The following is a 168913-nucleotide window of genomic DNA, read 5'->3' as shown; positions in this document are numbered from 1 at the left end:
CCCGCGCCGCCCCGCGCCGCCCCGCGCCGCCCCGCGCCGCCCCGCGCCGCCCCGCGCCGCCCCGCGCCGCCCCGCGCCGCCCCGCGCCGCCCCGCACCTCGGCGCGTGCGCCCGTGCGGCGCCTGTGCAGACCGCTGCGGTCGGCCGCCCAGCCGCGAGTCAGTGCGCGGGGCCGGGCGAGGTGATGTGGCGGGCCTTCCCGCTGGTGCGGGGTGGTGCGGCCCGCTCCGCGCGCGTGGCGGTTGTGCCGGCCTCAGGGTGCCGCGCGCGTGGCGGTTGCGGCTGCCCTGGAGGCCGCGTTCCGGCCGTGCCGTGGGGCGCGGAGGTGCGCGGCCCACACCGGGCGCTGCGGTTCGCCGCCCGCAGCGCCCTCCCCCGTGAGACCCCCGCTCAGTGCAGCGAGGGGAACCCGCCCAGCTGCTGCTGCGAGGCCTCCGCCTTCACCTGTTCCGCCGCCGCCACCACGGACCCGGCCGCCGCCGTGCGCTCGACCAGGGCCGCCACCACCTTCGGCGTCGCGAACGAGGTCCCGCTCCACGCCGCCCAGCCCGACGCGAAGCCCGGGTGGTGGATGAAGGTGCTGACGATGTCCGCGCCCGGCGCCACCAGGCTCACCCACGGCCCGCGGTTGCTCCACTCGCAGACCCCGTTGCCGTCGTGCGCCGCCACCGCGAGGATCTGCCCCGCCCACGGCGAGCCGCTCGCCGCGAACGCCGCCGGCCAGAACGGGCGGTCGTGGATGCCGTCGTTGCCCGCCGCCGCGACGACGACCCGCCCGGTGCCGGACAGGAAGCCCGACAGCGCGGCCGAGAGGATCGCCGGCGGCTGGTCACCGACCGAGAACCCGCCCAGCGACAGGTTCAGCACGTCGACGTCGGTGAGCCCGGTGATCGCGGCGGCCAGGTCGGCCTCGGTGCACATGCCGAAGCTGTCGAGCACCTTCACGATGCGGATCTGCGCGGCTTCGGTCCCCTGCACCACGACCCCGGCGATGAAGTTCGCGTGCCCGACGTCGGAGTCGAGCTCGCCGTCGTTGTCGCCGTCGAGGACGGTCTCGACGTTCTCCGCCGTGGCCGAGTAGCAGCCGGCCGGGAGCGGGCTGTCGACGTACACCCCGGTGTCCATCACAACGACCCGGACGGACGATGCGCCTCCGGCCGAAGGGGCGAGCTTGGACGGGGGAGCGTCGGCGGCCACGGGCGGGCCGAACGGGCCGCCGTGCTCGTGCGGGGTCGACAGGAACACGTGGTTCGGGCCGACGACGGCATCCGGCAGCTGGCCGCGCAGCTGGCGGACGGCGGCCGAGACGTCGAGCCCGCGGGTCTTGAGCCGGCGCAGCCCCCGGTGCGGCTCGTCCTCCTTGATGTCGCTGGCCCGGTGGCCCAGGCCGGCGAGGGTGCGATGCGCGATCCCGGCGCCCTGGTCGGAGACCAGGATCTCGTCGGCGACGAAGCGCACCGGCCGGCCGGACTGTACTTCGGTGCGCAACCACGGCAAGGTGGACAGGCGCTCGGTGCGGACCTGCTCCCACCGTCGAAGACGATCGTTTGGTACGGACATGAATGCTCCCCAAAACGGATCAACAATGAGGCCGGTGACATGAGTCGCGCTCCGGGCCCCGTGATACACATCCGAGCCTTTGGCAGGATGCAACCATGACGGCAGCGTCCGTGCTCCCCGCCGCCGACGATGATCTGGCGCAGCGGCTGCTCCCGATTGTCATGGCGGACCCCGGTAAGGCCAAGCATCTCGCCGAGGCGGCGCTGCGTGACGCTCGTCGCGACGGCGACCCGGGCCGCGAGGCGGTGGCCCTGCGCGCCCTCGGCCTGGTGGCCCGCGCCCGCCACGACGCCGGCGGTGCCGCACAGCACCTGCGCGCCTCGATGACCGTCGCCCGCCGGCACGGGCTCAAGGTCCACGAGGCCGAGGCCCGCATGAGCCACGCCCTGATCCTGGACGACCTCGGCCGTCCGAGCGCCGCCCTCAAGGAGATCGACCGGGCGGTCGCCGAACTGCACGGCCACCGGCGCGCCCGCGCGACCATGCAGCGGGCCCTCATCCTGCGCCGGCTCGGCTTCGACCACCAGGCCATGGAGCTCTACCGCGGGGCCCTGCGCGCCTTCCGCACCACCGGCGATCAGGTCTGGGAGGCGCGGACCCTCACCAACCGCGGCGTCCTGCACGGCTTCCGCGGCAATCTCAAGCAGGCCGAGGTCGACCTGCGCGCCGCCCAGGCGCTCTACAACCGGCTCGGCATGGCCACCGCCGCCGCCCAGGTGGAGCACAACCTCGGCTTCGTCGCGGCTCAGGCCGGCGACGTGCCCACCGCCCTGGCGCGCTACGACCGGGCCCACGACCGGCTGTGGAGCACCGGCGTCGACGCGGTCAGCCTGCTCGACCGCGCCGACCTGCTGTTGTCGGTGCGGCTGCTGCCCGAGGCCGACGCCGCGATCCGGGCCGCCATCGACGCCTGCACCGACGGCCACCTCGACTCGGTGCTCGGCCAGGCCCACCTCATGCTCGCCCGGCACGGCCTCGCCGCCGGTACGCCGGCCGAGTCGAAGACCGCGGCCGCCGCCGCGCGCCGGGTGTTCCAGCGCCAGGGGCGCAGCGTGTGGATGGCCCGCGCCCGGGTCGCCGAACTCGCCGCCGTCGTCGCGCTCGGCAAGGCCAACCGCGGCACCCTGCGCGACCTGCGCACCGTCGCCGCGCACCTGCTCGAGGCCGGCTGGCTGCAGCCCGGCTGGGACGCGCTGCTCGACGCCGCCCAGCTCGCGGTCGACCTCGGCGAGCTCTACACGGCCCGTGAGCTGCTCACCGAGGCGGGCGGCGCCGCCAAGCTCGGCCCGGCCCCGCTGCGGGTGCGGTGGTGGCACATCCGCGCCCGCGTCGAGCTCGCCTCCGGCGCCGTCGCGGAGTCGGTGCGGGCGGCCACCTCCGGCCTGCGCCAGGCCGACGCCTACCGGGCCAGTCTCGGCGCCACCGAGCTGCGCGTGCGCGGCAGTGCGGAGACGGCGGCCCTGGCCGGCCTGCGGCTGCGGCTCGCCCTGGTCCACGGCGGACCGGCCTCCGCCCTGGCCTGGGCCCAGCGATGCCGCGCCGCCGCCCTCTCCCTGCCGCCGACCCACCCGTCCACCGACCCGGCCGTCGCCCGGCACCTGACCGAGCTGCGCCGGATCAACGGCGAGCTCGCGGCGGCACCGACGGGACCCCAGCGCACCAGCCGGCTGCTGCGGCGGCAGCGCGTGCTGGAGGCCGAGATCCGCCGCCGCTCGTGGCGTGCGCCCGGTTCTTCGCCCAACGCTGTGGAGTTGTCCCTCCCTACGCTGGCCACGGCGCTGGGGGAGCGGGTGCTCGTCGAACTGCTGGATATCGACGGGCGCCTGCATGCCCTCGTCGTGCGCGGGCGCAGGGTCACGCATCGCATCGTCGGCGAGATCGAGGCGGTGCGAGCCGAGCTGGAGTCGCTGAGGTTCGCCCTGCACAACCAGGTGCTGGGACACGCCGCGGGCGGCGAGCGACTCGAGCGGCGCGCCGAGGTCCTCGACCGGCTCCTGCTGGGTCCGCTCGCCGATCTGCTCGGCGACGGGCCGCTGGTCCTGGTGCCGACCGGAGCCCTCCACGCGCTGCCGTGGGGAATGCTACCCCGCCTCCGCGGACGCTCACTGACCGTCGCACCCTCCGCGACGATCTGGTTGCGCTGCGCGACTTCGTCCACTGTGGACGGCAAGCTGGTGCTGGTGGGAGCCCATTCGGCGGAGCAGGCGGCCGACGAGGTGCGGGAGATCGCCGCGGACCGCGCGGGCGCCACGGTGCTGGCCGGCGACCGGGCGCGGGTCGAGCCCGCCCTGACCGCGCTGGACGGGGCCGCGATCGGGCACATCGCGGCGCACGGGGAGTTCCGGGTGGACAACCCGTTGTTCTCGTTCCTCATGCTCGCCGACGGGCCGCTCACGGTGTACGACCTCACCGCCCTGCGACGCCCGCCCGCCCTGCTGGTGCTGTCCGGCTGCGACACCGGCCTGGCCGCCGTGCACCCCGGCGACGAGCTCATGGGACTCGTGGCGGCACTGCTCAACATGGGTACCGCCACCGTCATCGCATCCACCGGACCCGTCGACGACGGGGCCACCCGCCACCTCATGCGCGCCTTCTACGGCCGGCTCGCCACGGGACTCGGCCCGGCCGCCGCGCTCGCCGCCGCCCAGGCCTCCGCCGGGCCGCGCGACCGGGCCAGCGCGGAGAGTTTCGTCTGCTTCGGCGCCGGCTGACCTTGACCGCGTGAGCGCAACATCACGCACAGTCATGCCTAGCTGATCACTCTCGGAATTTGTCGGACCCCGGGCCTACGATGCCGAACGTGACCCGACGACGTGCTCGCATCCCGCTCACCGCCCTGGTGGTGCTGCTGATGCTGGGCGCGCTCGTGGCCTGGGCCGTCGGCGGGGCCCTCGGCCTGCGCTTCGACCGGGCCGCGATCCCGGTGGAGCGCTCCGCCGTCGCCGATGTCGGCCCGGCCGCCCCCGTCGCGATCGCGTCGATCTCGGTGCCGGCCTCGCCCCGGCTCAGCCTGGCCGCCGCGGCGGTCGCCGACGCTCTCGTGGCCCGCGGGAGTGCCCGGCCGGTGATCGGTGCCGACGGTCCGGCCGATTTAGCGGTACATGTGGATCAGTCCATTCCCGCGGGCTCCTACCGCCTCGACGAGCCCCTCGCGCTCACCGGCGGCGACGAGTCGGGCGCCGCCTCCGGGCTCTACGCGCTGGCCGACCGCATCCGCTCGGGCGAGCCGCCGCTGCCGGACGACCAGCGGGGCGAGGTCGTCACGCCCCGCCTCGGGCTGCGGCTCACCGACGCCGGCTCGGTCGGCCGCGAGCCCGACGTCGCCGCGTTCGCCGCGGGCACCGACTACTCGCTGAACACCGACGTCGTCGGCGGAGCCCTGCTGCCGGCCGCGCCGTGGGTCGACCAGGTCGCCGTCGAGCGGATCTCCCGGCAGTTCCACCAGTTCGTCGAGCACTCGCTCGCACAGGGGTACAACGCCGTGGTCCTGCCCGGCTTCCTGGAATACATCGCGTTCAGCCGGGTCGGCGACGGGCACGCGGTCTATCCCCGCGACGACTCGCACATCGCCCGCGCCGATGCGCTCACCGCCGCCTTCGCGCCCGTGTTCCGCTACGCCGCCGACATGGGCATGAAGGTCTACCTGCTCACCGACATGCTCGCGCTGTCGCCCCCGCTGCAGCGCTACCTTGAGCAGACCTACGGCGGCCTGAAGGTCGAGGATCCGCACTTCTGGCGGGTCTACGCGCTGGGCCTGGCCGAGCTCTTCGAGCGCATGCCGTTCGTCAGCGGCCTCATGATCCGCGTGGGCGAGGGCGGCGACGTCTACAAGCAGCCCGGCTGGGACTACGAGTCGAAGATCGCGGTCACCACCCCGCAGGCCGTGCGCACCATGCTCGGCACGCTGCTGGAGGCCGCGGGCGAAGCAGGCCGCGACATCATCTTCCGCACCTGGACCGTCGGCGTCGGCGCGGTCGGTGACCTGCACACCGACCCGGCCGCCTACGAGCAGGTCCTCGGCGACTTCGACAACGCGCACCTGATCGTGTCGACGAAGTACACGCTCGGCGACTTCTACAGCCACCTGCCGTTCAACGCGACGCTGGAGGTCGGCGCGCAGCGGCGCATCGTGGAGTTCCAGTCGCGGCGGGAGTTCGAGGCGTTCGGCTCGCTGCCCAACGACCTGACCGGCCTGCACCAGCAGGCCCTGCAGCGCTTCCTCGCCGCCAACCCGCACGTCGAGGGCGTGTGGACCTGGACCCAGGACGGCGGTCCGCTGCGCGCCGGGCCGATGACACTCCTGCTGCGTTCGGGCTTCTGGCAGCTGTACGACCTCAACTCCTACGCCCTCGGCCGGCTCGCCTGGGACCCGGCGACCCCGCCGGCCCAGATCACCGCCGACTGGGCCCGGCAGACCTTCTCCGACGACCCGGCGACCGTCACCGCGGTCTGCCGCATGATGTCGATGTCCCGCGAGGCGGTCACCAAGGGCCTCTACCTGGGCCCCTACGCCGACGACAAGGTCGAGGCGCTCGGCCTCGAACCCCCGCCGATGATGTGGATCTTCGAGTGGGACATCGTCACCGGCGACTCCGCGGCGCTGGACAGCATCTACGCCGTCAGCCGCGACCACCTCGAGCAGACCATCGCCGAGGGCGACCGCGCCGTGGCCCTGGCCGCCTCGATGCACGAGACGATCGCGGCCACCGACCCGGTGTCGTGGCGCGACGCGACGCTGCGGGCGAAGCTCCTCGACACCCTCGCCTACGAGACGGACCTGTTCCGCACCCTCGGCGCCTACCGCACCATGGTCCTGCGGCACGCCCAGTGGCTCGACACCGGCTCGGCGTCGGCGCGCACGGCTTGGCAGGACGCGGAGGGGCGGTATCGCGCGGCCCGCGACGCGCACGTGGCGCGCTACGGCGGGGACGTGGACCTGCCGGCGTACAACTTCACCGCCGCCGACATCGGTGCGACCCGCGCCGACCGCGACCCCCTGATGGCCGTGCTGGCCCGGGTCCTGCTCGGCCTCGTGGTGCTCCTGCTGCTCGTCGGCGCCGTCGGCCGCTCCACCGGGATGCGCGCGCTCTGGCTCGGCGCGACCCGCCCGTGGCGCCTGGCCGATCTCGCACCGCTGCCGAGCCGCCTCGACCGCCTGCTCGTGATCGCGATCCCGGTCGCCGCGCTCGTTCTGTCCCGGCTCGTCTACACGTGGTTCGCCGCGCCCGCCCACCTCGTGGTCAGCCTGGGCGGCTGGCTGCTGTTCGCCCTGACCGCGCGGGTGCTGGCCGGCCGCCGCGACCCGTTCCACCTGTGGGCCGCCATCGGCGGTGTGGCCATGCTGCGCACCGTGATCCTCCTGGCCGCCATGATCCTGCGCGGCCCCGGCGGCTACTGGTTCGCCTTCTGGACCGACCCGGTGCGGCGCTCGGTGTACGTGTCCATCGCCTTCGCCGCGTTCGCCTGGCTCTTCGTCGCCGTGGCCCTGGTCCTGCGCGACCGCTACTCCCTGCCCCGCCGCCGCGCGACGGCCGTGGTGCTGGCCGGCATCGGCGTGCCCCTCGTCGTGCTGGGCGGCCTGGTGTCGGTCCTGGGCCTGGAGCGCTCCCTGACCATCTGGAACGACCAGATGGCGCTCCTGCCCTGGGGCTTGTCGCGGATCCTCGGCATCACGGTGTACCTGGGCATCCCCACCTTCCTGCCCGAGGCGGCGGTGGCCCTGGGCGCGGTCCTGCTCGGCGCGGCGGCCCTGCTGTCGCTGCGCCGCTCGCGCGTCCCCTTCGAACCCCCGCGCCCGGCGCTCCCGGCGGGCCCGTCGGGCCGCCACTCCCACAACGCTCCTGACCAGGCCGAGGAGGACTCCACGAGCGCCGCGCCGCTGCCGGCTCTGCCTTCCCGCCGCCCCGCCATCCCGCTGCCGTCCCGAATCCCGCGGCCAGACCAGGACCAGGAGCACCGCCCCCGCCACGCGCTCTGACCCCGCGGCACAGCGCCACCCGCCGCGGCGGGCCTGCGGGGCGAGACCGCGACGCGGGGCGAGGCCGTGCGGGCGCGGCGGGGCGAGACCGTGCTGCGGCCTGCGGGGCGAGACCGTGCGGGGGCGGCGGGACAAAACCGTGCTGCGGGCCTGCGGGGCGAGATCGAGACGTGGGCGAGCCTGCACCGCTTCCACGAGCTCTGACGCACGCCGCGCAGCCCCACCCGCCGGCGCCAGGCTGCGGGACAAGGCGCGCCGCCGACCGGTGCGGCGGGATCGAGACGTGGGGCGAGCCTGCACCGGAGGGCGAGACCAGCCTGGGTCTGGGTGCTCGGACGGGCGGCGGTGAAGTCTCGGTGATCCGGCCGAACCGTCGGTCGCGCAGCTGCGCAAGTCGGGGAGATGCGCCATGGCTGAGGCGCGGGTTGTGCCCGGCTTCCCGGTCGCGGCTTGCCGCGGCCGCGCGGCTGGTGGCGGCGATCGGCGGCTGCAGTGAGAGCCCCCGCCGTGAGGTTCGCGTGGTGGTCGCTTGTTGGGCGAAGGCTCCGGTGGCACAGGACGGCTGCGGCGAGAGGCCGGGTCCCAGGTTCACGCGGTGGCCGAGCTGAGAGGTCTTGTCGCAATGCTCGTCACAGGGTGGGGAGGTCACCGCCTCGTAGGGCGTTCGCGAAATCGGTGGGGGTCAGCGGCGTGTGGCGGCCGTGGCAAGGGTCCAGGTCACGGCGTCCTCGGCCAAGGCGGCGGGGAGGGTTGGCCAGTGGCGGTCCTCGGCGTACGCGCGCCAGCGAGCGCCGGCCACGCTTCCGCCCGCTGCGGCCGCCGCCGCTACCAGGGCCGGGGCGATCGGGTTGCTCCCCTCGCGCCGGGCGAGGGCGGCCGCGGCGAGGCCGGCGAAGACCGCGCGTCCGGCCAGGGGAGCGGCCGCCAGGCGGCTGGGGGCGGCCGGCAGCTTGTCGAGCACGAACTCGCCGGCCGCCGCGGCGGCGGTTGCCAGCCGTAGGGCGCGGGAGCCGCTGCCGAAGGCCACGGCCGCGGGGGCCGCCAGGCTGCGGCCGCCGGAGGCGATGCCCAGCAGGGCGGAGCGTGCGATCAGCCACATGAGCGCGACGCTACCCGCCACCTGCCTCGCGCAAACGCGATTCGCGGACCACGCCCCACGACACGGGACCGGTTGGCGGGCAAGGGACAGCGGGCACGGGACAGAGGTTCAGCGCTGCGCCGGAATGCCGTTCGTGGTCAGGGCCGCGCCGGGAAAAGACACAGCGGCATCCTCGACCCGGACCCAGCCAACCAGCCGAGGGAGCTGCAGGATCGCCCCGACACGGGTCGCGCGTCGAACAGCATGCTCAAACCGACGCATGTACCACTGTCAGCGGCGGCGGGCCACGGCGGCGCCGGCCAGCAGGACCAGGCCCGCCCCGGCCGCGGCCAGCAGGCCGTGGTGCTGGGACGCCCACAGCTGCGGCGCGCGCCGGGTCGAGCGGTCGTCGAAGCCGCCGTGCGCGCCGAAGTCGGTGGTGCGGTCGGCGGGCTGCCAGAGGTTGCGCGGCTGGTTCGGGTTGCGCCGCTGCGAGGTCTGCTGCGAGTCGTACCCGGTCCGGGCCAGGTACCGGTCCAGCACCCCGGGCATGAACTTGTCCGCGATGAGCGTGCCCACGGTGGAGGCGCCCACCCAGTACTCGCGGCGGCGGGGATGATCGGCCGCGTACAGCACGGCCTTGGCGGCGATCTCGGGCTGGTAGATCGGCGGCACCGGCTGGGCGTGCCGGCCCAGGCGGGACAGCACCCAGTCGAACTGCGGCGTGTTCACCGCCGGCATCTGGACCATCGTCACGTGCACGTTGCGCTTGTCGTGCAGCAGTTCGGCGCGCAGCGACTCGTGGAAGCCCTGGATCGCGTGCTTCGCCCCGCAGTACGCGCTCTGCAGCGGGATTCCCCGGTACGCCAGGGCCGAGCCGACCTGCACGATCGTGCCCCGGTCGCGGGGGAGCATGCGATCGAGGGCAGCGCGGGTGCCGTAGACGTAGCCGAGGTACGACACCTCCGTCACGCGCTTGAACTCGTCCGGCTCGATCTGCATGAACGGGGCGAAGACCGACGTGAACGCGTCGTTGACCCACACGTCGATCGGGCCCAGCTCCTGTTCGACCCGGCTCGCCGCGGCGTCCACGGCGCGCTGGTCGGCGACGTCGACGGGGATGGGCAGCGGCCGCCCGCCCAGCTCGCGCACGTCCTCGGCGGCCGCCTCCAGGCCGGCCTCGCCGCGGGCGAGCAGCGCTACGGAGGCCCCGCGCGCCGCGAACCGGCGCGCCACCGCGCGCCCGATCCCGCCGCTGGCCCCGGTGACGACAACGACCTGCCCAACGCCCTCATGCTCCATGAGCAACGGATACCCGTCGCGAAACCGGGCCTAACAACGGGAGAGCGCTCTCCTCCGAAAGCCCAAGGTGCCTTCTTGACACGAGCGACCACAAGGGGAACTCTTCAGAGAGCGCTCTCTCACCCGAAGGGCGTTCAAGCCTCTCCGCCAAGAGGTCGGCAATGCACTGTGCCCGCAAACGCGCGACCCAGCTGTCGCGGGGCAAATTCCGGGGCGAGCGCCACCTTCGTGTGGACGACTGCGCCCTGACCAAGACCCCCTGAGGGCGGGGGAGGCGAGGCCGCGCACACCAGTTGGCGGAGTGCGCGGCCTCGCTCTTTTAGAACCGCTGCGGGGCAGCCCCGTACTGCAGCGCCTGCATGAACCGCGGGTCGGACTTGGGCACCTCGACGAACTGCCCGTCCTGCGACACGAACGCGCCCGCGACCGTCTGGGCCCCGCTGCGCGCCGCGACGATCAGGCCGACGAGGAACGCGACCAGGCCGAGCAGGAACATGATCGGCCCGATGTCGCCGTCGATGGTGGCGATGCCGACGGCGAACAGCACGATGCCGAGCCCGAGCACGGGCAGCCCGATGGCCAGGTTGCGGGAGCGGGCGGCCTTGCACTGCGCGCACCACGGCCAGGCGGGCGCCTGGACGGTCTTGCGCAGGATGGTCACCACGATGACGTACACGATGACGGCCAGCAGGATCAGCACCGGCGTCCAGGACGGCGGCTTCGAGATCAGCTTCATCCGCTTCATCTCGATCGCCGGCTCGCCGTGACGCGGGCAGACGTGCGGCAGATGGCCGTTGGCGACCTGCGCGGCGGGAATTCTGAGCATGCGCGGGAGGATCCCACGCGATCGGCCTGATCGCCTCGGGCGTTCGATCAGTTCAAGGTCGCCCGGTCGGCCGCCTCCCGGCCCGACTCCCAGCCCTCGCGGCTGTCGACCCGGCTCCCGCGCCCGCGCACGGTGCGCGGGAACACCCGGGCCATCGTCTCGCGCACCTGCTCGTCCCGGGAGCGCAGCACCGGCAGCAGGTCGCTCGCCGCGGCCGCCTCCTCGATCGCCAGCTCCGTCGCGTGGGCCAGCCGCTCGCCGATGCGCACCGCGTACGCGACGAGGAACGACTGCCGGAACGCCTTGAGCCGCGCCCGGCCCGCCTTGCCGCCCGGCGGCTCGGACTTCGCCATGGCCCGCCCGGCCTGCACGAGCAGCGAGGTGTACAGCAGGTCGACGGCGTCGATGTCCGCGTCGAACCCGAACACCGTGGTGAAGCCGAGGTCGGGCGACCACACGGTGTGGCAGCGGTTCGCCCCCGCCACGGCGCTGAGCAGCGAGGCCTTCTCGCCCTCGTAGGGGTGGTCGACCCCGATCCGCCGCGCGAACGGCACCACGTCGGCGCCGCCCTCGCGCCCGGCCAGCAGCGCCTCGTCGATCGCGTGGCGGGCGATGAGCTCCTGCGCCTTCGCCGTGTACGTCTCGGCCTCGGCCGGGTAGCCGGTCGACTCGGCCTTGGCCAGCAGCGCCCGCACCCGGTCGAGCAGCCGCTCGTCGACCCTCGACACGCTGGGCTTGCGTTTCGGCGCAGATCCCGGCGGCGGTACCAGCACCTCGATCGAAGGCAGCTCGGCGAGCACGACGAGCAGGCCGACGAGATCGTCGACGACGGAGATCCGGTCGAGCCGCCGCCGGGCCGTGAGCTCGGTGACATAGCGCGCGTCGGCGCTCCACCACACCTTCGCCGCGAGCTCGTCGGCCTGGTCGAGCCAGCGGTCGTCGACGGTTTTGCGGTCGTACCGCCGCAGCAGCCCGGCGATCCCGTCCACGACGGCGTGGGCGAGCAACGGCCGGTCCGTCCCGCCGCGGCGCACCACGGCCCGGTGCAGCTCGGCCGGCTGCCACCCGCCCCGCGCGAGCCGGGCGACGGCGTCGGCGACCGCGGCGAACAGGGCGGGGTCGACCTCGGCGGCGGGGGCGACGGCGAGGAGGTCGAGCCCGTCGTCGTAGGCCACCGCCCCGCGCACGAGGTCGTCGATCTGCTTCACCGCGCCAAGGCTACTGGCCGAGTTTCGCGGGCTCGTACGCGTACAACCAGGCTGTGGCCCGCTCGTAGAACATCGGCACGAAGATCTTCATCATCGCGGCCCGCAGGCGGCGCCCGACCGGCCCGGCCCGCTTGGCGCCGCGGTTGTCCTCGGCCGTGCCCAGCACCTTCGCGATCCGGGGCCGCCGCTCGGCGTCGTAGCGGCGCAGGGCTCCCGCGATCGACGGCTCCGCCCGCAGGGCCGCGGCGAGCGTCAGCCCGTCCTCGACGGCCATGGAGGCGCCCTGCCCGGCCCCGACCGGGTGCGCGGCGTCCCCGATGATCACGATGCGCTCGCTGTGCCAGGTCGTGACCGGTTCGAGCACGTGCATGACGGTCGTGGGCTGCAGTGCGGTGGTCGCGGCGATGATCGCGGCCGGCACCGCCTCCTCACGGAAGGCGTCGGCCAGCGCGGCCAGCCGGTCGGCGTCGGCGACCCCGGCCCGCACCGGGGTGACCGGCGAGGCCACCTGGGCCGACCACCACACCTCGTCGCCGGCCCGCAGGTGCAGGAAGGCGCCGTTGCGGGCGAAGGTCAGGTTGAACACCCCCGGGTCGATCCCGTCCAGCTCGGACACGCCCGAGACCGAGTACAGCCCGGCGTACTGCGGCACCGGCGCGGCCGGGTCGAGCTGCCCGCGCACCGTCGACCAGATGCCGTCGGCGGCGACGAGCACGTCCGCGGTGTCGGTGGACCCGTCCTCGAACGTGGCCAGCACGCCCGTCCCGGTCTCGGCGACCCCGGCCAGGCGGGCGCCGGTGACGATCCGGGCGCCCGCCTCCGCCGCGGCCTCGCGCAGCACGGCGACGAGCCGGCCCCGCAGCAGCGACACGCTGCGCAGCGGGTCGCGCTCGCGCCGGCCGCGGGCCACGTCGGCGATGAGCATGCCCCCGGCCGACCACATCCGCTGCCGCTCGATCTCGAACCCGGCCCGCCGCACCGCGTCCAGGCACCCCAGCGCGTCGACGGCCCGCAGCCCGTTGGCGGCGAGGCTGATCCACGCCCCGACGTCGCCGGCCGGGTCCTCGTAAGCCTCGTAGACCGTCACGCCGGCCCCGATGCGCCGCAGCGCCAGCGCCGCCGTGGCCCCGCCGACCCCGCCCCCGATCACGATCGCTCGCATGGTTGCCCCTCCTTGGCCGAATCCTAGTTCACTGAATCTATCTTCGGTGAAAGTGTGTTCGGTAGCGTGGTGGCTGTCAACCCGGGGAAATCTGGAAGGATCACTGGCCATGACGCAGGGGGTACGCAAGGCGAGGGCCGCGCAGACCCGGGCCGCGCTGCTCGACGCGGCCCGCACGCTGTTCGGCGAGCGCGGCTACCTCAACACGAAGATCACCGACATCACCGCCGCCGCCGGGCGCTCGACGGGCTCGTTCTACGAGCACTTCGCGGACAAGGACGAGCTGCTGCGGGCGCTCATGGGCGACATCGAGGCCTCGGCCGACGAACGGCTGGCCGCCGACGAACACGCCCACGCACACCCCCGCGACCACGACCTGACCGACCGAGCCCAGCTGCGCGCGCACCTCGGCATCGCGTGGGGCGTGATGCGCCAGCACCGGGCGATCCAGGTGGCGATGTTCCAGTCGATGGTGGCCGACGACCCGGCCTCGGGCCGCTCCTGGCGCGACCTGACCGAGCAGACGGGCATCCTGCGCGAGCACCTCGAGTGGCTGCGCGAGCGCGGCCACCCCCTGCCGGGCGAGCCGGAGCTGCTCGCCGCGGGCCTGGGCGCGATGCTGGCCCTGGTGAGCTACGCCCTGCCGCCCGGCGGCGCCTACGACGACGAGCAGGTCGTCGACGCCTTCACGGACCTGCTGCTCAACGGGCTGGCGGGGCCGCTTCCCTTAACGGCGTCACCCGAACGTGATGCGGCGGGCTGAGGCTTGCCTGAAATCCAGCTTTAGCGCGCAGTCAGCGGACCCTCACGCGTGGTCCGATCCTCCCGTCGCAACCGTGAGCCGGGAGGGTCCGATGCACATGTCTCGCAGGCTCGCCGGGTGGCTCGCCGCCACCGGGGCGCTCGTCGCGCTGCCGGTCGCCGTCTGGGCCAACGCCGGCGCCGAGGCCGCCACCGACGCGCTGCTGTCGGTGGGCCGGCCGGTCGAGGCCTCCTCGGTGGAGTCGCCCGAGCTCGGCGCGGCCAACGCCGTCGACGGCGACGGCCGGACCCGGTGGGGCAGCGAGGAGGGCGTCGACCCGCAGTGGATCGCCGTCGACCTCGGCGCGCGGCGCGCGATCGGCCGCGTCCGGCTGCGCTGGGAGGCCGCGTACGGCCGGGCGTACGACATCCAGACCTCGGACGACGGCACGACCTGGACCACGATCGCCGGCACGCGAGCCGGCGCCGGGGGCACCGACGACCTGACCGGCCTGACGGGGGAGGGCCGCTACGTCCGCATGTACGGCACCGCCCGCGGCACCAAGTGGGGCTACTCGCTGTACGACTTCGACAGCTATGGCACCGGCCCGGCCTCGGGCGACGCCCCCGCCCCGCGACGCCCCGGCCGCGCCTCGCAGGCGGCCCCGGTGATCACCTCCGGCGCCCCGCGCCCGTCGAGGCCCGCGACCACCCGGACGGCCACGACGACGCCCTCGGGCACCGGCCTGGCCGACCCGCGCAAGAAGGAGATCGCGATGCAGCTGGTCTCCTCGGCCGAGAACTCGAGCCTGGACTGGAAGGCCCAATACCGCTACATCGAGGACATCAACGACGGCCGCGGCTACACCGGCGGCATCATCGGCTTCTGCTCCGGCACCGGCGACATGCTGGACCTCGTCGAGGCGTACACGTCCCGCGTCCCCGGCAACCCCCTCGCGAGGTTCCTGCCCGCGCTGCGCAAGGTCAACGGCACCGACTCCCACGCCGGCCTCGACGGCTTCCCCGAGGCCTGGCGCTCGGCCGCGGCCGACCCCGAGTTCACGAAGGCCCAGGACGGCGAGCGCGACCGCGTGTACTTCAACCCCGCCGTGACCCAGGCGAAGTCCGACGGCCTCGGCGTGCTGGGCCAGTTCGCGTACTACGACGCGATGGTCATGCACGGCCCAGGCCCCGGCGCGGACAGCTTCGGCGGCATCCGCAAGGCGGCGCTGGCCAGGGCGAAGCCCCCGGCCCAGGGCGGCGACGAGGCCGCGTACCTGACCGCATTCCTGGACGCGCGCGCCGCGGCCATGCGCACGGAGGCCGCGCACAGCGACACGAGCCGCGTGGACACCGCCCAGCGCCAGTTCCTCAGGGACGGCAACCTGGACCTGCACACGCCGCTCGCGTGGAAGGTCTACGGGGAGAGCTACCGCATTCCGTAAGGTCCATGGCTCGGGTCCGCGTCACGATCTGACCGTTGCTCCCGCCAGACAAATGGGCGGGCCCGAGGGCCTTCGGCCGGAGGGGCCCGCCCAGCCAGGCCCGCGGTGCCAAGAGCCGGCGCCCTCCTACTCGCACCGAACCGCCGAACCGGATATGTCGGGCGCTGCGCGCCACGACATATCTGACATTTCGGATATGCGCGCAGAGTCGTATTCAGCGCCTTCTGCAGCCGGCCGCGCGGAACCTACGGCCACACGCTCTGGCCGCGCGCACGGCTTCAGCAGGTCGCGCCGAGTGCGGGCCGCAGTCGATTGCGCCGCGCGCGGGCTGCGTGGTCGATTGCGCAGAGCGGGCCGCGCGGTTGGTTGCGCCGTGTGGGGCCTGTGCAGGCGGGTTGCCGCGGTGCTGCGGCGGTTGCGCAGGCGGTTGCGCCGTGCGTTGGCCGTGCGGGTTGGTCGCCGCGCCTGTGGGTCGCGCGGTTGGTCGCGCCGTCCGCGGGCCGTGTCCGTCCGCGGGCCGTGTCCGGGCGCGCGCCGTGTCCGGGCGCGCGCCGTGTCTGAGCGCAGGCCGTGTCCGGGCGCGGGCCGTGTCTGAGCGCGGGCCGTGTCTGAGCGCGGGCCGTGTCTGAGCGCGCGCCGTGTCCGGGCGCGCGCCATGGGCCCGAGTTCGCGCCGCGTGTCCGGGCCGTGGCCGGCCGTATGGCGTGCCAGGCCGCCGGTGGCCACCCAGCGCATCGACCCCGTCCCGGGCCGTGATCGGCAAGCGCCGGGCGCCCCTTTGCACGGGTGCGTACGATCGCTGGCGTGGCGCTGGCGATCTTCGATCTCACTGCATCCCCGCGCGCGGCGAACGCGGCCGCGCGCCGGGCCCGGCTCGGTGCTGGCGGGGGGCCGCAATGAGCGCCCCCGGACCCATCGAGCTGTGTGCCGAGGCGCTCGCCACCGCCCGCGTGCAGGGCCTGAGCGCCGACGCCCCGATCCACGCCCTCGCCGCCACCCTGGGCGCCGAGTTCGCCGAGCACGCGGGCCCCGACGGCATGTACCGGGACTTCGGCGACGTCGAGGTCCACTACGAGCGCCTCGGCCCCGACGAGCCGTGGCAGGGCCGCTTCCTGGTCGTGCGGGCCGACCGGCTCCCGGCCCGGGTCCGCCTCGACGACCTCCGGGAGGAGCTGCGCCGGGCCGGGCAGAGCCTGGTCCAGCTGCCCGCGACCCGGGCCGGCGTCACCGGCCAGACCCTGCGGGCGCCCCTGAGCGGCTCGACCGTCACGGCCGCCGACGACGGCACCGTCATCGCGATCGCCGCGCCCGTCTGGCCCGTGCCCGACCTCCCGGCCCTGCCCGAGGCCCGCTGGCGCGCGGTCTGCGAGAGCCTGTCCCTGCTGCTCCCGCTGCCGCGAACCGAGCGTGCCGAGTGGCTCGCCGACCGGGTCCCGGACACCTCCGAGGCGGCCGACTGGTGGACCTCCCTGCTGCACCCGCTCGCCACCCTGCGCTTCGGCGACCCCGACCACGCGGCCGACTGGGCCGGCCTGGAGCTGTGGCTGCTCGACCAGGCCGCCGACGCGGGCGCCTGGCCCCGCGAGGAGTGGGTCTGGCGCTGGATGTGGTTCGTGCGCAGCCTGACCGCCCGCGCCGCCAAGCCCCACGCCGCCGACCTCACCCGGCTGAGCCTGGGTCACCTGCCGATGACGGTCGCGCAGCTGCACGCCCTGCCCCCGGACTGGCGCGCCCTGACCGCCGCGGACCTGCGCCGGGCCCGGACCGCCCGCGCCCTGCTGTCCGTCGCCACCGCCTACGGCGCGAGGGTCATGGGCTGACCTCGGCGCGGCGATGCCCTGCGGCCGGTGGCCCGGCCGGCCCCGAAGGCTCGGGCGGCTGTGCGAACAGGTACGCCGCGCACAGCACGAGCACCACCGCGATGGTCGCCAGCAGCGCCTGGTAGCCGGTCACGGCGATCAGCCCGGCCCCGAGCGCGATCGACGCGGTCTGCGGCACGGTCACCAGCATGGTCGCGGCCGCGAAGACCCGGCCCTGCATCCGGTCGGGCGTGGCGCGCTGCAGGCGGGTGGTGAACCCGACCGCCAGCCAGGGCAGGCTGATGCCGAACAGCGCGGCTCCGGGCAGTACCGCCGCATGGTTCGCAACCGCCTGCAACAGTGCCCCCGCCGCCCCGGCCAGCATGCCCGCGGCCATCAGGCGCGCCTCGCCCAGCCGCCGCGCCAGCGGCGCCGCGCTCGGCCCGCCGACCAGCGCCCCCGCCCCCTGCACGGCGGCGAGCACCCCGACGAACGCGGGGGAGCGGTGCAGGCCCTGCCCGGCGACCGCGAACACGGTGGTCTCGCTGAAGCCGAAGACGCACAGCGCGCCCGCCGCCGCCAGCACCACGGGCCGCAGCCGGGGCGAGCGGGCGATGAACCCGAGGCCGCCGCCCCCGCCCGCGAACCGCTCCGGCCGCCGCTCCTCGACCCGCAGGCGCAGCAGGCAGGCGATCGGCACGGCGCAGCTGACCACGTCGACCAGCACCGCCGCCTTCGGCCCGGCCGCCACGAACAGCCCGGCCCCGAGCAGCGGCCCGACCAGGCGCAGCGTCTCCTGGGCGGTGCGCAGCAGGCCGTTGGCGTCGGCGAGCAGGTCGCGGGGGACGATCGAGACCAGCAGGGCGGACTGGGCCGGGGTGAGCAGGGTGTACGCCGCGCCGCACAGCGCCATCGAGCAGTACACGAGCCAGATCCGGCCCGGGCCGTCCACCGCCAGCAGCGGCAGCACGGCCGCCCCCGCCGCGGCGTTGGCCCAGATGAGCAGCGAGCGCCGGCGGAACCGGTCGACCAGCGCCCCGGCCACGGGCCCGAGCAGCGCCGGGGCGGTGAAGCAGAGGAACACCAGCCCGGCCGCCGCGTTGCTCCCGGTGAGCGTCTTGACCCACACGCTCATGGCCAGCCACAGGGTCGAGTCGCCGAGCAGTGACACCGTCTGCCCGAGCAGGTACGTCCGGGCCGCCGGCACGGCGAGCACGCGCCTCACCCGCGCGCGTCCTCGATCGGCATTACTCGATGGACGCGCGCGGAGCGCGATCTGTCAACCGCTACGGGTCACCGGCACCGGCCGCTAGAGCGAGCGGACGTCCCACATCCACAGGCCGCCGGTGTTGGTGCCCGGGCCGTAGAGGGCGGTGAGCGTGGTGCGCACCGCGGTCCACTGCGCGCCCTCCGGGGCCAGGATCAGCGACGTGTGCCAGTACCGCAGATCCTCCCGCGCCTGCGCCCGGTCGGCGTCGGTGACCGGCGGCGCCGTCTGCTGGTACATCGCCTGCGTGAAGAGCCGGTCGGTCGGGCGCAGCACCGGCCCGACGAAGGCGTGGTGGCCGGTGACGCCGTCGGCGGGGCCCAGGAAGTACCCGTGCGAGACCTTCATGTTCGTGTTGGTCGATCCGGTCCAGAAGATCGCCGTCGGGAAGTCCCACTGCGGCAGCGGCACGATGAGCACCGTCTGATCCGCGCCGACGTACTGCTTCCACGTCCCCGCCGCCACGAACTGCGGGATCGCGGGCCGCGTCACGACCTTGATCGGCATCGGCGCGGCCGGCACCAGCGCCGCCGCGAGCGCCGTGACCAGGAACAGCCGCCGCGTGCGCACCGGCAGCCCGCGCAGGTCGATCAGCCGCTGCACGCCGATCGCGAGGATCGGCACGACCGCCCAGTTCGTGACCTCGCCGAGCCGGGTCGGCAGCAGCGTGTCGAACAGCGGCATGTGCTGCAGCACCCAGAACGGGCCGGGCACGCCGGTGTCGCGGCCCTGGAACTGCAGCGGGGTGCCCCAGGCCAGCATCTGGAAGGCGAGGCCGGTGATCGCCAGGCAGCGCACCAGCACGTCGTGCCACTGCCAGATGACCAGTGCGACCAGCAGCAGCACCAGGGCCCAGCCGAGGTAGCCGTGCTCCTCCGCGCCCAGCGGCGGCGGGGGCTCGCCGAAGCGGCGCAGGCGCTCGGCCACGCTGTTGCTGCCGTACGACGTCATGCCGAGCACGTCCATGCGGAACGTGGTCATGTACTTCTCGCCACCGTTGTACGCGCCCGGGCCGAAGAACTGGAACCACAGCGGGTAGGCGAGCACCACGATGGAGGCGCCCAGGGTCACGCCGAGCCCGGCCGCGAGCGGCCGGAGCGCGGCCCGCACCCGGTCGCGGCGCTGCACCGCGTAGAGGATCAGCACCGCCCCGATCGCGAGCGCGGCCAGGAACAGCGTCTCCTCGTTGATGAAGACCTGGTAGACGACGAGCGCGGCCAGGATCAGCCCGTTGCGCACGGGGCGGCCCTCGAGCAGCTTCAGGGAACGCCAGGCCAGCAGCGGTACCAGGAACTGCGCGACGAGGTTCACGTGGTAGGACGCGTGCGAGGTCACCGCGGGCGCGAACCCGCCGACGAGCCCGCCGACCCAGGCGGCGGTCCGGCCGGCGACCAGGTGCCGGGACAGCACCCAGTACCACGCGGCCGCGGTCCCGGCGATGCCGAGCACGATCAGGATGTCGAACGTGACCTGCGGCCCGAACAGCAGCGTGATCGGCGAGAGGGGCAGCCCGAGGCCGAGGACGCTCGTGTTGGCCATGCCGTTGACGCCGAGGGGCGCGTTGTACTGCACGATGTGGAACGGGTTCTCGCCGTGCGAGACCACCCGGGCCGACCAGGCCAGGAAGTATTCGGCCTGGGCCCGGTCGCCGGGGCTGATCGGCATCCGCCGGCCGTAGTGGGCCAGGATCGGCGCGACCACGAACAGCGCGCCCAGCAGGTAGCTGCCGAGCGCGAGCAGGTCGGCCCGGCGGCTGGACGTCCGCGTGGTGGTGATGGCGGCGATGCTGTCCGATTCCTCGCTGGTCTCCTGCGGCACTCTGCCGCGCTGTCGCACGAGCCTGCCGGTGGCAGGTGCGGTCGTGTCGTCTGTGTCGTCAGAGCCGGCCGTACCCGTCAACATCGCGTGACAATATCAGCGGGGCGGATCCGGGAACCCGGACCCGCCCCGCGTCGTTCGCCGCCGCCGAACGGCCGCTACCTACCGGCCGCGCTCGGTGTAGGTGATCGTCGGCATGGGCACCGGCTGGGCCCCGAACGTGTCGGTCGGGGCCGGCAGCGGGATCGGGTTGCCGTTGATGTCGGTCGGCACCGGCACCGGGTTGATCGTGTCGGTCGGCACCGGGCCCGGGTTCAGCGTGTCGGTCGGCATCGGCACGGGCAGCGTGTCCGTCGGCTGCGGCACCGGGTTGCCGAACGTGTCCGTCGGCATCGGCACCGGCGTCGGGCTCATGGTGTCGGTCGGCATCGGGACCGGGTTGCCGAACGTGTCGGTCGGCGCCGGCATCGGCGCGGTGGCGCAGGTGTCCGCCGGCGCCGGCACCGGGGCCGTTACTGTGCCGGTCGGCAGTGGGTTCACTGTGTCGGTCGGCGCCGGCACGACGTCCCCGCCGAAGGTCGGCGTCACGCCCGGCATGGTGGTCGGGTCCGGGATCGGGTCCTGCGTCGGCAGCGTCGACGGAGTCTCCTCCACCGCGCCCGCGGGACCGCTCGGCGTGTCGAAGACGCCCGGCGGAATGATCACCGAGGCGCCCGGCGCGGGCAGGCTCGGCGGCATGACGATCGTGCCGCCCGGGTTCGGCATCCCGGGGTTGCCGAACGTGTCGGTCGGGCACGGCGTCGCCGTGGCGGTGGGCGCGCCCGGGTAGGCCGTCGTCCATGCGCTGAGCGCGGGGTCCGGCGCCATGGTCCCGGCCGCGCGCACCCCGCCGGGCACGGTCTGCGCGTCGGCTCCGGTCTGGTGGACAACGCCGGCGGTCAGCACGGCGAGGAAGCTGGCGGCCCCGACCGCGACCGGCAGTCGCCGTTTGCTCTTGCTGGCAGGCATTGGGTGAAACCCCCGTTGGTCTCGGTAGCAGTCACCCTATGTATACCCGTCGCTACTCCTTGTAGTCAGAAAACGAGGATCTTTGCGCCGCTCGTCGCGCGTGCTGCTCGACGCCACGCGGTTGCGGCCGTGCACCTTGGCGTCGTACAGGGCCCGGTCGGCCGCGGCCAGCAGTGCCTCGGCGGTAGGCGCCGGCAGGTCGGCGGTGGTGGCGAGGCCGATGCTGAGCGTGGGCAGCCCGTCGGGCAGGTCCGAGCTGCTCGCCACGTGCGCGCGCACCTGCGCCGCCACGGCCCGGGCGCGCTCCTCGCCGCCGGTGACCACGACCGCGAACTCGTCGCCGCCGAGCCGGGCGGGGCAGTCGCCGGGCCCGGCCGCCGCGCGCAGGGCCGTGCCCACGCGGGTGAGGACGGCGTCGCCGGTGCCGTGCCCCCAGGTGTCGTTGATCGTCTTGAAGTGGTCGACGTCGATGATGAGCAGGGCGCGCTCGGCCCCGGCGTGCAGCGCCCGGCCCAGGTCCAGGTCGAACGCGCGCCGGTTGGGCAGCCCGGTCAGCGGGTCGGTGAGCGCCTGCTCCTCGAGCCGGGTGACCAGCGCCTCGGACCGGGCCTGCAGCTTCGACACGACGATCGTGGACACGGCGTAGGCGGTGACGAGCGCGGCGATGTCGGTGACGGCGGTCACGTCGGACTTGATCCAGAAGGTCACCGCGGCGTCGGTCAGGCTGGCCGCGACGAGCAGGACGTACATGATGTCGCGGCGGACGAAGGTCGCGGCGTACAGCAGGGGCCACAGGAAGTACAGGTGCGCGCTGACGCTCACGTCCCGCGTGACGAGGTTCAGGACGCCGATCAGCAGGACCGCCAGGAACGGCACGATCACCCAGAACGGCTCCGGCACCCGCTGCGGGGCCAGCCGGCACAGCGCGCCCGCGGCCACCATGGCCCCGGCCACGGCCTCGGTGGTCAGCACGCCGAGCGTCGAGCCGCCCGCGAACCCCGGCACGAGCAGCGCGCAGGCGCCGACGACCGAGCCGCCGGCCATGAGGAAGTACGCCACCGCCCGCGTCGCCGCCACCCGGTCGCGCGCGTGGATCAGGGGCCGGACCGCCGCGCGCCACACCGAATGCCGATCGGCGGCGAGGGTGCGAAGCTGAGCGTTCGCCCACTATCGGACACCAGGTGTAGCGAGGGCCGACTATGCTGCGCGGGGTCTTCAGTAGTGCCGAGGAGCTTTCATGTCTGACCCCTACGCGCCCCAGCCGAACTACGACCCCTATGGCCAGCAGCAGCAGCCCTCCTACGGCCAGGGATACGGCCAGGGCTACGGCCAGCAGCCCCCGGCGTACGACCAGGGGTACGGGCAGCAGCCGCCCTCCTACCAGCAGCCCCCCGCGTACCAGCAGCCCCCGTCCTACGACCAGGGCTATGGCTACAACCAGCCGCCGCCGCTCTACACGCCCCCGCCCAAGAAGAAGGGCAACGGCCTGCTGATCGGCGTGGGCATCGCCGCGATCGTGGTCGTCCTGTGCGGCGGCGTCGGCGCGATCGCCTACGTCAACCTGTCCAAGGACGACGAGGCGAAGACCCCGACGGCCTCCTCGACGACCGGGAGCGCGAAGCCGCAGGCGTCGCCCGGTGCGACCCGGACCACGAGCGCCCCGAAGACCCCGAAGGTCACGCTCACCGACCCGGCCACCATCGGCAACTGGAAGAAGCAGTCCAACCAGGACCAGGCCAAGACGATGAGCCAGCAGATGACGGATGCCGGCGTGCAGAACCCGTTCGCCGCGCAGTACCAGAACACCCAGAAGACCTCGCAGGTCGTCGTGGCCTGGGGCGGCACCGGCTCGGGGTTCAGCATCGGCGGCCCGGACAAGCAGCTGAAGGACTTCTTCGACGGCGCCTTCAAGTCCCTCGGCGGCACCGGCAGCGACTCGACACCGTTCGACCCGGGCAAGCTCGGCGGCAAGGCCGAGTGTCAGAAGACGGACGCGACCGGGGTGACGCTGTCGATCTGCGCCTGGGTCGGCACCGACGCGCTGCTGGCCTTCATGTTCAACCCCATGGAGCCCTCGGCCGCGGCCATCCAGGCGAAGCTCATGCTCCAGTCGATGGCCGTCGCCGGCTAGGTCTTGACGTTGAGCGCCGCCTCCGCGATCCGCAGCCCCTCCTCGGGGCCGATCCCGGAGGCGGCGACGACGGCCGCGAACTGCTCGGCCGCCCGCCGCACCCGCTCCAGCGCCGCCTGCCCGGCCGCGGTCACGTAGGAGCCGGCCCGGCCGCGGGTCTCGATCAGCCCGGCGTCCTCCAGCTCGCGGTACGCGCGGGCGACGGTGTTCACGGCGAGCCCCAGTTCGGCCGCGAGGCTGCGGATCGTCGGCAGCCGGGTGCCCACGGCGAGCGACCGGTCCCGGATGCGGGCCGCGACCTGTAGCCGCAGCTGCTCGAAGGGCGGCACCGCCGACCCCGCGTCGATGACGAACATCACGCCAGTATCACGCCAATATCCCGGCCAGCACGACCTCCGTGAGCCGCGTCGCCGCCTCGGGCACCGCGCCGACCCCCGCGATCCCCATGAGCCCGGCCCGCACGTCGCGCACCGTCAGCCCGTCGCGCACCACGCCGGCCCGGACCGCCCGCGCGACGAGCGCGTCGAGCTGCGCGGCATGGTCGGCCCGCTGTGCGGGAAAACGCCGCAGCAGTACTTCCCCCAGCCCGCCGGCCGCGACGCGCCGCCCCGCGAACCCCCGCACCACCAGCTCCAGCCCCGCCCGGGGATCGGCCTGCCCCACCGCCGCCCGCAGGTCCCGCTCGCACCCGGCGACGAGCTCGTCCAGCACCGCGTCGACGAGCTCCCCGCGGCTGGGGAAGTGCCGGTAGACGGTCGCGACCCCGACGCCCGCGGTCCGCGCCACCGCCCGGGTCGGCACGTCCAGCCCGCCGGCCCCGAACGCCGCCCGCGCCCCGGCCACGATCCGGTCGCGGTTCTCCAGCGCGTCCGCGCGCCGTTTCCGAGTCACTTGCGAGTCCAAGGCACTCACTTCCGGCCGGTGCGGCGGGGACGTGCCTACCGTAGCCCGCATGCTCGCCGTACAGTTCGCGCAGTTCGGACCGCCCGAGGTCCTCCAGCTCGCCGAGGCCCCCGACCCGCACCCCGGCCCGGGGGAGGTGCGCATCCGGGTCCGCGCCGCGGGCGTCTCACCCGTCGACGTCGCGCTGCGGGCCGGCACGTCCCCGTCCGCGGCCCGGCTGCCGCGCCCGCACATCCCCGGCGTCGACGCGGCCGGCGTGATCGACGAGCTCGGCCCCGGCGTCACCGGCTGGGCGCCCGGCGACGAGGTCTTCGGCATCGTGCCGCTCGCGACCCTGGGCGGGGCCACGGCCCAGCTCGCCGTCCTGCGCCACTGGGCCCGCCGGCCCCCGCACCTGCCGTGGGCCGAGGCGGGCGCGGCGGCGACGAGCCTGGAGACGGCCACGCGCGCCCTCGACCGGCTCGCGCTCGAGCCCGGAATGCGCCTGCTCGTCACCGGCGCGGCGGGCGGGGTGGGGAGCATCGCCGTCCAGCTCGCGGTGTTGCGGGGCGTCCGGGTGTACGGCACCGGCAGCAGCGACGCCGCCGACTTCGTGGCCGCCCTGGGCGCCGAGCCCCTGGGCCGGGAGATCGCCGGCCGGTTCGACCGTGCCCTGGACACGGCCGGGGGCGGGCTGCTGCCGGCGCTGATCGAGGCCACCGGGGACGCGGCCCGCGTGCTGAGCATCGCCGACTTCACCGCGCCCGGGCTCGGCGCCGCCCTGTCCATGGGCGAGCCGGCGGGGGAGCCCGGCGGCCACCACGGCCTGGCGGAGGCGGCCCGGATTCGGGTGCCGCTGCAGGCCACGTACCCGATGTCCGACGCGCCCGCGGCGCACCGCGCCTTCGAGACCACCTCCCGCCGCGGCAAGCTCGCCTACGAGATCGGCACCTAGTGCAGCTCGAGGGCCGAGGCGAGCAGGCTCCGGGTGTACTCGTGGGCCGGCTCCTCGTACACCTGCTCGGCCGGGCCCTGCTCGACGATCCGCCCGCGGTACATGACGGCGACGCGATCGGCGAGCTGGCGGACCACGCCGAGGTCGTGGGAGATGAACAGCATCGTCAGGCCCAGTTCGGCGCGCAGGTCCGCGAGCAGCGCGAGAATCTGGGCCTGCACCGACACGTCCAGCGCGGACACCGCCTCGTCGCACACCAGCAGCCGAGGCCGCAACGCCAGCGCCCGGGCGATCGCCACGCGCTGGCACTGGCCGCCGGACAGCTCCGCCGGGCGGCGGGTGGCGAGGGCGGGGTCGACGCCCACCTGTTCCAGGCGCTTCGCGACGTCGGCCGCCACCGATGCGGGCCGGGCGCGCAGGCCGTCGGCGACGATGTCACCGACGCGCATCCGCGGGTTGAGGGACGAGCGGGGGTCCTGGAACACCATCTGGACGTCGCGGCGCAGGCCGCGGGGCCAGCCGCGGGTGACGTTCGTGCTGTCGAAGACGATCCGGCCGCGGCGCGCGCGTTCGAGGCCGACGATCGTGCGGGCCAGGGTGGACTTGCCGGAGCCGGACTCGCCGACGAGCCCGACGGTCTCGCCGGCGGCGACGGTGAGGTCGACGCCGGCCACCGCCTGGATCTCGGGGCGGCGCAGCCCGCGACCGCCGGGCGCCCGGAACGTGGTCCAGACCTGTTCGACCGACAGCAGGGTCATGACGCCTCCTCGGCGAAGTGACAGGCGGCGAGCCGGCCCGGCGCGACCTCCCGCAGCGCCGGCGCCTCGGTGCGGCAGCGGTCCGCGGCGAGGGGGCAGCGCGGGTGGAAGCGGCACCCCGGCGGCAGGGCGGCCAGGTTCGGCGGGTTGCCCGGGATCGGCGCCACCGCGGCGGTGCGGGTGTGCACCGCCGGCACCGAGCGGACCAGCGCCGCGGTGTACGGGTGCCGGGGCGCGTCGAGCAGGTCCCGGGTGGCGCCGCGTTCGACGATCCGGCCGGCGTACATCACGGCCACGTGCTGGGTCGCGTGCGCCATGACCCGCAGGTCGTGGCTGATCAGCAGGACCGACACGCCGTCCTCGGCCTGGATCTTCGCCAGCAGCCCGAGGATGCGGGCCTGCACCGACACGTCCAGCGCGGTCGTCGGCTCGTCGGCCAGGATCAGGCGCGGCCGCCCGGCGAGCGCCATCGCGATCACGGCCCGCTGGCGCAGCCCGCCCGACAGCTGATGCGGATACGCGCGGGCCCGCTGGGCCGGGTCCGGCACGCCGACCCGGTCGAGCAGCTCCACCGCGAGCCGGCCGGCGGCCGCCCGGGACAGGCCCTCGCGGCGGCGGGCCACCTCGCTGACCTGCCGGCCGACCGGCTGCACCGGGTTGAGCGCCGACAGCGGGTCCTGGAAGACCATCGCGATGTCGCTGCCGCGCAGCGCCCGGCGCCGCGGCTCGGGCAGGCCGACCAGGTCGGTGCCGGCGAACTCGATGGCGCCGGAGGTCACGGACAGGCCGTGCGGCAGCAGACCCAGGACGGCGGTGGCGGTCATGGTCTTGCCGCTGCCGGACTCCCCGACGACGCCGAGCGTCTGCCCGGCGGGCACCTCGAAGCCGACCCCGTCGAGGATCCGCAGCGGTTCGGCGCCGGGCCGCTCGGCCTGGACGACGAGGTCGCGCACGGTGAGCAGGGCCTCCATCAGTACCCGCCGATCCGGGGCCAGCCGACCTCGACGCCGGCGCGCACGAGGGAGGCGCGGAAGTCCTGGAACCGGCGCGGGTCGGCGCGCACCTGCCGGGGCGACAGCCGGTGCTCCAGGCAGTACGCGGCGAGCGAGCCGGCGACCTCGCCGACGTTCCACTCGGTCGGGTGCATGCGGTAGCAGCCGTTGGTGATGTGGGTGGTGCCGATGTTCTTCGCCGCCGGCAGCAGGTTGTCGACCCGCACCGGCAGCAGCGCGCCGAGCGGCAGGTGATACGGGGTCGCGCCGATGTCGATGTACGTCTCCAGCCCGGTCGAGGGGTGCAGGTCGATGCGGTAGGCGCCGACGCCGACGCTGTCCGGATACACCACCGAGCCGCGCTCGCCGCGGACCTCGAGCGACAGATCCTGCTCGACGACCGTGTACTCGGCCTCGATCCGGCGCGACTCGCGGATGTACGGCGCCTTGGCGAAGCCGTCGCCGGTGCCCATGACGTCGCCCCGCAGCCGCAGGCCCGGCCACCCGGTGCCGCCGTCGGGCCGCGGCGCCTCGGTCTGCAGCCAGAAGAGCATGCTGAGGCTCAGCTGCCGGGACGAGGCGAGGTGCTTGGCCTTCTCCTCCTCGCTGACGCCGATCAGCGGCCCGAGGAAGTAGTCGATCATCGGCCAGTTGACCAGGGTGACGTCGCTGCCGGCGAGCCCGTCGGTGAACATGCGCCGCGAGACGATCCGGCGGAAGACCCACAGCTCGCTGTCGCCGGCGCTGCGGCTCTGGTCGGCCACGATGTCGCCGTCCGGACCGGCGTTCGGCACGAACGAGCGCGCGTACGGCTGCAGCGTGCGCGGATCCGGCGCGGTGAGCGACACCAGCGGGCCGCCCCAGAACTCCGGGCTGAACGAGCGCCAGAAGTGGTACTCGGCGGGCTTGTCGATGGTGTGGTCCTCGCCGGCTCGGTGGTCCAGGGCGAAGCACCAGCTGAAGGCCTGCATGTTGTCCGGCTGCGCCTCGGCCGGGGCGTGCGGCTCGCCGGTCCGCTCGCGCGACTCGAAGCCGGTGACGTGCTCGGTGCCGGTCAGCGGCAGCAGGTCGCCGAGCTCGGTGGCGTCGATGACGTACGGCGCCGCGAGCTCGATCCGGTTGCCGTCGGCGTCCTCGACGACCACGGCCCGCACCCGGTCCCCGGCGACGTCGGCGGCGACGGGGCGGTGCCGGAAGAGCACCCGCAACCGGCCGGCGGCGGTCCACGGGGCGAGCATGGCCTCGATGACCGCCGCGGCGACCCGCGGTTCGTGGCACAGCGGGCTGACGGTGCCCTCGCCCGGGTTGAGGTGCGGCGCGGCGCGGCCGCGCTCGCTCAGCGGGTACCAGCGCCGGTAGTGCTCGCGAATGGCCTCGCGCAGGGCGCGGTAGGAGGCGGTGCAGCCGAACTGCTCGATCCACGGGTGCTCGTCGGGCGGCACGGCCTGGGCGGTGAGCTGCCCGCCCAGCCAGTCGGTCTCCTCGGTGACCAGCACCGTGCGGCCGCGGCGCAGGGCGGCCAGCGCGGCGGCCACCCCGCCGAGTCCGCCGCCGACGACGAGGACGTCCACGCTCATGACCCCTCCTGGAAGTACGGTGCGTCGCCGCTTTCGATCAGGGGGATCAGGCTGAGCAGGGCCCCCCAGGAATGGAACGGTTCGCTGTTGGCCTTGTCGCAGCCCTCGCCGCTGGCGGCGGAGTAGTTCTCGTGCACGTGCCGGGCCTCGCGCCATTCCCGCATCGCCACGTCCGCGCTGCGCTCGGCGAGCCAGCGCCGCTCCTCGGCCAGGCCCGCGCGCCGCAGGCCCAGGTAGACGAGGAAGTTCATCGGCGGCCAGACCCGGCCCTTCCAGTAGTAGCTGTGGGAGGCCGACTCGGCGTCGATGCGCGGCGTGGACGGGATGGCCCACCGGCCGCCGAAGTACCGCTCGTCGCGCAGGTACCGCCCGACGGTTCGGGCGGCCCGTCCGCCGGCGCCGATCCCGGCGAGCAGCGGGTAGAAGCTCATCGGGGAGATGTCGCGCGTGTACGCGCCGGTGTCGGTGCGCCGGCTGCGGTAGGAGCCCGTGTCCTCCTGCCACAGCGTCCGCTCGACGCCGGCCGCCACCGCGGCGCCGCGCTCGCGCAGTTCGTCGCGTTCGGCGGCGCGGCCGAGGATCGCGGCGATGTCCGCCAGGGCCTCGCAGTCCATCGCGTACTCGCTGTTGAGGCCGATGTCGTGGGCGCGCAGCAGGCCGGCCTGCGGGTCGTACGGGATGTCGGCGAAGATCGGATGGTCGTCGCAGCCGCTCTCGCAGGTGGCCCCGAAGTGCTGGTTGATCCGCGGAACGTCCTGCGGCGACGGCCACTGCGGCTCGAACGCGGTCGAGCCCAGGCAGAGCAGGTCGCCGTCCCGGCGTACCCGCCACCACCAGCGGTTCCAGCTGAGCAGGCCGGGGAAGACCTCCTCGAGGAACCAGCGTTCGCCGAAGCGGCGGTACAGCTGCAGGGCCACCATCGCGCCGACCGGCGGCTGCGAGCCGTCGTACGTGCGCCGGCCGGTGCCCTGCTCGACGTTGGGCACGAACCCGTCCGGGGTGAGCGCGCGGGTCATCTCCACCGCGTTGGCATAGGCGAGATCGGCGCTGAACAGCCCGGCGAGCAGCGCGTTGAAGTAGTTGTCCCAGCAGAACAGCGCGTACCCGCCGCGCTTGCCGACGTTCCACAGCCGGCTCACGGTGGTCACCACGCGCCGGCCCGCCGGTTCGTACACGGTGTTCCAGGCGATCGCGTCGCGGATCAGGTCCCGGTGCTCCGCGTCGGTGCCGGCCGGCGCGGGCCGCAGCCGTTCGCGGCCGGCGGCGACGGCCGCCTCGATCCCGGCGAGGTCCCGGGCGGTGCCGGTGCTCACCCCGACCGGCCCGTCCAGGCGCACCGCGAGGTACGGCCCGGTCAGGTCGGCGTACGGGTCGTCGACCGGCGCGGCGGTCGTGTGCACGGCCAGCGGCTCGTCCCGGCCGGGCAGCGACGCCTCGAGGACCTCCCCGGCGCGGCGGACCGAGCCGGGGAGATTCCACAGTGGACCGGCCGACACCGTCAGCGTCGCCGGCTGGGCCTGGTTCGCCCGCGGGGTCACCAGGATCACCAGGTCCGCTCCGGCGTGCGCGGTCTCCACGTCCAGCTCGATGCCGCGCCAGCGCACGGTGAGCGCGGTGTAGGAGCCGTCGACGGCGTGCGGGCCGAGCGTCACCTCCTCGGCGTCCTCGTCACGGCGGCCGATCTGCACCTGGTGCAGGGCATTGCCGCGGTAGTACTCCTTGATGCCCAGCGCGACCGCGAGCCCTTCGGGCAGGAGCACCTGGGTGAGCAGGCTGCGGGTGTCGAAGGTGTTCCAGCCGCGGGCCAGGCGGGCTTGGACCTCGTCGTAGGCGGTCACTTGGCGCTGACCGTCGCCGCGGAGAAGTCCGGGTAGCCGCTGGCGTCGCGGGTGAACCCGTCCAGCCGCTTGTTCCACACGTACGCGATCTGGACCGTCATCGGGTACATGCCCACGGCGTCGTCCCAGATGATCTTGCTCGCGGCGGCGTAGTCGGCCGCGCGGGCGTTCTCGTCGGTGGTGGTGCCGGCCGCGGCGAGCTGCTTGTCCAGCTCGGCGTTGCAGTAGCCGGTGCGCTTGGCCGCGCACGGGTAGAGCCGGCCGAGGTTGGCCGAGGCGTCGAACCCCGCGGTGCCCAGCTGCTGGAAGTTGACGTCCCAGTCCATGGCCAGCAGGTCCTTGATGAACACCGCCTGCTCCTTCTCCTGCAGGTCGACCTTCACCCCGATCTTCGCCAGGTCCGACACGACCGCCTGGTTGAAGGCACGGAACTCGGCGTTGGCGAACTGCAGCCGCAGCGGCTTGCCGAAGTCGAAGCCGGCCGCGCTCAGCTCGGCCTTGGCGGCCGCCGGGTCGTACGTCTTGGGCTGCTGCGGGCTGTAGCCGAACACCGTCGGCGCGACCGGGGCCACCGCGAGCGCGCCGGTCTCCGGGTACAGGCTGGCGATGATGGTCTTGAAGTCGACGGCCTTCCACAGCGCGTTGCGGACCGCCGGGGAGGCCAGCGCCGGGATGGAGGAGTTGAACCACATCGTGAACACCTGGTGGCTCGGCACCGACTCGTGCTTGAGGCCGGCGTCGGCCTTGAGGGTCTTGAGCTGGTCGTCGGGCACGCCCCAGATGAGGTCGACCTCGCCGGTGCGCAGCGCCGTCAGCCGGGCGGAGAGGTCCGGGATGGTGCGCACGGTCACGGTCTCGATCTTCGGCTTGCCGCCCCAGTACTTGTCGTTGGCGGTGAGCACGAGGCGCTCTCCGGGGGTGAACGACTTGACCACGTACGGCCCGGAGCCGACCGGCTTCTTGAAGAAGTCCGCGCCGATGGTCTTGGGCAGGACGAAGAAGATCGCGAGCTTGCTGGGCAGGGCCGCGTCGGGCTTGGCCGCGGTGATGACCACGGTGTCCTTGTCCGGGGCCGCGATCTTGGCGCCGGTGAAGTTGCTCTTGTTGGGGCTGTCCCCGGCGAGCAGCCGCTGGAACGACGCGACCACGTCCTCGGACGTCAGCGGGGTGCCGTCGGAGAACTGCAGCCCGCTGCGCAGGTTGAAGGTCCAGGCCGTGGCGGTGGCGTCCGGGGTCCACTTGGTGGCCAGGTCGGCGACGATCTTGCCCTTGGCGTCGGGGCGGGTGAGCCGGCCGTAGATGGACTGGCCGGTGAACTCCTTGCCGGCCGAGCCGCCCGCCGCGGAGTGCGGGTCGAGGGAGTCGACCGGGTAGGTGCCGCTGACCACGATCGAGTCCGGCTTCGCGCTGTCGCCGCCACCGCTGGTCGTGCTGCAGGCGGCGAGGGCCGAGAGGGCCAGGACGGCGGCCAGGGCGGCAGTCAGGGCGGGTCTCATCAGGGCTTTCGGGTTGGCGTGCATATCTGACTCCTGTCGGCGGGGGTTTACGACGTACGGGAGCGGCTGTTGCGCCCGAGCCGCGCGGACAGCTGGTCGCCCAGCAGGCCGACGCTGACCACGAGCAGGAACAGCGCGAATCCGGGGAATGCGGAGATCCACCAGGCGGTGGCGAGGTACTCCTTGCCGTTGGCGACGGTCTGCCCCCACGACGGGGTGCTCGGCGGCAGCCCGATGCCCAGGAAGCTCAGGCCGGCCTCGGCGAGCACGACGAGCGCGAACTCCAGCGTCGCCATCACCACGATCGGCGGCAGGACGAACGGCAGCACGTGCCGCACCAGGATGACCAGGCGGGGCACGCCCATGAGGCGGGCCGCGCTGACCCATTCCCGTTCCTTGATGCTGAGCGTGACGTTGCGGGCCACCCGGGCGAACGGCGTCCAGGCGGTGATGGACAGCGACAGGACGACCGTGGGCAGGCCGCGGGCGAACAGGCCGGCGACCACGATCGCGAGCAGCACGCCGGGGAAGGTGAGCAGCACGTCGATCACGCGGGACATCACCACGTCGGACCAGCCGCCGGCGAGCCCCGCGAGGGCGCCGACCGTCATGCCGACCAGCGCGGAGAGGGTCACCGCGACGGTGGCGATGAGCAGCGACGTGCGGGCGCCGTACACGATCTGGGCGGCGACGTCGCGGCCGAGCCCGTCGGTGCCGAGCCAGGCCGTGCCGTTCGCGGTGGCCGAGCCCGGCGCTCGCAGCCGGTCGCCCACCGGTGTGGCGACGTGGTCGTAGCCGAGCAGCAGCGGGCCGAGCACGGCCACGAGCACGTAGCCGGAGACGATCCCGAGCGGGATCCACAGGGCGGTACGGCGTGGCCGGCCGCGCCGCAGCCGGACCAGGCCGATGGCTTCACTCATGGCGCCACTCATGCGTTCCCCAACCGGATACGTGGATCGAGGCGGGCGTTGAGCAGGTCGGCGACCAGGTTCAGCAGCACGATGACCCCGGCGATGGTCAGCGCCGCGGCCTGCACCACCGCGTAGTCGCGGCCGGCGACCGCGGAGACGATCAGCGAGCCGAGGCCGGGCCAGGCGAACACGTTCTCCACCACCACCGCGCCACCGATGAGCGCGCCGAACTGCAGGGTGACCACGGTCAGCACCGGGATCAGCGAGTTGCGCAGCGCGTGGCCGAGCAGCACCTGCCGGTCGGTGAGCCCCTTGGCGCGGGCGGTGCCGGCGTAGGGCTCCTCGAGCTCCTCCACGACGCTGCTGCGGGTCAGCCGGGCCACGATGGCGGTGAACGGCAGCGACAGGGTCACGGCCGGCAGCACCATGTGCGCCGGGGTGCCGACGCCGGAGCTGGGCAGCAGCCGCAGCACCAGCGAGAAGGTCAGGATCAGCATGATGCCGACCCAGAACGTCGGGAACGCCTGCAGGCCGATGGTCAGCGTGGAGGTGATGCGGTCCAGCGCCCCGCCGCGGCGGTAGCCGGCGAGCAGGCCCAGGGCCAGCCCGGCGCACACCGCGATCACCGCGGCGGTGGCGGCCAGTTCGATGCTCGCCGGCAGCCGGTTGAGCACCGCCTCCATGGCCGGCATGTCCAGCCGGTACGACTCGCCGAAGTCCAGCCGGACGACGTCGAGCAGGTAGGTCAGGTACTGCTCGGGCAGCGACCGGTCCAGGCCGAGCCGGGCGGTCAGCTCGGCCACCGCTTCCGGATCGGCGTCCGGGCCGAGCAGTACCACCGCCGGGCCGCCGGGGGCCAGCCGGATCACCACGAAGATGAGGCTCGCGGCACCCCACATGACGACCAGCGCGCTGGCGAGGCGCCGTATCACCATCATGGCCATCGCCGGGTCACCTCCCTGTGTCGAGCTTGTCGATGAGCATGCGCACGGCGGCACGGCCGAGCGCCTCGCCGCCGTGGCGGCGGCCGGGGATGCAGGCGGCGGGCCGCTCGGCGCCGGCGGCGGCCAGCACGCGCGGCGGGCCGAGGAACACGAACGGGAACCGGTCGGCGATCAGCCGTGCCAGCTCGCGCCGGTCCGCGTCCGCGCCGAGCAGCAGGCCGCCGTCGGCCAGGCCGAGGCGGGTGACACTGGTGCCGGGGAACAGCACCAGGTCGTGGCCCGTCGCGGCGGCCTCCGCCTCGATCCCGGCCAGCACGGCGCCGAAGGGGCCGAGGCCGCCCGGCCCGAGCGGGGCGAACGTGGCCACGCCGAGCAGCCGGTTGCTTCCCCCGGCCAGGCTGCGGGCCACCGGGTCGGCGCGGTAGTCCAGGTCCCGGGCGGCGCGCAGCACCCGCTCCCGCAGCCGCGGGCCGATCGCGACGTCCCGCCCGGACAGCACCAGCGACACCGTCGTCTGGGACACGCCGAGCCGCCGGGCGATGTCGACCTGCCGGACCCGGCCCCTCATCGCGACCACGCCGCTCAGCCCTGCCGCACGAAGCGCACGGCGTCGGCGATGACGACACCGTCGGCGGCGTCGGACAGCTCGACGGAACCGTCGATGCCGCCGTGGAAGCGGAACACGCCCAGCGACGTCCACTCCCCGCCGCGCGGGTCCGGCGCCCCGGCGAGCTTCTGGTTGACCGGCGCCGTGGTGTCGCCGTCGGCGTGGTGCACCACGTACGGGGCGTTGGTGGCCCGGTTCGACGCGGCGGTGTACGACACCCGCACCTCGTAGCGGTCCTCGGCCGGCAGGGCCGGGCGCCAGCGCACCACGGCACCGCCGGTGCCGGCCGCGTGCGAGGCGTAGTTGCTGCCGTAGTACCCGGCGACGCCGGTGCCGGCCGACCAGGTGCCGGCGACCACCGTGTAGCCCTGCTCGCCGTTGTCGACGGTGACGCTCTCGCGCACGTCGGCCGGGGCCGGCGCCTCGATCACGCTCAGCTCGTCGAGCGAGATGAGCGTGCCGCCGCCCCGGCCGGGACCGGCGAGGGCGAAGCGCACCCGGTGCCGGCCCGGACTGAGCCGCATCCGGTCCAGGCGCACCACGTCGTAGCCGTCGCTGCTCTCCGCCGTCGTGTCCAGCGCGGAGACCCGCGGAGCCCGCCCGTCGACGGTGACGGCGACGGTGCCGCCCGCGACCGGCCGGTAGTAGCGCAGCCACAGCTCGAAGTCCCCGCCGCGCGGCACCTCGATCGGGTATTCGATGGAGTCCCCGGCCGCGGCCGGCGTGTACAGGGCGCGGGCGCCGCCGCGGGCGGTGGGCTCGCGCACCACGGCGACGGTGCCGCCGCGGAGGGTCGCGTGCGGGGCGGTGCGGCCCAGGTCGTAGGTGTGCTCGGTGAGCCGCGGGCCGCCGGCGAGGCTGTCGCGGCCCTGGGTGAGCCACGGCAGGTTGAACCGGGCCACGGCGACGCGGCGGGGGAAGCTGGCGATGTCGCCGTCGCAGCCGTAGACCAGCACGATGGTGCCGTCGCGGAGCCGGGCGAGGTCGGAGTAGTACGAACGATTGGGGTTGACGATGCGGCTGTACCGGTAACTGACGCCCTCGTCGTAGCTGACCGACACGGTCATGTTCCACCGCATCGGCGCGTCGGGCCGGCTGAACAGCATCCGGTCGACGTCGCGGCTGCGCGGGCCGCCGGTGTAGCGCACCACGCTCGCGTCGACGGCGTTGAACACCCCGGTCGCGCCGTCGAGCTTCGGCGCCGACCAGGTCAGGCCGCGGTCCTCGCTGACGGCGGTGATGCGCTGCCGGTTGCCGCCCGAGGCCGCCCGGCCGTTGATGACGACCGCGCCGTCGCGCCGCTGCACGACGCGGGCCTCGTTGATCGGATAGCCGGTGGAGACGGGGATCTCGCCGGTGGCCTTCCAGGTGCGCCCGTGGTCGTCGCTGTAGATGCCGGCCACGCCGTAGAAGCGCTGCTCGACGGTGTTGCCGACGATCACGCGGCGGTGCGCCACGTTGAGCAGCAGCCGGCCGTTGTCCAGCTGGATGCCGTGGCCGGGTCCGGGGCTGTGCAGCGCCCACGTGTAGGGGAACGTGTCGAAGAGACCGGCGAGGTGGCGGGGCTCGCCCCACGTCCGGCCGCCGTCGCGGCTGGAGACCACGTACATCTCGGCGCTGTCGCCGGAGCAGGTGGTGTTCTCCGGCAGCCGCAGCGACAGGTTGTAGAACAGGAAGACCTCGCCGGTGACGCGGTCGGCGAGCAGGGCCGGGTTGCCCCAGGACTGCCCGTCGGCGGACGCGACGACGGTCTGGGTCGGGCCCCAGGTGTCGCCGCCGTCGGTGCTGCGGCGCATCAGCAGGTCGCGGGGGCCGGCGTCGCAGACCTCGTGCCGGCCCTCGGTCGCCACCAGGATCGTGTCGTTCGGCAGCACCACGAGGCCGTGCACGTGGTAGTTCTCCAGCGGGTCCACCGTGGAGTCCCACAGCGTGGTCTCGTCGAAGAAGGGTTCGTCGGGGCGGTGGCGCCCGCCCTGCGGTGCGGCGAACGCGCCGGTCCCGCCGATGACGGTGGCGGCGGTGGCGGCCAGCCCGAGCGTGAACGTCCGTCGGCCGATCGTGGTCATGCGGGTGCTCCCATCAGGCGGTGGGGTCGAGAAGGTGCGGGCGCAGCGGGAGGACCGCGTCGGCGAGGGCGCGGGTCTCCTGGGGGGTGCAGGGGGTCAGCGGCGGTGCGACGTACGGCGGGCACAACGCCCAGCGGTGCAGCAGCGCCTTGACCGCCGGGACGCCGGGGCGGACCTGGTGCAGACGGGTGAGGCTGGTGGTCAGCTCCTGCAACCGGTCCAGTTCGGCGAGGTCGCCGGCCTCGTGGGCGGCGACCATGCCCACGGCCAGGCCGGGGGCGAGGTTGGCGGTGCCGGGCACGATGCCGCCGGCGCCGGCCCGCAGCGCCGCCGCGAGGCCGCGCTCGTCGCCCTGGCTGACGGTGAAGCCGGGCCGGCGCCGGGCCGCGGCGACGAGGTACCGCAGCAGCGCCGGGTCGCCGGAGGAGTCCTTGACCCCGACGACGTGCGGCAGCGTGACGAGGCCGTCGATGCTGGCCTCGGTGAGCGGGGTGGCGTACCGCGGGGCGTTGTAGGCCACGACCGGCAGCCCGTGATCGGCGAGGGCCGCGTAGTGGGCGACGACCTCGTCCGTGCGGTGGCGGAAGTACGTCGGCGGGCTGAGCACCAGCGCGTCGGCGCCGCGGCCGTTGACGTCCTCGGCGCGCCGGCGAACCTCGTCGGTGCCGGCGGCGGTGACGTTGACCAGCACGACGGCGTCGTCGACCAGGTCGCGCCAGCGCTCGGCGACGCCGGCGACGAAGCCGGGAACCCGGTCGGCGCGCACCAGCGGCCCCTCGCCGTTGCTGCCGAGCAGCATCAGCCGGCGTACTCCGGCGCCGGCCATCGCACGCAGCAGGGGCGCGGCGGCCTCCGCGGAGGGCTCGCCGGGGCGTGCCATCGGCGTGACCAGTGGCACCACCAGGCCACCGAGCAGGTGCTTCACGAACCCTCCAGCCGTTAACACCGCCGTAACGCGGTGTCCTCACACCTTCGGTGCAGGAGCGGATGGAGATCAACGCCGGTTCGCTACACGATCATGAACCGCCACTTAACAATCGACAGGCGTGCCCGCCAGGGCCGCGAACTGCCGCATCTGGGGGCTGCGGTCGTCGGCCCGCCACAGCAGCACCCGGTCCACCGGCGGCAGGTCCGGCACCGCGATCGTGGTCACCCGGTCGTCCAGGCCGTACGCCCGGAATGCCCCGACGGTCAGGTGGACGGCGCGCCCGGTGGCCACGAGCCGGACGGTGTCGTGCAGGCTGCGAGAGGTGACGGCCCGCCGCAGGGCACGCCCGCCCGGCGTGGTGGCGGGCACGATCGCGCGCAGCAGTGCCGGGTGGATGGCCTCGCCGGTGTGCGTCAGCGGCCAGTCCGGCACCTGCTCGATGCTGATCTCGCCGGCGGTGACCAGCGGATGGTCGGCCGCGACGGCCAGCACGTGGGGCTGGCTGTCCAGGATGGCCCCGACCACGAGGCCGGCCGGGGCCTCCACCGGCCGCCAGCTGACCAGCATGTCGATGTCACCCTGCGTGAGCGGCCCGTAGGGGTCCTTCAGCGGCACCTCGATGAGGCTGACGGCGCACTCCGGGTGCTCGTCCTCGAAGCGCCCGGCGACGGCGGCGAACGTGCCGCCGGCGGTCATGCTGTGATAGCCGATCCGCAGCTCCCCGCGCAGCGCGGCGGCCTGCTGGCGGGCGTTGGCGATCGCGGCCAAAAGCTGCGCGTGCGCCGGCTCGAGCTGCTCGCGCAGCTGCCGGCCGAGCGGGGTGAGCGTGACCCGGCGGCTGGTGCGCTCGAGCAGCTGCCCGCCGATGCGCCGCTCCAGAGTGCGGATCGTCTGACTGACGTGGGAGGTGGTCACGCGCAGCCGCTGCGCGGCCCGCCCGAAGTGCAACTCCGCGGCGACCGCGAGGAACGCCTCGATCTCGCGCATCTCCACCAGCGCCAAGGTACCGCCTGGCCCGGCCGTCCACGCTGGTGACCGGGCCTGGCGTGCGTCCTAGGAGATCTTGCGGCGGAACGTGACCATGGCGAAGGCGTACGCGACGACGAGGATGCCGACGCACCAGGCGAGCGCCAGCCAGATGCCGGTGCCGACCGGCCGCTGCGTGAACAGGTCGCGGATCGCGTTGACGATCAGCGTCACCGGCTGGTGCTCGGCGAAGGCGCGCACCGGGCCGGGCATGGTGGCGGTCGGCACGAAGGCCGAGCTGATGAACGGCAGGAAGATGAGCGGGTAGGAGAACGCGCTCGCGCCGTCCACGGACTTCGCGGTGAGGCCGGGGATGACGGCGATCCACGTCAGGGCGAGGGTGAACAGGAGCAGGATGCCGGCGACGGCCAGCCAGGCCGCCAATCCCGCCGAGGAGCGGAAGCCCATGAGCAGGGCGACGAGCAGGACGGCCACGACCGAGATGAGGTTGGCCACCAGCGAGGTCAGCACGTGCGCCCACAGCACCGACGAGCGGGCGATCGGCATGGACTGGAACCGCTCGAAGATGCCGCTCTTCATGTCGAGGAAGAGCCGGAACGCGGTGTACGAGATGCCCGAGGCGACCGTGATGAGCAGGATGCCGGGCAACAGATAGTCCACATAGGACTTCGAGCCGGAGTTGATCGCGCCGCCGAACACGTAGACGAACAGCAGCATGAACGCGATCGGCATGATCGCGGTGGTGATGATGGTGTCCAGGCTGCGCGTGATGTGGCGCAGGGAGCGTCTGGTGAGCACGGCGGTGTCGCCGAAGAAGTGGCTGGTCATCGGGGTTCCCTACCTGTCCGTGCCGGCGCCGACGACGGCGAGGAAGACGTCTTCGAGGGTGGGCTGCTTTTCGACGTACTCGACCTTGGCCGGTGGGAGGAGCCGCTTGAGCTCGTCGAGGGTGCCGTTGACGATGATGCGGCCCTCGTGGAGGATCGCGATCCGGTCGGCGAGCTGTTCGGCCTCCTCGAGGTACTGGGTGGTGAGCAGCACCGTCGTGCCCCGGCCGGCGAGCTCCTTGACCGACTGCCACACCTCGATGCGGCCCTGCGGGTCGAGCCCGGTCGTCGGCTCGTCGAGGAAGATGACCGGCGGATTCCCGACCAGGCTCATCGCGATGTCGAGGCGGCGCCGCATGCCGCCCGAGTAGGTCGACACCTTCCGCGCGGCCGCGTCGGTCAGCGAGAACCGCGCGAGCAGGTCGTCGGCGATCCGGCCCGGCTTCTTGAGGTGCCGCAGCTGGGCGACGAGGACGAGGTTCTCGCGGCCGGTGAGGATCTCGTCGACGGCGGCGAACTGCCCGGTGAGGCTGATGGACTCGCGCACGTCCGCCGGCTGCCTGCCGACGTCGAACCCGTTGACGCGGGCGGTGCCGGCGTCGGCCTTGAGCAGCGTGGACAGGATCTTCACGACCGTGGTCTTCCCTGCCCCGTTCGAGCCGAGCAGGGCGAAGATGCCGCCCTTGGCCACCTCGAAGTCCACACCGTGCAGCACCTGCACGGTGCCGTACGCCTTCTGCAGGCCTTGCACCTGAATCATGTCGTGCCTTCCCTTCGGGGGTTGGTGACGCGGCGGACGAAGACGTTGCCGTAGTTGGCGTGCAGGTGGAGCTCGACCGTGCGGTCGCTCCCGGCGGCCTCCGGGTCGGGGGTGAGCTCGTTGCGGACCCGGCCATTGGCCGAGCTGGCGTCGATCCAGGCCGCGACGCCGGTCGGGACGCCGACGTCGATGTCGGCGTATCCGTTGTCGAGCCGGATCGTGCCGCCGCCGACCTCCCGGATGCGGATGGGTCCATGGGCGCTGCGCGCGGTCACGTCGCCGAGGGCCCGGTCGATGGTGAGCGGCCCGGACGAGGCGACCTCCACGTTGCCGGCGGTGGTACCCAGCTCGATACCTCCGTGCGAGGCGCGCAGCCGGGCATCGCCGCGCACCTCGGCGATGCGCACCGCGCCGTGGCCGATGGTGACGTCGAGCCGGCCGGTCACCTCGGCGATGGCGCTGGTGCCGTACGGCGCTTCGAGGACGAGATCGGCGACGGTGTCCGCGGTGAGGCCGCCGTACTTCACCACGACTCGGGCGTCCCCGAGCACGCCACGGGTCAGCACCGAGCCGTACGTGTTCTCGACGGTGACCCGCGACCCGGTCGGGACCTCGCAGCGGACGTCGACCGAGTCGCCCTTGGTGAACAGGTTGAGCCGGCGCGGGACCTTGACCCGCACCCGGCCGTTGTCGAACGTGACCGTGGCGTCGCGGGCGAGCGACTCGTCGCCGCCGCGCCCGGCTCTGCTCGGCACGATCTCGACGACGGCGTCGGGCCGGTCCGAGGCGACGATGTCGACGAACGCGACACCGGCGGTGACGTCCAGGTCGATCGGACCGGACACGTCGTAACTGGGCATGGTTGGCCTCCACATGGGCATGCCGGATCGGTCCCGCCATGCGACGGGACTGCGCAACTGTTTGTGTGGCTAGCTCTTGTTTGCTGGAGTTAGCGGGCCCAGCCGGTGAAGCGCTCGCCGTTGCTGGTCTTGCGCGTTGTGGCGGGCCGGGCGGCGGGTTCCAGGGCGGCGGCGATCGCGCGGACGAACCACGAGTTCACCGACACCCCCTCCTCGGCCGCGGCCTGCTCGACCCGGGCCTTGAGCCGGTCCGGCAGCCGCAGCGTGGTCCGGGAGGTCACCGTGTCGTCGTGCGGCTCGGCCGGCGCCGCGACCTCGGGCGCGTCCGTCTCCGCCGTTGCGGGACGAGTCACCACCAGGTGCGGATCACGCCCCCGCAGCATGACGTCGACCGACCCGGGCGCGATCTGCTGCGTGATCTCGCCGGCCACGTCGCTCAGGACTCCCAGCAGCATCAGGCGCACCGCGGCGTCGAGGGCGGCGTTGAGCTGCTCGGCAACGGCCCGGGCCGCCTCGTCACCGTGCTCGGCGGTCGCGGCCAGCTGCGTCTGGAGTTCGGAGACGTACCGGTCGAGATCCATGACACCAAGCTAGCATCCGCGTGGTGTCAGTACAAGCCACAGTGACACCATGCGACACCACTAGGCTCCACGGGTGGTGTCACTACGGCACTGGCGGTGGTTCGCCGTGCTCCTGACCCGCCGGGTTGGACCGCATCGAGGCGTTGCTCGCCGCCCGTCGACTGGTGGGATGTCGAGGGTGGCTGGCCGGGGAACCACACCGGCCCGATGCCCGACGTGCCGGAGATGGTGCGTGCTCTCTGGCACGCCGACTTCAGCCGGCGCTTGGACGCGGTCTACTTCCTCGAGACGGCTGGTTTCGCACTGAAGCCGCGGATAACGCCCTCGTGGCGAAACATCAAGGATTTCCCGAGTGGGTTCCGTCACCTGTATGGGATTGGGTTGAGCAGCACGCACCTTATTCGATATGCGTCAAGCCCAGCTTCTGCCTGAATGGTGGGAGCTGGGCGTTGTCGTGTGCGGCCGAAGGTCGCCTTGGAGACGTATGGAAAGCTTGCGCCCGGTTACGGGCTGCTCTCATGTCCCGGCTCGCCTTCGGTCCGGCGTTTAGTCTTCAGTTCTGCCTCGTACACGTGGCGTCGTCCGCCGGTCAGCGCCTCGCGCGTGTCCCGCTCGACAGCTTTGAACGTTGCGTAGTGACCGTCGTCGTACTTCGCCATCACCTTGGAAGGTCCATCGTCCTTCGAGGACGTTGCGGCCGATCGGCTCTTGCTCAACACAACGCACGTGACCGCGCGAATGGTGGACGGCCTGCTCGGCGGTTTGACGGAGGCCTGGGACGCGGCCCTCGACGCGCGGCGGGAGATGCACGCCGGATCACCTGTCCGGGTGCTGGATGACCTGCTGAGGGGGCGTTGACATGACCGGCCGCCCGATGCCGTTTGCAAGATCGTCCCCAGGATCTCTCCTGATCATGGACGGAGAAAGCGAAACGGCCGCTCCTCGTGTGAGGAAAGCGGCCGTGACCTGGGAGAACTGCGGTGGGCGATACTGGGATCGAACCAGTGACCTCTTCGGTGTGAACGAAGCGCGCTCCCGCTGCGCCAATCGCCCCTGCCGCAGAACTGTACATCACCAAGGGGCGCCGCTGCATCCCGGTACCGCCCGTGTCGGTAGGGTGGTGGTCCTATGGCCCTGTATGCGCTGCTCATCCTGCCCTCCGCCAATCGTGTCTACGCCGACGCGTCCGTTGAGCTCACCTGTGCTGAGCTGCGGGCGTTCGACCGGGGGGTGCTCGGCAACCGGCTCGGTGAGGTGGGGCCGCGCGTCGTCGGCGGGGTGCCGTACGTGACGTTCGAGGTTGACGAGCTCACCGAACGCGACGTCGCGGTGCTCGGGAATCTCTCGTCCGGGTATGCGCTGTTCGAGGTCGTCGGGGACCTGCTGCGGCCGATGCCGACCGGGTCGCTCGATCGGTTCGACGACGATCTCATCACCATCCAGAAGTACCAGGGCAAGACGAACGAGCACTTCACGAAGCTGCTGCTCAACGTCACCCTGCTCGCGTCCGACCACGCTTCGGAGCTGCTCACGAGGCGGTTTCGCGTGCTCGACCCGCTCTGCGGGCGTGGGACGACGCTCAACCAGGCGCTCATGTACGGGTTCGACGCCGCCGGTGTGGATCGGGACCAGAAGGACTTCGAGGCGTACGCCACGTTCATCCAGACCTGGCTCAAGCGGAAGCGGATCAAGCACAAGGCCGAGTTCGGGCCGGTGCGGCGGGAGCGGCAGGTGGTCGCGAAGCGGCTGCGCATCGAGCTCGCCGCCGACAAGGACGACTACAAGTCCAAGGCTACCCAGCTGCTCGACGTCGTGAACGTGGACACCCTGCGATCGCGGGAGTTCTTCAAGGACGGCTCGTTCGACCTCGTCGTGACCGACGCGCCCTACGGAGTTCAGCACGGCAGCCGCACGGCCGGCAAGGGGCTCACGCGCAGCCCGGAGGACTTGCTCGCGGAGGCGGCGCCGGTGTGGGCGCGGCTGCTGCGGCCGGGCGGGGCGATGGGCATCGCGTGGAACACGTTCGTGGCCAAACGCGAGCTCGCGGCCGGCCTGCTGGAGGAGGCGGGGCTCGAGGTCGTCGACGACGAGCCCTACCAATCGTTCCGCCACCGCGTCGACCAGGCGATCATGCGCGACGTCCTGGTCGCGAAAAAGCCCGCCTAAAACAAAACGAGGAAGCCCGCCTAAAGCTAGAACACCGTCGGATCGGGGTGGAAGGCCACGCCCCGCAGTGTCCACCGTGGACCGTGCGCGGCCAGCCGGGCACGGAACCCGGACCAGTCCCGCGCGGCCTGCGGCGACCATGCCACCTCGGCGATCGCCGGCAGGCGCGGGAACGTGAGCAGGTCGATGTCGGCCGCGGTCGCGACCGACTCGGTCCACAGTGGAGCCTCGATCCCGGCGATGTCGCAGGGGCCCGGCAGCAGCGTGTCCGGGTCCCAGTCGTAGGCGGTGCGCGTGGTGATGTACCCGGCCCAGTCGTGGCCGATCGGCGTCTCCGCGGTGTAGCGCATGTCGAGGTACACCCGATCCGCGGGCGACAACAGGATCCGGTCGCCCTGCGCGAGCGCGGCCAGGAGGTCCTCGTCGGGCTCGGGCTTGGCGCCCCAGTACTGCGCGATGCGCCCCGGCTCCCGCGCCGCCGGACCGATCTGGTGCCATGCGACGACCGTCTTGCCCAGCGCCGTCACCATCGGCTGCACGCGCGCCATGAAGGTCCGGTAGTCCTCGGCGGACGTGCTCTGCGCCTCGTCGCCGCCGATGTGCAGCCACGGCCCGGGCGTGAGCGCCGCGACCTCGGCGAGCACGTCGCGCACGAACGCGTACGTCACCTCGCGGCCGACCGCGAGCGTGCTGAAGCCGACGTCGACGCCGGTGTACGCCGCCGGGGCCACCCCGTCGTCGTTGAGCTGCGCATAGGCGTGCAGGGCCGCGTTCGTGTGCCCGGGCAGGTCGATCTCGGGCACGACGGTCACGTGCCGGGCCGCCGCGTGCGCGACGATCCGCGCGTAGTCGGCCTGGCTGAACCACCCGCCGCCCGCGCCGCCGACCTGCGTCGCGCCGCCCACCCGGGCCAGCTCCGGCCACGACTCGATCGCGATCCGCCAGCCCTGGTCGTCGCTGAGGTGCAGGTGCAGGACATTGATTTTGTACCGCGAAAGCTCGTCGATGAACCGCAGGACGACCTCGACGCCGAAGAAATGCCGCGCCACGTCCAGCATCGCACCGCGGTAGGCGAACCGCGGCTCGTCGGCGATCCGTCCACCCGGGACGGTCCACGGTCCATCCTGGACGGTCGCGGCGTCCACGGTGAACGGCAGGAGCTGCAGCAGCGTCTGCACGCCGTAGAACAGCCCCGCCTCCCTGCGTGCCCGAACGACGACCCCGTCCGCCTCGACGACGAGCTCGTAGCCCTCGTCCGAGCCGTGCTCGACCAGCCGCAGCTCGATCGCGGGACGCGGATGGGCGGCCTCGACGGGCAACGCGAACCCGGTGGCCGGCCGGAGTGCCTCGGCGAGGTACGCCCCGGCGGACGCGGAGTCCGAGCGGATCGCCGCGTCGGCTCGCAGCTCGAAGGTGGCGTTCGACGGCTCGACGAGGGCCGGGACGGGTACGACCGTGATGTCGTTCATGTCCCGATCATCGCAGGAAAGCGGGTGCGGGGTCGGTCGTGTAATCCCCGGTCGGGGCCGCGGACAGGATCAGCGGGTGCGCTGGGGCGGGTGACGCTGGGCCTGCGACGGGGGCACCGCCTGCTGGGCCTGCTGCTTCTGGCGCGCCTTGACGGCCAGGCGGCTCAGGTAGATGAGCGCGCCGCCCAGGACACCGACGTCGTCCAGGTAGATCGGGTCGGGCAGCAGGTCGATCGGGAAGATCGTGTAGATGATCGCGCCCCAGAAGACCCAGCGGCCGCCGACGCCCATGGCCTGCAGGTATTTGCCGGTCTTCCAGACGCGGACGGCCAGGACGATCGCCACCACCAGCAGGGCGACCAGCACCAGGGCGCCGATCACGAAGAGCGCGTAGAGCCAGTCGTCCGACATGGTTCGAGTTTACGGGCGATACTGCCCCCATGCGCGTCGAGCCACCCGTGATCGTGAGCAGTGACCCGAGCTCGTTTCCGCATTCGGTGCTACGGGACCGGCACCCCGCGATCGTGGCCAAGGTGCTGGCGGCATATCCGTACGCACCGGAGGTACAGAAGCGGCTGGAAATGCTCTTGCAAGAGCAGGCCGTCGTGCCGCTGGACGATGCCGCGCACGACGCCGCGGCGTGGGCGGTCTGGGGTGCGGGGATGTGGGGGAGATCGTGGTACGACGTGCCGTTCCTCTTCGCCGAGAACTTCTTCTACCGCCGGCTGCTGGACGCGGTGGGCTACTACGCGCCGGGTGCCTGGCGGGGGATCGACCCGTTCGGGCCGCAGAAGGCCGCCGACCTGCCGGGGGAGCGGGAGCTGGCCGAGCTCGACGCGCTGCAGGAGCTGCCCGGGGACGAGCAGGCCGCGGGCGTGGTGCGGGCGGCGCTGTGGGGCAACCGGGCCGACCTCGGGTTCGGGCTGGTGGCGTCGCACGCGGAGCGCGTCGACGAGCTGCTGGTGGACGACAGCGCGCGGCTGTGGAGCCTCACCCGCGGCGGCACGGTGATCGTGGTCGCCGACAACGCGGGGCGGGAACTGCTGCCCGACCTGGTGCTCATCGACTTCCTGCTGCGCACCGGGCGGGCGTCGCGGGTCGAGCTGCACGTCAAGCCGGCGCCGTACTTCGTCTCCGACGCCCTGACCGCCGACGTGCTGGCCGAGCTCGGGCGCTTTCCCGCCGGCAGTGCGATCGGCGGGCGGCTGGACGGTGCGCTGCGCGGCGGGCGGCTGGAGCTGCACACGGAGGACTTCTACTGCGCGCCGCTGACGTTCCACGAGGCACCGGACGGGCTCGCGGCCCGGTTCGCGGCGGCGGAGCTGACCATCCTCAAGGGGGATCTCAACTACCGCCGCCTGGTCGGGGACCGGCGCTGGCCGGTGGACACGCCGTTCGAGGAGGTCAGCGCGTACTTTCCGGGCCCGGTCGCCGCGCTGCGGACGGTGAAGTCGGACGTGGTCGCCGGGCTGGGCGCGGACGCGGAGCGCGGACTGCCCGAGTCATGGCGCACCAGCGGCGCTTTTGCCCTTGTCCAAGTGCGCGGCTGAGGCCGCGGCGGGGGAGGCGAAGGTCGGGCCGGCCCAGGACTTGCAGGAGTTCGTCATGCTCAGCACTCTGCCGTGACGGACTTGGCGAGCACTTGCGGCCGACTTGCGAAGGCCCGCAAGCGTGTCCGGGGTCACCCTCGGGAGTGGCTTTTGCCCCGGTGTACCGGGGTATCGCGCCACCTCCCGATGGAGAGGAACGCGCGCATGCAACCTGAAGGCGACGAGCTGGCGCCCCAACCGGATGAGGACGCCCCGCCCGCGCCGGAGAGCGTTTCCGCGGCCCCCACGGACGGGTCCGCACCGGTCAGCGGGGCGGCGCCCGTCAGCGGGGCGGCGTCGGTCAGCGGGACGGCGTCGGCCAGCGGCCCGGCGCCGGCGCACGGTTCGGCGACGGTCAACGGTTCGCCGTACCGGCCGGTCGGCGGCTCGGCGGCGGGAACCCTGGCGGCGCTGTGGAACGACGGCGACCGGCAGCGCATCAAGGCCAAGTGGCAGGAGCTCCAGCTGCGCTTCATCGACGACCCGCACCTGGTGGCCGGCGAGGCGGAGCGGCTCGTGCAGGAGGCGGTGACCTCGCTGAGCGCGTCGCTGGACGCGCGCCGGGGCCAGCTGCACCAGCAGCGGGCCGCCCGCGGGCTGGACACGGAGAACCTGCGCGCCTCGCTGCGTGACTACCGCGAGTTCCTCGATCGCATCCTCGGACTGTGAGGGGTGGGTACCCAATGAACTCCACGACGATCACGATCGGCCTGGTGGTGCTGGCCCTGGCGGTCGGCGGCTGGATCCTGCTGCGCGGCGGCAAGGAGGACGAGGAGGAGCTGGAGGAGGCCTCGGGTGCCACGGCCGCACCGGTGGCCCAGCCTCGCCCGCCGTCCCCCGCGGCCGGCGCCGCGCCCGTGGCGCCCGGAGGCACGCCGATGGCCCAGGCCGCCGTGCCGATGGCCCAGCAGCAGCCGATGGCCCAGCAGATGGGCCAGCCGATGGGTCAGCCGATGGCCCCGGCGATGGGCCAGAGCGCCGCGCCGATGGCCCCGGCCGCCGCGCCGATGTCGTCGGTGCCGTTCGGCGGGTCCGGCTTCGCGGTGACCGCGCCGCTGACGAGTGAGGCGCACGCGTACGAGGTGCGCACCCGGTGGCAGGAGCTCCAGCTGCGCTTCGTCGACGACCCGCAGACCGCGGCCGGGGAGGCCGAGCGGCTCGTGGACGACGCCCTCGCCGGGGTGACCGCCTCGCTCAACGCGCGCAAGGACCAGCTCAGCAACTGGCGGGCGTCCGGCCGGGACGACACCGAGCAGCTCCGGGCGGCCGTCCACGGCTACCGGGACTTCCTCAACCACCTAGTCGGGGCATGAACTCCGTTTGAGCGAGGGTGATGGGCGGGAATACCTCCATTGAAGGAGGACCGCCATGACAGCCACCCAAGTATTGGTCACGATCATTGTCCTGGTTGTGATCGCCGCGCTCGGCTACGGCATCTGGTTCGTCACCCGGCGGCGGGCCCTGCAGAACCGGTTCGGCCCCGAGTACGACCGGGCCGTAGCCGAGGGGGACAGCCGCCTCGCCGCCGAGCGCGAGCTGCGTGAGCGCGAACGGCGCCACGCCGAGCTCGAGATCAAGGAGCTCACCCCGGAGTCCAGGGCCCGATACGCCGGCAAGTGGGAGGAGATCCAGGCCCGGTTCCTGGACGACCCGTCCGGCGCCGTCCGCGACGCCGACGCCCTGGTGACCGAGCTGGTCGCCGAGCGCGGGTACCCCACCGGCGACTACGAGCAGCACCTCGCCCACCTGTCGGTCGAGCACGCCCGCACCCTCGGGCACTACCGCGACGCCCACGAGATCTCCCAGCTCTCGGAGCGCGGCGAGGCCACGACGGAGCAGCTGCGCCAGGCCGTCGTGCACTACCGCACGCTCTTCTCCGAGCTGCTCGGCACCGACGCCACCCCCGGCAACGGGCGCCACGATGCCGCCCGTACCGATGCCGTCAGTACTGATGCCGCCGACACCGTCGCCGACCGGCCGGTCGACCGAGAGGACCATGCCGAGGCCGCCGCCCGCGCGGCCGAGCACGACGCCGAGCACGTCACCGGGTTCGACGACCCCGAGGCGCGCCACGACGCCGAGCTGCACCGTGCCGACGATGACGACGCCGTGGACGGCGTTCCCGCCCAGCGCACCGGCGGCCGCCTGCCGCATCCGCACGACACCCGCAGCCGGTCGTAGGGCCGGGGAAGGATCTTTCGGCGATGACGCAGCAGCAGGAGCAGCACCAGACGTACGTGCCGGGCCAGCGCGACGGCGAGCACGACGACGAAAACGTGACGGTCGGCACCGCGCACGCGCCCCACTCGGACGAGGAGAGCTACCCGGCCGCGACGTACGCGTCGGGCTCGGCCGACCCGGACCTGGCCGACCGCGACGACGTCGAGGTGGTCGACCGCGACGAGGCTTTGGCCGAGGAGCGCGACGACGAGACCCAGGTGATCGACCAGGACGAGGCCGACGCGGTCTACGACGACGCGGTCCGCGAGAACGAGGTCCACGACGCCGGGACCGATGTCGTGGACGCCGAGGTGGTGGACGACGAGGACGAGCGCGACGAGGACGAGGTCGCGACCGTCGAGGCCCAGGAGGACCGGGAGTGGGCCGCGGAGCACGCGGAGGGCGAGCCGGCCGACCATGAGCCGGTCGCCTCGACGCCGGGGTCCGTGGACGTGACGGCCATCGGGGCGGTGTGGGCCGACGGCGCCGTCGACGGCCTGCGCGACCGCTGGCGCGAGCTCCAGCTCCGCTTCATCGACGACCCCCGCTCGGTCGCCGACGAGGCCGACGCGCTGGTCGGCGAGGCCGTCGAGACCATCACGAACGCCCTGCAGGCCCAGCGCCGCGACCTCGCGAACTGGCAGAACGAGCCCGGCGACGACACCGAGCGCCTGCGCGCGGCCGTGCGGGGCTACCGCGACTACCTGGACCGCCTGCTCGGCATGTGACCCGCTCATGCAAAAGGCCCGCCCCCGAGGCGGGCCTTTTGTCGTGTCCTACCCGGTGGTAACGTCCCTTGGTACCAGACAGTACCAAGGGGGCCGGATGCATACGCGGATCGCGATCATCGGCGCGGGCTTCGGCGGCCTGGGCGCCGCCATCCGGCTCAAGCAGCGCGGCTGGACGGACTTCGTCGTGTTCGAGCGCGCCGACGACCTCGGCGGCACCTGGCGCGAGAACAGCTACCCGGGCTGCGCCTGCGACGTGCCGAGCCAGGTGTACTCCTTCTCCTTCGCCCTGAACCCGCGCTGGACGAGCACGTACTCCCCGCAGGACGAGATCTGGTCCTACCTGCGCGCGTGCGCCGACCGCTTCGGCGTGCGCCCCGCGATCCGCTTCGGCACCGAGGTGCGCGCCGCCGCCTGGGACCACGGCCGCTGGCGCCTCGAGACGTCGGCCGGCACGTGGACGGCCGACGTGCTCATCGCCGCCGGCGGGCCGCTCAACGAGCCGGTGATCCCGAAGCTGCCCGGCCTCGAGACGTTCCGCGGCGAGGCGTTCCACTCCGCCCGCTGGAACCACGGCGCCGAGCTGGCCGGGCGCCGGGTCGCGGTGATCGGCACCGGCGCGTCCGCGATCCAGATCGTCCCCGCGATCCAGCCCGTGGCCGGGACGCTCACCCTGTTCCAGCGCACCCCGGCGTGGGTGATGCCCCGCGGCGAGCGCCCGCTGCGGCCGTGGGAGCAGCGGATGTACGGCCGAATCCCCGGCGCCCAGCGGCTCGTGCGCACGCTCGCCTACTGGCAGATCGAGGCGACGGTGCTGGCCTTCCTGCGCCCGGCGCTCATGCGGCTGGCCGAGCGGGCGGCGCTGGCGAACCTGCGCAAGGCCGTGCGCGACCCGGGGCTGCGGGCCCGGCTCACCCCGGACTACCGGATGGGCTGCAAGCGCGTGCTCAAGTCCGACGACTACTACCCGGCCCTGGTGCGCGACAACGTCGAGGTCGTCACCGACGCGATCGCCGAGGTCCGCCCGCACGCCGTCGTCACCCGCGACGGCACCGAGCACCCGGCCGACGTCATCGTCTTCGGCACCGGCTTCCGGGTGAGCGACCTGCCGATCGCCGAGCGCATCCGCGGCCGCGACGGCCGCAGCCTGGCCGAGCACTGGCAGGGCAGCCCGCAGGCGTTCCGCGGCACCACCGTGGCCGGCTTCCCGAACCTCTTCCTGCTGCTGGGACCCAACACCGGGCTCGGCCACAACTCGGTCGTGCTGATGATCGAGGCCCAGATCGCGTACGTCCTCGCCGCCCTCAAAACCCTGGACCGCAAGGGCATCCGGGCGCTGGAGCCCCGCCCCGAGGCCCAGGCGCGCTTCGTGGCCCGGGTCGACCGCCGCATGGCCGGCACCGTGTGGGCGACCGGCTGCCACAGCTGGTATCTCGACTCCACCGGCCGCAACTCGACCCTCTGGCCCGGTTCGACGTGGGGGTACCGCCTGAAGATGCGCCGCTTCGACCGCAGCGCCTACCGCGAGGTGACGGCATGACGGTCCACTTCGTCCGCCGGGGCCACGGCGAGCCCCTGGTGCTCATCCACGGCATCGGGCACCACTGGCGGGCGTGGGAGCCCGTGCTCGACCGCCTCGCCGAGCGCCACGACGTGATCGCGCTGGACCTGCCCGGCTTCGGCCGCTCGCCCGCCCCCGCCGCGAACCGGGGCATGCCGACCGCCGTCGCCGCGCTGGGCGAGCTCTTCGCCGGGCTCGGCCTCGACCGCCCGCACGTGGCCGGCAACAGCCTCGGCGGCGCGATCGCGCTGGAGCTGGCCGCGTCCGGCCTGGCGAGCTCGGCGACCGCGCTCTCCCCGGCCGGCTTTGCCACCCCGGCCCAGGTGCGCCGGGCCCTGCGGACGCTGCGGAGCATGCGGCTCGGCGCGTTCACCCCGGCGCCGGTGCTGCGCGCGTTCTACCGCACCGCCTTCGGCCGCCGGTTCTCCTTCGCCCCGCTCGTCAGCGACACGTCGTACTTCACGCCCGAGCGGGCCCTGGCCGACACCCTGGCCCTGCGCGGCGGCAAGGGCTTCGCGGCGGTGGCCCGGCACGGGGCCGCCTACGCGTTCACCGGCGACCCGGGAACGGTCCCGGTCACCGTCGCCTGGGGCGACCGGGACCGGATACTGCGGCCCGTCCAGGCCCGGCGGGCCCGGGAGGTCCTGCCGGGCGCGTGCTTCGTGGAGCTGCCCGGCTGCGGGCACGTGCCGATGAGCGACGACCCGGACGCCGTGGTCCGGGTCGTGCTCGGCACGGTCGCTAGAACCGGATCAGCGTCCGCGCTCCCTGACCGGCCCGCATCCGGCTGAACGCCGCGCCGACGCCGGACAGGTCCACCTCGTCGGAGACGAGCGCGGCCAGGTTCAGCCGGCCGGCCCGGTAGTGCTCCAGCAGGATCGGCACGTCGACGGCGGGGTCGGTGCTGCCGTACATGCAGCCGACGATGGTCCGGGCGAAGAACGCGACCTCGAGGGCGTTGAAGGTCACCGGGTCCTGCGCCGAGCCGAGCCCGACCACCGTCGCGGTGCCGCCGCGGCGGGTGGCGGACCAGGCGGCCCGGATCGTCTCCCCGCGCCCCACGCACTCGATCGCGTGGTCGGCGCCGAGGCCGCCGGTGAGCGCCCGGATCTCCTTGGCCAGCCCGGCGTGCGGGGCCAGGAAGTGCGTGGCGCCGAGCGAACGGGCCAGCTCCTCCTTGGCCGCGGCCGGGTCCACCGCGATGATCGCGGACGCGCCGGCCAGCCGGGCGCCCTGGATCGCGGCCAGCCCGACGCCGCCGAGCCCGATGACCGCGACCGTCTGGCCCGCCTGGACCCGGGCCGCGTTCGTGACGGCGCCGACGCCGGTGAGCACGGCGCAGCCGAGCAGGGCGGCCTCGGCGAGCGGGATGTCGGCCGGGACCGGGATGCACGCGTGCGCGCCGACGACCGTCTCGGCCGCGAACGCGCCGGTGCCCAGGCCCGCGTAGACCGGCTCGCCGGCGGCGGTGGCGAAGGGCACCCCGCGGGCGTCGTCGGCGTGCAGGCACAGGTAGGGCTCGCCGTGCTCGCAGTACCAGCAGGCGCGGCACGGCGGCGACCAGTTCAGCACCACGTGGTCGCCGGCGGCGAGGTCCGTGACGCCCTCGCCGACCTCGACGACGACCCCGGCGCCCTCGTGGCCGAGCACGGCGGGCAGCGGCTGGCGCAGGGTGCCGTTGGCGAGCGACAGGTCGGAGTGGCAGACCCCGGCGGCGGCGAGGCGCACCCGCACCTGCCCGGGCCCGGTCGGGTTGAGCTCGATCTCCTCCAGGGCCAGCGGCCCGTCGAGCGAGCGCATCACCGCGGCCCGGGTCACAGCTGCACCGACTTCACGGCGGTGAACTCGTCGTAGCCGTGCGCCCCGAGCTCGCGGCCGTAGCCCGAGTGCCCGATGCCGCCGAACGGCGCGAGCGGGTTGAAGGCGCCGCCGTTGATGTCCACCTGGCCGGTGCGCATGCGCCGGGCGAAGGCCACCGCCCGGTCGCGGTCGGCGGACCAGACCGCGCCGGCCAGCCCGTACTTGGTGGCGTTGGCGATGCGCACGGCGTCGTCCTCGTCGCGGTACCGGATAATGGACAGCACCGGCCCGAAGATCTCCTCCTGGGCGATGGCGCTGCCGGGGTCGACGCCCGCGAAGACCACCGGGGCGACGTAGTAGCCGACGGACGGCACCTCGCCGCCGCCGAACGCCATCGTCGCCCCGTCCCGCCGCCCGCGCTCGATGTAGCCGAGCACCCGGTCGCGCTGCGCCGCGGAGGCGAGCGGGCCCAGGCGGGTGGCCGGATCGGCGGGGTCGCCGACGGTGTACTTCGCCGCGGCCGCCACCGCCAGCTCCACGGCCTCGTCGTGGCGGGACTCGGGCACGAGCATCCGCGTCCAGGCCGTGCACGTCTGGCCGGAGTTGAGGTAGCAGTTGCCGATGCCGACCTTCACCGCGGCGGCGAGGTCGGCGTCGGGCAGGATCACGTTGGCCGACTTGCCGCCGAGCTCGAGCGCGACCCGGGTGACGTTGGCGGCGGCGAGCGCGGCGACCTTGCGCCCGGCGGCGGTGGAGCCGGTGAACGAGATCAGGTCGATGCCCGGGTGCCCGGCCAGGGCCGCGCCCGCCGGGTCGCCGTAGCCGTGGACCACGTTGTAGACCCCGTCGGGGATCCCGGCGGCCCGCACGAGCTCGGCGAGGCGGTTGGCCGACAGCGGGGCGACCTCGCTGGGCTTGTGCACCACCGTGTTGCCGGCCGCGAGCGCGGGCGCCACCTTCGCGATCGTCTGGTGCAGCGGGTAGTTCCAGGGCGTGATCGCTCCGACGACGCCGACCGGCTCGCGGTACACCTCGGAGTTGCCGATGCGCTCGGGCTCCTCCGGGCGGCGCAGCAGCCCGACCATCGAGCCGAGGGTGGCCAGCGGCAGCCCGACCTGCACCTTGCGGGCGATCGGCAGCGGCGCGCCCATCTCGGAGCTGATCAGCTCGGCGAGCTCGGGCGCGGCGGCGGTCATCGCGTCGAGCAGCGCCTGGAGGCGCTCGGCCCGCTCGGCGCGGGGGAGGGCGGCCCAGGCGGGCTGGGCGGCGCGGGCGGCCGCGACGGCGCCCGAGACGGTGTCGGCCGAGCCGGGCGGGACGGAGCCGACGACCTGTTCGGTGGCGGGATTGACGACGTCGATCACGGTGCTGGGCCCCTTTACGCGAACGCGCTCACGCCGGTGAGAGCACGGCCGATGATGAGCTTCTGGATCTGGCTGGTGCCTTCGTACACCGTAGTGACCCGCGCGTCGCGCAGGTACTTGCCCACGGGGTACTCGTCGATGTACCCGTATCCGCCGAAGACCTGCAGCGCGGCGTTGGCCGCGCGGACCGCGGCCTCACTGGCGAAGAGCTTCGCGGTCGAGGACTCGGTGGCGAACGGCTGCCCGCGGTCGATGAGGTCGGCGACCCGCCACGTGAGCAGCCGCGCCGCGTCGGCCTCCACGGCGATGTCGGCGAGCAGCTGCTGCACGAGCTGGAACGACGCGATCTTCTTGCCGAACTGCTCGCGCTGGGTCGCGTAGGCGCTCGCCGCGTCCAGGCAGCCCTGGATGATGCCGACGCAGCCGGCGGCGAGCGACATCCGCCCCTTGGCCAGCGCCGCCATGGCGATCTTGAAGCCCTCGCCCTCCGCGCCGAGCATGTTGGCGGCGGGCACGAAGACGTCGTCGAAGCTGAGCATCGCGGTGGCCTGGCCGCGCAGGCCGAGCTTGCCGTGGATCTCGGTGACCTGCAGGCCCTCGGCGGGCATCGGCACCAGGAACGCCGAGACGCCCTTCGGCCCGGGCCCGCCGGTGCGCGCGAAGACGAGCGCCACGCTCGCCCAGGTGCCGTTGGTGATGAACATCTTGGCCCCGTCGATCCGCCAGCCGCCGTCGACCTTGGTGGCGCGGGTGGCCAGGTTGCCGGCGTCGGAGCCGGTGTCGGGCTCGGTCAGCGCGAAGCAGGCCAGGTCCTCCCCGGAGCACAGCCGGGGCAGCCACTCCTGCTTCTGGCTCGCCGTGCCCTGCTGCAGGATCGTCTTGGCCACCAGCCCGAGCGAGACCGAGACGATCCCGCGCACCGACGAGTCGCCGCGGCCGAGCTCCTCGAGGACCAGGCAGTAGGTCAGGTGGTCGCCCCCGCTGCCGCCGTGCTCCTCGGGGATCGTGACGCCGAACAGCCCCAGGCCGGCGAGCTTCTTGACGATCTGGAGGTCCACCTGCTCGGCCCGGTCCCAGGCCGCCGCATGGGGCAGGATCTCGCGGTTCGTGAACTCGGCGGTCATGCGCCGGACGGCCTGCTGCTCGTCGCTGAGGGTCAGATCCATAGCCTGATTCCTTAACTAACGCTGTTAGTTTCTAGGATCGTACTCATGGTCCGTCCCCGAACGCCACTGCTGAACCGCGACCGCATCGTCGAGGTCGCCACCGCGATCGTGGACGCGGAGGGCCTGGACGCCCTCTCGACCCGCCGCCTGGCCCGCGAGCTCGGCGTGCAGGCGCCGTCGCTGTACAACCACTTCGCCACGAAGGAGGAGATCGTCGACGCGATCGGCGACGCCATCGTGGCGGGCGTCGACCTGTCGATGCTGGGCCGCGACCCCTGGCCGGCCGCGCTGCGCGCATGGGCCCGCGCCTACCGGGCCGCCTTCCGGGCCCACCCGAACGTGGTCCCGTTCCTGGCCCGCGGCCCGGCCCGCCGCCCGGCCTCGCTGCGCCTGGCGGACGCGGTGTACGGCGCCCTCGTCGACGCGGGCTGGCCACCGGCGCAGGCGACGCGGATCGGGGCGGCGATGCGGTACTTCGTGGCCGGCTCGGCGCTGGGCTCATTCGCGCTGGGCTTCGTCGACGACCCTTCGCTGTACGCGGCCGACTACCCGCACCTGCGCGACGCGCACCGGCTGGCCGGGCGGCATGCGCAGGTGGACGACTCGGCCTTCGAGCTCGGCCTGGACGCGCTGGTCGACGGCTTGGAGCGCAGGTTCGCCGAGTTGGAGCGCTGACCAACCGGAGGGTCCATGTTTCCTTTCCGCTGACGCATTCACAGCCGTCAAGCGCGACGACGTTGCCGTGGAAGCGTTGACCGAGAGCGAGCGCCGGGCGTTCCCGCTCGGACTCGGCGCCGGCAAGGGACTGCTTCGCGAAGGGCGTATTCGGTTGGGTTTCCCGCTTCGGTGGGATTTGCGGCCTGGAGCCGTTCGTTCGACGAGCTGGAGTCGCGTATCGACAGGGCCGCCGAGCATCCGTAGTTTTCCCTGGTGTTCGGAGACCTCCTCTGGATCGAAGGCGCGCCGGAGGCAAAGCCGCCGCCGCGGCCTTCCGATCCCACCCTTGAACCGAGGAGCCGTGGCGGTGCGGTCCGGTGAGGCTGAAACCCTTGCAGCATAACGGTTTCAGCTTTGGCGCGGTCTTGCTGCGGGAGTACGAGTCGTTGAAGGAGACGGCTTACCTGATGGCCAGCCCCGCCAACGCTCGGCGGTTGAACGAGGCCATCGAGGAGCTGCGCGCCGGCGGCGGCGAAGTCCAGGACCTGATCGACCCGGACGGCGCCACGGAAACTGCGTGAAGGTCCAGTTCGCCCGCGACTGCGACTGCGACTGGGAGGACTGCCTGAGCTGGCAGCAGGACCGCCAGATGCTCTGCCGGGTCAGCACGCTGATCGAAGACAGCCGCCACAACGTCCACCAGGGCATCGGCAAGTCTGAACAGCTGCGCGGCAACTGGTCCGGCTTCTGGTCCCGCCGCATCGACCAGGGGCACCGGCTCGCGTACCGGATCGTCGACGACACCGTCCAGATCGTGCAGTGCCGCACCCACTACGAGTAGCGTGCCTGCCAACGCCGCGCCTCTTCAGACCCTCCGCACACATGCAGGTCTCCTCCAGGAAGATGCGGGCTGCGCTCAGGCGGTTCGGCGAAAGCCTCGGCCAGGCCAGAAGACACGCCGCCGCGTGTCAACGGCGACACCGCGGAGGAGGCAGGCAAACTGAGTTGTCGGTGTTCACCGATTGGTGCTAACGACAACGGCCCTCGGCATCGACTATCGTCCCGATAATCGATGACCACAAGCAGAAAGGTCGGTGCATGACCACGACTCCGCAAGAGCGATCGGCGTTCCGGGACCCCAAACCAGCCGCCGAGCGGATCTTGCAGCTGGCCAACCGTATCCTTCTGGGGGACATTCTTCTTCCTAGGTTTCAGCGAAATTTCGTCTGGAGTAGGAAGCAGATGCGCGACCTACTGGACTCCATAGCCCTGAATTACCCAATCGGGAGCGTTCTTCTTTGGCAGTCGCGCGAGAGGTTGGCGAGCGAGCGGAGTATCGCCGACCTTGAAGTTCAGCCAGCAAGACCCGATTATCCCGTCAACTACCTGCTTGACGGACAGCAGCGCTTGTCCACCGTATGTGGAGCTCTATTCTGGACGCCGGGCGATCCAACCAGCGTCTGGAACATTGCGTACGACTTGCAGAACCGATCGTTTGTACACCTGGATACGATCGACGGCCATCCTGCGTATCAGATACCCGTTCGCAAGCTTTCCAATCCGTCAACCTTCTTTAGCAGTCTTGTTGCCCTGGAGGATGAAGCCTTAAAACAACGAGCGCACAAGCTTTTCGACAGATTCGCCGACTACCTTCTTCCCGTGGTTACGCTCGGCGACATGTCGGTCAAAGATGTCGCTCCGGTCTTCGAGCGCATCAACAGCACAGGCACTCCTCTGACCATCGTCGACCTAATGCGTGCGGCCACCTGGTCGCCCTCCTTTGATCTGGTGGATGCCATCAATGAGGTAATCACGCAACTGACACCAAAGAACTTTCATCGAATCGATCGGAAAACCGTCCTCCGTACTATTGCGGCAGCCGCCGAAATCGGCTTCTCGTCAGAATCCATGGATGCGCTCCGCGGCAAGTCTGAGGCCGAGCTGCACGCAGCCGTCGCCGCTGCGTCGGAGGGCTCGAAGCTCGCGGCGGACTTCCTGGCGACGCAGATCGGCGTGCCAGGATCAAACGCATTGCCATATGTAAATCAATTTGCCGTCTTGGCGGAAATTTTCCGTCAGATGCCGTACCCGAACACCGGGCAACTGACGGAAATTCGACGATGGTTCTGGAGCACCACACTGGCGACGTATTTTGGGGGATGGAACACCGGCCAGATGGCTAGCGATCTTGAATCAATCACCGCTTTCGCCTCTGGAAGACAGGATGGAATCGGTACACCGACCGTAACTCCAACCGCCGGCATCTGGACAAGCAAGGACTTCCGAGCGAACAGCGCAACAGCAAAGATGGCGGCACTAATGTTCGCACATGAACAACCAATCGATCTCATAAATGGATCGAGGATCGACGTCGGAAAGTCGCTCGCCTGGGGGAACGACAAGGAGGTTCATCACTTCTTTCCCCGAGGCTTCCTGGCCCACAAAGGCTACACCGGAGCGAAGGCAAGGAAAATTAACGCCATTGCCAACATGGTCTTCCTGACGTCATGGAGCAATATCCAGATCAGGGACACCCCTCCGTCGGTCTACTTGCGTAGAATCATCCAAGACGTCGGTGAAGACGTTCTCCTCGCCCGCTTGACGACATGCCTCATTTCACCTGAGGCGTACCAGGCCGCTCTGGCGGATGACTACGAGGCGTTCCTGAAGGCCCGATCGGCCACGCTTCATGAACGGGCCCTCCAGCTCATTGGAGGCGCGTCGATCAACATCGCCTCGGAGGCGCAGACCGCGGCCCTGGATGACGACTCTGACGACACCCTTGACTAGCGAGCTCGTCTTCTGTTTCGGTGTGACAAGTTTCGGCGACACCGCACCGGGAGCGGGCTCGGAACCTGTGCCGAGTGAGCTCGACGGAGTGGCGCTGTCGCCCCGAGCCGGGCACAACGCCGCCCGACCGCACATGTTCGTCTAGCCGAGCTGGCGACTGCTGTACTCCGCAGCTGTATGGGACCTAAAGGTCGGAGCCGGCGCCTGTGGCGCCGGCTCCGACCTGGGGAACTTGTGGCGAGCCGAGCGCCCCGCCCGCGTGACGACGGCCTGCCGGTGAGCTGGTCTCGTGCCCGGGCTTGACCGTTGGAAAGCGAGCGTTCGCTCTACTATCAGGAACATGCCCCGCGTCTCCGAAGCGCACCTCGCCGCACGCCGCGAGCAGATCCTCGACGCCGCCACGCGCTGCTTCCTGCGCAACGGCTTCCACCAGACCTCGATGCAGGACGTGATCAAGGAGGCCGGGCTCTCGGTCGGGGCGTTCTACCGGTACTTCAACAGTAAAGCCGAGCTCATCCACGCCATCGCCGAGGAGAAGGTCGGCAGCATCCTCGGCACCCTGGAGCAGCTGCTCGCCCAGGACCCGCCCCCGGCCCTGCCCGAGGCCTTCGCCGAGCTCATCGGCCAGGTCGACCGCAACCTCGGCGGCGGCGGGCCGGTGCGCATCGCGGTGCAGGTGTGGGGCGAGGCCGCCTACGACCCCGCGTTCGCCGAACTCGTCGGCGGGATCTACGGCCGCATCCGGGCGAGCGCGACGGCGCTGGTCACGCGGCAGCGCGACGCCGGGCTGCTCGACCCCGGTGCCGACCCGGGCGCGGTGGCCGCGGTCGTCATGGGGTTGGTGCAGGGGTACGTGATTCAGCACGTCCTGGCCGGAAGCGTGGACAATGCCACATATCTGAACGGGATCCGGTCATTGATCGGCGGTTATGGTGCTCGGGACGCCCACGAGGCGGACTGATCACCATGGAAGGCGTGACATGACCAACCTCTCCCGGCGCGGGGTCCTCGCGGCCGCCGCGGCCGCGGCGGCGGCCCCGTTCGTCGCCGGCTCGGCCGCCGAGGCGCACCCGAGCGGCCCGAAGACCTGGGACCTGACCCTGCTGGGCACCTCCGACACTCATGGCAACGTCTACAACTGGGACTACTACCGCGACGCGGAGTACGACGACAGCGCCCACAACGACGTCGGACTGGCCAAGGCCGCGACGGTCGTGAACACCATCCGGGCCGAGCGCCGCGGCAAGGCGACCCTCGTGCTCGACGCCGGCGACACCATCCAGGGCACGCCGCTGGCCACGTACTACGCCAAGCAGGAGCCGATCACCACCACCCACGAGCGGCACCCGATGGCGCGGGCGATGAACGTCATCCGCTACGACGCCGTGACGCTGGGCAACCACGAGTTCAACTACGGGCTGCCGCTGCTGGACCTGTGGATTCGCCAGCTCGGGTTCCCGGCCCTGGCCGCGAACGCGGTGAACGCCAAGACCGGGCGACCGGCCTTTACGCCGTACGTCATCAAAAAGGTCGACCTCGGCCAGGGCGCGCCCAACCTGCGCGTCGGCATCCTCGGCCTGACCAACCCCGGCGTGGCCATCTGGGACCGGGCCAACGTCGAGGGGAAGCTGCGCTTCGACGACATGGTCGCGACCGCGGCGAAGTACGTGCCGGAGATGCGCCGCCGCGGCGCCGACATCGTGCTCATCAGCGCGCACGGCGGCGACAGCGGCACCAGCAGCTACGGCCCCGAGCTGCCCAACGAGAACCCGTCGGCGCTCATCGCCGCGCAGGTGCCGGGCATCGACGCGATCCTGTTCGGCCACGCGCACAACGAGGTGCCGCAGCGCTTCGTGACCAACACGGCGACGGGCGCGCAGGTGCTGCTGTCCGAGCCGTCGAAGTGGGGCCAGCGGGTCACCCGGATGGACTTCACGCTCAGCCGCGACCGGGGCCGCTGGCAGATCACCACCAAGGCGGCCTCGACCATCAACACCAACGCGTACGCGGCCGACCCGGTCGTCCTCGCCGCGGTGAAGGCCCAGCACAACACGACCGTCGCCTACGTCAACCAGGTCGTCGCGACCTCGACGCAGGAGCTCTCGGCGGCCGAGTCGCGCTACAAGGACACGGCGATCCTCGACTACATCAACAAGGTGCAGACCGACACCGTGGCCGCGGCCATGGCCGGCGGGCAGTACGCGTCGCTGCCGGTGCTGTCGATCGCCGCGCCCTTCTCCCGCACCGCGCTGTTCCCGGCCGGGCAGGTGAAGATCAAGGACGTCGCGGGGCTCTACATCTACGACAACACGCTCGAGGCCGTCGTGCTCACCGGCGCCGAGGTGCGGGCCTACCTCGAGTACTCGGCGAAGTACTTCGTGACGCTCGCCCCGGGCGCCCCGGTGGACCCGGCCACGATCAGCGACCCGGCGGTGCCGGACTACAACTACGACACGCTCTCGGGCGTGGAGTACGACATCGACATCTCCAAGCCGGTCGGCCAGCGCATCACCCGGCTCGTGCACCCCGGCACCGGCGCCCCGGTCGGCGACGCCGAGCAGTTCGTCGTCGCGGTGAACAACTACCGGCGCTCCGGGGGCGGGAACTTCCCCGGGATCGTCAAGACGCAGGTGTACAACGCGCAGCAGGAGATCCGCCAGCTGCTCATCGACTGGGCCCAGGCCAAGGGCTCCATCGACCCCGCGGACTTCTTCGTCGCCAACTGGAAGCTCGTGCGCGAGGGAACCCCCGTGTTCTAGCCGGGCGGCGTGATCCGGTGCGCCTTAGGGTGGTCTCCATGCAGGAGAGGATTCTGGGGCGCACCGGTGTCCCCGTGGGTGTCGTCGGACTCGGCGCGTGGCAGCTCGGCGCCGACTGGGGCCAGGTCGACGAGGACGACGCGCTCGCGACCCTGACCGCCGCGCACGAGGCGGGCGTGACGTTCATCGACACCGCGGACGTGTACGGCGACGGGCGCAGCGAGCGCCTCGTCGGGCAGTTCGTGCGCTCGCTGCCGCAGGACCGGACGGTCACCGTGGCGACCAAGATGGGGCGGCGGGTGCCCCAGGAGGCGCCCAACTACAACCTCGACAACTTCCGCGCCTGGAACGACCGCTCGCGGCAGAACCTCGGCGTCGACACCCTCGACCTGGTGCAGCTGCACTGCCCGCCGACCGAGGTCTACCACACCGGCGCCGTGTTCGACGGGCTGGACGAGATGGTCGCCGAAGGGCGCATGAAGGCGTACGGCGTGAGCGTCGAGACGACCGCCGAGGCCCTCGCCGCGATCGCCCGGCCCAACGTGGCCAGCGTCCAGATCATCTTCAACCTGCTGCGGCTCAAGCCGCTCGACGAGGTCCTGCCGGCGGCCGAGAAGGCCGGGGTCGGCATCATCGCCCGGGTGCCGCTGGCCAGCGGGCTGCTCTCCGGCCGGTACGACGAGCAGACCACCTTCGGAGCCGACGACCACCGGACGTACAACCGCCATGGCGAGGCCTTCGACCAGGGCGAGACCTTCTCGGGCGTCGACTTCGGCACCGGTCTGCGGGCCGTGCGCCGCCTGGCCGAGCTCAAGCCCGAGGGCGCCACCATGACCCAGTTCGCGCTGCGCTGGATCATCGACCACCCCGCCGTCTCCGTGGTCATCCCCGGCGCCCGCAACGGCGAGCAGGCCCGCGGCAACGCCGGGGCCGCCGCGCTCCCGCCGCTGCCGGCGCAGACCCACGACGCGGTCGCCCGCGTGTACGACGACCTCGTGCGTGAGTCGGTGCACGGCCGGTGGTAGGCGTCGGGGACACCGTCGGGGTGGAGGAGGAGTTCCACGTCGTCAACGGCGAGACCGGCGACCTCGAGCCGGCCGCCCGCCGGGTCCTGCGCGGCGCCGACGCCGAGCCGGAGCTGCACCGGTCGATGGTCGAGACCGCCAGCGCCGTGCACACCGGCCTGAGCGCGCTGCGGGCCGACCTGGCCGAGAAGCGGCGCTCGCTCGTGGATGCGTCCGGCCGGCACGGGCTGGCCATCGTCTCCGCCGGCACCGTGCCGAGCTCCGGGAGCACGCCCAGCCGGGTGTACCCGGACGAGCGCTACGAGCGCATGGCCCAGGAGTACATGCAGCTCGTCGACGAGCAGCAGGTGGCCGCGTGCCAGGTGCAGGTCGGGGTGCCGGACCGCGACCAGGCCGTGCGGATCACCCGGCGCATCCGGGAGTGGCTGCCGACCCTACTGGCGCTCAGCGTCTCCTCGCCGTACTTCGCCGGCCAGGACACCGGCTACGCCAGCTACCGCACGATCGTCACCTCGCGCTGGCCCACCGTCGGGCCGCCGCCGGACCTGGACTCGGCGGCGCAGTACGAGCGGGTCGTCGCCACCCTCGTGGAGAGTGGCGTGATCAGCGACGCCGGGATGGTGTACTTCGACGCCCGCCCGTCGGCCCGCTACCCGACCGTCGAGGTGCGCGTCGCCGACTCCTGCCCCGACCTCGACGACGTGGTGCTGCTGGCCGCGCTCGCCCGGGCCCTGGTCACCGTCGCCGCCGAGGAGGACGACGCCGGCCGGCCGCTGCCGGAGGCGCCGCAGGTGCTGCTGCGCGCGGCCACCTGGCGCGCGGCCCGTTCCGGCCTCGGCGGGCACCTCGTCGACCCGACGACCCGCTCCGCGGTCCCGGCCGGGGTCCGCATCGACGCGCTCCTGCAGCACGTGCGCCCGGCGCTGGAGGCCCGCGACGAGTGGGACACCGCGCTGGAGCTCCTGGCCGCCCTCCGTTCCCGCGGGACCTCCGCCCACCGGCAGCGCCAGGCCGGGTCGCACCGGGAGGTGGTGCTCGCCCTCGCCGCCGAGACCGCGAAGGGGTGACTACCCTCGGGGCATGACGCACAGGGGTCTGCTGGTCGACTGGGGCGGCGTGCTCACCACCGACGTGTTCGCGTCGTTCGACGCGTTCTGCGCGCGGGAGGGGCTGGCGCCCGGGACCGTTCGGGAGCTGTTCCGCACCGATCCCCGGGCGCGGGAGCTGCTCGCCGGGCTCGAGGACGGCACACTGCCCGAGGCCGGGTTCGAGGCCGGGTTCGCCGCGCTGCTCGGGCCGGGCGTCGCCGCCGAGGGGCTCATTCCGCGGCTCATGGGCGAGGCCGGGGACGACGTGGCGATGCTCGACTTCGTGCGGGCCGCCCACGACGCCGGCATCCGCACCGGGCTCATCTCGAACTCGTGGGGGCTGGACCGGTACGACCGCGTCCTGCTCGCCGAGCTCTTCGACGGCGTCGTGATCTCCGCCGAGGTCGGGCTGCGCAAGCCCGCGCCGGAGATCTACGCGCTCGGGGCCGAGGCGGTCGGGCTGGACCCGGCCGAGTGCGTCTACGTCGACGACCTGCCCGGCAATCTCAAGCCCGCCCGCGCGCTGGGCATGACCACGCTGCACCACCGGGCCGCGGCGGCGACCATCGAGGCCCTGCGCCCGCTGCTGGGCCTGCCGGCATGAGACGCCGGACGCTGCTGGGCCTGGCCGCGGCCGGCCCGGCGGCGCTCGCCCTGCCCGGGCTGGCCGGCTGCGACGACGACGGGGCCGAGGCCACAGGGAACCTGCGCATCGCCACGGGCAGCCCGGGCGCCGTCTACTACCGCTACGGCACGGCGATCGCCGAGCTGTGCAAGCGGTACCTGCCCAACGTGCACGCGAGCGTGCTGACCACGGCGGCGTCGCAGTACAACGTGCAGAGCGTGCTCGACGGCACCGCCGACGTGGCGTTCACCCAGGCCGACATCGCCGCCGGCAACGAGCAGAGCCACCCGAAGCAGCTGTGCGCCCTGGCCCGCCTCTACGACGACCACATCCACGTCGTCGTCGCGGCCGGCAGCCGGATCCGGCGCCTGCAGGACCTCGCGGGCCGCAAGGTCTCGATCGGCGCCGAGGGCTCCGGCACCGCGATCACCGCCGCCCGCGTGCTGGAGGTCTCGCACGTCACCGTCGACGCCCAGCCGCTCGGCCTCGACGACTCGGTGAAGGCGCTGCAGGCGGGCACCATCGACGCGTTCTTCTTCTCCGGCGGCCTGCCGGTCGCGGCCATCGCCGACCTGGCCCGCGCGTTCCCGATCGCGCTGCTGCCGCTGGAGGAGTCGGTGCAGCTGCTGCGTGGGGAGTACGGCGACTACTACGCCGAGCGGGTGGTGCCGGCCTCGACGTACACGGGCATCACGGCTACCGTGGCCATCGGCATCGCCAACTACCTCGTGGTGCGCCTGTCGATGAGCGAGCCGCTGGCGTACGGCGTGACCCGCCTGCTCTTCGAGGGCCGCGACGAGCTCGCGAAGGCCCACCAGGCGGCCGCGCGGCTGAACATCCGCTCCGCCATCTCGACCCCGCCGCTGCTGCTGCACCCGGGCGCGATCCGCTACTACCGCGACCAGAAGGCCTAGCGCCGGTCACAGCGTGGCGGGGAACCAGACCCGGGCGTGCAGGCCTGACGGTTCGTTGGGCAGCAGGTCGAAGCGGCCGCCGGAGGCGTCGACGAGCACGGCGACGATCGGCAGGCCCAGGCCGCTGCCGTCGACGTTCTGGGCGTCCGGGGCGCGCCAGAAGCGCTCGGTCGCCATCTCGCGCTGCTCCTCGGTCAGGCCCGGGCCGTTGTCGATCACGTGGAGGGCCACGCCGTGGTCGTCGGCGTTTGGGCGTACCGTCACCGTCGTCCCGGGCCCCGAGAACTTCACCGCGTTGTCGATGAGCGCGTCCAGGGCCTGGTCGATCGCGGTGCGCACGGCGCGGGCCCGCAGCGGCCGGGCCGGGCGCACGTACCGCAGCGTGATGTCCTTCTTCGCGGCCACCGGCTGCCAGGCCAGCACCCGGGCCCAGGCGGTCTCGCCCGCGTCGAAGTCGGCGAGGTCGTACTTGCCCCGCTCGGCCCGGGCCAGGGCGAGCAGGCTGTCGAGGACCTCGCCGAAGCGCTCGGCCTCCTCCAGCGCGAGCCGGTGGCCCTCGATCGTCTGCGGGTCGGTGAGGTCGGCGCCGAGGTCCTCGACGCGCAGGCGCAGCGCCGTCAGCGGGTTGCGCAGCTGGTGGCTCGCGTGCGAGACGAACGCGCGCTGCCGCTCCAGGGAGTCGGCGACGGTCGCCGCCATCTCGTTGAAGGCGCTGCCGAGGCGGCGCAGCTCCGGCGGGCCGTCGGCGGCCGGGACGCGCACCGCGTAGTCGCCGGCCCCGAGCTCGTGCGCGGCCGCGTCGAGCTCGGCGACCGGCCGCAGCGTCCAGCGCGCCAGCGACCAGGCCGCGACGATGCCGGCGAAGAGCACCACGAGCCCGCCACCGGCCAGGATGCCCCACGCGCTGCCGACGCCGTTGGCGTTGCTGCGGGTCGGCGAGACGGTCACGACGGCGCCGATCACCTCGCCGCCCCGGCCGACCGGCACCGCGACGACGAGCGGCTGGGTGCGCCAGGGCCAGACCGTGCCGTCCTCGCTCGCCTCCCGGCCCTCCAGCGCGCGGCGGGCCTGGCGCAACACGTTGCCGTCGGCGAGGCGCAGGTCGGGGCGGGAGCCGACGACCTGGTGCGCGTCCTGGTCCACGACCACGGCCGCCACCCCGTAGACGTCGTCGTAGCGGGTCAGCTCGGCGGCCAGCTCCGCGGTGTCGGTGTCGCGCAGGGCGGGCTCGGCGAGCGTGGCGAACCGCGTCGCGTCGGCGAGCCGGTCCGCGACCAGCCGCTGGGTGTCCCGTCCCGCAAGAGAGATCGCCAGCGGTACCTCCAGCGCCGCCAGCACCAGCAGGAGCAGCACGAGGTACACCGCGACCAGTCGGACCCTCATGGCGCGAGGCGGTAGCCGACGCCGCGCACGGTCTGCACGAGCCCGGGCACGTCGAGCTTCGCGCGCAGCGAGCCCACGTGGACGTCGAGGGTGTGCCGCCCGACGAAGCTCGTCTGCCACACGGCGAGGATCAGCCGGTCGTAGGACACCACGACCCCCGGCGTGCGGGCCAGCACCGCGAGGATCTCGAACTCCTTGCGGGTCAGCGACACGTCACGCCCGCCGGCGACCACCCGGCGCGCGGCCACGTCCACGGTGACCGGCCCGGCCGCGAGCACCTCGCTCGGCGGCGGCGCGGCCCGTGCGGCCCGGCGCAGCACCGCCTCGATGCGCGCGTTGAGCTCGGCCATCGAATACGGCTTCACCACGTAGTCGTCGGCGCCCGTCTGCAGCCCGACGACCCGGTCGCGCTCCTCGGCCCGGGCGGTCACGGCGATGATGGCAACGCTCTCGTCCTTGCGGCGCAGCGTTCGGCACACGTCGATGCCGTCGCCGTCGGGCAGGTTGAGATCGAGCAGCACCAGGTCGAAGGGCTCGCCCGCGAACGTATCGAGGGCGGACGTGGCGGTCGGGCAGTGCACCACCTCGTGCCCGCGCCGGCGCAGGGCCGTGGCCAGGGCGGCCGCCACCCGTGCGTCGTCTTCCACCAGCATCACCCGCATCGTGCGCCCATGGTACGGGAGGCTCACCTTCAAGAGTTCGTCAAGGAACCGGGGCGGACCCTCCCGCAGCCGGGCGCCCGTTTGCCACGGTTGTGCGGTGGACATCGTGCCGAGCGGCGAGCGTTACCGGGCCTCGACCGTCGCCGCGTTCGAGGCGGCCGTGCTGGTGCGATGTACTGGGGTGTGTGGAGGTGGAGGCCGTGCCCGGGCGCTGGGGGGCTCCCGGGCACGATCTCTCGACGGCGTGCTGGCGGAATTCAACCGCGGGGCGGCGGCCGAGCGGCTCGCCGAGCTGCTGACCGCCGCGGGGCGTACAGCGAGCGTGCACCGGTACACGGCCGGGAATCGCCACCGGTACGAGATCTTCCGCGTCTTCGGCGACCCCGGAGCCGGGCAGTTCCTGGACCGCGCGTGGGCGCAGGGGTACACCGATCTGTGCGCCGTGCCCACCGAACCACGCTCGACCCGCCAGGTCCGCCACTCCCGCCGCCTGGCCGAGGCCGCCTGGCGCGGCGTGCTCATGGTCTCCGGCCCGGCCCGCAGCGGCTCGCCGGGGCTGCGCGTGGCCGACCTGGACACCGCGACGGTACTGATCCGCGCGGGCCGGATGATGGCGCTGCCGGTGCGCATGTCGACCCGCCCGGGCGGCCAGCTGCTGCTGGTCATGCCCGCCGTAGCCGCCGCCTGACGCCAATCCTCCGCTCCGGGCCACGCGGGCACGAAATAGGCGCTCCTGAAGAGGGCGAGCGCTACTCGTAGTGGTAGCGGCACTGCGCGATCTGCACCACGTCGTCGACGATGCGGTACGCGAGGCGGTGTTCGTGGTCGATGCGGCGACACCAGAAGCCGGCCCGGTTGCCCCGCAGCTGTTCGGGCTTGCCGATGCCCTCGTGGCCGTTGCGCCGGATGTCCTCGATCAGCTGGTTGACCCGGCGGAGCATCTGGCGGTTCTGCTGCCAGCTCAGATAGTCCTCCCAGCCGCGGGAGGCGAACTGGACCTTCACGCGGCCTCCGTGGCGCCGTCCGGGTCGATCAGGTCGTGGACTTCGCCGCCGCCGGTGCGGAGTTCCTCGATGGCCTCGTTCAGCCGGCGGGCGTTCGCGGGACTGGCCATCAGGTAGGCCGTCTCCTTCAACGACTCGTATTCACGCAGCGAGATGATGACCGCGGCCTCGCGACCGGAACGGGTCACCACGACCTCCTCGGCGTCGTCGACGACCTGGTCGAGGACCTTGGCCAGGTTCTGCCGGACCTCCGAGTAGCTGACGGTGCGCATGAGTCCCCCAAGTGCTGACGTACAAGAAATTGTACAACTTTCCCCGAGCGCCAAGGGAAACCGCGGATGCGCCGCGGTCCTGTCGATGCGCGACGCCGGCTCGTCGAGCGAACGGCCCCAGGCTGTAGGCCCCACGCTGCCTAGAGGCGGGTCGCGCTGAAGATCATTGTTGTCATGACCACGCCGCCGGTGGCTGCGTTGGCCAGGACCAGGCGTGGGCTCAGCGACGTGAACGGGTTCTCCTTGTCCACGTAGGTCGCCTTGCGGTTGCCCGTCGAGAACGCGGTCAGCTCGACCCCGCCGTCGCCCGTAGGCTTGCACGTCACCTGCAGCGGCGTCGAGGCGGTGGTCGGCGGGCCGGCGTTCTTGGGCTTGGCGGAGGCGGCCACCTTGGGGTGCTGGTCCCCGGCGTGCTTGTAGATCTCGATCACCCCGTCGGCGGTGACCTCGAAGCTGTACCCGTTGGCGAGGTTCGACCCGTCGTAGCACCCGGCCCCGATGCGGGCCCCGCCGGCCGACTTGCCGATCGCGGCGAACTCGAGGTCGATGTTGAAGCCCGCGCCCGGCACGCTGAGCCGCTGCTCGGGACCGGGGGCCACGCAGCGCACGTTGGGCTGCTCGGCGGTGATCCGCAGCGCGTCCGGCACCTCGATCTTGCAGCCGCCGGCGGGGCCCCAGGCCGCCTTCTGCTGCAGCGCCGCGACGGTGCGGGTGCCCTTGAGCGGCCACGGCCCGACGGACTGCAGCCAGCAGGCGATGACCGGCTTGGCGTGCCAGGCCTTGTCCAGCCCCGGCGGCAGCAGCGGCTTCTCCAGCGTCAGGAAGGACTGCCCGAAGGGGACGCCGAGGTAGTCGCCGTAGGACTGCTCGCACATCGCCCGGGTCGCGATCTGCACCGCCTTCTCGCCGGGGTCGACGGTGAAGGGCAGGTGCCCGACGAAGGTGACCTCGCCGACGTGGGCGGCGTTGCACTGCGCGACGTACCGCAGCTGCGACGACCCGCCGATCCAGTCGAAGCACTCGCCGGCCTTGAGGTCGAACTGCTCCCCGGCGTAGGCGTCGGCCGCGGCGGTGGCCGGCGCGGCCAGGGCCTTGGCGATCCGGTCCCCGTCGGCGTAGTCGGCGACCGGGAGCCCGTCGGCGAAGAGCTGCCGCAGCGACGGGCTGAGCCCGTCGACCGACAGGGTCGTGTCGTGCACCGCCTGCCGGTGCGTGGGGGAGAGCCCGGCGACGACGACCACGCGGCCGTTCTCGGTGCGCAGGAAGTACTCGTAGCCATACCAGTGCCCGGCCCCCACGGCGCCGAGGGGCACCGCGACGGCGAGGGCGAGGGTGGCGTACCCGATGACGGTGCCCCAGGCCCGCCCGACCGACGCGGCGATGATCCCCGCGGCGACCCCGAGCACGCCGCCGAGCAGGGCGATCGCGCCGCCTGCGGACAGTACGAACGCCAAGGGCTCGGCGACGAGGAAGCCCAGAAGGCCGCCGGCCCGGGCCGCGCCGCCGTCGAGGACGTCGGGGTTGCCGCGCACCACGTGCAGCAGGCCGGCCGTCGCCACGACGATGCCGGTGGCCCGGGTCAGCACCCGCTCGCGCAGGAACGCCCAGGTGGCGAGGGCGAGCGTGGCGAGTTCGGCGCCGCGCCACAGCCGCCGGTCGGCCACCGGGACGAGCAGCAGCCGCCAGGGCCACGGTTCGCGGGGCAGGCGGGGGAGGGGCCAGGTGAGCAGGAGCGGCAGGACGGGCAGGGCGTAGGCGGCGTACCCCAGGAAGAACGTCGTCGCCTTGAGCGCCACCGCGTGCAGGGGGACCTGCGGCACCCACAGGAGCGCGGCCAGGACGAGCGCGATCGGCACGGTGATCGCGAGCCGCGCCCAGGACGGACGGCGGGCCTTGGGCCGCTCCAGCGAACGGCTGGGCTGGGTGATGTCGCCGGTGACGAGGTTGCGGCGCGGGCGGCGGTGTGCGCCCCACTCGGCGGCGGCCGCCCCCTGCCAGTCGGTGAGTGCGGCCCGCACCTGGTCGGCGGCGGCCAGCGCGAGCAGCAGCGCGATCACGAGCGTGAGGGCGATCCGCCAGGCGGGCGGCAGCGGGGCGAAGCCGAGCAGCGTGGACAGGCCCAGTGCCGCCCCGGTCGCGAGGACCAGTAGGGCGACCGCGGGGAGAGCGGCTTGGGCCCGCCGACCGGCCTCGGACATGGCTGGGAGCATGGCACCAGCCGTCACATCGTCGCAACCGGCCTAAAGCTGGCTTAAAACTCCGGCGTCACGATGGCGTCACATCTGCGTGTGCCCGGCCGCGCAGGCGTCGATGACCGGCTTGAACGCGGCGACCTCGGCATCGGTGATCTTGAGTTCGGTGTAGAGCGGCGGGCCGTCGTCGAGGCTGACCCAGGCCGGGAACACGTACGGCTTCTTGATCTCGGCGAGCGCGTGCGGGGTGCAGCGCTCCCCGTCGACGATGATCGGGATCTTCAGCTCGTCCGTGCCGGGCGGGAGCACGCCGTAGGGCTTCGGGGTCGCCTCCCGCAGCGGGACGGGCATGACCTCGAGCAGGATGCTGCCGACGAACTCCCGCAGCGTGATCGTGCCCTTGAAGCCGGTGCGCCGGACCACCACGGTGCCGTCGACCCAGCCGCTGGGCAGGTGGGTCCAGGGGCCGAAGGTGAACGTCGCCTGGCGGTCGAGGTACGCCTGCTGGCAGTCGATCGCGAGGAACTTGTCGAGCATCGGGTTCGGATCGGCCAGCGGGAACCGCACGTCGCGGGCCGGGCCGTTCTCCGTGCGCACGCGCAGGGCCACGAACGAGGGGGCGGCGCGCGGCTTGAGGTCGTCGCCGGTGCAGACGCCCTTGCCGTACGACACCGGCACGTCGACCTGCAGGCCGCCCGGCGGCAGCCAGGCGTCGGCCCTGACCTGCTCGGTGCCGGTGAACGACGGCGACTGCAGCTCGACCCGCTCGACGATCAGCTTGTCGGCGCCGTCGTTGTGCATCGAGATCTGCACGGTGTGCCGCACCTCGTCGACGCGCCCCTGGGTGAGCTCGACCCGAAGCGGGAGCGCCGGATCTTCGGCCGCCGGGGCCGGTCGCGGCGCGTGCCCGGCCAGCGCCGCCCCGCCCAGCGAGACGAGCACCAGCAGCGCGACGACGAGCAGGCGCCTCATGGACGCCTATGTTGGCACAACCCACTGCAGGAGCGCACGGGCCGCGTCGAGGACAAGATCCCGGTCGTACGTCAGCGCGTACGTGAACCGCCGCTGCTCCTCGGGGCCGGTGTCGGCCAGGTCCCGGGCCACGAGGGCGCCCGCGAAGTGCGGCCCGACCACGATGACGTTCCACTCGCCGCGCAGCGGGTCGTCGCTGGCCAGCGCGATCCCGCGAACCCCGTCCACCGGCGCGCTCGGCAGCTCCGTGCCCAGCACCGTGACCAGGGACGCGTCGCGGGCCAGGGCACGGTACCGGCGGGCGGTCGCGGGCGTGAAGTGCCGCGCCTCCTGGAACGAGGCCAGCAGCATCGGCGGCTCGGCGGGGTCGTGGGCCCGCGCCTCCAGGTAGTGGCTCAGCGGCAGCAGCATCCGCTTCGTCGCCTCGGCGGTGGGCCGGCGGGCGGCGACGAGCTCGTACGGGGTGCGGCCGCTGGGAGAGGCGGGCGCGACGACGAACGGGACGGTGGCCGAGCCGGGGCGGGTGCGCACGTCGGCCGGGAGCGGGCCGGGCCGGTCGAAGAGCCAGCCCTGCCCGAGCGTGGCCCCCATGCCGAGCGCGGCGTCGAGGTGCTCGCGGGTCTCCACCCCCTCGGCCAGCAGCGCGGCGCCCGCGCGCTCGGCGTAGGCGACGACGGCGTTGACCACCCGGGCGGCGTCGCCGCCGGCGGGCCGCTGGGTCAGGTGCCGGTCGAGCTTGACCACGTCGGGGTGCACGAACGGCATCACCGACAGCGACGCCGGCTGCGCGCCCACGTCGTCCAGGGCCACGCCCCAGCCCGCCCCGCGGCACGCCTCGGCCGCGGTGAGCAGCGCCGACGGGTCGTGGCCGATGGCCCGTTCGGTCATCTCGACCACCACCCGCAGCCGCAGCTGGGCGTCGAGGATCGTCGGGGCCAGGTCGGGCGGGCACGGCACCCCGAACGCGGCCGGCTCGGCGTTGACGAAGAGCGTGAGCCCGAAGGGCAGGCCGGCGTCGAGGGCGGTCCGGTAGGCCGTGGCCCGGCACACCCAGTCGAGCTCGGCGAGGCGCCCGCGCCCGGCCGCCGCCTCGAACAGCGGCAGCGGCTCCTCCCACGGGGTGCCGGCCGGGCCCCGGGTCAGTGCCTCGTAGCCGACGACCTCATGCCTGCGGTGGTTCCAGGAGTCGAGACGCACAATGGGCTGGAAGACAGTGGTGACCGCGCGGGCGTCGATGACGTCGTCGACCGTGCGGATGATGGTGGTGCGGCCCTCCATGTCCGCAGATTCGGCTGGTCCTGCCCTCAGCTGAGGGTTTCGCACCTGCACGGTAGGTTGTGCCCCAATGGGAAGCTGGCGGGAGATCATCGACGGGATCGCCGAGAACGGGGAGTTCGGCGCGGCCCGCCTGGTGCGCGACCCCCGGCGCAAGGGCGGCTGGACGCTCCTCGTGGAGGAGGTGCAGCAGTCGTACGTCGATGTGCGCGACCCGACCCACCTGTACTTCGAGTACACCCGCCGCCTCGGCTCGGTCGTCGACGCCGCGTTCCCGGAGGGCGAGCCGATCCGCGTGCTGCACCTCGGGGGCGGGGCGTTCACGATGCCGCGGTACGTCGCGGCGACCCGCCCGGGCTCCCCGCAGCTCGTGATCGAGCGCGACCGCCGCCTGGCCGCGTTCGTCCAGCGCATCCTGCCCCTGCCCGAGGACGCCTCGATCGACCTGCTCTTCGGCGACGCCCGCGCGACCGTCGCCGGCCTGGAGCCCGGCGCCTGGGACCTGATCATCGGCGACGTGTACGACGCCGCCCAGATGCCCGAGAGCGTCTCCGACGTCGGCTTCGCGGCCTCGGTGGCGCGCCTGCTCGCCCCCGGCGGCGTGTACGCCCTCAACGTCGCCGACCTCGCGCCGCTCAACTTCTCCCGGGGCCAGGCCGCGACCCTGCGCACCGCCTTTGCCGACGTGTGCCTGATCGTGCGGCCGGAGCTGCTGCGGGGGCGCCGCTTCGGCAACGTGGTCTTCGCGGCGGCGCTGGAGGCGGACCGGTTGCCGGTGCAGCGGCTGGCGGCGATCGCGGGCCACGATCGGCAGCCGGCCCAGGTCGTGACGGGTGCGAGCCTGGACCTGCTGACCGAGGGCGCCGAGCCGGTCCAGCTCGACTAGACGCCCCACTTTGGCTCGCGTTGCCGATCGCAGGTGGCCGATCGGGACAAGCCTTGCCGTTGCCCGATATTTACCCTGTCGGGCGAAATATCTGACATGTGCCGATGCGTGTTAAGGTCGCGGTGGGAGGCGGTCGAGGTGCGTCCTGAGTGCTCGTTCAAGGCCGCGGGGATCGACGGAACCCGTATCGACCCGCGCGCGCCGTGGTAGTTACGCCGGCCATATGGTGTCCGGCGTCACGTTCTCGTGGGGCTTGTGTGCCGGTTTGGTGCCCCGGGTGGGATTCGAACCCACACTGTCGGAGGTTTGAGCTCCGTTCCTCTGCCGATTGGGATACCGGGACGAGTACGCCGCACTAGGGTACCCACTACTCTGATCGCGACGGTAACCGCCGTCGGACGCGTCGGATCGGATCGGGAGAGGCTTGTGGCCGAGGCACAGAGCCGTCGGGTGCTCATCGCGGAAGACGAGGCGCTCATCCGCCTCGACCTGCGCGAGATGCTCGTGGAGGAGGGCTACGACGTCGTCGGCGAGGCCGGCGACGGCGAGACGGCTGTCCGGCTCGCCGAGGAGCTCAAGCCCGACCTGGTGATCCTGGACATCAAGATGCCCATCATGGACGGGCTGGCGGCGGCCGAGAAGATCGCCGGCGGGCGAATCGCGCCGGTCGTCATCCTCACGGCGTTCAGCCAGCGGGACCTCGTGGAGCGGGCGCGCGCGGCGGGCGCGATGGCCTACCTGGTGAAGCCGTTCCAGAAGAGCGACCTGGTGCCGGCGGTGGAGATCGCCGTGTCGCGGTACGCGGAGCTGGCGGTGCTCGAGTCCGAGGTGGCGACGCTCACCGAGCGGCTCGAGACGCGCAAGGTCGTCGAGCGCGCCAAGGGCCAGCTCATGGCGACGTACGGCATGAACGAGCCGCAGGCCTTCAAATGGATCCAGCGCACCGCGATGGATCACCGCATGACGATGCGGGAAGTGGCCGATCGCATCATTGCCGAGACCGCCGGCGGAAACAGCACCGTAACCGCGGAGTCCTGACCTTTTACCTGCGCACGGCATGTTTTGTGGCAGCTTGCTCGACATCGAATAACGGCTTGGTAACGGCGCGCAAATGCCTTGTACCCCGGGCTATGATCCGCCAGTCCCGAGGGTCGGGATGCACCGTGAGTCACCGTTATTCGAGGAGCACCATTGCGTAGAGCCGTGATCATGCTCACGGCCTTCCTGGCCTGCGTGATGCTCTCCTTCGGCGTCGGCGCTACGAGCGCCTGGGCCGAGGGAGAGGCGTTGCAGGGAACGCTGAAGAACGGCGACGCACCCGTCGCCGGGGTCAAGATCAGTGCGTTCACCCAGGACGGCGCGTCCGTCGGCGTAGCAACCTCAGACGCTCAGGGCAAATGGACCATCGCCGTCCCGGGCCCCGGCACGTACCGGGTCGACCTCGACGTGTCCACGCTCCCGTCCGGTCTGACCCTGACCAACAACCGCCCGAGCCTGACGCCGGCCGTGGCCGACGGGCAGGCACGCAACGTGCTCTTCCCGCTCGGCGGGGCGGCCGGTGCCGCCGGCCAGAACAACCCGGGTGCGCCCAAGGCGCCGTCGAGCTTCGACCGCTACGCGGACCTGCTCTACACCGGCATCCACTTCGCGCTCATCATCGCGCTGGCCGCGCTCGGCGTCTCGCTGATCTTCGGTACCACCGGCCTGACCAACTTCGCCCACGGCGAGCTGGTCACCTTCGGCGCGCTGATGACCTTCCTGTTCAACGTGACCATCGGGCTGCCGCTGGTCCTGTCGGGCCTCATCGCGGTCGTGATCGGCGCGGTGGGCGGCTATACCCAGGACCGGGTGTTCTGGGGCTGGCTGCGCCGGCGCCGCACCAACATGGTGACCACGATGATCATCTCGATCGGTCTGTCCCTCGCCCTGCGGTACATCTTCCTGTACTTCTTCGGCGGCGAGGCCAAGTCCTTCGGGCAGTACAACGGCCAGCCGGGCCACCAGTACGGGCCGTTCACCATCGCGCCGAAGAACCTCGTCTGCGACGTGATCGCCATCCTGGCCATCGTGGGCGTGTCCTGGGCGCTGCTCGGCACCCGGCTGGGCAAGGCGACCCGCGCGGTCGCCGACAACCCGGCCCTCGCCGCGGCCTCCGGCATCAACGTCGACCGCATCATCCGGCTGGTCTGGACGCTCGGCGGCGGCCTGGCCGCGCTGTCCGGCGTGCTGCTGGGGACCTACCAGAACGTCGGCTACCAGATGGGCTTCCAGATCCTGCTGCTGGTCTTCGCGGCCGTCACGCTCGGCGGCTTCGGCACGGCCTGGGGCGCCCTGGTGGGCAGTCTCGTGATCGGCCTGTTCGTGCAGCTGTCGACGCTGGTGATCCCGTCCGAGCTCAAGACCGTCGGCGCGCTCGCCGTACTGATCGTGATCCTGCTCTTCCGGCCGCAGGGCATCCTCGGCCGCCGGACCCGGATCGGCTGAGGGGGACACGATGAACTGGCACTCCATCTTCAGCGTCTCGCTGGAAGCGATCATCGGGTCCACCACTATTGCTTACGCGCTCGCGGCCGTCGGCCTCAACGTCCACTTCGGATACACTGGCCTGCTCAACTTCGGGCAGTCGGCGTTCCTGGGCGTCGGGGCCTACGGCATCGCGATCACGGTCTCCACGTTCGGCCTGCCGTTCTTCCTCGGCGTCGCGATCGGCCTGGCCGCCGCGATCATCCTGGCGCTGCTGCTCGGTATCCCGACCCTGCGGCTGCGCGCGGACTACCTGGCCATCGTCACGATCGCCGCGGCCGAGATCATCCGGCTCATCTACCGGGCCACCGGCCTGCGCAAGTGGACCGGCGCCTCGGACGGCCTGCAGAACTTCTCGCAGGAGTTCTACGACCTGAGCCCGTTCCAGGGCAGCAAGGGCGTCAACATCGCCGACCTCATCACGTTCACCGACCGTGAGCTGTGGGTGCTGGTCGTCGGCTGGAGCCTCGTGCTGCTGGCCTGCCTGGTCGTCTGGCTGCTGATGAAGAGCCCGTGGGGCCGCGTGCTCAAGGCCATCCGCGAGGACGAGGACGCGGTGCGCAGCCTCGGCAAGAACGTCTTCTCCTACAAGATGCAGTCGCTGGTCCTCGGCGGTGTCATCGGCGCGCTCGGCGGCTTCGTCTTCGCCCTCGACCGGGCCGCGGTGCAGCCGGACACGTACGGCACGGAGTTCACGTTCTTCGCGTACACGATCGTCATCCTCGGCGGCGCGGCGCGGGTCTTCGGCCCCGTCGTCGGCGCGTCGATCTTCTGGGTGCTGCTCGTCTTCATCGACTCGACGCTGTCCGAGGCGATCAACCACAAGGACATCCCGTCGTGGCTGATCAGCACCAACCAGGCCGGCTCGGTGCGGTACATCCTGGTCGGCATCGGCCTGATCCTGCTGCTGATCTACCGGCCGCAGGGCATCTTCGGCGACAAGAGGGAGGTCATGCTCGATGTCCGCTGAGCCCCTGCAGGCGACCGGCACCGCCAAGGAGCGGGCGACGGCGGCCCTGGCCGACGTCGCGTGCGAGCCGGGTGTGCCCAAGCCCGACCCGATCCTCGTCGCCGACGGCGTCGTGCGCCGCTTCGGCGGCCTCACCGCCGTCGACGTCAAGCACGCCGAGGTGCAGCGCGGCTCGATCACCGCGCTCATCGGGCCCAACGGCGCCGGCAAGACGACGTTCTTCAACCTGCTCACCGGCTTCGACGTGCCGGACGAGGGGTCCTGGACCTTCAATGGCAAGAGCCTTTCCGGGGTACCGGCACACAAGGTCGCCCGCTCCGGCATGGTCCGCACCTTCCAGCTGACCAAGGCGCTGTCCAAGCTCACCGTCATGGACAACATGCGGCTGGGCGCCACCGGGCAGAAGGGCGAGGGCTTCTGGCGCGCCCTGATCCCGGGCATCTGGAAGCAGCAGGAGGAGGAGATCACCGCCCGCGCGGAGGATCTGCTCACCCGCTTCAAGCTCATCGCCAAGAAGGACGACTTCGCCGGCAGCCTCTCGGGCGGCCAGCGCAAGCTGCTGGAGATGGCCCGGGCCCTCATGGTGCAGCCCGACATGGTCATGCTCGACGAGCCGATGGCCGGCGTGAACCCGGCCCTGACGCAGTCGCTGCTCGGCCACGTCAAGCAGCTGCGCGAGGACGGCATGACGGTGCTGTTCGTCGAGCACGACATGGACATGGTCCACGACATCAGCGACTGGATCATCGTCATGGGGCAGGGCGGCGTGATCGCCGAGGGCACCCCGGACAAGGTCATGGCCGACCCGCGGGTGATCGACGCCTACCTGGGCGCCCACCACGACGGCGCGGTCAAGACCGTCGGCGGCGAGGAGGTCGACGCCGGCGAGCTCGCCGAGGGCGGCGACGTGGCCCTGATCCCGGCCGTCGACGAGCTCGAGCAGGAGCAGTCGCGGGCCGACGGCTCCGACGGAAAGGACCGACCGTGACCGTCTCTCCCGAACTGCCCGACGAGACCGAGCTGCCCGACGAGACCGAGGCGCCGGCCAGCAACGAGATCGTCGACCGCTCCGAGCACCTGGAGAAGGCCGAGGGCGCGATCCTGCGGGCGGACGACGTCGTCGCCGGATACCTGCCCGGCGTCAACATCCTCAACGGCGCCGACCTCTACGTGCACGACGGCGAGCTCGTGGGCATCATCGGCCCGAACGGCGCCGGCAAGTCCACGCTGCTCAAGGCGATGTTCGGGCTGGTGAACATCCGCTCCGGCGCGGTCACGCTCCGCGGGGAGAACATCACCAACTTCAAGGCGCACGCGCTGGTCGAGCGGGGCATCGGCTTCGTGCCGCAGACGAACAACGTCTTCGCGGCGCTGACCATCGAGGAGAACCTGCAGATGGGCACGTTCCTGCGCCCCAAGCGGTTCAAAGAGCGCTTCGACTTCGTCACCCAGCTCTTCCCGACCCTGGCCGAGCGGCGCAAGCAGCGGGCCGGCCTCATGTCGGGCGGCGAGCGGCAGATGGTGGCGATGGCCCGGGCGCTCATGATGGAGCCCAGCGTGCTGCTGCTGGACGAGCCGTCGGCCGGTCTGTCGCCGGCGCTGCAGGACGAGGTGTTCTTCCGGACCAAGCAGATCAACTCGACCGGCGTGACGGTCGTGATGGTCGAGCAGAACGCGCGGCGGTGCCTGCAGATCTGCGACCGTGGCTACGTGCTCGACCAGGGCCGCAACGCCTACACCGCGTCGGGACAGGGACTGATCAACGACCCGCGGGTCATCGAGCTGTACCTCGGGACGCTCGCCCGGGCCTGAACCGCCGTTTTCGCACCGCGGAAATCCCGCGCCTCCCACGGGGGCGCGGGATTTTTTCGGCTCCGCATCCGGTTCTGCATCCGGCTCGCTTTCGTTCCCGATTTCACGACGTTTTTACCGGCGCCCGCTTGCGTAATGCGATATTTACGATGACGTTGGTAGTCCGGTTATTGTTCCGCCCGCGGAACGGCGATTTCCGAGGTCATATCGGGGCCGTCGGGTCCGGCGTTCCGTTCTTGGCCCCCCAGACCTGGCTAGGGCGGTCCCCCTCGGCCGAAGGCCCTCCGGGGACCGCCCTTTTGTCTGGCGGGAGCGACGGTCTGTGACTGACACGGCCCGAGCCATAGGCTTTTGCGGCTTTTCGCTCGTTTATCGGGAACTGTGCGCGGACGTACGAAAAGGCCCCCGCCGCTCGCGCGACGGGGGCCTTCGGGGCCGTCAGGCTCAGATCTTGCCGGCCTGGTACTTCACGTCCGGGAGGAGCTTGTTGTCCGGGCCGTAGGTGTAGACACCGATGGTGGCCTCGGCCGGGTCGCCGGCGTCGTTGAAGGAGATCGGGCCGGAGAGGCCGTCGTAGTCGATGTCCTTCTTGGCCTTGATCAGGTCCACGCACTGCTTGTACGTGGTGCACTTCTCGCCGCCCTTGGAGACGGTGATGAGGTGCTTGGCGATCTCGGCCGGGTTGTCGCTGCCGGCCTCCTCGGCGGCCAGGGCCGCGAGGATGGTCGCGTCGTAGGACTCAACGGCGTAGTTGAAGTCCTTCAGGTCCTTGTTCGCGGCGAGCAGGCGCTGCTTGAAGTCGGCCTTGGTCTCGGCGCCGGGCTGGGTGCCCTTGTAGCCGGTCAGCGTGCCGGCCGGGAAGTCCTTCGAGTAGTCGGCGATGTTGCCGTCCACGAAGTACCACTTCTTGCTCTTCAGGCCCTGCTCGACCAGCTTGGGGACGATCTTCTTGGTCTCGTCGAAGCCGATGATCGCGATCGCGTCCGGGTTGGCCGCCTTGATCTGGCCGACCTCACCGCTGAAGTCCGCGGCCTTCGGGTCGTAGGTCACCGACGCGACGACCTTGCCGCCGCCGCTCTCGATCTGCTTCTTGGCGTTCTCGGCGAGGCCGGTGCCGTAGGAGTCGTTGAGGACCAGCATGCCGACGTTCGCGTTGCCGTCCTGGAGGATCAGGTCGCCGAGCACGCGGCCCTGGAGGGTGTCCGGGGGGGCGGTGCGGAAGTAGAGGCCGTGGTCGTTGTAGGTGGTGAACGCCGTCGAGGTGTTCGCCGGCGAGATCTCCACGACCCCGGCGCCCGTGATCTTGTCGATGACGGACAGCGAGACGGAGGACGAGGCGGCGCCGATGATGACGTCGGTCTTGTCCGTGAGCAGCTTGTTCACCGACTGGGTGGCGATGTCCGTGGAGGTGTCGCCCGAGTCCATGTGGGTGATCTGCACCGGCTTGCCGAGCACGCCGCCGTTGTCGTTGATCTCCTTGATGGCCACGTCGACGCCGGCGAACTCCGGCGGGCCGAGGAAGGCCAGAGAGCCGGTCTGCGGCAGGATCGTGCCGATCTTGAGCACGCCGTCACCGGCCGCAGCGGCGCCGCCGCTGGTGGCGCCCGTCGAGGGGCTATCGGCCTTGTTGTCGCCACACGCGCTGAGCGCCAGGCAGGCGGCGCTCAGCACGGCGACGGAACGCCATCCGAGATTGGGGCGGATCATCACCTGTCTCCTTTTTACCAGCGCGGTAGGCGTGGTTGCGCCTAGATGCCAAGACGCTGATGAGGGCTCAACCTAATGACAGTGCCCGCGCGGCACTAGGCCTTTGGCCCAACACGCCCAAGGAAGTTGCGCAGTCGTAATCTTCCTGTTCGCAACCGCAAGGCGAATCGCTTTGTCCGAGGTTTTCGTTCCGGCCTTCCGGCAAGGCTTCCCGGCAAGTGCCGCCCGCCGGGTGAATCGGACATTCTGCGCGAAGCGCCCCGAGGGGCTGGGCGGTTTTTTGTCATACCCCACGACTAGGCTCGGTGGTGTGACGGGTTCGACTGACTCCAGGCTGTTGCTGCTCGACGGGCACTCGCTCGCCTACCGGGCGTTCTTCGCCCTGCCGGCGGAGAACTTCTCCACGGCGACGGGCCAGGTGACCAACGCCGTCTTCGGCTTCACGTCGATGCTGATCAACATGCTGCGGGACGAGCAGCCCACGCACATCGCGGTGGCGTTCGACGTCTCGCGGCAGACGTTCCGGCTGGAGAAATACGCGGAGTACAAGGCCAACCGCTCCGCGTCCAAGCCCGAGTTCTCCGGCCAGGTGGACCTCATCAAGGAGGTCCTCAACGCGCTGCGCATCCCGTTCGTGGAGAAGCCGGGCTACGAGGCCGACGACGTGATCGCCACGCTCGCCCGGCAGGCCGCCGAGCAGGGGCTGCCGACCTCGATCATCACCGGCGACCGCGACGCGTTCCAGCTCGTCAGCGACATCGTCACGGTGCTCTACCTCAAGCGCGGCGTCACCGAGATGGACCGCATGACCCCGGCCCGGGTCGAGGAGAAATACGGGATTCCGCCGTCGCAGTACCGGGACAAGGCCGCGCTCGTCGGCGAGGACAGCGACAACCTCTCCGGGGTGCCCGGGGTCGGCGACAAGACCGCGGCCAAGTGGATCGTGCAGTTCGGCGGGCTCGACGGGATCATCGCGCGGGTCGACGAGATCAAGGGCAAGGCCGGCGAGAACGTGCGGGCCCACCTCGCCGACGTCATGCGCAACTACGAGCTCAACCATCTCGTCGACCACCTGGAGCTGCCGCTGGCGCCCGAGGACCTGCGCTGGCGGGGCTGGGACCGCGAGGCCGTGCACCAGATCTTCGACTCGCTGGAGTTCCGGGTGCTGCGGGATCGGCTGTATCAGTACCTCGACGCGGTCGAGCCCGAGGCCGAGTCCGGCTTCGACCTCGACGGCGAGGTGCTGCGCGGCGGCGTCGGCGCCTGGCTCGAGCAGCACGCCCCGGCCGGGGTGCGCACCGGTGTGGCCGTCGCCGGCAAGTTCGGCCGCGGCACCGGCTCGCTCACCGGCATCGCGCTCGCCGTCGCCGGCGGGCCCGCGGCCTGGTTCGACCCCACCGAGCTCGACGAGGCCGACGACGCCGCGGTCGGCGCGTGGCTCGCCGCCGCCGACCGGCCCAAGGTCCTGCACGACGTGAAGCCCGCCCGCCTCGCGTTCCAGGCCCGCGGCTGGGGCGAGCTGGCCGGCGTGGTGAGCGACACCGCGCTGGAGGCCTACCTGGCCCGGCCGGACCAGCGCTCCTACGACCTCAACGACCTCGCCCTGCGCTATCTCAAGCGCGAGCTGCGCGTCGATGCCCCCGAGAGCGGGCAGCTGACCCTGGAGGGGCTCGGCGGCAACACCGGCGAGGCCGAGGAAAACCTCATGCTCCGCGCCCGGGCCACCCTCGACCTCGCCGAGGCGATCGGCGAGGAGCTGCGCCGCGACGGCGACTCCTCGGCCCGCCTGCTGGCCGAGGTCGAGCTGCCGCTCGTCTACGTGCTCGCCGAGATGGAGCGGGCCGGGATCGCGGCCGACACCGAATACCTCGGCGAGCTCGAGGCGCAGTTCGCCGGCGGGGTGAAGGGCGCCGCCCAGGCCGCCTACGGCGTGATCGGGCGCGAGTTCAACCTGGGCTCGCCCAAGCAGCTGCAGGAGATCCTGTTCAACGAGCTCGGGCTGCCCAAGACGAAGAAGATCAAGACCGGCTACACGACCGACGCCGACGCGCTGCAGAGCCTGTTCGCCCAGACCGAGCACCCGCTCCTGGAGCACCTGCTGCGCCACCGCGACGTCGCCAAGCTCAAGACCACCGTCGACGGGCTGCTCAAGTCGATCAGCGACGACGGGCGCATCCACACGACCTACTACCAGACCGTCGCGGCCACCGGGCGCCTCTCCAGCACCGACCCCAACCTGCAGAACATCCCGATCCGCACCGAGGAGGGCCGGCGCATCCGCCGCGCCTTCGTCGTCGGCGAGGGCTTCGAGACGCTGCTGACCGCGGACTACAGCCAGATCGAGATGCGCATCATGGCGCACCTGTCCAAGGACGCCGCGCTCATCGAGGCATTCAACTCCGGCTTCGACTTCCACGCCGCGACCGCGTCCTCGGTCTTCTCGGTGCCCGTCGCCGAGGTCGTGCCCGACCAGCGCCGCAAGATCAAGGCGATGAACTACGGCCTCGCCTACGGCCTGTCCTCCTACGGGCTCGGCACCCAGCTCGGCATCACGCCGGCCGAGGCGACGGTGCTCATGGAGGAATACTTCGCCACGTTCGGCGGGGTGCGCGAATACCTGCGCTCGATCGTCGCCCAGGCCCGCCGGGACGGATACACGGAGACGGTGCTGGGCCGCCGGCGCTACCTGCCCGACCTCAACAGCGACAACCGCCAGCGCCGCGAGATGGCCGAGCGCATGGCGCTCAACGCCCCGATCCAGGGCTCGGCCGCGGACATCATCAAGGTCGCGATGCTGCGCGTGGACGAGGCCCTGCGCTCCTCCGGCCTGCGCTCGCGGATGCTCCTGCAGGTCCACGACGAGCTGGTGTTCGAGGTGGCCGCGGGCGAGCGCGAGCCGCTGGAGGCACTCGTCCGCGAGGCGATGGGCGGCGCCTATCCGCTGGACGTACCCCTGGGCGTCTCGGTCGGCATCGGCTCCGACTGGAACGCCGCCGACCACTGATTCGAGCCCGTCGGTGCTCTTCGGGGCAGGCCGGCGTGCTCCTCGGCTCGGTCGTGGGTGCGCCGCAGCGTCGGTCTGACGCTGCGGCGCGTTCGGGGCGGCCGGCTTGCTCTTGGGCTCGGTCGTGGGTGTGCCGCGGTGTCGGTCTGACGCTGCGGCGCGCTGCTGGTGTGCGTGTTGGGGCGGGCCGGCCTGCTCGTCGGCCCGTCTCCCTCCCGAGGCTGCACGGTCCGTCGTGGTTGCGCCGCGAGGTTCGCGGTTGCATTTGTCCCGCGGCTTCGCCTGTGCCTGGGGTCGCCTGTGCTGCCGGGTTTATCGGTGCTGCGCGGCTTGACTGAGTCGCGAGTTTTGCCTTGGCTGCGCTATTTGTCGCTGCCGCGAGGCTTGTCCATGCCGCGAGGCTTGCCTGGGATGCACGGTTTGCCTGGCTGCGCGGTTGCCCTGGGGCGCGGGTTTGCCTGGGTCGCGGGTTTGCCGAAAAGTCGGGCGCTCCGCGCCGCGACTTTTCGGACATTTCATGATTTCGTGGGCTTCGTCGCTATGAAGATCGCTGTGCCGGGGAAGATTCGGCCCCTGAGCGGGCTCCACTGGCCCCAGGTCTTGTCGTGGCCCTCCGGCCATTCCGGTTCGATCAGGTCATCCAGGACGAAGCCGGCGGTCACCAGTTCCCGGATGCGGTCGCCCAGCGTCCGGTGCTGTTCCACATAGGTCGGGACGTGCCGCTCGTCCTGCTCGACGTACGCGCGGCGGTCGAAGTACGAGTGCACGGCGACCAGGCCGCCCTCGCCCGGGTCGTCCAGGAAGACCCAGCGCATCGGGTGCGTGATCGAGAAGGCCCAGCGGCCGCCGGGGCGCAGGACGCGGTACACCTCGCGCATCACGCGGGACGAGTCCGCCACGAACGGGACGGCGCCGAAGGCCGTGCAGACGATGTCGAATGCGTCCTCGGCGAACGGCAGCGCGGTGGCGTCGGCCTGCAGGAGTGGGACGCGTACGCCCGATCGGGTGGCCCCGGCGCTCGCGTGGCGCAGCATGCCGGCGGAGAGGTCGGACGCGACGACCTCGGCACCCTGGGTCTTCAGCCAGCGCGAGCACGAGGCCGCGCCGCAGCCGATCTCGAGGACTTTGCGGCCCCTGACGTCGCCGAGCAGGCGCGCGTCGGCCTCGCGCAGGCCCTCGGGGCACCACACGAAGTCGGCGTCACCCAGGAAGGAACCGTGTTCCGCCTGGTAGTCGTCGGCGTCGGCGTCCCACCAGCGCCGGCTCGCACTCCGGCTCTCGGCGGGGCTCACGGCGCGTCGTGTGACGCCTGCGTCAGGTGACGATTCCATGGGGAGCAACGGTAGGCCCTGCGAAACTCGGCAGATCGGGTATGGGGGAGGGTTGGACCATGTGGTATGGCGCAGGGTAGGCTGATCGGTGCACTCGTGGGTTTGTGCGCCTCGGCATGGAGCAGGCTCACGGTCGCCGAACACATCCTGAGCTTCCAATGCACTGATCCTGCACTGCGATACGCCGGTTGTGCCCGACGACGGGTCCGCGGGAGCGCGCAGGTTCACCAGGTAATCCACCGACCGGAGCAACAGCCCACATGACGAGCAGCATCGAGGCCACCTCGAGCGCCAGCAGCAACAGGGTCACCATCGACGACCTCGGTTCCGAGGAGGCGTTCCTCGCCGCGATCGATGAGACCATCAAGTACTTCAATGACGGCGACATCGTCGAAGGCACCGTCGTCAAGGTCGACCGGGACGAGGTCCTGCTCGACATCGGCTACAAGACCGAGGGTGTCATCCCCTCGCGCGAGCTGTCGATCAAGCACGATGTCGACCCTGCTGAGGTCGTGTCGGTCGGTGACCACATCGAGGCCCTCGTTCTCCAGAAGGAGGACAAGGAAGGCCGTCTGATCCTGTCGAAGAAGCGTGCGCAGTACGAGCGCGCTTGGGGCACGATCGAGAAGATCAAGGAGGACGACGGCGTCGTCCGCGGCTCCGTCATCGAGGTCGTCAAGGGTGGTCTCATCCTCGACATCGGCCTGCGCGGCTTCCTGCCCGCCTCCCTGGTCGAGATGCGCCGCGTGCGCGACCTGCAGCCGTATGTCGGCCGGGAGCTCGAGGCCAAGATCATCGAGCTGGACAAGAACCGCAACAACGTGGTGCTGTCCCGCCGGGCCTACCTCGAGCAGACCCAGTCCGAGGTCCGGACCGAGTTCCTGCACAAGCTGCAGAAGGGCCAGGTCCGCAAGGGCGTTGTGTCCTCGATCGTCAACTTCGGTGCCTTCGTCGACCTCGGTGGTGTCGACGGCCTGGTCCACGTCTCCGAGCTGTCCTGGAAGCACATCGATCACCCGTCCGAGGTGGTCGAGGTCGGCCAGGAGGTGGAGGTCGAGGTCCTCGACGTCGACCTGGACCGCGAGCGCGTCTCCCTGTCGCTGAAGGCGACCCAGGAGGACCCGTGGCGTCAGTTCGCCCGCACCCACGCGATCCAGCAGATCGTGCCGGGTAAGGTCACCAAGCTCGTCCCGTTCGGTGCGTTCGTCCGCGTGGACGACGGCATCGAGGGCCTGGTGCACATCTCCGAGCTGGCCGAGCGCCACGTGGAGATCCCGGAGCAGGTCGTGCAGGTCGGCTCGGACGTCATGGTCAAGGTCATCGACATCGACCTCGAGCGTCGGCGGATCTCGCTGTCGCTCAAGCAGGCCAACGAGGGCTTCGTCGAGGGCGAGGAGCACTTCGACCCGACCCTCTACGGCATGTCGGCGACCTACGACGAGCAGGGCAACTACATCTACCCGGAGGGCTTCGACCCGGAGACCGCCGAGTGGATGCCGGGCTTCGAGAAGCAGCGCGAGGCGTGGGAGCAGCAGTACGCCGAGGCGCGTCAGCGCTGGGAGGCCCACACCAAGCAGGTCCAGACGGCCCGCCAGGCCGACGCGACCGCCGAGCCCGCCGCGGCCGCCCCGCAGGGTGGCGCGGTCTCCTCGTCGACCCCGACCGCGGCCCGCGCGCCGGAGGAGCCCTCGGGCACCCTGGCCACGGACGAGGCCCTGGCCGCCCTGCGCGAGAAGCTCGCCGGCGGCAAGAGCTGACCCGCAGCAAGCCCTAGCAACACCGGGAAGCCCCGGCTCCTTCAAGGGAGCCGGGGCTTTCCCGTATCCGGACAGACCTGCGAATGCCTCGATATCTGGCTCATCGCCTGTCGGGGTATAAATCCGAAAAGTCGCGGCGCGAAGCGCCCGACTTTTCGCAGCGCACACCGCCCGCGAGGCGCAGAAGAACACGGGCCCGGCCTCGCCTCGCCGAGAGGCCTCAAGGGCAGGCGGCCTGAGCGCCGCTGGGATCGACGCTGATTCGTTGTCGTGTGGGCGATCGCCGGTGTGGGGTGAGCATCGAAGAGCCGCTGGCGAGAGCGCGATAACTGTCGCCGGGACCGGATCGGGCGCACTGCGAGGCGCCTGCGAGCGGCATTGAGGGTCGCCGGTGGCCGGCGCCTGTCGGCGGGCGCGCTGCAAGGCGCGGAGCGGGCCGCCAGTAGACGGTGAGCTGTGACCAGGGACGGCCAAAGAGTGCCGCGGCGCCGGATCGGGCGTGCTGCGAGGCGCCTGCGGGTGGCTGAGGTGGTCGGTGCCAGTCGGCCCGCGCGGCGGTTGAGGCGGCGCGGGCCGTTGGCGGGTGCGCTGGAAGGCGCGGCGCTGGAGGTGGCCGGTGGCGGCCGGCCCGCGCGGTTGGGCTGCGCGGGCCGTCGGTGGTGGGTGGCTACTTCACGCCGGCCACGTCCATGGCGCGCAGCTCCTTCTTCAGCTCCGAGACCTCGTCGCGCAGGCGCGCCGCGAGCTCGAACTGCAGCTCGCGCGCCGCGCCCAGCATCTGCTCGTTCAGGTCCTGGATGAGGGTGGCCAGCTCGGCGCGGGCCATGCCGGCCCGGGCGGGAGTCGCGGGAGCGCCGGCCGCGCCCTTCGTGCCGCCGCCCTTCTGGCGGGCGCGGGTGTTCTCCGGGGACTTGCCGCGGCTCATCTGACGGCCGCCGCCGATGACCACCGCGCCGCCCGGGCCGTGGCCGGAGACGGCGCCGGCGGTGTCCTCGGCCTCGCGGTAGATGTCGTCGAGGATGTCGCCGAGCTTCTTGCGCAGCGGCTGCGGGTCGATGCCGTTGGCCTTGTTGTACGCCTGCTGCTTCTCCCGCCGCCGGTTGGTCTCGTCGATCGCGAGGGCCATCGAGGGCGTCATCTTGTCGGCGTACATGTGCACCTGCCCGGACACGTTGCGCGCCGCGCGGCCGATGGTCTGGATGAGGCTCGTGCCCGAGCGCAGGAACCCCTCCTTGTCGGCGTCGAGGATCGCGACCAGGCTCACCTCGGGCAGGTCGAGCCCCTCGCGGAGCAGGTTGATGCCGACCAGCACGTCGAACTCGCCGCGGCGCAGCTCGCGCAGCAGCTCCACCCGGCGCAGCGTGTCGACCTCGGAGTGCAGGTAGCGCACCCGGATGCCGTGCTCGAGCAGGTAGTCCGTGAGGTCCTCGGCCATCTTCTTCGTCAGCGTCGTGACCAGCACGCGCTCGTCGCGCTCGGTGCGCAGCTTGATCTCGTGCATGAGGTCGTCGATCTGGCCCTTGGTCGGCTTGAGCACCACCTCGGGGTCGATCAGGCCCGTCGGGCGGATCACCTGCTCGACGAACTCGCCCTGGGTCTTGCCCATCTCCCACGGCCCCGGGGTCGCCGACAGGTAGACCGTCTGCCCCACCCGCTCCTCGAACTCGTCGAAGCGCAGCGGCCGGTTGTCCTGGGCGCTGGGCAGCCGGAACCCGTGCTCGACGAGGGTCCGCTTGCGGGAGGCGTCGCCCTCATACATGCCACCGATCTGCGGCACCGTCGCGTGCGACTCGTCGATGACGGTGAGGAAGTCGTCGGGGAAGTAGTCGAGCAGGCAGTGCGGCGGGCTGCCGGCCTCGCGCCCGTCGATGTGCCGCGAGTAGTTCTCGATGCCGTTGCAGAACCCGACCTGGCGCATCATCTCGACGTCGTAGGTCGTGCGCATCCGCAGCCGCTGGGCCTCGAGCAGCTTGCCCTCCCGGTCGAGCTCGGCCAGGCGCTCCTCGAGCTCCACCTCGATGGCGCCGATCGCCCGCTCCATGCGCTCCGGCCCGGCCGCGTAGTGCGTCGCCGGGAAGATCAGCAGCTGGTCGGTCTGGCGGATCTCGTCGCCGGTCAGCGGGTGCAGGTAGGAGAGGCGCTCGATCTCGTCGCCGAAGAACTCGATGCGGATCGCGAGCTCCTCGTAGGCCGGGATGATCTCCAGCGTGTCGCCCCGCACCCGGAAGGTGCCCCGGTTGAACGCCAGGTCGTTGCGCGTGTACTGAATATCGACAAGCCGCCGCAGTAGCTTGTCCCGGTCGATCTCCTCGCCGACGCTGACCTTCGCCGCGCGGTCGAGGTATTCCTCCGGCGTGCCGAGCCCGTAGATCGCCGACACGGTCGCGACCACGATCACGTCGCGCCGGGTCAGCAGGCTCATCGTGGCCGAGTGCCGCAGCCGCTCGACCTCCTCGTTGACCGACGAGTCCTTCTCGATGTAGGTGTCGGTCTGCGGGATGTAGGCCTCGGGCTGGTAGTAGTCGTAGTAGCTGACGAAGTATTCGACCGCGTTGTGCGGCATCAGGTCGCGGAACTCCTTGGCCAGCTGTGCGGCCAGGGTCTTGTTGTGGGCGAGCACCAGCGTCGGGCGCTGCAGCCGCTCCACGAGCCACGCCGTCGTCGCGCTCTTGCCGGTGCCGGTCGCGCCGAGCAGGACCGTGTGCCGGTCCCCGCCCCGCACCCGCTTGGCGAGGGCGTCGATCGCCGCGGGCTGGTCGCCGGAGGGCTTATATTCGCTGACCACCTCGAAACGGCGGTCCAAGCGTGGGATGTCGAGCGCCATGTCCCCAACCGTACGCGGGGGGTATGACACTTTCCGGGTCCTCGCCCTCGGTGGCCGGGCGTATTCAACCCGGCGATTGTGTGGGGAACATCACCGGTCTACCGTAGACGCCGTAGGCCGCTCGCGGCGGCCGACCGGAGAGCCGGCCCGCCCATCACGCAGGCCCTCCCGGCGCCCGGTTGCAGCCCCGGCCCGTCACGGCCGGCGAGCGCACCGAGGCGGGATCGCGCGACACGCGCGACCGGCCGCCGCGAGCGCCTGAGCGCTGAGGGCCTAAACGGCCAGAATCCGTTCCCAGGCGGCCGCCACGGACCGGTCCAGGTCCGAGATCGAGCCGTCGTTCTCGATGGCGATGTCCGCCACCGCCCGGCGCTGCTCGTCGGTGGCCTGCGCCGCGATCCGCGCCATCGCCTCGTCCCGCGCCATGCCCCGGATGCGCACAAGCCGGTCGAGGCGCGTCTCCAGCGACGCGAAGACGATCACGACAAGGGAGTACAACCCAGACATGCCCTTCTCGACGAGCAGGGGCACGTCGTTGACGACGATCGAGCCGGGCGGTGCCGCCGCCACCAGTTCGGCCGACCGCTCCCGCACGAGCGGATGGGTGATCTCCTCGAGCCGCCGCCGCGCCGAAGCGTCCGCGAAGACGATGCGGCCCAGCGCCGGGCGGTCCAGCGCCCCGGACGCGTCCAGCACCCCGGCCCCGAAGGCCTCGACGACCGCGGCGAGGCCCGGCGTCCCCGGCTCGACCACCTCGCGGGCCAGCCGGTCGGAGTCGACGATCACCGCGCCGAGCGCCGCCAGCCGCGACGCCACCGCGCTCTTGCCGCTGCCGATGCCGCCGGTGAGCCCGATCATCTTCATGACGCCATCACACCCGAAGGTGAATCGCGGCGGCCCGCCGGGGTCCGGACGGCGTGTGCTGCACGGATTGCGTGGATTGTCAAGATACCTTCCGACTCAAGCGGAAGATCACGGGGGAAGATCATGACAGTGGGGCGACACAGCCTGGGCCGGCCGGGCCTGGCGCGCCGCGATTGGGCTGGTTTCATGCCGCAGGGTAGTGGTACGGCGCCATCGGGTCGCCGGCCCGCGCGCCGCCCGCGCCACCGCCGCGCCAACCCGCGCCGGCGCGCGACCTCCGACGGCTGGGCGTTCCTGGTCGCGGCCGCGGTGCTGGGAATGCTGGCCGTGAGCGGCTGGTATACGGCCAGCGGTGCCAACGCGGTCGCGCAGATGCTGGCCCGTTAGTCGGTCCGTTCCGCCGTGGCGCGCGCCGTGGCCGTTCAGCGATACTCTCCCGGGCAACCGCACAACTGCCAGGGACCAGAAGGACGCGCCGCATGGAGCCGGAGAACGGCCAGGACCAGGTCAACGGGTCGCCACCGCCGCCAAAGCCGAAGAGCCGGCGCGGCTGGATGTCGGACTCGCCGCTGGACGGCGGCTCGGGCTGGCCCACGTCGGCCTACTCGATCGTGCCGCGCCAGGCCGCGCCGCCGAAGGCGGAGGAGACGGCGGGCGAGCCGGCACCCGAGCCGGTGCCGATGCCGGAGCCGGAGCCGTCGCGCAAGGGGCGCATCGGCGTCCTGATCATCGGCCTCATCGTGCTGGTGATCGCGGCCGTCGGGGGCGTCCTGGCGACCCGTGACACGAAACCCGAAACCAAGAACCAGACCGACACCGTCGCGGCGCCCGGTCCCACGACCGAGGCGGCGCTGCCGATCATCGCCGACAGCGGCAGCGCGAGGCCGAGCGGCGCCGCGACGAGCGCGCAGACGAGCACCGGGCCGAGCCAGACCGTGAGCGCGGGCGCGAGCACGGGGACGACGGTCCCGGCGGCGCCGCCCAGCACGGCGATCCTGCGGGCGGGCACGGCCCAGTTCGTGGTCCTGGCCGGCCAGCCCGACGACGCGTACGACTTCGACAGCGGCGTCAAGCAGGCCGCCGGCGCCGACGCCACCGCGGGCGCGATCGGCATCAGCGCCGCCAACGGCGCCAAGTTCGCGCTGCTGCTCACCGCCGACACGCCGTCGCTGGCCGCGTGCTCCGCGCTGCCCGAGGACCGCTGGGTCAGCCAGGTCGTGATCGGCAGCCTCGTGCCGGGGGCGCGGGTGTGCGTGCGCACCAGCGAGAGCCGTTACGCCTGGTTCATGACCCGGGCGGGCGAGCTCGTCACCGGTGCGCTCTACACGTCGAACCTGGACTTCGTGGTCTACAAGAAGAGCGGCGACTGAGCGCTACACCGTGACGTCGGTGAAGTGCTCCACGCGGGGGGCTCCGTCGAAGAACGGCCCGATGAGCCCCCGCCACTGCGCGAACCGGTCGGTGGCCCGGAAGTTGTCCAGGTGCGCGTCGACCGAGTCCCACTCCACGAGCAGCACGAAGCGCGACGCGCTCTCGATCCCGCGGGTCATGCGCACCGAGCGGCACCCCGGCGTCGTGGCCAGCACCTCATGGGCCTTGCGATAGGCGGCGGCGAACTCGTCCTCGCGGCCTTCGAGCACGTCGATCAGTGCGACTTCCAGAACCATCCAGCTAGGGTAGACCGTGCTCGACTGGCTGACCTCCGCGGCGTTGCACGCGTTCGGTGCCCCAACCACCTGGGCTGAGCTGCTCGGATTCGCCAGCGGCCTGCTCTGCGTCTATCTCGTCGTGCGCCAGCACATCGCGAACTGGCCGGTCGGGATCGCCAACAACCTGCTGTTCATCGTCGCCTTCTGGCACGTCGGGCTCTTCGGCGACGCCTGGCTGCAGGTCGTCTACGTCGCCCTCGGCGCCTACGGCTGGTGGTGCTGGAGCACCGGGCGGCTGCAGCAGCGGGTGCGCACCACGACGCGGGCCGAGTGGTGGTGGCTCGCGGCCGCGGGCGTGCTGCTGAGCGTGGCGCTGTGGTGGTACCTCGACCGCTTCACCGAATCCACGGTCCCCTGGCCGGACGCGCTCACGACCGCCGTGTCACTGCTCGCGACCTACGGCCAGACCAGGCGCCTGGTGGAGAGCTGGTGGCTGTGGATCTCCGTCGACGTCGTCTACATCCCGTTGTACGGCTACAAGGACCTCTGGCTCACCGCGCTGCTGTACCTCGTCTTCCTGACGCTGTGCGTCTTCGGCCTGCGGGCCTGGCGGGCCGAGCTGCGCCGCGCGCCGGAGCGGAGCCCGGCGTGGTCCACGGACTAGTCATCGGCAAGTTCTACCCGCCGCACGCGGGCCACCATCACCTCATCGACACCGCCGCCCGCGCCTGCGACGAGGTGACCGTCGTGGTCGCGCCCTCGACGGTGGAGTCGATCCCGCTCGAGGACCGGGTCGCGTGGCTGCGCGAGGTGCACGCCGCGTCGCCGCACGTCCGCTTCGTCGGCATCTACGACGACACCCCGATCGACTACGGCTCCGAGGCCGCCTGGGACGCCCACACGGCCACGTTCCGCCGGGCTGTCGGCGCGAAGAAGGTCGACCGGGTGTTCTCCTCGGAGGAGTACGGCGAGGAGCTGGCCCGCCGCTTCGGCGCCCGCCACATCCCGGTCGACCCGGCCCGCGGCACGGTTCCCGTCTCCGGCACCGCCGTGCGCGCCGACCCCGTCGCCCACTGGGACAAGCTGGCGCCGCCGGTGCGCGCCTGGTTCGCGAAGCGGGTCGTGGTCGTCGGCGCGGAGTCGACGGGCACGACCACCCTGGCCCGCGCCCTGGCCTCGCACCTGCGCCTGCGCGGCGGGGCGCTCGCGGGCACGGCCTGGGTCGAGGAGTACGGCCGCACCCTCACCGCGCTCAAGATGGCGCAGCTGCGCCCGGGCCAGACGATGGCCGACCTGGTGTGGACGCGCGACGACTTCGTGACCGTCGCGCGTGAGCAGAACGCCGCCGAGGACGCCGCGGCGCGGGCCGGCGGGCCGGTGCTCATCTGCGACACCGACAGCTTCGCGACCGCGATCTGGGAGGAGCGCTACCTCGGCCACACCTCCCCGCCGGTCCGCGCCGCCGCCCGCCGGCCGGACCTGTATCTGCTCACCAGCGACGAGGACGTCCCGTTCGAGGACGACGGCATGCGCGACGGCGAGCACCTGCGCGCCTGGATGACGGGCCGGTTCCGCGACGAGCTCGCCGGGCGGGGGGTGCCCTGGATCGAGCTCACCGGGCCGTACCGCCACCGCCTCACAAGCGCCGTCAGGGCGGTCGACGACGTGCTCGCCGCGGGCTGGAATCTGGCATCGCCGCTGCTCCCGGCCGACTCGAACAGAATTGTCGGAGGGTCCTGCTAACGTCCCGCCCATGACGATCGGCACCAACCTCACCACCTTCGCGGGCCTGCCCGTCCGGCCGTTCAAGCCCGGCACCCGGGTGCAGCGGCACGGCGAGCGGGTCGCATGGCGGATCAGCGTCGGCTACGACGGCGGTGAGCGGGATGTTGCCGACGCCCTCAACGCGCTCATGGACACGGTCGGCGCGCACCACATCACCGCGCTGGTGATCGGCTCGTGGGGCGAGTCGCAGTCCTCCGGGCCGCCGCTGCACCTGCTCACCGCCGCCCGCGACCGCCTCACCGAGCTGCGCGCGCTGTTCATCGGCGAGATGACCTACGAGGAGTGCGAGATCTCCTGGATCAACCAGGGGGAATACGCGCCGCTGCTGGGCGCCTTCCCGGCCCTGGAGGTGCTGCACATCCGCGGCGCCGACGGGCTGCGGCTCGCCCCGGTGCGCCACCGCCGGCTGCGGGAGCTGTGCGTGGAGAGCGGCGGGCTGCCGGCCTCGTTCATCCGCGGCTTCAACGACTCCTCGTTCCCCGCCCTCACGGATCTGGAGCTGTGGCTGGGCACCCAGGAATACGGCGGCGACGCGGTCGTCGACGACCTCGCCCCGATCATGACCGGCACCGAGCTGCCCGTGCTCAAGCGGCTGGCCCTGCGCAACGCGGAGATCGCCGACGACGTCGCCACGGCCCTGGCCGCCGCGCCCGTCGTGGCCCGGCTGGAGAGCCTCGACCTGTCGATGGGCGCGCTGTCCGACGCCGGCGCCGAGGCGCTGCTGCTCGGCCAGCCGCTGACCCACCTGCGCTCGCTCGACATGTCGCACCACTTCATGTCGAAGGAGATGGCCACCCGGTTCGCCGAGGAGCTGCCCGGCGTCCGCGTCGACGTCTCCGACGAGCAGGACGCCGACGAGGACGGCTTCAGATACGTCTCGGTCGCGGAATGATCACCGTCGTCGGCATCCCGGGGCACCGGCGGGTGGAGCTGTTCCGCGCCGCCGCCGTGGCCGCGGGGTGGCCCGCGCCCGCGGTCGTGGGCTGGCGGGACGTGTGCGCCGGCGACTTCGCGATCGCCCCCGGATCGCTGGTGCGGCTGGAGTCGCCGGGGGAGGACGCCGAGGTCGACCGCCTGCTGCGCGGCGCCGACCGGCCCGCCGGGCACGGCGAGATCGTCGGCCTCGCCGCCTGGTATGCGGGGTTCGTCGCCGCCGCCCGCCGGGTCGAGCGCGCCGCCACCGGCCCGCTCACGACGCCGGTGGACGAGCTGGCCGTCATGTTCGACAAGCGCCGCTGCCACGGCCTGCTGCGGGAGCGCGGCGTGCCGGTCCCGGCCGGGTTCGCGGCCACGAGCTACGCGGAGGTCCGCGCCGCCGGCTGGTCGCGGGTCTTCGTCAAGCCCGCGCACGGCAGCTCCGCGTCCGGCGTCGTCGCGCTGGCCTTCAACCGGAGCAGGGTCAGCGCCCACACCTCGGTCGGCGTCGAGGACGGGCGGCTCTACAACGAGCTGCGCGTGCACCACTACACCGACGAGCGCACGGTCGCCGCGATCGTCGACCGGCTCGGCGCCGACGGCCTGCACGTCGAGCGCTGGTTCCCGAAGGCCACCCACGCCGGCACGGTCTTCGACCTGCGGGTCGTGGTCATCGCCGGCCGGGCGAGCCACGTCGTCGCCCGCACCAGCCGCACCCCGCTGACCAACCTGCACCTGGGCAACGCCCGCGGCGACCTGGCCGCGATCCGGGCCGCGGCGGGGGAGGAGCGCTGGGCGGCCGCCCTGGAGACGTGCGAGCGGGCCGCCGCCTGCTTCCCGGGCAGCCTGCACGCCGGCGTCGACCTGATGTTCGCGCCCGGCTTCGGCGAGCACGCCGTCGCCGAGGTCAACGCGTTCGGCGACCTGCTGCCGAACCTGCTCGTCAACGGGCGCGACACCTACGCGGCCGAGGTCGCGGCCCTGCCGAGCTGGGCGGTGCCGGTGTGAAGTCGCTCCTGGGCAGCCACGACCTGCTCTTCGTCACGCTCGACACGCTGCGCTACGACGTCGCCGCCGACCTGCTCGCCGCGGGCCGCACGCCCAACCTGGCCCGGGTCCTGCCGGGCGGCGCGTGGGAGCGGCGGCAGTCGCCGGCCTCGTTCACCTACGCGGCCCACCATGCGTTCTTCGCCGGGTTCCTGCCCACGCCGCCGACGCCCGGCCCGCACGAGCGCCCGTTCGCGGCCCGGTTCGCCGGCAGCACCACCGTCGGCGCCGACACCTGGGAGTTCGACGCGCCGGACGTGGTGACCGCGCTGCGCGCCGAGGGCTATCACACGATCTGCCTCGGCGGCGTCGGGTTCTTCGCGATGACCTCCCCGCTCGGCAGCGTCCTGCCGGGCCTGTTCGACGAGGCCCACTGGTCGCGGGCGACTGGCGTCACCAACCCGGCCTGCTTCGAGGTCCAGCTCGAGACCCTGCGAGCGGCCCTCCCCGGCGCCGGGCCGTTGTTCACGTTCGTCAACGTCGCCGCCCTGCACCAGCCCAACAAGCACTACCTGCCCGGCGCCGAGGAGGACTCCATCGCGTCGCACGGGGCGGCGCTGGAATACGTCGACCGCCACCTGCCGCAGCTGCTGCGTCTGGTGACCTCGCGCGGCCGCCCCTGCCGCGTCATCCTGTGCAGCGACCACGGCACCGCCTACGGCGAGGACGGGCACACCGGGCACCGGGTCGCGCACGAGGTCGTGTGGACCGTGCCCTACGCCGAGCTGACGCTGGAGGCGGGCGCATGGTGAACCTCGGCTCGCCGTATCAGGGCTATCTGTACGCGTATCCGCACAAGACCGCCTACCGCCCCCTCGACCCGCGGCCCCGCCTCGAGGACGTCTGGGCCGGCGAGGAGCTGGCGAACCTGTTCCTCTACGTGCACGTGCCCTACTGCGAGATGCGCTGCGGCTTCTGCAACCTCTTCACCCGCGCCAACCCGCCGCACGAGCAGGTCACCGCCTATCTGGCCCAGCTGCGCCGGCAGACGGCCCGCGCGATGGCCGCGATCCCCGGCGCCCGGTTCGCGCGGGCGGCGATCGGCGGCGGCACCCCGACCTATCTCACCGCGCCCGAGCTGACCGAGCTGTTCGACCTGATCGAGCAGGGCACCGGGTTCGAGCGGGGGCCGATGTCGGTCGAGACCTCCCCGGCGACGGCCACCCCCGACCGGCTCAAGGTGCTCAACGAGCGCGGCGCGACCCGGATCAGCATCGGCGTGCAGAGCTTCCTCGACGCCGAGGCCCACGCCGCCGGCCGGCCCCAGCACCGCCCCGAGGTCGACCGGGCCCTCGACGCGATCCGCGCCGCCGGCCCGGCCGGGCTCAACATCGACCTCATCTACGGCATCCCCGGCCAGACCCGCGCGACCTGGGACGAGTCCCTGAGCACGGCGCTGCGCTGGGCGCCCGAGGAGCTGTACCTCTACCCGCTCTACGTCCGCCCGCAGACCGGCCTCGGACGGCGGAGCAAGGGCGCCGACCCGCAGTGGGACGCGCAGCGCCTGGAGCTCTACCGCCACGCCGTGGCCAGGCTCACCGCCGAGGGCTACGAGCAGCGCTCGATGCGCCAGTTCCGCCGGCCGGACGGGCGGACGGACACGCCCGACGAGTACTGCTGCCAGGACGACGGCATGGTCGGCCTCGGCTGCGGCGCCCGCTCCTACACGCGGGCGCTGCACTACTCATTCGACTACGCCGTCGGCGTCCCGCACGTGCGGGGCATCCTCGCCGACTACCTCGCGCGCCCCGAGGCCGACTTCGACGTCGCCGAGGTCGGGTTCGCCCTCGACGCGGCCGAGCAGCGGCGCCGCTGGCTGCTCAAGTCGCTGCTGCGGGCCGAGGGCGTGGACCCGGCGGGGTATTCGGCGCGGTTCGGGACCTCGGTCGACGACGACTTCCCGGCCCTGGCCCGGCTCCGCGACGCCGGCTACGCCGAGGGCCACCGGCTCACCGCCGAGGGCCTCGCCCACTCCGACGCCATCGGGCCCTGGCTCATCTCGGCCGGCGTCCGCGAGGCCATGGCCGGGCACGTGACGCGATGAGGATCCTCTACCGCGGCCCGCTCGCGAGCTGCAACTACGACTGCCCGTACTGCCCGTTCGCCAAGCGCCGCGACCCGCCCGAGCTGCTGCGCGCCGACCGGGCCGCGCTGGAGCGGTTCGTCGCCTGGGTCCGCGATGCCGACGAGCCGGTGGAGGTGCTGTTCACGCCCTGGGGCGAGGGGCTCACCCGCAGCTGGTACCGCAGCGCCCTGATCGAGCTGTCCCACCTGCCGCACGTCGGCCGTGCCGCGATCCAGACGAACCTGTCGGCCCGGCTCGGCTGGGTCGCGGACGCGGATCCCGCGAAGCTGGCGCTGTGGTGCACGTACCACCCGGGCCAGACGACGCAGGAACGCTTCCTGGCCGCGAGCGCCACGCTGCGGGAGCAGGGCATCCGGCACTCCATCGGCATCGTCGGGCTCCCCGCGCACCTCGAGGCCGCCGGGCGGCTCAAGGAACGGCTCGGCCCGGACGTGTACCTCTGGGTGAACGCCGCCGACGGCCACGTCTACGGCGCCGAGGAGGAGGCGGCCTGGACGGCGATCGACCCGCTGTTCGGCTACAGCGTCCGGCCGCACCTGTCCCTGGGGATGCCGTGCCGCACCGGCGACGAGGTCGTCTCGGTGTCCGGCGACGGCACCGTGCGCCGCTGCCACTTCGTGCCCGAGGTGCTGGGCAACCTCTACGACGGCTCGTGGACGGCCCGGCGCGCCGAGCGGCCCTGCCCGAACGCGATCTGCGACTGCCACATCGGCTACGTGCACCTCAAGACGCTGCCGCTGTACGACGTCTTCGCGGGCGGTGTGCTGGAGCGCATCCCTGGCGGGGGCCCCGGCCGGTAGCAGCCATACTGGACCGCATGGACAACCTGATCGCGTTCGCGTCGCGACGGCTGGTGGAGGACGAGTCGCTGACCCCGGGATACGTGTACCACGACCCGGAGGACGCCACCCTGCCGCCCGGCCCCGGCGGACGCACGGCCAGCGGCTGGAACCTGCTCGTCGGCGACGAGACCGACGAGCAGCTGGCCGACGCGGGCGAACTGCTCATGCCGGAGCTGGAGTGGCTGGTCGAGCGGTATCCGGCGTTCGGCAAGATCGTCGCCGCGGGCTCGGAGGGCCGGCAGTTCGAGTGGGACGCCGACGCCGGCCGTTACGCCGACGTCGGCCCCTCGACCGGATTCCCGGAGGACTGAGCTAGTAGTTCCCGGCGCGGCTGGCCGTCATCAGGGCGCGTACGTTCTGCACGTACTGCGGGTTCGGGTAGACCCCGCCCGCGTAGTCGACCCCGCCGGGACCCCAGTTGTACGCGGAGATGACCGCGTTCAGCAGCTTCGTGTCGGTCATGTCGTACGTGCCGAGCTTGGGCCCGAAGTACGCGATGAGCCAGGCGAGGTAGTTCGCGCCGAGCATCACGTTCTGGTCGGGTTTGGTGCGATCCCAGCTCGTGCCGAAGCGGGTGTTCACGAACGTCTGGGTGGTCGGCATGATCTGCATCACCCCGAGGCCGCCGTCACACGCCGTGATGTCCGTCTGCCACCCGCTCTCCTGCTCGGCCACCGCGTAGAGCAGTCGCTGCGGCACCACGATCTGCTCGTAGTCCGGGTCGGTCTTGGTGCCCCAGAAGTGCGTGGTCGCGGCCTTGTCGAGGTATCCCTTCACGGTCGCCTTGGGCAGCTGGTTCGTCCCGCGCACCGGCGTGCACGTGGTGTGCGGCGGGGCCGGCGGCAGGACCGTCTCGGTGACCTTCGGCGACGGCTTCTTGGTCGGCTTCTTCGTCTGCGTCGGTGCCTTCGACGTCGGCGGGGCCGAGGTCGTCTCCACGATCTCGACGGGCGCCTCGGTGGTCGGCGGCGCCGCCGAGACCGGTGCGATCGGCACGGACCCGTCGTGCCGCTCCTGCGCGGCGGGCTTGCTGGAACCCACGCCCTTGACCAGGGTCGCCCCGATCACCCCGCAGCCGACCAGCACCACGGCCACCGCGACCGAGAGCAGTATCCATCCGAGGTTGCGCTTCGGCCGGCGCCGCTCTTCGTAAGCTTCGAACTCCGCAGTGTCATCATCCATCGACGTGTGTTCTCCTCCCCGTGCACGTCAGGCTAGCCCCAATCACCAGACGCGCGGGACCCCCGATTTCCATGACACGGCGCCTGGAACAATGGAAGACATGCAGACCCGTTCAGACCTCCGCAACGTGGCAATCGTCGCCCACGTCGACCACGGCAAGACCACCCTCGTCGACGCGATGTTGCGGCAGTCCGGCGCGTTCCACGCCCGCGCCGAGCTCACCGACCGGGTCATGGACTCGATGGACCTCGAGCGCGAGAAGGGCATCACCATTCTCGCCAAGAACACCGCGGTGCGCTATGTCCCCCAGGACGGTGGCGACCCGGTCACGATCAACATCATCGACACGCCGGGCCACGCCGACTTCGGCGGCGAGGTCGAGCGCGGCCTGACCATGGTCGACGGCGTGGTGCTGCTGGTCGACGCGAGCGAGGGCCCGCTGCCGCAGACCCGGTTCGTGCTGCGCAAGGCGCTCAAGGCCCGCATGCCGATCATCCTGGTGATCAACAAGGTCGACCGCCCCGACGCGCGGATCAAGGAGGTCGTCGACGAGACCTACGAGCTCTTCCTCGACCTCGACGCCGACGAGGAGCAGATCGACTTCCCGATCGTCTACGCCTGCGCCCGCGACGGCATCGCCTCGCTGACCCAGCCCAAGGACGGCACGGTCCCCGACGACAGCGACAACCTGCAGCCGCTGTTCCGCACGCTGCTCGGCACCATTCCGGCGCCCGCCTACGAGGAGGACGCCCCGCTGCAGGCCCACGTCACCAACCTCGACGCGTCGCCGTTCCTCGGCCGCCTGGCCCTGTGCCGGGTCCGCCAGGGCCGCATCCGCAAGGGCCAGACGGTGGCCTGGTGCCGCGAGGACGGCACGCAGACCAGCGTGCGCATCTCCGAGCTGCTCATGACCGAGGCGCTGGAGCGCAAGCCGGCCGAGGAGGCCGGGCCGGGCGACATCATCGCCGTGGCCGGCATCGGCGAGATCATGATCGGCGACACGCTCGCCGACGCCGAGAACCCCGTGCCGCTGCCGCGCATCACCGTCGACGAGCCGGCCATCTCGATGACCATCGGCACCAACACCTCGCCGCTGGCCGGCAAGGTCAAGGGGGCCAAGGTCACCGCCCGCCTGGTGCGCGACCGCCTCGAGCGCGAGCTCGTCGGCAACGTGTCGCTGCGGGTGCTGCCGACCGAGCGCCCGGACGCGTGGGAGGTCCAGGGCCGCGGCGAGCTGGCGCTGGCGATCCTCGTGGAGCAGATGCGGCGCGAGGGCTACGAGCTCACCGTGGGCAAGCCGCAGGTGGTGACCCGGGAGATCGACGGCAAGGTCCACGAGCCGACCGAGCGGCTCACGATCGACGCGCCGGAGGAGTACCTCGGCGCGATCACCCAGCTGCTGGCGACCCGCAAGGGCCGCATGGAGCAGATGGTCAACCACGGCACCGGCTGGATCCGCATGGAGTGGCTGGTCCCGGCCCGCGGCCTGATCGGCTTCCGGACCGAGTTCCTCACCGACACCCGCGGCACGGGCATCCTGCACCACGTGTTCGAGTCCTACGAGCCGTGGTACGGCGAGCTGCGCACCCGCGCCACCGGCTCGCTGGTCGCCGACCGCTCGGGCGTGGCGACGCCGTTCGCGATGATGAACCTGCAGGAGCGCGGCTCGATGTTCGTGGAGCCGACCACCGAGGTGTACGAGGGCATGATCGTCGGCGAGAACTCCCGCGCCGACGACATGGACGTCAACATCACCAAGGAGAAGAAGCTCACGAACATGCGCTCGTCGGCCGCGGACGAGACCGAGAAGCTGATCCCGCCGCGCAAGCTGTCGCTGGAGCAGGCCCTCGAGTTCTGCCGCGAGGACGAGTGCGTGGAGATCACGCCGCAGGCGATCCGCATCCGCAAGGTCATGCTCGACCAGAAGGACCGCGAGCGCGTGGCGCGCAAGCGGGCGCACTCCTAAAGGCAAAAGCTCCTAAAGGCAAAGCTCCTAAGGGCAAAAGCGGGAAGCGGTCATTGCTCGGGTCCGTGTCACCTGCGGACCGTTGCTCATTGCCAGGAATCCCGGCCTCCGTCGTGGCAAGAGCGGCGTCCTACTCGGTAGGGCGCCGCTGCGCCGGGACCTCCTCGGGCGTGTATCGGCCCGACTCCAGCGACCAGTCCACGTTGCCGCGAATCCAGTGGACCAGGTCGCCGATGCCGATGACGCAGCTCGGGTCGCCCGACCAGCGCGCCTCGAGCCGGTCCCGGGCGACCTGGAACTCCAGCACCCGGGCGTCGTGCTCGGCCACCGCCGCGAGCACGGCCTCGTCCAGCCCCAGCCGCTGCTCGCGCTGGAACGAGAACACGATGTTGTGGTGGTCGCCGACCGCCGCCTCCTTCGGCCACGAGATCAGGTCGTTGAAGATCCCGATCACCGTGCCGGCCGTGCGCCGGGCGGTGGCGAAGTCCTGGTCCTCGAGCAGCCCCGCCGGCAGCTCCACGCCGTGCATCGGCTCGATGAGGTCGAAGAACATGTCGGTCGCGGCGCTGTGGTGGCGCATGCGGCGGTACTCGTCCAGCAGCGGCGGCCGGTCCGCGATCCGGTTGCCGGCCTCCCAGAGCGTGCCGGCCAGGTAGTCCGCCACGTGCCCGACGAACCGCTCCCGCCAGGCCGGGCTGACCCGCGGCTCGGTGCGCCGCCACACCTCGCCCAGCGCCGAGGCGAGGGGCCGGCCCAGCGCCGTGTCCAGGACCGGCGCCGGCTGCTGGTCGCGCAGCAGCCGCACGACCTCGGTCACCGCCGCGCGGGCGGGCTCCGGGTCGCGTACGAGCGCCCGCTCCAGCAGGTCGTCGAGCACGAAGATGCTGATCAGCCACGCGGTGGCCAGGCGCAGCTCGGGCTCGGCGGCGTCCGGGTGGGCGCGGCACATGAGGTTGGCGAACCGGGCCCGCGCGAAGGCCGCGCGGGCACCGGGCCGCTCGAGCAGCCCGTGCCGTGTCGCCCAGTGCAGCGACCACCGCTGGACGGCATCGGCGTGCGGGGAGATTCTCGGCGTAAACGGGCATAACACTGAGGGGGCCGACAGATGGCCCCGGTACGTCATTTCGTGCAATTTGCATCACCTGCCCGCCGTGGTACCTCATCCTCGCGCTGATTGACCCGCAACGCGAGGGCCGACGGGCTATTCATGAGCTTTTGTGAGCTTTGTCCGGTTGTGCGGCCGCTGCACGCTCGTCACGCCGCGACTTGACCAGCGACGCGACGGTCGTGATGGCCAGGGTGCCGATGATCACCGCGAGTGACGTCTGGATGCCGATGTGCGGGGCCCAGGAGACGTGCTTGCCGCCGTTGATGAATGGCAGGTTGTTGTCCGCGAGCGCCTCCAGGAACAGCTTCACCCCGATGAAGCCGAGCACGACGCTGAGGCCGATCGAGAGGTACACGAGCCGGTCGAGCAGGCCGCCGATCAGGAAGTACAGCTGCCGGAGCCCCATCAGGGCGAACACGTTGGCGGTGAAGACCAGGTACGGCTCGGCGGTGAGCCCGAAGATCGCGGGGATCGAGTCGAGCGCGAAGATGAGGTCCGTCGTGCCGATCGCGATGAGCACCACGATCATCGGCGTCATGTGCAGGCGGCCGCGCTCGTCACGCGCCGTGAGCCGCGACTCCTGGTACTTCGGGGTCATCGGCAACACGCGCCGTGACCAGCGGATCAGCGCGTTCTCCTTGAAGTCCTCCGCCTCGGTCTCGCCCTGCGTCGCGAGCTTGACCGCCGTGTAGATCAGGAACGCGGCGAAAATGTAGAAGACCCACGAGAACCGGCTGATCGCGGCCGACCCGACCGCGATGAACCCGCCGCGCATGACCAGCGCGAGCACGATCCCGATCAGCAGCACCTTCTGCTGGTACTGCCGCGGCACCTTGAACCGCGACAGGATGATCACGAAGACGAACAGGTTGTCGACGGAGAGGCTGTACTCGGTCAGCCAGCCCGCGTAGAACTCGCCGGCGTAGTTCCCGCCCCACTTGGCCAGCACGAACAGGCCGAAGAGGAGGGCGAGCCCGACGTACACCGTGACCCAGATCGTCGATTCTTTGATCGACGGCTCGTGGGGCCGTCGGGCGACGATCGCGAGATCGAACAGCAGAATCGCGCCCAGCCCGACGAGTGTCGCGGTCCAGACCCAGCCGGCAACGTCCACGTGAAATTCCTCCGGTAGACACACCACAGGCCACGCCGACCCGGAGGGCCGCGTGGGCTGTGTAGTTGACACCGGAGGTCTCTTCCGCCACCCGCCCAAGCCGGATGACCGACGGCGCCGGGTGTGACTCCCACGTCACCGTGGGACACCGTGCTGACGACGACCGCCGCGGGGGAATACTCCCCTCCTGTTGCTCGTCAACCATTGTCCACCAGGCCGCCACGTCCGGACGCGCAGGGGGCGAAAAAATGTCGTACCCCCCGTCTATCGTGCGGTGCGTCGGAGGGCGTTTCAACGTTCACTCATGTCCGCGCCGTCCGCGCAGGTTGAGGGGGAGTGCGATCGTGTATCGGCAAGGTGACGTGCTGTTGGTGCCAGTCCCGGCCGCGGAGGTGCCCGCGACCGCCGTTGCGGCACCCCGCGACCGCGCGGGCCGCATGGTCCTGGCACGCGGCGAGGCCACGGGCCACGCCCACGTGATCGTCGGCCCCGACACCCTGCTCCTGGCCGACCGCGACGACATCGACCGCCTCTTTGTGAAGATCGTCACCAAGGCGCGGGTCGTCCACGAGGAGCACGGCACCATCACCATCCCCGCGGGCTCCTACCGCATCGTGCGCCAGCGCGAATACGTCCCCGGCGCCTACCGCTACGTGGCCGACTGATGACCACGCCGCTGCCGCCCTCGTCCCGCGACTGTTGGATGGCCGACTGATGACCACCGCGCTCACCACCGCCGAGTCCCGGGCCGCCGCCCTCGGAGCCGTCTCCGCCAAGTGGCTGGCCGCGGGCCTGTCGACCCAGCCGGCCGACCGCCAGGCCGCCGAGGAGGCCATCCGCCTGGCCTACCGCTCCGCCGGGCTCCCGGCGCCCCGCCACATCGTCTGGTTCGCCTCGCCGCTGGCCGGCGCCCGGGCCGCGGCCCTGCTGACCGGCCGCCGGGGCCTGCCCGGCACCCCGGCCGACCCCGCGGACAACGCCATCGAGGCCGAGCTGCGCGCCCAGGGCTGCCCGCCCGTCCACGGCTCGGCCGGCGCCTCGGTGCGCGCCGCCGTCCGCACCAACCCCTGGGCCGCGGCCCGGGCCGAGGCCCACGACCTGCTGGGCCCCGACGGGTGGGCGGGCCTGTGGTCGGCCTGCGGCGCCGACGTCTGGCGCCTGATCAACGACCGCATCGCGACCCCGCTGCGCACCCACCTGCGCGGCGAGCTCCCGGTCCACGCCCGGGCGGTCCTGCTGGACGCGGTCGGCGGCCAGCACGACGCGGGCTGGCTGGCCGCTTTCGACGCCTCGGCCGCCCCCGCTACGCCTGCGCCGGCTTCCGCCGCCGCCACGACTTCACCGGCTTCCGCCACCCCCGCCACGACTTCACCGGCTTCCGCCGCCCCGGCCGTGGGGGAGCCCTCGTTCAGCGCCGGCCCGGTCGGCGCGGCCGCCTGGGCCGCGACCCGCGCCGCAACCCCCGCAGAGCCCGCGGAGCCCGAGCAGCCCGTGTTCAGCGCCGGCCCGGTCGGCGCCGTCTGGGCCACGACGGGCACCGGCACCGCCGAGGCCGCCCTCCACACCGTCCAGCGCCTGGCCGGCCTCGCCGGGGTGGCCCGCTCGGCCGGCTGGTGGTGGCCCTACGCGAACGTCGCCATCCTGACCGACCGCCCCGACGCCGTGCACCGCGACAACATCGGCCGCATCCACGCCGCCGACGCCCCCGCCCTGCACTACACCGACGGCTACGCCCTGCACGCCTGGCGCGGCATGCCCATCCCGTCCGACCTGGTCGACCGCCTGGGCCGGCTGACCTACCGCCAGATCGCCGGCGAGCGCAACGCCGAGCTGCGCCGCGTGATGCTGGAGCACTTCGGCTACGAGCGCTACCTGCGCGAGGCCGGCGCCCATCGCGTGTCGCAGGACGAGACCGGCATCCTGTGGCGCCTGAACTTCAGCGACGACGAGCCCCTGGTCATGGTCGAGGTCGTCAACAGCACCCCGGAGCCGGACGGCACGAGCCGCGTCTACTGGCTGCGCGTGCCCCCGACGACGCGAACCGCCCGCGAGGGCGTCGCCTGGACCTTCGGCCTGACCGAGGCCGAATACAGCCCCCTGATCCAAACCTGACGCCCCCGCTCTTCCTCGGGGTTCGCCGCTCTTGCCGAGGCGATGCGCCGCCCGCCCTGGCCTTCGGCACCGGCCGCACTCACCGGTGCCGAGGCCACTTCAGGGGCCAGCGGGCGAGCCGAGGGCGCTCTTGCGGTTCCGGCTCCCGGCTCCCGAGCTCCTGGGGTCAGTGGGCGAGGGGGAGCGTGACGAACGACGGGGCGAGCACCTCCTGGCGCACCTTCCGCAGCTCGAGCTCGTGCCCGAGCGGCGCCCCCGTGCCCGGGTTGCGGCTGAACCGCGGATGGGCCCCGCCGCTCACCTGGATGCGGATGCGGCGGCCGGCGGCGAACCGGTGCGCCGTCGGCCACAGCTCCACGTGGACCGGCGCGCTCAGGTCCCGGTCGGCGGCCGCCCGAGCCAGCCCGTCACAGATGTTCCAGGAGCGACCCTGCTCGTCGACCTCGCAAAGCCGGACGAACACGTCGAAGTAGGGCGCCGGCACGTCACCGTCGCGCTCCGCCGTCGTCGCGCGCACCATGATGTCGGCCGAGACCGGCCCGACCACATCGAGCGGCCCGGCCAGCGGCGCGGACGTGAACGTGAGCACGTCGGGCCGCGCCTCGAGCGGCCGGTTGTCCCGCCGCCCGGCGATCTTGCCGACGAGCCGGGGCCCGCCCAGCGCCGGCGTGGGGTCCTTCGGGTCGTACACGAACGAGTCGAGCACGTCACCCGAGGCCTCGCGCACGGCCCTGCCCCCGGGCGCGGCCGTCGGCGTCGGCCAGTCGAGCTCGTCCTCGTTCCCGGATTCGGTCTCGCCCTCAGTCGTGGCCGTGGCCGTGGCCGCGAGTGAGGCGGTCGGCGTTGGCCAGCCCAGGTCGTCCGCGATTTCGGTGCCGTTCCGGCGCCCGTCGCCGCTCTCGATCGAGGGCGCGGCGGGCTCGGCGGGCTCGGCGGGCGCGGCGGCGACCGGGGTCGGCCAGCCGAGCTCGTCCGGGTCGAGCCGGCCGGGGCCGTCGGCCGTGGGCTCGCCGGGGCCCTCGGGCGTGAGGGTGGCGGACTCCGCGAGATACCAGCGCTGCGGCGTGCTCGACGGCGGCGGCCAGTCCGCGAGCTCGAGCCAGCCGTCGGCCCCGCCCACGTGCACGCGCACCGGGCGGTCGCGGATCTGCTCCGGGCCGCCCGTGTGCGTGCGGAACCAGGCGACGGCCTCGGCGGCGGACTGCTGGAAGAGGCCCGCGCTGCCGTGGTGCCAGGGGCCGATGGTGAGGTGCGGCTGCTGCCCGGCCGCGCGCAGCGCCGTGTAGTCGGCGAGCTGCCAGGGCAGGAAGATGTCGTACCAGCCGCCGATCATGAGCACCGGCGCGGTGACCCGCGGGAGCCGGTGCGTGTGCCCGCGCTGCGTCCAGTACGGCGCGGCCGGGTCGGCCTCGGCCAGCCAGCGCTGGAAGAACTCGATCTCGGCCCCGACGGTCACCCGGTCGGCCTCGGCCATCGGCACCCGTGCGAGCCCGCGCTGCAGGCGGGGCTGGCCGCGCAGGAGCTCGACCGCGTTCTCCAGCCGCGGCCCCCGCTGGGCCTCCAGCAGCGCCGACCACGTCAGCACCGTGTCCAGCGAGAACGCCCCGCCGGCATAGGTCGGCGGCCCGAAGTCCGAGGCGGTCACGATGGTCGCCATCGCCTTGAGCTCGTCGCCGGCCTCGGCCGCGAGGGCCCACTGCACGAACCCGACGTAGCTCGGCCCGTAGGTGAGCAGCCGCCCGTCGTACCACGGCTGCAGCCGCAGCCAGTCGAGCGTGTCGAGGCCGTCCTCGCGCTCCTGCAGCAGCGGCTCGAACGTACCGCTCGAGTCCGCCGTCCCCCGGCACGACTGGATGAGCACGTTGAACCCGCGCTGCGCCACGGCCCGGCAGAGAATGCTGACCGGCGCCCCACGGCCGTAGGGCGTGCGCACGAGCACGGTCGGCACCTCGGCGTCGATCGCGGGCGCGTAGTGATCGGCGCGCAGGTTGGCCCCGTCACGCATCCGGATCGGAAGGGCCCGCGTCACCCGGACGCGCCCGGTCACGGCGGGCGGCAACTTGAGCAGACGACCAACCGGATCCAGCCTCATGCGTCCCGAGCGTAGCGTCCGCCCCACGCGCGACCTCCGCGCTCCACCCGCCCCGCCAGTTGGCCGCTCCACCGCCGCCGGCACGCGCCGCGGCTCCGGCGGCCCGCGGGCTGCCCAGCCCTCGTCTACGCCGACATCGCCGACGGCGGCACGGGCATCCCGCCCGAGGTCCCCGCACCCGGTGTTTCGTTCGCGGGCCGCACACCGTGCAATGCGCCCGCCTCGGCGCCGGCTCGCGCGCCCGCCTCGGCGCCGGCTCGCGCGCCCGCCTCGGCGCCGGCTCGCGCGTCCGCCGGGATGCCGGCCAGGTTCGTCGCCTCATCCATGCCCCAGGCCGTTCCGCTCGATCCCGTGCCCCTTCAGCGCCATCGCCCGGACGCCACCGACGGCAGCGTCGAAACGACATGTCGGGCGCTCCGCACCACGACATGTCGGATTTATCGCCTGTCAGGGTATAAATGCGAAAAGTCGTGGCGCGGAGCGCCCGACTTTTCGAGCCGTAGGGCTACAGGCTCACGTCGGCGCCGTCGAGGCCCCGAACGGCGGCCAGCGCCTCGGCCTCGTGCCGCAGCGCCTTGCGAGCCGCGGCCGAGAGCGGTACCCAGGGCGTGACCGTCACGTCGAGCCGCTTGCGGGCCGCCCGGGCACGCCAGGTTCCGGCGAGGTCGGCGTCGAGGAGCAGTACGCCCGGATTGCCGAGGATGCGCCAGACCTCCTTGGACCGGGCCTTGTCCGGCACCAGCAAGGCCCGGTCGCGCGCCTGCAGGAGCGGGTCCGACGGGGGCAGGAGCCGGACGCCGTCCACCGGCGGCGCGCCGAGCAGCGCGTCGAGGTGCTCCGGCGGCAGCCACGCCTTGCGGCCGTCGACGGAGACCGCGGCGAGGTCCGCCGGCCAGACCGGCTTGAGCGCGGCGACGCTCGTCCCGAGGTACTTGGCCACGTCCCCGGTGGTCGCCGGGCCGAGAACGCGCAGGTAGGCGCGCACGAAGCCGGCCGTGTCCGACGCCGCCACGGGCAGGGGCGGGCGCGGGTCGAGCGGGGCGAGGATCGTCTTGGCGGCGTCCTCCTCGAGGCGGACCCCGCCGCCGAGGCCCGCCTGCTGGAACAGGCCGCCCGAGATGTGCCGGGCGCCGCAGGGCCCGCAGTCGAACGTGAGCTCCTTCGGCACCAGGTCGGTGACCGCGCGGCTCACGTCGCCCTTGGCGGTCGGCGCCCGTACGACCTCCCGGAACGCGGCCGCCGTCGCGCGGAACGCCTCGATGCCCAGCTCGAACGCGGCCTTCGGCAGGTGACCGGTCGCGAACCGGGCCGCCGCGTCGGCGTCGGAGAGCGGCCAGAGCGCCGCGGCGAGGGCGGGCAGGTCGGCCGGGCGGTGCAGGTGCGGGGCGCCGCGGGTGGTCTACGCGAGGGTCAGGCCGCCGGCGAGCGGATCGGTGCAGCGCGCGGCGAGCGCCTGCCGGGCCGTGCCCGCGGGCACGTTGGGCACGCCGAGATCGAGCACACCGAGCCCGGCCGGACCGCCGCCGAGGCGTTCATGCAGGCCGTTCATGATGGTTCGGTACCGCATGACCCGCGCCCGGTCGACCGCCGGCGAGCTGCTCATGTCCTCCATTGTCACCGGCCGCCGCGCGGTGCACGATTGCCGTATGCCGGATGAGCGCTTCACGGATGCCGAGATGGGCTTCCTGCGGCACGCGCGCTTCGGGGAGCTGCCCGTGCCCGTGCGGCCCGAGGACCGGGTCGAACTCGAGGAGACCGACCCGCCGCGCGCGTGGCCCGACCTCGGCCCGAGCCGGGAGCAGCAGGACGTCCAGCGGGCCGGGGCGTAGCACTCAAAGCCAGTAGCGCTCAGAGCCGGCAGGGCTCAGAGCCGGCAGGGCTCAGAGCCGGTAGCGCTCAGAGCCGGTGGTGCGATCCGTCGGAGTCGGGCATTTCCGGGTTGTCGGGCATGTCCGGCGGGGTCGTCGCGGCCGACGGCGGCGTGGCGTCGGGCGACACCCACTCCGACTCGCGCTCCTCGGCCAGGGTCTCGTCGGTCTCGCCCTGCGTGGCCCGCCCGGCGGCGCCGGAGCCCACGAGCGAGTGGTCGGATTCGGTCATACATATCGGCTACCCGTGCCACGAACGGGCAAACCGCGCACATCCTGTCCGCCCGGCCGTACGGCCCGGCTGGCTCAATCGACCGGGTGACCTCGGTTGAGCAACTCGCCTACGGCTGGATCACGCCGGCGCTCGCCCTCGCGATGTCGATGCTGGGCTGCCTGCTCGGCACGTTCCTGACCAGCCGCTCCCGGGCCTCCACCGGCGGCAGCCGGGCCCGCTGGCTCACCCTGTCGGCGCTGGCGATCGGCGGTACGGGCAGCTGGGTGCCCCACTTCATGGCGATGCTCGGCGTCGATGTGCCGGGTACTGACGTGCGGTACGACATCCCGATCACGGTCCTCGGGTTCGGCATCGCCGTGGTCGTCTACTGCCTCGGGCTCTACATCGCCGGCTGGGGCCGCCCGAGCGCCTGGAAGGTCCTGCCGGCCGGGGTGCTGACGGGCATCGGGCTGACCGCCGCGTACGCGACCGGGCCGATGTCCATGCGCATCGCCGGGATCGTCGCGTACGACGCGCCGACGCTGCTCATCGCCGCCTTCGCCGCCATCGTCGGGGCGACCGTGACGCTCTGGTGCGCGAGCGTTGTGCGGGGTACGACGGCCATGCTCTGCGCCTCGGTGATCATGGCGCTGGCCGTGTGCAGCACCCACTACATGGTCATGGCCGCGCTGCGGGTGCAGCCCGCGCCGGGCGGCGCCGAGGTCGCGGGCGTCACGCTGTTCACCCTGCTGGCGCCCGTGTGCGTTGCGGCCGCCCTGGTGCTGGCCGGTCTCGCGTACAGCACCGTCGGCTTCACCGTCCGCCAGGACACCGCGCGCGAGGAGGCGCTGCTGCGCCGGGCCCGCGACATGTACTCGGTCGCGACCCTCCAGCGCGCGGCCGAGCACCGGCGCCAGGAACGCGAAGGGGACCGCGGCCGGGCCGCGGTCCCCTCGCATCGCTGAGCGCTGACGGCTACTTCAGCGCGGCGGCCGGGTCGGCGGCCACCTGGACCAGCCGCTCCGGCGTGACCGAGCCGATGAGCACCCGGCCGTCGTCGGTGAACAGCACGCTCACCAGCTTGCTGTTGAACGTGCGGCCACCGTTGCCGGTGGGCAGCTGGGCGATGGCGTCCTGTGCCTTCTTCTGCTCGTCGGCGGACGCGCCCTTGGTCCCGTCGGAGGACCGCAGCACCAGCACGGATGCCCAGCCGGTACCGATGACCGCGGTCTTCGGCTTGTCACCGGTGTTCTCGTGCTGCTGCTTCTGCTGCTCGGCCTGCGCCGCCTTCTCGTCCGGGTTCGCCTCGGTGACCTTGGTCCCCGCGGGCGGGTTGAACGTGAATTCGGCGTCGTCCGGCCGGGCGAAGTTCACCGAGGTGAACGCCACCTCGAACGCCGGGTTGGCCGTGCCCCGGGGCAGGACCTGCACCCGCAGCGGCAGCTTCTTCTCGGCGTCGATCGCCAGGCGAACCTCCCCGACCAGCGACGAGGTGTCGCGGGGCCGGAGCACGAGCTCGTAGGCGTTGCGGCCGGCGATCTTCGCCGACGTGCCCGTGGAGACCTGCGTGGTCGGGTCGATCGCCTTGAGTGCCAGGTCGGCGGCCTCCTGCGGCGACTTCGGCAGGTCCGTCGGCGACGGCTGCGCGCCCCCCTCGCCCTTCCCCGGCTGCCCGGCGAAGTGCTGCGCCTCCTTGGCCTGCGAGTCCCAGACCCAGGTGTCGTTGCCGTTGTGGACGATGTCGCTCTGCCCCTGCGTGCCGAGCAGTGAGACGCGGGCCTTGTCGGGGCCCGAGTACCACACGCGCAGGGTGTGCTTGCCGGAGACGAGCGACGTGAGCTTGGCGCTCTGGTCGCCCGTCAGGAGCGGGATCGCCGGCAGTCCGAGGTCGGCGCGCTCGACCACCGTGCCGGACAGTCCGTCCAGCGTGGCCGTTTGCAGATCGACGAGCAGCTGCGCAGCGGTGCGCGGCGGCAGGCTGGGCTCGGCGGCGACGGCGAGGGTCTTCGCGGCCACGCCCGCACCGACCACAGCGACCGCAGCTGCCGCGGGCACCGCCCACCGAAGGACGGGTCGTGACGTGAAAGTGGACATTGGTTGCACCTCCTGCCAACCATGGTGCGGTGACGCGGCTGTGACATCGCTGAGACCGTCTGTGCCGGGCCACAGGCGAGCATGCCACGCTGTACCGCGTGCGGCTGCTGGTGGTAGAGGACGAGATGCGCATGGCCAACGCGTTGCAGCGTGGCCTGCAGGCGGAGGGTTTCGCCGTCGACGTGGCCGGTGACGGCCCGAACGGGCTCGAGATGGCCCGTCACGGCGGGTACGACGCGGTGATCCTGGACATCATGTTGCCCGGTTTGTCCGGGTACCGTGTGGTGCAGGCCCTGCGCGCCGAGAAGAACTGGGTGCCGGTGCTCATGCTCTCGGCCAAGGACGGCGAGTACGACCAGGCCGACGGGCTCGACTGCGGCGCCGACGACTACCTCACGAAGCCGTTCTCGTACGTCGTGCTCGTGGCCCGGCTGCGCGCCCTGCTGCGCCGCGGCGCGCCCGAGCGGCCGAGCGTGCTCACCGTCGGGGAGCTGTCCCTCGATCCCGCCCGGCGCCGCGTGACCAGCGCGGGGGACGAGATCGTGCTCACGGCGCGGGAGTATGCGCTGCTGGAGTACCTCATGCGCCGGCCCGGCCAGGTGGTGTCGAAGACGGAGCTGCTCGACCACGTGTGGGACGCCAGCATCGACACCGCGCCCAACGCCGTCGAGGTCTACGTCGGGTACCTGCGGCGCAAGCTCGGCCGCGACCTCCTCGAGACCGTCCGCGGCGCCGGCTACCGGCTGCGCACATGAGGTGGTGGGCGTCACTCTCGCTGCGCGGCCGGCTCGTCCTGCTGGGCACCACGGGTCTCGTGGTCGGCCTGAGCATCGCGGGGGCGGCGATGGCGCTCGCGATGACGTACAGCTTCCGGGGTTCCCTCGACCGCTCCGCGGACTCCACGGCCGCCGAGATGTCCTCGCTGCTCAACGAGGGCGGGAAACTGCCCGAGACCCTGCCGGCCCCCGCCAACCAGGTCGTCCAGATCCTCGACCCGGACAAGACCAGCGTGCTGGCCGGCGATCGAAGTGCCGATTTACTGGTACCGATCCTGCGCGGACCGGAGATCGACCGCGCCCTGCACGGTGAACGCGTCGAGGTCCCCGGCGACCGCGCCGTCCAGCCCGACATGCTCCGCGTCACCGCCCACCGCGCCGCCGACGGCCGGATCATCCTCGTCGCCGTCCCGCTCGCGGACTACCACCGCAGCCTCGACCTCCTTCGCAACGCCCTCTGGGTCACCTACCCGGCGCTCATAGCCGTCCTGGTGGCCATAGCCTGGCGCGTGGTCGGCGCCGCCCTCTCCCCGGTCGACCGCCTCCGCTCGGGCGCCGAGCGCATCACGGGCGCCGCGACCGACGAGCGCCTGCCCGTACCGCCCTCCAGCGACGAGATCCAGCGCCTGGCCATCACCCTGAACCACATGCTGGACCGCCTGGCCGTCTCCCGCGCCCGCCAGCGCTCGTTCATCGCCGACGCCGCCCACGAGCTGCGCAGCCCCCTGGCCTCGATCCGCATCCAGATCGAGGTGGCCCAGAAACTCGGCGACTGGGCCGCCGTCTCCGACGACGTGATCGCCGACCTCGACCGCCTGTCCCGCCTCGTGGACGACCTGCTCCTGCTGGCGCGCGCCGACGCCTCGGACCACCGCCGGGCCGCGGTGGAGCCGGTCGAGTTGCGCACCGTCCTCACCACCCTCGCAAAGCGATACGACACTGTCACCGTCACGCCGGGCGAGTCCCTCTGGACCGAGGGCGACCCGGACGCGCTGCACCGCATCGTCCTGAACCTCGTGGACAACGCCGTACGCCACGCCCGCTCACGCGTCACCCTGGCAGCCGTCGCCGAGGGCGCGTCCGAGGTCCTGGTGACGGTCACCGACGACGGCGAGGGCATCCCCGCCGCACTCCGCGAGCGCGTCTTCGACCGCTTCGCCCGCCTGGACGACGGCCGCGCTCGGGACGCCGGCGGCAGTGGCCTGGGCCTGGCAATCGTCCGCGAGCTGACCCGCCGCCACGGCGGCACAGCACGCCTAGCGGACGCCCGCCCCGGCATCCGAGCCGAGATCCGCCTGCCCCGCCTGCCGGACAGCACCATGTAACCACCTCACCCCGTGCTCTTTTTTGCTGTCCTGCCGTGCGGCGGGCCACGGCACGGCTTGTGCTCCGGCCCACGGCACGGCGGCCCTGTTTCGGTTCCTCGGGGCGCTGCGGTGATTCGTCCGCGCCGCGCCTCGTCCCGGCTTAGGCGGGCTCAGGCTGGCTCAGCCCTGCCGGCTCAGCCCTGCGGGCTCAGCCCTGCCGGCTCAGCCCTGCGGGCTCAGCCCTGCCGGCTCAGCCCTGCGGGCTCAGCCCTGCGGGCTCAGCCCTGCGGGCTCAGCCCTGCGGGCTCAGCCCTGCGGGCTCAGCCCTGCGGGCTCAGCCCTGCGGGGCTCAGCGCTGCGGGCCTGGTGCTGCCGTGAGGACGACGGTCTGCCGGTGGTGCTGTGAGGCCCTAGTTCACCCACGGCGTGTGCTCGGCCTGGTCCTGGTGCTGTTCGGCGCTGTGGTGCCGGCAGCCGATGGCCCGTTGGAACCGCTCGGGCCAGAGCGCCGACGGCTGCAGCCGTCGCCTTCCACGGCCGTGCCGCACTTTTTGCTGCCCGGCGACGGCAGCGGGATCGCTCACACCCGTCTAGCGGGCTGCACTCGCGACTACAGCTCGCCCAGGTTCTGACGCCGCTCCTCCGGTCAGTCGAAGGTGACCTCCTTGGTCACCACGGTCCCGCCGCGCCGGCCCGGGGCGTGCTCGTCCGCCCAGTACAGGTTGGTGTGGGCGATGACCTGCTCCGGCGCCGGCGCACCCCACTCCGTCAGGTCCTCCGTCGTGTGCGCGTCTTCGACCAGCGTCGCGTCGTAGCCACGCACCAGCGCCCCGTGAAGCGTGGCGCGGATACACATGTCGGTCTGCGCCCCGGTGACCACCAGCCGTCCGACGCCCAGCTCGGCCAGCCGCTGCTCCAGGTCCGTGCTCTCGAACGAGTCCGAATACCGCTTGTGCACCAGCGGCTCCGACTCGCGCGGACCGAGCTCGGGCACGATCTTCCAGTCCTCGGTGTCGCGGAGGAGGTGCTCGTCGTCGGAGTGCTGCACCCACACGACGGGCACGCTCTCGGCCCGGGCCTTGTCGAGCAGGGTGTTGATGTTGGCGATGACGCCATTCCGGTTGTGTGCGCGGCTGACGCTGCCGTTCTGGACGTCGACGATGAGCAGTGCGGTGTGCGGCCGGCCGGTCAATGTCGTCATGCCAAGCAATCTAAACCCAGACCTTGACACTGTCAAGGTGACAGTGTCAGTATTGCTGTCATGACCGCACAGGAGTGGACGCTCGACGAGCTGATCGGCAAGGTTGCCGAACAGCTCGACGACACCGCCTACGCGGGCGCGCCGAACGGCAGGGTGCGGGACGTGCCCGATGCTCGCGCCGTCCGGTGGTACACCACGATCGGCCTCGTCGATCGGCCCGTCATGCGCGGGCGGACGGCGTGGTACGGGCCTCGGCACCTGGCCCAACTGGTGGCGATCAAGCGGCGGCAGTCGCAGGGTTTCAAGATCGCCGAGATCCAGGCGGAACTTGCCGAGGTGCCGGATGAGGTGCTCCAGCGCATCGCGGAACTGACCGACACCACAACCAACGCCAAGTCCACAGCGGCGCCGCGCCGATTCTGGGTGCAGCGGCCGGCCGAGTATGTGGCACAGGACCCTGACCCGGAGAGTCGGGACGGATCCGAACGAGCTGAGCGAGAGCCGAAGGAGTCCGCGCGACTGGGGCAAGTGCGGCCCTCACTGGACCAAGTGCGTCCCGGAGGATTCGGGCGTGTGCGGCCGGAGATTGAGCGAGTGCGGCCGGAGGCCGGGTCGACCGGGCCGGAGTTCGAGCACGCCACGCCGGAGCTGAGCCCGGCCGAGCGCACGCGGTCCGAGTCGGCGGCGGACGAGCGCGCGGTGTCGGAGTCGGCGGGCAAGCATGCGCCGGCGGGGTGGGTAGTGCCTGACGGGCGACCGGCGCCGGTCGGAACGGGGCTGCTCAGCGGGGTGCCGTTGGGCGGGGGAGTAGTGCTGCTGCTGAACGCGACACCGAACGAGGACGACCTCGAAGCCATCCGGGGCGCGGCCCGCGAGCTCATGGATCTGCTCGCGACCCGGGGACTGGTCACAGCGGACGAGACGACGATGAGGAGAGGGAACGCCACATGAGACTCGCGACGATGACCGAGGACGAGGCGCGCACGGCCGCCGCGCCCGCGGACGAGGCTGGGCTGGGTGCGCTGCGCACCGAGCGCGGCAACCTCCCACTCGACCGGCTCGCGGTGCGGGCCGCGATCACCGGCCTGGTCGCCCGCACCGATCTCACGCAGGAATTCGTCAACGTGCACCGGGAGCCGCTCGAGGCGACGTACATCTTCCCGCTGCCCGATCGCGCCGCCGTGGTCAGCATGGCGATGACCGCCGACGGCCGGACGATCGAGGCCGACCTGCAGGAGCGCGGTGCGGCCCGTGAGGCCTACGACAACGCCATCGCCGCCGGGCAGCGCGCCTCGATCGCCGAGGAGGAGCGGCCCGACGTGTTCACCATGCGGGTCGGCAACATCCTGCCCGGTGAGCGGGTCAGCGTGAAGCTCTCGCTGGTCGGGCCGCTCGCGTTCGAGGACGGCGAGGCGACGTTCCGCTTCCCGCTCGTGGTCGCGCCGCGGTACATCCCCGGGGCACCGATCGATGGTGACAGTGTCGGCGACGGGTACGCGTTGGACACCGACGCCGTCCCCGACGCCTCGCGGATCAGCCCGCCGGTGTTGCTGCCCGGCTTCCCCAATCCGCTGCGGCTGTCGATCGACGTCGACATCGACCCGGCGGGTCTGCCGCTCGGCGACGTGCGGTCCAGCCTGCACGCGGTCGAGAAGGCGGAGAACCAGGTTTCGGTACATCCCGGCGAACGGGCCAACCGGGACTTCGTGCTCCGCCTGGCGTATGGTGCCGGCGCGCAGAGCCTCGCGCTGGCGCCCGATGCCGACGGGGAGGAAGGCACCTACCGCCTGACGGTGCTGCCGCCCGAGGCCGATGCGCCGCCGCGCCCGCGGGACGTGGTGCTGCTGCTGGACCGGTCGGGCAGCATGGGCGGCTGGAAGATGGTGGCGGCCCGACGCGCCGCGGCCCGGATCGTCGACACGCTCGGCTCTCAGGACCGCTTCGCCGTGCTGGCCTTCGACGACCGGATCGAGACGCCGGAGTCGCTGGGGGCGGGGCTTTCGGGCGGTACCGATCGGAATCGCTATCGCGCCGTGGAACACCTGGCGCGCGTCGACGCCCGCGGCGGCACGGAACTGCTGGAACCGCTGCTCGAAGGCCTGCGCCTGCTCGGCTCCGACGGCGGTCGCGACCGAGTGCTGGTCCTGGTCACCGACGGGCAGGTCGGCAACGAGGACCAGATCCTGCGGACGGTGTCGTCGTCGGTGCAGGGTGTGCGTGTCCACACCGTCGGCATCGACCAGGCCGTCAACGCCGGCTTCCTCGGCCGCCTCGCCATCGCCGGCGGGGGGCGCTGCGAGCTGGTCGAGAGTGAGGACCGGCTCGACGAGGCGATGGACAGCATCCATCGGCGCATCGGGGCTCCGGTCGTCAGCGGCGTGACGATCGCCGCCGAGGGGCTGACCCTGCTCGACGACACGCGGACCCCGGCTCGGCTGGCGGATGTGTTCCCGGGGGTGCCCTATGTGGTGAGTGGTCGCTATCGCGGCCCGGTCGCGGGTGCTCTGACGGTCCGCGGCACTACCCGCGACGGCAGCCCTTGGTCGGCCACGGTCACCGCGGAGCGGCACGACTCCACGGCGCTGACGGCGGTCTGGGCGCGGTCGCTGCTGCGGGATCTCGAGGACCAGTACGTCACCGGTGCCCCGCTGGAGCAGCGCATCACTGAAATGTCGCTGCGGTTCGGGGTCCTGTGCCGGTTCACGGCCTTCGTGGCGGTGGACAGCCGGGTCGTGACCGAGGGCAGTGAGCCGCGGAAGGTGACGCAGCCGGTGGAGAGCCCCGCGGGGTGGGAGATGCCGCGCGCGGTGCCGCCTCCGCCGCTTCGGCCGACGCTGGCCTCGATGCCGGTCGGGTACGCCGCGGCCGCGGGTCCGGGATCGGCACCGTTCGCGGCGTCGGCCCCGGCGGCGCCCCAGTACTCGGCGCCGCCGCCGATGGCCCCGGCCCGGATGGCCCCGCCGGCTCCGGGTGGGGGCGGTCCCGTCCAGCGCAAGGCGGCACCTCAGCGCGGGTTCGCTCGACGCATGCTCATGCAGGACATGGACAAGGAGGACGACGGCTTCACGGACGGCGGCGGCACGGATGCTCGCACCCTGGCGGCCCAGGAGGCGGCGCGGCTGCGGGAGGCGGAGGGGCGGCCCGAGTATGAGCGGCGGGAGCTGCTGGAGGACCTCGGATCGCGCCTGGTCGCGCTGTCCCTGCCCGAGCTTCGCGCCCTGGCCGACGCGCTGACCCCGCAGGCCATCGCGACCCGGCCGCTGGCGGAGCTGTGGGAGTTCGCGTTGGGCGAGTTGGACCGCGTTGCCGGTGGGGGCGGGAGCGCCGAGCCGCAGCGGAAGGCGTTCTGGAAGCGGTGAGTTGGTTGGTCGCCGCGCCATCGCGAAGGGGCGGTGGCGCGGCGGCCTAGCCGCGTCAGTGGCGGGGCGGGAACGTCGGGCCGTTCTGGAAGCGGTGAGCTGGTTGGTCGCCGCGCCATCGCGAAGGGGCGGTGGCGCGGCGGCCTAGCCGCGTCAGTGGCGGGGCGGGAACGCCGGGCCGTTCTGGAAGCGGTGAGCTCGTTGGTCGCCGCGTCGCCGCGAACGTGCGGTGGCGCGGCGGCATGGCCGAGTCGGTGCCGGGGCGGGCACGGGGGAGACTGTCGTCCACGCGCTGCCTGGAGCGTTGGTCGGGGTGGGCTGCCGGTGGATGGTCCTGGCGATCTGGGTCGGCCGTTGAAGTCGGCTGATTGGCGTTCCTCAAACGACAAAGTCCGGGCAACCACCGTTGCCCGGACTCTGGTGCTGTGGATCAGGGGGCCGGCCAGACCTCGGCGAAGAGTTTGCGCGTGTCGGTCAGGAGCTGCGGCAGGACCTTCGTGCGGCCCACCACCGGCATGAAGTTCGTGTCGCCGCCCCATCTCGGGACGATGTGCTGGTGCAGGTGGGCGGCTATCCCGGCGCCCGCTACGGCGCCCTGGTTCATGCCCAGGTTGAAGCCGTGGGCGCCGCTCACCCGGCGGATCACTCGCATCGCCGACTGGGTGAACGATGCGACCTCGGCGGTTTCGGGCTGGGTCAGGTCGGTGTAGTCGGCCACGTGCCGGTACGGGACGACCATGAGGTGGCCGGGGTTGTACGGGTAGAGGTTCAGGATCGCGTACACGGCCTCGCCGCGCGCGACTACGAGGCTTTCGTCCGGGGGCAGGCCGGGGGCCCGGCAGAACGGGCACCCGGCCGGCTCGTCGTGGTCGTCGGCTCGATCCTCGCCCTTGATGTACGCCATGCGATGTGGCGTCCACAAGCGCTCCAGCTCGTCCGGCTCACCCGGGTTCGTCACTCGGGCGACCCGGGAACCGAGGGCGTCGATGCGGCTGAGTCGGCAGAGTTCGCGGGAGCGGGGGCGGGGGCGGACGGGCCGACGTTGGTGCGCGAGCGGACTACGTCCACGACGTGGGCCACGGCCTCGGCCAGGGGCACGCCGTTGCGCTGCGAGCCGTCGCGGTAGCGGAAGCTCACCGTCCCGCCCGTGACGTCGTCGTCGCCGGCGATGGCCATGAACGGGATCTTCTGCTGCTGCGCGTTGCGGATCTTCTTCTGCATGCGCTCGTCGGAGTGGTCGACCTCGACGCGGATGCCTTCCTTGCGCAGCATGTCGGCGAAGTCGAAGAGGTAGTCGGCGTGGTCGGAGCGGATCGGGATGCCGACCACCTGGACCGGGGCGAGCCAGGCCGGGAACGCGCCAGCGTAGTGCTCGGTCAGGACGCCGAAGAAGCGCTCGATCGAGCCGAACAGCGCGCGGTGGATCATGACGGGCTGCTGGCGGGTGCCGTCCGAGGCCTGGTACTCCAGGCCGAAGCGCTTCGGCTGGTTGAAGTCCACCTGGATGGTCGAGAGCTGCCAGGTGCGGCCGATGGCGTCCTTGGCCTGGACGGAGATCTTGGGGCCGTAGAAGGCGGCGCCGCCCGGGTCCGGGACGAGCTCCAGGCCCGACGCCTCGGCCGCGGAGCGGAGGGCCTCGGTGGCCTCCTCCCAGTCCGCGTCCTCGCCGATGAACTTGGGGGAGTCGTCGCGGGTCGACAGTTCGAGGTAGAAGTCCGGCAGGCCGTAGTCGCGCAGCAGGTCCAGGACGAACTGGAGCAGGGAGGTCAGCTCGCCGGCCATCTGCTCCTTGGTGCAGTAGATGTGCGAGTCGTCCTGCGTCATGGCGCGCACGCGGGTGAGGCCGTGCACCACGCCCGACTTCTCGTAGCGGTACACGCTGCCGAACTCGAACAGGCGCAGCGGCAGCTCGCGGTAGGAGCGGCCGCGGGCCCGGAAGATCAGGTTGTGCATCGGGCAGTTCATGGCCTTGAGGTAGTACTCCGCGCCCTCCATCTCCATAGGCGGGAACATGGTGTCGGCGTAGTACGGCAGGTGCCCCGAGGTGTGGAACAGGTTCGACTTGCTGATGTGCGGCGTGTTCACGAACTCGTAGCCGGACTCCTGGTGGCGCTGGCGCGAGTACTGCTCCATCTCCCGCCGGATGATCCCGCCCTTGGGGTGGAACACGGCGAGGCCGGAGCCGAGCTCGTCCGGGAAGCTGAACAGGTCCAGGTCGGCCCCGAGCTTGCGGTGGTCGCGCCGGGCCGCCTCCTCGAGCAGCTTCTGGTAGTCCTTCAGCGCGTCCCGCGTCGGCCACGCCGTGCCGTAGATGCGCTGCAGCTGCGGGTTCTTCTCGGAGCCGCGCCAGTAGGCGGCCGCGATGCGCATGATCTTGAACGCGGGGATGAACCGGGTCGAGGGCAGGTGCGGGCCGCGGCACAGGTCGGACCAGCAGACCTTCTCCGACTGCGGGTCGAGGTTGTCGTAGATGGTCAGCTCGCCGCCGCCGACCTCCATCACCTCGGTGGTGTCCACATCCGACTTGACGTCGACGAGCTCGAGCTTGAACGGCTCGTCGGCGAGCTCGGCCTTGGCCTGCTCGACCGAGTCGAAGCGCCGCCGCCGGAAGCGCTGGCCGGCCTTGATGATCTCCTGCATGCGCTTCTCGAGCTTGGCGAGGTCGTCGGGGTGGAACGGCTTGGCGACCATGAAGTCGTAGTAGAAGCCGTTCTCGATCGGCGGGCCGATGCCGAGCTTGGCCTCCGGGAACACGTCCTGCACGGCCTGGGCGAGCACGTGCGCGGTCGAGTGGCGCAGCACGTTGAGCCCGTCGGGGCTGGACATGTCGACCGCGTCGACCTCGGTGTCGGCGTCCGGCGTCCAGTCGAGGTCGCGCAGCCGGTCCCCCTCGCGGACCACGACGATCGCCTTCGGGCCGCTGGTCGGGAGCCCGGCCGCGGCGACCGCGGCGGCCGCCGTCGTGCCCGCCGGGACCACGATGCGCGGTGGGGCTTCGGTATTCGAGCGCACTGCGGACACGGGCTGCTCCCAAGCATCAAGAGGTCGGTTTGCCCTCCGATGCTATCGAGCACGTCACCGAAGGGCCGCGAACACCCCACCGGCGACGAGCGCCCCCACCACGGTGCCGACCGCGACCTGCGCCGCCGTGTGGTCCTTGAGGGCCACGCGGGACCAGCCCACGGCGCCGACGAGCGGGGCGGTGACGAGCATGATCCAGCCGTACACCATGCAGAGGATGACCACCGACCCCGCCGCCACCGCCGCGTGGATCGACATCTTCCACCAGTGGTTGACCAGCGCGGCGACGACCAGCCCGACCCCGCCGGCCCCGACCGCGGCGAGCAGCTCGCGGTGCGCGCCGGCGAGCACCAGCACCACGATCCCGGCCAGCACCGACCCCATCCCGACCAGCAGCGGGACGAGCCGCTGGCGGCGGTCGCCGATGTGATGATCGCTGATCCGCCCGCTGCGCACCCCGCGCACGATGTACAGGAACGGCAGCACGCTCTCGAACAGCGCCGCGACGGCCCCGAGCGCCAGCCCGCGCGCGAGGCCCGGCTCCGAGTGCACGCCGAGCAGCACGAGCAGCACCGACACGAGCACCGCGGGCGCGAACGCCTCCGTCAGGATCCGGGCGACCCGCTGCTTGATCACGCCAGGCACCCTACCGGCGCCGGCCCGGCCGAGTTGTCCCCCGAAATCGGAGTAAATCTCCGGAAAGTGCAGTAAATGCCCGAATTCGCTACCGTGTCGCGGTGCGTAGGCGACTCGGCGGCAACCGGTGACCGTCACCCGGTCCACGCCTCGTACCCCCGGACAACGGCGACCCGGCCCCCGTCCACGTCCCCGGCCCGTCCGGGTCGCACCGCGCGAGCGGCCCGCGTTCCGGGGCGACATCGAGGGCCTGCGCGCCGTCGCCGTGGTGGGCGTGGTGCTCGCGCACGCCGGCGTGCCGGGCCTCGCGGGCGGGTACGTCGGCGTCGACGTCTTCTTCGTGATCTCCGGCTTCCTGATCACCCGCCATCTTTACGCCGAGCGCCGCGCCACCGGCCGCATCCGCCTCGCCGCGTTCTACGGCCGGCGGATGGTGCGCCTGCTGCCCGCCGCGGCCCTGGCCACCGCCGCGACCGTCGCCGCCGCGTGGGCGTGGCTGTCGCCGCTGGCCGCGCGGGCGGTCAGCCTGGACGCGATCACGGCCGCCGTGTACGGCATCAACGTCCGCCTCGCCGCCCAGGGCACCGACTACCTGGACGCCGCCCGGGAACCGTCGCCGCTGCAGCACTGCTGGTCCCTCGCGGTCGAGGAGCAGTTCTACCTCGTGTGGCCGCTGCTGCTGGTGGTCGCTGGGGCCACCCGCCGGCGCGCCGTGACCGCCCTCGCAATCCTGGCGGCGGCCTCGCTGGCGATCTGCGTCTGGCAGACGACCGCCGCGCAGCCGTGGGCGTACTTCGGCCTGCAGGCCCGCGCCTGGGAGCTGGCCGCCGGCGGGCTCATCGCCCTGCTCGCGCCGCGGCTGCCCGGATTCGCGACCTGGCCCGGGCTGGCGATGATCGTCGCGGCGGCGCTGTGGTTCGACGACCAGACCCTGTTCCCGGGCTACGCGGCCGTGCTGCCCGTCGCCGGCGCCGCGCTCGTCGTCGCGGCCGGCCGCACGCGCCCCAACCCGCTGCTCGGCACCGCGGCCCTGCGCTGGGTCGGCCGCCTCTCCTACGGCTGGTACCTGTGGCACTGGCCCGCCCTCGTCATCGCCGCCCACCTGCACGACGGCCCGCTGGTCAGGCCGGCGGCCGCGGTCGCCGCGCTGCTGCCGGCCTGGCTCTCGCTGCACCTGGTCGAGAACCCGATCCGCTTCGGCCGCGCCCGGCGGCACGGCCTGGTGCTGGGCGCCGCCGTCACCGCGCTCACCGCCGGCGCCGCCACGATCCTGCTCGGCCTGCCGATGCGGGCGCCCGGGGCCGGTACCGCCGGCGACACCGCCGCGGCCGTGACCGCCCCGGACACCGTCGGCGAGGCCCGGGCCCGGCTCGAGGGCCTCATCGCCGCGGGTGCCACGCAGGCCGCGCTGCCGCAGAACCTCACCCCGCCCGTCGCCGTCGCGGCCCGCGACACCCCGTCCGGCGACCGCGGCTGCCTCGCCTCGCTCGACGACACGTCGACGAGGGCGGCGCTGGCGAAGGGCTGCGACCGCCACGGCGACCCGGACGGCACCGCGCTTATGGTGCTGTTCGGCGACTCGCACACCGAGCAGTGGTTCGACGCCGTCGACCAGATCGCCCACCGGCGCCACTGGCGGCTCGTCGTGCTGGCCAAGAGCGGGTGCACGCCCGCGGACGCGCTCACGATCAAGCTGGGGACCCGGCGGGTGTACCGGGAGTGCTCGGCCTGGCGCGATGACGCCCTCGCGGTGATCGCCCGGCTCCGCCCGGCCCTGGTCGTGCTGTCCACGCGCACGTACACCGATCCGCCCGCGGGCGCGCAACCGCCCGCGGACACCGCCTGGGCCGCGGCGCTGACGACGACCGCCCGGCGCGTCGGGGCGTCGGGGGCACGGGTGGTACTGCTGCAGGACACCCCGGATCCGCGCGGGACCAGCGTTCCCGACTGCGTCGCGGCGCACCCGGCGGCGATCACCCGCTGCGCCCTGCCCGCCCCCGCCGCCCTGTATCCGGCCCGGCGCGCCGCGATCGAGCGGGCGGCCCGGGCCGCGGGCGTGACCGTGGCCGACCCGGCGCCCTGGTTCTGCACCGCCGCGGTGTGCCCGGCCGTCGTCGGCAACACGCTGGTGTACCGCGACGGCAGCCACGTCACGTCGACCTACGTCAGGCTGCTGACCCCGCTGCTGGAGGCGGCGCTGTCGAGCTGAACCCGGCCGACAGCCGGCCGTCGCGGACCACGGTCTGGCAGTCGCCGTACCCGGTCACGACCAGGGCCCCGTCCTCGGCCCGCACGATCGGGGAGATCTCGCGGAGCCGGGCGTAGCGCGGGTAGGGGATCCGCGCGCCCCTCATGGTGGTCAGCTCGTCCAGCAGCCGCAGCACCTCGCCGTTCTGCACGATGTCCGCCACGCGTCCCACCTAACGGGTTCAGCGAAAGCGGCCGATGCGCTCCAGCGACGGGTCGAAGTGCCGCTCGACCCGGGCCCGGCCGTCCTTCCACCACCCGGCCGCCTCGGCCAGGTCGTCCGCGGCGGGGGAGTCCGCGTCGACGTAGTAGTGCAGCGTCCGGGCCCCGTCGCTGGTCTCGTGGGCGAGCAGGACGCCGTCCGGGCCGGCTGCGGTCGTCAAAGCGCTGTCCTCGAAGTCCCGCAGCGCCGCCAGGGACTCGGCCTCGGGCAGGCCGGCCTCGGTGCGCTGCCGGTAGGGCAGCGTGATCGCCACGTGCGTGTCGAACCGGGGCCAGCGCACCGGGCGCAGCGGCCGCTGGACCGCGACGATGACCGGGCCGCCGCCGGGCGTGTCGCCGTGCAGCAGCACCCACTGCGGGGTGCGGAACTCCTCCCGCAGCGCCTCGACGGCCGCGGCGAGCTCGTGCGGGTCGGCGGCGCCGTCGGGCTCCGTGGTCTCCCAGGCGATGCTGCCGATCCACTCCTCGACGCCGTCCTCGCCGAGCAGCCAGTCCAGGGTCAGGAACGTGACCCGGCCGCGGAACTCGTCGCCGAGCATCCGGAAGCCGGGGTGGAAGGCGATCACGTCGATCTCGGGGGAGCGCTCGTCGCGCTCGAACGCGAAGCGCAGCTGGGTCAGGTCGAGCTGCACGCCCTCGCCGAGGCCGATCGTCTGCTCCAGCACGCGCGGATCGGGCTGCCGGGCGGTGTGATACTCCCAGGTCGCGTCGGCCTCGGGAGCCAGGGCGCCCCAGCGGGCGGCCACCGGGCGCAGGTCCGCGGCGCCGGCGGCCGACACGACGAGGGCGTGTTTCGCATCGGTACCGCGGCAGAACTCCCACTCCAGCTCGGGATGGATCGCCTCGACCCGGCGGGACATCTGCGGGGTGAGCGTGGCCCAGTTCCCGGAGCCGATCGCGGCCTCGACATCGGCCCGCACGGTCGGCCACCACGTCCAGAAGTCCACGATCGCGCCGGGGTCCCCGGCCTTCCGCTTCGACCGCCCGAAGATCACGGCTCACCCTAACGGTGATCCCGCCACGACGGGATCACCGTGGGTGAAATTCGTCAGCGGGCGGCGTGCTCCTTCTTGACCGCCTCGGCCAGGTGCGCCGGCATCGGGTCGTGCCGGACGAACGCGCGCGTGAACGTGCCCGAGCCCGAGGTCATCGCCCGCAGCTCGACCGCGTAGCGGACCAGCTCCGTCGCCGGCACCTCGGCCTTGACCAGGGTGCGCTCGTGGCCGTCGGGGTCCGGCTCGTTGCCCAGCACCCGCCCGCGCCGGCCCGACAGGTCGCTCATCACCGCGCCGACGAAGTCGTCCGGCACGCGGATCGTCACCTCGTCGATCGGCTCCAGCAGCGTCGTGTGGCCCTGCTCGGCCGCCTCCCGCAGGGCCAGCGCCCCGGCGGTCTGGAACGCGGCGTCGGAGGAGTCGACGGAGTGCGCCTTGCCGTCGTAGAGCGTCACGCGCACGTCGACCACCGGGTACCCGGCGACCATCCCGCGCTCCATCTGGCTGCGCACGCCCTTCTCGACCGAGGGGATGTAGTTGTGCGGCACCACCCCGCCGACGATCTTGTCGACGAACTCGAAGCCCGACCCGCGCGGGAGCGGCTCGACCCGGATGTCGCACACGGCGTACTGCCCGTGCCCGCCTGACTGCTTCACGTGCCGCCCGTGGCCCTGGCTCGGCGCGGCGAACGTCTCGCGCAGCGCGACCTTCACCGGCTCGGTGTCCAGCTCCACGCCGCCGGCCCGGAGCCGGTCGAGCACCACGTCGGCGTGCGCCTCGCCCATGCACCACAGCACGAGCTGGTGCGTCTCGGCGTTGCGCTCCAGCCGCAGCGTCGGGTCCCCGGCCACGAGCCGGCCCAGGTTCTTCGCGAGGGCGTCCTCGTCGGAGCGGGTGCGGGCGGTGATCGCGATCGGCAGCAGCGGCTCCGGCATCTCCCAGGGGGCCATGAGCAGCGGGGCGTCCTTGGCCGAGATCGTGTCGCCGGTCTCGGCGGTGCCCGACTTCGTCACCGCCACCAGGTCCCCGGCCACGGCCAGCGGCACCTCGCGGAGGTTGGAGCCGAGCGGGGAGAACAGGTGGGCGAAGCGCTCGTCGGCGTCGTGGTCGGGGTGGCCGCGCTCGGCCATGCCGTGCCCGGAGATGTGCACCGGCGTCTCCGGGCGCAGCGTGCCCGAGAAGATCCGGACCAGGGAGACCCGCCCGACGTACGGGTCGATCGTGGTCTTGACGACCTCGGCCACCAGCGGCCCGTCGGGGTCGCAGGCGAGCGGCTCGCGGGGGTGGCCCTCGACGTCGGTGACCGGCGGCACCTCGTGCTCCAGCGGCGATGGGAACCCGCTGACCAGCACCTCCAGGAGCGCGTCGAGCCCGACGCGGGTCTCGGCGCAGACCGGTACGACCGGGTAGAAGGTGCCGCGCGCGACGGCCTTCTCGAGGTCGTCGATGATCACGGAGGTCTCGATCGCCTCGCCGCCGAGGTAGCGCTCCATGAGCGTCTCGTCCTCGCTCTCGGCGATGATCCCCTCGAGCAGCGCGTTGTGGGACTCCTCGATCGCCGGCAGGTGCTCGGCGTCGGGGTCGCGGACCTCGGGCGGGAACCCGGCCGAGTAGTCGAAGACGCGGTGGGTGATCAGGCCGATGAGGCCCGCGGTGCTCGTCCCGTCGTCGCCCAGCATCGGCAGGTACAACGGCAGCACGTTGTCGCCGAAGACCTCCTGGCAGGTCTGCAGCGTCTCGTCGAAGTCGGCCCGGTGGTGGTCCAGGCGGGTGATCGCCACCGCCCGGGGCATCCCGACGTGGGCGCACTCCTCCCACAGCGCCGCGGTGGCCGCGTCCATGCCGTCGACCGCCGAGACCACGAACAGGGCGGCGTCGGCGGCGCGCAGCCCGGCGCGCAGCTCGCCGACGAAGTCCGCGTAGCCGGGCGTGTCGAGCAGGTTGACCTTCACGCCGTCGTGCATCACCGGGGCGCAGGACAGCGTCACGGAACGCTGCTGCTTCTGCGCCGCGGGGTCGTGGTCGGTGACCGTGGTGCCCTCGGTCACCGAACCGGGGCGGGGAATCGTGCCGGTCGCCGCGAGCAGCGCCTCGACCAGCGTCGTCTTCCCCGAACCGGAGTGCCCGACGACCACCACGTTGCGTACCCTGCCGGGATCATCAACCACCGGCGCGGCGCCGGTGACACCCTTCTCCTGGACCTTCTGCGCCATCACGCGCCTCCCGAAAGTCTCGCGCCACCTGTGAGCAGTCTCACAGTCACAACCTGTTCACCGATCCCACACCCGAAACTTCACCGACACAAGGGCCGTGCGACCCTCGCGCCTCCGCTTTACTCAAGCACCGTGAGCAGTCCCACGTGCCGGTATCCGCCGAGCGCCGCCCCCGTTATCGTGAGAGCGCCATGGCGAAGATCTTCAGCGTAGTCAGCCGGGCCGGACTGGCCCGCGTCCTGGACCCCGTCGCCGCCGCACTCCTGCGCGCCGGGATCACCCCGAACGCGGTCACGGTGATCGGCACCCTCGGCGTGCTCGTCGGCGCCTTCGGCTTCGCCGCGCGCGGCCACCTGTTCATCGCGCTCGTTATCATCACCGTGAGCTGCTTCACGGACCTCATCGACGGCTCGATGGCCCGCCAGCGCGGGATCACCAACAAGTTCGGCGCCCTGCTGGACTCCTCGATGGACCGCATCGCCGACGGCGCGATCTTCGGGTCCGTCGCCTACTGGTACGCCACGCAGCACGAGCCGCGCGTGGTCGCCGCCGCCCTGCTGTGCCTGCTCACCGGGCAGGTGGTGTCCTACGTCAAGGCGCGGGCCGAGGGTCTGGGCTTCACGTGCAACGTGGGCATCATCGAGCGGCCCGAGCGCCTGATCGGCATCGGCGTCGGGGGCCTGCTGTGGACCTTCGGCGTGCCGTTCGGCCTCGAGATCGTCATGTGGCTGCTGGCCGCCCTGTCGATCGTGACCATCGGGCAGCGCATCGGCACGGTGTACCGGCAGGCGTACGCGGCCGAGCGGGTCGAGGCCCGGTGAACCTGACCGAGCTCGGCTACGGCACGGCGTTCAACCTGCTGCCGAAGCTGCCCCGGGGCGCCGTCTGGCCCTTGTTCGCGGCCGCGGCCTCGAGCGGTCACAGAGGGTACCGGCGCGGGAAACCGGGTAAGGGAACGGCCACACTCGCCAAGAACCTGCGACGTGTGGTCGGACCCGAGATGCCCGAGGACGAGTTCCAGCGGCTTCTGCACCGCGCCCTGCGCTCCTACGCGCGCTACTACCTGGAGGCGTTCCAGCTCCCGGGGCGCTCCAAGGCGCAGATCCTGGCCGGCTTCCGCCTCGAGCGCGGCGAGCTGCTCGGGCAGAACCACCACGCCGGCATCGGTTCCGTGGTCGCCCTGCCGCACGCCGGCAACTGGGACGCGGCCGGGGCCTGGGTCGCCGCCAAGGGCTGGCCGATCACCACCGTGGCCGAACGGCTCAAACCCGAGAGCGTGTACCTCAAGTTCCTGGCCTTCCGCCGCTCCCTCGGCATGGAGATCCTGCCGCTGACCGGCGGCGACCGGCCCGTCTTCGACGTGCTCGAGGAGCGGATCAAGCGGGACGCGGCCGTCGTGCCGCTGCTCGCCGACCGCGACCTGACCCCGCGCGGGGTCGAGGTCGAGTTCTTCGGCGGGCGCACCCGCATGCCCGCCGGCCCGGCGCTGCTCGCCCTGCGCACCGGCGCCCCGCTCTATGTGGTCGACATGTGGTTCGATGCGTATGCGGCGGCCGGGCACCTCGCCGGCCCGATTCCGATGCCCGGCGTGGACGAGGGCTCTCTCGACGCCCGGGTCCGGATCGTCACGCAGCGGGTCGCCGACACGTTCGCCGAGGGCATCGCGCGGCACCCGGAGGACTGGCACATGCTCCAGCGGTTCTGGCTCGACGAGCCGGCCGTCAGCACCGTGGCCTAGGGGAGGGACGTTGCGCATCGGGATCGTCTGCCCGTACTCGTTCGACGTGCCCGGCGGGGTGCAGAACCACGTCCGCGACCTCGCCGAGACGCTCATCGCGCTCGGCCATCACGTCAGTGTCCTGGCCCCGGGGGACGACGAGGGCATGACCCTGCCCTACGTCGTGCCGGCCGGGCGGACCGTGCCGGTGCCGTACAACGGCTCGGTCGCCCGCGTCTCGTTCGGCCTGATCTCCGCGACCCGGGTGCGCCGCTGGCTCGCCGCGGGGCGCTTCGACGTGCTGCACGTGCACGAGCCGCTGATCCCGAGCCTGTCGATGCTCGCGGTGCTCTCCGCGCGCGGCCCGGTCGTGGCGACCTTCCACACCGCGATGACCCGCTCGCGGGCCCTCGCTGCGGCGCAGGGCGTGCTCCAGCTCGTGCTCGAGAAGATCACCGGGCGGATCGCCGTCTCGGAACTGGCCCGCAAGGTGCAGGTCGAGCACCTGGGCGGGTCGGCCTGGGAGATCCCGAACGGGGTGCAGGCGTCGAAGTACCGTGACGCGATTCCCCTGGACGGCTGGCCGGGCGACGGCGGGGCGCTCGGGTTCATCGGCCGGTTCACGGAGCCGCGGAAGGGGTTTCGGTACCTTCTGGACGGTTTCGCCGCTCTTGCGGCCGATCGTCCCGGGCTCCGGCTGCTCGTCGCCGGGCCGGGCGACCCCGAGGACGTCATGGAGGACTTCCCGTACCGTGATCGCGTCGGGGATCGCGTCGTCTTCCTCGGCAAGGTGTCGGAGCCGGACAAGGCCCGGATGCTGCGCAGCGTCGACCTCTACGTCGCCCCCAACACCGGCGGCGAGTCCTTCGGCATGATCCTCACGGAGGCGATGGCGGCCGGCACCGCCGTGCTGGCCAGCGAGCTCGACGCGTTCCGGCGGGTGCTCGACGGCGGCGCGGCCGGGGCGCTGTTCCCGGTCGGTGACGCCGCCGCCCTGGCCCGCACGGCCGCGGCCCTGCTCGACGACCCCGCCCGCCGGGCCGCCCTGGCCGCCCGGGGCGCCGAGGTGGTGGCCGCCTACGACTGGCCGGTCGTCGCCGAGCGGGTCCTCGAGGTGTATTCAACCGCCATCGAGGTTGCCGGAGCCACCGTCCAGGAATCCGTCCCGTAGGCTGCGCCGCATGTGGTGGGTGATCGCCGTGGTGGCCGTGGTGGTCGCGGTGGCCACCTACCTGACGTGGCTCGCGGCCCGCGTCGACCGGCTCCACGCGCGGGCGGCCGCGGCCTACGCGACCCTCGACGCGCACCTGGTGCGCCGGGCCGCCGCCGCGGTGGCCCTGGCCGAGGCGGCCCAGCTGCCCACGCTCATGTACGCGGCCAAGATCGCCCTCGACGCCCAGCCGGACGACCGCGAGGTGGCCGAGAACGACCTCACCCGCCACCTGCGCCTGGACTTCGGCGCCACCCCCGTCGACGACACGTTGGTGCAGGTCAGCCGACGGGTGGCCCTGGCTCGTCAGGTGCACAACGACGTCGTGCGCGACGCCCTCGCCGTGCGCCGCCGGGGCCTGGTGCGGGTGTTCCGGCTGGCCAGAAAACACCCCGTTCCGGCCTACTTCGACGTCGACGACCCCTCCCTTTCGTGATTCGTGGGCCACAGGGTTGCCGTTGGCCGTCGGGGTGAGGGGTGACGGAAGCGTAAACTTGCGGGTGAATCCAGCTTTCCCTGTTAGGAGTGCGTCGTCGTGTCCTCACCCACTTCGCCGGTCACCGGCACCGCCCGCGTCAAGCGCGGCATGGCCGAGATGCTCAAGGGCGGCGTCATCATGGACGTCGTCACGCCCGAGCAGGCCAAGATCGCGGAGGACGCCGGCGCCGTCGCGGTGATGGCGCTCGAGCGGGTCCCCGCCGACATCCGCGCGCAGGGCGGCGTGTCGCGCATGAGCGACCCCGACATGATCGACGGCATCATCAACGCCGTCTCCATCCCGGTCATGGCCAAGGCCCGCATCGGGCACTTCGTCGAGGCCCAGGTGCTCCAGGCGCTCGGCGTCGACTACGTCGACGAGTCCGAGGTGCTCACCCCGGCCGACTACGCCAACCACATCGACAAGTGGGCGTTCACGGTGCCGTTCGTGTGCGGCGCCACCAACCTCGGCGAGGCGCTGCGGCGCATCAACGAGGGCGCGGCCATGATCCGCTCCAAGGGCGAGGCCGGCACCGGCGACGTCTCCAACGCCACCACCCACATGCGCAAGATCCGCGGCGAGATCCGCCGGCTGACCTCGCTGCCCGAGGACGAGCTGTTCGTCGCGGCCAAGGAGCTCCAGGCGCCGTACGAGCTGGTCAAGGAGGTCGCCGAGAACGGCAAGCTGCCCGTCGTGCTGTTCACCGCCGGCGGCATCGCGACCCCGGCCGACGCGGCGATGATGATGCAGCTCGGCGCCGAGGGCGTCTTCGTCGGCTCCGGCATCTTCAAGTCCGGCAACCCGCAGCAGCGCGCCGCCGCGATCGTCAAGGCCACCACCTTCCACGACGACCCCGACGTGCTGGCCAAGGTCTCCCGGGGCCTGGGCGAGGCCATGGTCGGCATCAACGTGGACGAGATCCCGCAGCCGCACCGCCTCGCCGAGCGGGGCTGGTGACCGCCCCCGTGATCATCGGCGTGCTCGCCCTGCAGGGCGATACCCGTGAACACCTGCACGCGGTGGCCGATCTCGACGCGATCGGCCGCCCCGTGCGACGGGCCGACGAGCTCGACTCCGTCGACGGCCTGATCATCCCCGGCGGCGAGTCGACCACGATGAGCAAGCTGGCGATCGAGTTCGGCCTGCTCGAGCCGCTGCGCAAGCGGATCGCGGCCGGCCTGCCCGTCTACGGCTCCTGCGCCGGCATGATCATGCTGGCCTCGACGATCCTGGACGGCCGCGCCGACCAGGTCCCGTTCGGCGGCATCGACATGACCGTCCGCCGTAACGCGTTCGGCCGCCAGGTCGATTCGTTCGAGGGCACCGTGGACATTTCGGGCATCGACGGCGGGCCCTTCCACGCCGTGTTCATCCGCGCGCCCTGGGTCGAGAGTGTGGAAGACTCCGTCGAGGTGCTGGGCCGCGTGAAGGATGGCCCGGCCGCCGGTAGGATTGTCGCGGTTCGGCAGCGGCACCTGCTCGCGACATCCTTCCACCCCGAGCTCACCGGCGACCTACGCGTCCATCGGTACTTCGTGGAGATGGTGCGCGAGGCGGGTAAGACGACGGAGGGTTAGGCATGTCGGGGCACTCTAAATGGGCGACCACCAAGCACAAGAAGGCGGTCATCGACGCCAAGCGTGGGAAGCTCTTCGCCCGCCTGATCAAGAACGTCGAGGTGGCTGCCCGCACGGGCGGCGGTGACCCGGCCGGCAACCCGACCCTCTTCGACGCCATCCAGAAGGCGAAGAAGAACTCGGTCCCCAACGACAACATCAACAACGCGGTCAAGCGCGGCTCGGGCCTCATCGGCGGCGGCGCGGACTGGCAGACGGCCATGTACGAGGGCTACGGCCCGAACGGCGTCGCCATCCTCATCGAGTGCCTGACGGACAACCGCAACCGAGCCTCGACGGAGGTGCGGGTCGCCCTGACGCGCAACGGCGGCTCGCTGGCCGACGCGGGCAGCGTGTCGTACATGTTCACCCGCAAGGGTGTCGTGATCGTCCCGAAGGCCGGCGAGCTGACCGAGGACGACCTGCTCATGGCCGTCCTCGACGCGGGCGCCGAGGAGGTCAACGACCTCGGCGAGGCCTTCGAGATCATCTCCGAGGCCTCGGACCTGGTCCCCGTGCGCACGGCCCTGCAGGACGCGGGGATCGACTACGAGAGCGCGGAGTCGTCCTTCGTCCCGAGCGTGACCGTCCCCCTGGACGAGGAGGGCGCGCGCAAGGTCTTCAAGGTGATCGACGCCCTGGAGGACTGCGACGACGTGCAGAACGTCTACGCGAACTTCGACGTGAGCGACGAGGTCATGGCCCTGGTCGAGGCCTGAATCTTCCCTTTGGAGGCGGCGTCCCCGGTGCATTCGGGCGGCGCCGTCTTTGCTTTGCCGCTGTCGCTCAACCGCCGAGCTCCCGCGTGACCTGGGCTAAGTACTGATCGACTTGAGCCCGGTCGTACCCGCGCAGCACGACGCCGATCTTCGCCTCGCGGATCGCGGCGAGGGCTTGGGCGCGCTGAGCGGGATCACGGCCGGCGAGCGCCGACTCGGCCCGCCCGACCAGGTCCTGAACCGCATTGACGTCGTACCCGCGCGGCGAAACCTCAAATTCCGGCATGCCCGCGATCATGTCGGACGCTTGCAACCTTGATATTGTCCTGGGGTGATCGCGTCGTCACCGTTGGCATTGACGGGCATGATCGGTTAGGTCGCATGTGATAGGGTTTTTCTTAAGCAGCGCCGGAACCCTCCTGGAGCCCTTGCGTCGCGGTGTGGATGGATCGCGGCGAGTTGGGCCCAAAGGTAGCGGTCGCGGCGGTCGGGATGTGAGCCAGGCGCACCGCGTGGGTGCGGTCGCGCGAAGTCCGCACGCTCGCAGCGGCTGTGTTGATCCAGCTGGCCGTGGGTGTTTGTCCTGCCCCGAGCGCGTCCATCCGGTTCGCGGAGTGCTGCTTCGGCCCGATGGTGCGATCCCGCGGTGCTCGACCAGCTTCGGCTCACGCTCGTAGTCCCGTGCGAGCCGGCCGCCTGGGCTGATCTCGGGGCAAGATCCCTCGTCGTTCGTCGCGTCGGCGGCGGTGCGGTAACCGTCGGTCTGGGGCGGTTGTTGTTGTGGGAACGCGCCTATTCGCAGCTTGATCGCGTCCACCCGGAACCCCGGCGTCGTCGCCGCAGACCCGCGCCGGCCTTCGCGGATTTCGGCGGCTCGGCGAGTGCCTTCACCGTTGCGCGCAACGGAATGGGCTCGTTTGGTGGGCTATCTGCGCAAATCATCAAATCGCGACAAATCGTCCAGCGTGCGAATGGTCGGTTCTCGGTCCCGCGAGTGGACGCAGCCCCCGCCGTTTGGCGTCGGGCCGCGGCGCGTCGCCCCGCCGGGGCCAAATCGATATAAGTCGATCAAGTGCCCCCGCGTAGGTGGCGCGGGGGCCGAAGCCGCCGCTGGTGCTGGGGGCCCCGCGGTTGGTGTCGCACCGCGACTCCAGGTACGACACGGCCCACCGCAGGACGGCGCTCAGGCGGTTCCTCCGGGCGGCCGCGCACGAGCCAGCCGCGCCACCGAGGCCGGGGGCCGGTGCCGTCAATCGAGCGCCACGCGCAGGTGGCGGGGGCCGCGCAGGACGGCGCTCAGGCGGTACTCCGGCGGATCCTCCAGCAGCCGCGCACGAGCCAGCACCGGAGCCAAAGCCGTCAGAGCGACCTGAGCCTCCAGCCGAGCCAGCGGCGCCCCGAAGCAGTAGTGAATCCCGTCGCCGAACCCAAGATGCTGAGCCGGCCGCCGATCCGGGTCGAACCGGTCCGGGTCCGGGAACTGCTCCGGGTCCCGGTTGCCCGCGGCCAGGACCAGCGTGATCGACGCGCCCGCCGGGATCGTGGTCCCCGCGATCGGGATGTCGTCGAGCGCCGTACGCCACGGCAGCATCTGCACCGGCGGGTCGTAGCGCAGCACCTCCTCGACGAACGGCACCACGATGTCCGGCTCGGCGAGCAGGCGCTCCAGCCACGCCCCCTGGCGCAGCAGGATGAGCGCGCTGTTGGCGATCAGGTTGACCGTGGTCTCATGGCCGGCGATGAGCAGCAGCATCGCGGTGCTGACCAGCTCGGAGCGGGACATCCGCCCGTCGGGGCCGTCGTCGGTGGCCAGGCCCGTGAGCAGGTCGCCGCCCAGAGCCGCCCCGCCGTCGGGGGTGGCCAGGTCGGCCAGGCGGGCGTCGACCAGCTCGCCGAGGTACTGGGCCAGGTCGGCCAGGGCGGCCCGGTTCGGCTCGACCGAGATCAGGGCCGCGTCGATCCAGGCCCGGAACCGCGGCTCGTCCGCCATGGGGACGCCGAGCAGGGAGCAGATGACCTGGACCGGCAGGGGGTACGCGAAATGGTCGACCAGGTCCACGGTGGACAGTGGGAAGGCCGCCACCAGGGACCGCGCCAGCGAGGTCAGCGTCGGCTCCAGGTCGGCCACGCGGTGCGGGGTGTGCGGCGGGCCGAAGGGGCGGGTGGCCAGGCGGCGCAGGCGGTCGTGTCCGGGCGGGTCCTGGCGCAGGAAGCTCGGCGGCAGTCCGACCAGATCCGCCGTCGCGCCGGACGACGACTTCTCCGCCAGGTCGGGAATGTCGGAGGAGCTCACCCGCGGATCGTGCAGGAGCGCGGTGATCGCGTCGAAGGTGCTCACCACGTAGGTGCCGTCCTGCGTCACCGCGACCGGGGTGCGGCGCAGGGAGGTGAGCAGGGGGTAGGGGTCGTGGCGGTTCACGGGATCCAGGACCGCGCCGAATGCGGAGGCGACCGCTGTCGTCATCGGAAGGTTCCAATCAAAGCTGCAAGAAAAAGGAGTCAGGAGATTCGAGCCAGGTTCGGGCGGTGGCCGGTCGCCATCACGGTGGCGTCCCTGGCCAGGGTCGCCGGGTCCGGGACGCCCGCCGGGACCGGCAACGTGTCGTCCGGACGGTCGGCCGAGTTGAACGACGGCGGAAACGGTGCTGCCTGTTCGATCTGGCGCGCGTAGAACGGCAGCCACTTGGCGTGGTTGAAGGTCACCGCGGCGGTGATACGGCCTCGATAGCCGTACGCCGCGGCGAACCGGCGGTCCGCCACCGAGCCCTGGACGACCATCACCTCGTCGGAGAAGGTCGGTACACCCACGGATTTGATGTTGATCCCGAACTGGGCGGACCAGAACCGCGGCATGTGCAGGTGCGGCCACCGGTCCGACTCGTCGCTCACCATGTTGTGCGCGGCCACCTCGGCCTGGGCCACGGCGTTGGCCCAGTGCTCCAGGGCCAGGAACTGGTAGCCGAACAGCGCGTTCGGCGACCGCGCCACGTCGCCGGCCACGAAGACGTCGTCCGTCACCACGCCGTTGATGTCGAAGGCGCGGCAGCCCGCGTCGCAGGCCACGCCCCACGGGCCGGCGGCGAGCCCGGAGTGGGCGAGCCATTCGACGTTGCGCTCGCCGCCCAGCGCGGCCACCACCACGTCGACGTCGAGCACGTCGCCGTCCGACAGCACCGCCCGCCGCACCCGGTGGTCGCCCTCGAGGCGGGTCACGGTCACGCCGCAGCGCAGGTCGACGCCGTGCGCGCGCTGCAGGTCGGCGGCGATCGAGCCGATGGTGGAGCCGAGCGCGCCCTCCAGCGGCGTGCTCGCGGCCTCGGCCACGGTCACGTCCAGGCCCAGCGAGCGGCACGTCGAGGCCACCTCCGAGCCGGTGAACCCGGCGCCGACGACGAGCACGCGGCCGGGGCGGGAGCCGTCGGCGGGCAGCAGGCGATGCTGCAGCGCGATCGCGTCGTCGCGGGTGCGCAGGACGAACACGCCGTCGAATTCCGGGCCGGGCCACGGGCGGGCGCGCACGCCGGTGGCGATCAGCAGGCGGTCGAACGGGACCGCGGTGCCGTCGCTGAGCTGCACCCGGCGGCCGGGCAGGTCCAGGGCGAGCGCGCGCACGCCGAGGCGCCAGCGGGCGTCGAGGTCGGACCGGCGCGGCAGGCCGGTCGCGTCGGGGCGGATGCGGCCGCCGAGGGCCTGTTTGGACAGGGGCGGGCGGTCGTACGGGCCGTAGGGCTCGTCGTCGATCAGCGTGAGCGAGCCCGAGTAGCCCTCCTCGCGCAGCGCCTCGGCCGCCCGCAAACCGGCGAGGGAGGCGCCGACGATCACGATGCGCCCGACGGAGGGGCCCGTCATCGCCGGCATGGCGACGGAGCTGACCCGGTCGAGCTGGATCGCCTGCACCGGGCACGCGGCCGCCGCCCGGCGCACGGCGGCGTCGACGGTCGGTGAGGGGTCGTAGAACAGGGCCTCGTCACCCTGTATCTGAAAGGCCGAGGGGGCGAGGAAGGCGCACTGCGCGTACCCCTGACACCTGGTGAGGTCGACAACCACACGCATGCGTCAAGCCTGGCAACGCGCGTGACGGGAGGACTCACCCCAAGGGAAGGGCCGCCCGGATCACGGTCCCGGAACCGGGCGCGCTGAGGATGTCGAGCGTCCCGCCCAGCAGCAGGGCCCGCTCGCGCATCGAGTGCAGCCCGAGCCGCCCCGGGAACGACGTCGACGGCGCGAAGCCCACGCCGTCGTCGGACACCTCCAGCACCACGCGGCTGTCGTCGCCGGCCAGCCGCACGGTGACCTGCGAGGCCTCGGCGTGCCGGGCGGCGTTGCCGAGGGCCTCCAGCGCGATGCGGTACAACGCCTCCTCCACCTGCGGGCTGACCGCCGGATCGGCGTCGAGTTGCAGCCCCCACCCGGCCCGCCCGGGCGTGGCGTGCAGGGTGTCGAAGGCGCTGCGCAGGGCCGCGGCGAGCCCGGCGCCGCCGAGGGTCTCGGGGCGCAGCCGCAGGATGATGCCGCGCAGGTCGGTCAGGCCCGCCGTGGCCGTCTCCTTGATCCAGGCCAGCGAGGCCTCGGCGTGCGCCGGGTTGCCGTAGAGCAGCTCCGCGGCCGTGCCCGCGCCGAGGCTGATGCCGTACAGCGTCTGCACCACCGAGTCGTGCAGGTCCCGAGCCAGCCGGGCCGGTGCGGCCAGCAGCTGCTCGGCGAGGGGCACGAACGGTGCCAGGCTGGACGGGCGGGGGGCCCGGCGCCCGGCGACGGCCAGCACCCCGCCGGTCACCGGCAGGTAGGTCGCGCGCCGGGTCCGGATCGGCCGCCGGGCCGCCAGGGCATCGGTGACGACCGCCGTGTCGAAACCGGCCGCCGACCCGGACACGACGGCCCCTCGCGCGTCGAAGACGACGACCGACGTCACGAGGGGGCCGCCGCGTGCACCGGGACCAGCCCGACCCGCATCGCGTAGAGCGCGGCCTGCGTGCGGCTGGACATGCCGAGCTTCTGCAGGATGTTACTGACGTGCGTCTTGACCGTCTGCGGCGCGATGTGCAGCTCCCGGGCGATCTGCCCGTTGGCGCGCCCGCGGGCCAGCAGCGTCAGCACCTCCTCCTCCCGCCGGGTCAGCTGCGGCGGGTTGGCCGGCACGTGCACGTCGCGTACCAGCCGGGCCGCGACCGCGGGGGAGAGCTGCACCTGGCCGGCGGCCGCGGCGCGCACGGCCCGGTGCAGCTCCTCGGCGTCGGTGTCCTTCAGGAGGTACCCCACCGCGCCCGCGTGCAGCGCGTCGGCGATGAGCTGCGGCTCGAGGTACCCGCTGAGCGCCACCACCTCCACGTCCGGCAGCTCCCGGCGGATCACACCGATCGCGGTGATCCCGTCGAGGACCGGCATCAGCAGGTCCATCAGCACGAGGTCGGGCCGCAGCTCGTGGGCCAGCGCCACGGCCTCCTGCCCGTCGGCCGCGGCGCCGACCGGCTCCAGGTCGCCGCTGAGCGACAGGAAGCGATACAGCCCCTCGCGCACCATGGCGTGGTCGTCTGCGATCAAGATCCGGGTACTCATCGCCGCGCGGACTACCCACAAAACGTCCAAGCGGTCTACGCCAAATGGGGGAGGCCGAAGGTGTGGGGCCCGGCAGCACCCCGGCGTGATGCCCCGGGGGCCCGTGCGTCGGCACGGTTGGGAGCGTGACGCACTCCTTGCACCGGCTGAGCCGGTTCTCCCTGGTGGGAGTCAGCGGTGTCGTCGTGAACAACGTCGCCCTGCTCACGCTGCACGGGCTGCTCGGGCTCGCGCTGCTGCCCGCGACCGTGGCCGCGGTCGAGCTCGCCCTCGTGTCCAACTACGTGCTGCACGAACTGTGGACCTTTCGCCGGAGGCGCCTTTCGCTGACGCGCTTCGCCTACTTCAGTCTCGCCGGGCTGGCCGCCCTGCCCGTCAACGTGATCGTCGTCCAGCTGCTGGTCGCACTCGGCCTGCACTACCTCCCCGCCAACCTGGTCGGTATCGCGGCCGGCTTCGGGGTCAACTTCGCCGTCAGCTCGAAGTGGATTTGGAGTGAACGCACCGATGGAGCAGCTGGTGTTGGCCGTCCTCACGCTGATCTCGCTGGTGCTGACGGTGCAGGCGGCGCACGCCCTGTATCTCATGATCTACACGTGGGACCAGCCCGAGGCGGACGCCAAGGCCCGGGTGCCCGATCAACGTGCTACGCCGGAACTCTCCTTCACCGCCATCCTCCCGGCGCGCCACGAGGAGGAGGTCATCCAAGCCACCATCGCCCGCGCCGCGTCCGCTGACTACCCGCCGCACCTGGTGCAGATCCTCGTCGTGTGCTCGGCGGACGACGTGGGCACCATCGAGCAGGCCCGGGCCCAGGTGAGCGCCCTGCGAGCGGTCGGGCGCAGCAACGTCGACGTGGTCGTGTTCGACGACGGGCCGATCAACAAGCCGCACGGGCTCAACACCGCGCTGCGCCACGCCACCAGCGACGTGGTGTCCATCTTCGACGCCGAGGACGAGGTCCAGCCGGAGCTGTTCGACATCGTCAACACCATCATGCTGTCCGACGACGTCAGCGTCGTGCAGGCCGGCGTACAGCTGATGAACTTCGACTCCAACTGGTACTCGACGTTCAACGTCCTGGAGTACTTCTTCTGGTTCCGCAGCCGCCTGCACTACCACGCCAAGAACGGCGCGATCACCCTCGGCGGCAACACGGTCTTCTTCAAGAAGGACCTCATCGAGCGCCTCGGCGGCTGGGACGAGACGAACCTGACCGAGGACGCGGACATCGGCCTGCGGGTCTCCAGCATGGGGGAGAAGGTCCGGGTGGTCTATGACGACCGGTACGTCACCAAGGAGGAGACCCCGCCGACCCTGCAGAGCTTCATCAAGCAGCGCACCCGCTGGTGCCAGGGGTTCATGCAGACGCTCGGCAAGGGCACCTGGAAGCTGATGCCCAACCGGCGGCAGCGGTTCCTGGCCTGGTACACCCTGGCCTTCCCGCACGTGCAGGCGATGCTCGGCTTCTACCTGCCGGTCGCGATGCTGTCCGCGTTCGTGCTCAGCGTGCCGGTGCCGGTCGCGATGCTGTCGTGGCTGCCGGTCCTGCTGCTCGGCGCGCACTTCGTGATGTCCGTCGTCGGGCTGTACGAGTTCACCGGCGCGCACGGGCTCAAGGCCGGGCCGGGCACCGTGGTGAAGATGGCGCTGACCTGGTTCCCGTACCAGATGGTGCTGTCCTACGCGGCCGGCCGGGCGCTCTACCGCCAGCTCAAGGGCGCGACCAACTGGGAGAAGACGGCCCACGTCGGCGCCCACCGCACCGAGGCTCCGGAGCTGACCAATGTCGGCTGACGTTCTTACCAGACCTGGCAAAAAGCCATCACCCCGCAGCGTCAAGGTCTCCCCGAAGGCCCCGAAGCTGCTCATCGCCGTGTCGCTGCTGATCGGGCTCGTGAGCCACGGCTGGAACATGTTCCGGTATCCGCTGTACCTCACCGACGAGGGCATCTACATGGAGCAGGCCTGGTCGGTGCTCAAGGAGGCCAAGCTCTCCCCGTACACGTACTTCTACGACCACGCCCCGATGGGCTGGCTGGCCCTGGCCGGCTGGGTCGGCATCCTGCCGGGTGGCTTCCAGGCCTTCGGCAACGCCATCAACACCGGCCGGGCGCTCATGCTCATCGTGCACCTGGCGTCGGTGTTCCTGATGTTCGAGACGGTGCGCCGGTTCACCGCCTCCAAACCGGCGGCGTTCCTGGCCGTGTTCGTCTTCAACCTCTCGCCGCTCGGGGTGTACTACCAGCGCCAGGTCCTGCTCGACAACCTCATGATGTTCTGGATCCTGCTCGGGCTCTACATGCTGGCCCGGCGCGACGGGCGGATCGTCACCGCGATGGGCGCCGGCGCCTGCTTCGGCCTGGCGCTGGTGACGAAGGAGAACGCGCTGTTCCTGCTGCCCGGCTGCGCGTACCTGCTGCACAAGACCATCCGGGAGCAGTCCAACCGGCGCTTCGGGCTCAGCTTCTGGTGGTTCGCCTTGCTGGCCCCGGTCACCGCGTACCTGCTGTTCGCCCAGATCAAGAACGAGCTGTTCCCGGAGGGCCTGCACTTCAGCCCGGACAACAACCAGCTCAAGGGCCACGTGTCGCTGCTCAACACCATCTGGTGGCAGCTGCACCGCAACTCCAACAGCTCCACCGGCCTGTCGTTCACCTACCTGCTGCAACAGAGCTGGCTGTTCAAGGACCGGTACATCCTCATCGGCGGCGTCGCCGCCACGGTGCTCACGCTCATCTCGGGCCGGCGCAACAAACGGCTGCGCACGCCGATGCTCGCCTGCGCCCTGATGGCCCTCGGATACGCGTTCTACTTGAGCCGCAGCGCGCTGCTCGACTTCTACATCGCGCCGATGGTGCCGCTGTTCGCGCTGAACCTGGGCATGTTCTTCGGCTGGCTGACCCGGCGCACCAACCAGGGCGGGGCGGCCGTGCTCGTCGCCTGCCTGCTGGTGCCGGTGCTGGTGATGCCGGGCGGGTTCCTGGTGAAGTACAACGCCAGGGGCCAGCTGGAGTTCAGCGACGCCTACCGGCTGCCGCTGACCCAGTTGCAGGAGCAGCAGGTCGCCTGGATCAAGGCGAACATCCCGACCAATGCGCGGCTCATCATCGACGACGACATATGGGTGGCGCTGCACGACAGCAACCCGCCGTACAAGAACGCACACCCGCACTACAAGGCCACGTCCGACCCCGACGTGCGGGACAAGGTCTTCCACTCCAGCTGGGAGAACGTCGACTACGTCGTGATGTCGAACAAGATGCGCGACGCACTCCAGCGCGGCGGCGAGACCTGGATCATCGAGGCGATCGACCAGCACGGGCAGACCGTCTGGCAGGCCACCCGGGGCGACGTCTCGCTGTCAATTGTCAAGATCGGCAATACGTCCTAGCTGGAGTGGAGCCATGCAGACGCTCAAGCACCGGCCGGCGGCCGGCCGAAACCGGAAGCGGAAACGACCGAAGATCTCACGCAAACGGCTGCTGCTGGCCGGGGCGGCGGTGGTGCTGCTCGTCATGGCGGGGCGCTCGCTGCTGCCCGCCATGGGCATCAAGGCCCCCGGCATCGGAGGCTCGTCCGAGGAGACCCCGAGCACGGTGGTGACCAAGGCCCCGCCGGCCCCGACGATCGATCTGAACGGGGTCATGGTGCAGGGCGGCGGCTCGCCGATGATCACCCTGAACCCGGGCCTGGTGCGGCTCGGCGGCGGCGTGACCGTCCAGGGGTCGGGCTTCGACCAGGGCTCGATGGTCGACGTGTACCTCGGCCCGTCCACGGCGCCGGGGCAGAAGGCCCCGCCGAGCGGCGCACCCGGCTCCAAGCCGCACCAGGTGGCCACCGCGAAGGCCGGCAAGTGGGGCGTGTTCACGGCCAACTTCACGATGCCCAACAAGATGACCGTGCCCGTGCAGGAGGTCACCGCGCAGGCGCGCGGCAGCGACAAGGTGGCGAAGGCCGACGCGTCGGTGGCCCAGGGCGCCGGCCAGGCGACGCTCTCGGCGATCGTCGGCAAGCCCGGCGACACGATCAACCTGACGGTGAAGGGGTTCGCCCCCGGCGAGCAGCTCAACGTCTACTGGGGCCGGATCAACGGCGACCCGAACCTCACCCTCAAGGCCGACGAGGGTGGCTCGGTGGGTAAGACGCCCATCAGAGTTGGCGTCACGGCGGTCGGCACGACAAGTCTGGTGGTCGTGGGCAAGACCAGTGGCGCGGCGGCGAGCGCGCCGTTCCAGGTGCTGCGGTTGTACCCGTCCATCAAGCTGGCGCCGTACGCCGTGAAGGCCACCCAGAAGATCACCTTCTCCGGCTCCGGCTTCGCGCCCGGGGAGCGGGTGCTGGTGCGCCTCAACGCGGCCGGGGGCCAGCCGGTCATGGCGATCTCGACCGACGACGCCGGCGTGTTCAAGGGCGCCGGGCTGGTGATGCCGTTCCAGCTCAAGGGCGCCCAGTCGCTGGTGTTCACCGGCGAGCAGAGCCGGGCGGCGGTCTCCACCGGCTTCACCATCCTGCCGTTCACCCCGCAGGCGCGCACGAACGCGTACGGCGGTCTGCCCGGCACCGTGGTGAACTTCTACGCCACCCAGTTCGCGCCGAACGAGGCCGTGCACGTGACCGTCAGGACCGCCAAGGGCGCCACGCCGCAGCTGGTGGCCGCGTTCCGGGTCGACGCGAAGGGCACGGCGAGGGCGGTCGGGCAGTACACGATTCCGGGCAACACCGAGGACACCGTGGTCTTCCAGCTGCACGGCCAGCGCAGCGACGCGACCGCGACGGTGAACTTCAAGGTCGACAAGTCCGGCGGCCCGGTGGACATCCCGTCCGCGAAGCCCTACGTGGTGCCCAAGGATCTGGAGAACTGATTCCGGTGTACTGGCAGGCGTTCCGCGCCGCCCCGGAGGCGTTGGTCGTGTTCGACGCCGCCGGGGTGGTGCGCCTGGCCAGCACCGCCGCGGAGGCCCTGTTCCGCCGCGACACCGCCGACCTGGTGGGGCGCCGCGCGGACGAGCTGTTCGTCGGCAAGCCCACGTTCACGGCCGAGGCGCCGACCGAGGCCGTGATCCGGCTGCCCGACGGCGGTGAGCTGGACGTCGAGGTGCGGGTGCGCACGCTGGAGGGCGACCCGAGCGGGATGCTCTCCCTGCACGTGGAGGAGCGCGTGGCGGACTCGCGCCGCCGGGCGGCTATGGAGCAGCGCATCGCCCGGCTCGCGCTCACCGGCCAGGAGCAGGGCGAGCTGCTCGGCGACGTGATCGTCACCCAGGAGCGGGAGCGGGCCCGCATCGCCGCCGGGGTGCACGACGACAGCCTGCAGGTGATCACCGCGGCCACCCTGCGCCTGCAGCAGCTGCGTCACCGCCTGTCCGACCCGGAGGACCTCGCGATCCTGGACCGGCTCGAGGCCTCGCTGGTGCAGGCGGCGGAGCGGCTACGACGGCTCATCTTCGACTTCCGCCCGCCGCGGCTGGCCGACGACGGGCTCGCCGCGGCCGTCGAGGACCTGCTCGACGACCTCGCCGAGCAGCACGGCATCGGCGTCCGCGTCGACTCGCGGCTCACCGGCGAGCCCGCGCTGCCGACCCGGGTGCTGCTGTTCCGGATGCTGCAGGAGGCGGTCGCCAACGTCGGCAAGCACGCCGGGGCGGATCGGTGCACGGTCATCCTCGGCGAGGAGGAGGGCGGGTACCTGGTCCGGGTCGTCGATGACGGCGTCGGCGCCGAGAACCTGCACACCGACCCGGGCCACCTCGGGCTGCTGCTCATGCGGGAGCGGGCGGCGCTGGCCGGCGGGTGGTTCCGGATCAGCAGCCTGCCGGGGCGCGGGACCACCGTCACGTTCTGGGTGCCGCGCGGCGCCGACCTCGAATCCAAGGGAGCCGTACCGTGACTCGTCCGCCCTACCGGGTGCTCATCGTCGAGGACCACCAGGTGGTCGCCGAAGGGCTCGCGGCGCTGCTCAACGAGCACCCGGAACTGCGCGTGGTGGCCCTGGCCGGCCGGGTCGGCGAGGTCGAGCACCTGGCCGACGTGGAGCGGGTCGACGTCGTGCTGTGCGACTTCTGGCTGCCCGACGGCACCGGCGCCGAGGCCGTCGCGGCGCTGCGGGCCCACCAGCCCGACGTCGCCGTGGTGTTCCTCAGCGCCGACCAGAGCGACCGGGTGATTCTCACCGCGCTGGAGGCGGGGGCGGCCGGCTACCTGGTCAAGAGCGCCGGCGGGGCCGACGTCGCCGAGGCGGTGCGCCGGGCCGTCGACGGGGAGATCCTCGTCCCGGCCCGCCAGCTGGCGAAGCTCCTGGCCCGCCGCCGCGAGCAGGCCCAGCGCTCCGAGGAGCACGCCCGGCGCCTGGACAGCCTCACGCCCCGGGAGCGGGAGATCCTCGCGCTCATGACCGAGGGCATGGACAACCGGGACATCGCGCGGGAGCTCAGCATCAGCTACACCACCGTGCGCAGCCACGTGCGGCACCTGCTGAGCAAGATGGGGGCCCGCTCGAAGCTCGAGGCGGTCGTCCGGGCCGCGGAGTGGGACCCCTCGTCGTCGGTGGGCGGCTGACCCGCGTTCGAAGCCACCTCCAGCCATCTTCAAGCCACCCCCAAGCCGCCTTCAAGGCCGTGACCTGCGGCTTCTGCCGCACGGCGGGCCGTTCTCCCGCAATTGGTGGATGCACATTTCCGGCATTTGTACGCTGACCGCATATGTCCGAAATCCGTAACGTGTTGACCTGCCCCGCCGTCAGACGTGAGGACAGGTCAGCTCTATGGGTCGTACGCGCCTTTACTGGATTTCCGCACTGGTCGCGCTCGCCGTTGCCGCCGTCGCACTGGTGCCGCTGCTCGTCAGCAGCGACAAGGACGACAAGAAGGTCCACCCCGCCCGGGCGGACTCCGCCCAGCGGCTGCAGATGCCGTTGCACGCCGTAGGCTCGAAGATCGTCGACGCCCGCGGCGTGACCGTGCAGTTCACCGGCGTCAACTGGTTCGGGCTGGAGACCAACACCTTCGCCCCGCACGGGCTGTGGTCGCGCAAGCTCGACGACATGCTCGACCAGATGGTCGCGCAGGGCTTCAACTCGATGCGCCTGCCGTTCAGCAACGAGCTGTTCGACCCGGCGTCGAAGCCCAACGGCGTCGACTACGCGCTCAACCCGGACCTCAAGGGCCTGACCGGCCCGCAGCTCATGGACAAAGTCGTCGAGGGCGCGACGAAGCGCGGCATGATGGTCATCCTCGACCGGCACCGCCCGACCTCCCAGGGCCAGAGCAACCTCTGGTACACCGACAAGGTCAGCGAGGACCGCTGGATCTCGGACTGGGTGAAGCTCGCCAAGCAGTACAAGAACAACCCGCTCGTGGTCGGCGCCGACCTGCACAACGAGCCGCACGGCGAGGCCACCTGGGGCGACGGCAACGAGAAGACCGACTGGCAGGCCGCCGCGCAGCGGGCCGGCGACGCGGTGCTCAAGGCCAACCCGAACTGGCTCATCGTCGTCGAGGGCATCGAGAACTACAAGACCGCCGACGGCCAGAGCGACGGCTACTGGTGGGGCGGCAACCTGCAGGGCGCCAAGGAGCACCCGGTCAAGCTCTCCGACCAGTCCAAGCTGGTGTACTCCGCGCACGACTACAGCCCGAAGGTCTGGTCGCAGCAGTGGTTCACCGACCCGAAGTTCCCGGCCAACATGCCCGCGCTGTGGGACAAGCAGTTCGGCTACCTGGTGAAGAACAACACCGCCCCGGTGCTGATGGGTGAGTTCGGCGGACGCTCGGTGGCCGAGACCGACGCCCAGGGCAACAAGGACCTGGAGGGCATCTGGCAGCGCAACCTCGTCAAGTACCTCAAGGACAACGGGCTCAGCTACACGTACTGGGCCTGGAACCCGAACTCCGGTGACACCGGCGGGGTCCTGAAGGACGACTGGACGACGGTCGACGCCGACAAGGCCGCGCTCCTGAAGACCTACCAGGCGCCGCTGGCGGCCGCGGCGCAGTAGTACAGCAAGGCCCTCCCTCCGCTGCTAGATTGCGCGGGGGGAGGGCCTTTCTCATGCCTGAGTCAGATACGGTCGTCGATTCCACCGCCGGGCCGCTCAACGCGATCCTCCGCATCCCCGACGGCCCGGTCCGCGGAGGGCTCGTGCTGTCCGACGGCTCCGGCCCGGCCGACCGCCACGCCTGGCAGGGAGTGCCCGGCTGGCTCGCCGAGCGGGGGATCGCCACCCTGCGCCACGACAAGCCCGGCTGCGGCGGCTCGCCCGGCGACTGGCGCACCCAGACCTTCGCCGACCGCGCCGCCGAGGGCCTCGCGGCGCTGACCGTGCTGCGCAAGCAGGCCGGGGTCGAGCGGGCCGGCCTGATCGGCTACAGCCAGGGCGGCTGGGTCTCGCTGCTGGCCGCCGTCACCGTCCCGGACCAGGTCGACTTCGTGGTCACCCTCGGCGGGCCGTACGTCGGGGTCGAGGAGCAGGAGCGCACCCTGCTCGCCCGGGTCATGCGCCGCAAGGGCGTGCCCGAGGACCACATCGCGGCCGGGCTGGCCTGGGCCGACGAGCGCGCCGCCCGGCTGGCCGCCGGCGAGGACCCGGCCCAGGTGCACGCCGACCAGGCCGGCTTCGCCGGCGACGACTGGGCCGCGATCGTCTGCGACCGGCCCTACGACACGCCGGAGGAGCTCGGGTTCTTCGCCCGGATGCTGGCCTTCGACCCCGCCGCGGTGCTGCCGTTCCTGCAGTGCCCGCTGCTGGCCCTCTTCGGCGCCGACGACGAGCACGTGCCCGTCGAGCGCAGCCTGCAAATCCTGGGGGAGCGGCTGCCGTCGCGGCACCGGGGCACGAACGGGATCGGGGTGTTCCCGGGGGTCGGCCACATGCTGTATCCGGTGCCCCCGCGAGCCGGTGTTTCCCTGTTCGAGCAGCTTTCTCCCGGGTTCCTGCCGCTGCTCGGGGCCTTCCTGGAGCGGGTCGCCCCATAGGGTTCCGCCGATTCTGTGTGGCCCGACCACATAGCGACGTGCCCGACGCCACTCCTAGCGTGTGCGAACACCCGCCAGCAGGCGCTGGCCTTAACACGGCGTTCACACGGAGGAAGCGTTGATCAGGCATTCAGGCGCGCCGCGGCGGCTGTTGGTCGCGGTGCTGGGACTCACGCTCGCCGCGACGTTCGCGTCTGCGTGCAGCAGCCCGCAGGAGGCCGCGCAGGAGCCGGCCGGCGACGGCGCGCCCATCAAGGTCGGGCTCGTGTACTCGCAGACCGGCCCGCTCGCGTCCTACGGCAAGCAGTACATCGAGGGATGGAAGGCCGGGCTCGCCTACGCGACCAAGGGCACCGGCAAGGTCGGCAACCGCCCGATCGAGGTCAAGGAGGCCGACGACGCCGGTGACGCGGCCAAGGCGGTCTCGGCCGCCAAGGACCTCATCGGCCAGGGCTACAAGATCCTCGCCGGCAGCACCTCGTCCGGCGTCGCGAGCCAGATGGCCCCGCTGGCCGCGCAGAACAAGGTCCTGTTCGTCTCCGGACCCGCGGCCACCGACGCGGTGACCGGCATCAACAAGTACACCTTCCGCTCCGGTCGCCAGTCCTACCAGGACGTCCTCGCGGCCAAGTCCTACCTGACCGCCCCCTCGGGCAAGAAGGTCCTCGTGTTCACGCAGGAGGGCGCCTTCGGCAAGTCGAACGCGGACGCCGTGAAGGCCGTCATCGGCGGGGCGGGCGCCACCGTCGACGCGATCTCGGTGCCGGCCAACGCCACCGACTTCACCGGCTTCGCGGTGCAGGCCAAGAACGCCAAGGCCGACATGGTCTTCGTCGCGTGGGCGGGCACCACCGCCACCGCGATGTGGCAGGCCCTCGACCAGCAGGGCGTGCTCGGCTCGACGCTCGTCGTCACCGGCATCGACCAGCGCGCCTCCTGGCCGACGTTCGGCGCCGCCGGGTCGAAGATCTCGCTGCTGGCCCACTACTTCGACGGGGCCAGCGACAACGAGGCCACCGCGGCGCTGCGCAAGGGCGTCGACGGCGGCAAGGTCGACCTGTTCCACCCGGACGGCTTCACCGCCGCGCAGATGGTGGTCCGGGCCGCGCAGGAGGGCGGCGACGACGTCGACAAGATGGTCGCCGCGCTCGAGGGCTGGTCGTTCGACGGCGTCAAGGGCAAGCTCACGGTCCGCAAGGAGGACCACGCCCTGCTCCAGCCGATGTTCCAGGGCAAGTTCAGCGGCTCCGGCGCCGACCTCAAGCCGGAGCTGGTGAAGGCGATCGACCCGGCCGACGCCGCGCCGCCGGTCGCGCAGATGAAGGGCTGAGCCGGTGGCCGAAGCCCCGGTGCCGGCGGCCGGTGGTGTCCTCGCGGACGCCCCGGCCACCGGCCTGCTCAGCACCCGGCGCCTGACCTGGCGGGTGGGCGGGGTCGCCATCGTCGACGGGGTCAGCCTCGACCTCGCCGAGGGCGAGTTCCTGGCCGTCATCGGCCCCAACGGCGCCGGCAAGACCTCGCTGTTCAACCTCATCTCGGGGCTGCGCAAGCCGTCGGACGGGTCGGTGTCGCTCGACGGCCGGGACGTGACCCGGCTGGCGCCGTACCGGCGGGCCCGGCTCGGCCTCGGGCGCACGTTCCAGTCGTCCTCGGTCTTCGCCTCGCTCACCGTCGCGGCCAACGTGCGCCTGGCCGTGCAGGCCCGCCGCGGCGGCTCGATCCGGCCCTTCCCGCTGCCGGGCCGGGACCGCGAGGTCGCCGAGCGCGCCGAGCGGGTGCTGTGGCGGGTCGGCCTCGACCACCGCGCCGGGGCCAACGCCGGCACCCTGGCCCACGGCGAGAAGCGCAAGCTCGAGATCGCGCTGCTGCTCGCGGGCGAGCCGCGGGTGCTGCTGCTCGACGAGCCGATGGCCGGGGTCAGCGCCGAGGACGTGCCCGGCCTGGTGGCGCTGATCCGCACCCTGACCCGCGAGGAGCGGCGCAGCGTGCTCATGGTCGAGCACCACATGGACGTCGTGCTCGACCTGGCCGACCGGGTCGCCGTCATGCACCACGGGGCGCTGCTGGTCTGCGACACCCCGGACGTGGTCATGGCCGACCGCACCGTCCAGGAGGCGTACCTGGGAGAGAAGCTGTGACCATCCTCGACATCGCGGGACTGGACGTCCGCATCGCCGGCTCGCACATCCTGCAGGGCGTCACGTTCGGGGTCGCGCCGCAGGGCGTCACCGCGCTGCTCGGGCGCAACGGCGTCGGCAAGACCACGACCCTCAAGGCGGTGCTCGGCCTGCTGCCGCGCGGCGCCGACCTGGCCGGCGAGGTGCGCTTCGGCGGGCGGCGGGTGACCCGGCAGCAGACCTTCAAGCTGGTGCGCGACGGGCTCGGCTACGTGCCGGAGGACCGCGGCGTCTTCGGCGGCCTGACCGTGGCCGAGAACCTCCGCCTCGCCGAGCGCCCCGGCGCCGCCCCGGACTACGAGCGCGTCTACGGCCTCTTCCCCGAGCTGCAGCGCCGCGGCCGGCAGCGGGCCGGCACGCTCTCGGGCGGCCAGCAGCAGATGCTCGCGATCGGGCGGGTGCTGCTCAACCCCAACCGGCTGCTGCTCATCGACGAGCCGACCAAGGGCCTCGCGCCGAAGGTCGTCGGCGAGGTCGCGGCCGCCCTGCACGCCGTCGCCCAGGTGGTGCCGATGCTGCTGGTCGAGCAGAACCTGGCCGTCGTGCGGCGCCTGGCCCAGGACGCGGTCGTCATCGCGGCGGGCAAGGTCGCCTACACGGGGCCGGCGCCCGATCTCCTGGACTACACCGAGAAGACCAAGTCGCTGCTGGGCGTCGGAAAGGCGGACCACGCATGAGCACGATCGTGTTGCTCACGCTGACTGGGCTGGGGTTGGCGGCCTTGTACTTCCTGGTCGCCTCGGGGCTCGCGCTCGTCTTCGGCCTCGCGGACGTGCTCAACTTCGCGCACGGGCTGTTCCTCTCCGTCGGGGCCTACGCCACCTGGTGGGCGGCCGGGCACCTGCCCGGGGCCGGGCCGAGCGGCTGGGGCTTCGCACTCGCCGTGCTCTTCGGCGTCGTGTGCGGGACGGCCGTCGCCGCGCTGGTCGAGCTGGTGCTCATCCGGCCGCTGTACCGCCGCACGATCGAACAGGTCCTCGTGACCGTCGGCCTCTCGCTGGCGGGCGTGGCGCTGCTGCAGGCGTCGTGGGGGAGCGACCCCCGGCCCTACCCGCGTCCACAGTGGACACAGGAGCTGACCACGATCGCCGGGGCGCGCGTGCCCAACGACCGGTTCCTGCTCATCGGGGCCGCGATCGCGGTGCTGCTCGGGCTGCTGGCCTTCCTGAAGTACACCCGGATCGGTCTGGTCATCCGCGCGGGCGTCGAGGACCGCTCGATGGTCACCGCGCTCGGCATCGACGTGCGGCGCGCGTTCACCCTCGTGTTCGCCATCGGGGGCGCGGCCGCGGCCCTGGCCGGCGCGCTCGGCGGCGTGTTCACCGGCGCGATCTCGCCGACCGGCGGCAGCTCCCTGCTCATCTTCGGGTTCATCGTCGTCGTCATCGGCGGCATGGGCTCGGTCACCGGCGCCGCCTACGCCGCGGTCGCGGTCGGGCTGCTGCAGCAGTTCGTCAACTACACCTCGCCGGGCCTGGGGGACATCTGCGTCGTCGCCCTGCTCGCGGTCGTGCTCCTCGTCCGTCCCCAAGGGATCACCGGGAAGGTCGCCACCTCATGACGACACAGACCGCCCAGTCCGCCCGCAGTGCCCCGGCCCCCGCGCCGGGGCGGGGCCGGATCCCGCTCGCCCGCTTCGGCCCGCTCGTGGCCCTCGTGATCCTCATCGCGCTGCCGTACTGCGGCCTGCGGATCCCCGGCGTCTTCGACTCGGCCGTGAACGCCCCCGGCACCCTGCAACTGCTGGCCCTGTGCCTGGTCTTCGGCGCCCTGGCGATGGGCTACGACCTGCTCTTCGGCCGCACGGGGATGCTCTCGTTCGGCCACGCGCTCTACTTCGCGGCCGGGGTCTACGGCACCGACATGCTCGTCACCAAGGCCGGCTACGGGCTGTGGACCGCGATCCTGCTGGCCGTGATCGGCACCGCGGTCCTCGCCGCGCTGCTCGGCGCGATCGCGCTGCGCACCGGCGGGATCGCGTTCGCCATGGTGACGCTCGCCTTCGCGCAGGTCGCCGCGATCACCATCGGGCGCGACCCGGGCGGGGCCACCGGCGGCGAGGAGGGCCTGCCGATGGACTCCTCGAAGGTACCGGACTTCCTCGTGGGCGTGACCAACACGGTGAACCTGTACTGGCTCGCCCTCGCCGCGCTCGTGATCACCGTGCTCGTCGTGCACGCGATCGGCGACTCCCCGGCGGGGCGCGTGCTGGCCGCGATCCGCGACGACGAGCGCCGGGTCGGGGTGCTCGGCCTCGACCCGTACCGCTACCGGCTCTTCGCCTTCACCGTCGCCGGCGGCCTCGCCGGGCTCGCGGGGGCCATGTACGCGCTGCTCATCGGCGGCGCGACCCCGCACATCGCGGCCTCCGACCAGACCCTGACGCTGCTGGTGATGGTGGTGCTCGGCGGGCCGGGCACGCGCTGGGGGCCGCTCATCGGCGGGTTCCTGTTCACCTACCTCGACTACCGGCTCGTGGCCCTGGGCGACTCGGACGCGGTCGCCGGGCTGCCCGGGTTCCTGCGGGGACCGCTGTCGCAGCCGCTGTTCATCCTCGGCACCGTGTTCATCCTGGCGGTGTACTTCTTCCCCGGCGGCCTGGCCGGCCTGCGCACCCGTCTGGGCCCGCTCGCGCGCTGGATTCCCGAGCGCCGCACATAGAGCGCGACACATAGCTTTATATGTAAATATGTGGATTGCCTCCGTGGTGACCCCGGGAGTGGCGGCCGTAGCTTGTGACGGCCGTCACTTCTTGTTGTCCAAGGGGGTGTGTCCCACATGGATGGTTCCGCGCTCGTCGCGCGCGGCCTCACCCGCGACTTCCGGGGCTTCCGGGCCGTCGACGGGGTCGATCTCGATGTCGCGGCCGGTGCCGTGCACGCGCTCGTCGGGCCCAACGGGGCCGGCAAGACGACCCTGTTCAACCTGCTGACCGGGTTCCTCGCGCCGACCGCCGGGCGGATCGAGCTCGCCGGCCGGGACATCACCGGGCTCGCGCCCGAGCGGGTCGCCCGCCTCGGCCTGGCCCGCTCGTTCCAGATCGCGAGCCTCTTCCCGCAGCAGACCGTGCAGGCCCACGTCGAGCTGGCGCTGCAGGGCGGCACCTCCCTCGGCTGGGCCTTCTGGCGCTCCGAGCGGCCGCTGCGGCGCTTCCGGGACGGCGCCCTGCACCTGCTGGAGCGCGTCGGGCTCGCCGAGTCCGCGCAGGAGCCCGCCGGCCGCCTGCCGTACGGGCGCAAGCGGGCCCTGGAGCTGGCGATCGCGCTCGCCCTCGACCCGAAGGTGCTGCTGCTGGACGAGCCGACCGCCGGCATGGGGGTCGAGGACGTCGAGCGGACCGTCGAGCTCATCGCGGCGGTCCGCGACGGGCGCACCGTCGTGCTGGTCGAGCACAACATGAGCGTCGTCGGGCGGCTCGCCGACCGGGTCACCGTCCTGCAGGCCGGGCGGGTCCTGGCCGAGGGGCCGTACGAGGCCGTGCGGGCCGACGAGCGCGTGGTCGAGGCCTACCTGGGCAGCGCCGATGCTGCGCATTGAGGGGCTGTCCGCCTGGTACGGCGAGGCGCGCGTGCTGCGCGACGTCGGCCTGCACGTGGCCGAGGGCGAGGTCGTGACCCTCTGCGGGCGCAACGGGGCCGGCAAGACCACGCTCCTGCGCTGCGTCATGGGCCTGCACACCGGCCAGTCCGGCACGGTCGAACTGGCCGGGCGGGACATCACGAAACGTCCGCCGCACGCCCGGGCGCGGGCCGGCCTCGGCTGGGTGCCGGACGACCGGGGCGCCTATGCCACGCTCAGCGTCGCCGAGCACCTGGCGCTGCCGCCGGTGGTCGGGCCCCGGCCGTGGAGCCTGGCGGCGATCCACGAGGCGTTCCCGAACCTCCACGAGCGCCGCCGCAGCCCGGCGACCACGCTGTCCGGCGGCGAGCAGCAGATGCTCGCGCTGGCCCGGGTCCTGCAGATGGGCGCCACCGTCCTGCTCTGCGACGAGCCCACCGAGGGGCTCTCGCCGCTGCTCGTGCGGCGGGTCGGCGAGATCCTGCGCCGGGCCCGCGACCACGGCGTCACGGTCCTGCTGGTCGAGCAGAACCTGCGCTTCGCCACCACCGTCGCCGACCGCCACTACCTGCTCGCCGAGGGCCGTATCGCCGGCGAGTTCGACAACGCCGACGTGCGTTCCCGCGAGGACGAGCTCCTCGCGCACCTGGGCATCTGACCGGAGGTACACCTATGAAGCGTTTGGTTGTTCTCGGCACCGCCGCAGTCCTGCTGCTCGCCGGGTGCGGCGGCGGTGGCCCCCGCTCCACGGGCGGCGGCGGGCTCACCGGCGGCAAGATCGTGCTGGGCGTGCTCAACGACCAGTCCGGCGTCTACGCGCAGCTGTCGGGCAAGAACTCCGTCGTGGCCGTGCAGATGGCCATCGAGGATTTCAAGGCCAAGTACGGCGACAAGGCGATCACCACGAACATCACCGTGGAGACCGCGGACCACCAGAACAAGCCCGACGTCGCCAACACCCGCGCGAGCGAGATGTACGACCGCCAGGGCGTCGACGCGATCCTCGACGTGCCCACGTCCTCGGCCGCGCTGAAGGTCGCCGACGTCGCCAAGCAGGCCAAGAAGCTGTACTTCAACATCTCCGGCGCCACCACGGACCTGACCGGCAAGTCCTGCAACAAGTACACGTTCCACTACGCCTACGACACGGCGATGCTCGCCAACGGCACCGGCACCGCGGCCACCCAGGCCGGGGCCAGGAACTGGTACATCGTCTACCCCGACTATGCCTTCGGCCAGGACATGCAGAAGTCCTTCGCCGCGGCGGTCGGCAAGGGCGGCGGCACGGTGGTGGCCAGCGACCCGACGCCGTTTCCCAACGACAACTTCTCCACGTTCCTGCTCAAGGCGCCGACGCTGAACCCGAAGCCGGACGTGCTGGGCACCATGCAGGCGGGCGCCGACCTGGTGAACCTCGTCAAGCAGTACAACGAGTTCAAGCTCAAGGACAAGGGCATCGGGCTGGCCGTGGGCCTCATGTTCCTGACCGACATCCACTCGCTCACCCCCGACGCGCTGGCCGGCACCACCTTCACCGACGCGTGGTACTGGAACTTCGACGAGCGCAACCGCGCCTGGGCCGACAAGTTCGCCGCGCGCACCGGCGGGCAGCGCCCCACGTTCGCCCACGCGGCCAACTACTCCGCCGCGACGCAGTACCTCGAGGCGGTCCAGGCGGCCGGCACCGACGACGCCGACGCGGTGGTCAAGCAGCTCGAGGGCAAGAAGGTCGACGACTTCTTCCTGCGCGGCGGCGAGTTCCGGGCCGCCGACCACCGGGTGCTGCACGACGCCTACCTGGCGAAGGTCAAGCCGAGCTCCGAGGTCAAGGAGGCGTGGGACTACGAGCAGATCGTCAAGACCATCCCGGCCCAGGAGGCCTTCCGCGCCCCGTCGCCGGACTGCAGGCTCTGATCCGCGATGGGCCTGCTCACCCACACGGTGAACGGACTGGTCGGGGGCGGCTTCTACGCGCTGCTCGCCCTCGGCCTGGCCGTCATCTTCGGCCTGCTCCGCGTGGTCAACTTCGCGCACGGGGCGTTCTACATGCTCGGCGCGGTCGGGGCCTTCTTCCTGCTGGACTCCCTCGGGCTGTCCTTCTGGGTCGCCCTGGCGGTCGTGCCGGTCGTGCTCGGCCTGCTCGGCGTGGCGCTGGAGCGCACGGTCGTGCGCCGGCTGGCCGCCCTGGACCCGCTCTACAACTTCCTGCTCACGTTCGGCCTGACGCTGATCCTCCAGGACGCGGTGAAGTCGCGCTACGGCACGCAGTCCAAGCCGTACGGCGCGCCGGCCGGGCTCGGCGGGACGGTGGACTTCGGGGTGTTCGACTTCCCGGCGTACCGCGTGTTCGTCCTGGCCGTCGCGGTCGCGCTGTGCGCCGTCGTCTGGTGGGTGCTGGCGCGCACCCGGGTCGGCATGGTCGTGCGGGCCGGGATCGAGCGGCCCGAGCTGACCCGGGCGCTCGGCATCGACGTGGGGCGGTGGATCGCGCCGGTGTTCGGCTTCGGCGTGGCGCTCGCGGCGCTGGCCGGGGTCCTGGCCGCGCCGGTGCGGGCGGTCAACCCGCTCATGGGCGGCGACCTCATCATCGGCGTCTTCGCCGTCGTCGTCATCGGCGGGCTCGGCTCGGTCTTCGGCTCGGTGGCGGCCGGGTTCGCCATCGGCCTGCTGCAGGCCTGGAGCGAGGCGTACGCGCCGCCGCTGCTGGCCCAGACACTCATCTTCCTGGTCATGGCGCTGGTGCTGCTGGTGCGCCCGGCCGGGTTGTTCGGTCGCGAGGAGGGCACGGCATGAGGTGGGCACTGGTCGCGGCTGGGGCGGCGGTCGCGCTCTGGCTGCCCAACGGGCTCTATCCGGCGGTGGCGGTGGACATGCTCTGCTGGGCGCTGTTCGCCGTCGCGATCGACCTGCTGCTCGGCTACGGCGGGCTGCTGTCCTTCGGGCACGCGGCCTTCTGGGGCACGTCGGCGTACACGGCCGGGCTGATCGCGGCCCGGCTCGGGGCGCCGTTCCCGGTCGCCGTGCTCGGCGGGGCGCTGACGGCGGCCGCGCTGGCGGTGCCGATCGGCTGGCTCGCGGTGCGCCGGACCGGGATCTACTTCGCGATGGTCACCCTCGCGTTCGCCCAGATGATCTACTACGTGGCCAACGCGTGGTCCTCGGTCACCGGCGGCGAGAACGGGCTGCAGAGCGTGCCGCGCGAGCTGTTCGGGCTCGACCTGTCCGACCCGTACTACTTCTACTACGCGGCGCTGCCCATCGTGGCGCTGGGCCTGCTGCTGGCCTGGCGGATCGTGCACTCGCCGTTCGGCCGCGTGCTCGTCGCGGTCCGGGACAACGCGAGCCGGGCGCGGGCGCTGGGGTTCGCGGCCGCGCGGTACAAGCTGCTGGCCTTCGTGCTCTCGGCCTTCCTCGCGGGGCTCGGCGGCGGCCTGTTCGCGGTCGCGCACGGCTTCGTCGCCCTCGACGTCCTGCACTGGACGACCTCGGGTCAGGGCGTGGTGCTGGTCGTGCTCGGCGGGATCGGCACGCTGTGGGGCGGCGTGCTCGGCGCCGGCCTCGTCGTGAACCTCACCGACCAGCTCTCCCAGGCCGGCTTCGACCTGGTCGGCCTGGTCACCGGCGGCATCTTCGTGCTGGTGGTGCTGCTGTTCCGGCGGGGGCTGTGGGGCACGATCGCCGGTTTATTCCGCAGGTGGCGCCGGGTGTGATCGGACGCACTATTCAATACGAGACGGTTCCGTATCGCGGCCTGGAGGGCTACGTTGATACGGAACTGTTCCGTATCGTTATCGCGTTCCGACCAGGGGGAGCAACACCGTGAGCGCACCTACCGCAAGCGCGGCGCCGGGCAATGCCGTGGCGCCGGCCAACACCGGGCATCCTCGCCGCTGGGCCATCCTCGGCGTGCTCGTCATCAGCCTGCTCGTGGTCGTCCTGGACAACACCGTCCTCAACGTCGCCATGCGCACCATCGCCGACCCGCAGAAGGGCCTGGGCGCGACCCAGAGCCAGCTCGAGTGGGCGATCAACTCCTACACGCTCGTCTTCGCCGGCCTGCTCTTCACCGCCGGCATCCTGGCCGACCGGCTCGGGCGTCGCATCACGCTGACCGTCGGCCTCACACTCTTCGGCATCGCCTCGCTGGTGTCGGCCTACGCCGGCTCGGCCGACCAGCTCATCTGGGCCCGCGCCCTCATGGGCCTCGGCGCCGCGGCGGTCATGCCCTCGACCCTGTCGATCATCGCCAACGTCTTCGACCCGCGCGAGCGCGGCCGCGCCATCGGCGTGTGGGCCGGCGCCGTCGGCCTCGGCGTGGCCATCGGCCCGATCGTCGGCGGCCTGCTGCTCGAGCACTTCTGGTGGGGCTCGGTCTTCCTGATCAACGTCCCGATCGTCATCGTCGGCCTGATCCTGGTCAACACGCTGATCCCCGAGTCGCGCGACCCGAAGCCGGGCCGCATCGACTTCGTCGGCGTGCTGCTGTCCATCATCGGGCTCACCCTGCTGACGTACGGCGTGATCGAGGGCGGTGACCACGGCTTCGGCAAGATCGAGTCCTGGGGCACCCTGGCCGCGTCGGTGATCGTCCTCGCCGCGTTCGCCCTCTACGAGCGGCGGATCGAGTTCCCGTCGCTGGACGTGAAGCTGTTCGCCAACCGGGCCTTCAGCACCTCGACCGCGATGATCGGCCTGGTCTTCTTCGCGGCCATGGGCATCATGTTCATCAGCGCCTTCTACCTGCAGCTGGTCCGCGACTACGGCCCGCTGGCCTCCGGCGCCCTGTTCGTGCCCTTCGCGGTGGCCCAGATGATCTTCGCCCCGCGCAGTGCCGCCATGGTCAAGCGCTTCGGCCCCAAGGCCGTCGGCACCACCGGCCTGCTGCTGGTCGCGGCCGGCCTGTCCGCGTGGATGTTCATCCAGGCCGACACGCCGATCTGGATCGTGGGCGCGCTGTTCTTCCTGATGGGCGTCGGCATGGCCAACGTGATGCCGCCCGCGACGGAGGCGATCATGTCCGCGCTTCCCCGTGAGAAGGCCGGCGTCGGATCGGCCGTCAGCAACACCATCCGTCAGGTCGGCGGCGCCCTCGGCGTGGCCGCGCTCGGCGCCGTCATCTCCTCGATCTACCGCAGCCACATGGAGTCGGCCACCGGCAACCTGCCGGCCGCGGCGCGCGACGCCGCCAACGAGTCGATCTCGGGGGCGTACGGGGTCGCCGAGCACGCGGGTGCCGCGGCGCCGGCGCTGATCCAGCACGCCAACGACGCCTTCATCACCTCCATGCACTACGCGGCCATCGGCTCGGCGGTCTTCGCGCTGCTCGGCGCGGTCGTCGCCCTGATCGGTCTGCCCGGCAAGCGCCCGGCCGACGCTCCCGCGCCCACCAACGCCGAGGGTCTGGCGGAGGAACAGGGCGTGGAGCTGGTGGGCGTAGGCGACTGACGGATCGGGAGGAAACCGGTGAGTAGCTTCGGTGTGAAAACTCGGTAACAATGGAAACCATGACGCTCAGCGTGGACGCGGTGCCTGACCAGGACCGGAAGGGTCCCGGCCGGCCCCGCAGCGCCCGGGTCGACGAGGCGATCGTCGAGGCGGTGTTCGAACTGCTCAGCTCCGGCCAGAGCGCGGACGCCATCTCGATCGAGGCGGTCGCCGCGAAGGCCGGCGTTGGCAAGGCGACGATCTACCGCCGCTGGCCCAACAAGGAGGCGCTGCTGATCGACGCCGTCCTGGCGATGAAGGGCCCGATGCCCGAGCTCAAGGGCGAGTCGGTCCGGGGCGACCTGATCACGCTGATCGCGGCGATGCGCAACAAGCGCATGGCGCAGTACGGCAAGGTCACGGCCTGTCTCATGCCGGAGCTGTTCAAGAGCTCCGAGATGTCCCGGGTCTACCAGGGCGTCGTGGAGCCCCGCCGCGAGCTGATGCGCGGGGTGCTGCGCCGTGGCATCGCCTCGGGGGAACTGCGCGCGGACCTGGACGTGGAGCTGGCGCTGCTCGTCCTGTCCGGCCCGACGCTCGCTCAGAACATGCTGCGCTGGAACCCGAACGTGCCGGACGAGGGCTTCGCCGAGAATTTGGTGGATTTCGTCCTGCGCGGTGCCCACGCCTGACGCGTCACCCGTTTCGACGTCGGCCCGGTCGTGCCCCTCCTGGCGCGGCCGGGCCGTTCGGCGTTTCGGGGGACTAGTTCGTCTGGAGGCGGTGCAGGCGCAGTGCCAGCTGGACCTCCAGGGCCCGCTCCGGCTTCTGCCAGTCGGGGCCGAGCAGCTGGGCGATCCGCTCCAGGCGCTGGGTCACCGTGTTCACGTGGACGTGCAGCAGCTCGGCGGCCCGGGCCAGGCTGCCGCCCACGCCGAAGTACGCCTCCAGCGTCTTCACCAGCGCCGTCCCGCGCCGCACGTCGTAGTCGACCACCGGCCCGATCGTCGCGGCCAGGAACGACTGCACGTCGCGGTCGCGCCCGTCCGGGGCCGAGCCCAGCAGCAGCCCGACGAAGCCGAGCTCCGCGGTGCTCGCGCCGGTGCCGGTGCGCCCCAGGGCGGTCAGCGCCGTCACGCAGCGGTCGGCGTCGCGGTACGCCGCGGAGATCGCCTCCGGGCGCACGGCCGGGCCGCCGGCGCCCGCCGTGATCGGGCGGCCCAGCAGCTTGCCCAGGTCGCGGGCGACCGCCCGGGCCGCGTCGCCCGGTGCGTCGCCGGGCAGCAGGAGCACCACGTGGCCGTCGCGGGCCGCGGCGAGGCCGGAGCGGCTGTGGGCATACGTCTGCGCCCACGACACCGCCCGCTGGCGGACCGAGCCGCCGGCGAGCGCGTCGGCGCCGATGGCCACCACGACGTTCGGGGCGTCCAGGTCCACGCCGAGGCGCTTAGCCCGCGTCCGCAGCGCGTCGGCGTCGCGCACGGGGCGGGTGATGACGTCGTCCAGCAGCTCGCCGCGCACGCGGCCCTCGGCCTCGGCGACGGTACGCCGGAACAGCTGCAGCAGCGCGGTCACCACCGCGGCCCGCTCGAGGATGCGCTGGTCGGCGTCGACCAGGGGGCTGTCCGGGCGCATGACCAGGGCGCCGAGGTTCTCCGCGCCGGCCACGACCGCCGCCACCCACAGCTCGCCGCGGCGCACGCTGCGCCCCTCGGTGCGCGACGCCGCCAGGGCCTCGGCGATCGCGCTCGGCTCGGGCCGCTCCAGCTCGCCGACCAGCGCCAGGGTCCGGCCCTCGGCGTCGAGCACGAGCAGCGAGCCACCCAGCACCTCGACCACCACCGCGGCCACGTCCTCGACCCCGGCGCCGCGCAGCACCAGGGCGGTCATGCGGTCGTGGGCCGCCGCGGCGCGCTCGACGGAGTCGCTGTGCGCGCGGATGACCCCGTTGGCGGTGGAGAGCTCGGCGAGGGCCTCCTGGGTCTCGCCCAGCAGGCGGGCGGTGTCGATCGCGACGGCGGCGTTGGCCGCGAGTGAGACGAGCAGCGACACCTCCTCGCGCGCGAACGGGCGGGCGGAGCGGTTCGCGGCGTACAGCACGCCGATGATCCGCGCCCCGAGCCGCAGCGGCACGCCCAGGATCGCGATCAGGCCCTCCTCGCCCACGCCGGTGTCGATGTCGCCGGTGTGGCGGAAGCGCTCGTCGCGCGGGTAGTCGGCGGTGACGTACGGGCTGCCCGTCTGCGCCACCAGCCCGCCGAGCCCGGCCCCCATCGGCAGCCGCAGCGCCTGGAAATGGGCCGAGATCGAGCCGTCGGTGACGCGCATGTAGGTGTCGCCGCGGGCCTCGTCGTTGAGCGTCATGTACGCCACGTCGGCCCCGAGCAGCGTGCGCGCCCGGTGCACGATGGCGGCGAGCACGGCGTCGACGTCGCGCAGCCCGGCGAGGTCGCTGGCGGTGTCGAAGAGCCCCGACAGCTCCTCCTCGCGGCGCCGGCGGCGCTCGATCAGGGCACGCACCCGCAGGGCCACGACCTTGCCCTGCTCCAGCTCGGCGATGCGCTCCGGCGGCAGCCCGGCTCCCCGGGCGGCGACCAGCGGGCCCTCGAACTCGACGGCCGCAGCCTCACGGGCCAGTAGCTCGAGGTACTCCAGCATCGTCACGTGCCTAGTGTGCGGTCCAGCCGCCGTCGATCGACAGCGAAGTGCCCGTGATGAACCCGGCGACGTCCGTGCAGAGGTACGCGACCAGCTCCGCCACCTCCTCGGGCTCGATGAGCCGCTTGATGGCCGCGCTCGTGAGCATGATCTTCTCGACGACCTCGGACTCGGGGATGCCGTGCGTGCGGGCCTGGTCGGCGATCTGTCCCTCGACGAGCGGGGTGCGCACGTAGGCGGGGTTGATGCAGTTCGAGGTCACCCCGTGCGGGGCACCCTCGAGCGCGACGGTCTTCGACAGGCCCTCGAGGGCGTGCTTGGCGGTGACGTACGCGGCCTTGAACGGCGACGCGCGCAGCCCGTGCACGGAGGAGATGTTGACGATCCGGCCCCAGTTCCCGGCGTACATGTGCGGCAGCACGCCGCGCACCAGGCGGAAGGGTGCGGTCACCATGACCGCCTGGATGTAGGCGAAGCGGTCCGGCGGGAACTCCTCGAGCGCGGCCACGTGCTGCAGCCCGGCGTTGTTGACCAGGACGTCCACGTCCGGGCAGTCGCGCAGGACGGCGTCCAGGCCAGCCGGGTCGGACAGGTCGGCCACCACCGGTACCACACCGTCGAGGGTCTTGAGATGGTCCTCGTCGCGGTCGACGGCCACGACCCGGGCCCCGGCGGCCGCCAGCCGCTCGGCGACGCTGCGGCCGATGCCGCTGCCGGCCCCCGTGACCATCGCGGTGCGGCCCCGCAGGTCCAGCGCGACCACATGCTCCGTCGTCATGGCCGGAAACGTACGAGGCTTCGCTCCGCCGTCCCATGGGGGAGGCCCACATACCTTTACCGCACTCGGTGTGTGTGTCGCGCGATCGGCGCGCGGCGATCGTCCGATAGGGTGTCGAACACACGTTTGAGGGGAGCGGCGGTGCGCGTGCTGGGGGTCGACCCGGGCCTGACCCGATGCGGCGTCGGGGTGGTCGAGGGCCGCCCGGGCAGCCCGTGCCGGTTGGTGCACTACGAAGTCGTCCGCAGCGACGCCGACCTGGACCTGTCCCTGCGCCTGCTCAACCTCGACCGGCGCCTCACGGAGCTCCTCGCCGAGCACAAGCCCGAGAGCGTTGCCGTGGAGCGCGTGTTCGCCCAGCACAACGTGCGCACGGTCATGGGCACCGCCCAGGCCGGAGCGGTGGCGATCCTCGCCGCGGCCCGCGCCGGGCTGCCCGTGCAGATGTACACCCCGAGCGAGGTCAAGGCCGCCGTGAGCGGCAACGGGCAGGCCGACAAGGCCCAGGTGACCGCGATGGTGACCCGGTTGCTGCGGCTCGAGGTCGCGCCTCGCCCGGCCGACGCCGCCGACGCCTTAGCCTTGGCCATCTGTCATGTGTGGCGGGGCGGTGCGCGGGAGCGCATCAGCGCGGCGGTGAGGAGGACGCGGTGATCGCGAGCGTGCGTGGCAAGGTGGCGGCGGTGTCGCCCGACGGCGCGGTGATCGAGGTCGGCGGGGTCGGGCTGGCGGTCCAGTGCTCTCCGCACACCCTCGCCGAGCTGCGGGTCGGCCAGGAGGCCCGGCTGGCCACCTCGCTCGTGGTGCGCGAGGACTCGCTGACCCTCTACGGCTTCGCCGACGACGAGGCCAAGCAGCTGTTCGAGCTGCTGCAGACCGCGACCGGGGTCGGGCCGCGGCTGGCCCAGGCGGTGCTGGCCGTGCACACCCCGGAGGTCGTGCGCCGCGCGATCTCGGCCTCCGACACCTCGACCCTCACCCAGGTGCCGGGCATCGGCAAGAAGGGCGCCGAGCGGTTGGTGCTGGAGCTGCGGGACAAGATCGGCGCGCTGCCGGGCGCCGGGGCGGCCCTGGTCGTCGGCGGCGCGGTGTGGCCCGAGCAGGTCCGCCAGGCCCTCGTCGGGCTCGGCTGGAACGAGAAGCAGGCCGACCAGGCCGTGGCCGCGGTCGCCGAGCAGCTCGACGGGCAGACCGTCCCGCCGGTGCCGGTGCTGCTCAAGCAGGCGATCCGGATGCTGGGCACCATCCGATGACGGATCCGCTGGTCAGTGCGTTCGCCTCCGACGAGGACCTCGCGGCCGACCAGAGCGTGCGGCCCAAGCGGCTCGCGGAGCTGATCGGCCAGCACCGGGTCCGCGAGCAGCTCGAACTGCTGCTGCAGAGCGCCCTGCGCCGCGGCAGCCCGCCCGACCACATCCTGCTCTCCGGCCCGCCCGGGCTCGGCAAGACGACGATGGCCATGATCGTCGCCGCCGAGCTGGGGGCCGGGCTGCGCATGACCAGCGGCCCGGCCATCGAGCGGGCCGGCGACCTCGCCGCCGTGCTGACCAGCCTCACCCGGGGTGACGTGCTGTTCATCGACGAGATCCACCGCATCGCGCGGCCGGCGGAGGAGCTGCTCTACAGCGCGATGGAGGACTTCCGCGTCGACGTCGTGGTCGGCAAGGGCCCGGGCGCGACCGCCATCCCGCTCGACGTGGAGCCGTTCACGCTGGTCGGTGCCACGACCCGCAGCGGACTGCTCACCGGCCCGATGCGGGACCGCTTCGGCTTCGTCGGCCAGCTGGACTTCTACGACCCGGAGGAGCTCGAGCAGATCATCTCGCGCTCGGCCCGCATCCTCGACGTGCCGATCACCGAGGACGGGGCGGTCGAGATCGGGCGGCGCTCCCGTGGGACGCCCCGCATCGCCAACCGCCTCCTGCGGCGGGTCCGCGACTATGCCGAGGTGCGGGCGGACGGGGTCGTGGACATCGCCGCGGCCCGGGCGGCGCTGCGGGTGTACGACGTCGACGAGCTGGGCCTGGACCGGCTCGACCGGTCGGTGCTGCTGGCCCTGCTGCGCCACGGCGGCGGGCCGGTGGGGCTGTCCACCCTCGCGGTGGCCGTCGGTGAGCAGCCGGACACGGTGGAGGAGGTGTGCGAGCCGTTCCTGCTGCGCTCGGGGCTCATGGCGCGCACGCCCCGTGGTCGGATCGCGACGGCGAGCGCCTGGCAGCATCTTGGCATCCCAGGGCCCGCTGGTACCGTCGAGGGCGGAAAATCCGCGGGCGGCTTGTCCCAAACGCCCGGTCTATTCGATTTGTGATCGGACCGTGACGGACGCCGGTCATCGTGGTTTCCGACACACCGACTAGACTCGCCGCGATCCGCTGCGCGGACATCAGACACTTTAATCGGGAAGGCCATAATCGTGTATAACGCCGCGGAGTCCTCGGGCGGCAGCTCGGCGCTCCCGCTTCTTGTCGTCGTCGCCTTCGCCGCCTTCGTGTACTTCCTCATGATCCGCCCGCAGCAGAAGCGCCGCCGCGAGGTCGAGAGCATGCAGTCCACGATGGGCATCGGCGACGAGGTGGTGACGGTCGGAGGCCTCTACGGCATCGTCACCGAGGTCGACGCCGACACCGTCATGCTCGAGATCGCTCCGGGTGTCTCCGCCAAGTACGCCCGGGCCGCGATCGGCAAGGTGAACCGGAAGGCGGCGACGGAGGAAGAGCCCCCCGCCGACGAGGAGTCCGCGCCTCCGGCGGACACCGACTGAAAGCCCAGCTCGCTGCCCGCTATGTGAAACATTCACGCCGCGCGACCTCCGCCGGCGTCGTGTAGGGAGACCCGACAGCCGTGGCACAACCTCAGGCACCGATGCGCCCGAGCCGCCAGCTCGCCGTGCTTGCCGCCATCTTCATCATCCTCGCCGCCATCGTATGGTTCGGCGGCAAGGGTGGCTGGCGCGACCGGCTCGAGCCCAAGCTCGGCCTTGATCTGATCGGCGGGACCACGGTCACGCTGCAGGCCCAGAACCTGGAGGGCAACAAGCCGCCCACCCAGGATCAGATGGAGACCGCCCGCCGCATCATCGACCAGCGGGTCAACGGCCTGGGTGTCGCCGAGGCCGAGGTCGTCGTCGAGGGCAGCAACAACATCGTCGTCTCCCTGCCGGGCAAGAGCGACGACCGGCTCAAGCAGATCGGCCAGACCGCCGAGCTGCGCTTCCGCATGGTGACCGGGCAGACCGGCGACACGGGCGCGACCGACCCGTCGGCCTCGCCGTCGGCGCCGGCCTCCCCAAGCGCGTCGGCCCCCGCCTCGGCCCCGGCGTCGGCGAACGCCTCGGCGACCGGGCAGCCGTCCGCCACGCCGACGTCCGCCGCGCCGACCGCGGACCCGTCGGGCTCCGCGGCCGCCGGTGCGGGCGCGTCGGCCTCGGCGCCGGAGTCCCTCGCGCCGGACGTCGCCACGCAGCGCGCCGCGGTGCAGAAGAAGCTGGGCGCGAGCGTCTGGGCCGCCGCCATGGCCGAGCAGGCCCCGGTCGACTTCACCCAGGACGCCGCCAAGGCCGAGCAGTACAAGGGCTTCAAGGACCTGACGCCGGCCGAGGTCGCGGTGCTGCCGGCGTCGATGCAGTACAACATCCCCTACATCACCTGCGACAAGCTCAACCACCGGCCGGTCGGCTCGATCAGCAAGGCCGACGAGCCCGCGGTCGCGTGCGGGCCGGGCGTCAAGTACCAGCTCGACGCCGCGAAGGTGCTCGGCACCGACGTGTCGAGCGCGACCTCGGGCATCAACTCGCAGAACGGCAAGTGGACGGTCAACCTGTCCTTCCACAGCGACGGGCAGAACCGCTGGACCGACCTGACCCGCGTGGCCTACAACAACGGCCAGGACAGCAAGCAGGTCGCCGTGGTGCTCGACAACGAGGTCGTGTCGGCGCCGACGATCCAGAACGTCATCCCGGGTGACGCCGAGATCAGCGGCACCTTCACGAAGACCGAGGCCCAGCTGCTGGCCAGCCAGCTGCAGTACGGCGCCCTGCCCCTGTCGTTCACCTCGCAGGACGCGCAGAGCATCTCCGCCACGCTGGGCAGCTCGCACCTGGAGGCCGGCCTGCTCGCCGCCGGCATCGGCCTGCTGCTGGTCGTGCTCTACTCGTTCTTCTACTACCGGCTCCTCGGCGGCGTCATCATGCTGAGCCTGGTGCTCTCCGGCGTGCTGGTCTTCATGGCGCTGATCATCCTGGGCCGCTGGATCGGCTTCACGCTGAGCCTCGCCGGCTTCGCCGGATTCATCGTCTCGCTCGGTGTGGCGGCGGACTCCTTCGTCATCTACTTCGAGCGGCTCAAGGACGAGATCCGCGACGGGAGGAGCCCGCGCAGCGCCGTGCCGCGCGCCTGGGTGCGCGCCCGCCGCACGATCATCTCGGCCAACACGATCACGCTGCTGGCCGCGGCGATCCTGTACTTCGTCTCGATCGGCTCGGTGAAGGGCTTCGCCTTCGCCCTGGGCGTGGCGACGATCCTCGACCTCGTGGTCGTGTTCCTCTTCCGTCACCCGATCATGACGCTCTTCGCCCGCAGCAAGGCGTTCTTGTCGCCGCGGGTCAGCGGTCTCGGCCGCGTGCTCGAACAGCGATCCACCACCGACGCGGCGCCCACCACCCGTCGTAACCGCCCGAAGGAGGCCTGACGATGAGCGCCAGTGGCATCGCAGCCCGGCTGTACCGCGGTGAGGCCGGCGTCGACATCGTCGGCCGCCGCAAGGTGTGGTTCACCGTCGCCGCCGTCGCGATCATCATCGCGATCGCGAGCATGCTCATCCGCGGCTTCACCCTCGGCATCGAGTTCGAGGGCGGCAACCAGTACAACGTGCCGGTCAAGGTGGGCACGCTGGAGCAGGTCGAGAAGGCGTTCGGCGACGCCGGGGTCGAGGTCAAGACCGGCCAGACCGTCGGCGACAGCCAGTACATCATCAAGACCGAGCTGATCAACGACGCCCAGCGCCAGACCGAGATCAAGGACTCGGTCGCGAAGGCCTTCGGGATCGACGCGACCCAGATCTCCGACAGCGCGGTGAGCACCTCGTGGGGCGGCCAGGTCACCAACAAGGCCGCGCTGAGCCTCGCGATCTTCCTCGCCGCGGTGCTGGTCTACCTCGTCGCCCGCTTCGAGTGGCGGATGGCCGTCGCCGCGATCGCCTCGCTGCTGCTGGACCTGATCCTCACCGGCGGCGTGTACTCGCTCGTCGGCTTCGAGGTCACCCCGTCCACGGTCATCGGCTTCCTGACGATCCTCGGTTTCGCGCTCTACGACGTCGTCGTGGTGTTCGACAAGGTGCAGGAGAACACCCGC

The 168913-nt window shown here is 72.2% G+C and carries 153 protein-coding genes, 2 tRNA genes and 3 pseudogenes (1 of these 158 only partly in view); 88 read left to right on the top strand and 70 right to left on the bottom strand.

The genetic code is table 11. The features are described from left to right. Positions 1–390 precede the first annotated feature (390 nt). On the bottom strand, positions 391–1560 hold the full coding sequence (locus ABT369_RS16870) for a S8 family peptidase (RefSeq protein WP_350612820.1): 1170 nt from the start codon (positions 1558–1560) through the stop codon (positions 391–393). A 95-nt stretch (positions 1561–1655) separates the two neighbouring features. Here ABT369_RS16870 and ABT369_RS16865 point away from each other — a divergent pair, with 95 nt between their 5' ends. Together ABT369_RS16865 and ABT369_RS16860 are read left to right on the top strand one after the other, a co-directional pair. Further along, positions 1656–4271, top strand: a complete 2616-nt coding sequence (locus ABT369_RS16865) for a CHAT domain-containing protein (RefSeq protein WP_350612818.1) — start codon at positions 1656–1658, stop codon at positions 4269–4271. An 89-nt stretch (positions 4272–4360) separates the two neighbouring features. Further along, positions 4361–7537: a hypothetical protein gene (locus tag ABT369_RS16860; RefSeq protein ID WP_350612816.1), complete on the top strand. Its 3177-nt coding sequence runs from the start codon at positions 4361–4363 to the stop codon at positions 7535–7537. Positions 7538–8219: 682 nt separating this feature from the next. Here the strand turns inward: ABT369_RS16860 and ABT369_RS16855 are convergent. The 5 genes from ABT369_RS16855 to ABT369_RS16835 all read right to left on the bottom strand — a co-directional run bounded on the left by ABT369_RS16855 (position 8220) and on the right by ABT369_RS16835 (position 13113). After that, on the bottom strand, positions 8220–8636 hold the full coding sequence (locus tag ABT369_RS16855) for a hypothetical protein (protein WP_350612815.1): 417 nt from the start codon (positions 8634–8636) through the stop codon (positions 8220–8222). 270 nt (positions 8637–8906) lie between these two features. Next, positions 8907–9917: an SDR family oxidoreductase gene (locus ABT369_RS16850; RefSeq protein ID WP_350612813.1), complete on the bottom strand. Its 1011-nt coding sequence runs from the start codon at positions 9915–9917 to the stop codon at positions 8907–8909. 319 nt (positions 9918–10236) lie between these two features. Then, the gene (locus ABT369_RS16845) at positions 10237–10743 is read right to left on the bottom strand and encodes a hypothetical protein (RefSeq protein WP_350612811.1); all 507 of its coding nucleotides are present in this window, start codon (positions 10741–10743) and stop codon (positions 10237–10239) included. Between the two features lie 47 nt (positions 10744–10790). Beyond that, positions 10791–11951, bottom strand: a complete 1161-nt coding sequence (locus ABT369_RS16840) for a DUF2786 domain-containing protein (RefSeq protein WP_350612810.1) — start codon at positions 11949–11951, stop codon at positions 10791–10793. Between the two features lie 10 nt (positions 11952–11961). Then, on the bottom strand, positions 11962–13113 hold the full coding sequence (locus ABT369_RS16835; RefSeq protein WP_350612809.1) for an FAD-dependent oxidoreductase: 1152 nt from the start codon (positions 13111–13113) through the stop codon (positions 11962–11964). Between the two features lie 109 nt (positions 13114–13222). On the opposite strand from ABT369_RS16835, the gene ABT369_RS16830 reads away from it, so the two are divergent. The 3 genes from ABT369_RS16830 to ABT369_RS16820 all read left to right on the top strand — a co-directional run bounded on the left by ABT369_RS16830 (position 13223) and on the right by ABT369_RS16820 (position 17119). After that, entirely contained in the window at positions 13223–13876 is a 654-nt protein-coding gene (locus tag ABT369_RS16830) for a TetR/AcrR family transcriptional regulator (RefSeq protein WP_350612808.1), read from the top strand. A gap of 97 nt (positions 13877–13973) precedes the next feature. Further along, positions 13974–15299 carry a chitosanase gene (locus ABT369_RS16825; RefSeq protein WP_350612806.1) on the top strand — a complete coding sequence of 442 codons (1326 nt, stop codon included), beginning with the start codon at positions 13974–13976 and terminating at the stop codon, positions 15297–15299. 896 nt (positions 15300–16195) lie between these two features. After that, complete coding sequence (locus ABT369_RS16820) at positions 16196–17119, top strand: hypothetical protein (protein WP_350612805.1); 924 nt, start codon at positions 16196–16198, stop codon at positions 17117–17119. On the opposite strand, the gene ABT369_RS16815 is transcribed toward ABT369_RS16820, so the two are convergent. From ABT369_RS16815 to ABT369_RS16800, 4 genes are all read right to left on the bottom strand, one after another. Further along, positions 17109–18323: an MFS transporter gene (locus tag ABT369_RS16815; RefSeq protein WP_350612803.1), complete on the bottom strand. Its 1215-nt coding sequence runs from the start codon at positions 18321–18323 to the stop codon at positions 17109–17111. The two genes, ABT369_RS16820 and ABT369_RS16815, sit on opposite strands and share 11 nt — an antisense overlap. Positions 18324–18407: 84 nt before the next feature. Continuing rightward, on the bottom strand, positions 18408–20183 hold the full coding sequence (locus tag ABT369_RS16810; protein WP_350612802.1) for a DUF6311 domain-containing protein: 1776 nt from the start codon (positions 20181–20183) through the stop codon (positions 18408–18410). A 162-nt stretch (positions 20184–20345) separates the two neighbouring features. After that, positions 20346–21191 (bottom strand): hypothetical protein, encoded by an 846-nt coding sequence (locus ABT369_RS16805; protein ID WP_350612800.1) that lies wholly within the window; start codon positions 21189–21191, stop codon positions 20346–20348. Positions 21192–21227: 36 nt separating this feature from the next. Continuing rightward, positions 21228–22313: a GGDEF domain-containing protein gene (locus ABT369_RS16800; RefSeq protein ID WP_350612799.1), complete on the bottom strand. Its 1086-nt coding sequence runs from the start codon at positions 22311–22313 to the stop codon at positions 21228–21230. A gap of 115 nt (positions 22314–22428) precedes the next feature. On the opposite strand from ABT369_RS16800, the gene ABT369_RS16795 reads away from it, so the two are divergent. Continuing rightward, on the top strand, positions 22429–23322 hold the full coding sequence (locus ABT369_RS16795; protein WP_350612798.1) for a hypothetical protein: 894 nt from the start codon (positions 22429–22431) through the stop codon (positions 23320–23322). On the opposite strand, the gene ABT369_RS16790 is transcribed toward ABT369_RS16795, so the two are convergent. Then, complete coding sequence (locus ABT369_RS16790) at positions 23319–23678, bottom strand: GntR family transcriptional regulator (RefSeq protein WP_350612796.1); 360 nt, start codon at positions 23676–23678, stop codon at positions 23319–23321. The genes ABT369_RS16795 and ABT369_RS16790 overlap by 4 nt on opposite strands. A 10-nt stretch (positions 23679–23688) precedes the next feature. Then, positions 23689–24213: a TetR/AcrR family transcriptional regulator gene (locus ABT369_RS16785; protein WP_350612794.1), complete on the bottom strand. Its 525-nt coding sequence runs from the start codon at positions 24211–24213 to the stop codon at positions 23689–23691. A 61-nt stretch (positions 24214–24274) separates the two neighbouring features. On the opposite strand from ABT369_RS16785, the gene ABT369_RS16780 reads away from it, so the two are divergent. Then, entirely contained in the window at positions 24275–25159 is an 885-nt protein-coding gene (locus ABT369_RS16780) for an NADP-dependent oxidoreductase (protein ID WP_350612793.1), read from the top strand. On the opposite strand, the gene ABT369_RS16775 is transcribed toward ABT369_RS16780, so the two are convergent. The 16 genes and pseudogenes from ABT369_RS16775 to ABT369_RS16700 all read right to left on the bottom strand — a co-directional run. Beyond that, positions 25156–25917 carry an ATP-binding cassette domain-containing protein gene (locus ABT369_RS16775; RefSeq protein WP_350612791.1) on the bottom strand — a complete coding sequence of 254 codons (762 nt, stop codon included), beginning with the start codon at positions 25915–25917 and terminating at the stop codon, positions 25156–25158. The two genes, ABT369_RS16780 and ABT369_RS16775, sit on opposite strands and share 4 nt — an antisense overlap. Next, on the bottom strand, positions 25914–26888 hold the full coding sequence (locus ABT369_RS16770; RefSeq protein ID WP_350612790.1) for an ABC transporter ATP-binding protein: 975 nt from the start codon (positions 26886–26888) through the stop codon (positions 25914–25916). Before ABT369_RS16770 ends, ABT369_RS16775 begins: the two co-directional genes overlap by 4 nt. After that, positions 26888–28486 carry an FAD-dependent oxidoreductase gene (locus ABT369_RS16765; protein ID WP_350612788.1) on the bottom strand — a complete coding sequence of 533 codons (1599 nt, stop codon included), beginning with the start codon at positions 28484–28486 and terminating at the stop codon, positions 26888–26890. Before ABT369_RS16765 ends, ABT369_RS16770 begins: the two co-directional genes overlap by 1 nt. Then, on the bottom strand, positions 28483–30324 hold the full coding sequence (locus ABT369_RS16760) for an MGH1-like glycoside hydrolase domain-containing protein (protein WP_350612786.1): 1842 nt from the start codon (positions 30322–30324) through the stop codon (positions 28483–28485). The genes ABT369_RS16765 and ABT369_RS16760 overlap by 4 nt, the downstream gene beginning before the upstream one ends. Further along, complete coding sequence (locus tag ABT369_RS16755) at positions 30321–31820, bottom strand: ABC transporter substrate-binding protein (protein ID WP_350612784.1); 1500 nt, start codon at positions 31818–31820, stop codon at positions 30321–30323. The genes ABT369_RS16760 and ABT369_RS16755 overlap by 4 nt, the downstream gene beginning before the upstream one ends. 47 nt (positions 31821–31867) lie before the next feature. Then, positions 31868–32740, bottom strand: coding sequence for an ABC transporter permease (locus tag ABT369_RS16750; RefSeq protein WP_350612783.1), 873 nt, complete (start codon positions 32738–32740; stop codon positions 31868–31870). 8 nt (positions 32741–32748) lie between these two features. After that, positions 32749–33675 (bottom strand): ABC transporter permease, encoded by a 927-nt coding sequence (locus tag ABT369_RS16745; protein WP_350612781.1) that lies wholly within the window; start codon positions 33673–33675, stop codon positions 32749–32751. Between the two features lie 7 nt (positions 33676–33682). Next, positions 33683–34243 carry a LacI family DNA-binding transcriptional regulator gene (locus ABT369_RS16740; RefSeq protein WP_350612842.1) on the bottom strand — a complete coding sequence of 187 codons (561 nt, stop codon included), beginning with the start codon at positions 34241–34243 and terminating at the stop codon, positions 33683–33685. A 14-nt stretch (positions 34244–34257) separates the two neighbouring features. Continuing rightward, positions 34258–36348, bottom strand: coding sequence for a golvesin C-terminal-like domain-containing protein (locus tag ABT369_RS16735; protein WP_350612779.1), 2091 nt, complete (start codon positions 36346–36348; stop codon positions 34258–34260). A gap of 13 nt (positions 36349–36361) precedes the next feature. Then, entirely contained in the window at positions 36362–37273 is a 912-nt protein-coding gene (locus ABT369_RS16730; protein WP_350612777.1) for a dihydrodipicolinate synthase family protein, read from the bottom strand. A 105-nt stretch (positions 37274–37378) separates the two neighbouring features. Then, positions 37379–38263 (bottom strand): LysR family transcriptional regulator, encoded by an 885-nt coding sequence (locus tag ABT369_RS16725; protein ID WP_350612841.1) that lies wholly within the window; start codon positions 38261–38263, stop codon positions 37379–37381. Between the two features lie 66 nt (positions 38264–38329). Next, positions 38330–39091 (bottom strand): ABC transporter permease, encoded by a 762-nt coding sequence (locus ABT369_RS16720; RefSeq protein WP_350612775.1) that lies wholly within the window; start codon positions 39089–39091, stop codon positions 38330–38332. A gap of 9 nt (positions 39092–39100) precedes the next feature. After that, on the bottom strand, positions 39101–39850 hold the full coding sequence (locus ABT369_RS16715) for an ABC transporter ATP-binding protein (RefSeq protein ID WP_350612773.1): 750 nt from the start codon (positions 39848–39850) through the stop codon (positions 39101–39103). Next, positions 39847–40710 (bottom strand): DUF4097 family beta strand repeat-containing protein, encoded by an 864-nt coding sequence (locus ABT369_RS16710; protein WP_350612772.1) that lies wholly within the window; start codon positions 40708–40710, stop codon positions 39847–39849. Before ABT369_RS16710 ends, ABT369_RS16715 begins: the two co-directional genes overlap by 4 nt. 89 nt (positions 40711–40799) lie before the next feature. Further along, positions 40800–41291, bottom strand: a complete 492-nt coding sequence (locus tag ABT369_RS16705) for a toxin-antitoxin system HicB family antitoxin (protein ID WP_350612771.1) — start codon at positions 41289–41291, stop codon at positions 40800–40802. Between the two features lie 503 nt (positions 41292–41794). Next, positions 41795–42008, bottom strand: a pseudogene (locus ABT369_RS16700) (hypothetical protein); the annotation flags it as partial. A gap of 9 nt (positions 42009–42017) precedes the next feature. Between ABT369_RS16700 and ABT369_RS16695 the strand changes: the two are divergent. Next, positions 42018–42149, top strand: a complete 132-nt coding sequence (locus ABT369_RS16695) for a hypothetical protein (RefSeq protein WP_350612844.1) — start codon at positions 42018–42020, stop codon at positions 42147–42149. 123 nt (positions 42150–42272) lie between these two features. Here the strand turns inward: ABT369_RS16695 and ABT369_RS16690 are convergent. Then, positions 42273–42344, bottom strand: a tRNA-Val gene (locus tag ABT369_RS16690). 75 nt (positions 42345–42419) lie between these two features. Here ABT369_RS16690 and ABT369_RS16685 point away from each other — a divergent pair. Next, entirely contained in the window at positions 42420–43457 is a 1038-nt protein-coding gene (locus tag ABT369_RS16685; RefSeq protein WP_350612770.1) for a TRM11 family SAM-dependent methyltransferase, read from the top strand. A 26-nt stretch (positions 43458–43483) separates the two neighbouring features. On the opposite strand, the gene ABT369_RS16680 is transcribed toward ABT369_RS16685, so the two are convergent. Both ABT369_RS16680 and ABT369_RS16675 read right to left on the bottom strand, forming a co-directional pair. Continuing rightward, entirely contained in the window at positions 43484–44926 is a 1443-nt protein-coding gene (locus ABT369_RS16680) for a beta-N-acetylhexosaminidase (protein WP_350612769.1), read from the bottom strand. A gap of 69 nt (positions 44927–44995) precedes the next feature. Further along, the gene (locus ABT369_RS16675; protein WP_350612768.1) at positions 44996–45337 is read right to left on the bottom strand and encodes a YkvA family protein; all 342 of its coding nucleotides are present in this window, start codon (positions 45335–45337) and stop codon (positions 44996–44998) included. Positions 45338–45366: 29 nt separating this feature from the next. Between ABT369_RS16675 and ABT369_RS16670 the strand changes: the two genes are divergently transcribed. The 7 genes from ABT369_RS16670 (at position 45367) to ABT369_RS16640 (ending at position 51815) form a co-directional block, all read left to right on the top strand. Continuing rightward, positions 45367–46476: a damage-control phosphatase ARMT1 family protein gene (locus ABT369_RS16670; protein ID WP_350612767.1), complete on the top strand. Its 1110-nt coding sequence runs from the start codon at positions 45367–45369 to the stop codon at positions 46474–46476. Positions 46477–46680: 204 nt separating this feature from the next. Continuing rightward, positions 46681–47184, top strand: coding sequence for a hypothetical protein (locus ABT369_RS16665; RefSeq protein ID WP_350612766.1), 504 nt, complete (start codon positions 46681–46683; stop codon positions 47182–47184). A gap of 14 nt (positions 47185–47198) precedes the next feature. Next, positions 47199–47828: a hypothetical protein gene (locus ABT369_RS16660; RefSeq protein ID WP_350612765.1), complete on the top strand. Its 630-nt coding sequence runs from the start codon at positions 47199–47201 to the stop codon at positions 47826–47828. Positions 47829–47883: 55 nt separating this feature from the next. After that, positions 47884–48696 carry a hypothetical protein gene (locus tag ABT369_RS16655; RefSeq protein ID WP_350612763.1) on the top strand — a complete coding sequence of 271 codons (813 nt, stop codon included), beginning with the start codon at positions 47884–47886 and terminating at the stop codon, positions 48694–48696. Positions 48697–48719: 23 nt separating this feature from the next. Next, positions 48720–49463: a hypothetical protein gene (locus ABT369_RS16650; protein WP_350612762.1), complete on the top strand. Its 744-nt coding sequence runs from the start codon at positions 48720–48722 to the stop codon at positions 49461–49463. A 97-nt stretch (positions 49464–49560) separates the two neighbouring features. Then, entirely contained in the window at positions 49561–51003 is a 1443-nt protein-coding gene (locus tag ABT369_RS16645; RefSeq protein WP_350612761.1) for a flavin-containing monooxygenase, read from the top strand. Next, positions 51000–51815: an alpha/beta fold hydrolase gene (locus tag ABT369_RS16640; RefSeq protein ID WP_350612760.1), complete on the top strand. Its 816-nt coding sequence runs from the start codon at positions 51000–51002 to the stop codon at positions 51813–51815. Before ABT369_RS16645 ends, ABT369_RS16640 begins: the two co-directional genes overlap by 4 nt. Here ABT369_RS16640 and ABT369_RS16635 read toward each other — a convergent pair. Genes ABT369_RS16635 through ABT369_RS16625 form a run of 3 tightly spaced genes read right to left on the bottom strand, consistent with a single transcriptional unit; the run spans position 51766 to position 55354 of the window. Continuing rightward, positions 51766–52842 (bottom strand): Zn-dependent alcohol dehydrogenase, encoded by a 1077-nt coding sequence (locus ABT369_RS16635; RefSeq protein WP_350612758.1) that lies wholly within the window; start codon positions 52840–52842, stop codon positions 51766–51768. The genes ABT369_RS16640 and ABT369_RS16635 overlap by 50 nt on opposite strands. Next, on the bottom strand, positions 52839–54188 hold the full coding sequence (locus ABT369_RS16630) for an aldehyde dehydrogenase family protein (protein WP_350612757.1): 1350 nt from the start codon (positions 54186–54188) through the stop codon (positions 52839–52841). Before ABT369_RS16630 ends, ABT369_RS16635 begins: the two co-directional genes overlap by 4 nt. A gap of 14 nt (positions 54189–54202) precedes the next feature. Beyond that, positions 54203–55354: an acyl-CoA dehydrogenase family protein gene (locus ABT369_RS16625; protein WP_350612756.1), complete on the bottom strand. Its 1152-nt coding sequence runs from the start codon at positions 55352–55354 to the stop codon at positions 54203–54205. A gap of 45 nt (positions 55355–55399) precedes the next feature. Between ABT369_RS16625 and ABT369_RS16620 the strand changes: the two genes are divergently transcribed. The 10 genes from ABT369_RS16620 (at position 55400) to ABT369_RS16575 (ending at position 65212) form a co-directional block, all read left to right on the top strand. Beyond that, positions 55400–56029: a TetR/AcrR family transcriptional regulator gene (locus tag ABT369_RS16620; protein ID WP_350612755.1), complete on the top strand. Its 630-nt coding sequence runs from the start codon at positions 55400–55402 to the stop codon at positions 56027–56029. A 359-nt stretch (positions 56030–56388) separates the two neighbouring features. Beyond that, a complete protein-coding gene (locus ABT369_RS16615; protein ID WP_502891772.1) occupies positions 56389–56592 on the top strand; it encodes a type II toxin-antitoxin system Phd/YefM family antitoxin in 204 nt (67 codons plus the stop codon). After that, positions 56589–56852: a Txe/YoeB family addiction module toxin gene (locus ABT369_RS16610; RefSeq protein WP_350612753.1), complete on the top strand. Its 264-nt coding sequence runs from the start codon at positions 56589–56591 to the stop codon at positions 56850–56852. Before ABT369_RS16615 ends, ABT369_RS16610 begins: the two co-directional genes overlap by 4 nt. A 257-nt stretch (positions 56853–57109) precedes the next feature. Continuing rightward, positions 57110–58801: a GmrSD restriction endonuclease domain-containing protein gene (locus ABT369_RS16605; protein ID WP_350612752.1), complete on the top strand. Its 1692-nt coding sequence runs from the start codon at positions 57110–57112 to the stop codon at positions 58799–58801. Between the two features lie 340 nt (positions 58802–59141). Continuing rightward, positions 59142–59762, top strand: coding sequence for a TetR/AcrR family transcriptional regulator (locus ABT369_RS16600; RefSeq protein ID WP_350612751.1), 621 nt, complete (start codon positions 59142–59144; stop codon positions 59760–59762). Between the two features lie 19 nt (positions 59763–59781). Further along, entirely contained in the window at positions 59782–61560 is a 1779-nt protein-coding gene (locus ABT369_RS16595) for a bifunctional metallophosphatase/5'-nucleotidase (protein WP_350612750.1), read from the top strand. A 38-nt stretch (positions 61561–61598) separates the two neighbouring features. Further along, positions 61599–62585 (top strand): aldo/keto reductase, encoded by a 987-nt coding sequence (locus ABT369_RS16590; protein WP_350612749.1) that lies wholly within the window; start codon positions 61599–61601, stop codon positions 62583–62585. Further along, a complete protein-coding gene (locus ABT369_RS16585) occupies positions 62579–63652 on the top strand; it encodes a carboxylate-amine ligase (protein WP_350612748.1) in 1074 nt (357 codons plus the stop codon). The genes ABT369_RS16590 and ABT369_RS16585 overlap by 7 nt, the downstream gene beginning before the upstream one ends. A gap of 13 nt (positions 63653–63665) precedes the next feature. Then, a complete protein-coding gene (locus ABT369_RS16580) occupies positions 63666–64277 on the top strand; it encodes an HAD family hydrolase (protein ID WP_350612747.1) in 612 nt (203 codons plus the stop codon). Next, the gene (locus tag ABT369_RS16575) at positions 64274–65212 is read left to right on the top strand and encodes a TAXI family TRAP transporter solute-binding subunit (RefSeq protein WP_350612746.1); all 939 of its coding nucleotides are present in this window, start codon (positions 64274–64276) and stop codon (positions 65210–65212) included. The genes ABT369_RS16580 and ABT369_RS16575 overlap by 4 nt, the downstream gene beginning before the upstream one ends. Positions 65213–65218: 6 nt before the next feature. Here the strand turns inward: ABT369_RS16575 and ABT369_RS16570 are convergent, their stop codons facing one another. Together ABT369_RS16570 and ABT369_RS16565 are read right to left on the bottom strand one after the other, a co-directional pair. After that, entirely contained in the window at positions 65219–66595 is a 1377-nt protein-coding gene (locus ABT369_RS16570) for a HAMP domain-containing sensor histidine kinase (RefSeq protein ID WP_350612745.1), read from the bottom strand. After that, on the bottom strand, positions 66592–67257 hold the full coding sequence (locus ABT369_RS16565) for a response regulator transcription factor (RefSeq protein WP_350612744.1): 666 nt from the start codon (positions 67255–67257) through the stop codon (positions 66592–66594). The genes ABT369_RS16570 and ABT369_RS16565 overlap by 4 nt, the downstream gene beginning before the upstream one ends. Positions 67258–67354: 97 nt before the next feature. Between ABT369_RS16565 and ABT369_RS16560 the strand changes: the two genes are divergently transcribed. Then, a complete protein-coding gene (locus ABT369_RS16560; protein ID WP_350612743.1) occupies positions 67355–67945 on the top strand; it encodes a hypothetical protein in 591 nt (196 codons plus the stop codon). Between the two features lie 61 nt (positions 67946–68006). Here ABT369_RS16560 and ABT369_RS16555 read toward each other — a convergent pair whose 3' ends face one another. The 5 genes from ABT369_RS16555 to ABT369_RS16535 form a co-directional block, all read right to left on the bottom strand. Continuing rightward, positions 68007–68261 carry a Txe/YoeB family addiction module toxin gene (locus tag ABT369_RS16555; protein WP_350612741.1) on the bottom strand — a complete coding sequence of 85 codons (255 nt, stop codon included), beginning with the start codon at positions 68259–68261 and terminating at the stop codon, positions 68007–68009. Continuing rightward, complete coding sequence (locus tag ABT369_RS16550; RefSeq protein ID WP_350612739.1) at positions 68258–68533, bottom strand: type II toxin-antitoxin system Phd/YefM family antitoxin; 276 nt, start codon at positions 68531–68533, stop codon at positions 68258–68260. Before ABT369_RS16550 ends, ABT369_RS16555 begins: the two co-directional genes overlap by 4 nt. A gap of 140 nt (positions 68534–68673) precedes the next feature. Beyond that, positions 68674–70731, bottom strand: coding sequence for a hypothetical protein (locus tag ABT369_RS16545; RefSeq protein WP_350612738.1), 2058 nt, complete (start codon positions 70729–70731; stop codon positions 68674–68676). Between the two features lie 78 nt (positions 70732–70809). After that, positions 70810–71697, bottom strand: a complete 888-nt coding sequence (locus ABT369_RS16540) for a hypothetical protein (protein WP_350612737.1) — start codon at positions 71695–71697, stop codon at positions 70810–70812. 6 nt (positions 71698–71703) lie between these two features. After that, positions 71704–72975 carry a sensor domain-containing phosphodiesterase gene (locus ABT369_RS16535; RefSeq protein WP_350612736.1) on the bottom strand — a complete coding sequence of 424 codons (1272 nt, stop codon included), beginning with the start codon at positions 72973–72975 and terminating at the stop codon, positions 71704–71706. Between the two features lie 67 nt (positions 72976–73042). On the opposite strand from ABT369_RS16535, the gene ABT369_RS16530 reads away from it, so the two are divergent. Continuing rightward, positions 73043–73858 carry a spermidine synthase gene (locus ABT369_RS16530; protein ID WP_350612735.1) on the top strand — a complete coding sequence of 272 codons (816 nt, stop codon included), beginning with the start codon at positions 73043–73045 and terminating at the stop codon, positions 73856–73858. A gap of 266 nt (positions 73859–74124) precedes the next feature. Here ABT369_RS16530 and ABT369_RS16525 read toward each other — a convergent pair. After that, a tRNA-Leu gene (locus ABT369_RS16525) sits at positions 74125–74201 on the bottom strand. Between the two features lie 83 nt (positions 74202–74284). On the opposite strand from ABT369_RS16525, the gene ABT369_RS16520 reads away from it, so the two are divergent. The 5 genes from ABT369_RS16520 (at position 74285) to ABT369_RS16500 (ending at position 79163) form a co-directional block, all read left to right on the top strand. Then, on the top strand, positions 74285–74896 hold the full coding sequence (locus ABT369_RS16520; protein ID WP_350612734.1) for an ANTAR domain-containing response regulator: 612 nt from the start codon (positions 74285–74287) through the stop codon (positions 74894–74896). A 153-nt stretch (positions 74897–75049) separates the two neighbouring features. Next, complete coding sequence (locus ABT369_RS16515; protein ID WP_350612733.1) at positions 75050–76342, top strand: branched-chain amino acid ABC transporter permease; 1293 nt, start codon at positions 75050–75052, stop codon at positions 76340–76342. A gap of 10 nt (positions 76343–76352) precedes the next feature. Further along, the gene (locus ABT369_RS16510) at positions 76353–77351 is read left to right on the top strand and encodes a branched-chain amino acid ABC transporter permease (protein WP_350612731.1); all 999 of its coding nucleotides are present in this window, start codon (positions 76353–76355) and stop codon (positions 77349–77351) included. Continuing rightward, entirely contained in the window at positions 77341–78339 is a 999-nt protein-coding gene (locus ABT369_RS16505; RefSeq protein ID WP_350612729.1) for an ABC transporter ATP-binding protein, read from the top strand. Before ABT369_RS16510 ends, ABT369_RS16505 begins: the two co-directional genes overlap by 11 nt. Then, positions 78336–79163, top strand: a complete 828-nt coding sequence (locus ABT369_RS16500) for an ABC transporter ATP-binding protein (RefSeq protein WP_350612728.1) — start codon at positions 78336–78338, stop codon at positions 79161–79163. The genes ABT369_RS16505 and ABT369_RS16500 overlap by 4 nt, the downstream gene beginning before the upstream one ends. A 444-nt stretch (positions 79164–79607) precedes the next feature. Here ABT369_RS16500 and ABT369_RS16495 read toward each other — a convergent pair whose 3' ends face one another. Beyond that, positions 79608–80870, bottom strand: coding sequence for an ABC transporter substrate-binding protein (locus tag ABT369_RS16495; protein ID WP_350612727.1), 1263 nt, complete (start codon positions 80868–80870; stop codon positions 79608–79610). A 310-nt stretch (positions 80871–81180) separates the two neighbouring features. Between ABT369_RS16495 and polA the strand changes: the two genes are divergently transcribed. Next, complete coding sequence (gene polA, locus ABT369_RS16490) at positions 81181–83874, top strand: DNA polymerase I (RefSeq protein ID WP_350612726.1); 2694 nt, start codon at positions 81181–81183, stop codon at positions 83872–83874. A 515-nt stretch (positions 83875–84389) separates the two neighbouring features. Here polA and ABT369_RS16485 read toward each other — a convergent pair. Next, positions 84390–85205: a class I SAM-dependent methyltransferase gene (locus ABT369_RS16485; RefSeq protein ID WP_350612724.1), complete on the bottom strand. Its 816-nt coding sequence runs from the start codon at positions 85203–85205 to the stop codon at positions 84390–84392. 260 nt (positions 85206–85465) lie between these two features. Here ABT369_RS16485 and rpsA point away from each other — a divergent pair, with 260 nt between their 5' ends. Beyond that, a complete protein-coding gene (gene rpsA / locus ABT369_RS16480) occupies positions 85466–86962 on the top strand; it encodes a 30S ribosomal protein S1 (protein WP_350612723.1) in 1497 nt (498 codons plus the stop codon). A gap of 667 nt (positions 86963–87629) precedes the next feature. Here rpsA and uvrB read toward each other — a convergent pair. Together uvrB and coaE are read right to left on the bottom strand one after the other, a co-directional pair. Then, positions 87630–89786, bottom strand: a complete 2157-nt coding sequence (gene uvrB / locus ABT369_RS16475; protein ID WP_350612721.1) for an excinuclease ABC subunit UvrB — start codon at positions 89784–89786, stop codon at positions 87630–87632. A gap of 273 nt (positions 89787–90059) precedes the next feature. Next, the gene (coaE, locus tag ABT369_RS16470) at positions 90060–90650 is read right to left on the bottom strand and encodes a dephospho-CoA kinase (protein WP_502891771.1); all 591 of its coding nucleotides are present in this window, start codon (positions 90648–90650) and stop codon (positions 90060–90062) included. A 186-nt stretch (positions 90651–90836) separates the two neighbouring features. Here coaE and ABT369_RS16465 point away from each other — a divergent pair, with 186 nt between their 5' ends. Together ABT369_RS16465 and ABT369_RS16460 are read left to right on the top strand one after the other, a co-directional pair. After that, a complete protein-coding gene (locus ABT369_RS16465; protein WP_350612719.1) occupies positions 90837–91037 on the top strand; it encodes a hypothetical protein in 201 nt (66 codons plus the stop codon). A gap of 92 nt (positions 91038–91129) precedes the next feature. Beyond that, positions 91130–92020 (top strand): hypothetical protein, encoded by an 891-nt coding sequence (locus ABT369_RS16460; RefSeq protein ID WP_350612718.1) that lies wholly within the window; start codon positions 91130–91132, stop codon positions 92018–92020. 3 nt (positions 92021–92023) lie between these two features. Here ABT369_RS16460 and ABT369_RS16455 read toward each other — a convergent pair whose 3' ends face one another. Continuing rightward, positions 92024–92317 carry an antibiotic biosynthesis monooxygenase family protein gene (locus ABT369_RS16455; RefSeq protein ID WP_350612717.1) on the bottom strand — a complete coding sequence of 98 codons (294 nt, stop codon included), beginning with the start codon at positions 92315–92317 and terminating at the stop codon, positions 92024–92026. Positions 92318–92333: 16 nt separating this feature from the next. Between ABT369_RS16455 and pnuC the strand changes: the two genes are divergently transcribed. From pnuC to ABT369_RS16415, 8 genes are read left to right on the top strand one after another with little or no spacing between them, the layout of a single operon-like run. Beyond that, the gene (pnuC, locus tag ABT369_RS16450; protein WP_350612716.1) at positions 92334–92963 is read left to right on the top strand and encodes a nicotinamide riboside transporter PnuC; all 630 of its coding nucleotides are present in this window, start codon (positions 92334–92336) and stop codon (positions 92961–92963) included. Next, positions 92948–94042 carry an AAA family ATPase gene (locus ABT369_RS16445; protein WP_350612714.1) on the top strand — a complete coding sequence of 365 codons (1095 nt, stop codon included), beginning with the start codon at positions 92948–92950 and terminating at the stop codon, positions 94040–94042. The genes pnuC and ABT369_RS16445 overlap by 16 nt, the downstream gene beginning before the upstream one ends. A 10-nt stretch (positions 94043–94052) precedes the next feature. Beyond that, positions 94053–94976 carry an STM4015 family protein gene (locus ABT369_RS16440; protein WP_350612712.1) on the top strand — a complete coding sequence of 308 codons (924 nt, stop codon included), beginning with the start codon at positions 94053–94055 and terminating at the stop codon, positions 94974–94976. Continuing rightward, entirely contained in the window at positions 94973–96007 is a 1035-nt protein-coding gene (locus tag ABT369_RS16435) for an STM4014 family protein (RefSeq protein ID WP_350612711.1), read from the top strand. Before ABT369_RS16440 ends, ABT369_RS16435 begins: the two co-directional genes overlap by 4 nt. Next, positions 96004–96798, top strand: coding sequence for an STM4013/SEN3800 family hydrolase (locus ABT369_RS16430; RefSeq protein ID WP_350612709.1), 795 nt, complete (start codon positions 96004–96006; stop codon positions 96796–96798). The genes ABT369_RS16435 and ABT369_RS16430 overlap by 4 nt, the downstream gene beginning before the upstream one ends. Continuing rightward, positions 96792–98090 carry an STM4012 family radical SAM protein gene (locus tag ABT369_RS16425; protein ID WP_350612708.1) on the top strand — a complete coding sequence of 433 codons (1299 nt, stop codon included), beginning with the start codon at positions 96792–96794 and terminating at the stop codon, positions 98088–98090. The genes ABT369_RS16430 and ABT369_RS16425 overlap by 7 nt, the downstream gene beginning before the upstream one ends. Then, complete coding sequence (locus ABT369_RS16420) at positions 98087–98932, top strand: STM4011 family radical SAM protein (RefSeq protein WP_350612707.1); 846 nt, start codon at positions 98087–98089, stop codon at positions 98930–98932. Before ABT369_RS16425 ends, ABT369_RS16420 begins: the two co-directional genes overlap by 4 nt. Positions 98933–98949: 17 nt before the next feature. Continuing rightward, a complete protein-coding gene (locus ABT369_RS16415; protein ID WP_350612705.1) occupies positions 98950–99285 on the top strand; it encodes a hypothetical protein in 336 nt (111 codons plus the stop codon). A gap of 1 nt (position 99286) precedes the next feature. Here ABT369_RS16415 and ABT369_RS16410 read toward each other — a convergent pair whose 3' ends face one another. Further along, entirely contained in the window at positions 99287–100156 is an 870-nt protein-coding gene (locus ABT369_RS16410; protein WP_350612704.1) for a lytic transglycosylase domain-containing protein, read from the bottom strand. A gap of 100 nt (positions 100157–100256) precedes the next feature. Between ABT369_RS16410 and typA the strand changes: the two genes are divergently transcribed. Further along, positions 100257–102122 (top strand): translational GTPase TypA, encoded by a 1866-nt coding sequence (typA, locus tag ABT369_RS16405; RefSeq protein ID WP_350612702.1) that lies wholly within the window; start codon positions 100257–100259, stop codon positions 102120–102122. Between the two features lie 130 nt (positions 102123–102252). Here typA and ABT369_RS16400 read toward each other — a convergent pair whose 3' ends face one another. Together ABT369_RS16400 and ABT369_RS16395 are read right to left on the bottom strand one after the other, a co-directional pair. Next, a complete protein-coding gene (locus ABT369_RS16400) occupies positions 102253–103245 on the bottom strand; it encodes a terpene synthase family protein (protein WP_350612700.1) in 993 nt (330 codons plus the stop codon). 82 nt (positions 103246–103327) lie between these two features. Further along, entirely contained in the window at positions 103328–104344 is a 1017-nt protein-coding gene (locus ABT369_RS16395) for a TerC family protein (RefSeq protein ID WP_350612699.1), read from the bottom strand. A gap of 362 nt (positions 104345–104706) precedes the next feature. Here ABT369_RS16395 and ABT369_RS16390 point away from each other — a divergent pair, with 362 nt between their 5' ends. Further along, complete coding sequence (locus ABT369_RS16390) at positions 104707–105009, top strand: DUF8820 family protein (RefSeq protein WP_350612697.1); 303 nt, start codon at positions 104707–104709, stop codon at positions 105007–105009. 49 nt (positions 105010–105058) lie between these two features. Beyond that, entirely contained in the window at positions 105059–106456 is a 1398-nt protein-coding gene (locus tag ABT369_RS16385; RefSeq protein WP_350612696.1) for a DUF6745 domain-containing protein, read from the top strand. Positions 106457–106622: 166 nt separating this feature from the next. Here ABT369_RS16385 and ABT369_RS16380 read toward each other — a convergent pair whose 3' ends face one another. From ABT369_RS16380 to ABT369_RS16365, 4 genes and pseudogenes are all read right to left on the bottom strand, one after another. Continuing rightward, positions 106623–108548 carry a CocE/NonD family hydrolase gene (locus ABT369_RS16380; RefSeq protein ID WP_350612695.1) on the bottom strand — a complete coding sequence of 642 codons (1926 nt, stop codon included), beginning with the start codon at positions 108546–108548 and terminating at the stop codon, positions 106623–106625. A gap of 125 nt (positions 108549–108673) precedes the next feature. Beyond that, on the bottom strand, positions 108674–108874 hold the full coding sequence (locus ABT369_RS16375) for a hypothetical protein (protein WP_350612694.1): 201 nt from the start codon (positions 108872–108874) through the stop codon (positions 108674–108676). Between the two features lie 179 nt (positions 108875–109053). Beyond that, positions 109054–109932: pseudogene (locus ABT369_RS16370) on the bottom strand (DNA glycosylase AlkZ-like family protein); the annotation flags it as partial. 15 nt (positions 109933–109947) lie between these two features. Next, entirely contained in the window at positions 109948–110151 is a 204-nt protein-coding gene (locus ABT369_RS16365; RefSeq protein WP_350612693.1) for a hypothetical protein, read from the bottom strand. A 43-nt stretch (positions 110152–110194) separates the two neighbouring features. Here ABT369_RS16365 and ABT369_RS16360 point away from each other — a divergent pair, with 43 nt between their 5' ends. Continuing rightward, positions 110195–110377, top strand: coding sequence for a hypothetical protein (locus tag ABT369_RS16360; RefSeq protein WP_350612692.1), 183 nt, complete (start codon positions 110195–110197; stop codon positions 110375–110377). Positions 110378–110444: 67 nt separating this feature from the next. On the opposite strand, the gene ABT369_RS16355 is transcribed toward ABT369_RS16360, so the two are convergent. After that, positions 110445–110648: a hypothetical protein gene (locus ABT369_RS16355; protein ID WP_350612691.1), complete on the bottom strand. Its 204-nt coding sequence runs from the start codon at positions 110646–110648 to the stop codon at positions 110445–110447. An 86-nt stretch (positions 110649–110734) separates the two neighbouring features. Here ABT369_RS16355 and ABT369_RS16350 point away from each other — a divergent pair, with 86 nt between their 5' ends. Continuing rightward, on the top strand, positions 110735–111595 hold the full coding sequence (locus ABT369_RS16350) for an MHYT domain-containing protein (protein ID WP_350612690.1): 861 nt from the start codon (positions 110735–110737) through the stop codon (positions 111593–111595). Positions 111596–111605: 10 nt separating this feature from the next. On the opposite strand, the gene ABT369_RS16345 is transcribed toward ABT369_RS16350, so the two are convergent. Then, entirely contained in the window at positions 111606–112646 is a 1041-nt protein-coding gene (locus ABT369_RS16345; RefSeq protein ID WP_502891770.1) for a LolA family protein, read from the bottom strand. A 176-nt stretch (positions 112647–112822) separates the two neighbouring features. On the opposite strand from ABT369_RS16345, the gene ABT369_RS16340 reads away from it, so the two are divergent. After that, complete coding sequence (locus ABT369_RS16340) at positions 112823–113479, top strand: response regulator transcription factor (RefSeq protein ID WP_350612687.1); 657 nt, start codon at positions 112823–112825, stop codon at positions 113477–113479. Continuing rightward, positions 113476–114825: an ATP-binding protein gene (locus ABT369_RS16335; protein ID WP_350612686.1), complete on the top strand. Its 1350-nt coding sequence runs from the start codon at positions 113476–113478 to the stop codon at positions 114823–114825. The genes ABT369_RS16340 and ABT369_RS16335 overlap by 4 nt, the downstream gene beginning before the upstream one ends. A gap of 628 nt (positions 114826–115453) precedes the next feature. On the opposite strand, the gene ABT369_RS16330 is transcribed toward ABT369_RS16335, so the two are convergent. Then, positions 115454–116008, bottom strand: coding sequence for a cysteine hydrolase family protein (locus tag ABT369_RS16330; protein ID WP_350612684.1), 555 nt, complete (start codon positions 116006–116008; stop codon positions 115454–115456). Between the two features lie 60 nt (positions 116009–116068). Between ABT369_RS16330 and ABT369_RS16325 the strand changes: the two genes are divergently transcribed. Continuing rightward, positions 116069–116959 (top strand): helix-turn-helix domain-containing protein, encoded by an 891-nt coding sequence (locus ABT369_RS16325; protein WP_350612683.1) that lies wholly within the window; start codon positions 116069–116071, stop codon positions 116957–116959. Then, complete coding sequence (locus ABT369_RS16320; RefSeq protein ID WP_350612682.1) at positions 116956–119367, top strand: VIT domain-containing protein; 2412 nt, start codon at positions 116956–116958, stop codon at positions 119365–119367. Before ABT369_RS16325 ends, ABT369_RS16320 begins: the two co-directional genes overlap by 4 nt. Before the next feature lie 430 nt (positions 119368–119797). On the opposite strand, the gene ABT369_RS16315 is transcribed toward ABT369_RS16320, so the two are convergent. From ABT369_RS16315 to ABT369_RS16305, 3 genes are all read right to left on the bottom strand, one after another. Further along, positions 119798–120271, bottom strand: coding sequence for an HIT family protein (locus tag ABT369_RS16315; RefSeq protein ID WP_350612840.1), 474 nt, complete (start codon positions 120269–120271; stop codon positions 119798–119800). A gap of 50 nt (positions 120272–120321) precedes the next feature. Continuing rightward, positions 120322–122379 carry a threonine--tRNA ligase gene (thrS, locus tag ABT369_RS16310; protein WP_502891774.1) on the bottom strand — a complete coding sequence of 686 codons (2058 nt, stop codon included), beginning with the start codon at positions 122377–122379 and terminating at the stop codon, positions 120322–120324. 63 nt (positions 122380–122442) lie between these two features. Further along, a complete protein-coding gene (locus ABT369_RS16305; RefSeq protein ID WP_350612678.1) occupies positions 122443–123024 on the bottom strand; it encodes a phosphatase PAP2 family protein in 582 nt (193 codons plus the stop codon). A gap of 127 nt (positions 123025–123151) precedes the next feature. Between ABT369_RS16305 and ABT369_RS16300 the strand changes: the two genes are divergently transcribed. Beyond that, on the top strand, positions 123152–125233 hold the full coding sequence (locus ABT369_RS16300; protein ID WP_350612677.1) for an acyltransferase family protein: 2082 nt from the start codon (positions 123152–123154) through the stop codon (positions 125231–125233). Here ABT369_RS16300 and ABT369_RS16295 read toward each other — a convergent pair. The 3 genes from ABT369_RS16295 to ABT369_RS16285 are packed head-to-tail and all read right to left on the bottom strand — an operon-like array spanning position 125190 to position 128701. Further along, the gene (locus tag ABT369_RS16295) at positions 125190–125435 is read right to left on the bottom strand and encodes a hypothetical protein (protein ID WP_350612676.1); all 246 of its coding nucleotides are present in this window, start codon (positions 125433–125435) and stop codon (positions 125190–125192) included. The genes ABT369_RS16300 and ABT369_RS16295 overlap by 44 nt on opposite strands. A gap of 18 nt (positions 125436–125453) precedes the next feature. Next, entirely contained in the window at positions 125454–126488 is a 1035-nt protein-coding gene (locus tag ABT369_RS16290) for a DUF695 domain-containing protein (protein ID WP_350612675.1), read from the bottom strand. Between the two features lie 53 nt (positions 126489–126541). Beyond that, complete coding sequence (locus tag ABT369_RS16285; protein WP_350612673.1) at positions 126542–128701, bottom strand: elongation factor G-like protein EF-G2; 2160 nt, start codon at positions 128699–128701, stop codon at positions 126542–126544. A gap of 191 nt (positions 128702–128892) precedes the next feature. Here ABT369_RS16285 and pgsA point away from each other — a divergent pair, with 191 nt between their 5' ends. The 7 genes from pgsA to ABT369_RS16250 all read left to right on the top strand — a co-directional run bounded on the left by pgsA (position 128893) and on the right by ABT369_RS16250 (position 134441). Continuing rightward, entirely contained in the window at positions 128893–129522 is a 630-nt protein-coding gene (pgsA, locus tag ABT369_RS16280) for a phosphatidylinositol phosphate synthase (protein ID WP_350612671.1), read from the top strand. Further along, positions 129519–130439, top strand: coding sequence for a phosphatidylinositol mannoside acyltransferase (locus ABT369_RS16275; RefSeq protein WP_350612669.1), 921 nt, complete (start codon positions 129519–129521; stop codon positions 130437–130439). The genes pgsA and ABT369_RS16275 overlap by 4 nt, the downstream gene beginning before the upstream one ends. A 10-nt stretch (positions 130440–130449) precedes the next feature. Continuing rightward, positions 130450–131589, top strand: coding sequence for a glycosyltransferase family 4 protein (locus ABT369_RS16270; protein ID WP_350612667.1), 1140 nt, complete (start codon positions 130450–130452; stop codon positions 131587–131589). Positions 131590–131599: 10 nt separating this feature from the next. Next, positions 131600–132064 carry a hypothetical protein gene (locus tag ABT369_RS16265; protein ID WP_350612666.1) on the top strand — a complete coding sequence of 155 codons (465 nt, stop codon included), beginning with the start codon at positions 131600–131602 and terminating at the stop codon, positions 132062–132064. 99 nt (positions 132065–132163) lie between these two features. Then, positions 132164–133063, top strand: coding sequence for a pyridoxal 5'-phosphate synthase lyase subunit PdxS (gene pdxS, locus ABT369_RS16260; RefSeq protein ID WP_350612664.1), 900 nt, complete (start codon positions 132164–132166; stop codon positions 133061–133063). Beyond that, positions 133060–133683: a pyridoxal 5'-phosphate synthase glutaminase subunit PdxT gene (pdxT, locus tag ABT369_RS16255; protein ID WP_350612663.1), complete on the top strand. Its 624-nt coding sequence runs from the start codon at positions 133060–133062 to the stop codon at positions 133681–133683. Before pdxS ends, pdxT begins: the two co-directional genes overlap by 4 nt. A 2-nt stretch (positions 133684–133685) precedes the next feature. Next, positions 133686–134441: a YebC/PmpR family DNA-binding transcriptional regulator gene (locus ABT369_RS16250; RefSeq protein ID WP_350612661.1), complete on the top strand. Its 756-nt coding sequence runs from the start codon at positions 133686–133688 to the stop codon at positions 134439–134441. Between the two features lie 67 nt (positions 134442–134508). Here ABT369_RS16250 and ABT369_RS16245 read toward each other — a convergent pair whose 3' ends face one another. From ABT369_RS16245 to ABT369_RS16225, 5 genes are all read right to left on the bottom strand, one after another. Then, entirely contained in the window at positions 134509–134739 is a 231-nt protein-coding gene (locus ABT369_RS16245) for a DivIVA domain-containing protein (RefSeq protein WP_350612659.1), read from the bottom strand. Between the two features lie 951 nt (positions 134740–135690). Then, the gene (locus ABT369_RS16240; RefSeq protein WP_350612658.1) at positions 135691–136905 is read right to left on the bottom strand and encodes a cytochrome P450; all 1215 of its coding nucleotides are present in this window, start codon (positions 136903–136905) and stop codon (positions 135691–135693) included. Between the two features lie 35 nt (positions 136906–136940). Continuing rightward, the gene (locus ABT369_RS16235) at positions 136941–138494 is read right to left on the bottom strand and encodes an FAD-dependent oxidoreductase (protein ID WP_350612656.1); all 1554 of its coding nucleotides are present in this window, start codon (positions 138492–138494) and stop codon (positions 136941–136943) included. 34 nt (positions 138495–138528) lie between these two features. Beyond that, positions 138529–139353 carry a sensor histidine kinase gene (locus ABT369_RS16230; protein WP_350612655.1) on the bottom strand — a complete coding sequence of 275 codons (825 nt, stop codon included), beginning with the start codon at positions 139351–139353 and terminating at the stop codon, positions 138529–138531. Further along, positions 139350–139997, bottom strand: a complete 648-nt coding sequence (locus ABT369_RS16225; RefSeq protein WP_350612654.1) for a response regulator — start codon at positions 139995–139997, stop codon at positions 139350–139352. The genes ABT369_RS16230 and ABT369_RS16225 overlap by 4 nt, the downstream gene beginning before the upstream one ends. 125 nt (positions 139998–140122) lie before the next feature. On the opposite strand from ABT369_RS16225, the pseudogene ABT369_RS16220 reads away from it, so the two are divergent. From ABT369_RS16220 to ABT369_RS16125, 20 genes and pseudogenes are all read left to right on the top strand, one after another. Continuing rightward, positions 140123–140479: pseudogene (locus tag ABT369_RS16220) on the top strand (GtrA family protein); the annotation flags it as partial. 13 nt (positions 140480–140492) lie between these two features. Then, complete coding sequence (locus ABT369_RS16215) at positions 140493–141794, top strand: glycosyltransferase (RefSeq protein WP_350612652.1); 1302 nt, start codon at positions 140493–140495, stop codon at positions 141792–141794. Positions 141795–141873: 79 nt separating this feature from the next. Beyond that, positions 141874–143391 (top strand): ArnT family glycosyltransferase, encoded by a 1518-nt coding sequence (locus tag ABT369_RS16210; RefSeq protein WP_350612651.1) that lies wholly within the window; start codon positions 141874–141876, stop codon positions 143389–143391. A gap of 13 nt (positions 143392–143404) precedes the next feature. Beyond that, complete coding sequence (locus ABT369_RS16205; RefSeq protein WP_350612650.1) at positions 143405–144862, top strand: hypothetical protein; 1458 nt, start codon at positions 143405–143407, stop codon at positions 144860–144862. Positions 144863–144867: 5 nt separating this feature from the next. After that, positions 144868–145887: a sensor histidine kinase gene (locus ABT369_RS16200; protein WP_350612649.1), complete on the top strand. Its 1020-nt coding sequence runs from the start codon at positions 144868–144870 to the stop codon at positions 145885–145887. Continuing rightward, a complete protein-coding gene (locus ABT369_RS16195; protein ID WP_350612648.1) occupies positions 145884–146555 on the top strand; it encodes a response regulator in 672 nt (223 codons plus the stop codon). The genes ABT369_RS16200 and ABT369_RS16195 overlap by 4 nt, the downstream gene beginning before the upstream one ends. A gap of 205 nt (positions 146556–146760) precedes the next feature. Further along, on the top strand, positions 146761–147993 hold the full coding sequence (locus ABT369_RS16190; RefSeq protein WP_350612646.1) for a glycoside hydrolase family 5 protein: 1233 nt from the start codon (positions 146761–146763) through the stop codon (positions 147991–147993). A gap of 53 nt (positions 147994–148046) precedes the next feature. After that, positions 148047–148970 carry an alpha/beta hydrolase family protein gene (locus tag ABT369_RS16185; protein ID WP_350612645.1) on the top strand — a complete coding sequence of 308 codons (924 nt, stop codon included), beginning with the start codon at positions 148047–148049 and terminating at the stop codon, positions 148968–148970. Positions 148971–149091: 121 nt separating this feature from the next. After that, entirely contained in the window at positions 149092–150300 is a 1209-nt protein-coding gene (locus ABT369_RS16180) for a substrate-binding domain-containing protein (protein ID WP_502891773.1), read from the top strand. 64 nt (positions 150301–150364) lie between these two features. Further along, the gene (locus ABT369_RS16175) at positions 150365–151108 is read left to right on the top strand and encodes an ABC transporter ATP-binding protein (RefSeq protein WP_350612836.1); all 744 of its coding nucleotides are present in this window, start codon (positions 150365–150367) and stop codon (positions 151106–151108) included. Then, positions 151105–151824: an ABC transporter ATP-binding protein gene (locus ABT369_RS16170; protein WP_350612643.1), complete on the top strand. Its 720-nt coding sequence runs from the start codon at positions 151105–151107 to the stop codon at positions 151822–151824. Before ABT369_RS16175 ends, ABT369_RS16170 begins: the two co-directional genes overlap by 4 nt. Further along, positions 151821–152708, top strand: coding sequence for a branched-chain amino acid ABC transporter permease (locus ABT369_RS16165; protein WP_350612641.1), 888 nt, complete (start codon positions 151821–151823; stop codon positions 152706–152708). The genes ABT369_RS16170 and ABT369_RS16165 overlap by 4 nt, the downstream gene beginning before the upstream one ends. Then, positions 152705–153808, top strand: coding sequence for a branched-chain amino acid ABC transporter permease (locus ABT369_RS16160; protein ID WP_350612640.1), 1104 nt, complete (start codon positions 152705–152707; stop codon positions 153806–153808). The genes ABT369_RS16165 and ABT369_RS16160 overlap by 4 nt, the downstream gene beginning before the upstream one ends. A 117-nt stretch (positions 153809–153925) precedes the next feature. Beyond that, entirely contained in the window at positions 153926–154684 is a 759-nt protein-coding gene (locus ABT369_RS16155; RefSeq protein WP_350612639.1) for an ABC transporter ATP-binding protein, read from the top strand. Beyond that, positions 154671–155363 carry an ABC transporter ATP-binding protein gene (locus tag ABT369_RS16150; protein ID WP_350612638.1) on the top strand — a complete coding sequence of 231 codons (693 nt, stop codon included), beginning with the start codon at positions 154671–154673 and terminating at the stop codon, positions 155361–155363. Before ABT369_RS16155 ends, ABT369_RS16150 begins: the two co-directional genes overlap by 14 nt. 14 nt (positions 155364–155377) lie before the next feature. After that, the gene (locus ABT369_RS16145; RefSeq protein WP_350612637.1) at positions 155378–156619 is read left to right on the top strand and encodes an ABC transporter substrate-binding protein; all 1242 of its coding nucleotides are present in this window, start codon (positions 155378–155380) and stop codon (positions 156617–156619) included. A gap of 6 nt (positions 156620–156625) precedes the next feature. Then, complete coding sequence (locus tag ABT369_RS16140) at positions 156626–157498, top strand: branched-chain amino acid ABC transporter permease (protein WP_350612636.1); 873 nt, start codon at positions 156626–156628, stop codon at positions 157496–157498. Beyond that, positions 157495–158415 carry a branched-chain amino acid ABC transporter permease gene (locus ABT369_RS16135; RefSeq protein ID WP_350612634.1) on the top strand — a complete coding sequence of 307 codons (921 nt, stop codon included), beginning with the start codon at positions 157495–157497 and terminating at the stop codon, positions 158413–158415. Before ABT369_RS16140 ends, ABT369_RS16135 begins: the two co-directional genes overlap by 4 nt. A gap of 109 nt (positions 158416–158524) precedes the next feature. Then, positions 158525–160150: an MFS transporter gene (locus ABT369_RS16130; protein ID WP_502891769.1), complete on the top strand. Its 1626-nt coding sequence runs from the start codon at positions 158525–158527 to the stop codon at positions 160148–160150. 59 nt (positions 160151–160209) lie between these two features. Next, positions 160210–160821 carry a TetR/AcrR family transcriptional regulator gene (locus ABT369_RS16125; protein WP_350612633.1) on the top strand — a complete coding sequence of 204 codons (612 nt, stop codon included), beginning with the start codon at positions 160210–160212 and terminating at the stop codon, positions 160819–160821. Between the two features lie 73 nt (positions 160822–160894). Here the strand turns inward: ABT369_RS16125 and ABT369_RS16120 are convergent, their stop codons facing one another. Both ABT369_RS16120 and ABT369_RS16115 read right to left on the bottom strand, forming a co-directional pair. Further along, positions 160895–162787, bottom strand: a complete 1893-nt coding sequence (locus ABT369_RS16120; RefSeq protein ID WP_350612834.1) for a helix-turn-helix domain-containing protein — start codon at positions 162785–162787, stop codon at positions 160895–160897. A gap of 10 nt (positions 162788–162797) precedes the next feature. Continuing rightward, complete coding sequence (locus tag ABT369_RS16115) at positions 162798–163565, bottom strand: 3-hydroxybutyrate dehydrogenase (protein WP_350612632.1); 768 nt, start codon at positions 163563–163565, stop codon at positions 162798–162800. Positions 163566–163706: 141 nt separating this feature from the next. On the opposite strand from ABT369_RS16115, the gene ruvC reads away from it, so the two are divergent. From ruvC to secF, 6 genes are all read left to right on the top strand, one after another. Continuing rightward, a complete protein-coding gene (gene ruvC, locus ABT369_RS16110) occupies positions 163707–164219 on the top strand; it encodes a crossover junction endodeoxyribonuclease RuvC (RefSeq protein ID WP_350612631.1) in 513 nt (170 codons plus the stop codon). Beyond that, positions 164216–164818 carry a Holliday junction branch migration protein RuvA gene (gene ruvA / locus ABT369_RS16105; RefSeq protein ID WP_350612629.1) on the top strand — a complete coding sequence of 201 codons (603 nt, stop codon included), beginning with the start codon at positions 164216–164218 and terminating at the stop codon, positions 164816–164818. The genes ruvC and ruvA overlap by 4 nt, the downstream gene beginning before the upstream one ends. Next, the gene (gene ruvB, locus ABT369_RS16100) at positions 164815–165873 is read left to right on the top strand and encodes a Holliday junction branch migration DNA helicase RuvB (RefSeq protein ID WP_350612628.1); all 1059 of its coding nucleotides are present in this window, start codon (positions 164815–164817) and stop codon (positions 165871–165873) included. Before ruvA ends, ruvB begins: the two co-directional genes overlap by 4 nt. A 105-nt stretch (positions 165874–165978) precedes the next feature. Continuing rightward, positions 165979–166326 carry a preprotein translocase subunit YajC gene (gene yajC, locus ABT369_RS16095; protein ID WP_350612627.1) on the top strand — a complete coding sequence of 116 codons (348 nt, stop codon included), beginning with the start codon at positions 165979–165981 and terminating at the stop codon, positions 166324–166326. 80 nt (positions 166327–166406) lie between these two features. Then, entirely contained in the window at positions 166407–168251 is a 1845-nt protein-coding gene (gene secD / locus ABT369_RS16090) for a protein translocase subunit SecD (RefSeq protein ID WP_350612625.1), read from the top strand. A 2-nt stretch (positions 168252–168253) separates the two neighbouring features. Continuing rightward, positions 168254–168913, top strand: the 5' portion of a protein-coding gene (gene secF / locus ABT369_RS16085; RefSeq protein WP_350612624.1) for a protein translocase subunit SecF. 507 nt of this gene lie beyond the right edge of the window; 660 of the gene's 1167 nt are visible here — the first part of the coding sequence; the start codon lies at positions 168254–168256; its stop codon lies off the right edge, out of view.

The organism is Dactylosporangium sp. NPDC000244 (assembly GCF_040300725.1).
In the GTDB taxonomy this organism is placed as follows: Bacteria; Actinomycetota; Actinomycetes; order Mycobacteriales; family Micromonosporaceae; genus Dactylosporangium.
The sequence above is the reverse complement of the archived record's forward strand: the minus strand, read 5'-3'. Positions and strand labels throughout refer to the sequence as shown.

Coding starts and splice junctions, on each gene's coding strand:
- ABT369_RS16870 (WP_350612820.1), bottom strand. CDS start 1,560: ATGTCCGTACCAAACGATCGTCTTCGACGGTGGGAGCAGGTCCGCACC.
- ABT369_RS16865 (WP_350612818.1), top strand. CDS start 1,656: ATGACGGCAGCGTCCGTGCTCCCCGCCGCCGACGATGATCTGGCGCAG.
- ABT369_RS16855 (WP_350612815.1), bottom strand. CDS start 8,636: ATGTGGCTGATCGCACGCTCCGCCCTGCTGGGCATCGCCTCCGGCGGC.
- ABT369_RS16850 (WP_350612813.1), bottom strand. CDS start 9,917: ATGGAGCATGAGGGCGTTGGGCAGGTCGTTGTCGTCACCGGGGCCAGC.
- ABT369_RS16845 (WP_350612811.1), bottom strand. CDS start 10,743: ATGCTCAGAATTCCCGCCGCGCAGGTCGCCAACGGCCATCTGCCGCAC.
- ABT369_RS16835 (WP_350612809.1), bottom strand. CDS start 13,113: ATGCGAGCGATCGTGATCGGGGGCGGGGTCGGCGGGGCCACGGCGGCG.
- ABT369_RS16830 (WP_350612808.1), top strand. CDS start 13,223: ATGACGCAGGGGGTACGCAAGGCGAGGGCCGCGCAGACCCGGGCCGCG.
- ABT369_RS16825 (WP_350612806.1), top strand. CDS start 13,974: ATGTCTCGCAGGCTCGCCGGGTGGCTCGCCGCCACCGGGGCGCTCGTC.
- ABT369_RS16820 (WP_350612805.1), top strand. CDS start 16,196: ATGAGCGCCCCCGGACCCATCGAGCTGTGTGCCGAGGCGCTCGCCACC.
- ABT369_RS16805 (WP_350612800.1), bottom strand. CDS start 21,191: ATGCCTGCCAGCAAGAGCAAACGGCGACTGCCGGTCGCGGTCGGGGCC.
- ABT369_RS16795 (WP_350612798.1), top strand. CDS start 22,429: ATGTCTGACCCCTACGCGCCCCAGCCGAACTACGACCCCTATGGCCAG.
- ABT369_RS16790 (WP_350612796.1), bottom strand. CDS start 23,678: ATGTTCGTCATCGACGCGGGGTCGGCGGTGCCGCCCTTCGAGCAGCTG.
- ABT369_RS16780 (WP_350612793.1), top strand. CDS start 24,275: ATGCTCGCCGTACAGTTCGCGCAGTTCGGACCGCCCGAGGTCCTCCAG.
- ABT369_RS16775 (WP_350612791.1), bottom strand. CDS start 25,917: ATGACCCTGCTGTCGGTCGAACAGGTCTGGACCACGTTCCGGGCGCCC.
- ABT369_RS16770 (WP_350612790.1), bottom strand. CDS start 26,888: ATGGAGGCCCTGCTCACCGTGCGCGACCTCGTCGTCCAGGCCGAGCGG.
- ABT369_RS16765 (WP_350612788.1), bottom strand. CDS start 28,486: ATGAGCGTGGACGTCCTCGTCGTCGGCGGCGGACTCGGCGGGGTGGCC.
- ABT369_RS16755 (WP_350612784.1), bottom strand. CDS start 31,820: ATGAGACCCGCCCTGACTGCCGCCCTGGCCGCCGTCCTGGCCCTCTCG.
- ABT369_RS16750 (WP_350612783.1), bottom strand. CDS start 32,740: ATGAGTGAAGCCATCGGCCTGGTCCGGCTGCGGCGCGGCCGGCCACGC.
- ABT369_RS16745 (WP_350612781.1), bottom strand. CDS start 33,675: ATGGCCATGATGGTGATACGGCGCCTCGCCAGCGCGCTGGTCGTCATG.
- ABT369_RS16740 (WP_350612842.1), bottom strand. CDS start 34,243: ATGAGGGGCCGGGTCCGGCAGGTCGACATCGCCCGGCGGCTCGGCGTG.
- ABT369_RS16735 (WP_350612779.1), bottom strand. CDS start 36,348: ATGACCACGATCGGCCGACGGACGTTCACGCTCGGGCTGGCCGCCACC.
- ABT369_RS16725 (WP_350612841.1), bottom strand. CDS start 38,263: ATGCGCGAGATCGAGGCGTTCCTCGCGGTCGCCGCGGAGTTGCACTTC.
- ABT369_RS16720 (WP_350612775.1), bottom strand. CDS start 39,091: ATGACCAGCCACTTCTTCGGCGACACCGCCGTGCTCACCAGACGCTCC.
- ABT369_RS16715 (WP_350612773.1), bottom strand. CDS start 39,850: ATGATTCAGGTGCAAGGCCTGCAGAAGGCGTACGGCACCGTGCAGGTG.
- ABT369_RS16710 (WP_350612772.1), bottom strand. CDS start 40,710: ATGCCCAGTTACGACGTGTCCGGTCCGATCGACCTGGACGTCACCGCC.
- ABT369_RS16705 (WP_350612771.1), bottom strand. CDS start 41,291: ATGGATCTCGACCGGTACGTCTCCGAACTCCAGACGCAGCTGGCCGCG.
- ABT369_RS16685 (WP_350612770.1), top strand. CDS start 42,420: ATGGCCCTGTATGCGCTGCTCATCCTGCCCTCCGCCAATCGTGTCTAC.
- ABT369_RS16680 (WP_350612769.1), bottom strand. CDS start 44,926: ATGAACGACATCACGGTCGTACCCGTCCCGGCCCTCGTCGAGCCGTCG.
- ABT369_RS16675 (WP_350612768.1), bottom strand. CDS start 45,337: ATGTCGGACGACTGGCTCTACGCGCTCTTCGTGATCGGCGCCCTGGTG.
- ABT369_RS16670 (WP_350612767.1), top strand. CDS start 45,367: ATGCGCGTCGAGCCACCCGTGATCGTGAGCAGTGACCCGAGCTCGTTT.
- ABT369_RS16665 (WP_350612766.1), top strand. CDS start 46,681: ATGCAACCTGAAGGCGACGAGCTGGCGCCCCAACCGGATGAGGACGCC.
- ABT369_RS16660 (WP_350612765.1), top strand. CDS start 47,199: ATGAACTCCACGACGATCACGATCGGCCTGGTGGTGCTGGCCCTGGCG.
- ABT369_RS16655 (WP_350612763.1), top strand. CDS start 47,884: ATGACAGCCACCCAAGTATTGGTCACGATCATTGTCCTGGTTGTGATC.
- ABT369_RS16650 (WP_350612762.1), top strand. CDS start 48,720: ATGACGCAGCAGCAGGAGCAGCACCAGACGTACGTGCCGGGCCAGCGC.
- ABT369_RS16645 (WP_350612761.1), top strand. CDS start 49,561: ATGCATACGCGGATCGCGATCATCGGCGCGGGCTTCGGCGGCCTGGGC.
- ABT369_RS16640 (WP_350612760.1), top strand. CDS start 51,000: ATGACGGTCCACTTCGTCCGCCGGGGCCACGGCGAGCCCCTGGTGCTC.
- ABT369_RS16625 (WP_350612756.1), bottom strand. CDS start 55,354: ATGGATCTGACCCTCAGCGACGAGCAGCAGGCCGTCCGGCGCATGACC.
- ABT369_RS16620 (WP_350612755.1), top strand. CDS start 55,400: ATGGTCCGTCCCCGAACGCCACTGCTGAACCGCGACCGCATCGTCGAG.
- ABT369_RS16605 (WP_350612752.1), top strand. CDS start 57,110: ATGACCACGACTCCGCAAGAGCGATCGGCGTTCCGGGACCCCAAACCA.
- ABT369_RS16600 (WP_350612751.1), top strand. CDS start 59,142: ATGCCCCGCGTCTCCGAAGCGCACCTCGCCGCACGCCGCGAGCAGATC.
- ABT369_RS16595 (WP_350612750.1), top strand. CDS start 59,782: ATGACCAACCTCTCCCGGCGCGGGGTCCTCGCGGCCGCCGCGGCCGCG.
- ABT369_RS16590 (WP_350612749.1), top strand. CDS start 61,599: ATGCAGGAGAGGATTCTGGGGCGCACCGGTGTCCCCGTGGGTGTCGTC.
- ABT369_RS16580 (WP_350612747.1), top strand. CDS start 63,666: ATGACGCACAGGGGTCTGCTGGTCGACTGGGGCGGCGTGCTCACCACC.
- ABT369_RS16575 (WP_350612746.1), top strand. CDS start 64,274: ATGAGACGCCGGACGCTGCTGGGCCTGGCCGCGGCCGGCCCGGCGGCG.
- ABT369_RS16570 (WP_350612745.1), bottom strand. CDS start 66,595: ATGAGGGTCCGACTGGTCGCGGTGTACCTCGTGCTGCTCCTGCTGGTG.
- ABT369_RS16565 (WP_350612744.1), bottom strand. CDS start 67,257: ATGCGGGTGATGCTGGTGGAAGACGACGCACGGGTGGCGGCCGCCCTG.
- ABT369_RS16550 (WP_350612739.1), bottom strand. CDS start 68,533: ATGCGCACCGTCAGCTACTCGGAGGTCCGGCAGAACCTGGCCAAGGTC.
- ABT369_RS16545 (WP_350612738.1), bottom strand. CDS start 70,731: ATGTCCGAGGCCGGTCGGCGGGCCCAAGCCGCTCTCCCCGCGGTCGCC.
- ABT369_RS16540 (WP_350612737.1), bottom strand. CDS start 71,697: ATGAGGCGCCTGCTCGTCGTCGCGCTGCTGGTGCTCGTCTCGCTGGGC.
- ABT369_RS16535 (WP_350612736.1), bottom strand. CDS start 72,975: ATGGAGGGCCGCACCACCATCATCCGCACGGTCGACGACGTCATCGAC.
- ABT369_RS16530 (WP_350612735.1), top strand. CDS start 73,043: ATGGGAAGCTGGCGGGAGATCATCGACGGGATCGCCGAGAACGGGGAG.
- ABT369_RS16510 (WP_350612731.1), top strand. CDS start 76,353: ATGAACTGGCACTCCATCTTCAGCGTCTCGCTGGAAGCGATCATCGGG.
- ABT369_RS16505 (WP_350612729.1), top strand. CDS start 77,341: ATGTCCGCTGAGCCCCTGCAGGCGACCGGCACCGCCAAGGAGCGGGCG.
- ABT369_RS16495 (WP_350612727.1), bottom strand. CDS start 80,870: ATGATCCGCCCCAATCTCGGATGGCGTTCCGTCGCCGTGCTGAGCGCC.
- ABT369_RS16485 (WP_350612724.1), bottom strand. CDS start 85,205: ATGGAATCGTCACCTGACGCAGGCGTCACACGACGCGCCGTGAGCCCC.
- rpsA (WP_350612723.1), top strand. CDS start 85,466: ATGACGAGCAGCATCGAGGCCACCTCGAGCGCCAGCAGCAACAGGGTC.
- uvrB (WP_350612721.1), bottom strand. CDS start 89,786: ATGGCGCTCGACATCCCACGCTTGGACCGCCGTTTCGAGGTGGTCAGC.
- coaE (WP_502891771.1), bottom strand. CDS start 90,650: ATGAAGATGATCGGGCTCACCGGCGGCATCGGCAGCGGCAAGAGCGCG.
- ABT369_RS16465 (WP_350612719.1), top strand. CDS start 90,837: ATGCCGCAGGGTAGTGGTACGGCGCCATCGGGTCGCCGGCCCGCGCGC.
- ABT369_RS16460 (WP_350612718.1), top strand. CDS start 91,130: ATGGAGCCGGAGAACGGCCAGGACCAGGTCAACGGGTCGCCACCGCCG.
- ABT369_RS16455 (WP_350612717.1), bottom strand. CDS start 92,317: ATGGTTCTGGAAGTCGCACTGATCGACGTGCTCGAAGGCCGCGAGGAC.
- ABT369_RS16440 (WP_350612712.1), top strand. CDS start 94,053: ATGACGATCGGCACCAACCTCACCACCTTCGCGGGCCTGCCCGTCCGG.
- ABT369_RS16435 (WP_350612711.1), top strand. CDS start 94,973: ATGATCACCGTCGTCGGCATCCCGGGGCACCGGCGGGTGGAGCTGTTC.
- ABT369_RS16425 (WP_350612708.1), top strand. CDS start 96,792: ATGGTGAACCTCGGCTCGCCGTATCAGGGCTATCTGTACGCGTATCCG.
- ABT369_RS16420 (WP_350612707.1), top strand. CDS start 98,087: ATGAGGATCCTCTACCGCGGCCCGCTCGCGAGCTGCAACTACGACTGC.
- ABT369_RS16415 (WP_350612705.1), top strand. CDS start 98,950: ATGGACAACCTGATCGCGTTCGCGTCGCGACGGCTGGTGGAGGACGAG.
- ABT369_RS16410 (WP_350612704.1), bottom strand. CDS start 100,156: ATGGATGATGACACTGCGGAGTTCGAAGCTTACGAAGAGCGGCGCCGG.
- typA (WP_350612702.1), top strand. CDS start 100,257: ATGCAGACCCGTTCAGACCTCCGCAACGTGGCAATCGTCGCCCACGTC.
- ABT369_RS16400 (WP_350612700.1), bottom strand. CDS start 103,245: ATGACGTACCGGGGCCATCTGTCGGCCCCCTCAGTGTTATGCCCGTTT.
- ABT369_RS16385 (WP_350612696.1), top strand. CDS start 105,059: ATGACCACCGCGCTCACCACCGCCGAGTCCCGGGCCGCCGCCCTCGGA.
- ABT369_RS16380 (WP_350612695.1), bottom strand. CDS start 108,548: ATGAGGCTGGATCCGGTTGGTCGTCTGCTCAAGTTGCCGCCCGCCGTG.
- ABT369_RS16375 (WP_350612694.1), bottom strand. CDS start 108,874: ATGGATGAGGCGACGAACCTGGCCGGCATCCCGGCGGACGCGCGAGCC.
- ABT369_RS16365 (WP_350612693.1), bottom strand. CDS start 110,151: ATGAGCAGCTCGCCGGCGGTCGACCGGGCGCGGGTCATGCGGTACCGA.
- ABT369_RS16360 (WP_350612692.1), top strand. CDS start 110,195: ATGCCGGATGAGCGCTTCACGGATGCCGAGATGGGCTTCCTGCGGCAC.
- ABT369_RS16355 (WP_350612691.1), bottom strand. CDS start 110,648: ATGACCGAATCCGACCACTCGCTCGTGGGCTCCGGCGCCGCCGGGCGG.
- ABT369_RS16335 (WP_350612686.1), top strand. CDS start 113,476: ATGAGGTGGTGGGCGTCACTCTCGCTGCGCGGCCGGCTCGTCCTGCTG.
- ABT369_RS16330 (WP_350612684.1), bottom strand. CDS start 116,008: ATGACGACATTGACCGGCCGGCCGCACACCGCACTGCTCATCGTCGAC.
- ABT369_RS16325 (WP_350612683.1), top strand. CDS start 116,069: ATGACCGCACAGGAGTGGACGCTCGACGAGCTGATCGGCAAGGTTGCC.
- ABT369_RS16320 (WP_350612682.1), top strand. CDS start 116,956: ATGAGACTCGCGACGATGACCGAGGACGAGGCGCGCACGGCCGCCGCG.
- ABT369_RS16315 (WP_350612840.1), bottom strand. CDS start 120,271: ATGGCGTACATCAAGGGCGAGGATCGAGCCGACGACCACGACGAGCCG.
- ABT369_RS16285 (WP_350612673.1), bottom strand. CDS start 128,701: ATGGCGCAGAAGGTCCAGGAGAAGGGTGTCACCGGCGCCGCGCCGGTG.
- pgsA (WP_350612671.1), top strand. CDS start 128,893: ATGGCGAAGATCTTCAGCGTAGTCAGCCGGGCCGGACTGGCCCGCGTC.
- ABT369_RS16265 (WP_350612666.1), top strand. CDS start 131,600: ATGTGGTGGGTGATCGCCGTGGTGGCCGTGGTGGTCGCGGTGGCCACC.
- ABT369_RS16250 (WP_350612661.1), top strand. CDS start 133,686: ATGTCGGGGCACTCTAAATGGGCGACCACCAAGCACAAGAAGGCGGTC.
- ABT369_RS16245 (WP_350612659.1), bottom strand. CDS start 134,739: ATGATCGCGGGCATGCCGGAATTTGAGGTTTCGCCGCGCGGGTACGAC.
- ABT369_RS16240 (WP_350612658.1), bottom strand. CDS start 136,905: ATGACGACAGCGGTCGCCTCCGCATTCGGCGCGGTCCTGGATCCCGTG.
- ABT369_RS16235 (WP_350612656.1), bottom strand. CDS start 138,494: ATGCGTGTGGTTGTCGACCTCACCAGGTGTCAGGGGTACGCGCAGTGC.
- ABT369_RS16225 (WP_350612654.1), bottom strand. CDS start 139,997: ATGAGTACCCGGATCTTGATCGCAGACGACCACGCCATGGTGCGCGAG.
- ABT369_RS16205 (WP_350612650.1), top strand. CDS start 143,405: ATGCAGACGCTCAAGCACCGGCCGGCGGCCGGCCGAAACCGGAAGCGG.
- ABT369_RS16190 (WP_350612646.1), top strand. CDS start 146,761: ATGGGTCGTACGCGCCTTTACTGGATTTCCGCACTGGTCGCGCTCGCC.
- ABT369_RS16185 (WP_350612645.1), top strand. CDS start 148,047: ATGCCTGAGTCAGATACGGTCGTCGATTCCACCGCCGGGCCGCTCAAC.
- ABT369_RS16165 (WP_350612641.1), top strand. CDS start 151,821: ATGAGCACGATCGTGTTGCTCACGCTGACTGGGCTGGGGTTGGCGGCC.
- ABT369_RS16160 (WP_350612640.1), top strand. CDS start 152,705: ATGACGACACAGACCGCCCAGTCCGCCCGCAGTGCCCCGGCCCCCGCG.
- ABT369_RS16155 (WP_350612639.1), top strand. CDS start 153,926: ATGGATGGTTCCGCGCTCGTCGCGCGCGGCCTCACCCGCGACTTCCGG.
- ABT369_RS16150 (WP_350612638.1), top strand. CDS start 154,671: ATGCTGCGCATTGAGGGGCTGTCCGCCTGGTACGGCGAGGCGCGCGTG.
- ABT369_RS16145 (WP_350612637.1), top strand. CDS start 155,378: ATGAAGCGTTTGGTTGTTCTCGGCACCGCCGCAGTCCTGCTGCTCGCC.
- ABT369_RS16140 (WP_350612636.1), top strand. CDS start 156,626: ATGGGCCTGCTCACCCACACGGTGAACGGACTGGTCGGGGGCGGCTTC.
- ABT369_RS16135 (WP_350612634.1), top strand. CDS start 157,495: ATGAGGTGGGCACTGGTCGCGGCTGGGGCGGCGGTCGCGCTCTGGCTG.
- ABT369_RS16125 (WP_350612633.1), top strand. CDS start 160,210: ATGACGCTCAGCGTGGACGCGGTGCCTGACCAGGACCGGAAGGGTCCC.
- ABT369_RS16120 (WP_350612834.1), bottom strand. CDS start 162,787: ATGCTGGAGTACCTCGAGCTACTGGCCCGTGAGGCTGCGGCCGTCGAG.
- ABT369_RS16115 (WP_350612632.1), bottom strand. CDS start 163,565: ATGACGACGGAGCATGTGGTCGCGCTGGACCTGCGGGGCCGCACCGCG.
- ruvB (WP_350612628.1), top strand. CDS start 164,815: ATGACGGATCCGCTGGTCAGTGCGTTCGCCTCCGACGAGGACCTCGCG.